Annotated in this window: 212 protein-coding genes, 3 tRNA genes, 2 rRNA genes and 2 pseudogenes (2 of these 219 only partly in view); 104 read left to right on the forward strand and 115 right to left on the reverse strand. The window is 60.9% G+C overall.

The annotated features are described in order from the left end of the window. From AB8B29_RS17775 to AB8B29_RS17785, 3 genes are all read left to right on the forward strand, one after another. Positions 1-1,832, forward strand: a 23S ribosomal RNA gene (locus tag AB8B29_RS17775) (it extends 1,029 nt beyond the left edge of the window). A 189-nt stretch (positions 1,833-2,021) separates the two neighbouring features. After that, positions 2,022-2,136, forward strand: a 5S ribosomal RNA gene (gene rrf / locus AB8B29_RS17780). A gap of 263 nt (positions 2,137-2,399) precedes the next feature. Further along, a tRNA-Met gene (locus AB8B29_RS17785) sits at positions 2,400-2,476 on the forward strand. Between the two features lie 296 nt (positions 2,477-2,772). Here the strand turns inward: AB8B29_RS17785 and AB8B29_RS17790 are convergent. Genes AB8B29_RS17790 through AB8B29_RS17805 form a run of 4 tightly spaced genes read right to left on the reverse strand, consistent with a single transcriptional unit; the run spans position 2,773 to position 6,541 of the window. Further along, the gene (locus tag AB8B29_RS17790; protein WP_113118921.1) at positions 2,773-3,831 is read right to left on the reverse strand and encodes an ABC transporter ATP-binding protein; all 1,059 of its coding nucleotides are present in this window, start codon (positions 3,829-3,831) and stop codon (positions 2,773-2,775) included. 6 nt (positions 3,832-3,837) lie between these two features. Continuing rightward, positions 3,838-4,626, reverse strand: a complete 789-nt coding sequence (locus tag AB8B29_RS17795; protein ID WP_092577285.1) for an ABC transporter permease — start codon at positions 4,624-4,626, stop codon at positions 3,838-3,840. Positions 4,627-4,630: 4 nt separating this feature from the next. Further along, positions 4,631-5,455 carry an ABC transporter permease gene (locus tag AB8B29_RS17800; protein WP_092577287.1) on the reverse strand — a complete coding sequence of 275 codons (825 nt, stop codon included), beginning with the start codon at positions 5,453-5,455 and terminating at the stop codon, positions 4,631-4,633. A gap of 48 nt (positions 5,456-5,503) precedes the next feature. Further along, complete coding sequence (locus tag AB8B29_RS17805; protein WP_092577307.1) at positions 5,504-6,541, reverse strand: ABC transporter substrate-binding protein; 1,038 nt, start codon at positions 6,539-6,541, stop codon at positions 5,504-5,506. 268 nt (positions 6,542-6,809) lie between these two features. Between AB8B29_RS17805 and AB8B29_RS17810 the strand changes: the two genes are divergently transcribed. The 5 genes from AB8B29_RS17810 to AB8B29_RS17830 all read left to right on the forward strand — a co-directional run bounded on the left by AB8B29_RS17810 (position 6,810) and on the right by AB8B29_RS17830 (position 12,134). Continuing rightward, positions 6,810-8,687, forward strand: a complete 1,878-nt coding sequence (locus AB8B29_RS17810; RefSeq protein ID WP_092577289.1) for an adenine deaminase — start codon at positions 6,810-6,812, stop codon at positions 8,685-8,687. A gap of 148 nt (positions 8,688-8,835) precedes the next feature. Then, positions 8,836-9,684, forward strand: a complete 849-nt coding sequence (locus AB8B29_RS17815; RefSeq protein ID WP_245297651.1) for a sugar phosphate isomerase/epimerase family protein — start codon at positions 8,836-8,838, stop codon at positions 9,682-9,684. 335 nt (positions 9,685-10,019) lie between these two features. Continuing rightward, positions 10,020-10,808 carry an EAL domain-containing protein gene (locus AB8B29_RS17820; RefSeq protein WP_037200907.1) on the forward strand — a complete coding sequence of 263 codons (789 nt, stop codon included), beginning with the start codon at positions 10,020-10,022 and terminating at the stop codon, positions 10,806-10,808. 112 nt (positions 10,809-10,920) lie between these two features. After that, positions 10,921-11,511, forward strand: coding sequence for a helix-turn-helix domain-containing protein (locus tag AB8B29_RS17825; protein ID WP_202032581.1), 591 nt, complete (start codon positions 10,921-10,923; stop codon positions 11,509-11,511). Between the two features lie 113 nt (positions 11,512-11,624). Beyond that, positions 11,625-12,134, forward strand: coding sequence for a MucR family transcriptional regulator (locus tag AB8B29_RS17830; protein ID WP_244655105.1), 510 nt, complete (start codon positions 11,625-11,627; stop codon positions 12,132-12,134). Between the two features lie 271 nt (positions 12,135-12,405). Here AB8B29_RS17830 and AB8B29_RS17835 read toward each other — a convergent pair whose 3' ends face one another. After that, positions 12,406-14,013 carry an inorganic phosphate transporter gene (locus AB8B29_RS17835; protein WP_037200890.1) on the reverse strand — a complete coding sequence of 536 codons (1,608 nt, stop codon included), beginning with the start codon at positions 14,011-14,013 and terminating at the stop codon, positions 12,406-12,408. 269 nt (positions 14,014-14,282) lie between these two features. Between AB8B29_RS17835 and AB8B29_RS17840 the strand changes: the two genes are divergently transcribed. Next, complete coding sequence (locus tag AB8B29_RS17840) at positions 14,283-14,588, forward strand: GCG_CRPN prefix-to-repeats domain-containing protein (protein WP_080760617.1); 306 nt, start codon at positions 14,283-14,285, stop codon at positions 14,586-14,588. Between the two features lie 140 nt (positions 14,589-14,728). On the opposite strand, the gene AB8B29_RS17845 is transcribed toward AB8B29_RS17840, so the two are convergent. The 3 genes from AB8B29_RS17845 to AB8B29_RS17855 are packed head-to-tail and all read right to left on the reverse strand — an operon-like array spanning position 14,729 to position 16,352. Then, positions 14,729-15,388 (reverse strand): hypothetical protein, encoded by a 660-nt coding sequence (locus AB8B29_RS17845; protein WP_037200888.1) that lies wholly within the window; start codon positions 15,386-15,388, stop codon positions 14,729-14,731. 1 nt (position 15,389) lies between these two features. Next, positions 15,390-16,130 carry a CbtA family protein gene (locus AB8B29_RS17850; protein WP_112442589.1) on the reverse strand — a complete coding sequence of 247 codons (741 nt, stop codon included), beginning with the start codon at positions 16,128-16,130 and terminating at the stop codon, positions 15,390-15,392. A gap of 12 nt (positions 16,131-16,142) precedes the next feature. Beyond that, positions 16,143-16,352, reverse strand: coding sequence for a CbtB domain-containing protein (locus AB8B29_RS17855; protein ID WP_034512131.1), 210 nt, complete (start codon positions 16,350-16,352; stop codon positions 16,143-16,145). Between the two features lie 232 nt (positions 16,353-16,584). Between AB8B29_RS17855 and AB8B29_RS17860 the strand changes: the two genes are divergently transcribed. Next, positions 16,585-17,151 carry a histidine phosphatase family protein gene (locus AB8B29_RS17860; protein ID WP_037200885.1) on the forward strand — a complete coding sequence of 189 codons (567 nt, stop codon included), beginning with the start codon at positions 16,585-16,587 and terminating at the stop codon, positions 17,149-17,151. A gap of 63 nt (positions 17,152-17,214) precedes the next feature. On the opposite strand, the gene AB8B29_RS17865 is transcribed toward AB8B29_RS17860, so the two are convergent. The 5 genes from AB8B29_RS17865 to cyoA all read right to left on the reverse strand — a co-directional run bounded on the left by AB8B29_RS17865 (position 17,215) and on the right by cyoA (position 22,395). Then, positions 17,215-17,979 (reverse strand): SURF1 family protein, encoded by a 765-nt coding sequence (locus AB8B29_RS17865; RefSeq protein WP_047640344.1) that lies wholly within the window; start codon positions 17,977-17,979, stop codon positions 17,215-17,217. Between the two features lie 193 nt (positions 17,980-18,172). Continuing rightward, positions 18,173-18,577 (reverse strand): cytochrome o ubiquinol oxidase subunit IV, encoded by a 405-nt coding sequence (cyoD, locus tag AB8B29_RS17870; protein WP_037200882.1) that lies wholly within the window; start codon positions 18,575-18,577, stop codon positions 18,173-18,175. Continuing rightward, on the reverse strand, positions 18,574-19,203 hold the full coding sequence (gene cyoC / locus AB8B29_RS17875; protein ID WP_037200880.1) for a cytochrome o ubiquinol oxidase subunit III: 630 nt from the start codon (positions 19,201-19,203) through the stop codon (positions 18,574-18,576). Before cyoC ends, cyoD begins: the two co-directional genes overlap by 4 nt. Before the next feature lie 5 nt (positions 19,204-19,208). Next, complete coding sequence (gene cyoB / locus AB8B29_RS17880) at positions 19,209-21,212, reverse strand: cytochrome o ubiquinol oxidase subunit I (protein ID WP_037200878.1); 2,004 nt, start codon at positions 21,210-21,212, stop codon at positions 19,209-19,211. 46 nt (positions 21,213-21,258) lie between these two features. After that, complete coding sequence (gene cyoA / locus AB8B29_RS17885; protein ID WP_113118923.1) at positions 21,259-22,395, reverse strand: ubiquinol oxidase subunit II; 1,137 nt, start codon at positions 22,393-22,395, stop codon at positions 21,259-21,261. Positions 22,396-22,787: 392 nt separating this feature from the next. On the opposite strand from cyoA, the gene AB8B29_RS17890 reads away from it, so the two are divergent. Continuing rightward, complete coding sequence (locus tag AB8B29_RS17890; RefSeq protein ID WP_037200874.1) at positions 22,788-24,125, forward strand: MFS transporter; 1,338 nt, start codon at positions 22,788-22,790, stop codon at positions 24,123-24,125. A 56-nt stretch (positions 24,126-24,181) separates the two neighbouring features. Here AB8B29_RS17890 and AB8B29_RS17895 read toward each other — a convergent pair whose 3' ends face one another. Together AB8B29_RS17895 and AB8B29_RS17900 are read right to left on the reverse strand one after the other, a co-directional pair. Next, entirely contained in the window at positions 24,182-24,886 is a 705-nt protein-coding gene (locus tag AB8B29_RS17895) for an LrgB family protein (RefSeq protein WP_112442587.1), read from the reverse strand. Beyond that, a complete protein-coding gene (locus tag AB8B29_RS17900) occupies positions 24,873-25,280 on the reverse strand; it encodes a CidA/LrgA family protein (RefSeq protein WP_112442585.1) in 408 nt (135 codons plus the stop codon). The genes AB8B29_RS17895 and AB8B29_RS17900 overlap by 14 nt, the downstream gene beginning before the upstream one ends. A 99-nt stretch (positions 25,281-25,379) precedes the next feature. On the opposite strand from AB8B29_RS17900, the gene AB8B29_RS17905 reads away from it, so the two are divergent. From AB8B29_RS17905 to AB8B29_RS17925, 5 genes are all read left to right on the forward strand, one after another. Beyond that, the gene (locus tag AB8B29_RS17905; RefSeq protein WP_047640343.1) at positions 25,380-26,264 is read left to right on the forward strand and encodes a LysR family transcriptional regulator; all 885 of its coding nucleotides are present in this window, start codon (positions 25,380-25,382) and stop codon (positions 26,262-26,264) included. A gap of 119 nt (positions 26,265-26,383) precedes the next feature. Beyond that, positions 26,384-27,400, forward strand: coding sequence for an iron ABC transporter substrate-binding protein (locus AB8B29_RS17910; RefSeq protein ID WP_037200867.1), 1,017 nt, complete (start codon positions 26,384-26,386; stop codon positions 27,398-27,400). A 237-nt stretch (positions 27,401-27,637) separates the two neighbouring features. Further along, positions 27,638-29,185 (forward strand): ABC transporter permease, encoded by a 1,548-nt coding sequence (locus tag AB8B29_RS17915; RefSeq protein ID WP_439006692.1) that lies wholly within the window; start codon positions 27,638-27,640, stop codon positions 29,183-29,185. Further along, complete coding sequence (locus AB8B29_RS17920; RefSeq protein WP_112442581.1) at positions 29,182-30,243, forward strand: ABC transporter ATP-binding protein; 1,062 nt, start codon at positions 29,182-29,184, stop codon at positions 30,241-30,243. Before AB8B29_RS17915 ends, AB8B29_RS17920 begins: the two co-directional genes overlap by 4 nt. Positions 30,244-30,311: 68 nt before the next feature. Continuing rightward, positions 30,312-31,481: a M20 aminoacylase family protein gene (locus AB8B29_RS17925; protein ID WP_112442580.1), complete on the forward strand. Its 1,170-nt coding sequence runs from the start codon at positions 30,312-30,314 to the stop codon at positions 31,479-31,481. Between the two features lie 101 nt (positions 31,482-31,582). Here the strand turns inward: AB8B29_RS17925 and AB8B29_RS17930 are convergent, their stop codons facing one another. The 4 genes from AB8B29_RS17930 to AB8B29_RS17945 all read right to left on the reverse strand — a co-directional run bounded on the left by AB8B29_RS17930 (position 31,583) and on the right by AB8B29_RS17945 (position 36,575). Then, positions 31,583-33,370 carry an adenine deaminase gene (locus AB8B29_RS17930; protein ID WP_112442578.1) on the reverse strand — a complete coding sequence of 596 codons (1,788 nt, stop codon included), beginning with the start codon at positions 33,368-33,370 and terminating at the stop codon, positions 31,583-31,585. After that, on the reverse strand, positions 33,367-34,290 hold the full coding sequence (locus AB8B29_RS17935) for a nucleoside hydrolase (protein ID WP_112442576.1): 924 nt from the start codon (positions 34,288-34,290) through the stop codon (positions 33,367-33,369). Before AB8B29_RS17935 ends, AB8B29_RS17930 begins: the two co-directional genes overlap by 4 nt. Before the next feature lie 137 nt (positions 34,291-34,427). After that, the gene (locus AB8B29_RS17940) at positions 34,428-35,816 is read right to left on the reverse strand and encodes a M20/M25/M40 family metallo-hydrolase (RefSeq protein ID WP_037200857.1); all 1,389 of its coding nucleotides are present in this window, start codon (positions 35,814-35,816) and stop codon (positions 34,428-34,430) included. A 342-nt stretch (positions 35,817-36,158) separates the two neighbouring features. Further along, the gene (locus AB8B29_RS17945; protein WP_037200902.1) at positions 36,159-36,575 is read right to left on the reverse strand and encodes a MarR family winged helix-turn-helix transcriptional regulator; all 417 of its coding nucleotides are present in this window, start codon (positions 36,573-36,575) and stop codon (positions 36,159-36,161) included. 436 nt (positions 36,576-37,011) lie between these two features. On the opposite strand from AB8B29_RS17945, the gene polA reads away from it, so the two are divergent. Then, a complete protein-coding gene (gene polA, locus AB8B29_RS17950; protein ID WP_037200901.1) occupies positions 37,012-40,014 on the forward strand; it encodes a DNA polymerase I in 3,003 nt (1,000 codons plus the stop codon). A 35-nt stretch (positions 40,015-40,049) separates the two neighbouring features. Here polA and AB8B29_RS17955 read toward each other — a convergent pair. The 16 genes from AB8B29_RS17955 to phnG form a co-directional block, all read right to left on the reverse strand. Continuing rightward, positions 40,050-40,998, reverse strand: a protein-coding gene (locus tag AB8B29_RS17955) for an IS630 family transposase (RefSeq protein WP_113084897.1) whose coding sequence is annotated in 2 segments (ribosomal slippage) — positions 40,050-40,661 and positions 40,663-40,998 — 948 coding nt in all. Because the reading frame shifts where the segments join, the coding sequence is not laid out codon by codon here. 199 nt (positions 40,999-41,197) lie between these two features. After that, positions 41,198-41,803, reverse strand: a complete 606-nt coding sequence (phnN, locus tag AB8B29_RS17960) for a phosphonate metabolism protein/1,5-bisphosphokinase (PRPP-forming) PhnN (protein WP_052224374.1) — start codon at positions 41,801-41,803, stop codon at positions 41,198-41,200. Further along, positions 41,800-42,939, reverse strand: coding sequence for an alpha-D-ribose 1-methylphosphonate 5-triphosphate diphosphatase (locus AB8B29_RS17965; protein WP_047559888.1), 1,140 nt, complete (start codon positions 42,937-42,939; stop codon positions 41,800-41,802). The genes phnN and AB8B29_RS17965 overlap by 4 nt, the downstream gene beginning before the upstream one ends. 16 nt (positions 42,940-42,955) lie before the next feature. Beyond that, on the reverse strand, positions 42,956-43,642 hold the full coding sequence (locus tag AB8B29_RS17970; RefSeq protein ID WP_047640337.1) for a DUF1045 domain-containing protein: 687 nt from the start codon (positions 43,640-43,642) through the stop codon (positions 42,956-42,958). A gap of 188 nt (positions 43,643-43,830) precedes the next feature. Next, positions 43,831-45,177, reverse strand: coding sequence for a phosphonate ABC transporter, permease protein PhnE (gene phnE, locus AB8B29_RS17975; RefSeq protein ID WP_037200336.1), 1,347 nt, complete (start codon positions 45,175-45,177; stop codon positions 43,831-43,833). A gap of 7 nt (positions 45,178-45,184) precedes the next feature. Further along, positions 45,185-46,165 carry a phosphonate ABC transporter, permease protein PhnE gene (gene phnE, locus AB8B29_RS17980; protein WP_047559895.1) on the reverse strand — a complete coding sequence of 327 codons (981 nt, stop codon included), beginning with the start codon at positions 46,163-46,165 and terminating at the stop codon, positions 45,185-45,187. Positions 46,166-46,229: 64 nt separating this feature from the next. Beyond that, positions 46,230-47,135 carry a phosphonate ABC transporter substrate-binding protein gene (gene phnD / locus AB8B29_RS17985; RefSeq protein ID WP_037200338.1) on the reverse strand — a complete coding sequence of 302 codons (906 nt, stop codon included), beginning with the start codon at positions 47,133-47,135 and terminating at the stop codon, positions 46,230-46,232. 93 nt (positions 47,136-47,228) lie between these two features. Next, positions 47,229-48,083 carry a phosphonate ABC transporter ATP-binding protein gene (gene phnC / locus AB8B29_RS17990; RefSeq protein ID WP_047640355.1) on the reverse strand — a complete coding sequence of 285 codons (855 nt, stop codon included), beginning with the start codon at positions 48,081-48,083 and terminating at the stop codon, positions 47,229-47,231. Between the two features lie 223 nt (positions 48,084-48,306). Beyond that, positions 48,307-48,861, reverse strand: a complete 555-nt coding sequence (locus tag AB8B29_RS17995; RefSeq protein ID WP_047640336.1) for a pyridoxamine 5'-phosphate oxidase family protein — start codon at positions 48,859-48,861, stop codon at positions 48,307-48,309. Between the two features lie 95 nt (positions 48,862-48,956). Next, positions 48,957-49,574 carry a DapH/DapD/GlmU-related protein gene (locus tag AB8B29_RS18000; RefSeq protein ID WP_037200341.1) on the reverse strand — a complete coding sequence of 206 codons (618 nt, stop codon included), beginning with the start codon at positions 49,572-49,574 and terminating at the stop codon, positions 48,957-48,959. Then, positions 49,571-50,278, reverse strand: a complete 708-nt coding sequence (gene phnL, locus AB8B29_RS18005) for a phosphonate C-P lyase system protein PhnL (protein WP_112442597.1) — start codon at positions 50,276-50,278, stop codon at positions 49,571-49,573. Before phnL ends, AB8B29_RS18000 begins: the two co-directional genes overlap by 4 nt. 9 nt (positions 50,279-50,287) lie before the next feature. After that, a complete protein-coding gene (gene phnK / locus AB8B29_RS18010; protein WP_037200343.1) occupies positions 50,288-51,064 on the reverse strand; it encodes a phosphonate C-P lyase system protein PhnK in 777 nt (258 codons plus the stop codon). Next, the gene (locus tag AB8B29_RS18015; RefSeq protein ID WP_112442599.1) at positions 51,061-51,972 is read right to left on the reverse strand and encodes an alpha-D-ribose 1-methylphosphonate 5-phosphate C-P-lyase PhnJ; all 912 of its coding nucleotides are present in this window, start codon (positions 51,970-51,972) and stop codon (positions 51,061-51,063) included. The genes phnK and AB8B29_RS18015 overlap by 4 nt, the downstream gene beginning before the upstream one ends. Then, positions 51,969-53,078 carry a carbon-phosphorus lyase complex subunit PhnI gene (locus AB8B29_RS18020; RefSeq protein ID WP_092576004.1) on the reverse strand — a complete coding sequence of 370 codons (1,110 nt, stop codon included), beginning with the start codon at positions 53,076-53,078 and terminating at the stop codon, positions 51,969-51,971. Before AB8B29_RS18020 ends, AB8B29_RS18015 begins: the two co-directional genes overlap by 4 nt. Positions 53,079-53,081: 3 nt before the next feature. Continuing rightward, positions 53,082-53,705 (reverse strand): phosphonate C-P lyase system protein PhnH, encoded by a 624-nt coding sequence (phnH, locus tag AB8B29_RS18025; protein WP_037200346.1) that lies wholly within the window; start codon positions 53,703-53,705, stop codon positions 53,082-53,084. Continuing rightward, complete coding sequence (gene phnG, locus AB8B29_RS18030) at positions 53,705-54,181, reverse strand: phosphonate C-P lyase system protein PhnG (protein ID WP_037200348.1); 477 nt, start codon at positions 54,179-54,181, stop codon at positions 53,705-53,707. Before phnG ends, phnH begins: the two co-directional genes overlap by 1 nt. A gap of 101 nt (positions 54,182-54,282) precedes the next feature. On the opposite strand from phnG, the gene phnF reads away from it, so the two are divergent. After that, positions 54,283-55,017 carry a phosphonate metabolism transcriptional regulator PhnF gene (phnF, locus tag AB8B29_RS18035; RefSeq protein WP_047560077.1) on the forward strand — a complete coding sequence of 245 codons (735 nt, stop codon included), beginning with the start codon at positions 54,283-54,285 and terminating at the stop codon, positions 55,015-55,017. 194 nt (positions 55,018-55,211) lie between these two features. On the opposite strand, the gene AB8B29_RS18040 is transcribed toward phnF, so the two are convergent. The 7 genes from AB8B29_RS18040 to AB8B29_RS18070 form a co-directional block, all read right to left on the reverse strand. Continuing rightward, complete coding sequence (locus tag AB8B29_RS18040) at positions 55,212-55,847, reverse strand: 2,3-bisphosphoglycerate-dependent phosphoglycerate mutase (protein WP_112442601.1); 636 nt, start codon at positions 55,845-55,847, stop codon at positions 55,212-55,214. Positions 55,848-55,969: 122 nt separating this feature from the next. Beyond that, positions 55,970-56,794 (reverse strand): 4-hydroxy-tetrahydrodipicolinate reductase, encoded by an 825-nt coding sequence (dapB, locus tag AB8B29_RS18045; RefSeq protein ID WP_112442603.1) that lies wholly within the window; start codon positions 56,792-56,794, stop codon positions 55,970-55,972. Positions 56,795-56,809: 15 nt separating this feature from the next. After that, on the reverse strand, positions 56,810-58,648 hold the full coding sequence (locus AB8B29_RS18050; protein WP_080760618.1) for an ABC transporter ATP-binding protein: 1,839 nt from the start codon (positions 58,646-58,648) through the stop codon (positions 56,810-56,812). A 163-nt stretch (positions 58,649-58,811) separates the two neighbouring features. Further along, entirely contained in the window at positions 58,812-59,834 is a 1,023-nt protein-coding gene (locus AB8B29_RS18055) for a glucokinase (RefSeq protein ID WP_112442605.1), read from the reverse strand. Between the two features lie 34 nt (positions 59,835-59,868). Next, the gene (locus tag AB8B29_RS18060; RefSeq protein ID WP_047640328.1) at positions 59,869-60,249 is read right to left on the reverse strand and encodes a methylglyoxal synthase; all 381 of its coding nucleotides are present in this window, start codon (positions 60,247-60,249) and stop codon (positions 59,869-59,871) included. Positions 60,250-60,348: 99 nt separating this feature from the next. Continuing rightward, a complete protein-coding gene (gene mepA / locus AB8B29_RS18065) occupies positions 60,349-61,395 on the reverse strand; it encodes a penicillin-insensitive murein endopeptidase (RefSeq protein WP_092575994.1) in 1,047 nt (348 codons plus the stop codon). Positions 61,396-61,540: 145 nt separating this feature from the next. Continuing rightward, positions 61,541-62,110 carry an isochorismatase family protein gene (locus tag AB8B29_RS18070; RefSeq protein ID WP_092576013.1) on the reverse strand — a complete coding sequence of 190 codons (570 nt, stop codon included), beginning with the start codon at positions 62,108-62,110 and terminating at the stop codon, positions 61,541-61,543. 50 nt (positions 62,111-62,160) lie between these two features. Between AB8B29_RS18070 and AB8B29_RS18075 the strand changes: the two genes are divergently transcribed. The 7 genes from AB8B29_RS18075 to pncB all read left to right on the forward strand — a co-directional run bounded on the left by AB8B29_RS18075 (position 62,161) and on the right by pncB (position 71,392). Next, positions 62,161-62,781, forward strand: coding sequence for a TetR/AcrR family transcriptional regulator (locus tag AB8B29_RS18075; RefSeq protein ID WP_037200359.1), 621 nt, complete (start codon positions 62,161-62,163; stop codon positions 62,779-62,781). Between the two features lie 109 nt (positions 62,782-62,890). Next, positions 62,891-64,729 carry an extracellular solute-binding protein gene (locus tag AB8B29_RS18080; RefSeq protein ID WP_037200360.1) on the forward strand — a complete coding sequence of 613 codons (1,839 nt, stop codon included), beginning with the start codon at positions 62,891-62,893 and terminating at the stop codon, positions 64,727-64,729. A gap of 169 nt (positions 64,730-64,898) precedes the next feature. Beyond that, a complete protein-coding gene (locus tag AB8B29_RS18085) occupies positions 64,899-65,990 on the forward strand; it encodes a microcin C ABC transporter permease YejB (protein ID WP_037200362.1) in 1,092 nt (363 codons plus the stop codon). Beyond that, entirely contained in the window at positions 65,990-67,144 is a 1,155-nt protein-coding gene (locus AB8B29_RS18090) for an ABC transporter permease (RefSeq protein WP_037200364.1), read from the forward strand. Before AB8B29_RS18085 ends, AB8B29_RS18090 begins: the two co-directional genes overlap by 1 nt. After that, positions 67,141-68,778 carry an ABC transporter ATP-binding protein gene (locus tag AB8B29_RS18095; protein ID WP_037200365.1) on the forward strand — a complete coding sequence of 546 codons (1,638 nt, stop codon included), beginning with the start codon at positions 67,141-67,143 and terminating at the stop codon, positions 68,776-68,778. The genes AB8B29_RS18090 and AB8B29_RS18095 overlap by 4 nt, the downstream gene beginning before the upstream one ends. A gap of 11 nt (positions 68,779-68,789) precedes the next feature. Beyond that, positions 68,790-69,749, forward strand: coding sequence for a 2-hydroxyacid dehydrogenase (locus AB8B29_RS18100; protein ID WP_112442607.1), 960 nt, complete (start codon positions 68,790-68,792; stop codon positions 69,747-69,749). Between the two features lie 338 nt (positions 69,750-70,087). Next, a complete protein-coding gene (gene pncB, locus AB8B29_RS18105) occupies positions 70,088-71,392 on the forward strand; it encodes a nicotinate phosphoribosyltransferase (protein ID WP_037200368.1) in 1,305 nt (434 codons plus the stop codon). An 85-nt stretch (positions 71,393-71,477) separates the two neighbouring features. On the opposite strand, the gene AB8B29_RS18110 is transcribed toward pncB, so the two are convergent. Beyond that, positions 71,478-72,431: a stage V sporulation protein S gene (locus AB8B29_RS18110; RefSeq protein ID WP_037200369.1), complete on the reverse strand. Its 954-nt coding sequence runs from the start codon at positions 72,429-72,431 to the stop codon at positions 71,478-71,480. A gap of 176 nt (positions 72,432-72,607) precedes the next feature. Between AB8B29_RS18110 and AB8B29_RS18115 the strand changes: the two genes are divergently transcribed. Next, positions 72,608-74,761 carry a mechanosensitive ion channel family protein gene (locus tag AB8B29_RS18115; protein WP_047640323.1) on the forward strand — a complete coding sequence of 718 codons (2,154 nt, stop codon included), beginning with the start codon at positions 72,608-72,610 and terminating at the stop codon, positions 74,759-74,761. A gap of 27 nt (positions 74,762-74,788) precedes the next feature. On the opposite strand, the gene AB8B29_RS18120 is transcribed toward AB8B29_RS18115, so the two are convergent. The 5 genes from AB8B29_RS18120 to AB8B29_RS18140 form a co-directional block, all read right to left on the reverse strand. Further along, positions 74,789-75,859 carry a LacI family DNA-binding transcriptional regulator gene (locus AB8B29_RS18120; RefSeq protein WP_047640322.1) on the reverse strand — a complete coding sequence of 357 codons (1,071 nt, stop codon included), beginning with the start codon at positions 75,857-75,859 and terminating at the stop codon, positions 74,789-74,791. 458 nt (positions 75,860-76,317) lie between these two features. Beyond that, positions 76,318-77,046: an SDR family NAD(P)-dependent oxidoreductase gene (locus AB8B29_RS18125; RefSeq protein ID WP_047640320.1), complete on the reverse strand. Its 729-nt coding sequence runs from the start codon at positions 77,044-77,046 to the stop codon at positions 76,318-76,320. Beyond that, positions 77,043-78,164: an alkene reductase gene (locus tag AB8B29_RS18130; protein ID WP_047640319.1), complete on the reverse strand. Its 1,122-nt coding sequence runs from the start codon at positions 78,162-78,164 to the stop codon at positions 77,043-77,045. Before AB8B29_RS18130 ends, AB8B29_RS18125 begins: the two co-directional genes overlap by 4 nt. Positions 78,165-78,302: 138 nt before the next feature. Further along, positions 78,303-79,109 carry an alpha/beta fold hydrolase gene (locus tag AB8B29_RS18135; protein ID WP_037200376.1) on the reverse strand — a complete coding sequence of 269 codons (807 nt, stop codon included), beginning with the start codon at positions 79,107-79,109 and terminating at the stop codon, positions 78,303-78,305. Positions 79,110-79,197: 88 nt separating this feature from the next. Beyond that, entirely contained in the window at positions 79,198-79,368 is a 171-nt protein-coding gene (locus tag AB8B29_RS18140) for a hypothetical protein (protein WP_174156925.1), read from the reverse strand. 390 nt (positions 79,369-79,758) lie between these two features. Here AB8B29_RS18140 and AB8B29_RS18145 point away from each other — a divergent pair, with 390 nt between their 5' ends. From AB8B29_RS18145 to AB8B29_RS18165, 5 genes are all read left to right on the forward strand, one after another. Further along, the gene (locus tag AB8B29_RS18145) at positions 79,759-80,484 is read left to right on the forward strand and encodes a hypothetical protein (RefSeq protein ID WP_439006634.1); all 726 of its coding nucleotides are present in this window, start codon (positions 79,759-79,761) and stop codon (positions 80,482-80,484) included. A gap of 21 nt (positions 80,485-80,505) precedes the next feature. Then, the gene (locus AB8B29_RS18150; protein WP_439006635.1) at positions 80,506-80,982 is read left to right on the forward strand and encodes a hypothetical protein; all 477 of its coding nucleotides are present in this window, start codon (positions 80,506-80,508) and stop codon (positions 80,980-80,982) included. A 370-nt stretch (positions 80,983-81,352) separates the two neighbouring features. After that, positions 81,353-82,042: a hypothetical protein gene (locus AB8B29_RS18155; RefSeq protein WP_439006637.1), complete on the forward strand. Its 690-nt coding sequence runs from the start codon at positions 81,353-81,355 to the stop codon at positions 82,040-82,042. A 3-nt stretch (positions 82,043-82,045) separates the two neighbouring features. Further along, positions 82,046-83,011 (forward strand): DNA-processing protein DprA, encoded by a 966-nt coding sequence (locus AB8B29_RS18160; RefSeq protein WP_439006638.1) that lies wholly within the window; start codon positions 82,046-82,048, stop codon positions 83,009-83,011. Continuing rightward, on the forward strand, positions 83,012-83,524 hold the full coding sequence (locus AB8B29_RS18165; RefSeq protein ID WP_439006639.1) for an HAD family hydrolase: 513 nt from the start codon (positions 83,012-83,014) through the stop codon (positions 83,522-83,524). A gap of 174 nt (positions 83,525-83,698) precedes the next feature. Here the strand turns inward: AB8B29_RS18165 and AB8B29_RS18170 are convergent, their stop codons facing one another. Further along, positions 83,699-84,097 carry a hypothetical protein gene (locus AB8B29_RS18170; protein ID WP_439006640.1) on the reverse strand — a complete coding sequence of 133 codons (399 nt, stop codon included), beginning with the start codon at positions 84,095-84,097 and terminating at the stop codon, positions 83,699-83,701. 129 nt (positions 84,098-84,226) lie between these two features. Here AB8B29_RS18170 and AB8B29_RS18175 point away from each other — a divergent pair, with 129 nt between their 5' ends. Beyond that, positions 84,227-84,637 carry a hypothetical protein gene (locus AB8B29_RS18175; RefSeq protein WP_439006641.1) on the forward strand — a complete coding sequence of 137 codons (411 nt, stop codon included), beginning with the start codon at positions 84,227-84,229 and terminating at the stop codon, positions 84,635-84,637. 115 nt (positions 84,638-84,752) lie between these two features. Here the strand turns inward: AB8B29_RS18175 and AB8B29_RS18180 are convergent, their stop codons facing one another. Next, positions 84,753-85,259 (reverse strand): Arc family DNA-binding protein, encoded by a 507-nt coding sequence (locus tag AB8B29_RS18180; RefSeq protein WP_439006642.1) that lies wholly within the window; start codon positions 85,257-85,259, stop codon positions 84,753-84,755. Positions 85,260-85,370: 111 nt separating this feature from the next. On the opposite strand from AB8B29_RS18180, the gene AB8B29_RS18185 reads away from it, so the two are divergent. The 6 genes from AB8B29_RS18185 to AB8B29_RS18210 all read left to right on the forward strand — a co-directional run bounded on the left by AB8B29_RS18185 (position 85,371) and on the right by AB8B29_RS18210 (position 90,112). After that, positions 85,371-85,556 carry an Arc family DNA-binding protein gene (locus AB8B29_RS18185; protein ID WP_439006643.1) on the forward strand — a complete coding sequence of 62 codons (186 nt, stop codon included), beginning with the start codon at positions 85,371-85,373 and terminating at the stop codon, positions 85,554-85,556. A gap of 43 nt (positions 85,557-85,599) precedes the next feature. Beyond that, positions 85,600-86,229, forward strand: a complete 630-nt coding sequence (locus AB8B29_RS18190) for a hypothetical protein (protein WP_439006644.1) — start codon at positions 85,600-85,602, stop codon at positions 86,227-86,229. Between the two features lie 77 nt (positions 86,230-86,306). After that, positions 86,307-86,831 (forward strand): hypothetical protein, encoded by a 525-nt coding sequence (locus AB8B29_RS18195; RefSeq protein ID WP_439006645.1) that lies wholly within the window; start codon positions 86,307-86,309, stop codon positions 86,829-86,831. A 1-nt stretch (position 86,832) separates the two neighbouring features. Beyond that, positions 86,833-88,779 carry a prohead protease/major capsid protein fusion protein gene (locus AB8B29_RS18200; RefSeq protein WP_439006646.1) on the forward strand — a complete coding sequence of 649 codons (1,947 nt, stop codon included), beginning with the start codon at positions 86,833-86,835 and terminating at the stop codon, positions 88,777-88,779. A 59-nt stretch (positions 88,780-88,838) separates the two neighbouring features. Then, entirely contained in the window at positions 88,839-89,021 is a 183-nt protein-coding gene (locus tag AB8B29_RS18205) for a hypothetical protein (RefSeq protein ID WP_162732625.1), read from the forward strand. Beyond that, positions 89,018-90,112 carry a tyrosine-type recombinase/integrase gene (locus AB8B29_RS18210; protein WP_439006647.1) on the forward strand — a complete coding sequence of 365 codons (1,095 nt, stop codon included), beginning with the start codon at positions 89,018-89,020 and terminating at the stop codon, positions 90,110-90,112. The genes AB8B29_RS18205 and AB8B29_RS18210 overlap by 4 nt, the downstream gene beginning before the upstream one ends. Before the next feature lie 30 nt (positions 90,113-90,142). On the opposite strand, the gene AB8B29_RS18215 is transcribed toward AB8B29_RS18210, so the two are convergent. After that, positions 90,143-90,232 (reverse strand) — tRNA-Ser (locus AB8B29_RS18215). A gap of 233 nt (positions 90,233-90,465) precedes the next feature. Here AB8B29_RS18215 and AB8B29_RS18220 point away from each other — a divergent pair. From AB8B29_RS18220 to deoA, 9 genes are all read left to right on the forward strand, one after another. After that, positions 90,466-90,783, forward strand: coding sequence for a hypothetical protein (locus AB8B29_RS18220; RefSeq protein WP_047640318.1), 318 nt, complete (start codon positions 90,466-90,468; stop codon positions 90,781-90,783). A 371-nt stretch (positions 90,784-91,154) separates the two neighbouring features. Beyond that, on the forward strand, positions 91,155-92,150 hold the full coding sequence (locus AB8B29_RS18225) for a BMP family lipoprotein (RefSeq protein WP_037200377.1): 996 nt from the start codon (positions 91,155-91,157) through the stop codon (positions 92,148-92,150). 80 nt (positions 92,151-92,230) lie between these two features. Continuing rightward, on the forward strand, positions 92,231-93,742 hold the full coding sequence (locus AB8B29_RS18230) for an ABC transporter ATP-binding protein (protein ID WP_037200378.1): 1,512 nt from the start codon (positions 92,231-92,233) through the stop codon (positions 93,740-93,742). Between the two features lie 7 nt (positions 93,743-93,749). After that, positions 93,750-94,853: an ABC transporter permease gene (locus AB8B29_RS18235; RefSeq protein WP_047640317.1), complete on the forward strand. Its 1,104-nt coding sequence runs from the start codon at positions 93,750-93,752 to the stop codon at positions 94,851-94,853. A gap of 10 nt (positions 94,854-94,863) precedes the next feature. Further along, positions 94,864-95,835 (forward strand): ABC transporter permease, encoded by a 972-nt coding sequence (locus AB8B29_RS18240; RefSeq protein WP_037200398.1) that lies wholly within the window; start codon positions 94,864-94,866, stop codon positions 95,833-95,835. Between the two features lie 3 nt (positions 95,836-95,838). Then, positions 95,839-96,231, forward strand: coding sequence for a cytidine deaminase (locus AB8B29_RS18245; RefSeq protein WP_037200381.1), 393 nt, complete (start codon positions 95,839-95,841; stop codon positions 96,229-96,231). Then, entirely contained in the window at positions 96,228-97,034 is an 807-nt protein-coding gene (locus tag AB8B29_RS18250; RefSeq protein WP_047640316.1) for a purine-nucleoside phosphorylase, read from the forward strand. The genes AB8B29_RS18245 and AB8B29_RS18250 overlap by 4 nt, the downstream gene beginning before the upstream one ends. Further along, entirely contained in the window at positions 97,031-97,804 is a 774-nt protein-coding gene (gene deoC / locus AB8B29_RS18255; RefSeq protein ID WP_037200384.1) for a deoxyribose-phosphate aldolase, read from the forward strand. The genes AB8B29_RS18250 and deoC overlap by 4 nt, the downstream gene beginning before the upstream one ends. 4 nt (positions 97,805-97,808) lie before the next feature. After that, positions 97,809-99,116, forward strand: a complete 1,308-nt coding sequence (gene deoA, locus AB8B29_RS18260; protein WP_092575970.1) for a thymidine phosphorylase — start codon at positions 97,809-97,811, stop codon at positions 99,114-99,116. A 54-nt stretch (positions 99,117-99,170) separates the two neighbouring features. Here deoA and AB8B29_RS18265 read toward each other — a convergent pair whose 3' ends face one another. The 7 genes from AB8B29_RS18265 to AB8B29_RS18295 all read right to left on the reverse strand — a co-directional run bounded on the left by AB8B29_RS18265 (position 99,171) and on the right by AB8B29_RS18295 (position 104,679). Then, positions 99,171-99,692 carry a TIGR02281 family clan AA aspartic protease gene (locus AB8B29_RS18265; protein ID WP_047560084.1) on the reverse strand — a complete coding sequence of 174 codons (522 nt, stop codon included), beginning with the start codon at positions 99,690-99,692 and terminating at the stop codon, positions 99,171-99,173. A gap of 126 nt (positions 99,693-99,818) precedes the next feature. Next, a complete protein-coding gene (upp, locus tag AB8B29_RS18270; protein ID WP_037200387.1) occupies positions 99,819-100,448 on the reverse strand; it encodes a uracil phosphoribosyltransferase in 630 nt (209 codons plus the stop codon). A gap of 122 nt (positions 100,449-100,570) precedes the next feature. After that, a complete protein-coding gene (locus AB8B29_RS18275) occupies positions 100,571-101,539 on the reverse strand; it encodes an adenosine deaminase (protein ID WP_037200388.1) in 969 nt (322 codons plus the stop codon). Beyond that, on the reverse strand, positions 101,536-102,756 hold the full coding sequence (locus tag AB8B29_RS18280) for a phosphopentomutase (RefSeq protein ID WP_112442609.1): 1,221 nt from the start codon (positions 102,754-102,756) through the stop codon (positions 101,536-101,538). Before AB8B29_RS18280 ends, AB8B29_RS18275 begins: the two co-directional genes overlap by 4 nt. A gap of 134 nt (positions 102,757-102,890) precedes the next feature. After that, the gene (locus AB8B29_RS18285; protein WP_234904012.1) at positions 102,891-103,481 is read right to left on the reverse strand and encodes a TadE/TadG family type IV pilus assembly protein; all 591 of its coding nucleotides are present in this window, start codon (positions 103,479-103,481) and stop codon (positions 102,891-102,893) included. Beyond that, on the reverse strand, positions 103,478-104,098 hold the full coding sequence (locus tag AB8B29_RS18290) for a TadE/TadG family type IV pilus assembly protein (RefSeq protein ID WP_112442611.1): 621 nt from the start codon (positions 104,096-104,098) through the stop codon (positions 103,478-103,480). The genes AB8B29_RS18285 and AB8B29_RS18290 overlap by 4 nt, the downstream gene beginning before the upstream one ends. A 158-nt stretch (positions 104,099-104,256) precedes the next feature. Beyond that, positions 104,257-104,679, reverse strand: a complete 423-nt coding sequence (locus tag AB8B29_RS18295) for a pilus assembly protein N-terminal domain-containing protein (RefSeq protein WP_037200393.1) — start codon at positions 104,677-104,679, stop codon at positions 104,257-104,259. 406 nt (positions 104,680-105,085) lie between these two features. Between AB8B29_RS18295 and AB8B29_RS18300 the strand changes: the two genes are divergently transcribed. The 10 genes from AB8B29_RS18300 to AB8B29_RS18345 all read left to right on the forward strand — a co-directional run bounded on the left by AB8B29_RS18300 (position 105,086) and on the right by AB8B29_RS18345 (position 114,824). Continuing rightward, on the forward strand, positions 105,086-105,268 hold the full coding sequence (locus tag AB8B29_RS18300) for a Flp family type IVb pilin (RefSeq protein WP_092575965.1): 183 nt from the start codon (positions 105,086-105,088) through the stop codon (positions 105,266-105,268). 93 nt (positions 105,269-105,361) lie between these two features. Next, positions 105,362-105,874 carry an A24 family peptidase gene (locus tag AB8B29_RS18305; protein WP_092575962.1) on the forward strand — a complete coding sequence of 171 codons (513 nt, stop codon included), beginning with the start codon at positions 105,362-105,364 and terminating at the stop codon, positions 105,872-105,874. 164 nt (positions 105,875-106,038) lie between these two features. Then, positions 106,039-106,851: a Flp pilus assembly protein CpaB gene (cpaB, locus tag AB8B29_RS18310; protein WP_092576010.1), complete on the forward strand. Its 813-nt coding sequence runs from the start codon at positions 106,039-106,041 to the stop codon at positions 106,849-106,851. A gap of 14 nt (positions 106,852-106,865) precedes the next feature. Continuing rightward, positions 106,866-108,365, forward strand: a complete 1,500-nt coding sequence (locus AB8B29_RS18315) for a type II and III secretion system protein family protein (RefSeq protein ID WP_112442613.1) — start codon at positions 106,866-106,868, stop codon at positions 108,363-108,365. A gap of 55 nt (positions 108,366-108,420) precedes the next feature. Then, positions 108,421-109,155 (forward strand): CpaD family pilus assembly protein, encoded by a 735-nt coding sequence (locus AB8B29_RS18320; RefSeq protein ID WP_092575956.1) that lies wholly within the window; start codon positions 108,421-108,423, stop codon positions 109,153-109,155. A gap of 31 nt (positions 109,156-109,186) precedes the next feature. After that, positions 109,187-110,458 (forward strand): CtpF protein, encoded by a 1,272-nt coding sequence (locus tag AB8B29_RS18325; RefSeq protein ID WP_112442615.1) that lies wholly within the window; start codon positions 109,187-109,189, stop codon positions 110,456-110,458. 81 nt (positions 110,459-110,539) lie between these two features. Beyond that, positions 110,540-112,024, forward strand: coding sequence for a CpaF family protein (locus AB8B29_RS18330; protein ID WP_037200992.1), 1,485 nt, complete (start codon positions 110,540-110,542; stop codon positions 112,022-112,024). A gap of 8 nt (positions 112,025-112,032) precedes the next feature. Beyond that, complete coding sequence (locus AB8B29_RS18335; protein ID WP_112442617.1) at positions 112,033-113,040, forward strand: type II secretion system F family protein; 1,008 nt, start codon at positions 112,033-112,035, stop codon at positions 113,038-113,040. 21 nt (positions 113,041-113,061) lie between these two features. Continuing rightward, complete coding sequence (locus AB8B29_RS18340) at positions 113,062-114,039, forward strand: type II secretion system F family protein (protein ID WP_037200987.1); 978 nt, start codon at positions 113,062-113,064, stop codon at positions 114,037-114,039. Positions 114,040-114,179: 140 nt separating this feature from the next. Continuing rightward, the gene (locus tag AB8B29_RS18345) at positions 114,180-114,824 is read left to right on the forward strand and encodes a LysE family translocator (protein WP_037200985.1); all 645 of its coding nucleotides are present in this window, start codon (positions 114,180-114,182) and stop codon (positions 114,822-114,824) included. Positions 114,825-114,881: 57 nt separating this feature from the next. Here the strand turns inward: AB8B29_RS18345 and AB8B29_RS18350 are convergent, their stop codons facing one another. Beyond that, positions 114,882-115,709: a tetratricopeptide repeat protein gene (locus AB8B29_RS18350; RefSeq protein ID WP_037200983.1), complete on the reverse strand. Its 828-nt coding sequence runs from the start codon at positions 115,707-115,709 to the stop codon at positions 114,882-114,884. A 148-nt stretch (positions 115,710-115,857) separates the two neighbouring features. Between AB8B29_RS18350 and AB8B29_RS18355 the strand changes: the two genes are divergently transcribed. The 4 genes from AB8B29_RS18355 (at position 115,858) to AB8B29_RS18370 (ending at position 119,084) form a co-directional block, all read left to right on the forward strand. Further along, complete coding sequence (locus AB8B29_RS18355; RefSeq protein ID WP_037200981.1) at positions 115,858-117,249, forward strand: leucyl aminopeptidase family protein; 1,392 nt, start codon at positions 115,858-115,860, stop codon at positions 117,247-117,249. 306 nt (positions 117,250-117,555) lie between these two features. After that, a complete protein-coding gene (locus AB8B29_RS18360) occupies positions 117,556-117,900 on the forward strand; it encodes a MarR family transcriptional regulator (protein ID WP_034511967.1) in 345 nt (114 codons plus the stop codon). 16 nt (positions 117,901-117,916) lie between these two features. After that, a complete protein-coding gene (locus tag AB8B29_RS18365; protein WP_112442619.1) occupies positions 117,917-118,771 on the forward strand; it encodes a C40 family peptidase in 855 nt (284 codons plus the stop codon). A 73-nt stretch (positions 118,772-118,844) separates the two neighbouring features. Then, positions 118,845-119,084, forward strand: coding sequence for a hypothetical protein (locus AB8B29_RS18370; RefSeq protein ID WP_037200979.1), 240 nt, complete (start codon positions 118,845-118,847; stop codon positions 119,082-119,084). A gap of 38 nt (positions 119,085-119,122) precedes the next feature. Here the strand turns inward: AB8B29_RS18370 and AB8B29_RS18375 are convergent, their stop codons facing one another. Next, on the reverse strand, positions 119,123-120,040 hold the full coding sequence (locus AB8B29_RS18375; RefSeq protein WP_439006648.1) for a DMT family transporter: 918 nt from the start codon (positions 120,038-120,040) through the stop codon (positions 119,123-119,125). A gap of 173 nt (positions 120,041-120,213) precedes the next feature. On the opposite strand from AB8B29_RS18375, the gene AB8B29_RS18380 reads away from it, so the two are divergent. Next, entirely contained in the window at positions 120,214-120,693 is a 480-nt protein-coding gene (locus AB8B29_RS18380) for an Lrp/AsnC family transcriptional regulator (protein ID WP_112442623.1), read from the forward strand. Between the two features lie 110 nt (positions 120,694-120,803). Here AB8B29_RS18380 and AB8B29_RS18385 read toward each other — a convergent pair whose 3' ends face one another. The 8 genes from AB8B29_RS18385 to AB8B29_RS18420 all read right to left on the reverse strand — a co-directional run bounded on the left by AB8B29_RS18385 (position 120,804) and on the right by AB8B29_RS18420 (position 131,689). Beyond that, a complete protein-coding gene (locus AB8B29_RS18385; protein ID WP_113118924.1) occupies positions 120,804-122,195 on the reverse strand; it encodes an amidase in 1,392 nt (463 codons plus the stop codon). 24 nt (positions 122,196-122,219) lie between these two features. Continuing rightward, positions 122,220-123,086 carry an ABC transporter permease gene (locus AB8B29_RS18390; RefSeq protein ID WP_112442628.1) on the reverse strand — a complete coding sequence of 289 codons (867 nt, stop codon included), beginning with the start codon at positions 123,084-123,086 and terminating at the stop codon, positions 122,220-122,222. Beyond that, the gene (locus tag AB8B29_RS18395; RefSeq protein ID WP_112442636.1) at positions 123,083-124,036 is read right to left on the reverse strand and encodes an ABC transporter permease; all 954 of its coding nucleotides are present in this window, start codon (positions 124,034-124,036) and stop codon (positions 123,083-123,085) included. The genes AB8B29_RS18390 and AB8B29_RS18395 overlap by 4 nt, the downstream gene beginning before the upstream one ends. An 88-nt stretch (positions 124,037-124,124) precedes the next feature. Next, positions 124,125-125,654 (reverse strand): ABC transporter substrate-binding protein, encoded by a 1,530-nt coding sequence (locus AB8B29_RS18400; protein WP_047560043.1) that lies wholly within the window; start codon positions 125,652-125,654, stop codon positions 124,125-124,127. Positions 125,655-125,811: 157 nt separating this feature from the next. Continuing rightward, positions 125,812-126,729, reverse strand: coding sequence for a LysR family transcriptional regulator (locus AB8B29_RS18405; protein WP_112442632.1), 918 nt, complete (start codon positions 126,727-126,729; stop codon positions 125,812-125,814). Positions 126,730-126,744: 15 nt separating this feature from the next. Continuing rightward, entirely contained in the window at positions 126,745-127,743 is a 999-nt protein-coding gene (locus AB8B29_RS18410) for a P1 family peptidase (protein WP_092575947.1), read from the reverse strand. Between the two features lie 313 nt (positions 127,744-128,056). Continuing rightward, positions 128,057-128,251, reverse strand: a complete 195-nt coding sequence (locus AB8B29_RS18415) for a hypothetical protein (protein WP_015338438.1) — start codon at positions 128,249-128,251, stop codon at positions 128,057-128,059. Between the two features lie 510 nt (positions 128,252-128,761). After that, positions 128,762-131,689 (reverse strand): aminotransferase, encoded by a 2,928-nt coding sequence (locus AB8B29_RS18420; RefSeq protein WP_112442634.1) that lies wholly within the window; start codon positions 131,687-131,689, stop codon positions 128,762-128,764. 343 nt (positions 131,690-132,032) lie between these two features. Between AB8B29_RS18420 and AB8B29_RS18425 the strand changes: the two genes are divergently transcribed. After that, positions 132,033-132,590, forward strand: a complete 558-nt coding sequence (locus AB8B29_RS18425) for a cytochrome b (protein WP_037200963.1) — start codon at positions 132,033-132,035, stop codon at positions 132,588-132,590. Positions 132,591-132,622: 32 nt separating this feature from the next. Here the strand turns inward: AB8B29_RS18425 and purU are convergent, their stop codons facing one another. From purU to AB8B29_RS18445, 4 genes are all read right to left on the reverse strand, one after another. After that, on the reverse strand, positions 132,623-133,507 hold the full coding sequence (gene purU, locus AB8B29_RS18430) for a formyltetrahydrofolate deformylase (RefSeq protein ID WP_092575736.1): 885 nt from the start codon (positions 133,505-133,507) through the stop codon (positions 132,623-132,625). A 191-nt stretch (positions 133,508-133,698) separates the two neighbouring features. Next, the gene (locus AB8B29_RS18435) at positions 133,699-134,724 is read right to left on the reverse strand and encodes an acyltransferase family protein (protein ID WP_037197143.1); all 1,026 of its coding nucleotides are present in this window, start codon (positions 134,722-134,724) and stop codon (positions 133,699-133,701) included. 38 nt (positions 134,725-134,762) lie between these two features. After that, positions 134,763-136,040 carry a hypothetical protein gene (locus AB8B29_RS18440; protein ID WP_047641197.1) on the reverse strand — a complete coding sequence of 426 codons (1,278 nt, stop codon included), beginning with the start codon at positions 136,038-136,040 and terminating at the stop codon, positions 134,763-134,765. Positions 136,041-136,212: 172 nt separating this feature from the next. Continuing rightward, entirely contained in the window at positions 136,213-137,292 is a 1,080-nt protein-coding gene (locus AB8B29_RS18445) for a glycoside hydrolase family 5 protein (RefSeq protein WP_047641196.1), read from the reverse strand. A gap of 195 nt (positions 137,293-137,487) precedes the next feature. Here AB8B29_RS18445 and AB8B29_RS18450 point away from each other — a divergent pair, with 195 nt between their 5' ends. Together AB8B29_RS18450 and AB8B29_RS18455 are read left to right on the forward strand one after the other, a co-directional pair. Continuing rightward, a complete protein-coding gene (locus tag AB8B29_RS18450) occupies positions 137,488-139,173 on the forward strand; it encodes a GumC family protein (protein ID WP_047641195.1) in 1,686 nt (561 codons plus the stop codon). A 214-nt stretch (positions 139,174-139,387) separates the two neighbouring features. Beyond that, positions 139,388-141,370: a polysaccharide biosynthesis protein gene (locus AB8B29_RS18455; protein WP_037197147.1), complete on the forward strand. Its 1,983-nt coding sequence runs from the start codon at positions 139,388-139,390 to the stop codon at positions 141,368-141,370. Positions 141,371-141,430: 60 nt separating this feature from the next. Here AB8B29_RS18455 and AB8B29_RS18460 read toward each other — a convergent pair whose 3' ends face one another. After that, positions 141,431-142,309, reverse strand: a complete 879-nt coding sequence (locus AB8B29_RS18460) for a glycosyltransferase family 25 protein (RefSeq protein ID WP_439006693.1) — start codon at positions 142,307-142,309, stop codon at positions 141,431-141,433. A 249-nt stretch (positions 142,310-142,558) separates the two neighbouring features. On the opposite strand from AB8B29_RS18460, the gene AB8B29_RS18465 reads away from it, so the two are divergent. From AB8B29_RS18465 to AB8B29_RS18490, 6 genes are all read left to right on the forward strand, one after another. Beyond that, entirely contained in the window at positions 142,559-142,891 is a 333-nt protein-coding gene (locus AB8B29_RS18465; protein ID WP_037197149.1) for a hypothetical protein, read from the forward strand. Positions 142,892-143,085: 194 nt separating this feature from the next. After that, positions 143,086-144,246, forward strand: a complete 1,161-nt coding sequence (locus tag AB8B29_RS18470) for a Gfo/Idh/MocA family protein (RefSeq protein ID WP_112441512.1) — start codon at positions 143,086-143,088, stop codon at positions 144,244-144,246. A gap of 13 nt (positions 144,247-144,259) precedes the next feature. Continuing rightward, positions 144,260-145,144, forward strand: a complete 885-nt coding sequence (locus tag AB8B29_RS18475) for a carbohydrate ABC transporter permease (RefSeq protein WP_439006651.1) — start codon at positions 144,260-144,262, stop codon at positions 145,142-145,144. Next, the gene (locus AB8B29_RS18480) at positions 145,141-145,998 is read left to right on the forward strand and encodes a carbohydrate ABC transporter permease (RefSeq protein WP_034514198.1); all 858 of its coding nucleotides are present in this window, start codon (positions 145,141-145,143) and stop codon (positions 145,996-145,998) included. The genes AB8B29_RS18475 and AB8B29_RS18480 overlap by 4 nt, the downstream gene beginning before the upstream one ends. A gap of 35 nt (positions 145,999-146,033) precedes the next feature. Then, positions 146,034-147,263 carry an ABC transporter substrate-binding protein gene (locus tag AB8B29_RS18485; protein ID WP_037197153.1) on the forward strand — a complete coding sequence of 410 codons (1,230 nt, stop codon included), beginning with the start codon at positions 146,034-146,036 and terminating at the stop codon, positions 147,261-147,263. A gap of 84 nt (positions 147,264-147,347) precedes the next feature. Further along, entirely contained in the window at positions 147,348-148,481 is a 1,134-nt protein-coding gene (locus tag AB8B29_RS18490) for an ABC transporter ATP-binding protein (RefSeq protein ID WP_439006652.1), read from the forward strand. 253 nt (positions 148,482-148,734) lie between these two features. Here AB8B29_RS18490 and AB8B29_RS18495 read toward each other — a convergent pair whose 3' ends face one another. Genes AB8B29_RS18495 through AB8B29_RS18505 form a run of 3 tightly spaced genes read right to left on the reverse strand, consistent with a single transcriptional unit; the run spans position 148,735 to position 151,812 of the window. Then, positions 148,735-149,838: a D-TA family PLP-dependent enzyme gene (locus AB8B29_RS18495; protein WP_037197156.1), complete on the reverse strand. Its 1,104-nt coding sequence runs from the start codon at positions 149,836-149,838 to the stop codon at positions 148,735-148,737. Between the two features lies 1 nt (position 149,839). Next, a complete protein-coding gene (locus tag AB8B29_RS18500) occupies positions 149,840-151,315 on the reverse strand; it encodes a M81 family metallopeptidase (protein ID WP_037197157.1) in 1,476 nt (491 codons plus the stop codon). 11 nt (positions 151,316-151,326) lie between these two features. Then, the gene (locus tag AB8B29_RS18505) at positions 151,327-151,812 is read right to left on the reverse strand and encodes a hypothetical protein (protein ID WP_037197331.1); all 486 of its coding nucleotides are present in this window, start codon (positions 151,810-151,812) and stop codon (positions 151,327-151,329) included. Between the two features lie 276 nt (positions 151,813-152,088). Here AB8B29_RS18505 and AB8B29_RS18510 point away from each other — a divergent pair, with 276 nt between their 5' ends. The 3 genes from AB8B29_RS18510 (at position 152,089) to AB8B29_RS18520 (ending at position 155,812) form a co-directional block, all read left to right on the forward strand. Next, positions 152,089-152,952, forward strand: coding sequence for a MurR/RpiR family transcriptional regulator (locus AB8B29_RS18510; protein ID WP_037197158.1), 864 nt, complete (start codon positions 152,089-152,091; stop codon positions 152,950-152,952). A 23-nt stretch (positions 152,953-152,975) separates the two neighbouring features. Beyond that, positions 152,976-153,752, forward strand: a complete 777-nt coding sequence (locus tag AB8B29_RS18515; protein WP_037197159.1) for an SDR family oxidoreductase — start codon at positions 152,976-152,978, stop codon at positions 153,750-153,752. Between the two features lie 140 nt (positions 153,753-153,892). Continuing rightward, positions 153,893-155,812 (forward strand): beta-N-acetylhexosaminidase, encoded by a 1,920-nt coding sequence (locus AB8B29_RS18520; RefSeq protein WP_112441508.1) that lies wholly within the window; start codon positions 153,893-153,895, stop codon positions 155,810-155,812. Positions 155,813-155,959: 147 nt separating this feature from the next. Here AB8B29_RS18520 and AB8B29_RS18525 read toward each other — a convergent pair whose 3' ends face one another. The 3 genes from AB8B29_RS18525 to AB8B29_RS18535 all read right to left on the reverse strand — a co-directional run bounded on the left by AB8B29_RS18525 (position 155,960) and on the right by AB8B29_RS18535 (position 157,973). After that, the gene (locus AB8B29_RS18525; protein ID WP_037197161.1) at positions 155,960-156,142 is read right to left on the reverse strand and encodes a hypothetical protein; all 183 of its coding nucleotides are present in this window, start codon (positions 156,140-156,142) and stop codon (positions 155,960-155,962) included. A gap of 230 nt (positions 156,143-156,372) precedes the next feature. Continuing rightward, positions 156,373-156,459: transfer RNA gene (locus AB8B29_RS18530), tRNA-Leu, on the reverse strand. Positions 156,460-156,551: 92 nt separating this feature from the next. Next, the gene (locus tag AB8B29_RS18535) at positions 156,552-157,973 is read right to left on the reverse strand and encodes a phosphomannomutase (protein WP_439006694.1); all 1,422 of its coding nucleotides are present in this window, start codon (positions 157,971-157,973) and stop codon (positions 156,552-156,554) included. 189 nt (positions 157,974-158,162) lie between these two features. Between AB8B29_RS18535 and AB8B29_RS18540 the strand changes: the two genes are divergently transcribed. Then, on the forward strand, positions 158,163-158,591 hold the full coding sequence (locus AB8B29_RS18540; protein WP_112441504.1) for a BA14K family protein: 429 nt from the start codon (positions 158,163-158,165) through the stop codon (positions 158,589-158,591). Between the two features lie 24 nt (positions 158,592-158,615). On the opposite strand, the gene AB8B29_RS18545 is transcribed toward AB8B29_RS18540, so the two are convergent. Beyond that, positions 158,616-158,909 (reverse strand): SelT/SelW/SelH family protein, encoded by a 294-nt coding sequence (locus AB8B29_RS18545; RefSeq protein ID WP_004108029.1) that lies wholly within the window; start codon positions 158,907-158,909, stop codon positions 158,616-158,618. Between the two features lie 227 nt (positions 158,910-159,136). Here AB8B29_RS18545 and AB8B29_RS18550 point away from each other — a divergent pair, with 227 nt between their 5' ends. Together AB8B29_RS18550 and AB8B29_RS18555 are read left to right on the forward strand one after the other, a co-directional pair. Next, positions 159,137-159,871, forward strand: coding sequence for a type 1 glutamine amidotransferase (locus AB8B29_RS18550; RefSeq protein WP_112441502.1), 735 nt, complete (start codon positions 159,137-159,139; stop codon positions 159,869-159,871). A 102-nt stretch (positions 159,872-159,973) separates the two neighbouring features. Further along, complete coding sequence (locus AB8B29_RS18555) at positions 159,974-160,429, forward strand: GFA family protein (protein ID WP_047556425.1); 456 nt, start codon at positions 159,974-159,976, stop codon at positions 160,427-160,429. Positions 160,430-160,450: 21 nt separating this feature from the next. On the opposite strand, the pseudogene AB8B29_RS18560 reads toward AB8B29_RS18555, so the two are convergent. Both AB8B29_RS18560 and lepA read right to left on the reverse strand, forming a co-directional pair. Beyond that, positions 160,451-160,609, reverse strand: a pseudogene (locus AB8B29_RS18560) (type II toxin-antitoxin system CcdA family antitoxin); the annotation flags it as partial. An 8-nt stretch (positions 160,610-160,617) separates the two neighbouring features. Then, positions 160,618-162,450: a translation elongation factor 4 gene (gene lepA / locus AB8B29_RS18565; RefSeq protein ID WP_037197167.1), complete on the reverse strand. Its 1,833-nt coding sequence runs from the start codon at positions 162,448-162,450 to the stop codon at positions 160,618-160,620. A 172-nt stretch (positions 162,451-162,622) separates the two neighbouring features. On the opposite strand from lepA, the gene AB8B29_RS18570 reads away from it, so the two are divergent. Both AB8B29_RS18570 and AB8B29_RS18575 read left to right on the forward strand, forming a co-directional pair. Then, positions 162,623-163,195, forward strand: a complete 573-nt coding sequence (locus tag AB8B29_RS18570; RefSeq protein WP_037197169.1) for a helix-turn-helix domain-containing protein — start codon at positions 162,623-162,625, stop codon at positions 163,193-163,195. Positions 163,196-163,215: 20 nt separating this feature from the next. Then, positions 163,216-163,737, forward strand: coding sequence for a GNAT family N-acetyltransferase (locus AB8B29_RS18575; RefSeq protein WP_112441500.1), 522 nt, complete (start codon positions 163,216-163,218; stop codon positions 163,735-163,737). A gap of 10 nt (positions 163,738-163,747) precedes the next feature. On the opposite strand, the gene AB8B29_RS18580 is transcribed toward AB8B29_RS18575, so the two are convergent. Continuing rightward, entirely contained in the window at positions 163,748-164,353 is a 606-nt protein-coding gene (locus AB8B29_RS18580; RefSeq protein ID WP_112441519.1) for an HAD-IA family hydrolase, read from the reverse strand. Between the two features lie 149 nt (positions 164,354-164,502). Here AB8B29_RS18580 and AB8B29_RS18585 point away from each other — a divergent pair, with 149 nt between their 5' ends. Together AB8B29_RS18585 and AB8B29_RS18590 are read left to right on the forward strand one after the other, a co-directional pair. After that, positions 164,503-165,528: a histone deacetylase family protein gene (locus AB8B29_RS18585; protein WP_112441498.1), complete on the forward strand. Its 1,026-nt coding sequence runs from the start codon at positions 164,503-164,505 to the stop codon at positions 165,526-165,528. A gap of 97 nt (positions 165,529-165,625) precedes the next feature. Continuing rightward, positions 165,626-166,540, forward strand: coding sequence for an EamA family transporter (locus tag AB8B29_RS18590; protein WP_112441496.1), 915 nt, complete (start codon positions 165,626-165,628; stop codon positions 166,538-166,540). Positions 166,541-166,605: 65 nt separating this feature from the next. Here AB8B29_RS18590 and AB8B29_RS18595 read toward each other — a convergent pair whose 3' ends face one another. Next, entirely contained in the window at positions 166,606-167,070 is a 465-nt protein-coding gene (locus AB8B29_RS18595; RefSeq protein ID WP_047556348.1) for a truncated hemoglobin, read from the reverse strand. A 265-nt stretch (positions 167,071-167,335) separates the two neighbouring features. Between AB8B29_RS18595 and mbfA the strand changes: the two genes are divergently transcribed. After that, positions 167,336-168,319 (forward strand): iron exporter MbfA, encoded by a 984-nt coding sequence (gene mbfA, locus AB8B29_RS18600; RefSeq protein ID WP_037197179.1) that lies wholly within the window; start codon positions 167,336-167,338, stop codon positions 168,317-168,319. Between the two features lie 90 nt (positions 168,320-168,409). On the opposite strand, the gene AB8B29_RS18605 is transcribed toward mbfA, so the two are convergent. Together AB8B29_RS18605 and AB8B29_RS18610 are read right to left on the reverse strand one after the other, a co-directional pair. Beyond that, positions 168,410-169,009: a transglutaminase-like cysteine peptidase gene (locus AB8B29_RS18605; RefSeq protein ID WP_037197180.1), complete on the reverse strand. Its 600-nt coding sequence runs from the start codon at positions 169,007-169,009 to the stop codon at positions 168,410-168,412. A 237-nt stretch (positions 169,010-169,246) separates the two neighbouring features. Then, complete coding sequence (locus AB8B29_RS18610; RefSeq protein WP_112441494.1) at positions 169,247-170,059, reverse strand: alpha/beta fold hydrolase; 813 nt, start codon at positions 170,057-170,059, stop codon at positions 169,247-169,249. A 279-nt stretch (positions 170,060-170,338) separates the two neighbouring features. Between AB8B29_RS18610 and infC the strand changes: the two genes are divergently transcribed. The 5 genes from infC (at position 170,339) to pheT (ending at position 175,693) form a co-directional block, all read left to right on the forward strand. After that, complete coding sequence (gene infC / locus AB8B29_RS18615) at positions 170,339-170,875, forward strand: translation initiation factor IF-3 (protein WP_173411338.1); 537 nt, start codon at positions 170,339-170,341, stop codon at positions 170,873-170,875. 321 nt (positions 170,876-171,196) lie between these two features. Next, positions 171,197-171,400: a 50S ribosomal protein L35 gene (rpmI, locus tag AB8B29_RS18620; RefSeq protein WP_003544621.1), complete on the forward strand. Its 204-nt coding sequence runs from the start codon at positions 171,197-171,199 to the stop codon at positions 171,398-171,400. A gap of 37 nt (positions 171,401-171,437) precedes the next feature. Further along, on the forward strand, positions 171,438-171,842 hold the full coding sequence (gene rplT / locus AB8B29_RS18625; protein ID WP_047556345.1) for a 50S ribosomal protein L20: 405 nt from the start codon (positions 171,438-171,440) through the stop codon (positions 171,840-171,842). 329 nt (positions 171,843-172,171) lie between these two features. Continuing rightward, the gene (pheS, locus tag AB8B29_RS18630) at positions 172,172-173,254 is read left to right on the forward strand and encodes a phenylalanine--tRNA ligase subunit alpha (protein ID WP_047556343.1); all 1,083 of its coding nucleotides are present in this window, start codon (positions 172,172-172,174) and stop codon (positions 173,252-173,254) included. A gap of 15 nt (positions 173,255-173,269) precedes the next feature. After that, positions 173,270-175,693 (forward strand): phenylalanine--tRNA ligase subunit beta, encoded by a 2,424-nt coding sequence (gene pheT, locus AB8B29_RS18635; RefSeq protein WP_112441492.1) that lies wholly within the window; start codon positions 173,270-173,272, stop codon positions 175,691-175,693. 249 nt (positions 175,694-175,942) lie between these two features. On the opposite strand, the gene AB8B29_RS18640 is transcribed toward pheT, so the two are convergent. The 4 genes from AB8B29_RS18640 to AB8B29_RS18655 form a co-directional block, all read right to left on the reverse strand. Beyond that, complete coding sequence (locus AB8B29_RS18640; protein ID WP_034514153.1) at positions 175,943-176,302, reverse strand: nuclear transport factor 2 family protein; 360 nt, start codon at positions 176,300-176,302, stop codon at positions 175,943-175,945. 93 nt (positions 176,303-176,395) lie between these two features. After that, positions 176,396-178,483: a penicillin-binding protein 1C gene (gene pbpC / locus AB8B29_RS18645; protein WP_047641182.1), complete on the reverse strand. Its 2,088-nt coding sequence runs from the start codon at positions 178,481-178,483 to the stop codon at positions 176,396-176,398. Between the two features lie 7 nt (positions 178,484-178,490). Continuing rightward, on the reverse strand, positions 178,491-184,004 hold the full coding sequence (locus AB8B29_RS18650; protein WP_439006655.1) for an MG2 domain-containing protein: 5,514 nt from the start codon (positions 184,002-184,004) through the stop codon (positions 178,491-178,493). A 252-nt stretch (positions 184,005-184,256) separates the two neighbouring features. Continuing rightward, positions 184,257-185,252: an aldo/keto reductase gene (locus AB8B29_RS18655; RefSeq protein WP_092574495.1), complete on the reverse strand. Its 996-nt coding sequence runs from the start codon at positions 185,250-185,252 to the stop codon at positions 184,257-184,259. A gap of 131 nt (positions 185,253-185,383) precedes the next feature. Between AB8B29_RS18655 and AB8B29_RS18660 the strand changes: the two genes are divergently transcribed. Then, a complete protein-coding gene (locus tag AB8B29_RS18660) occupies positions 185,384-186,274 on the forward strand; it encodes a LysR family transcriptional regulator (protein WP_037197190.1) in 891 nt (296 codons plus the stop codon). 49 nt (positions 186,275-186,323) lie between these two features. On the opposite strand, the gene AB8B29_RS18665 is transcribed toward AB8B29_RS18660, so the two are convergent. After that, the gene (locus AB8B29_RS18665) at positions 186,324-186,818 is read right to left on the reverse strand and encodes a YciE/YciF ferroxidase family protein (protein WP_092574527.1); all 495 of its coding nucleotides are present in this window, start codon (positions 186,816-186,818) and stop codon (positions 186,324-186,326) included. 150 nt (positions 186,819-186,968) lie between these two features. Here AB8B29_RS18665 and AB8B29_RS18670 point away from each other — a divergent pair, with 150 nt between their 5' ends. Next, positions 186,969-187,586: a hypothetical protein gene (locus AB8B29_RS18670; RefSeq protein ID WP_037197195.1), complete on the forward strand. Its 618-nt coding sequence runs from the start codon at positions 186,969-186,971 to the stop codon at positions 187,584-187,586. Here the strand turns inward: AB8B29_RS18670 and AB8B29_RS18675 are convergent. The 4 genes from AB8B29_RS18675 to AB8B29_RS18690 form a co-directional block, all read right to left on the reverse strand. Further along, the gene (locus tag AB8B29_RS18675) at positions 187,576-188,019 is read right to left on the reverse strand and encodes a GNAT family N-acetyltransferase (RefSeq protein ID WP_037197197.1); all 444 of its coding nucleotides are present in this window, start codon (positions 188,017-188,019) and stop codon (positions 187,576-187,578) included. The genes AB8B29_RS18670 and AB8B29_RS18675 overlap by 11 nt on opposite strands. 14 nt (positions 188,020-188,033) lie before the next feature. Next, positions 188,034-188,984 (reverse strand): aldo/keto reductase, encoded by a 951-nt coding sequence (locus AB8B29_RS18680; protein WP_037197199.1) that lies wholly within the window; start codon positions 188,982-188,984, stop codon positions 188,034-188,036. Between the two features lie 106 nt (positions 188,985-189,090). Further along, a complete protein-coding gene (locus tag AB8B29_RS18685) occupies positions 189,091-190,089 on the reverse strand; it encodes a GlxA family transcriptional regulator (protein ID WP_439006656.1) in 999 nt (332 codons plus the stop codon). Next, a complete protein-coding gene (locus AB8B29_RS18690) occupies positions 190,086-190,652 on the reverse strand; it encodes an isochorismatase family protein (RefSeq protein ID WP_037197201.1) in 567 nt (188 codons plus the stop codon). The genes AB8B29_RS18685 and AB8B29_RS18690 overlap by 4 nt, the downstream gene beginning before the upstream one ends. 317 nt (positions 190,653-190,969) lie before the next feature. Between AB8B29_RS18690 and AB8B29_RS18695 the strand changes: the two genes are divergently transcribed. Further along, positions 190,970-191,956 (forward strand): Gfo/Idh/MocA family protein, encoded by a 987-nt coding sequence (locus tag AB8B29_RS18695; protein ID WP_439006657.1) that lies wholly within the window; start codon positions 190,970-190,972, stop codon positions 191,954-191,956. 9 nt (positions 191,957-191,965) lie between these two features. Here AB8B29_RS18695 and AB8B29_RS18700 read toward each other — a convergent pair whose 3' ends face one another. From AB8B29_RS18700 to AB8B29_RS18710, 3 genes are all read right to left on the reverse strand, one after another. Next, positions 191,966-192,352 (reverse strand): GtrA family protein, encoded by a 387-nt coding sequence (locus AB8B29_RS18700; protein WP_037197204.1) that lies wholly within the window; start codon positions 192,350-192,352, stop codon positions 191,966-191,968. Further along, positions 192,349-193,362 carry a glycosyltransferase gene (locus AB8B29_RS18705; RefSeq protein WP_037197205.1) on the reverse strand — a complete coding sequence of 338 codons (1,014 nt, stop codon included), beginning with the start codon at positions 193,360-193,362 and terminating at the stop codon, positions 192,349-192,351. The genes AB8B29_RS18700 and AB8B29_RS18705 overlap by 4 nt, the downstream gene beginning before the upstream one ends. An 89-nt stretch (positions 193,363-193,451) precedes the next feature. Then, positions 193,452-193,670 carry a hypothetical protein gene (locus tag AB8B29_RS18710; protein ID WP_162732653.1) on the reverse strand — a complete coding sequence of 73 codons (219 nt, stop codon included), beginning with the start codon at positions 193,668-193,670 and terminating at the stop codon, positions 193,452-193,454. On the opposite strand from AB8B29_RS18710, the gene AB8B29_RS18715 reads away from it, so the two are divergent. After that, positions 193,603-195,447: a hypothetical protein gene (locus tag AB8B29_RS18715; RefSeq protein ID WP_037197207.1), complete on the forward strand. Its 1,845-nt coding sequence runs from the start codon at positions 193,603-193,605 to the stop codon at positions 195,445-195,447. The two genes, AB8B29_RS18710 and AB8B29_RS18715, sit on opposite strands and share 68 nt — an antisense overlap. Here AB8B29_RS18715 and AB8B29_RS18720 read toward each other — a convergent pair. Continuing rightward, a complete protein-coding gene (locus tag AB8B29_RS18720; RefSeq protein WP_037197208.1) occupies positions 195,444-195,674 on the reverse strand; it encodes a hypothetical protein in 231 nt (76 codons plus the stop codon). The genes AB8B29_RS18715 and AB8B29_RS18720 overlap by 4 nt on opposite strands. Positions 195,675-195,913: 239 nt before the next feature. Between AB8B29_RS18720 and xseA the strand changes: the two genes are divergently transcribed. Then, positions 195,914-197,515, forward strand: coding sequence for an exodeoxyribonuclease VII large subunit (xseA, locus tag AB8B29_RS18725; RefSeq protein ID WP_092574491.1), 1,602 nt, complete (start codon positions 195,914-195,916; stop codon positions 197,513-197,515). Continuing rightward, positions 197,515-198,105, forward strand: a complete 591-nt coding sequence (locus tag AB8B29_RS18730) for an NAD(P)H-dependent oxidoreductase (RefSeq protein ID WP_047556326.1) — start codon at positions 197,515-197,517, stop codon at positions 198,103-198,105. Before xseA ends, AB8B29_RS18730 begins: the two co-directional genes overlap by 1 nt. A gap of 12 nt (positions 198,106-198,117) precedes the next feature. Here the strand turns inward: AB8B29_RS18730 and AB8B29_RS18735 are convergent, their stop codons facing one another. The 3 genes from AB8B29_RS18735 to AB8B29_RS18745 all read right to left on the reverse strand — a co-directional run bounded on the left by AB8B29_RS18735 (position 198,118) and on the right by AB8B29_RS18745 (position 200,305). Continuing rightward, the gene (locus tag AB8B29_RS18735; protein ID WP_439006659.1) at positions 198,118-199,371 is read right to left on the reverse strand and encodes an aminopeptidase; all 1,254 of its coding nucleotides are present in this window, start codon (positions 199,369-199,371) and stop codon (positions 198,118-198,120) included. A 93-nt stretch (positions 199,372-199,464) separates the two neighbouring features. Continuing rightward, entirely contained in the window at positions 199,465-199,938 is a 474-nt protein-coding gene (gene ybaK / locus AB8B29_RS18740) for a Cys-tRNA(Pro) deacylase (protein ID WP_092574487.1), read from the reverse strand. Between the two features lie 10 nt (positions 199,939-199,948). Beyond that, positions 199,949-200,305 carry an ArsC family reductase gene (locus AB8B29_RS18745; RefSeq protein WP_047556420.1) on the reverse strand — a complete coding sequence of 119 codons (357 nt, stop codon included), beginning with the start codon at positions 200,303-200,305 and terminating at the stop codon, positions 199,949-199,951. A gap of 155 nt (positions 200,306-200,460) precedes the next feature. Between AB8B29_RS18745 and AB8B29_RS18750 the strand changes: the two genes are divergently transcribed. Continuing rightward, positions 200,461-200,982, forward strand: coding sequence for a MarR family winged helix-turn-helix transcriptional regulator (locus AB8B29_RS18750; RefSeq protein WP_092574485.1), 522 nt, complete (start codon positions 200,461-200,463; stop codon positions 200,980-200,982). A 132-nt stretch (positions 200,983-201,114) separates the two neighbouring features. Next, positions 201,115-201,270 carry a hypothetical protein gene (locus AB8B29_RS18755; RefSeq protein ID WP_162693711.1) on the forward strand — a complete coding sequence of 52 codons (156 nt, stop codon included), beginning with the start codon at positions 201,115-201,117 and terminating at the stop codon, positions 201,268-201,270. Here the strand turns inward: AB8B29_RS18755 and AB8B29_RS18760 are convergent. The 3 genes from AB8B29_RS18760 to AB8B29_RS18770 form a co-directional block, all read right to left on the reverse strand. Beyond that, positions 201,267-202,328 (reverse strand): succinylglutamate desuccinylase/aspartoacylase domain-containing protein, encoded by a 1,062-nt coding sequence (locus AB8B29_RS18760; protein ID WP_092574483.1) that lies wholly within the window; start codon positions 202,326-202,328, stop codon positions 201,267-201,269. The two genes, AB8B29_RS18755 and AB8B29_RS18760, sit on opposite strands and share 4 nt — an antisense overlap. 108 nt (positions 202,329-202,436) lie before the next feature. Then, a complete protein-coding gene (locus AB8B29_RS18765) occupies positions 202,437-203,618 on the reverse strand; it encodes an MFS transporter (RefSeq protein ID WP_092574525.1) in 1,182 nt (393 codons plus the stop codon). A 263-nt stretch (positions 203,619-203,881) separates the two neighbouring features. Then, positions 203,882-204,856, reverse strand: coding sequence for a quinone oxidoreductase family protein (locus AB8B29_RS18770; protein ID WP_047556319.1), 975 nt, complete (start codon positions 204,854-204,856; stop codon positions 203,882-203,884). A 58-nt stretch (positions 204,857-204,914) separates the two neighbouring features. Here AB8B29_RS18770 and AB8B29_RS18775 point away from each other — a divergent pair, with 58 nt between their 5' ends. Then, complete coding sequence (locus AB8B29_RS18775; RefSeq protein ID WP_245297499.1) at positions 204,915-205,829, forward strand: LysR family transcriptional regulator; 915 nt, start codon at positions 204,915-204,917, stop codon at positions 205,827-205,829. A 90-nt stretch (positions 205,830-205,919) separates the two neighbouring features. Continuing rightward, positions 205,920-207,560, forward strand: coding sequence for a SulP family inorganic anion transporter (locus AB8B29_RS18780; RefSeq protein WP_092574481.1), 1,641 nt, complete (start codon positions 205,920-205,922; stop codon positions 207,558-207,560). 9 nt (positions 207,561-207,569) lie between these two features. Here the strand turns inward: AB8B29_RS18780 and AB8B29_RS18785 are convergent, their stop codons facing one another. After that, positions 207,570-208,187: a 2'-5' RNA ligase family protein gene (locus AB8B29_RS18785; protein ID WP_092574479.1), complete on the reverse strand. Its 618-nt coding sequence runs from the start codon at positions 208,185-208,187 to the stop codon at positions 207,570-207,572. 243 nt (positions 208,188-208,430) lie between these two features. Here AB8B29_RS18785 and AB8B29_RS18790 point away from each other — a divergent pair, with 243 nt between their 5' ends. The 4 genes and pseudogenes from AB8B29_RS18790 (at position 208,431) to AB8B29_RS18805 (ending at position 210,215) form a co-directional block, all read left to right on the forward strand. After that, positions 208,431-208,568: a hypothetical protein gene (locus tag AB8B29_RS18790; RefSeq protein WP_156143646.1), complete on the forward strand. Its 138-nt coding sequence runs from the start codon at positions 208,431-208,433 to the stop codon at positions 208,566-208,568. 161 nt (positions 208,569-208,729) lie between these two features. Next, on the forward strand, positions 208,730-209,293 hold the full coding sequence (locus AB8B29_RS18795) for a methylated-DNA--[protein]-cysteine S-methyltransferase (RefSeq protein ID WP_047556315.1): 564 nt from the start codon (positions 208,730-208,732) through the stop codon (positions 209,291-209,293). Positions 209,294-209,417: 124 nt separating this feature from the next. Next, positions 209,418-209,578, forward strand: a pseudogene (locus AB8B29_RS18800) (NADP oxidoreductase coenzyme); the annotation flags it as partial. 196 nt (positions 209,579-209,774) lie between these two features. After that, positions 209,775-210,215, forward strand: a complete 441-nt coding sequence (locus AB8B29_RS18805; RefSeq protein WP_037197221.1) for a hypothetical protein — start codon at positions 209,775-209,777, stop codon at positions 210,213-210,215. Positions 210,216-210,549: 334 nt separating this feature from the next. Here AB8B29_RS18805 and AB8B29_RS18810 read toward each other — a convergent pair whose 3' ends face one another. From AB8B29_RS18810 to AB8B29_RS18825, 4 genes are all read right to left on the reverse strand, one after another. Further along, the gene (locus tag AB8B29_RS18810; RefSeq protein ID WP_037197222.1) at positions 210,550-211,680 is read right to left on the reverse strand and encodes an Acg family FMN-binding oxidoreductase; all 1,131 of its coding nucleotides are present in this window, start codon (positions 211,678-211,680) and stop codon (positions 210,550-210,552) included. Between the two features lie 175 nt (positions 211,681-211,855). After that, positions 211,856-213,418, reverse strand: coding sequence for a glutamine-hydrolyzing GMP synthase (gene guaA / locus AB8B29_RS18815; protein WP_037197292.1), 1,563 nt, complete (start codon positions 213,416-213,418; stop codon positions 211,856-211,858). A gap of 102 nt (positions 213,419-213,520) precedes the next feature. Next, a complete protein-coding gene (locus AB8B29_RS18820; protein ID WP_047641117.1) occupies positions 213,521-214,162 on the reverse strand; it encodes a 5'-methylthioadenosine/S-adenosylhomocysteine nucleosidase in 642 nt (213 codons plus the stop codon). Continuing rightward, entirely contained in the window at positions 214,159-214,608 is a 450-nt protein-coding gene (locus AB8B29_RS18825; protein ID WP_037197294.1) for a PaaI family thioesterase, read from the reverse strand. The genes AB8B29_RS18820 and AB8B29_RS18825 overlap by 4 nt, the downstream gene beginning before the upstream one ends. Positions 214,609-214,772: 164 nt before the next feature. On the opposite strand from AB8B29_RS18825, the gene AB8B29_RS18830 reads away from it, so the two are divergent. Beyond that, positions 214,773-215,849: a DUF2252 family protein gene (locus tag AB8B29_RS18830; protein WP_092574475.1), complete on the forward strand. Its 1,077-nt coding sequence runs from the start codon at positions 214,773-214,775 to the stop codon at positions 215,847-215,849. 118 nt (positions 215,850-215,967) lie between these two features. Here the strand turns inward: AB8B29_RS18830 and AB8B29_RS18835 are convergent, their stop codons facing one another. After that, positions 215,968-216,765 carry an alpha/beta fold hydrolase gene (locus tag AB8B29_RS18835; RefSeq protein WP_047641115.1) on the reverse strand — a complete coding sequence of 266 codons (798 nt, stop codon included), beginning with the start codon at positions 216,763-216,765 and terminating at the stop codon, positions 215,968-215,970. A 321-nt stretch (positions 216,766-217,086) separates the two neighbouring features. Between AB8B29_RS18835 and AB8B29_RS18840 the strand changes: the two genes are divergently transcribed. Beyond that, positions 217,087-217,767: a GntR family transcriptional regulator gene (locus AB8B29_RS18840; RefSeq protein WP_047556309.1), complete on the forward strand. Its 681-nt coding sequence runs from the start codon at positions 217,087-217,089 to the stop codon at positions 217,765-217,767. Between the two features lie 12 nt (positions 217,768-217,779). Here AB8B29_RS18840 and AB8B29_RS18845 read toward each other — a convergent pair whose 3' ends face one another. The 4 genes from AB8B29_RS18845 to AB8B29_RS18860 are packed head-to-tail and all read right to left on the reverse strand — an operon-like array spanning position 217,780 to position 222,871. Beyond that, positions 217,780-218,865 (reverse strand): DUF1513 domain-containing protein, encoded by a 1,086-nt coding sequence (locus AB8B29_RS18845; protein ID WP_092574469.1) that lies wholly within the window; start codon positions 218,863-218,865, stop codon positions 217,780-217,782. A 5-nt stretch (positions 218,866-218,870) separates the two neighbouring features. Next, entirely contained in the window at positions 218,871-219,980 is a 1,110-nt protein-coding gene (locus AB8B29_RS18850; protein ID WP_092574467.1) for an imelysin family protein, read from the reverse strand. After that, a complete protein-coding gene (locus AB8B29_RS18855; protein ID WP_047556305.1) occupies positions 219,980-221,539 on the reverse strand; it encodes a di-heme oxidoreductase family protein in 1,560 nt (519 codons plus the stop codon). The genes AB8B29_RS18850 and AB8B29_RS18855 overlap by 1 nt, the downstream gene beginning before the upstream one ends. A gap of 45 nt (positions 221,540-221,584) precedes the next feature. Further along, positions 221,585-222,871 carry an imelysin family protein gene (locus tag AB8B29_RS18860; protein ID WP_037197303.1) on the reverse strand — a complete coding sequence of 429 codons (1,287 nt, stop codon included), beginning with the start codon at positions 222,869-222,871 and terminating at the stop codon, positions 221,585-221,587. 217 nt (positions 222,872-223,088) lie between these two features. Between AB8B29_RS18860 and AB8B29_RS18865 the strand changes: the two genes are divergently transcribed. Next, positions 223,089-223,402: the 5' portion of an HPP family protein gene (locus AB8B29_RS18865; protein WP_037197305.1), read on the forward strand. 190 nt of this gene lie beyond the right edge of the window; only the first 314 of its 504 coding nucleotides appear in the window; it begins with the start codon at positions 223,089-223,091; its stop codon lies off the right edge, out of view.

Genomic DNA, 223,402 nt, shown 5'->3' on the forward strand with positions numbered 1-223,402 from the left:
ACTATCAGGCAGACACACGGCGGGTGCTAACGTCCGTCGTGAAAAGGGCAACAACCCTAACCTCCAGCTAAGGTCCCCAAGTCATGGCTAAGTGGGAAAGGATGTGAGGATCCCAAAACAACCAGGATGTTGGCTTAGAAGCAGCCATCATTTAAAGAAAGCGTAACAGCTCACTGGTCTAGTCAAGGGTCTTTGCGCCGAAAATGTAACGGGGCTGAAGCCATGCACCGAAGCTGAGGATGTGCAGCAATGCACGTGGTAGCGGAGCGTTCCGTAAGCCAGTGAAGGGGTACCTGTGAGGGGCCCTGGAGGTATCGGAAGTGCGAATGTTGACATGAGTAACGATAAAGAGGGTGAGAGACCCTCTCGCCGAAAGACCAAGGGTTCCTGCTTAAAGTTAATCTGAGCAGGGTTAGCCGGCCCCTAAGACGAGGCGGACACGCGTAGTCGATGGGAACCACGTTAATATTCGTGGGCCTGGTGGTAGTGACGGATTGCTTAACTTGTTCACACTTATTGGATTGTGTGGGCGGGGACGCGGTTCCAGGAAATAGCTCCACCGTATAGACCGTACCCGAAACCGACACAGGTGGTCAGGTAGAGTATACCAAGGCGCTTGAGAGAACTATGTTGAAGGAACTCGGCAAATTGCACGCGTAACTTCGGAAGAAGCGTGACCCTTATATACGCAAGTATGTGAGGGTGGCACAGACCAGGGGGTAGCGACTGTTTACCAAAAACACAGGGCTCTGCGAAGTCGCAAGACGACGTATAGGGTCTGACGCCTGCCCGGTGCTGGAAGGTTAAGAGGAGGGGTGCAAGCTCTGAATCGAAGCCCCAGTAAACGGCGGCCGTAACTATAACGGTCCTAAGGTAGCGAAATTCCTTGTCGGGTAAGTTCCGACCTGCACGAATGGCGTAACGACTTCCCCGCTGTCTCCAACATAGACTCAGTGAAATTGAATTCCCCGTGAAGATGCGGGGTTCCTGCGGTCAGACGGAAAGACCCCGTGCACCTTTACTATAGCTTTACACTGGCATTCGTGTCGGCATGTGTAGGATAGGTGGTAGGCTTTGAAGCAGGGACGCCAGTTCTTGTGGAGCCATCCTTGAAATACCACCCTTATCGTCATGGATGTCTAACCGCGGTCCGTTATCCGGATCCGGGACAGTGTATGGTGGGTAGTTTGACTGGGGCGGTCGCCTCCGAAAGAGTAACGGAGGCGCGCGATGGTGGGCTCAGACCGGTCGGAAATCGGTCGTCGAGTGCAATGGCATAAGCCCGCCTGACTGCGAGACTGACAAGTCGAGCAGAGACGAAAGTCGGTCATAGTGATCCGGTGGTCCCGCGTGGAAGGGCCATCGCTCAACGGATAAAAGGTACGCCGGGGATAACAGGCTGATGACCCCCAAGAGTCCATATCGACGGGGTTGTTTGGCACCTCGATGTCGGCTCATCGCATCCTGGGGCTGGAGCAGGTCCCAAGGGTTTGGCTGTTCGCCAATTAAAGCGGTACGTGAGCTGGGTTCAGAACGTCGTGAGACAGTTCGGTCCCTATCTGCCGTGGGTGTAGGAATATTGACAGGATCTGTCCCTAGTACGAGAGGACCGGGATGGACATATCTCTGGTGGACCTGTTGTCCTGCCAAGGGCATAGCAGGGTAGCTACATATGGAATGGATAACCGCTGAAGGCATCTAAGCGGGAAACCAACCTGAAAACGAGTGTTCCCTATCAGAGCCGTGGAAGACTACCACGTTGATAGGCCGGGTGTGGAAGTGCGGCAACGCATGAAGCTTACCGGTACTAATAGCTCGATTGGCTTGATTGTTCTCATTGCCAGTGCTCATCACAGGCTGAATGCAACGCATTCATGCCTATACGCCGAACGCGCAAGCGTTCGTCCGCGTAGAGCAAACCAAAGACGTGTTCATAAAGACAAATGAAGTCTCAGACTTCGCCAGCTTCTCATAGGGCATAAACCGCTCAAGCGGTTTAGCCCGAAGTTGCGCTTTGCCGACCTGGTGGTTATGGCGGGGTGGCCGCACCCGTTCCCTTTCCGAACACGGCCGTGAAACGCCCCTGCGCCCATGGTACTTCGTCTTAAGACGCGGGAGAGTAGGTCGCTGCCAGGTCTGCCAAGCGCAACTCAGGCTAAATCGCATCGCGGTTTATGCCTAAATAATCTTCTCATCACACACGCGGTAAACTCGGAAGAGTTTATCGCTCAGCGGCTCCAGCCGTGCTACAATGGGCCGCACAAAGCGGCCTTTGCCGCTTCTGAAAGCAAGCAATTATCCCCTTGCGCACCTGAAATAAGGGCCAAGGGAAACAAGCGACAAATCGATCAGCGATTTGCGCTGGACGCGATAAGCCGAAAAGCGGCTTACGCTGGTAACGCGGGGTGGAGCAGCCCGGTAGCTCGTCAGGCTCATAACCTGAAGGCCGCAGGTTCAAATCCTGCCCCCGCAACCAACGACCCCTCGCAAAACAAAATGTCGCTCGTGCGAAGACTTCATCTTCCCTGGCAATGTCAGCTCGTCGTCCTAACGACCATAACCTGATGGCCGCAGCGTCAAATCCTGCACATCCTGCCCACGCAACCAAATCACCCAAATGCATATACTTCAAAACGGCGATAAGACCGCCACCGCAGACCAATAAAATAGCCCGCTTCCCGCGGGCAAGGTCAGCGTTTAAGGTTAAGCTGATGGCCGCCAACCTCACCAGCAGACCCAAAAAGGCAAACTGCCCGCCTGGAAGCGTGGCTGTTACAGCTCTGGAGTGAGAATGCAGCATTGCTCGGGCACCGGCACGAGCACGGCCACATTGCCTGCTGCCAGCGGGTCCGACAAAGCGCCGTTGGCGACGATATCGCCGGCCGGCGTCGTGCATTGATATTGATAGGCGCGGCCGAGATAGGTTCTCGTTCCCAAGACCGCCGGCAAGCCATTGCCATCCTGCTGCACCGAAAGGCCGTCGGCGCGGCAACCGAGGATGAAATCATCGGGAATCTGTCCGAAATCATCCTGCGACAGCGTGATCTTCGCGCCACCGGCGCCTTCTGCCGTGACCAGCGCCCCATCGCGCGCGATAGTCCGCAACGACAGCAGGTTCTCGAAGCCGACGAAACGGGCAACGAAGGCATTGGCCGGTTTGCGGTAAAGGACTTCGGGCGTATCGAGCTGCATGATGCGGCCGGCATTCATGATGGCGACGCGGTCCGAAATCGAGAAGGCTTCCTCCTGGTCATGCGTCACGTAAAGCGAGGTCGTGCCGTTTACGCGCTGTAGCTGCCGGATTTCGACGCGCATGTCGATCCTCAGCTTGGCGTCGAGATTGGAAAGCGGTTCGTCGAACATCAACAGCGGCGGCTCGATGACGAGGGCGCGCGCCAGCGCGACGCGCTGCTTCTGGCCGCCGGAGAGCGCGGCAGGAAGACGGTCGCCAAGGCCGGAAAGGCCGACGCGTTCCAGCATGGCCGCGGCTTTCTGCCGGCGCTCCTGTGCCGCGATGCGGCGTTGCTTCAGGCCGAAGGCCACGTTTTCTAGGACCGTCAGATGTGGAAACAGCGCATAGTTCTGGAACACCAGGCCGATATCCCGGGCATGCGCCGGAAGCGTGGTCAGATCGCGGTCACCCAGTCTTATCGCGCCGCACGTCGGTTGCAGGAATCCGGCGACGAGCCGCAGCGTCGTCGTCTTGCCGCAGCCGCTGGAGCCAAGCAGCGAGACAAGCTCCCCGGCTGCGACGGACAGCGACAGGTCCTGCAGCACCGGCGTCTTGCCGTAATGGGCGCTGATGGATTGGATGGTAAGCGATACGGTCACGGGCGGCTACTTTGTCAGGAAGGTGAGGCCCAGGGTCGCTTCGACGACCGCCATGACGGCGACTGTCACGAGCATCAACAGCACGGACACCGAGGCGATGGTCGGGTCGAAGAACTGCTCCATGTGGGCGAGGATCTGGATGGGGAGGGTGGAGATACCGGGTCCGGTCAGGAAGACCGAGACGGAGACGTCGTTGATGGACGTGATGAAGGCGAGAATGAAGGCGGCGATGACGCCGGCGCGGATATTCGGCAGCACCACCGTCAGGAAGGTCTTCAGTGGCGGGCAGCCCAGGCTGATCGCCGCCTCTTCTATGGAGAAGTCGAAGCTGGCGAGGCTGGCGCTGACAACGCGCACGGAATAGGGCAGCACCAGCAGCGCGTGACCGATCAGCAGGCTTGGGAAGATCGGAAGTCCGAGGCCGATGGTGACCGATTTCATCAACGAAAAACCGAAGACGATCTCCGGAACAAGGATCGGAAGGACGAAGAGCGTCGAAAGCCAGCTCGGCAACTCCACTCTGTATCGGCTGATGGCATAGGCGGCGGGGATGCCGATCAGCAGCGAAAGCACTGTTCCAAGCAAGGCGAGTTCGAGGCTGGTAATGGCAGTCGTGCGAAAGGCCTCGATCTCGAAGATGTTCCAGAACCAGTGCAGCGTCAGGCCCTGCGGCGGGAAGGTGAGGTAGCTGGTGTCGCTGAAGGCGGAGCCGATGATGATGACGAGCGGCGCCAAAAGGAACAGGAAGACGCAAGCCGTGAAAGCGATGAGCGCTGGGTGGACGGATCTTGCCATATCGTCACACTGCCATCGGGTTCAGCCGTCGGGCGATGCGGCTCATGATCGCCACGATACCGATCGTCACGACGACCATGATGGCGGCAATCGTCGAGGCTCCGACCCAGTCGAAGGTGACCATGGCGCGCTGGTAGAGGAAGGTGCCCATCATCATCTGCTTTTCGCCGCCGAGCAGCTGCGGCGTGGCATAGGAGGTGAAGCTGCCGGTAAAGACCAGCACGGCGCCGACGATGAGGCCGGGCGTGGCGAGCGGCAGGATGACCTGTCTAAATGTCGCCGCCGGCGTCGCGCCGAGTGAAGTTGCCGCCTGGATCAGGTCCTGCGGTATGCCTTCGAGCACACCGACGAGGGTGAGGATCATCAGCGGCACGAAAAGATAGACCATCGCGACGATGACCGAACCTTCAGTATAGAGCATCGAGAGCGGCTCGCTGATGACGCCGACCGAGAGCAGCATGGTGTTGAGAATGCCGTTCTTGCCGAGAATGATCAGCCAGGCGAAGGAGCGCACGACGACCCCGGTCAGCAGGGGAAAGACCGCGGCGATGATCATCAGGCTTTTCGCGCGACCCGGCATTTGCGCGATGACATAGGCGGCGATGAACCCGACGACGAGGGAGATCGCCGTCGTCACAAGGGCGACTTCTATCGTTCGGTAGAGCACCGTGCGGCGAAAGCCGCTGGTGAAGAAGGCGACATAGGGAGAAAACATACCCTTGGGTTCGCCGAATGTCGCCGCGATCGTGATGATTACGGGGACGAGAAGGAATAGCACCACGGCTGTCATCGCCGGCGCCGTCAAACCCCATTTTGCAAGATGCTTCATCAAACGAATTCCGTAAGGGATGCCGCCGGGTCGCCGCGGCACGCCCTGTTACATGCCGAAGATCTCGTTCCAGCGATCGATCCAGTCCGATTGCGCTTCATTCAGCTTGGCATAATCGATGCGGGTGAGCTTGGCGATCATGTCGGGACCGTAGGTCCAGAGCTTCGCCTTGTCGGGCGTCAGCACGACCTTGGTGGAAACAGGCGCATCCACGCCCTGCTCGGCCTCTGCCTGCTGGACGTCCTTCGACAGGATGAAATTGATGAACTGGTGGGCGAGCTCGACATTTTCCGAGCCCTTGGGAATGTTGACCGTATTGAGGGTGGCGACATCGCCTTCCTTGAGAGCGGCCCAGGCCATCGTGGGAACGGCTGATTGCATCGATGCCAGGGTGAAGTCCTGTGCCAGAGCCACCTTGGCCTCGCCCGTCGAGATCAGGTTCACGAGCTCGGAGCCGGTATTGTAGTTCTTGACGACATTCGGCTTCAGTGCGCTGATCGCTTCGAAGGCCTTGTCGGCATCGTCATAGGGATCGGCACCTGCATGCTTGGCGGCCTGAAGCACCGTCAGTGGCCCGGCCGTCGTGGTGATGCCCGGAAGCGTGACGGCGCCCTTCAAGTCGTTGCGCCAGAGATCGTTCCAGGAGGTAATCGGCGTGACGACCTTCGCCGTATCGTAGACGATGCCCACGCGGCCGATCGTATAGGCGGGGCCGTAATTGCCCTGCGGTGCCTTGGCGAGATCGTAGAGATCGGCAAGGTTCGGAATCTTGTTGCGATCGAGCTCCTGAAAGAGACCCTGCTGAATGCCGACCTGCGAATAGCTGTCCGTCAGGTAGATCACATCGACGCCCTTGCCGCCGCGCAGCTTCAGCTTGTTGAGACGATCGGCATTGTTGCCCGTTTCGAAGACGACGTCGCAGCCGCAGATCTTCTTGAAAGGCTCGATAATGTTCGCCTTCATCTTCTCGCCGTTGTAGCCCCACCAGGAAATGGTCAGCGTTTTTGCCTGCGCATAGGCCGGCAGGACGACAGTGGCAGCAAGAATCGCAAAGCCCGCGACATGGGCAAGAGTGAGGCCTTTCATTATCGAAATCCTTTGGTCAATGAAATCAGGCATATGCTTCAAGCTTGCAGGATACTATTTTTCGAGCACCGGCTTTACAAGCCCAACAATTGAGCACGGGACAGTTTTTCCGCCGCTGCATCGGCAGGCCAAATATTTCGGCGCGCATGATAGCCGGAAATGCAACCCTTTGAGATAATTTGGTTTCTTTCAAGCAAGACAGACCGCTTTACACGCCGGATCGCCATCTCTACCCTCGGCGGATCGAATTCTCGCAGGCATACCTATCATGACGTCTCCGACGACAAATCTCCCCGACGATCTGCTGGTGAACGCGGCTGACGAGGTGTTGATCCGCCAGGATCTGACGCTCACCGCACTTGGTCGCCGTCCTGCCGACCGCTTGCTGCGGGTCGGTCGGCTGCTTGACGTGCATAGCCGCACCTGGCTCGAGGATCAGGAGATCGTCATCAAGGGCAGGCGCATTGCCTATGTCGGCCCGGCCGGCAGCTATGAGGGCGAGGTCGGCGAGCGTGTCCACGAGCCGCATCTTGTGGCCGTTCCCGGTTTCGGTGAGGCGCACAAGCATATCGAGAGCTCGCATTTGACGCCGGAATGGGAGGCCGCTCTGGTCATGCCGCACGGTGTCACTTGGACCTGCGAGGCGAGTCACGAGTTTTCCAATGTGAACGGCGCCCGCAATCTCGAATTCTGGCTTGAGGCGCGCCGTCGCGGATCGCCGATGAAGATCTTCCCCTTGCCGGGCTCGGCCGTGCCGCCGACGGCCTATGAATGGGGCGGCGGCCACTTCGGCTATGACGAGCAGAAAGCCTTTCTCGGCGAAAGCCTGATGGTCGCCGGGCTCGACGAGGTGATGGATTGGCCTTCGGTCAGCAATCCGGAGAATCCGGCTTATGACCGTCTATGGGGCATGATCCGCGCCACCTTCGAGCAGCGTGGCGTCGTCGAGGGCCACGGCGCCGGCCTGCGCGATCTGGCGTCGATCAATGCCTTCGCCGGCGCGGGCGTCGCCTCCGATCATGAAGGCTGGTTCCTCGATGAGATCTGGGAGAAGCTGACGCACGGCCTGTTCATCGAGCTTCGGCCGCATTCCTTGCCCGAGGTCATTCAGGGGCTGATCGAAAAAAGCCTGTCCGACTGGTCGCAGATCGCTTTCGTCACGGATGACCGCAGCGCCTCCGATACGCTGAAAATCGGAGCGACCGATCACAATGTCCGGCTTGCGATCGAGAATGGATTGGCTCCCGAGATCGCCATTCAATGCGTGACGATCAATCCGGCGCGGCATATGCGGCTTACGCCCTGGGTCGGCTCGATCGCGCCCGGCCGCTTTGCCGATATCGTGCTTCTGGACGATGTGGAGAGGCTGTCGATCGCCAAGGTGTGGGCTGATGGTAAGCAGGCTTCCGAAGGCACGAGTTTCGTCGGCGTCCGCCCCGAGATCGACTGGCCGGATTGGGCGACGAAGACGGTGCGGATCGACAGGGTCGTCGCGCCACAGGATTTTCGCATCGCCGCGCCCTCGGATGCCGCGACGGCGAAGGCGGCGCTGCTGCGGCCATTCCATTGGGCCGACGATTTCATCACCATGGATCTGCCGGTCCGGGATGGCGCCGTCCAGCGCGATCCGGATCGCAATGTCACCAAATTTGCGATCGTCGACCGGTTTTCGGGCGAGGCCAAGGTTTCCCGCATGTTCTGGCTGGGCACCGGGCCGCGCACGCCGGATACGGCGCTCGGAGCGACGCTCGGCCACGACAAGCACAATATCTGGGTCGTCGGTTCCTCCGACGAAGCCATGGCAATGGTCGCCAATGCGCTCAATGAGCAGCAGGGCGGCTGGGTACTGGTTTCAGGTGGGAAGGTCGTCGCCCGCGTCCACTATGAGGTCGGTGGCCTGATGACGGCGCGATCGGCGGAGGAACTCGATGTGGAAATGCAGAGGCTTTATGCTGCCGGCGCTGAGATCGATTGGATGTACGAGCCGACTTTCTCGCCCCGCTGGTGGCCGGGTTTCCCCGAGCGCCTCTCCTTTGCGACGCTGACCTGTGCGCCATGGCGCTGGGTTCTTGTGGCGCCGTCTGAGCATGCGCCGGAAGGTTTTGTCAATGTCGCGACTGGAGAGACGCATCCCGTCGTCTGGTAAGGGATAGCTATATCTCACGCATTGGATATCCTTTATCAGGCGACGGGATATCAACTCCGCCGGCTCTTGACGGCCGAACATCGTTTCATAATTATCCGTTTGGTTACTTACGCCGCGCTGCGGGCGATGGGACAAGGCGGAGGAGGCCGTGGTGATTGCCGTTGACAATGATGGGCCGCACATGACGTTGGCATTTTCGACGCTCGGATGCGCCGACCTCGAATTGGACGAAGCCCTTGCCTTGGCGGCGCGCTACGGTCTCGATGCCATCGAAATTCGCGCGCTTGGCGGCACGATCGATCTGGCGACTCATTTTACCGAAAGATTCGGTTCGCCTGCCGGCCTCGCGCGTGCGCTGGAAGCCTCCGCCGTGCGCGTTTGCGCCTTCAACACCTCGCTGCGGCTCGTCGGCGCGACATACCAGGCAAAGGAAGAGTTCCTGCGCTATCTGCCTTGGGCGGAGGCGGTCGGCGTCAGATCCCTGCGGGTTTTCGATGGCGGCGATAGCGGAGATGCCGGAGAAGTGGCGGAGGCTCTGTCGACACTGCAATGGTGGCGGGAAACGGCCGTCCGCGAGGGTTTCAGCGCGGAGATGATCGTGGAAACACATGATTTTCTCGTGCAGCCGGATGCCATCGCTCGTCTTCTGGAAGGAGCGCCCGATTGCGCGCTTCTCTGGGATACCCACCACACCTGGCGCAAGGGAGGGCGGGATCCTGTCGAGACCTGGAAACAGGTGCGGGGCAATACGCGGCATCTTCATGTGAAGGACAGTATCTCCAAGCCGGGGCCGAAGCTGCCATATAGCTATGTGCTGCCGGGCAGCGGCGAATTTCCCATGGCTGCGCTGCGTTCCGCGCTCGCCGCCGATGGTTATGACGGTGTCATGAGCCTCGAATGGGAGAAGCTGTGGCACGTCGAACTGCCGTCGTTGGATCTGGCTCTTCAGGCGGCAAGGCGAAGCGGCTGGTGGCCGCCGGCGGCGGCCGGAAAGTGACTGGCGAAGTTCGTTAATAATTTAGTTGAATTAGAAATAAGAAAAACGCGCGGTGTTTGACTTTTGCAATGGTTTGTTAATTAGTGTATTAGCATAAAGTAACTATAAATATTATCGGCGCATCGCGTTGGGTTGACTATCGTCTTCGGCGCAATATCTCCGGCTCATTGAAGGGAACCTCGGTGACATGGGGTTTAAAGGTGTCTGGAAGATGGGAGGAGCGGATTCTAGGCACCAGAAATCTGATGCATCGCAGGCGCATGCGCGGCTTTCAATCATCGTTCTTTGGTTCCGGATTTCCGCTTGCGGTCATGTCCCTGGCCAAGGGAGGTTTGATGATCGGTAATGGGATTCGCAGCGAGGAGGGACATAGCGCCCTGATTTTACAGGCGATCGCCGACGGTGGCCTGAGCTTTGCGGCGCAATGGATCCATGACGTCGAGAATATCGAGGAGATCGCCTATGCGGAAAGCCTGGCGCGCGTAACGGATTCCGATGGCATCGTTCATACGGCAGGAACGTTCGTTTCGCTTCTCGAGCAACAGGATCGCTGGTTCGATCTCGATTTGCGCATGCTCGACATGGTGTTATCAGCCTTGGCGGCGGACGCGACCCTTGTACTCGGCTGTAATTTGTCCGTGGCCAGCCTATCCCATCCCGAATGCTTTGCCGGCATCGTCAGCCGAATCGCCCGCCAGCCAGAGCTTACCCCCCGGCTTGTCGTGGAGATCACCGAAACCTATCCGCTCACTGGTGCTGCCATAGAGTGCGTGAAGATGATCCGCGCACTCGGTTGTCGCATCGCGATCGACGATTTCGGTTCCGGTTTTGCCACGCCGGAATCCCTGCTTCAGGTCGCTAGCGATATCGTCAAAATCGACGCCTGCTTCATCCGCGACAATAGGCCAAGCCGCGAGGGCCGCAACAGTCTTTCATATATTGTCGGTTTTGCCGCATGTTTCGCCCCATCGGTCGTCGTCGAAGGCGTCGAGACGGAGTCGCAGCTGGAGGCCGCGCGAATGGCCGGCGCAACGCATGTGCAGGGCTTCCTGTTGTCGAAGCCGGTTTCGCTGACGCAGCTTCGGCGGCCCGAGGGCACGGCTGGCATGAGGGGGGTAGGATGAGCATTCCTGCTGTTGCCCGGCCGTGCGGCGTCGGAATCCGGATACGCCATATCCGGAATTCATGCGCGGTTCGTATCACAGAGGCCTTCATGTTCGCCAAGCGGGTGCTGCCATGATCAAGCATCCGCTCTCTGCCGCCGATTATGAAGCCGCCTCCGCCAGCGCCACGTGTGATCTCAAGACCAAGACATTGTTGCGTGCCTTGGTGTGTCGTCTTCGCGATTTGTTCTCCGATGCAGGCTTTCCGCTGTCCGTCATCTTCACGGGCGGCACCGAGCCTCATGTCACCATCCGCGATGAAACGGCGGGAATCTCCGCGCGTATAGCGATCGACGCCGAAAGCGGCCTGTATGTCTTTTACGAACTTGGCTGTCGCGCAACCGTTATTGTCCTGGCGACGGCGAATGAAAATCGATTGATCGAAGAGATCGCCCTCCACCTTGGCGGCGACAGTCCGGTGCCGCAAACGATCGACACCGCCGTCAGCGTTCTCGTCGGCCAGACGACCGAAGATGTCGAGCGCAAGCTTATCCTGCAGACGCTTCATCACTGCGATGGAGACCCCACTCACACGGCATTCATGCTCGGAATGCCACTCGTTGTCCTCTGTAACAAACTGGCGGTCTATTTTGCGGACTCCGCCAGGAGACTGCCGGAAGCACCCACCGGTGCAGGCCGGAGAGCGGTGGGCGGCCGACCATGATCACGGGCGCACCTGATGCGAACGTATTCTATCCCGGCGACAATGCCGGGGAAACCTGCGCCAGGAAGACGGCGCAATTCGAACCGGTGCGGGGCTTGGAACGGGCTTCGCATATGACCCAATCGCGCTGGGCGGCGCACGAGGAACCAAATGAGATCCGGGAAAAGATCATGGATTCTTTCAGTGAGAGAAAAAACCCCGCACCACCACCGCAATCGCATTTTCTATTCGAAGGCTGTGTGAAGATTGTTTCGGCCTATGTCGCTCACAACGCCATTTCGGCCGCCAGCCTTCCCAAGCTGATCAAGGATATCCACGGCGCGCTGCAAGCTTTGCGCAGCTCTGCTCCCGTTGCCGCACGTAGCAATCTGGTGCCGGCGGTGGATTTGAAGAAATCGGTGACGAACGACTATATCGTCTGCCTCGAGGACGGCAAACGCTTCAAAACGCTGAAACGCCATTTGCGCGTGCACTACGGCATGACACCTGAGGAATATCGCCAGAAATGGGGTTTGGCGCCAAACTATCCGATGGTCGCACAAAATTATGCGAACCGTCGGTCGGAACTCGCCAAGCTTTCCGGTCTTGGCGCCAATGGCAACAGAAAGGAAACTGTTCGCTAGAGCAATTCCCGGAAAAGTGCGTAGCGGTTTTCCGTCCGGAATTGCGTAAAAACAATAGCATAGAGCGGTCAGGCGATTCCGTGAAACGCGTAACCGCTCGAGCACGTCCGCGTGAGAAAGCGTGCGGATCACGACGAGGGGATTGCGGACGTTTCGCCGTACCAGCTGTGCGGCGCTACGCTGCAAGGATAATGGCGCCCTACGAGGGGGCGCCATTATCTTTTTGGGCCATTTGTCGGGCAAAATCGGCAGGGCCGATGAAACGTGTCGATCAGAAGACCTGACGGAGCACAAGGAACAGCATGAAGGCGAGCGCGATCGAGGCCGGCAGCGTCAGGATCCAGGCCATCAGCATGTTCCGCACGGTCGACCACTGCAGGCCGGAGCCATTCGCCGCCATGGTGCCGGCGACGCCCGAGGACAGGACGTGCGTGGTGGAAACCGGCAAGCCGAGGTGGTCAGCCGCCCCGATCGTCAGCATGGCGACGACTTCGGCGGCCGCACCCTGGCCGTAGGTCAGATGGGTCTTGCCGATCTTTTCGCCGACGGTGACGACGATACGCTTCCAGCCGACCATGGTGCCGAGACCGAGTGCCAGCGCCACGGCAACCTTCACCCAGAGCGGGATGAACTTCGTCGCATGGTCGACGGCGGCGTGATAGTTGGTAACGGCCTTCAGATCGTCGGCGCTCATCGGCAGCAGCTTCTGCTTGTCGATCAGCTTCAGCGATTCACCGATCAGATAGATGTCGTTGCGCACGTTGCCGACGAGCTCGTTCGGCAGCTTTTCGACGCTCGGATAGGCGGCGATCTCGGCGCTGGTGGTGTGGATATAGGCCTGAAGTGCAGGCGTCGTTGCATCCGACCATGTCTTGCTCTTGACGGCATCGCTGACGGCGGCCTTCGGATCGGCAGGCGCGGTCACACCGGGCTTCACATACTTGCCGAGCACGGTTTCGACCTGCGCCGAAGCGGCCTTGTAGGCCTCGAGATAGTTGATGTCGGGCGTCTTGTTGAGAGCGAAGGCGGTCGGGACGAGACCGATGAGGATGAGCATGATCAGGCCCATGCCCTTCTGGCCGTCATTCGAGCCGTGGGCAAAGCTGACGCCGGTGCAGGTGAAGATCAGCAATGCGCGAATCCACCGCGGCGGCGGCGCGTTGCCCTTCGGCGCTTCATAAAGCTCCTTGTTGCGGATCAGAACCTTGGAAACCAGCAGCAGTAAAGCGGCCGCACCGAAGCCGATGATCGGCGACAGCAGCAGCGACATGCCGACGCTGCTGGCCTGCGACCAGTCGACGCCGCTGGTGGCGGAGCCTGTGGGTGCCAGAAACTGATTGGCAAGGCCGACGCCGATGATGGAGCCGACGAGCGTGTGCGAGCTCGACGCCGGCAGGCCCAGATACCAGGTACCGAGGTTCCATATGATGGCGGCAGTGAGCAGGGCGAAGACCATCGCAAGGCCCGAGCCGGAGCCGACCTGCAGGATCAGTTCGACGGGCAGAAGCGCCAGTATGCCGAAAGCGACGGCGCCGGAAGACGTCAACACACCGAGGAAATTGAAGAACCCGGACCAGATGACGGCGAATTCGGCCGGCAGCGAGCGGGTGTAGATGACGGTGGCGACCGCATTGGCCGTATCGTGGAAACCGTTGACGAATTCGAAACCCAGCGCGATCAGCAGCGCGAGACCGAGCAGGATCCACGGAACCGCAGCTGCCTCGGCAAGATCGTTGCCGAGAGCGTAGCCGACATAAGCGAGGCCGCCGAGCACGACGACGCCGAAGAGCGGCAGAAACCATTTCGCCGAACCGCTGGCGCCGTGAATTGGGTGATTGGTGTTGCCACCCTCCACGTTGTTTGAAACGACGTCCACCATCTCAAACTCCCTTATGGCAAATGATATCCCTGATTTAAGCGCCGTTCATGAAACTCTCGTGACGCCTGTAAAGACCGATAGGCGTTTTGCGGATGGGCCGGGATTTCCTTATGGAAAGATGACGATGCGGCGGAAGAAATCCTTGCTCCGGAGGGCAATCCTGGCGGCTCTCGATTTCGCCGCCAAAACGCCTTTTTCGGTTCAGCCCGTGTTCATCCGCTTGGGTTTTAAATCCCGCATGTAAGGGACTTGAATAGAGGACCACCAAAATGAGATCGTCCGTGTTTGCCATCGCTGCTTTACTTGGTGGCCTGGCTGTATCTTCGGCAGAAGCAATGCCTGTTCCCGCTGTCGGGACAACGGCTGCCGTGCCGGTCGTGAAAGTTGACTATGCCTGCGGTCGTGGCTGGCATGTGACCCGCTGGGGCGAATGCCGCCCGAACCGGTGGGGACCGCCGCCGCCGCGTTATGGCTGGGGGCATAGGCCGCCACCGCCATGGGGCTGGTACGGTCATCGCGACTACCGCGATGGCTGGCACGGAGACGGCCGCTGGCGCCGTCATCGCGACTGGTGAAATTAAAAACACCGCCGCAAGCTCTGCGGCGGTGTTTTTTAAAGCGATTCCAGGAAAAGTGCGTAGCGGTTTTCCGTCCGGAATTGCGCAAAAACAACAATATAGAGCGGCTATGCAGTTCCCCGAAACGTGTAACCTCTCTAAAGACGGGGTTCTGTCCGCAGCGCCCGCGCCGTCAGCCACAGTCCGGCGACGGTTGCCAGCAAGGCCGACAGGATGGCCAAGAGGCTTCTGGCGTGCAGAATGATGTCGGTGAGTTTCGGCCGGATCATGTCGGCCGTATTGAAGCTTTCGCCGCTGAATTTGCACAGGATAAGCGATAGATTGTTGCGCACGAGCGTAGCGTCGATCTCCGAGACGAGATTGCCGACGGGCGCCGTTTCATTCTTCATCGTCCGCATATGAAGCAGCACCGCCTTGGCTGCCGCGAGATAGGCGTGCGAGCATTCGTTGAACGGACTTTCCTCGTCGCTCACACTGCCGGGCATCATCCCCCAGAGACAATAGGCGCGCTGGATCTGCGCGAAATTCAGCAGGCGGCGGAAGGTTTCGTCGGTATCCGATGCGTTTTCCGCAAGCGCGACGATCCGCCCGTAATAGGGTGCGATGACAGCCATTTCGCCATGTGGGAGGCTTGGTATCGGGATGCCGGTTTGGCTTCCCGATGAGCTGCCGCCATGGGCGGCAAGCACTGTCGGCCAACACGACAGCATGAGGCAGAGCGCGGCGAGCAAGGCGCCGCTTCTATGCAGGCGTTTCCCGCGCACGAGATCATGCGCGGGATGGGATGGATTTGCCATGCTAGGCTCGGCGCAGCGCCGGGTTGCGGTAGCGTGTCTGCGGTAGCTCTCGCTCCGCCCAGGCTCCGAAGGCAAGCCCGAGGGTGGCCCACAGGATCGCGTGCATACCGAGCGATGCAATCCGGAACCGCCAGAGCACAACGGCCGAGAACTGTTCCGGCACTTCGTTGATCGACGGAAGCAGGTACTGGATCAGTGCGATGAAGACGATGTAGCCGATGCCGGCAAGGATCGCCCCGTTCCATGATCCGTAACGTGCCGCCAGCCGGCGACCCAGCCCGACCGCGACGATCATGCCGACGATCGAAGCAACGATCATGATGAAGAACAGCTCGGTCCTGGCGCCGATCGTGTCGGAATTGCCGACCGCTGGCGGGTTTGCCGGGTACTTGATATCGGGGACGAGCGAAATCGTCACGAAAGCCGCGATTGCGAGCAATGCTGCCGTGCCACGCGCGCCGAGCGGGCTGATGCGGCCGTAGACGAAGGAGAAGACCAGCGCGAACAACCCGCCGATTGCCGTCGAAAAGATCACGGTGCCGGTGAAAAGACCGACGCCTGACTGTGTGGCGCGGCTGACGAATTCCGGTTCCGGCGCTTCGCCGGCTGCCTGCGCGGCCTTTTCTTCAAAGCCGATCGCCCAATCGACCAGCGGCTCGCCGAAAGTGTGGGCGAAGGCAAAAACGAGAATGCCGGCAAGGGCCCCGACGATCATGCCGCGGAGCAAAAGACGTCCAACCATGTGCCTGGTCCCTTAGTGGCAGGGGAAACCGAGCAGGTGACGGGCATCATGCACGAATTCGTGCACATACATGCCTGATATCAGCGAGGTTGCGCCTTCCTCGGCGCCGACGAAATAGATCGCCAGCAGCATCAACAGGCCGGCGAAAACAGCCCAAGGCAGGATTTGGCCGAGCGGGATCGGCTGGGGGATTGCGGATGGTGCGAAAGCGGTGTCAGACATTGTCGTTCCCTCTTTAAGAAAAGCGCGTTCCATTTGCGGAAGGGTTCTTTACGGGAAGGGTCTGGCTCTCGAGGGCGAAGCTTCCGTCATCGATTACAGTGGCGCGACCGCGCCGGGATTTCACCGGCTTCCACACCCGTAAGTGCAAGTTTATATCTGTCCACAAAGATGATTGTCAATCAAACGCTGTTGCGATGTTAAATCGCGACAAGGCATGGGGATATCGAGTGTCATGAAGGCACGCCTGAGCTGGATTTGTCATGGGCCGACGGAAGCCAATCGAAAGGGCTGTTTTCCGGACGACGAGCCGTTGGAAGCGAAAGCGGCGCAGCGAGCCAAGTTGCCCGTTGCCAGGCTCGCAACGATCGATCGGGTCTGGACGGCCCCGGCGCTGCGCGCGCGTCAGACGGCCGCTATCCTCGGTCCTGACGCCATCCTTGAAACTGCCTTGCGCGAATGTGACTACGGCGAGTGGTGTGGAAAATCGCTTGCCGAACTTCATGAAAGTGACCCGGAATCCCTGGCGCTGTGGATGACAGATTTGGACGCCGCACCGCATGGCGGCGAATCTCTGTCGTCGGTCGTGTTGCGCATTGGCGAATGGATGGGGCATCATCTTCATGATGCCGGTCACACCGTCGCCGTCACCCATGCCAGCGTCATCCGCGCCGCCGTCCTGCACGTGTTGCAGGCCCCGCTTGCGGCATTCTGGACGATCGACGTCGAGCCGTTCGGCATGGTCGAGATGACGAGCGACGGCCGGCGCTGGCAGCTTCGCTTCCCGCGGATGGTGGAATAGAGCGATTCCAGGAAAAGTGCCTAGCGGTTCTGTCCGGAATTGCGGAAAACAATACCATGGGGATCAGCGGACCGCCTTCGCCCGCTGCCGTTCGAAATAGACGAGGAATACTGCGAGGCCGAGCGTCATGACAGCCAGCCCGTACCAGGTAATGGCATAGACGATATGGCTGTTGTGGAAGACGATCTGCGTCAATCCTCCAACCGGCAGGTCGCCCGGATTTTTCGTATCGTCCGCGTCGATGAAGTAGGGCGCCACGTTCTGCAGGCCGCGCACGTCGGCTATCGCGTTCACGTCGCGTGAATACCAGCGCTCCTCCGCCGGCACATTGGAACGCAGCAGTGTGCCCTTGGGCTCGTTGATCCGCAGCAAGCCGGTGACGGTCGTCTCGTCGCTGATCTGGCCGGCCGGACGCGTCGCCGGCTTGCGCTTCTCTGTGGGAACAAAGCCGCGATTGACAATGACGATCGTCCCGTCGGCTTCCCTCAGCGGTGTCAGCACCCAATAGCCGGGGCCGAGCACGGTCGAGGCATAGACCTGCGTTTCCTTGTCGTTGAGGAAAGTGCCGCTCACCTGGACACGCTTGTATTCGGAGTTTTCGGCTGTCACGTCAGCCCATTGCGCTGGTCCCGGCGCCGGAACCGCCGGTGCGTGCACGCGGGCATCGACCCTGGCGATCAGATCGAGCTTCCAATGCAGCCGCTGCACCTGCCAGGTGCCGAGGCCGATCAGGAGTGCGGTCAGCAGCAGGAGCAGCAGCACCCAGATGGCGAGCTTGAGCATCGAGCGAGGCTTATCGGGAGACGTTGTCGAAGGAGTATCGGTCATGCGCTGGTCTCCGGGGGACGCGCTGCCGCATGATTTCGGGAGGTGCGAAACGGCCTTCGCGGAATATCATGCGTCGTCGGGGAAATTGGGCTGCGAACCTTGTGCGTCCCGAGGGCTGTGCCACGCAGCATCCGGCGGAACTCTCGCGCCGGAAAGAGGGCGGGCCTCCTGTCGAAGGCCCGCCGCTTGTTGATCAAGGCATGTTGCGCATCATCTCGGGCGACATGGGCATCATGTTCGAGTTGAGGTGATGCATGACCCAGAGCGAGCCGGAAAGGGCGATGATGACAAGCACGATGGTGAAGATCAGCGCCATCATGTTCCAGCCGCCTTCCGAACGGGTGTTCATGTGCAGGAAGTAGATCATGTGCACGATGATCTGGATCGCGCCGAGCACCATGATCAGGGCGGCTGTCACGACGGGATCGGAGAAGACCTTTGCCATGACCAGCCAGAAGGGAATGGCGGTCAGGATGACGGAAAGAACGAACCCCGTCATGTAGCTCTTGAAGGTGCCGTGAGCGGCCTCGTGACCGCCATGGTGGTCGTGACCGTGGGCGTCGGCGGAATGATGCGAATGGTCGGTGTTCGAGCTCATCCGAGAACTCCCATGAGGTAGACGAAGGAAAACACGCCGATCCAGACGACGTCGAGGAAATGCCAGAACATCGAAAGGCACATCAGGCGGCGCTTGTTCTCGGGGATGAGGCCATGCTGGCCGGTCTGCACCATCAGCGTGATCAGCCAGACGATGCCGACGGTGACGTGCAGCCCGTGCGTGCCGACCAGGGTGAAGAAGGCCGACAGGAAGGCGCTGCGCTGCGGGCCGGCGCCGTCGAGGATCAGGTGATAGAACTCGTAGAGTTCGAAGAAGATGAAGGCTGCGCCGAACAGGCCGGTGATCGCCAGCCACATCATCGTTGCCGACTTATTGTCCTTCTCCATCGCCAGCATGGCGAAGCCATAGGTGATGGAGGAGAAAAGCAGCATCGCCGTGTTGAGGGCGACGAGCGGCAGCTCGAAGAGGTCGGCCGGAGAAGGGCCTGCCGCGTAGTTATGGCCGAGCACGGCATAGGTCGCGAAGAGGACTGCGAAGATCAGGCAGTCGCTCATGATGTAGATCCAGAAGCCCAGCATGGTGCTGCCTTCCGGATGATACTCTTCCGTCATGTAGAAGGCGGGCGTTTCGCCGCCCTTGGGAGCATGTGCGGTTTGGGTCGTCATGGGTCTTATACCTGTCCTGCGAGCAGCTTCGTACGCTCGTTCTCGGTCTTCACAACCTCCTCGGCGGGAATGTGGAAGTCGCGCTTATAGTTGAAGGTATGGCCGATCGTAATGATGATCATCGCGGCGAAGGTGATGGCGGCGAGCCACCAGATGTACCAGATCATGCCGAATGCGAAGGCGATCGAGAGAACGCCGAGGATGATGCCCGTCCCCGTGCTCTTCGGCATGTGGATCGGTATGAAGCCTTCGGTCGGCCTGACGTAGCCGCGGCTCTTCATGTCCCACCAGGCGTCGTTGTCGTGAACGATCGGCGTCAGCGCGAAATTGTATTCCGGCGGCGGCGAGGACGTGGACCATTCCAGCGTGCGGCCGTTCCACGGGTCGCCGGTCACGTCGCGAAGCTCTTCGCGCTTGATGAAGCTGACGACGAGCTGGATGATGAAGGAGGCGATGCCGATGGCGATCATCACGGCGCCGAGCGCGGCGACGATGAAGTAGATCTGCAGCGAGGGATCGTCGAACTGCGAGACGCGGCGGGTGACGCCCATCAGGCCGAGCACGTAGAGCGGCATGAAGGCGAAGTAGAAGCCGACGACCCAGAACCAGAAGGACATCTTGCCCCAGAACGGATCGAGCTTGAAGCCGAAGGCCTTCGGGAACCAGTAGGCGATGCCGGCGAACATGCCGAACAGCACGCCGCCGATGATGACGTTGTGGAAGTGGGCGATCAGGAACAAGGAATTGTGCAGCACGAAGTCTGCCGGCGGAACCGCAAGCATGACGCCGGTCATGCCGCCGATCGTGAAGGTGACCATGAAGGCCACGGTCCACAGCATCGGCACTTCATAGCGGATGCGGCCGCGATACATGGTGAAGAGCCAGTTGAACAGCTTCGCACCCGTCGGGATCGAGATGATCATCGTCGTGATGCCGAAGAAGGAGTTGACGCTGGCACCCGAGCCCATGGTGAAGAAGTGGTGGAGCCAGACCAGGTACGACAGGATGGTGATGACGACGGTGGCGTACACCATCGAGGCATAACCGAAGAGGCGCTTGCCGGAGAAGGTGGCAACGACTTCCGAGAACACGCCGAAGGCCGGCAGGATCAGGATGTAGACTTCCGGGTGACCCCAGATCCAGATGAGGTTGATATACATCATCGGGTTGCCGCCAAGGTCGTTGGTGAAGAAGTTCGTGCCGGCGTAGCGGTCGAGCGACAGCAGGGCGAGAACGGCAGTCAGGACCGGGAAGGCGGCGACGATCAGCACGTTGGTGCAGAGCGCGGTCCAGGTGAAGACGGGCATTTTCATCATCGTCATGCCCGGCGCACGCATCTTGACAATGGTCGCGACGAGGTTGACGCCCGACAGCAGCGTGCCGATGCCGGCGACCTGCAGGCCCCAGATGTAATAGTCGACGCCGACGTCGGGACTATAGGCGCTTTCCGACAGCGGCGGGTAGGCGAGCCAACCGGTCTTTGCGAACTCGCCGATGAACAGCGAGATCATGATGATGATCGCGCCGGCCGTCGTCATCCAGAAGGAGAAGTTGTTGAGGAACGGAAACGAAACGTCGCGTGCGCCGATCTGCAGCGGCACGACGAAGTTCATCAGACCCGTCACCATCGGCATCGCCACGAAAAAGATCATGATGACGCCATGGGCGGTGAATACCTGGTCGTAGTGGTGCGGCGGCAGGAAGCCGTCCGATCCGTTGAAGGCGAAGGCCTGCTGGGCACGCATCATCAGCGCGTCGGAAAAGCCGCGCAGCAGCATGATCAGCGCCAGCACGATGTACATGATACCGATCTTCTTGTGGTCGATGCTGGTGAACCATTCCTTCCAGAGATAGCCCCAGAGGCGGAAATAGGTGAGCACGCCCAGAAGAGCGATGCCGCCGATGGCGACACCGATGAAGGTCACGACGAGGATCGGCTCGTGATAGGGGATGGACTCGAGCGTCAGCCGACCGAAGATGAATTTATAGAGGTCCGGGTTGGAAAACATGGATTGCCTCTGTCCTTATAAATGTCTTGTTACTAAGCGCACCGGATCAGTGACCCTGGTGCTGCGCCGAACCGGTCGACGAATCTGAAGAAGAGCCGTTGCCCATATCCATGCCTTGCATGGAGCCCATGCCCTGCATCGCCGTGTCGCCATGCTGCATGGTGTTGGTCGCGGAGCCGTCTGCCTTGACGGGCGTTGCGTCCGCGTGACCGGCGCCGCGGTTGTCGTAGATCAGACGCTCGCGGTTTTCCTGGCTTTCCTTGCCGGCGCCGCCCTTGGCATCGATATGCATCATTTCGCTCATGCACATCTTGCTCGGATCGGCGCACATGTTGAGGATGGCGTTGTAGAGACCATCATCGACGGCGTTGAAGTACTGCACCGGATTGCGTTCGCTCGGCTGAGCGAGGCTCAGATATTCCGGGCGGCCGAGCGCCGTGCCCTGGCTCTTGGCCTTCTGGATCCACTGGTCGAAATCCGCCTGGTTCAGGCCATGGAACTTGAAGCGCATGTGCGAGAAGCCGGCGCCGCTATAGTTGGCGGACAGGCCCTGGAATTCGCCGGGATGATTGATGACGGCGTGCAGCTTCGTCTCCATGCCCGGCATGGCGTAGATCTGGCCTGCCAGTGCCGGGATGAAGAAGGAGTTCATCACCGAGGAAGCCGTGATCTTGAAGTTGATCGGCCTGTCGACCGGGGCGGCCATTTCGTTGACCGTGGCGATGCCGTAGTCCGGATAGAAGAACAGCCATTTCCAGTCGAGCGCGACGACCTCGACCGTCAGCGGCTTCACGTCGGCGCTGATCGGCTTGTCGGCGGCGATGCGGCCGAGCGGTCTGTAGGGGTCCAGCTGGTGGGTGCTGATCCAGGTGACGGCGCCGAGCGCGATGATGATGGCGAGCGGGGCGGACCAGATGACCAGTTCGAGACGTGTCGAATGATGCCAATCCGGCTCGTAGGCTGCCTCTTTGTTCGACTGGCGATATTTCCAGGCGAAGAACAGCGTGAGGAAGATCACCGGTATGATGATGACCAGCATCAGGACGACCGAGACGATGATCAGGTTGCGTTGCTGTACGGCGATGTCGCCGGAGGGGGTCATCACCACCATGTTGCAGCCTGACAGCAGCAAAATCAGGGGGAGGACAAATAAGCGGCTGAAAATCTTCGCTAGTCTTAGCACGTCTTAAAGCTCTTTTTGTTTCGACCGTACCGCGACTAAAGGACGGCGGTCATGAACGATATGAGGTGTTTCGTCGCACCGCAACAAGCGCAAGTGCGGTGCGGCATGAAATGCCGTTCCCCCCTATCGGGGAAATCCTGAGAAATCTAGAAGGTTCTCCGGCGGCCATCGCTTTTTATGGCGGCCAATATACCCGGATCGGAACAAATGGCTACCGATGGTAGTTCCCCGGCTATCGGGAATGCGGCGACAAAGGCGGAAATCGTGTCACTTGCCTCTAATTTGCGAATTATTTCATGCTCCAGTCTTGATATGTTCGCGCGTTTGATCGACATTTTCATTACGCGCGAATTCGTGGAGGAGTTCGCGCTCGGAGTGGGAGGCTCCCGTACATGGTCAGCGTGACACATGAAACACTGAACCCTACATCTTCAACTCTCGAGAGCGATGCCCGCAGTATGCATGCCGGTGGTGCGGTCGCCCCGGGCAACATTGCCATCGGCGTGATCATCGGTCGCACGTCCGAGTTTTTCGATTTCTTCATCTATGCCATTGCCTCGGTGCTGGTTTTTCCGAAGCTTTTCTTTCCCTTCGCAGACCCGCTGCGTGGCACGTTGCTCTCCTTCCTGGTCTTCGCGCTGGCGTTCATCGCCCGCCCGATCGGATCGTTCATTTTCATGGCGATCGACCGGAGATACGGTCGCGGCGTCAAGCTTACGATCGCACTGTTCCTGCTTGGCGGCTCGACGGCGGCGATGAGCTTTCTGCCGGGCTACTCCGAGGTCGGTGTCTATGCGATCGTCCTGCTCGCCACCTTCCGCATCGGCCAAGGCCTTGCGCTCGGCGGCGCCTGGGACGGCCTGGCCTCGCTGCTGGCGCTGAATGCACCCGCCAATCGCCGTGGCTGGTATGCGATGATCCCGCAGCTCGGCGCCCCCATCGGCTTCATGCTGGCGAGTGCGCTGTTTGCCTATTTGATCACGAGCCTGACGACGGCGGACTTCCTCGATTGGGGTTGGCGTTACCCGTTCTTCTGCGCCTTCGCGGTCAACGTGGTCGCGCTGTTTGCCCGCCTGCGTCTGGTGGCGACCGAAGAATTCGGCACTCTGCTGGAGCGCCATGAGCTCGAGCCCGTGAAGATGACGGAACTGCTGCGCGTGCATGGCCGCGACGTGCTGATCGGCGCCTTCGTGCCGCTCACAAGCTTCGCGACCTTCCATCTGGTCACCGTCTTCCCGCTCAGCTGGGTGACGCTTTACAGCGAGCAAACTCCCGGCTCATTCCTGTTGATGGAGTTCCTCGGCGCCATTTGCGGCATCGTCTCCATCATCTGTTCCGGCCTCATTGCCGACCGGATCGGCCGTCGCAATCAGCTGGCCGTCGCCGCAGTGTTGATCGCCTGCTTTGCCTTCGTCGCGCCATGGCTGCTCGATGGCGGTGTCACCGGCCGTCACATCTATGTGGTCCTCGGCTTCACGCTGCTCGGCCTTTCTTTCGGTCAGGCGGCGGGCGCCAGTGCCTCGCGCTTCAGCCGCAATTATCGCTATAGCGGCTCGGCCTTGACGTCGGATCTGTCCTGGCTGATCGGCGCGGGCTTTGCGCCCTTCGTGGCGCTGAGCCTCTCCAGCCAGTTCGGCCTCGTCTATACCAGCCTCTATCTGCTGTCCGGCGTCGTTTGCACGCTGGTCGCGATCTTCTTCAGCAAGACGCTGGAGACGAAGGACAGCTGAGCCGGATTTTCGAATTGAAAAAGGCCGCGGCGTGCGAGCGTCGCGGCCTTTTTCGTTCAGGCAGAATGCATCAGCCATGCGATCAACGGTGCCGCCAGCACATTGGTCAGTCCTACCAGCACCATGACCAGCCCGGCGATCGATCCTTCTTCGCGGCCGATCTCGTTGGCCTTCGCGACGCCGACACCATGCGCCCCCATGCCGAACAGCGCGCCGCGGGCGATACCGGACCGGAGCGGCAGCAGCCGTAAGAGCGTCTGGCCGATGACGGCGCCAAACAGGCCGGTGATGACCACGAAAACGGCGGTGAGATTTGGCACGCCGCCGATGTCGCCCGATACGACCATGGCGAAAGGGGTGCTGATCGAGCGCGGCATCAGGCTGAGACGCAGGCTTTCATCAAGGCCGAGAAGGCTGGCAAACCCCCAGGCCGAGACCATGGCCGTAGTGCTGCCGACCGTTACCCCGAACAAAAGCACGGGCCAATAGCGCTTGATAAGATCCCGCTGCTCGTAGATCGGCACTGCGAAGGCAACGGTCGCCGGCCCCAGCAAGGCAAGCAGCCAACGGCTGTCATGCATATAATCCTGATAGCTCGCATGCAGGACGAGGGCGATGAGGATCAGAACCGTCGGCGCTGCGATCAGCGGCGACAGCCACAGCAAAGGCCGGCGGCGATAGAGCGCTTTGGAAAGATAGTAGAAGCCGATCGTCGCCAATGGCCAGAACAGACCGGATGCAGTCGCTTCAATTGCGGACATGACGGGATACTCCCTGGCGCATCATCAGGCGGCAACCGATATCGATCGCAATCGCAGTGACACCCATGACGATGATGGTGCCGACCAGAATGACGGCCAGCACTTTCAGCCCGACGATCCCGATGAATTCGCCATGGTCTAGCACCGCGAGCACAGCCGGCACGAAGAACAGCAGCATTTCGGCCAGAAACCATTCCGCTCCACGCTGCATGCTTGCGACCCCCACCTTGCCGCTCGCAAACAATGCCAGCACCAGCAGCATGCCGGCGATGGCGCCGGGTATGGGCAGATGCGCAAGGCGCACGATGGCCTCACCCGCCTGCCAGAAGGCCAATAGCAGCAGGATCTGAGCCAGGCGGCTCAGTTTCGGACGGTCTTGCAGGTCGATGCGCATGGGAAAACTCGGGGAAATCGGATGGCCTGAAGATAGTCATTTCTCGCCCATGAATAAAATGAATTGATTTCATTAAATTCAGTCCTGTATGGAATAGTGATGGAACTTCGAACGCTGCGAGCCTTTGTCGAGGTGGTGCGCCAGGGCGGCTTTTCGGAAGCGGCCAAGGTGGTGTTCGCAACCCAGTCCGCCGTAAGCAAGGCCGTGCGACAGCTCGAGGACGAGCTTGGTCTGCCGCTGCTCAATCGCATCGGCCATCGCACGACGCTGACGGATGCCGGCGAGGTCGTCTATCGCCGGGCGATAACGCTCCTTGCCGGGCGCGACGATCTTCTCGCCGAACTCGCCGAATTGCGTGGCCTCGCACGTGGCACTCTGCGGCTCGGCCTGCCGCCGATCGGCAACGATGCGCTGTTCGCGCCGGTATTTGCCGTCTTCCGTAGCCGCTATCCCGGCATCGAGATCAAGCTGGCGGAGCAGGGCGCCAAGCGGCTGGAGGAGATGGTGCTTTCCGATGAGGTCGATCTCGGCGCCTCGCTTCTGCCGACGCTCGATGCGTTCGAGTGGCAGAGCGTGCGTTGCGAGCCGATGCATGTGCTGCTGCCATCAACGCATCCGCTTGCCGGCCATGAGACGGTTTCGCTCGCGGCGCTGCAAGGCAATCCCTTCATTCTGTTCGAAACCGGCTTTGCCCTTAATGGCATCATTCTCGATGCCTGTCGCATCGCCGGCTTCGCGCCCGATATCGTCGCACGCTCAAGCCAGATCAATTTCATCGTCGAGCTGGTCGCCGCTGGTCTCGGTGTCGGCTTCCTGCCCCGGCTGATCGCCGAGCAACGCCTGCGCCCCGGCATCAGCCACGCGCTCGTCGTCGAGCCTGACATGCAGTGGCACATGGCATGGATTTGGCGGCGCGGCGGTTACCTGTCGCATGCCGGCCGTGCCTGGCTCGAGCTTGCCGCAGAGGTGTCAGTGAAAACTTGACTCCGTTGTAAAACTTTTGTGATAAGCAGGGCGCGAGTGTAAACTTGAAAATAATTCTCAGGAAAAATATACGCTAGCGCATCGCTGCCGGGGGCGGCGACTTTCAAGCGAGAGGACTTATGGCTTTTTCCTTTTCTCACCTCACCAGCGCGCTGGCGCTTGCGGCTGGTCTTGCCGTTGCTCCGATGGTGGCGAATGCCGCCGATTCCGAAGGCATCGTGGTCTACAATGCCCAGCACGAGACGCTGACGCAGGCCTGGGCGGACGGCTTCACCAAGGAAACCGGCATCAAGGTCACGATCCGCAACGGCAGCGACATGCAGTTCGCCAACCAGATCATCCAGGAAGGCGCTGCTTCCCCCGCAGACGTTTATCTGACCGAGAACTCTCCGGGCATGACGCTGGTCGACGCCAACAAGCTCTTTGCCCCGGTCGATGCCGCCACGCTCGGCCAGGTGCCGGACACCTTCAAATCCGCCGATGGCAATTGGGTCGGCGTTGCCGCCCGCTCGACGGTTTTTGCCTATGACAAGACCAAGCTGAAGGAAGGCGACCTGCCGAAGTCGATGCTCGATCTGGCCGATGCCAAGTGGAAGGGCCGCTGGGGCGCTTCGCCGGCCGGTGCCGATTTCCAGGCGATCGTCAGTGCGTTTCTCGAGCTGAAGGGCGAGGATGCCACGCGCGCATGGCTGAAGGCGATGAAGGCAAACGCCAGCTTCTACAAGGGCAACAGCGTCGCGATGAAGGCCGTCAACGCGGGTGAGATCGAAGGCGCGGTGATCTATCACTACTATTGGTTCGGCGATCAGGCCAAGACCGGCGAAAACAGCAAGAACGTTGCCCTGCACTATTTCAAGAACCAGGATCCGGGCGCATTCGTCAGCATCTCCGGCGGTGCGGTTCTGGCCTCCAGCCAGCATCAGAAGGAAGCCCAGGCATTCCTGAAGTGGATCACCGGCAAGGGCGGTCAGGCTGTACTGCGCGACGGCGACTCCTATGAATATGCCGTCGGCATTGGCGACGCTTCCAATCCGAAGCTGGTGCCGCTGACGGACCTGCAGGCACCGAAGGTCGAGCCCTCCAAGCTGAACAGCAAGAAGGTCACCGACCTGATGACGGAAGCTGGGCTCATCTAAGGCAAATGCCCGGATCGAGACGCCTTTCCGCGGTTTTCGGATAGGCCTATCCCGACCTTGGCTCTTGCATCACCGTCGCATGCCCTGCTAGGGGCATGCGATGGCCTTCAGGCCGGTCGATCTGGCAATCGCCTTTCAACGGCGGTTGCCTTCCCATTTCAGGGCGTGAAAGGCAGCTAGGACTTGCTGCAGAAGAACACATATGCCGCGCCGGCCGGTGAGGCCGCCGCCACGCGAATGCCCCAGTTGACGGCTGCTCCCCGCAGTCGCGTTCGGCATGCTTCCGTCGTCGCTTTCGCATCCGTCGTTGCCCTCATGAGCCTGGTGCCGCTCGGCTTTATCGTCTGGATCACGATCGATACCGGCTGGGCCGAAGTCATCGCGCTGATTTTCCGCAATCGTGTCGGCGAACTGCTCGTCAATACCGTCCTGCTCGAGCTCTGCACCATCCCGCTATGCATCCTGCTGGCGGTAACGCTCGCCTGGCTGACGGAGCGCACCGATATCCCCGGTGCCCGCATCTGGTCCTGGCTGGCTGTCGCGCCGCTTGCGGTGCCCGCCTTCGTGCACAGCTATGCCTGGGTCAGCCTCGTGCCGAGTATGCGCGGGCTGTGGAGCGGCGTGCTGGTATCGGTACTTGCCTATTTTCCATTCCTCTATTTGCCGGTCGCGGCAGCCCTGCGCCGGCTGGATCCGGCGATCGAGGATGCTGCCGCCTCGCTCGGTCTCGGCCCTTGGCGCGTCTTCTTCCGCGCGGTCCTGCCGCAGCTTCGCCTCGCCATCTGCGGCGGCTCGCTGCTGATCGGGCTGCATCTCCTGGCGGAATACGGCCTCTACGTGATGATCCGCTTCGACACCTTCTCGACCGCGATCGTCGATCAGTTCCAGTCTGCCTATAATAGCCCTGCCGCCAATATGCTCGGCGGCGTTCTCGTTTTCTGCTGCCTGCTGTTGCTCGGCATCGAGGTGTTGATGCGCGGCAACGAGCGTTATGCGCGCGTCGGTTCCGGCGCCGCGCGCCCAGCCGATCGTCGTCGTCTGGGCTGGTTCGTCATTCCGGCCATCGTGCTCCCGGTCTTGACCGCCGCGTTGACGCTCGGTGTTCCTTTTGTGACGCTGGGGCGCTGGCTCTATCTCGGTGGTGCCGGCATCTGGCGGATCGATACCGTTGGCTCTGCCTTGCTGCAGACAATCGTTTTGGCGATTGCAGGCGGCCTGCTGGCCACGATAGCTGCGGTCCCCATGGCGTGGCTGTCGGTGCGGGCGCCGGGACGGCTGCAGCGCATCCTCGAAGCCTGCCACTACTATGTCGGCTCGCTGCCGGGCGTCGTCGTCGCCTTGGCTCTGGTCTCGATCACGGTCCGGTTGATCCTGCCGCTCTACCAGACATTCGCCACGCTGTTGCTCGCCTATGTCCTGCTGTTCCTGCCGCGTGCGTTGGTCGGCCTGCGCGCCAGCATCGCCCAGGCGCCGGTCGAGCTTGAGCGCGCAGCCATGGCGCTCGGCCGCACGCCTGCCCAAGCCGTGCGGCAGATCACCATGCGCCTGGCCGCGCCCGGCTTTGCTGCCAGCGTCGCGCTTGTGGCGCTCGGCATCACCAACGAGCTGACGGCGACGCTCATGCTGTCGCCCAACGGTACGGAAACGTTGGCGACGAAGTTCTGGTCGTTGACCAGCGAAATCGATTATGTCTCGGCCGCGCCCTACGCCTTCATGATGGTTGTGCTGTCGCTGCCTCTCACTCTTCTCCTCTATGTGCAATCCAAGCGGACGGCCGGACAATGACCTTTCTGGCGATCAAGAATATCAGCAAGCGTTATGGCCCGGTGCATGCGCTCGACGGCATCGAACTTTCGGTGGCCGCCGGCAGCCGCACGGCGATCGTCGGTCCCTCCGGCTCCGGCAAGACGACGCTGCTGCGTATCATCGCCGGCTTCGAGATTCCGGATGAGGGCCAGGTGATGCTGGAGGACCAGACGCTGGCGGACGGGCCGGCCATCGTACCGGCGCATCGCCGGGGCATCGGCATCGTGTCACAGGATGGCGCCCTGTTTCCGCATCTGAGCGTGGCCGAGAATGTCGGCTTCGGCATGGAGCGTGGCGCGCAAGACCGTGATCAGCGGATCAATGCGCTCATCGACATGGTGGAGCTCGATCGCGGCATGCTCGATCGCCGCCCGCATCAGCTCTCCGGCGGCCAGCAACAGCGTGTCGCTCTCGCGCGCGCCCTTGGCCGTAAGCCGAGGCTGATGCTGCTCGATGAGCCCTTTTCTGCGCTCGACACGGGTTTGCGTGAAAACATGCGAAAAGCGGTCGCCCGCGTGCTGCAAATTGCGGGCATCACCGCGGTTCTGGTGACGCACGATCAGGTGGAGGCGCTATCCTTCGCCAACCAGGTAGCGGTTCTGCGCGACGGCAGGCTGATACAGGCGGGAACCCCGCAGACGCTCTACCTCAGTCCAAAAGACCGCGAGACCGCTATCTTTCTCGGTGACGCCATCGTGTTGCCGGCGGACCTTGGCGATGACGCTGTTTCGTGCGTCTTGGGACGTATTCCGGCTGATACCAATGGTCGGCAGGGGCGTGCAGACATTATGCTGCGACCGGAACAATTGCGCCTCAGTGTTGTCGCTGATGCCGGCACGGAAGCCGTTTGCATCGGCAAAGTCACCGACATTGAATTCGGTGGCGCGATCTGCACGGTGACGGTTGTCCTTTCCAACGCCAATGGCTTGGAGACGTTGAACATCAAAAGTTCTGGTGTCGGCTTGCCAGAGATCGGCAGCGTGGTCTCCGTTACTGTCCTCGGCAAGGCGCACATCTTCGACAAGCTCGGCGCTTGAGCATCATTTGAGTTGAAGTCGTGGGAGCTTTGGGGAAGATAGAGCGCCCCTATGTCGAAGGAACGCTCATGTCTTTGCTCGATGAGATCGCTCAGGATCTCCCATTCCTGACGTCGCTTCGTCATAACCTTCACGCCCATCCCGAGCTTGGCTTCGAGGAGGAACGCACCAGCGGCATCGTCGCTACCTTGCTGGAGGAAGCGGGTCTGACGGTGCATCGCGGACTCGGCAAGACCGGTGTGGTCGGCACGCTGCAGGTCGGCAACGGCACCCGCCGCATCGGCCTGCGCGCCGACATGGATGCGCTGGCCATGCCGGAAAAGGGCAACCGAGCTTACAAGTCCACCGTTCCCGGCAAGATGCATGCCTGCGGGCATGACGGCCACACGACCATGCTGATCGGTGCTGCCCGCCATCTCGCCGCCAAGCGCGGCTTTTCCGGCACGGTGCATTTCATCTTCCAGCCGGCCGAGGAAGGCCGTGGCGGCGCCAAGCGCATGGTGGACGAAGGCCTCTTCGATCTCTTCCCCTGCGATGCCATCTACGGCCTGCATAATATGCCTGGCCTCGACGTCGATGAAATGGCTGTCGTCGAGGGGCCACAGCTCGCGTCTTCGGATAGCTGGCGCATCACCTTTCGCGGCACCGGCACCCACGGCGCCAAGCCGCATCTCGGCAAGGACCCGATCACGGCCGCCGCGACATTCCTCTCCTCGCTGCAGGCCATCGTCGGCCGCGTCGTCGATCCGCTTCAGCCGGCCGTCGTCAGCGCCTGCTCGCTGCAGGCGGGCGACCCCAAGGCGCTGAACGTCATTCCCGATACGGTCGAGATCGGCGGCACCGCGCGCGCCTATACGCCAGAGGTTCGCGATCAGCTCGAGCAGGAGATCGGGCGCCTGGCGCACGGCGCGGCGGCCATGTACGGGATCGCGGTCGATTATCAGTTCGAGCGCCGCATTCCCCCAGTCGTCAACAATGCTGATGCCACCGCGCGGGCGCTGAAAGCCGCGACTGCCGTCTTCGGCGAGAAGGTGTTGACGCGCTTCCCGCCTTCGACCGCCGGCGACGATTTCGCTTTCTTCGGCCAGAATGCTCCGGGCTGCTACGTCTGGCTCGGCAATGGCCCGGCGGTCGATGGCGCGCTGCATCACAACACGGCTTATGATTTCAGCGATGATGCGATCGCGTCGGGCGTGGCATTTTGGACGACGCTGGTGCGGCAGGAGTTGGGAGAGTAAGGCGAGGGTCTTTGTTCCAACTGAAACGCCGAGTTTGACGCGCCTCTGATACCCCTCCGCAAACGCTTAGCTGGTGCCGGCTCTCATATGATGGATCGAGCTTAAACCGCCCCAAGCACCGGCGTCTCCAACACCCGTCCAGTCGCAACGTCAGCAATCCCACGATCCGTCTGGTGCGGTCCGGCATTGCAGGCGAGCGTTGCGCCGAAGCAGGCCTTGAAGACGAGGTAGGGCGGGCTCCAGTCGACGATAGCGTCGATCGCCTCGCGGATGGCGCGGAAGGCGTTGGCGGTTTCCTCGAGCGGCGCATCGCTCACCAGCCCGGAGAGCGGCAGCGGCAACAGTGCCTCGATCCTGCCGTCGCGTGCGACCGCCAAGCCGCCGCCGGCAGAGATGACGGCATTGGCGGCAATTGTCATGTCGCGGACATTGCCGCCGAAAACCGTCAGGTTATGGCTGTCGTGCGAAACCGTCGTGCAGAAGGCACCGCGCCATTCGCCCCAGCTGGTCAGGAAGCCGATGCGCGGCCGGCTGTCCGCCTTACCGTGGCGATGGGCGACTGCGAGCATGGTGGTTCCAGCGGGTGGCACAACGAAGCCATCAGCCACCTCGGCCTCCATCGTCCCCCATTGCGTGAAGCGCGGCCGATCGATGGTCGCAAGCCGTATGCGGCTGCCCGTCGCCGGGACGCGGAAATCGTCCTCGCCAAGTGGCGTCAGCTTGATGGAATCGCGCAGCAGCTCGGGATCGATCTCGGCCGTCGCGCCGACAATCCGGCCCGCCTCGGCGGCCAGCGTGCCGTTGGTGATCACAAGCCGTGCCTTGAAGCTCTCTAAGTCTTCGAACAGCACGATATCGGCACGGCGTCCGGCCGCGATCAGGCCGAGGTCGTTCCGTCCGAGCCGCATGGCGCCATTCAAGGTCGCGGCCCTCAGCGCCCATTCGGGCTTCAGCCCATAGCGCACCAGACGGCGCATGACGTCATCGAGGCCGCCGTCGTCATGGAGTTCGTCGGGAAAGACATCATCTGTGCAGAGCGTCACGGTCTGCGGCAGAAACCCCAGCTCGTTGATCGCTTCGACGAATTGCGGCATCAGATGGTCATGCGAACCGCGCAGCTCGATCGTCAGGCCCGCCGACAGCTTGGCCAACAGATCGGCCCCGGATGTGAGCTCATGGTCCGAGGTAATGCCGGCCGACATGAAAGCGTTGAGATCCGCGCCCTCGAGATTGCGGGCATGGCCGCAGATCATTTTGCCCGAATGCAGCCCGGCATTGACGATCGCGCTGGCACGCGGATCGCCGTTGATCACTTCGCGCATGGTCATGACTTCCGCGATGCCGCCGATCTCAGGCCATGCCAGCATCTCGGCCATGTCGGTGCCGTCGAAATCGGCGCCCGCCAGCTCGAGCCCCGGCGCCGAAGGCACGCAGGACGGTGCCAGCGGTATCACACGGATCGGCAATTGTCGGCTCGCGTCGATCGCCCAGCGCACGCCTTCCAGCCCGTGCACATTGCCGAGTTCGTGCGGATCCCAGACGATGGTCGTCACACCCCGCGGCAACACGGCCTCGGTGTAGATAGCCGGCGTCACCATGGAGCTTTCGATGTGCATATGCGTGTCGATCAGGCCGGGCGACAGGAAGCGTCCTTCAGCGTCGATCGTCCGCGCCGTATCGGTACGGCTGCCCGGCGCATGCACGCTTGCAATCAGTGGGCCGACGATGCCGATATCGGCAGCGCGGATGCGGCCGGTCACCATATCGACAAGGCGGCCGCCGGTGATCAGCAGATCGAAGGGTTGATCGCCTCGGGCGGCGGCGACCGTACGGGCTCGCAGCTCGGGGACGTTCAGATCGGCAGGCTCGTTCGCTAAATCGTTGATCATCGGCCGGCCTCCTGAAACAGGGCGTCGAATATGATGGAGCGTGCCTTGTCGGCGTCGATCTCGGCGGCGAAATGGGCGTTGAACTCAGCATGCGAGGCACGCGTTTCGACGACGGTGCGCCCGCGCGTATGCTGCCCCTGCAATTCGACGTCGATCCGTGCATGCCGAAGCGTTGCCATCTCGGGCGCAACGAAAATGGCCGCCGCCGTCGGGTCGTATAGTGCCATGGCCTGCCGGCCGCGGCTGATGGCGATGTTGACGTAGCCTTCCAGAAGATCGGCGAGCAGCTGCGCCTTTTCGCCGGCCGTCTGTCTGAGACGGGCGACGTCCGCGGGCCAGGCCAGCACCTTCCGGCAGATGTCGAGATCGATCATCCGAAGCGGCATATCATGTGCCAGCACGATCGCCAGCGCCTCGGGATCGGCAAAGGCGTTGAACTCGGCAGAGGCGGTGTGATTGCCCGATGTGACGCCACCGCCCATCCACGTCAGTTCATCGATGCGTGCGGCGAGCTCCGGCCTGGCGAGCGCCACGGCGGCGATATTCGTCAGCGGACCAAGCGCGAGGATGCGTTTCGGCCCCGCGCCATCGGCAAGCCAATCGCAGAGCGCGGCAAAGGCATTGCTGATCGGAAGTGGATCGGCCGGCGGCAGGCTCCTGCCTGATGTAGGGATGCCGCTTTGGCCGAGGATACCCTGCGCCGTTTCCAGCTTGCACAGCACAGGCAATTCGCGGCCGGTACGGATAGGGAATTCCCAGCCGAAGGCGGCGGCCGCACTCGCCGCATTGGCGCGGACATGGGATAGCGGCGCATTGCCGCTTACCAGTGAAACGCCGTCGATGACGAGATCCGAACGCGCCACCACCAGAATGGCGGCGATATCATCGAACCCCATGTCGGTATCGATCCAGATTCCCATGTTTTATCTCATCGATCGTGGCCAAAGGACGCGAGGGCAGGCTTGCGGCCGCTCGTCCTTGGATGATGGCGTAAACGCCATCGAGGCGGGAATGGGTGCGGGACGCGCAAGGTGGCATGCGCGTCCCGGTCGATTGATCAAACGGCGAGCGCCTCGAGGATGCGGATCCAGGAGCGGATGCCCTTGTGGTAGGAGCGCAGCTCGTATTTCTCGTTCGGCGAATGGATGCGATCGTCGGAAAGACCGAAGCCGATGAGCAGCGATTCCATGCCGAGCATCTTCTGGAAATCACCGACGATCGGGATGGAGCCGCCCATGCCGATGACGATGGCGGGCTTCGGCCATTCGTTTGAAAGTGCTGTCTTCGCCTTGGTCAAAGCCGGCGAGTCGTAGGAGAGCTGGATGGCCGGCGAGCCGCCATGCTCGTGGAACTCCACCGAGCAGTCTGCCGGGATCTTCGAGCGCACATAGGCCCGGAAGCTTTCGCGGATCGCAGCCGGATTTTGCTGGCCGACGAGACGGAACGAAACCTTCGCCGATGCCTTCGCGGCGATCACCGTCTTGAAGCCGGCACCGGTATAGCCGCCCCAAATGCCGTTGACCTCGGCCGTTGGCCGCGCCCAGGTGAGTTCCATCACCGAACGGCCCTTTTCGCCCGAGGGGATCGAAAGGCCCACTTCGCCGAGAAAATCCTCGGCTGAAAGCCCCAGCTTTTCCCAGGAGGCCTTGATGTTGGAGGGCGTCTCCTCGACGCCGTCGTAAAAGCCTGGGAGCGTTATGCGCCCGGTCTCGTCATGCAGGCCGGCGAGGATATCGGTGAGGATATGGATCGGATTGGCGGCAGCGCCGCCAAAGAGACCCGAATGCAGGTCGCGGTCGGCTGCGGTGATGGTGATCTCTTCGCCCACCAGCCCGCGCAAGCCGGCCGAAATCGCCGGCGTATCGCCGTCCCACATGCCGGTGTCGCAGACCAGGGCAAAATCCGCCTTCAACTCGGCGGCATTGGCCTCGAGGAAGGGCTTGAGCGAGGGCGAACCGGATTCTTCTTCACCTTCGAATAGAATGGTGATGCGCACCGGAATTCCGCCCTTGGTCTCCTTGTAGGCGCGCACGGCTTCGACGAAGGTCATGAGCTGACCCTTGTCGTCGGACGTGCCGCGGCCGGTCAGGATCTTGCGGCCGTTGCCCATGTCCTTGATCTCAGGCGCGAAGGGGTCGCTCTCCCACAGCTCGATGGGATCGACCGGCTGCACGTCGTAATGGCCGTAGAAAAGCACATGCGGCGCGTCGGCGCTGCCTGCATCGTGATGGGCCACCACCATTGGATGGCCGGGGGTGTCGCGTAGCGAGGCGGTGAAGCCGAGAGAGTTAAGATAGGTGACCAGCCATTCCGCCGCCTTGCGGCATTCCGCCTTGAAGGCCGGATCCGTCGAGATGGATTTGATGCGCAGCAGCTCGAAAAGATTGTTGAGGCTGGATGGGAGGTTTTGGTCCGCGTGATCGAGAACGGGCGTTAGATCGGTCATATCCGACTCCTTACATGAGAATTCGCCGGACGATAGACCAAAGCCCAGCCGGTTTCGAGGCGGTAAAACCGAAAATTTCCCGCACATTCCCGTGTCTGTCGGCGCCGTTCTTATCTGATTGGTTGTGTATGTAGTTTACAAGTTTTTTAGATGGTTGAAATTAATCTCAATCCGGAAGAGTATTCCAGAGAGCGAGATGTTTTCAGTACCTGCATGCATTCGCGACGATCATGAAATCGGGCTGATTTTCGTCGCTGTCTGCCTGATAGGCAGCCTCGCCACCATGCTCCTCCTCGGGCCGAGCAGCCGGCCTCTGGCCCTGGAAAAAGTCGAAGCCCAAGCCTAGAGATGCCTGGAGTTTTCCAGGATCCGCCGGATATATTCCAGGAGCAGCTCGCGCTCGAAACTGCGGAAATCCTTTAGAAGGTCCGTGTCGGCAGCCATTGCGGCCTCGATGGCCTCAGCCTGTATGGCGGCGGCCTTGTCGGTCAGAAAGATCAATTGCGCCCGTTTGTCGGAGGGATGCGGCCGACGTTCCACCAATCCGTCGCGCTCCATGCGGGACAGCGTATTGGCCATGGTCGCCTGCTCGATATCGACCCTCTCCAGCAATTGTTTCTGTGTCAGGCCGTCCTCGGACCACAATTCAAGAAGGATCGGAAACTGGCCGGGAGAAAAACCAAGCTTAGCCGCGCGTTGTTGTAACGCGCGAGCGAATCCCTTTGCCATTTGACTGGCGAGGTAGGCCGCGGAGTCCATCCGATTAAATCCCATGATTGCAAGTATGCCGATAATTCAAAACCAAGACAATCAGCAAATCTTGGGTGGGGACGGGTCTGAGATCGGCAACTTCGCCGAAGCTTTTTACACGCTTTAGGCGCAGTTTTCTTAACGAAAAAGCCGCCATGGCCTGGAGGGCACCATGGCGGCTTAGAAAAGGGCGGACAAAGGCCCGGAGAGGGGATAGGCCTTTGTCCAAGTCTGACATGGCGGGGGACAGGCCGGGTGTCAGACCCTCGGCGTAACAATCGCCGGTGAGTATGATTTGTGATTTCAAATATGGTTTTTCAAGGGAATCTGCAGATTAGATTGATTAAAACTTAGTAACGTTTCGGTGAGAGATTTGGTCCCTCGCGACCTTTCGAAATAGAAGTTTATATGGACGTTCCAGGTGCGCCACGCTATCCATGCTTCCATGAAAAAAGGTGATCATCTCTTCCTCGTCGACGGTTCCGGCTTCATTTTCCGGGCCTTTCACGCCCTGCCGCCGCTGACCCGTAAGTCCGACGGATTGCCTGTCGGCGCCGTCTCCGGTTTCTGCAACATGCTGTGGAAGCTTTTGACCTCGGCGCGCGATACATCGGTGGGCGTCACCCCGACGCATTTCGCCGTGATCTTCGATTATTCCTCGAAGACCTTTCGCAAGGAAATTTTCCCGGACTACAAGGCAAACCGCTCGGCCCCGCCGGAAGAGCTGATCCCACAATTTGGCCTCATCCGCCAGGCGACCCGCGCCTTTAACCTGCCCTGCATCGAGACTGACGGCTTCGAGGCCGACGACATCATCGCCACCTATGCGCGCCAGGCCGAGACCACCGGCGCCGATGTCACCATCATCTCGTCCGACAAGGACCTGATGCAGCTCGTCACTCCTGCGGTCCACATGTATGACAGCATGAAGGACAAGCAGATCGGCATTCCCGATGTCATCGAGAAATGGGGCGTGACGCCGGACAAGATGATCGACCTGCAGGCCATGACCGGCGATTCGGTCGACAACGTCCCCGGCATCCCCGGCATCGGCCCGAAGACGGCGGCGCAGCTTCTGGAAGAATTCGGCGATCTCGATACGCTGCTTGCCCGTGCCGAGGAAATCAAACAGCAGAAGCGCCGCGAGAACATCATTGCCAATGCCGATTTGGCTAGGATCTCCCGCCGGCTGGTGACGCTCAGGACCGATGTGCCGCTGGACCTTGAGCTCGACGCACTCGTCCTCGAGCCGCAGAACGGCCCGAAGCTGATCGGCTTCCTGAAGGCGATGGAGTTCACCTCGCTGACGCGCCGCGTCGCCGACGCCTGCGATTGCGATCCCGCCGCGATCGAACCGTCCGAGGTCAAGGTCGAACTTGGTGACACCGCGCATGGCCCGGATCTCGATGTCGCAGACAATGTCGAGCTCGTTGCCGGCAGCACGGTTATGGTCGAGGGTTCCTCCGTACCGGCGCCGGCGGTCAAGCCGCGTTTAGCTGTCGAGGGGCTGACCGAGCCGACCGAACTTGCCAATGCGCGCGCGGCAGGTTTCGCCACCGCGCCGATCGATCATTCGAAATATGTCACCATCCGCGATATTGCCACCCTCGACCAATGGATCGCGGATGCGCGCGAGACCGGCATCGTCGCCTTCGATACGGAGACGACGTCGCTCGATGTCATGCAGGCCGAAATCGTCGGCTTTTCGCTGGCGATCGCCGACAACCGCAACGACCCTTCGGGTGCCTCCATCCGCGCCGCTTATGTGCCCCTCAGCCACAAGACCGGCGTTGGCGACCTGCTCGGCGGCGGGCTCGCCGACAATCAGATTCCGTTGCGCGATGCCCTGGCGAGATTGAAGGATCTGCTGGAGGATGTCTCCATCCTCAAGATCGCGCAGAACCTGAAATACGACTACCTATTGATGAAGCGCTATGGCATCGAGACCAAGGCCTTCGACGACACGATGCTGCTCTCCTATGTGCTCGACGGCGGCTCCAACGCCGCGCACGGCATGGACAGCCTGTCCGAACGCTGGCTCGGCCATAAGCCGATTGCTTATAAGGATGTGGCCGGCAGCGGCAAATCCAACATCACCTTCGACCTTGTCGATATCGACCGCGCGACGGCTTATGCCGCCGAGGATGCCGACGTGACGCTGCGCCTCTGGCTGGTGCTGAAGCCGCGGCTTACGGCGGAAAAGCTCTCAGCCGTCTATGAGCGACTGGAGCGGCCTCTGGTGCCCGTGCTCGCCCATATGGAAGAGCGCGGCATCACCATCGACCGGCAGATCCTGTCGCGGCTTTCCGGCGAGCTGGCGCAGGGTGCCGCGCGGCTGGAGGACGAGATCTACACGCTGGCCGGCGAACGCTTCAATATCGGCTCTCCGAAACAGCTTGGCGATATCCTCTTCGGCAAAATGGGATTGGCCGGCGGCAGCAAGACCAAAACAGGCCAATGGTCGACCTCGGCGCAGGTGCTGGAAGACCTGGCGGCGGCCGGTTTCGAGCTGCCGCGCAAGATCGTCGACTGGCGTCAGCTCACCAAGCTGAAATCGACCTATACAGACGCGCTGCCGGGCTATGTCCATCCGGAAACGAAGCGCGTCCACACCTCCTATTCGCTGGCATCGACCACGACCGGGCGCCTGTCCTCGTCCGAGCCGAACCTGCAGAATATTCCGGTGCGCACGGCGGAAGGCCGCAAGATCCGTACGGCCTTCATCTCGACCCCCGGCCATAAGCTGGTTTCGGCCGATTACAGCCAGATCGAGCTGCGCGTGCTCGCGCATGTCGCCAATATTCCGCAGCTGAAGCAGGCCTTCGAGGATGGTATCGACATTCACGCCATGACGGCGTCGGAGATGTTCGGCGTGCCGGTGGAGGGCATGCCGAGCGATGTGCGCCGCCGCGCCAAGGCGATCAACTTCGGCATCATCTACGGCATCTCGGCTTTCGGGTTGGCCAACCAGCTTTCCATCGAGCGCTCGGAAGCGGGCGACTATATCAAGAAGTATTTCGAGCGCTTCCCGGGCATTCGCGATTACATGGACGGCACGAAGCAAACCGCGCGCGACAAGGGCTATGTCGAGACGATCTTCGGTCGTCGCATCCATTTCCCGGAGATCCGCTCCTCCAATCCTTCCGTGCGTGCCTTCAACGAACGCGCCTCGATCAACGCACCGATCCAGGGCTCGGCCGCCGATGTCATTCGTCGCGCGATGATCAAGATGGAGCCGGCGCTGACCGCAGCCGGCCTCGGCGATCGTGTGCGCATGCTGCTGCAGGTGCATGACGAACTGATTTTCGAAGTCGAGGATGCAGATGTCGAGCGCACGACGCCGATCATCGTCTCGGTCATGGAAAATGCCGCCATGCCGGCCGTGGACATGGCTGTGCCTCTGAAGGTCGATGCACGCGCCGCCAACAATTGGGACGAAGCGCACTGAGGCAATGTCCGGCCCGGCGAAGAGATTAGAGCGTTTCAAGTTTTGACGGAAGCGTATCCTGCGTTTGTGAAGTAGTTTGCGCATTCGTCCGACTTGATGGTGTCGGCAAGGTATCCGAGCTGCCGCCAAGTGTCGTCGCTGGTTCTCATTTGGGCTTGGCGCATCCAATGTTTGATCTTGGCGAAGGCCTGCTCGATCGGATTGAGGTCGGGCGAATATTTCGGCAGGAACCATAATCTGGCGCCGACTGCCTTGATGGCATCGCGAGTGGCCTTGGCTTTGTGGGAGCCAAGATTGTCGAGGATAACGATGTCGCCGGGTTTGAGGGTCGGGATCAACTGTTGTCGGACATAGGCTCCGAAACATTCACCATTGATGGGGCCATCGAAGACGCAGGGTGCGGTGAGCCGGTCGCAGCGCAGCGCGCCGAGAAAGGTCAGGGTGCGCCAGCGGCCATGCGGGGCAAAGCCGCGCAGCCTTTTGCCCCTCGGCCCCCAACCGCGTAACGGTGCCATGTTGGTGCGGATCCACGTTTCGTCGATGAAGACCAGCCGTCTCGGATCGAAACGCCCCTGCCAAGCCTTCCAGCGTGCTCTGTGCCTGGCAACGTCGGTACGGCTTTGCTCAAGGGCGAACAGCGTTTTTTTTGAAGCTCAGACCTTCTCGGCGCATGAACTGCCAGATGGCATTATGGGAGACGGTCACACCGCGGGCAGCCAGTTCGTCCTTCAGTCGGTGCAGCGTCAAGTGTGAGGTCTGCTCGATCCGCTCGACGATGAAAGTCCGATGCGGTTCCAAAATACGCCGACGATGGCCGCCCATCTTACCGGGCGACACGCTGCCGGTCCTGCGATAGCGCTGTGACCACTTCACCACAGAGGAGACGGCTATGTCGAACCGCTCCGCCACCACCCGACAGTTCTGACCGGCCGCAACTGCAGCCACTACGCGTTCACGAAGATCATTCGAATAAGGTCGCGTCATGGATGCTGGCCTCCATTCCAGCATCCATCATGAATCACAATTCCGCTGATTTGGGAATCCAGAACGGATTCCCATAAGTCATGAACCGCTCTAGTCCTCATGGTGCGGAGGCCTGAAAGGCCGGAGCCTCGAACCACGAGGGCGGGTGGGGTATTGCTACGTATAAGCGTTGGGATGATCCGAGCAGAACACCGAACGGTTATTTCCCAATCAGCACTTCCAGCGCGGAGATGATCGCGCGCTCGGCATCGCCAAGTGTGCCGCTATTGTCGATATCGGTCACGTCGTAGCTGCCCCCAACGGTGAGCGAACTGCGATCCAGGCGCTTCAACACATCCTCACGGCTTTCGCGCCCGCGCGCCATCAGCCGTTCCGCCAGCACCTCACGCCGCGCCGTGACGTTGATGATCTTCAGTCTTGGAAAGGCCGCCTGGAAACGATGCAGGACCGAACGGGAGCCGTTGGCGATGACCAGATTGCCACGCGCCAGCTCGTCGGTGACGTCGGCAGGAATACCGTATTTCAGGCCATGCGCTTCCCAGGAGACAGCGAAAGCACCGGTCTGCTCCATGGCGTCGAAATCTGCTTCGGAAACGCTTCTGTGGTCTTCATTGCCGGCATCCCCCTCGCGGGTGATGACGCGGCGAACGAAATGAACGTCCGGCCGGCCGGCGAAATGCCGGGCGGCGAGGTTCATCAGCGTATCCTTGCCAGCGCCGCTCGGGCCAACGACAACGGCCATGATACCAGCTGCGTTATCCGGCAGACGGTCATTAGCCGGCTTGATGTTGGCGTCAGCGCTCATGCGACCCGGCGTCCTTCCCGCCACACCGAACGCGTGACCGGCACGCCGTGATCGCGACGAACGCGCACCAGATCGGCGCGCAGGCCTTCGGCGATGCGTCCGCGATCGCTAAGGCTGACGGTTTTCGCTGGCGTTGCCGTCACCATGGCAATGGCCTGCGGCAGCGAAATACCTTCGACTTCATCGGCCAGGATGAACGGTGCATGCAGCAGGCTGAGCGGCACGTAATCGGAGGAAAGCACGTCCAGTACGCCGAGTTCAGCCAGATCGCGGGCGGCGATGTTGCCGGAATGCGACTTGCCGCGCACGATGTTCGGTGCGCCCATCAGCACGCTCATGCCAGCGCCATGCGACGCCTTCGCCGCATCGACGCTGGTCGGGAACTCCGCCAGGCGAACACCATAGGCAATGGCTTCGTCGACATGGGCGAGCGTAGCGTCGTCATGGCTGGCAACGGTAATGCCGCGCTCGGAGCAGACCTTGGAGATCGCGTCGCGGTTCGGTGTCGCGTATCTGGCCGATTCCTCCTGGCGCTTGGCGACGAAGCGGGCAAAGGCCTCGTCGCTCAGGCCGCGCTTCTTCTGGTAGTAGAAGATATATTGATCCATGGTCTGGAACTGGCGCTGGCCCGGCGCATGGTCCATCAGCGAGACCAGACGGACATAGTCATCCTTCTCGAAATCCTGGAAGTGATCGAGGACGTTGTCGGAGGAGACTTCGCAACGCAGGTGGATCAGGTGATCGGCGCGCAGCCGGTCCTCGCGCTGTGCCGCCTGGATGGCGTCGGCCATATCGCGCATCTCGCCCTTTTCGAAACCGCCGTCCTCGTCGGAGCCCATGCGCAGGCAGTCGAACACCGTCGTGATGCCTGAGGTGACGATCTGGGCGTCATGCGCCTGGATGGCCGCCGTCTTGTTCCAGCGTACGCCGGGGCGCGGCGAATAGTGGGCTTCCAGATGATCCGTATGCAGCTCGACCAGGCCCGGGATCAGAAAATCGCCCTCGAAATCCTCGCCGATATCGGACTTGCCTTCGGAAATGCCGGCGATGCGACCGTCGCGGATCAGCACGGAGCCCTGGACGATCTTGTCTTCAAGGACGATTCGGGCATTGGAGAGGACGGTTTCTTTGGTCATGTCAGGTCTTTCACTTTTAGGCGCCGGCAAGCGGAAGCCAGGAACGGACGGTAAAGGGTGCCCCGCGCTTTTCTTCGACGAAGATGGCGAGACCGGAAATGTCGAGCGGCTTGCCGGTATGGTCGGCAAAGCGTTCGCGCAGGACCTCGTGCATTTCAGCCTGGCGCTCGGCGGGGACGCGCCCCGTCAATGTCATATGGAAACGAAACTCGTCGTTAACATAAGGATAGCCCCAACGCAGCAGATTGGCGCGCTGCGCCTCGGTCATTCCTTCCGGGTTGCGCCGGGCGATATCATATTGCGAAAGCGGCGCGCGGAACGGCTCGAAGGTCTTGACCACCCGCGAGGCGAAATCCTGCAGGGGCTGGTAAAGCGAGCCGGGCACGAGGGCGAAGAAATGGCCGAGCTGGCCAAGAACCAGCTCGGGAATGACGAAGGCCTTCGTGCGGGCCGCGAAATCGGCGGCAACCTCAAGCAGATCGCGCTCGTTCACCGAGGCGGCGAGTTCGAAGGGCGCCTTCAACGTAGCATGGAAGCCGTAGCGGCGCGGATCGGCCGTCAGTTCGGCATGGCCTTCCGGCACCGGGCCGATGGCCTTGTCGGAAAAAATCTCGTCGGAAAAAGCATCGCGACCCAGCCAGAGGGCAGCAAGCGACGTCAACGGATCGTCTTTGGGCGGCGTGAAATAGAGAGCATAGCGCAAGGCTGTATTCCTTGGAAAAATCGGCTGCGCGCGACACTGTTGGGTGATTTGCGACAAACCGCAAGAGCGGCAAGGCAGCAACCTATCGAATCCGGCTAAACCCGGCTCGATCGATGCGATCTTGCCGCGCCTGCGCTATCGGATTCCCGTGACAAAATGATGATGCGTTTCGATTTATATCGGGCTTTTTATTTGACGCGTGTGCCCATCAGGCGCGAGCGCAGAGCGTTGGACGCGGCGTCGAACAGGAAGACTACGAGCAGGATCAACAACACCATGTAGGCGACGTTTTCCCAGTTGGCGTTGGTGCGCATCGCTTCCCAGAGCTTCAGGCCGATACCGCCCGCGCCGACGGCGCCGATGATGGTCGCGCCGCGCACGTTGGATTCCCATTGATAGAGCGTCTGGCTGACGATGACGGGGACGATCTGCGGTACGATGCCGTAGCGATGCACGAGGATCGTCGACGAGCCGGTGGACTTCACGCCTTCACGCGGCTTGTTGTCGATGTTTTCGAGACCTTCGGAATAGAGCTTGCCGAGCGTGCCGGTCTCCGTGAGGAAGATCGCGCCGCTGCCGGCGAGCGGGCCAGGGCCGAAGGCGCGGGTCAGGAACAGCGCCCAGATCAGCATGTCGACCGAGCGCAGGAAATCGAAGAAGCGCTTCAGCACCTGATTGAGCAGCCGGTTCGGCGTAATGTTGCGGGCGGCCAGGAATGCGAGCGGGAAGGCCGCGAGCGAACCGAGCAACGTGCCCAGGAAGGCCATGACGATGGTCTGGAACAGCTTGGTCCAGACATCGCCGTGCTGCCAGGCGCCGTTGTTCCAGATATTGTCGAAGGCCAGCGAGAGGTTGGACTGGTCCGGCTCCAGCCGCGGGCCGGAAACGATCAGGCTGATGACTTCGCTGGCCGGCTTGTCGAAGAAGGGCGAGTGCGTATCGAAGACGAAATTGGCCCAGCCGATGAAACGCTTGCGGATCTTCACGCGGTCCGTGGAAATGCTGACGTCGCCGGCAAAACCCATGTTCGCGAGGATATTATCGTCATAGACGGTCATCCAGCTGGGAACGGGTTGTGAGCCGACGATCTTCGGCATGTCGCCGGTGATATCGATCGGGATGGTCACGCCATGCGCCGTCACGATGGCCTGCGTCTTGGTGATCGTGACCATACGGCTGGTGCCGCTGACCGAAACGGTCATGCTGCCGTCGGGTGCGGTCTTCACCCAATCCGGGTTGGGGTTGTCGCCCAGAGGCGAAAAGCGCGGATATTTGATGGTGATCTTGTCGCCGGAGATGCGGAATTCCGGCTGGACGTCATAGCTGATCCATTCGCTGAGATAGATGCCGACGCGTTCCCAATGCGCTTCCGCGATGACTTTCGGCAGGTCGAAGAACCACACCGCATAGAAGCCATAGAGGATCACGCCGATGAAGATCATCAGCGCGCCGAAGCGCTGGCGGAACGACCGGTGAAGAATCTCCGGGTAGCGCGCTTCGATTTCCTGCATACGGCCGGCGTCGATGACGGACATTGGAACCTCAATGCTGCAAAAGGAAGGCATGTTCGCCGACGAGACGGCGGCGGAGCCATGCGGAAAACTGGTCGACGGCGATGATGGTCACGAAGAGCAGCAGCACGAGCGCCACGGTCTTGGCGCCGAAGCCGCGCGAGATCGAGAGTTTCAGCTCCTCGCCGATACCGCCACCGCCGACGGCGCCGATGATGGTGGAGGCGCGAACGTTGATCTCGAGGCGCAGCAGCGCATAGGACATGAAGTTCGGCATCACTTGCGGCAGGGCGCCGAACCGGACACGCTCCGTCCAACTCGCGCCAACGGCCCGCATGCCCTCGTCGGGCTTCATGTCGATATTCTCGGCGACTTCGTAGAACAGCTTGCCGAGCGCGCCGATCGTGTGCAGGCCGACGGCGATGATGGCGGCGATCGGCCCGATCGACAGGATCGCCGAAAACAGGCCGGCGATGACGATCTCCGGAAAGGCACGCAGGAATTCCATGACCCGCTTCGTCACCAGGCGGATGGGCTTGGAAGGCGACAGGTTGCGCGCGGCAAGGAAGCTGAGCGGCAGCGCGAAGACGAAACCGATGATGGTCGACACGAGCGCCACGTTGATCGTGATGATCATCAGCTCGAAATATTCGGGAATATAGAAATCGCCCCAGACATAGACTCGGCCAAGCGGAAAGTTGAATTCCTCGCCGCCGACGCCATTGGCGCCGTTGGGGCTCGGCAGATCGAAGAGCGCGCGGTAGACATCGGCCCAGTCTTTGGGGATGAGCCAGCTCAGGAAGTCGAAGAGATGCGGCAGACGGTCGAAGAAGTGGCCGGCATTGCTTTCGTCCGCAAAGCGGACGGAACTGACGAAGGCAACAAGCAGAATGAGCAGGCCGATGCCGGTATAGAGGCGGCGCCGCGCCACCATCTTGCTCCAGGCGTCGCCGATATCCCGAGCGCTCTGCGGCGCTGCTTGCATCTTCAGCTGCGTATCGGCAATCGTCATGAATTCTGCCCTTGTGATAGCAAAAGGGCGGCCGTTGCCGGCCGCCCCGTATTCAGAATGCGGATCAACCGCCGATGGCGGCCTTACGAACGTCGATAACGGCGTTGTAGAAGTCCGGGGTGACCTTGACGTAACCCTTGAAGTCGCCGCCTTCGATAGCCGAGAAGCACTTGGCGTCGGTCGTCGGGAGCTTCAGGAAGAAGTCGGTCAGCTTGGTCTTCCATGCGTCGCCGAGCGCGTTGCGGACAACGAGCGGGCCGTTCGGGATCAGCGGCGAACGCCAGACTTCGACGAGCTTGTTCGGGTCGACGGCGCCCTTGTCGACTTCCTTGCGGAAAGTGCCGGAGGTGTAGCCGTCCTTGAAATCGCCCAGGCCCGAGGAGTCGTCGACGGCGACGTCGACCTTGCCGTCATAAGCGGCGAGCAGGTTGTTCTCATGGCCGCCGTTGAACTGCGTCGAGGCAAAGAACTTGTCGTTCGGAGCGCCGGTATCCTTCGGGATCTGCGTCAGCGGAACGAGATAGCCAGAGGTCGAGTCCGGATCGGCGTAGCCGAGCTTCTTGCCCTTGGCATCCTTGATGGTCTTGATGCCGGAAGACTTGAGGGCGAGACCGATCGAGTAGTAGCCGGTCGAGCCGTCTGCCTGCTGCGTGGTCAGGATCGGGGTGACGGCCTTCGGGTCCTTGATGGCGACGGCTGCGTAGCCGGACGCACCGAGTTCGGCGAAGTCGAGCGTGCCGCCGAGCAGGCCCTGGATAACGCCGTCATAGTCGGCGGCCGGGAACAGTGATACCTTCTCGAAACCGAATTCCTTCTTCAGGTGGTCGGAGAGGCAGGCATAGTTGCGCAGGCGGTCGGCTTCGTTTTCGCCGCCGAGAATGCCGACGCGGAATTCCTTGAGGTCTTGAGCGGCAGCGCCGCCGACGAGCGCGAGAAGCGCCGTGGCTGCGAGAAGGGTCTTCTTCAACATTGGGTTCGTCTCCTGATTAACCGGTGTCCCCGGATGCCTTCGGTCTAGAAAAAATGTGCCCTTGACGCGGGCTCTCGATCCCGGCTGCCTCTCTCAGAGACCGGCCAGTGCCAGCGGTTGCGGGCCGGCAGATTCGCTGGCCGCGACTTGCGCGGCCGGATCGGCGAAATTGATTGATGTCGACGTCATGGTTTCGTCGATGCCGGCGCCGTCCTTGTCGGTTCCGTAGATTTCCTTGACGGCTGCAGCCGTGAGATCAGCCGCCTTGCCGTCGAAGACGACGCGGCCGGCTGCCATGCCGATGATGCGTTCGCAATAGTTGCGGGCCGTATCCAACGTATGCAGGTTGGTGATGACGGTGATGCCTTCGCGCTCGTTGATGTCGCGCAGCGCGTCCATGACGATTTTGGCATTGAGTGGGTCGAGCGAGGCGATCGGCTCGTCGGCCAGCATCATCTTCGGCTGCTGCATGAGGGCGCGGCAGATGGCCACGCGCTGCTGCTGGCCGCCGGAAAGCGTGCCGGCCATCTGCAGTGCCGTCTGCTCGATGCCGAGGCGCTCCAGCGCCGCGATGGCTTCGATGCGCTCTTCGCGGGTGAAGACGGAAAGGAGGCTCATGACGGTCGAGCGCTGATTGAGGCGGCCGAGCATGACGTTGGTGAGCACGTCGAGGCGGGGAACGAGATTGAACTGCTGGAAGATCATGGCGCAGTCGCGCTGCCAGTTGCGCAGCGCACGGCCTCTGAGCTTGGAGACCTCGACGCCGGAGAAATGGATGGAGCCGGAGCTCGGGTCGGCCAAGCGGTTGATCATGCGCAGCAGCGTCGACTTGCCGGCGCCGGAGCGGCCGATGACGCCGACCATCTGTCCCTGCGGAATGTCCAAAGTCACGGAATCGACAGCGAGCTTGTTGCCAAACCGGCGTGAGACATTCCTGAGTTCGAACATGAAGCTTCCCTTTCGCGGCTGCCCTGGATCGGCAAAATGCATTCGACCCGACGCTATGAACGGGCGCACACCCTTGCCTCGAAGGGAGTTTCAAGGGGCGCGCGCCAAGCACAAGGCAACGCATTAGTCTCGCTTCGTGAAGCTCCAATGTCAGTTTTGTGTAAGTGCTGTTACAATCGGCGGCTATTCGATATGATTAGCCGGCTGAAGGCTTTGGTTACTTTTAGCCGTCAAACAAACCCGTCGGCAAACCATCCATACTGAGGGCATTCTTCTCGCGCCGGTATTCCTCAATACCATCAGGCCCCTTGGCCTTGGCCCACTGATCGAGGCTTGGTCTTTCGCCTTCATAGGAAAACAGCGGCACGCCGAAACCGCAGGACGTCTGCACGAGATCGATGTCCAGCCAAACGATCTGCCGTGCGCCTAGCGGCTCATCTCCGGCGTAGTGGTCATGCAGCAATTCCCGGTATTCTGGCGATGCCCGATGCATGATCCTGCCGCGGCCGTAAAGACGCAGGATCATCGGTGGCCCTTCCATCGCACAGAACATGATGGTCAGCCGGCCGTCGGCCTTCATGTGGGCCGACGTTTCGTTGCCGCTGCCCGTGCGATCGAGGTAGATGGCCGTGTTCGGGGAAATAATGCGCAGGCATAGCGTTTCGCGCGGCGAAACATTGACACGGGAATTCGCGGTCGCGGATGCCGTGAAGAAGATGTGTTGCCGCGCGATGAAATCGCGCAGCCGGTCATCGATGCTGGAAAACTGCTTTGCCATGAAGAGAAGGCTCCCTTGGTCTCGGGCTGGACAGATCGCCCGAGGCTGGATCGCCTGTCGGCCCCATGCAAGCCCGATGTGGGCAGAAAATGTCCTCAGGCGCCGTAGCGATCCAGAAATTCTTCGCCGGAAAGGGCGCGGAAGTCGGCAAGCGCCGTGCGCAGGCGATCATGATCCCAATCCCACCAGGATAGCTTATCCATACGCGCTCCGACCTCGGCGGTGAAGCGCTCGCGGATCAGCTTGGCGGGTACGCCGCCGACGATCGCATAGGGAGCGACATCCTTGGAGACAACAGCACCCGCGCCGATAACAGCGCCGTTGCCGACCTTGACACCAGGCAGGATGGTGGCGCCATGGCCGATCCAGACATCGTTGCCGATGACGACGCGATGATCGCGCCGCCAGGTGAAGAAGTCCGTTTCCATATCGGCATCCGGCCAATAGTCGGCGGCACGGTAGGTGAAATGGTGCAGCGTTGCCCGCCATGTCGGATGATTGGTGGCATTGATGCGCACGGCAGCGGCGATGTTGACGAATTTGCCGATGGTCGTGCACCAGACGGCGCCGTCCTGCATGATGTAGGAATAGTCGCCGAGCTCGGTTTCATCGATGCGGCAGCGGTCGGACACTTCGGTATAGCGGCCGAGCGTCGATTTGCTAACGCTGGCCGAGGCACTGATGAAGGGCGTTTCGCCCAGCTTGCGGCTCATGCGGCGGCCTTTCTCGGCGAAAATTGTGAAACATCGAGGATGCGGCTGCCGACGGCTTCGCGCACCTCTTCGTCGTGGAAGATGCCGAGAAGGGCGACGCCCGCTTGTTTCTTCTGTTCGATCATCTCGACCACGACGGCTCGGTTTTTGGCGTCGAGCGAGGCTGTGGGTTCGTCGAGCAGAAGGATGGCGTGGTCGGTAATGAAGCCGCGCGCGATATTGACGCGCTGCTGCTCGCCGCCTGAGAAGGTGGCAGGCGGCAACTGCCAAAGCTCTTTCGGCAGGTTTAGCTGCGCAAGCAGGCCGGCCGCCTTTTCGCGGGCGTCAGCGGGTGCGACGCCGCGGGCCAGCAGCGGCTCGGCGACGACATCGAGGGCGGGGACGCGCGGCACCGTGCGCAGGAACTGGCTGACATAGCCCATGGTCTGCCGGCGCACCTCGAGCACGGTGCGGGGATCGGCGGTGGCGAGATCGACGATCTTGCCGTTGTGCGTAACGAGTATCTGGCCGTTGTCGACGGCATAGTTGCCATAGATCATCTTCAGCAGCGAGCTCTTGCCGATGCCGGAGGGGCCGCCGAGCACGACACATTCGCCAGAGGCGACAGAGAAGGAGACGTCGGCGACGACAGGCAGGCAGATGCCGTCGCGCAGGTGCATGATGAAGCTTTTGAAGACTTCGGAAACGACGAGTGGGGTTGCCATGATAGTTCCTCAGACCTGCAGGATCGAAGAGACGAGCAGTTGCGTATAGGGTTCACGCGGATCGTCGAGCACGCGGTCGGTCAAGCCCTGCTCGATGACGTACCCATCCTTCATCACCATCATGCGATGCGACAGAAGCCGGGCGACGGCGAGATCATGCGTGACGATGATCGCCGACAGGCCGAGATCGTTGACGAGGCCGCGGACGAGATCGAGCAGGCGTGCCTGCACCGAAACGTCGAGGCCGCCGGTCGGTTCGTCCATGAACACCAGGCGCGGCCCGGTCACCAGATTGCGGGCGATCTGCAGGCGCTGGCGCATGCCGCCGGAGAAGGCGCGCGGCTGGTCGTCGATGCGGTCGGCATCGATTTCGACCCGCTCCAGCCAGTCGATGGCCGTGTTGCGGATGTTGCCGTAGTGGCGGTTGCCGATCGCCATCAGCCGTTCGCCGACATTGGCGCCGGCCGAAACCGTCATGCGCAGGCCGTCGGCGGGGTTCTGATGCACGAAGCCCCAGTCGGTACGCATCAGGAAGCGCCGTTCGGCCTCGCTCATGCGGAACAGGTCGCGATAGGTCTCGTCGCGCATATGATATTCGACACTGCCGGTCGTCGGCAGCAGCCGCGTCGAGATGCAGTTGAGCAGCGTCGTCTTGCCGGAGCCGGATTCGCCGACGATGGCCAGCACTTCGCCGGGCCAGAGATCGAAGGACACGTCCCGGCACCCGATGCGGCTGCCGTAGAATTTCGAGATGTCCTTGACTTTCAGAAGCGGTGTGTCGCTCATTCGGCGGCCTCCTTGCTATCAGGCAATCCATCGGCTGCGAGCCCATTTGGCGCCAGCATAGGGTCAACATGGCCATGGGCGCGGCGGTCCTCGCAGAAATCGGTATCGGAGCAGACGAACATGCGCCCACCCTTGTCGTCGAGGATCACCTCGTCGAGATAGACCTGCTCGGCGCCGCAAAGGGCGCAGGGCTTGTCGAAACGCTGCACCTCGAAAGGATGGTCCTCGAAGTCGAGGCTGACGACTTCGGTATAGGGCGGCACGGCATAGATACGCTTCTCACGACCGGCGCCGAAAAGCTGCAGCGCATCCGACAGATGCATTTTCGGATTGTCGAATTTCGGCGTCGGCGACGGGTCCATCACATAGCGTCCGGCGACCTTGACCGGATAGGCGTAGGTGGTGGCGATGCGGCCGTTGCGGGCGATATCCTCGTAGAGCTTCACATGCATAAGGCCGTATTCCTCGAGCGCATGCATCTTGCGCGTCTCGGTCTCGCGCGGCTCCAGATAACGAAGCGGCTCGGGGATCGGCACCTGATACACCAGCACCTGATTGGGGCCGAGCTTGGCTTCCGGGATGCGGTGGCGCGTCTGGATGATGGTCGCCTCGTCGGTGCGGGTGGTCACCGCGACATTGGCAACCTTCTGGAAGAAGGCGCGGATGGAGACGGCGTTTGTCGTGTCGTCAGCCCCCTGGTCGATGACCTTCAGCACGTCCTGCGGGCCGATGATGGCCGCCGTCAGCTGCACGCCGCCGGTGCCCCAGCCGTAGGGCATCGGCATTTCGCGCGAGGCGAAGGGCACCTGATAACCGGGTATGGCGATCGCTTTCAGGATGGCGCGGCGGATCATCCGCTTGGTTTGTTCGTCGAGATAGGCGAAATTATAGGTGGCGAGTTCGGTCATTCGGCTGCCTCCGTCATCGGGTCCATGCCGCTGTCACGGGCGGCTTCGAATTCGCGGCGCATGCGCCGCACCAGGTCGAGTTCGGCCTGAAAGTCGACATAGTGCGGCAGCTTCAGATGTTCGACGAAGCCGGTCGCCTGCACGTTGTCAGAGTGCGAGATGACGAATTCCTCGTCCTGTGCCGGCGCCGTGATGTCTTCGCCAAGCTCTTCGGCGCGCAGCGCCCGGTCGACGAGCGACATGGCCATGGCCTTGCGCTCGCTCTGGCCGAAGACCAGCCCGTAGCCACGGGTGAACTGCGGCGGCACCTTGGCGGAGCCCTTGAACTGGTTGACCATCTGGCATTCGGTCACCTGGATGCGGCCGAGCGACACGGCAAAGCCGAGTTCCGGCACCTCGAATTCCACTTCCACTTCGCCGATGCGGATTTCACCGGTGAAGGGATGTGTGCGGCCGTAGCCCCGCTGCGTCGAATAACCGAGCGCCAGCAGGAATCCTTCGTCGCCGCGGGCGAGCGCCTGCAGGCGCAGGTCGCGGGTCATCGGGAACTCCAGCGGCTCGCGCGTCAGGTCGCCGATTTCATGATCGACCGGCATGACGCCGTCGCCTTCGATCAGCCCTTCCTGATCGAGAATTTCGGAAACGCGCATGACGCGACCCTCTTCGGCCGGCCGCTGCATCGGCTCGTCCACTTGCTCGTCGGTCAGAAGGCTCGGATCGAGCAGGCGGTGCGTATAGTCGAAGGTCGGGCCGAGAAGCTGGCCACCCGGCAGATCCTTGTAGGTGGCGGAGATGCGGCGCTCGATCTTCATCGCCACCGTGTCCAGCGGCTGGGAATAGCCGAAGCGCGGCAGCGTCGTGCGATAGGCGCGCAGCAGGAAGATCGCCTCGATCATGTCGCCGCGTGCCTGGCGGACGGCGAGGGCTGCCAAGGTGCGGTCATAGAGCGAGGCTTCGGCCATGACGCGATCGACGGCGAGCGCCAGCTGCGCGACGATCTGGTCGATGCCAACAGCCGGCAGCGAACGGTCGCCGCGGCGACGGTCGGCCAGTAGCCGGTGAGCATTGGCGATGGCGGCTTCGCCACCCTTTACGGCAACATACATATGTCACATCTCCGTCGCGGTGATCTTGGTGGTGCGCGGCAGGCAAAGGAATTGCCGGCCGGCCGTCAGAACGAGATCGACGCCGCGCGGGAAGAGCGCGCGATTGTCGGTCCAGATGCGCAGGAATGCATCCGGCAGGCCCCTGGGCGCGATCATATGGACGCCGTTGATGCCGGGACCCGAAAGTGCCAGATCCTTGCCGCCTTCAAGGCTTTCGACTTCCAGCACGAGCGTCGTCGAACGGTCGGGATATTCCTGGGTGCCGATGCCGAACTGGTTGAAGGAGGAAAGCGCCATGCCTGCCTCGATGAAGGCGAACATCGCTTCCAGCCGTTCCTGGATGATGGGTGCTCCGGTGTGAAAGCTCAGCCATTCCGGCAGGCTCGACCGTCCAAGGCTGGTGGAGAGCCAGACCGGCGTATCATGGTCGCAAAGCGTCAGCCCGATCGCGCCGGCAGCGATGCCAAGCGGGGCAGGCGGAGCGATATCGGCTGTCACGGTCTGCAGGATGCCCGGCCGCGCCATCGCGTCCATCGTCATCTTGAAGACGCTCTGTGCATCGAAAACCGGGTCGGTGAAGCCGCCGATCAATGCATCATTGCCGAAGGTGGAGGTAGTGAAGCTCATCAGTCTTCTCCGCGAACCATGGTGAAGAAATCGACGCGGGTAGCGGCCGTTTCCTCCGCGCGCTTGCGATCATAGTCTGCGATGCGCTCGGTGACCGGCTGCAGGATCGCCTTCTCGACGAATTCCTTGGTGGCCGACTGCTGCCAGAGGGCATCGAATATGGCCGAAAGCCGTGCCTTCTCGCGATCCGTGCCGAGTGCATGCGCATGGCCTATGGTGCCGGATGCCAGCCGGATGGTGGCGCGCGTCACCGTGACCTCGCCGAGATTGAAGGGGGAACCACCGCCGCCGATGCGGCCGCGCACCATGACGAGCCCCGTTTCCGGTCCGCGCACCGGCTGTACCGCCGGCTTGCTCGGCAATGCTTCCCAGGCTGCGTCGAGCTCGTCGCGCTGGGCCTGTGCCAGAAGATCGGCAACACGTTTGCGCTCCCGACGCTCCTGTGCGGCTGCTTCCTGCCTTTGTGCTGAATTCATCGCGCCTTCCTCTAAATGTCTATTGATATAGACAACCATACAAGATAGATTTATATCTATTAGTGAGTCGTGACAAGCGTGTGACAGGGCGAGTGGGCGAAATGGCAGGGCAGAGGATTCAAAGGCAGACAGGCGTGGCGCTCTGGCGGCAGATCGCCGACCGAATACGGATGTCGATCAATCACGGCGACTTCGACGAAAGCGGCATGGTGCCGCCGGAAACGACGCTGGCGCTGCAGTTCGGGGTCAACCGGCATACCATTCGCAGCGCGCTCGCCGCGCTGGCGCAGGAAGGCATCGTCAGGGCTGTGCAGGGGCGCGGTACGCTGATCGAGCGCAAGGAGCGGCTGAGCTTCCCGATTTCGAAGCGGACACGTTTCTCGCAGGGCATCGGCGATCAGGTGCGCGAGACCCGCAGCGTCCTGCTTGCGACGAGCGACGAGGCAGCGAGCGCGGAGGTGGCCCGGCACCTCAAGATCAAGACCGGTACGCCACTCGTGCGCCTGGAAACGCTCGGTCAAGCGGATCACCGTCCGGTATCGCGCGCCACCAGCTGGTTCCCGGCGGATCGGTTTGGCAATATCGCCGAGATCTACCGGGCGACGGGATCGATCACCAAGGCGTTTCGGGAGCTTGGCGTGCCGGACTATGTGCGCGTCATCACCGAGATTACCGCGACCCATGCCGACGAGAGCGATCTCGCCGATCTTCAGCTATCTCCCGGCGCCATCGTCCTGATCACACAGGCGCTGAACACCGATCTCGACAACGTGCCGGTCCAATACTCGATCTCCCGCTTCGCCGCCGACAGGGTGCGGTTCACGATCGAGAATTGAGGTTGGGGCGCGGCCCCTCATCCGGCCTGTCGGCCACCTTCTCCCTGCCGGCGGGGAGAAGGGGAAAGACGCACCCTCCGTCGCTTCTCAACCTAATAAGAGTCAAGAGTTTGCCGCAAGAGAGGTCGTCCCCTCTCCCCGTCAAACGGGGAGAGGGCCAGGGGCTTTTCGGAGATAGCTAGTTTAGATGACGCTCAATGCGCGCCGGACATGTCGCCAAGGATTTCCTTCGAGGCGACGGTGGAGTCGGCCTTGAGCTTGTAGACCATCGGCACGCCGGTCGCGAGGTTGAGCGCCAGGATCTGTTCCTTGCTCAATCGGTCGAGAACCATGACGAGCGAGCGCAGCGAGTTGCCGTGGGCGGCGACCAGCACGTTCTTGCCGGCGAGCACGCGCGGCAGGATTTCCGTCAGATAATAGGGCCAGACGCGGGCGCCGGTGTCGCGCAGGCTTTCGCCGCCGGGCGGGGGCACGTCGTAGGAGCGGCGCCAGATGTGCACCTGTTCCTCACCCCATTTGGCGCGGGCGTCATCCTTGTTGAGGCCGGAGAGATCGCCGTAGTCGCGCTCGTTCAGTGCCTGATCCTTGATGGTCTCGAGCCCGGGCTGGCCGATTTCATCAAGGATGATCTTCAGCGTGTGCTGGGCGCGGACGAGGGCCGACGTGAAGGCGATGTCGTATTTGATGCCGTAGTCGGCAAGCGCCTTGCCGCCCGTCTTGGCTTCCTCGATGCCGAGGGCGGTCAGATCGGGATCCTTCCAGCCGGTAAAGAGATTCTTCAAATTCCAGTCGCTCTGGCCATGGCGAACGAGGACAAGAGTACCGCTCATAAAATTTCTCCTTAATGAAGCAATTCCAGGAAAAGTGTGTAGTGTTTTTCCGTCCGGAATTGCGAGACAATAAAAGGCTGGAGCGGATCGGCAGTTCCATGCCGATCCGCTCCAGGATCAGGTCAACGTGTGGAGAGCCCGAGAACATCGAGCATGGAATAGAAGCCGGGTTTCCTGTCGCGCGCCCAGAGAGCGGCTTGCAGCGCGCCCCGGGCAAACAGCGAACGGTCGCCGGCGCTGTGGGACAGGGTCAGCCGCTCGCTCTCGCCGGCGAAGATGACCGAGTGATCGCCGACCACGCCGCCGCCGCGCAGGGTCGCAAAGCCGATCGTGCCAGCCGGACGCGGGCCGGTATGGCCATCGCGCGCGCGCACGGAATTGTCGTCGAGATCGATGCCGCGGCCCTTGGCTGCGGCCTGGCCGAGCAGAAGCGCGGTACCCGAGGGCGCATCGACCTTGTGCCGGTGATGCATCTCCAGCACTTCGATATCCCAATCGGCGGAGGGAAGGGCGCGTGCCGCCTGCTCGACGAGCACGCTCAAAAGGTTGATGCCGAGGCCCATATTGCCCGATTTGACGATGCGGGCATGGCGGGCCGCCGCCTGGAACTTGGCTTCGTCTTCGGCCGTGCATCCCGTCGTGCCGATGATGTGGACGATGCGCGCCTGCGCGGCAAGCCCGGCGAAGGTGACGCTGGTTGCCGGCGTCGTGAAATCGATGACGCCTTCGGCATGCAGAAAGGCGGAAAGCGGATCGTCGGTGACGGGAACGCCGATCGGCCCCAACCCGGCAATCTCGCCGGCATCCTTGCCGATGAAGACGGATCCGGGACGCGCGACGGCGGCATGCAAGGTCAGGCCCTCAGTGGCGTGAATGAGGCGGATCAGAGCCTGCCCCATGCGGCCCGCCGCGCCAACCACCACCAGCTTCATCGCATCGTCGCTCATGTCGTCTCTATCGTCTTATTTGCGGGAGTTGCCGGAAACGGCCGGCCGCTGAAGGTTGTTGAGGCGAGCGTAAAGGCCATTGTCGGCCTCCGCAAGCGTCTCGTGGTTGCCCTCTTCGACGACACGCCCATTCTGCATGACGATGATTTTCTCGGCTCGAACGACGGTCGACAGGCGGTGAGCGATGACGACGACCGTGCGGCCGCTCATGGCCTCGTCCAGCGCCTTCTGCACGGCCGCTTCCGATTCCGTGTCGAGCGCGGAGGTCGCCTCGTCGAGCAGGAGGATCGGCGCGTTGCGCACCAGCGCGCGGGCGATCGACAGGCGCTGCCGCTGGCCGCCGGAAAGCGTCACGCCGTTTTCGCCGACGGGCGTGTCGTAGCCCTGCGACTGCGCCATGATGAAATCATGGGCGTAAGCGAGGCGGGCTGCCTCTTCGATCTCCGCGTCGGTCGCGTCAGGGCGGCCATAACGGATGTTGTCGCGGATCGAGCCTTCGAAGAGATAGGGCTGCTGCGAGACGTAGGCGAGATGCTGGCGCAGCGACTGCTTGGTGATGTGGCTGATATCCTGCCCGTCGATGAAGATGCTACCGGCCTTCGGGTCGTAGAAGCGCGGAATGAGATTGATGACGGTGGACTTGCCGGCGCCGGAAGGGCCGACGAGCGCCGTCGTCTGTCCGCCTTCGGCAACGAAGCTCACGTCGTCCAGAACAGTATCGTCGCCATAGGCGAAATGGACGCCGCGAAATTCGATGCGGGCCTCGGTGACAACCAGCGCCTTGGCTTCGGGCAGATCGCGCTGGCGCGGCTCCATGTCGAGCAGTTCGTAGATCATCCGTGCGTTGACGACCGCGCGTTCAAGCTGCGTCTGCAATTTCGCGAGGCGGCGGGCCGGATCATAAGCCAAAAGCAGTGACACGATGAAGGAAAACACTGCGCCTGGCGGCACATTTTCATAAATCGAACGGTAGGCGGCATAGGCAAAAACACCGGCGACGGCAAAGCCGGCAACCGTTTCGATCAGCGGGCCGTTACGCTCGGAAATGCGAACAATACGGTTTTGCCGATTCTCTGCCGCCGTAATCAGCTTGTTGATCTTGCGGTCGAGTTCGGGCTCCATCGTGAAGGCTTTGACGATGGAAATGCCTTGAATGGTTTCCTGCATCGCGCCGAGCACGCGGCTGTTGAGAACGACCGCCTCGCGCGTGACGGCGCGCAGGCGCCTGGAGATGTGGCGCAAGGCCAGAAAGACAGGTGGGGCAATGACGAAAAAGATAAGGCTGAGCAATGGGTCCTGATAGACCATGTTGCCGAGCAGAAAGACGAATGACAGAAAGTCGCGCGCCGTAGACGTGATGACGAGGTTCATCACATCGCGGATGCCGGAAACGTTCTGGCTGACCCGCGCGGCAATCTGAGCCGAGCGCGCTTCACTGAAAAAACCGACCGACAGCGTCATCAGATGCGCATAGAGGCGCCGTTGATAGCGAGCAATGATGTCATTGCCGATCTTGGACAGAATGACCGATTGAAAATAGCCGGCAAAACCACGTGCTATAAAAGCCGCAAATATGGCAAGACAAATCAGCCACATGACTTCGGCGCGGCGCTCGTAGAAGGCTCCGTTGACGATCGGCCTCATCACAAAGGCCATCATTGCTGTGGATGCTGCGACGACAACGAGGCAAAAGATTGCGACCGAATAGCCCCAGACATGATCACGGCCGTTTTCAGCTATAACGCGCTTCAGGACAACGGTAATGGCTTCGCTGTCGATATCGGTCTTTTTCGTGTTGGGCGACTTCAAAAATCGGTTTCCTGTCTCAAACCAAGTGAGCCGCGCACGGCACATGCTGCCGCGGCTCTATAAAGAGTTAGGACGGCTTTGGCTAGGGATGGCCTGCGGCACTGGTTAAGGCCGATCTCGGAGCCTTCCTTATTATAGAGGAAGGCGGCTTCTTCAAAAAGGCATAACGCGCCGGTAGTTTCGATGCGCCATCGGCTGTTGGAAGCGATCAAGGCCGCCAGCGGCGGCCGTCGGTCGCAAGCCCGAAGCTCGACGGTTTGCGGGCGTAGGCCGCAAGGCCGGAAAGCGCAGCCAGCGGATTGACGACGACATAGGTCGGGATCGTCTTCATCATTTCGGTATGCGGCGCCTTGTCTTCAAAGGCCGCGCGGAATTCCTGCTTCTGCAGCGCCGGTAGGATCTTTTGCGAGATGCCGCCGGAAAGATAGACGCCGCCGCGCGCCATGAAGATCATGGCGATATCGCCGGCAAGGCGACCGAGATAGGTGACGAAGAGCGTCAGCGTCTCCTCGGCCTGCGCATTGGTGCCGGCAAGCGCATGGGTGGTGATATCGGCGGGCTCCTTCAGGCTCGGCTCGACGCCGTCGACCTTGCAGATGGCATGATAGAGGTTCTGCAGCCCGCGACCGCAAATGATCTGCTCGGCCGAGATGCGGCCTTCAATGGCTTCCAGATGCGGCCAGATCTGCAGGTCTCGTTCCGTGCGCGGCCCAAGATCGATATGGCCGCCTTCGCCCGGCACCGGTATCCACTGATGTTGGGTGTGGATCAGGCCGGCGACGCCAAGCCCGGTGCCCGGTCCGAGCACGGCGCGCGAGGCGGCCATGCTGTCCCCTGTCTCACCGATGGTTTCGCGATGCTCGTCGGCAACGTCGGCGATTGCCAGCGCCTGCGCCTCGAAGTCATTGATGACCAGCACGTCCTCGATGCCGAGATTGGCGATCATGGTCTTCGGGCGGATCACCCAGTCGCAATTGGTCAGCGGAATCTCATCGCCCTGCACGGGGCCGGCCATGGCAAGGATCGCGGCGCGGGGCTGGACCTTGCTCTTTTCGAGGATCAGCCTGATCGCATCGTCGATCGTCTCGAAATTCGCCGTCTGCACGACAGGAAAATGCTCCTGTTCGGAATTCGCATCGGCAAGGATCGAGAAACGCGCATTGGTTCCGCCGATATCGCCGATGAGAATCGGAAAAGGCAGGGGGGCATCGCTGTGATTGAGCTCGGGCATGGCCAGGTCCGTGGTCTGCCGCCGGCAAGGCGGATTAATGGTTCAGTGTTTTGATCAGCCGCTCGGCGGTGGATTCGTTGAGCGCCATCGGAATGTCGTAGACAACGGCAAGCCGCGTCAATGCCTTCACGTCGACATCGTGCGGCAGCGGGGTGAGGGGGTCGATGAAGAAGACGAGCATGTCAATCTCGCCGGTGGCGATCAGCGCACCGATCTGCTGGTCGCCGCCAAGCGGCCCGCTTTTCAGGCGGGTGACCTTGAGATCAGGGCAGGCGTCGAGCACGCGGCCGCCGGTCGTGCCGGTCGCGACGATATGCCAATCGGCAAGGGCGGCTTGGTTACGCCGCGCAAACTCCGCCATCGCATCCTTTTTCTGATCGTGCGCGATCAGCGCGATGCTTTTGCCGCCGGCCATGAAACTCTTGCTCCACCCAGTACTTTCAATCGATTTATCCGCCTTCTATACCAAGGGGAGGCGTTTTGAAAGGCCGCTCCGGCAAGGACCATCCGAGCCTCACTGCTGCGGGATCTGGCCGGGCGGCGTATTGCCGGAGATCGGCATCGTCTCCGTTTCCGCGGACGCGCCGATACCCGTGGCGCCATAGGTGGCAGCACGAACGGAAGCGACCGGCGGCGCGGCCACCACGGCCTGGCAGGCCCTGGGCAGATCCGAAACCATGATCTCGCGGGGCTTTGCAGGCGGCTTCGTGTCGGGCTTCGGCTTTGCCCACGGTTCGGGGCCAAGCCACCAGGCGAGCGTCTTGTCGCAGCCGTCGCCGGCCGCAACAGGCGCCTGCGGCGTGCAGCCGACCGAGCCGGCCGGGCAGCGGATACGGATATGGAAATGCGAGTCATGTCCATATTCCGGGCGCAGCTTGCCGAGATTGCTGCGGTCGCCGGTCCATGTATCGCACATCTTTTTCTTGATGGCCGGATTGACGAAGATGCGCTCGACCTCGGGGTAGCTGGCCGCGCGCATCAGCAGGCGGGCATGCGCCGGCGTCCAGACCCTGTCGTTGATGGTCAGGAACTTGTCCTTCGCCAGCATCGAGGTGAAGGGCAGGGTCTCGCGTTCCGCGACCGTCAGCTTGTGCGGAGGCATGGGCGTCAGCCAGACATCGGCATCGAGGCCGATCTGGTGCGAGGCATGGCCGTTGAACATCGGGCCGCCGCGCGGCTGCGAGATGTCGCCGACAAGCAGGCCCGGCCAGCCGTCATGCTTTGCCGCATCGCGTGACAGGCGCTCGAGAAGGCCGATCATGTCAGGCCGGCCCCAGCGACGGTTGCGCGACAGGCGCATGGCCTGCCAGGTCGGCCCGTCGGTGGGCAGCGCCACGGCACCGGCAAGGCAGCCCTTGGCATAAAAGCCGATCGATTGCGTCGGTCCCTGCGTCGGCAGCGTCACAGCCCCGAAGATCGCCTTGGCACTGCCGGGCGTCGGCCCCGCCTGCTGCGCCAGCGCATCGCCGGCAATGAGACCCGTGCTGATCGTGGCGATGAGGGAAAATTTGCCGATAGTTTGGCCGATAGTTTGGAAAGTGCGAACCAGGAGCGAAACCATGCATATCCTTGAAAGGCGGTCGGCGTCAGCCGAGGTGATTTGCGGCGAGATTACCTTGAAAAGGAAGCGAGGGTAATCCACGTTCAATCGCCGCTGGCTGATGAGCGACCGCCCGCCGCCCGCTTAGGCCGTCACCTCCGACGGATCAATTTGCTAGAATTTCTTCCGTCTTGCGAATGCGCGACAGTCGCGGCAATACCTTCGTGCAGGCGAAATCCTGCATTTCCTGGGAAAAAGTCGTCACCGCGTCCTCAGCGACGATGACGGCATAATTTGCCGCATGGGCATCGCGCACCGTCGATTCGACGCCGAAATTGGTGGCGACACCGGTCAGGATCAGCGTTTTGATGCCGCGGCGACGAAGCTGCAGATCGAGTTCGGTGCCGTAGAAGGCGCTCCATTGGCGTTTGACGATCGCGACATCCGGCGTCAGCGCGGCGATTTCGATGGGTGCCGCCAGGGCGGCCGGCGACAAGCCTCCGGCGGGAAGGGCGAAGGTTTCGTCGGTGGGCTGATTGACAGCGTCGGTATAGTCCGAGGAAAATCCAACCGTTACAAAAACGGTGGTTCCGCCATCGGCCTTCAGCTTGTTCGCGATCGCAACTGTATTCGCAACGATCTGTTGAGCGGAATAGGGGGCAAGCGGCAGGCTGAGAACGAGGCCTTGCAGGTCGATGGAAATAAGCGCGGTGGTCCGGGGGTCGTAAAGAGGCATTTGGGGCTCCGAGAGAAACATGAGGGCATCCTCACAATGGAAATATGAGGATGACCTCACAAAAATCAAGTGAAGAATTGAAGACGCGCACCCCGAAGCGGCAGCGCGGCCATGATCGTGTCGTCGTCCTGCTGGAAGCGGCCGCAAGGGTCTTTGCGCGGAAGGGTTATGAAGCCGCAACGATGACTGAGATCGCGGCCGAGGCGCAATCCTCCATCGGCTCGCTCTATCAATTCTTTCCGACCAAGCCTTTGCTTGCCGAGGCGCTGCATATCGATCGCCTGGAGCGGCTGAAGGCGGGTCTTCAGAACCTGGCGGAACGCAGTTCCGGCCTCTCCGCAGCCGATAGCGGCGAAGCGATCTTCGATGCGCTTGGCGCATTTATCGAAGAATTTCCGGAATTTCCTGTGCTTGCCGCGCGCCGCGATATCCCTAAAGACCGGAAGATGCGCTCGCGTGCGGAATTGAAAGAGTTGATCGCCGCCGTCTTGCGGCGAGCGGAGCCGTCGATATCGGACGATATCACGCTGATGTCGGGTATCGTCCTCGAACTGTTGCGCATCGCCGCGGCCGTCGCCAACGAACCCGACGCCAAAGAGGACCAACGCGTCGTCAGCGAATTGCGCCTGATGCTGCGCCGGCGTCTCGAAGAAGCCACCTCCAAAACCTGATTTCGAGAGCTGCCAAACGATTGCGGAGGGAAGAGGTGAGCAATTGCGTCCTGTTTTTTGCCCTCATTTGGCTTATGCTGATTCTAGGAAAAGCATCAGGAGATGATGAATGGCATTGACGCGGTTGAAAGCAGGCTTGGTTGTTTCTCTCATGTGCCTGCTGGCCCTGCCAGCGTCCTCGAAAGCCGAAGAGCCGCAATTCCGCATCGGCACGGCCATTCTCGGCGATCTCAAATACCAGCCCGGTTTCAAGCATTTCGATTACGTCAATCCGAATGCGCCGAAGGGCGGCGAGGTGAAGCTGTCGAGCAGCGGCACGTTTGACACCTTCAATCCTGTCCTGTCGAAGGGCAATATCGCCGAGGGGACAGAGCTGATCTATGATACGTTGCTGAAGAAAGCCGATGACGAGGCCAATTCTTCCTATGGTTTGCTTGCCGAGGGCGTCTCTTATCCGGATGACGTTTCGAGCGCCACGTTTCGGCTGCGCGCCGAAGCGAAGTGGCCCGACGGCACGCCGGTAACGCCCGAGGATGTGATCTTCAGTTTTGAGAAAACCAAAGAACTCAATCTGATGGTCACAAGCTACTACGCCCATGTCGTGGGCGCCGAGAAAACCGGTGAGCGCGACGTTACCTTCCGTTTTAATGAGAAGGGCAACCGCGAACTTCCCTCGATCCTGGGCCAACTGACCATTCTGCCGAAACACTGGTGGGAAGCAAATGGCCCCGATGGCAAGCCGCGCGATATCTCGCGCACCACGCTCGAGCCCGTCATGGGGTCGGGTCCCTATAAGATTGCTTCCTTCCAGCCTGGCTCTTCGATCCGCTACGAACTGCGCGACGATTATTGGGGCAAGAACCTGCCGGTCAATATCGGCACGAACAACTTCGGCGCGATAAATTATGTCTATTTTTCCGACTACGACGTCGCGTTCGAGGCGTTTCGTAGCGGCGTCATCGATTACTGGCAGGACAATTCCACAAGCCATTGGGTGACCGGCTACGATTTTCCAGCTGCCAAGGACGGCCGCATCAAGCGGGAGGAACTACCCAACACGCTGCGCTCGGTCGGCATCATGCAGGCGCTCGTTCCCAATATGCGACGCGCGCAATTCAAGGACGAGCGTGTCCGCGAGGCGCTGAACTACGTTTACGATTTCGAGGAGCTCAACCGAACCCTTTCCTTCGGGAAGTTGACGCGTGTCGACAGCTTCTTTTTCGGTACGAAATTCGCCTCCTCCGGTCTCCCGCAAGGCGAGGAGCTCAATGTTCTGAACAGCGTCAAGGACAAGGTGCCCGCCGATGTCTTTACCGTGCCCTATGCCAATCCCGTCGGCGGCGACCCGCAAAAGGCGCGCGATAATTTTCGCAAGGCTATTGGCTTGTTCAAGGACGCGGGCTGGATTCTCAAGGGCAATAAAATGGTGAACGCGCAGAGCGGCCAGCCGTTTTCGCTGGAACTCTTGCTGAACAATCCTTCGCTGGAAAGATCGGTGCTGCCTTATGTACAGAACCTGAAGCGCATCGGCATCGATGCCAGCGTCAGGACGGTCGATCCCTCGCAGTACATCAACCGCATCCGCAGCTTCGACTATGATATGATCTGGGTCGTCTGGGCGGAGACGCTGAACCCCGGCAACGAGCAGGCCGAATACTGGGGCTCCGCCTCCGCCGCCCGCCAGGGATCGCGCAACTACGCCGGAATAGCCGACCCGGGCATCGACGACCTCATCCAGAAAGTGATCCTCGCGAAGGACGTGGCGGAGAAGGAAGCGACGACCAAGGCACTCGATCGCGTGCTGCTCGCCCACCACTATGTTTTGCCCACTTTCTACGGGACGACGACCAGGATCGCCTATTGGGACAAGTTCGAACATCTTCCGGAACTTCCTTACTACTCCATCGGCTTCCCGGACGTATGGTGGTCGAAAAGCGCCGGAAAGTGAGGCTCTCTTGCAATAGGGGGCTTGCTGCCTCCAAATGCGAAGGCTGATTCGCAAGTTTCAAACTGAAATGACTGCGCCGGTCTGTATGCGGCGGAAGGGAATGTGAATTGAACGACGGACGGATTGAGGCGAGGCGGGACATGTCCCTCTGCGAGGGAGCAATGGGCTGATGGGCGCCTATATCCTCAGACGCCTGCTGCTGATGATCCCGACCATCGTCGGCATCATGGCGATTTCCTTCACCATCGTACAGTTTGCGCCGGGCGGTCCGGTCGAGCAGGTCATCGCGCAATTGACCGGCCAGGGCGACAACGCCACCGGCCGGCTTTCGGGCGGCACGGACATGCTCGCGCAGCAGGCGGTTGAGGACAGCGGCTCGAAATATCGCGGCGCGCAGGGGCTCGATCCCGAGCTGATCGCCAAGCTCGACAAACAGTTCGGTTTCGACAAGCCACCGCTTGAGCGCTTCGGCCAGATGATGTGGAACTATATCCGCTTCGATTTCGGCGAAAGCTTCTTCCGCAACACGTCGGTCATCGACCTCATTGGCCAAAAACTGCCGGTGTCGATCTCGCTTGGCATCTGGATCCTGATCTTCTCTTACGCGATCTCAATCCCGCTGGGCATCCGCAAGGCGGTGCAGGATGGATCGACCTTCGATGTCTGGACCTCGGGCATCATCATCATCGGCTATGCCGTCCCGAGCTTCCTGTTCGGCATCATGCTGATCGTGCTGTTTGCCGGCGGCTCCTTCTTCGATTGGTTCCCGCTGCGTGGTCTCGTCTCCGACAATTTCGCCGATCTCAACTGGTGGCAGAAGATCCTCGATTATCTCTGGCATCTGGTGCTGCCGCTGATTTCGCTGTCGCTCGCCGCCTTTGCCACCACGACGCTGCTCACCAAGAATTCCTTTATCGAGGAAATCAAGAAGCAATATGTCACCACCGCTCGCGCCAAGGGGTTGAGCGAGCGGCGCGTGCTCTATGGCCATGTCTTCCGCAACGCCATGCTGATCGTCATCGCCGGCTTTCCCGGCGCCTTCATTTCCGCCTTCTTCACCGGTTCGCTGCTGATCGAGAACATCTTCTCGCTGGATGGCCTCGGCCGCCTCAGCTATCTCTCCGTCGTCCAGCGCGACTATCCAGTGGTGTTTGCGACGCTCTTCATCTTTTCGCTGCTCGGCCTCGTCGTCGGCCTCGTTTCCGACCTGATCTACACCTGGATCGATCCTCGCATCGACTTCGAACGGAGGGATGTGTGATGGATGCAGCCAACCCTCCGGCAACCCCGACGACGGTAAAGCCGCCGCGCAAGGGGCTGTTCTCGCCGACCAACGTGCGCCGCTGGGAGAATTTCAAGGCGAACCGCCGTGGCTACTGGTCGCTCTGGATCTTCCTCGTTCTGTTCGTCCTCACCCTCGGCGCCGAGTTCATCGCCAACGACCGGCCGATCCTGGTCTCCTACAAGGGCGAGATCCTGACGCCGATCTTTGTCGATTATCCCGAAGAGAAGTTCGGCGGCTTCCTGGCGCAGACGGATTACCGCGCGCAGGACATTCAGGACGAGATCAATGCCAATGGCTGGATGCTCTGGCCGCCGATCCACTATTCCTATCAGACGGCAAATTCCAACCTTCCCCAAGGAAAGTCGGCGCCGACCCCGCCGTTCTGGATGATGAGCAAGGAGCAGCGCTGCTCAGGCTATGCGGGAGGCGTTGCCGACCCGAACTGCAACTGGAGCAATTTCAACTGGCTCGGCACCGATGACCAGGCGCGCGATGTGCTGGCCCGGCTGATCTACGGCTTCCGCATATCGGTGCTGTTCGGTCTGGTGCTCACCATCTGCTCGGCTGTCGTCGGCGTCTGCGCCGGCGCGATGCAGGGCTATTTCGGCGGATGGACCGACCTGTTGATGCAGCGCTTCATCGAGATCTGGTCGTCGATGCCGGTGCTCTATATCCTGCTGATCATCGCGTCCGTCCTGCCGCCCGGCTTCTTCATCCTTCTCGGCATATTGCTGCTGTTTTCCTGGGTCGGTCTCGTCGGCGTCGTGCGCGCCGAATTCCTGCGGGCGCGCAATTTCGAATATGTTCGTGCCGCCCGGGCGCTCGGCGTCGACAACCTCACCATCATGTATCGGCACCTGCTGCCGAATGCCATGGTCGCGACGCTCACCTTCGTCCCCTTCATCCTGTCAGGCTCGATTTCTACCTTGACCTCGCTCGATTTCTTAGGCTTTGGCATGCCGCCCGGCTCGCCGTCGCTGGGTGAGATGATCGCCCAAGGCAAATCCAACCTGCAGGCTCCATGGCTCGGGCTGTCGGCCTTCTTCACCATGTCGATCATGCTGTCGCTGCTGATTTTCATCGGCGAGGCCGTGCGTGACGCCTTCGATCCGAGGAAGACGTTCCGATGAGCGAGAATTCCACTCCCCTGCTGTCCGTCCGCAATCTGTCCGTCGCCTTCCACCAGGGCGGAAATACCTCGACCGCGGTCGATGGCATCTCGTTCGATATAAGAAAGGGCGAGGTCCTAGCGCTGGTCGGCGAATCCGGCTCAGGCAAATCCGTGTCGGCCAATTCCATCCTGAAGCTGCTGCCCTATCCGGCCGCCAGCCACCCCTCGGGCGAGATCCTGTTCAAGGGCAAGGATATGCTGAAGGCGTCGGATAACGAGCTGCGCGCCGTGCGCGGCAACGACATCACGATGATCTTTCAGGAGCCGATGACCTCGCTCAATCCGCTCCATTCGATCGAACGGCAGATCGGCGAGATCCTGGCCTTGCATCAGGGCATGGGCGGCCAGGCCGCCCGCAGCCGCACGCTGGAGCTCCTGAACCAGGTCGGTATCCGTGAGCCGGAGAAGCGTCTCAAGGCCTATCCGCACGAGCTGTCCGGCGGCCAGCGCCAGCGCGTGATGATCGCCATGGCGCTCGCCAACCGTCCCGAGCTGCTGATCGCCGACGAGCCGACGACGGCGCTCGATGTGACGGTGCAGGCGCAGATCCTAGAGCTGCTGCGGGATCTCAAGGGCGCGCACGGCATGTCGATGCTGTTTATTACCCATGACCTCGGCATCGTCCGCAAGTTCGCCGACCGCGTCTGCGTGATGACCAAGGGCCACATCGTCGAGACCGGTCCGGTGGAGGATGTCTTCACCCGGCCGCAGCATGAATACACCCGTCACCTGCTTGCCGCCGAGCCGCGCGGCGAGCCGCCGCTTGGCGATGCCAGCAAGCCCGTGGTCATGGAAGGCAGCGATATCCGCGTCTGGTTCCCGATCAAGGCGGGCTTCATGCGCAAGGTCGTCGATCACGTCAAAGCCGTCGACGGCATCGATCTCAAGCTCCGGGCCGGCCAGACGCTCGGCGTCGTCGGCGAATCCGGCTCCGGCAAGACGACCCTCGGCCTGGCACTGGCCCGGCTCATTTCTTCCCAGGGGCGCATCGCCTTCGTCGGCAAGGACATAGCCGGCTATTCCTTCCGCGAGATGCGGCCGCTCCGCAACCAGTTGCAGGTCGTCTTCCAGGACCCCTACGGTTCTCTGAGCCCACGCATGTCGGTGGGCGAAATCATCGCCGAGGGGCTCAAGGTGCATGAGCGGTCGCTTTCGGCGGACGAGCGGGACAAGCGCGTCTGCTGGGCGCTGGAGGAAGTCGGCCTCGATCCGTTGACCCGCTGGCGTTTCCCGCATGAATTCTCCGGCGGCCAGCGTCAGCGCATCGCCATTGCCCGCGCCATGGTGCTGAAGCCGCGCTTCGTCATGCTCGACGAGCCGACCTCGGCGCTCGACATGAGCGTGCAGGCGCAGGTGGTCGACCTTCTGCGCGACCTTCAGAAGCGGCATGACCTTGCCTACCTCTTCATCAGCCACGACCTGAAGGTGGTCAAGGCGCTCGCCAACGAGCTGATCGTCATGCGCTTCGGCAAGGTCGTGGAGCAGGGCACCTCGGCCGATATTTTCCGCGCGCCGAAAGAGGATTATACCAAGGCGCTTCTCGCCGCCGCCTTCAACATCGAGGCGGTGCCCACCGCCACTATCCAGCAATAAAGACAATCGCCATGCCGGCCAAAAGCCCCGTTCTCGTCGACCTCAAATTCGATCCCGCTATGATCGCCAAAGTGCTGAAGACCGCCTTTGCCGATCGCGGCAGCATCAATCTCGCCGATCCCGCGAGCAAGGGTGTGGATCTGAGCCATGTCGACTATGCGCTTCTGTGGAAGCCGGATGCCGACCTTTTTGAGCGTGCGCCCAATCTCAAGGTCATTTTCTCGGGGGGCGCCGGTGTCGATTCGATGATGTCGATTGCCGGCCTGCCGGACATACCGATCGTCCGCTTCGTCGATCGCAGCCTGACGGTGCGTATGAGCGAATGGGTCGTGATGCAATGCCTTATGCACCTGCGCGATGTTCCGGGGCATTTCAGGAACCAGCGCCAGCGCGTCTGGGTTCCGCAGCATGGCCCCGAGGCAGGTGATGTCACCGTCGGCGTCATGGGCCTTGGCGTTCTCGGCTGCGATGCCGCCGCCAAGCTGAAGGTCATGGGTTTCAACGTCATCGGCTGGTCCCGCAACAAGAAACAGATCGATGGCATGGAAACCTTCGATGCCGGCGAGCTGGATGCCTTTCTCGCGCGGACCGATATTCTGGTCGGGCTGCTGCCGCTGACGCCGGAAACAACGGGGCTATACGACGCCTCGCTCTTTTCCGGGCTCCGACGCGACGGTGCGCTCGGCAAACCGGTGTTCATCAATGCCGGCCGCGGCAAGAGCCAGGTCCAGGCCGATATCGCCTCGGCGATCGGGACTGGCGTGCTTGGCGGCGCGTCGCTCGACGTCTTTACAGTCGAGCCTTTGGCGGCGGACGATCCCCTCTGGGGTCTGGAAAATGTCATCATCACGCCGCATGATTCCGCCATGTCGGAGGAAAGAGCGCTGTTCCGCTATGTCGAGGAACAGATCGCCCGCTTCGAACGCGGTGAGCCGCTGCTGCATCTGGTGGATCGCGGCCGGGGTTACTAGAGCAACTCCAGGAAAAGTGCGCAGCGGTTTTCCGTCCGGAATTGCGTAAAAATAAACAGATAGAGCGGTTCGGCGATTCCATGAATCGCTAAACCGCTCTAAGCCCCGCTGGAATGACCTCTGCCGACCACTATATCGTTCGGGATGGGCAGCTATGGGCACAGTTCAGCCGTGCCCGTGCATGTTCAAAAGCGGTGCGGTCGCTTTGGCATCAATTTTCTTTCAGTGACTGGACTTTCGCTCAACATTTTTTGATAACAGGCACCACATACGCGTGCCGACGCGTCGGCGGGCGGCAAGCATGACGTCCGGAGCGCAGGAGACGGGGCAGGAACGACATGACGAAGACGGATATCGCCACCCGCGTCTATAACCATACCTGGAAGCTCGATCCGATCATCCGCAGCCTGATCGATACGGATTTCTATAAGCTTCTCATGCTCCAGATGATCTGGAAGCTCTATCCGGATGTCGACGCCACCTTCTCCTTGATCAATCGCACCAAGAGCGTCCGGCTTGCCGAGGTGATCGATGAGAGGGAACTGCGCGAACAGCTTGATCACGCCCGGACGCTCAGGCTCTCCAAGAAGGAGATGATCTGGCTCGCGGGTAACAGCTTCTACGGCCGCGCCCAGATCTTCGAGCCGGAATTCCTCGCCTGGCTGTCGAATTTCCAGCTGCCGGACTATGAGCTGTCGAAGCGCGATGGCCAGTATATTCTCGACTTCCACGGTTCGTGGAAGGAAACGACCATGTGGGAAATCCCGGCGCTCGCCATCATCAACGAGCTTCGCTCGCGCACGGCGCTGAAGGCGCTCGGTCCATTCACGCTCGATGTGCTCTATGCGCGCGCCAAGGCGAAGATGTGGGAAAAGGTCGAGCGGTTGAGGGAGCTGCCGCACCTGCGCATCTCCGATTTCGGTACGCGCCGTCGTCATAGCTTTCTCTGGCAGCGCTGGTGCGTCGAGGCGCTGAAGGAAGGCGTGCCCCATGCTTTCACCGGCACGAGCAACGTGCTGCTCGCCATGGATTCCGATCTCGAAGCCGTCGGTACCAACGCGCATGAGCTGCCGATGGTCGCAGCCGCTCTCGCCAAGAATGACGAAGAGCTCGGCAAGGCGCCCTACAAGGTGCTGCGCGACTGGAACCGCCTCTATGGCGGCAACCTTCTGGTGGTTCTGCCCGATGCCTTCGGCACCGCCTCGTTCCTGCGCGATGCACCGGAATGGGTGGCCGACTGGACCGGCTTCCGTCCCGACAGCGCGCCGCCTATCGAAGGCGGCGAGAAGATCATCGACTGGTGGAAGAAGATGGGCCGCGATCCGCGCCAGAAGCTGCTGATCTTCTCCGACGGCCTCGATGTCAATGCGATCATCGATACCTACAAGCATTTCGACGGCCGCGTCCGCATGAGCTTCGGCTGGGGCACCAATCTTACCAATGATTTCGCTGGCTGCGCGCCGACCGAACTCAAGGGCCTCAACCCCATTTCCATCGTCTGCAAGGTCATCGAGGCCAACGGCCGCCCGGCCGTCAAGCTCTCGGACAATCCGCAGAAGGCGACAGGCGAACCAGCGGAAGTCGAGCGCTATCTGAAGTTCTTCGGCGCAGAAGATCGCATCGATCACGAAGTGCTGGTGTAGAGCGTTTTCCGTCCGCAATTGCGTGAATTGCGTGAAAATAACGCTTCTAGAATGATCGCGCGATTCCGTTCAAAGCTTGATCGCTTTAGTGGAGCTTAGCTGCCGCTATCGGCGCCACCCGCTTGAACAGCGTCCACCTGCCGTTCTCCCAACGATACTGATCCGGCGAAATAACGTAAGGCACCTCGCTGAGATCGGCGCCGATCAGCTCCAGCAGCTGCAGGCCCAGGGTGTCGTTTTCATGGGTGAAGAAGACCTTGTCGCGTGAAAGAAAGGCCGCAATCGGCGCCGCTCCGCCGGATTGCTCCTGCACCTGCGCCCAGAAATTCGGCAGGAAAGCGATGCTGGATTCGAACTGGCCGTCCACCTCGACATATTGAAACTGGCTGCGCTTGGCGATCTGTACGCCGGTCTTGTCGAGGAATTTCTGCAGGTTGGCCTGTGCCAGCACGGCAAGTTCCTCGGCGTCGATGCCCCAGCTTTCCAGCGCCGTCGACATCACGTAGCTGACCGTGGTTTCGCCGTTCACGGCGAAGAGCTTGATCAGGTTTTCCGCCTCGTCGAGATAGACGAATTGCGGCGGGTCAGGTTCGTCCTTGACGGCCTGGATTATCTGTTGCCGCGCCACGTCAACGAAGTCGCGCGCCTTCAAGACCGGCAGGACCTTGGCGAGCTCGTCGCCGTCATCAATGGCTTCGGTCATGTTGAGATAGTTCATCAGCGCCTGCGCGCGGGCTTGTCCGCGCTTCTCGCGCAGCGCCAGCAACGCATTGCTCAGGAATTTCGTCATCGTGTCGCCATTGCGGCTGTGCAGCGTCAGGCTGCCGGCCGCGGCATCGTAGTCGATCCCGATCAGGTCGCCGAAAAACGGCAGCCGTTCTTGCAGATAGGCCGCAAAGCAGGCTTCGTCCTGCAAAGCTTCGTCTGGAATGTTCAGATCGAGCGTCTTGACTGGTGTGGAGGTCACCGGTTCGGTTGCCGTGAGCCGCTGCTCGGGTTGCTTGCCTTTACCGAAGAGCTTTTTCAGGAAATTGAACACGCGCGTCCCCGAGCACCGAACGGTATTGCCGCAGAACCTAGCGCGGCAACCGCTCCGGGGCAATGCCGCCGGCGCCGATCGCGCCATGGGCGTAAGTGCCTGCTTGCCCGCATAAAAAAGGCGTATAGTCTGCAAAAACGGGGGCCGGCGGCCCGATCGCGGGAAGGGCAGCGTATATGAAGAATGTCGGGGGTAGCAGGCTGTCGATCAGGACACTGCTTTTATGTCTTTTTGCATTGGCCGCGCCTCTTGCGGCACTCGCACAAAACACGGCTGCACCACAGCCGGCGCCCGAAAAGGTTCGCGAACTCATTCAGCTGATGAACGAACCGGAGGTCAAGCAATGGCTTGGTGCCCAGCTGAACAATCAACTCGCCGCCAGCGCTCCCGGAACGTCCGACGGTGACCAGATGTCCGTCCTCTCCGGCATGCTTGGTCATACTCGGCATCACCTGGAGGTCGTATCCGGCGCGGCGATGACGTTGCCTTATGAGGTGATGACGGCATCCGAAAAGCTCGAAAGAGAAGGCAGGGCGGTTGGTATCCTGCGTATTATCATCCAGGTCGTGATCCTCTTTTTCATGGGACTTGTGGCAGAGCTCGCCGTTGCGCGCTTCATCAACACCAAGCACATGCGTCGCACCGAAAGGGCTGCCGCCATCGAGACCGAGCTGCAGGCTGCCCGGTTCCAGTTTTTGGGCGGGGTGGTGCCTGCGATCATTCACGCCTTGGTGACGCTGGTTCCGCTGCTCGCTTTCGACTGGCCGCCGGCCATCGAAAGCTTCGCCATAGCCTGTGTCATTGCGCTGGTTTCCATCAGGCTCGTCATTTCCATCGGCAAACTGCTGATGGAGTTGATCGCCATGCGCCGAACGAACGATGTTCTGGACGAGGACAGCGGTACCGCCCGCATTGCCGAACGGCGGCGTGTGGCGAGATACTGGTATCGGCGATGCACGCTGTTTGCTGTCTATTTTGCCTGCGGTTGGGCAGTTCTGCAGGCCGTCACGTCTCTCGAATTTTCCGTCGGCGCCCGGGATCTCATCAGCTATGCGCTCGGCATCGGCCTGTTTCTCATCGCCGTGACGGCCGTGTGGTCAAGGCCCGTCGCGCCGGAGGAACGTGGGGCGAAGACGATTTCCTGGCTATTGACGATTTTCTTCGTGGCCCTCTGGTGCCTGTGGGTCGCCGGTTTCGACGGCCTTCTCTGGCTCGGCATCTATGCGATCCTGTTGCCGCGCGTTCTCTCGGTATCGACGCGTGCCATCGAGGCGCTGCATGATGCGGCCGATGGCATTTTCGGCGCCGGCAAGTTGGCAGCCGTGCTTCTCGATCGCGGCGTGCGGGCACTGATCATCACCTTCGCGGCCCTCTGGCTGGGGCGGATGCTGGGTGTCGAGGCCCACGCGATGATGAGCAGCAGCGAATCAATCATCGGGCGAATCGCGCGCGGTGTTCTCAGCGGCATCGTCATCCTGCTGGTCGCCGATCTCGTCTGGCACCTGATGAAAACCTATATCGACGCCAAGCTGATGGAATCCTTGCCCGCCGACAGCGATTCCGAGGAGATGAAGGCGAGCCGCGCCCGGCTGCAGACGCTGCTGCCGATCTTCCGCAATATCCTTGCGGTTGCCATCGGCATCATCGCCATCATGATGGTGTTGTCGGGGCTCGGCATCCAGATCGGACCGCTGATCGCCGGTGCCGGTGTCGTCGGCGTCGCGGTCGGCTTTGGCGCACAGACCATCGTCAAGGACGTCATCAGCGGCGTCTTCTATCTGTGGGACGATGCCTTCCGGGTCGGCGAATACATAGAAAGCGGCAACCACAAGGGCGTGGTGGAGTCATTCAGCCTGCGCTCGGTCAAGCTGCGTCACCAGCGCGGACCGCTGGCGACCATTCCGTTCGGTTCGCTCGGCGCGGTCAATAACATGAATCGCGACTGGGCGATCGACAAGATCATCGTCAAGGTCACCTATGATACCGATCTGGTGAAGATGAAGCGGATCATCAGGGATATCGGCCAGCGCCTGCTCGACGATCCTGAACTGGCGCCGAGCATCATCCAGACGCTCAAGATGAAGGGCGTGGAACAGTTCGGCGATTTCGCGATCGAAATCAGGCTGGCGCTCACCGCCAAGCCCAACGACGTCTCTGTCATCCGCCGCAGCGCGCTGGCGCTGATCAAGCAGGCCTTCGATGAAAACGGCATCCAGTTCGCCTTCCCGACCGTGCAGGTGGCAAGCGACAGGGACGCTTCCGCTGCCGCTGCCCGGCAGCTCATGGAGATGCGTACTGCAGCCGTCGACGGCGCGCAGCAAGCGGGCTGAGACGCTGTGTCGGATAATGTCGCGGCATCACAGCTTCGGCGCCGCCGTGCTGCCACGGACGATGAGCGTGACGTCGATCATCTCGCGCTCGATCGGCATGGCATCGTCCAGCACCGCCCTTACCGCGCGTTGCGCGATCTGGTCAAAGGGCTGCGCCATCGTCGTGAGGCCCGGCTCCACCATGTCGCCCTCCGGAACGCCATCGAAGCCGATGATGGAGACATCCCTTGGAACGGAAAGTCCCCGTGCCTGCAGCCAGTTCATGGCCAGCAGTGCGATATGGTCGGACATTGCGAGGAGGGCGGTCGGCGGCTCAGGCGCCGAGAACAGATATTCGAGACCCGTCTCGACGCTCGTCTTGTGGTTATCCGTCTCGTAGATCGGAACATCCTGGCGTCGGATGCCGAATGTCTCAAGCGCCTGCCAATAGCCGGTGGCACGATCGCGCGAGGTCGAATAAACAGCCCGCTCGATCTCGCCGAGGCCCACCGGCCCGACATGATCGTAAGAGAATTCGGTGGCAAGCACGGCAAAGCGCCGGTGGCCCAGTTCCGCCAGATGCGTCGCGGCTGTCGCAGCCCCGGCGACATTGTTGACGCCGATCGACGCGACCGACGGATCATCGTCGTTCAATGCCAGGGCAATGAAGGGCAATTGCCGCTCGCGCGTCAGCTGCACCAGCTTTTCGCCGCCCTCCACGCATAACAGGATGAAGCCGTCCACGAGGGCGCTCTTGATGTTCCAGTCCAGCTTCTGCCGGTCCTTGGCCGAAACGAGCGCCAGCCCGGTGCCGCTGGCATCGCAGACCTGGGCCACGGCCGCCAACAGGGCTCTCGCCCATGGGTCGTCGAAGAAATAGGCGAGCGGCTCCACGGCGGCGACGCCGATCGCATTGACCTTTCCTGCCCGCAACAACCGCCCCGTGAGGCTCGGGCCGGCATAACCGAGCTGTCTGGCGGTCTTAAGGACATGTTCGCGCACCTCCTCGCGCACCACGTCGGGCCGGCTGAAGACATTCGATGCGGTTCCCTGCGATACCCCTGCGGCCTTGGCGACATCCGCAAGCTTGATCGTGCCCTTGACCAATAGCCTCTCCATTTTCGTTCCCGTGCACAGTAGCAGGAAATTGTATCGGTTCAATTCCGCTTGACAACGGAGCATTCAAGCGTAGGATTGAACCGATTCAAGTCAGTGAATCCGATATAGGATTGAATCGGTTCAAAAGGCAAACCCAAATGCTGACCAACTATTTCTTCAGGGATCTTTACAATGATCGTTGGGGTGATCCGGCAAACCTGAAGGCGATCGAGTCGCCTTCGGGCGCGGACAAGGATCGAGCTGCTGCGAGGGGCATTTTCGGCCGACTTCGTCGCCTGTATCGCGGTAGCCCGTCCCGCCCGTCTCCATGGTCCTTCACGATCCCCAGCGAAACTCCTGACGCTGAAAGTGAAACAAGTGCGTGGCGTCGCAACGAGTGCGATGCCACGCAGCCGAAATTTCTCAACATCGCGAAAGCGCTCTCGCGGAATTGCTAGCCTGTGCCTCGATTGCCGGCGTCAGAAATTTTCCTTGTAGGGACGCAGGTCGAGCTCCTGTGTCCAGGCCGAGGGATGCTGGCGGTGGATATGCCAGTAGCTCTCGGCGATGGCGTCGATATTGAGCAAGCCGCTGGCGTCCATATCAGGCCGCCGGGAACGCAGCCGCTCTCCGTCTATGCCGCCATCGATGATGGTGTGGGCGACATGCAGGCCGAGCGGCCCGAATTCCCGCGCCATGCTCTGGCTGATCATTCTTAAGCCCGCCTTGGCGGCGGCGAATTGCGCATAGCCCGCCTTGCCGCGCAGGCTGGCGGACGCGCCGGTGAAGATCACGGTGCCGCGGCCGAGCGGCACGAGATGGCGGGCCGCCTCGCGCCCGACGAGGAAGCCGCCGAAGCAGCAGATGCGCCAGAACTCCTCGAACTGGGCGGCTGTCAGATCGCGAAAGCCGATCGGGCGGTTGATGCCGGCGTTGAAGACGATGAAATCGGGCGCCGCGATGCCGCCCCGCGGCGCAAAGGCATGTTCGAAGAGCCGCACGACGGCGGCTTCGTCCGTCGCGTCCGTTTCGATGGCCTCGGCGCCGCCGCCGGATGCCTTGATGGTCTCGGCGACCTTGTCGATCTTCGCCGGTGTGCGGCCGGCGATGATGACATGATAGCCCTTACCGGCCAGAAGCCGGCAAAGCGCGGCACCCAATCCCTGTTCTGCTCCCACTCCGACGATGACGGCGCTTGGCGTGCTCATTCGGCGGCCTCCCTGGCATCGAACGTTGGATAGTCGGTATAGCCCTCGGCACCGCCGCCGTAGAAGGTCGGGCGATGATAGGGATTGAGCGGAGCCCCGCGACGGATGCGTTCCGGCAGGTCGGGATTGGCGATGAACAGCCGGCCGAAGGCGATAGCGTCTGCATGCCCGGCGGCAAGTGCTGCTTCGGCGGTCTCCGGCCGGAAGTTTCCGGCTGCGATCAATGTGCCCGACCAGGCAGGGCGAAACAGCTCCGCCGCCGATGGCACATTCTTGTGGTCGACCTCAGCGAAGCCCGCCCCGCTGGCACGCGGTTCGATCAGATGCAGATAGGCAAGATGCAGCCGGTCCAGCTCGCGAATGACATGGCCGTAGAGACGCAAGGGGTCATCCTCGCCGCTGTCATTGGCGATGCCGAAGGGCGAAAGGCGGACGCCGACGCGGTTCGAACCCCATACGCCGGAAACCGCCTCGACCACTTCGAGCAGCAGCCGCGTGCGATTCTCGATCGAGCCGCCATATTGGTCGGCGCGCTGGTTGGTACGCGCCTGCAGGAATTGCTCGATCAGATAGCCGTTGGCGCCGTGGATCTCGACGCCGTCGAATCCGGCTTGCTTGGCGTTGGCGGCCGCCTGCGCATAGACGTCGATCAGCAGCGGCATGAGATCGATGTCGATCGCCTGCGGCGTCTCGAAGGGCACGCGTTCGAACGAAGCGGTGAAAGCCTGTCCCTTGGCGGCGATGGCGGAAGGGGCGATGGGCAGAGCACCGCCCGGCTGGTGCGAGGAATGGGAGATGCGGCCGACATGCCAGAGCTGCAGGAAGATCCTGCCGCCCTTGCGATGGACCGCCTCCGTCACCGCCTTCCAGCCGGCGATCTGTTCGGCCGTGTGGATGCCGGGCGTTGCCGGCATGCCTTGTCCGGCAGGAGAAATCTGCGAGCCTTCGGAAATGATCAGCCCGCCCTGGGTGGCACGCTGCGCATAATATTCGGCGTTCAGTGCGGAAGGCGCGTTGCCCGGCTGGCTTGCCCGCATGCGGGTCAGCGGCGCCATGACGATGCGATGCGCGAGTTCATAGGGGCCGACGGCAAGTGGTGAAAATAAGGTCGCTGTCATAAAATTATCCTGCCTGGAGCTGATGTTGCTCCCCCGGGGCGGAAGGGCCTGTCGGCGGCGATTCGGTCTCGGGAGTCTCGAATAAGATGATGATCATCATTTATTCCAACAATCGGACGTGCGCAACTGAATCTGATATCAGGCCGAAATCCTCGCAAGGAAGGGGAGCAGGACGCCGTTGAACTGCGCTGGTCGCTGTAATGGGGCGAAATGACTGACGCCGGCCAGAAGGATCAATTCCGCGCCGGGGATGTGCCGCGCGAGGTGATCGGCGTGCTCGCGCTTGATGAACTCGTCATGCTCGCTATGCACGATGGCAACGGGCACATCGATATCGGCGAGATCGGTGGCGGTATAGTTCGGCTCCGTTCGTTGCATCAGGCCGACAGCCTCAACGAAGCTATCGAACTGATCCGGTGTTGACGACAGAGCCGTGTAATCCTTGGTGTGGCGGGAAAAGCAGCGGTCGATGACCGGCGTGGCCACGAATTCCTTCGTACCGCTCGGGTCCATGTTGCAGGCAAAGAAGAAGACGCCGGCAACGCGCTCCGGATGGGTTCTTGCGAGAATGAGACCCGTACAGGCGCCGTCGCTCCATCCGACGATGGCGGCTTTTCGGACCCCCAGCCTGTCCATCACGGCCAGAACGTCGGTAGCCATCAGCTCGTAGGTGTAGGGTCGCATGTCGCGCGTACTGCGACCGTGGCCACGGCTGTCGATGACGATGACGCGATGGCCGGCGTCGATCAGCGCCGGCACCTGATAGCCCCAATTACCGCTGTTTCCGAGCCCGCCATGAAGGAGGATCACCGGGGCGCCGCTGCCGTAGGCCGCATACCATATGCGAGCGCCGTCGTGATCGACGTGTCCTTCCGTCTCCGCGTGCGGCAAGGGCGCTGCGCCCTCCGCCTCGAATCGATCGAGACCGTCGTCCTGAAATTCCATGCTGACCTCCCAACGCGCTGCCTCCTCCAGGCAGCAACGCGAACGAACCTAGTCGATCCTGCTTCGTTTTTCCAAGAGGGCGCTGCGGTTACTTTACTGCCAGACGCTCGAAAAGATCCCGTGCCGGCGGTGCCAACTCCTCGGCGGAACGCGTGCATTCCGAGGGTTGGCGCGTGGCCCAATCGTCGGTGAGGCGCAGTGCCGCGATCTTTGCGGAGCGGCCGCAGCGCTGCCGTTTCAGGCTGGATGGGAACTGCATTTTGCACCCGGCCGCGAGGAAACGGTCATCAAAGACGAGGGATGACGGTTTCGACGGCACCGATCTCGATGCCATTCTTACAGCGTTCGGCGTGCATGATCTGCTGATCCGCGGGGCCGCTGGTCATTGGCGCCCTCCAATTTTGCGGGGTGCTCCTGCTGCGCAGGTCCATGCGGAGCACGCTCTCGAGCGCACGCTGATCGCCGGTTATTGCGGAGGATAGAGAGTTACATCACGCTGTAGCGTTGGATGGCGGACAAGGTGGTTGTGCGAGCCGCCTTGTAAATCAATCCGTTATCTCGTCCAACGCCACCGGACGCCTCATTGAAAAGCTTGGCGAAACTAACGCTATTCCCAACCGCCTCGAACTGACTATTTCGGCGGCTTAACATGACGCAGCTTCAGGCATCTCCTGCGCTGCTGCGCACGCGCATTTTCTCGCGTCCATATGACGAGCGCGACCGCTATTTTGAAACCGGACAGGGCACTAAGCCCGCAAGCAAGGCATACGAAAAGCAATCGTCGGCACGGGCGGCTGAACGCGTCGTCGCGCAGTCTCGCCGCCGCATCGTCACCACCGAACAGCGCTCCAAGGAAATCCAGCGTCGCCGCAAATGGTCGAGCGCCGGCAACATGCCGCCTGAAATTCGCGCCTGCTATTCTGAAGCCGAGCGTGCTGCCTTGTGCATTATTGCCAGTCGGTGCAGCGAAAAAGGCTTCTGCGACCTGTGCATTGACGAGATTGCGCGTTTGGCCGGCGTTGGGCGCACCTCGGTACAGAATGCCATTCGCAAGGCACGCGCGAAGGCACTCGCACATATCTCCGTTCGCGAGCGTCCGCAGCGATCCGGCAAGAACCTTACCAACATCATCAAGATTGTTTCGTTGGTGTGGCATGGGTGGATCGAGCGGGGCATAGGGTTCAAACGTTTGAGCACCTCAGTGACTCAAGTTAAAACAACACTCTCCGAGAACGCCGAAACTGAAAAGTCGGCTTTTGAGAAGGAGTGTGCGGCTTCCGTCCGTGACCCCTTCAAACGACCTCCTATGTGGCAAGCGCGTCCGGCTGAGAAGTGGTCGCGCCATTGGCGCGCCTCAGCCGCTGCGTACGGATGATTCCACGCGGGAGGCCGAACAATGGTTGAACTTGATAGCAATACGATGCGGAAGCTGCACAAGCTCTTGCCCCTGCTGGCGAGCGGCCATGCGGGCGAGGTTGCCGCAACTGCGGCGGCCATCGTGCGGACGCTGCATAGCGCGGGTGCATGCCTGCATGATCTTGCTGCGATAATCGAAAAGCCCCCGCGCGTTGTCGAAAAGGTTGTGTATCGGGATCGCGTCGTTGTCGAAGAGAAGATTGTCTATCGCGACAGACCCGCGCATCCGGCAGAGCGGTCGCACGGCGATCACAGCTCACCATCAGCGGCGCGCGTCATCGAACTAGGACGCGGGCTGCTGGCCGCTGGATCGTTGACCGACAAGCAGCGCAGCTTCGTGGAGAACATCATGGCTTGCGCGGAGAACGATGGCGAGCGCTTCGCCATGACACCGAGGCAGTGCGTTTGGCTGGATGGTTTGGCCGCGCAGCATCTCGGATCGGCGGCACATGCGTAGCCGCTTCCATACCCACCCCTCAGCGGGTCCTTCCCTCGCTCGTCGCTGGTTAGCGGGTGCGCGCGACTGCGGGATCTCGCCCTATACAAAGTTTTTCAAGGGGATTCCGCCGCCATATGGACGGAATCGGAATCACGGCTTCAGCATGGAGAGGCATTGAAAACGACAGAAATTAAGGGCTCGCGGACTGACCTGATGGAGATGGATAGCACGCTCTCCGAATTTTTTAACCGCGAGCCACTCAACCCGGCACTAAGACACGAAATGCTTTTATAGCGGGAGTGACGTCAATGCGATTATCGCTCTATAGTTGAATATCGCCCAATCACTCATTACATCTTCGGACGGTTGAACAATTTGGGGGGGGCTAATGATGATTTACCACACTATGGTCGCTGGGTGGATGGGCTTTCCATATCTGAGCGTTTCGAACGGCCTGACGTATTCTTATGCGATTGCATATAGGCTGAAGGACAAGACCAGTGAAAATTGGACAGCTCGTTTTATTCAGTTCAAGAATAAGAGTAATAAGGCCGAGTGGGGCGGCGCCACGGTTTTTTACGAGGCCGTCCCAGCTCTCATTAAGCAGCTAGGCCTCAATCCGAAGCGAACAGCGTTCATTCCCGCTCTCTCGTCGGGAGAAGTCAAGGCGGACCCAGACAGGTCAATGTCATGGATAGCTAGGGTATCCGCCGAAATGTGTGGTGCGCAGTACACCGATACGGCGCTGTCGAAAAATGTCCATGAAAAAATTCATGGTATATATTCTGCTGAGGGCCGTACTGCCGAGTTGGATAAAGCGAATTACCAGTCAACAAAGATAGATGCCGACCACATATTTGTTTTTGATGATTTCATTACGCGCGGTGATACACTATCGCGGATCGCTTTGGCGGTGCTTGCAGCAAACCCAAAGTGTAAGGTCTATGGGATAGCGCTTGCAAAAGCTGAAAGTGTTGGCTTCTGCCCCAATCCTGACAACGATCAAGTTCCTACCCGGTGGGACGATCTCTGGAAGCAGGGCGAACAAGAACACGAGGCGAAATTCAAGAAGGGCTAGACCATGGCTGAATCGTCCATATCATCGACCTCTGTGGCGCTCGCCGCCCTGATGAAGCTCAAAGGCGTTGGTCGGCGTGCAGCCCTGCGTATCGTCTATGGACCTATCCCCGTCGGCGACGCGAAGGAAATAGTCGTCGATAGGGCAATCCGAGCGAAGCTGCCGGAGAGCGCCCTACTGGACGCATGGGATCGCGCCCAAGACGAACTGGAGAGCACGCGAGCTAGCGGCATCAAATTTTACTCTTTTCATGACGAGGGCTATCCTGAGCGGCTGCGAAATATTCCTGATCCGCCAGCGATTCTCTATGTGAAAGGCGATGTGTCAGGTCTTCACGCGGCTAAATGTTTGGCGGTCGTGGGAACGCGCGAGCCGACTCCTTATGGAGAAGTGGTTGCAAGAAAATCGGGAGCGACCGCCGCCGAAGCTGGTTTTACCATTGTCAGCGGCCTTGCTCACGGATGCGACACTTTAGGACATGAAGGCTGCTTAGATGCACATGGCGTGGGAGTGGCTGTCATGGCGCACGGCCTCGACAAGGTTTACCCCGCCGCCAATCGTGGGTTGGCCAGTCGGCTATTAGACAATGGCGGCTGCCTAGTCGGCGAATACCCACTCGGCGTTACACCGATGCGAACCGCTTTTGCCGAGAGAGACCGCATTCAAAGTGGTCTTTCCGATGCTTTGCTTGTAATCGAGACGGACGTGAAAGGGGGGACTATGCATACAGTCCGCTTTTCGCGAGAGCAGAGGCGCCCTCTCGCTTGTATCGCTCATCCCGACAGGTGGAAACACGAAGATAAGACAAGAGGCAATCAGATGATGATTGCCGAACGATGGGCGCTCGGCTTACCGGATGGTCCGGCTCTGATGCAGTTCTTAATGGGGATCGAAAAGATAAAACCGAATATCGAGCTTGAGCCTAAGAAGCCAAAAACTGACGACCCTCAAACCTCGATGGCCTTCTAGATGATTATTTTCGATTTCGATCAGACCCTTGTCGACACATCTTCCGTTGAACATCTGCGAGCGGCCCGTAATTGGAAAGCAGTTATGGCGCAAGCATCCAGACTCCCTGTCTACGATGGGATTAACGAGCTACTCCAAGAACTCCATCACTCGGGCCAAACCATTGCCATTGTCACAAAAAGCCCTGACATGGTGCCGAAAGCATTCGTAAAAGCCCATGGTTGGCCAATAGATATCGTTATCGGCTATCACCATGTGAAGAATCGGAAACCCGATCCAGAAGGTTTGTTGCTCGCGATGTCGAAGGCCGGAGCAGTCCCGGACCACACCTATCATGTTGGCGATCAAGCACAGGACACTGAGGCTTCACGCGGTGCCGGAGTGATCGCGATAGGCTCCGCATGGGGATGCGCGGAAACGTCGGAGCTGGAAGGCTCAAAGCCAGACGTCATGTTCGCTTCAGTTGCGGCGCTGCGGGAATATTTCAGGGCGCAGCTTGGGAAAGCCAATTAGCGCCATCCATCCCAACGCAGAGATGTTTAAGTCGGGAACAAATGAAAACCGTTCCCATTGGAAACGCTTTTTTGAAACCACTTCCATAGGGAGTAGTTTTAATGCAGGAAACTCTTTCCGTAAGAAAGGGTTTGATGATCTCGGAACCCGTTCTCCATTGAAACGGGTTTTGTCTCACAATTTGCGTTGAATCTTCTCGGCGACGCTGCGCATCCCTGCGATCCTTTTTTCCTTCGCTCGTTCCGCCATTTCCGAGTCGCCGAGTGGAAGTCGGACCGGGACGCTAAATGTTATCCGGCTGGCGGTGCCTGATTTGTGATCTACGCCCCCTTCAATACCCACGCCAAAGACTTTCAGATTGCCGCCACCTTTGCCATTGGTCTCGACCGAAACGGCGATGTCGAAATCAACACGGGTGAACATTCCTGTTTCGCCACCATTGATCAAGCTCCCGCTGCTCTCTTTGCCGCCGAGCTTCGCGTTTATACCGCCGCCGCCCGTTGCTTTCTGCGCATCTTCAATGCCGGCCAGGATTTCCTTAAGAGACGCGCTGACAAAATCTTTCACATTCATGCATCAAGCTCCTATGATGAGTAAACGCGACTTAAGAGCTGGGAAGCGGAGCAAAAAATACAATGCGTTGCAACGGCTTCGGTAGAAAAAATTCAGCATTGGGGATCGAATTATGCAAGGTGGCCGCCCATGATGTTAAAGCGGGGAGTGTTAATTGCATTTGGCATTTCCGTGTTACTTGCGGGTGCAAGTTTCTTCTTTAGGGCAAGCTCAGCGCCTACCGAAAAGGCGCTCACGCCCGGCCAACAGCTTTGTGTAAATGAGGCCGTAGAGATATTTAAGCATATAGTTGCTGTGGATGCGCAGCGCGCTAACCAGAATGCCAGCATCTTGGTGAAATCACTAAGTGCGACACAAAATGCAGCTGCTTCCGCGAGTGTTATCGCCTCGATAGATGCCCGCGAACGACAAGCCGGAATCGATGAGGATACAGCCTATTGCGCAAAACTCACCTCCTGCTTCTCGCGGGTTGATTATCAGAAGCGCTTCAATGCTTGCTTCGGCGACGCGCAGCAACAGCGAGCTTCAGATAAGAACTAGCGATCTGCTAATATTTCGTCGGTCGTTCAAGATAGGTCTACTTGCGTTGAAAAGGCTCCGACCAAGGCCCTTTCTTTTGGCAGTTTTGGCCGTTGAACGCTTCCTGTGTGATGGCTTATTTGTTTGTGGGATGACGTTCCACCGAGCGAACTTCCTCGAAGAATCGCATGACAGTTTCTAGGGATGGAAATTGCTCCGCAAGCTTTTCCGCTGGAAGAGCGATATCCTTCAACATGTCTGCCGCATCAACTGATGCAAGAATTTCACGAAATTTCGCCAGCCTGCTACGAAGGCGCTCCAGCTCCTCCGGTGTCGCCTGGAGCACGAGCGGCTCCCAGAGATTCAATCGGTCGCGCAGGCGCTGATTCTCCGCCTCCAAAGCCTTGAGATCTGTTCCGCTACGGGCCGCCGATATTTCTCCGCGCTGCTCCGTCAGCATTCTAAAGACTTCGTCCATATCCAAGCCGCTATTTTTGAGCGCGAAATCTAAAAGCTCAATTATCTGGGCATTCATCGACCTGCCGTCCTCCAAAGCGAGTCGGCGAATTTCATCGCGCATCCCCGCAGGCAAGCGAAGATTGAATTGATCTTGTTTCGTGCTTGGAAAGTCGCCTCTAGCCATGCATTCCGCCATTTTTGCTGATGATATGAATTAACTACTATTCGCGCTTGCGTCCATGGCAGTAATTTACTATAGCAGTCCAATGATAGTAATTTACTCTATGAGGTGTCGATGAAAGGCGAAACGGGCCGTCGCTCCGACCAATTTAACTTGAGACTTCCGGATGGAATGCGCGATGTCCTTTGGAATATCGCAGCATCAAACCGCCGCTCGATGAACAGCGAAATTGTGATGATGCTGGAAAAACAGATTCACGAGACGCTTTTAACGAAGAAAGCCGATGCACAGCGAGCCTAGGAAACTCGTGCATCGGCTTCTACCTCTACGAAAGGTGCATTAAATGCAGGCAAAACGTACTACAGAAAACATCGATCATGCAACTGCACTCGACCGACTTTCCAAACTTGCCAACCGTCTCGATTGCCTGACCGGCGAAACACAGGACACGCTTTGCGCCGCCGAAATTGCGACAAGTCAGATCGTTGACGTCCTTTTTCCGGGACGCAAGGCAAGCGACCACATCAAAGCCGTTTGGGCCGACGACTATTATCAGATCGATGTCCGCGAACGCAGACACATAGACTTCATGACGAACGACATGGTGGAGCGTGCGACCCGTGCCGACCGTCTCGCAAACGAGCTTTCCGAAGACCTTCTGCAGCTCTCTTACGAAATGCGCGCCGCCGCTAAGGCCGACAAGGCGTCCGGTCTGGAAGATTGCATTTCCGCGTGGAAGGCTGCGCACGCCGTATGGATCGATACCGAAAAGGGTGGCGTTGTTCCTACAGATACGCCCGAAGCGTACACCGAAGAGAAGGCGCTCTTGGCCCTAGCTTCATACCCGTGCGCGTCGTTGGTCGATATCCAGCGCAAGGCCAATCTGTTTCTGAACAACGAGCATTTGTGCGGCGTAGCCTCGGATCATGTGCTGAACCTGCTGCGCTCGTTCTCTAGCGGCAAAAGTCACTGAGTCACATCTGTTACTAAATTGACGAAAGCACCACTTCGTGCTTTATAGTCACAATCGTAACCAAACGAGGTGATTCAATGGAAAAGTTCAAGACGATTTATTTTGCCGGCGCTGTGGCCGAGGCTATTGGCGTTGGTCCCGGCACAATCCGCATGTGGCGCGACCGTGGCATCTGCAACTTCGGAACGGTCATCGAAGGCGGCGAGGATAATCCGCGCTCGCGCCGCCGCTACGATGTGTATGAAGCCTGCATGATGAGCATGGCGCTCTACCTCAATCGCTTCGGCATCGATCTGCCGCAGGCGTTCAATCTCGTTACCGGCGCTGAAGCTGTAAAGAGCGCGATCAGTACCGCTTTCTTCGATGCTGACGAACCGGATTGCATCTTCTGCCTTGTCGATGGCAACGGCGCTTCTGAGGACGGCGCTGGATGGGGTAGCGTGCTGTTCCTGAAGTTTGACCAGTGGAAGGCGCACGTTGCGACCGCCTTCGAGGCAACCGACCCGCTAACCAAGGAGCCGGCAGAGGCCATTCTTTCGGTCAACATCAGCGCCATCGCTCGCCGTGTCCTCAAGACGCTGCGCGAAACCGACGAGGGCTAAAATGTCGAACGCTCTGCGCAAGACCAAAGTTGACAGCGAGCTGCGCCGCGTCGGTGGTTTCCGCTCCGAGACGCTGAATGCCGAGGACCGCACGGTTTGGGCAGTCGCGGCAACGGAAACGCCGGTTCGCCGCGCTTTCGGTGACGAGGTTCTCCGTTGCGCGAAGACAGCAGTCATTGCGGATCGCTTGCAGGGGCTTCCCGTTATCGACAGCCACAACAGCTTCAGCGTCCTTTCAATCTTGGGGCAGGTTGTCGAGAGCCGTTTCGAAGGTCGAAACCTCCTCGTGAAGATCGCCTTTGCCAACAATGAGCGTGGCGATGCTGCCTTTGCGCTCGTTCGTGATGGCATGTTGCACAAGGTCAGCGTCGGCTATCGCATCCATAAAATAGAAGAATCCACGTCGCGCGATGGCGCGCCGCTCGTGACTGTAACCCGTTGGGAGCCAATGGAGCTTTCTCTTGTCTCGGTTCCGGCTGACCCCAACGCTACCATTCGAGGAAAAATCAAAATGGCTAAGAAGCCCGCAACAACACGCAGCTCCGTGCAGCGTGTGCATAATGAAATTCTGGAAGACGATATCGAAGCCGGCCACGAGCACGACGATGACGGCCATGAAAATGCTGGTCAGCGTTCGTTTTCGGTAGATGGCATGCGCTCCATCATCGAAATGCGCAACTATGCCGCTCGCAGCGGCATTTCTGATGGCGACTTTGATAAGATCATGTCCCGCAGCAACGGGTCGATTGATGTCCTTCGCGCCTCCCTCTTTGAGCGCCTGGCTGAACGTGATCTTTCGACCTCTGTCGATTCGCGCATGAGTCTCGATCAGTTTTCCGGCCAAGGCCACCGCGCGAATGAGGCTGAGACTGCGGTGATCGATGCGCTTGCAGCCCGTCTCGGTGCTAAGCCTTCGATGCAGACCAATCCGCTGGCAGGTCGCTCCACTGTGGAAATCGGTCGCCACTGGTTGGAAGAGCGCGGCGTCTCGACACGCGGCATGGATGATGTCCGCATCGCGGATACCCTGATCTCGGGTCGGTCGATCGGTGGCTTCTCCGGTCGTGGGATACACACCACCTCTGATTTCCCGATGCTGTTGCAAGCAGCAGGTAATCGCGCCCTTTTGCAGCGTTATGAGCCGCTGACCAGCCCGCTCAAGGCACTGTCCACCAAGCGCAATGCCCGCGATTTCCGTCAACAGAGCTTCATTCGTCCGGGCGAAGCTCCGAAGCTGAAAAAGGTTCTTGAAAGTGGCGAAATCACTGCCGGCTCGCTGAACGAGGATAGCCGTGGCCTCAAGGTCGAGACTTATGCCCGCCTGTTCAACATCAGCCGCAACGCGCTGGTAAATGACGATCTCGGCGCTTTCATCGATTTCCTTGGTGCGTTCGCGCAGTCGGCGGCGGAAACGGAAGGCGATCTATTCGCAAGCCTGCTGACAGCTAACGACCACAAGGGCATGACGCTCTCCGACGATCTGCCCCTGTTCCATGCGAGCCGTAATAATCTCGCAAGCGCCGGTTCCGCAATCACTATCGACGCGCTCTCCGACGCTCGCAAGGCCATGCGTCTCCACAAGAACGTGAATGGCACGGGCACGGCGGGCGTTGTCCCGGCTGTCCTGCTTGTTGGTCCTGAAAAGGAAACAGAGGCGGAAAAGATCGTCACACAGATCAATGCCACAAATCAATCCGAGGCGAACCCCTTCGCCGGCAAGCTCCGCGTGATGGTGGAAAATCGCTTCGAGGGTCCTGGCTGGTATCTCTTTGCCGATCCGACCACCCGCCCGGCCCTCATGCATGGCTACCTGCAAGATTTCGAGGGCCCGCAGCTCGAAAGCAAGGAAGGCTGGGATGTGCTCGGCACGTCCTTCCGCTGCATCCTCGACTTCGGTTGCGGCGTCTTCGAATGGCGTGCGGCCTACTTCAATCCCGGCGTGAAGTAAGCGGCGCTGCGGGCGGCTCAAACGACGGAGCCGCCCGCCCCATCAACGAGGAAAAAAGAATGGTTCAATCTTCAAAAATTCGGCAGAACGATGCGAAGCGCCTCTTCAAGGCCGCTCTCGAAGCTGGCTTTGAAAACGCAAAAATCACCATTCATCCCGATGGCCGCATTGAAGCTCTCGCATCGTTTGCGGAGCAGGCACGCGCGGTTTCCGAAAACTCTTGGGATGTTGTATTGAAATGAAGGGAAAGCGCCGCAACGGTCTGCCAAAGCACTGCTCGCTAGTCATTGACCGGCATAAGAAGCGGCGTATCCGCTTCCGTGCAAAGGGGGTAGATACCTATCTCCCGTACCCGCCTTCCGGTTCCGAGTTTGAGAAGGCCTATGGGGAAGCACTGGCGGGTGTTACGGAGTGGCGCGCAAACATCGGTGCCAGCCGTACGAAAGCCGGAACCTTTGATGCCTTGGCGGTTTCCTATTACCGTTCGCCGGAGTTTCAAGGCCTTCGCGACAGTACTAAACAGACCTATCGCCGTATCATCGAGAAGTTCCGCGAGCAGCACGGCAAACGCGTTATGCGCGATCTTCGTCGCGACCACTTGAAAGCGATCATCGGTAGCATGGCGGACCGCCCGCAGGCGGGAAATCGTCTTCTCTCACTGCTCAAGATTCTGCTCGATCACGCGCTTGATAATCGCTGGATCGCCGCCAACCCGGCTCAGGGCATTAAAGGCTTTAAAAAGAAGACAAAGGGATTTCATACCTGGACCGAAGTGGAAATTGCCGCCTATGAGGAACGGCACCCGGCAGGGAGCAAGGCGCGCTTAGCTCTCATTCTTCTGCTCTACACAGCGCAGCGCCGCAGCGACGTGGTCGTGATGGGATGGGAAAAGCTCAAGGGGAAGTACATTCAGGTTAAGCAAATCAAGACTGACGTTGAGCTTGATCTTTATATGCTTCCTGCTCTGACGGACGCTATTCGCACGCTCCCGCGCGATAAGCCAACTTTCCTCACCACGGAATTCGGAAAACCATTTACGGCTGCGGGCTTCGGCAATTGGTTTCGTGACCGATGCAACGAGGCCGATCTTACTCATTGTTCTGCTCATGGCCTACGCAAAGCTGCGGCTCGCCGGATGGCGGAGGGTGGCATGAGCGGCGACGTGATTAAGGCGGTTACCGGCCACACCAATCTCAAACAAGTGTCCGTCTACACCGCCGCAGCGAATCAGGCTGCGCTTGCAGAGAAAGGCCTCAAGGCCATCGGTGGGACGAAAACCAGAACGAAATCTGTCCAACCAAAGCAAAAAGTTGGACAAACGAAGGGCGAATGATATGCAAAATCAGTGGTTTAATAAAGAAAATGGCGGACAAGGTGGGATTCGAACCCACGGTACGCTTTCACGTACACACGCGTTCCAGGCGTGCGCCTTAAACCACTCGGCCACCTGTCCATCTGCACTTCGCGTCCGATAAAGGAGCTATCGTGGGAACGGCGCGATATATACCGATGAATTTTCTGGGATCAACCTGAATCTGACAGTTTTTTGACTTCTGGACAAAAAACTACACACTTCTCCTCCATTGCGTTTGTGCCATTCTCAACCTATCTAAAGATGAGGACGGAAAAAGAACGCGACCGGCCAAACGTGTATGGCCGAGGATAATTGAGTATCCGGAGGGGTTCATGCGTTTCCTGCTGCGTTTCGCCAGCCTTGTCGCGCTGGTGGTTGCTGTTATCGCCGGCACCATCGATTCCATCCAGTCGGTCGCGGCATCGGCTGTGGTGATGACCCCGATGGGCGATGCCTGGAACGATGTCAGCCCATCGTCGCTGGCGACGATCCGCTCGATGATCTCCTATTATGTCCATCCGCAATTCTATGATCTGGCGATGCAATGGTTGCTGTTCCAGCCGGCCTTTGCCGTTTTCCTGGTGCTCGCGCTGCTCCTTTGGATGGTCGCCTACAAGCGGCCGCCGGTTGCCGGTCGCTTCAGTGTCTGAAGCGCTATGCAAGAGCCGTCGGGACCTGTGCCATTTTGGGGAGTTTGGCAGCGACGGGGACGCCCTCGGGCGGTCTTGCAAGGTGAATGCGAAGCGCCAAACCAACGGCTGCCGGACGTTCGACGACCGCCTCGCTGGCTAATAAAATCGCAGTTTGAGAGCGAAATTGTTCAAAAATCGGCCCCTTTGGACGGGTTTTTGGCAATTCCCACAAATCTTTACCAACTGAAAAATTTCTCGTGAATTTTTCGTGCAGCCATGCAAGGATGCGCCAGCTTGGCCTCGGGGGAGGCCGGCGGTTCCGCAGACATGTCCGGCCAACGGGCTTGCGGGAGGACCCAACAAAGATAGCAACAACAGGGCTGCAACTCATGAAAAAATCCCTTCTGACCCTTTTCGCCTTGGCTGCCATGTCGGCAACGGCGCTTGCGGCCGATATCAAGCCGGCAATCGTCTACGGAACTGGCGGCAAGTTCGACAAGTCCTTCAACGAAGCTGCCTACAATGGCGCTGAAAAGTTCAAGAAGGAAACCGGCATCGCCTATCGCGACTTCGAGCCGACGGGCGACACCCAGGGCGAACAGGCGCTGCGCAACTTTGCCAGCAAGGGCTTCAATCCGGTCATCGCCGTTTCTTTCGCGTGGACCTCTGCTCTCCAGAAGGTTGCTGCTGAATATCCGAAGACCGAATTCGTGCTGATCGACGACAGTCTTGATCTGCCGAACGTCCGCTCCGTCAAGTTCAAGGAAAACGAAGGCTCCTATCTCGCCGGCGTCATGGCTGCGCTGTCTTCGAAGAGCGGCAAGGTCGGCTTCGTCGGCGGCATGGACATCCCGCTGATCCGCAAGTTCGAGTGTGGCTACGAGCAGGGCGCACGCGCCGCCAACCCGAAGATCGAAGTATTCCAGAACATGACCGGCACGACGGGCGCTGCCTGGAATGACCCGGTTCGTGGCGGCGAACTCACCAAGAACCAGATCGACCAGGGCGCCGACGTTGTTTATGCGGCTGCCGGCGCGACCGGCCTCGGCGTGCTGCAGACGGCCGCCGACAACAAGAAGCTGTCGATCGGCGTCGACAGCAACCAGAACTACCTGCATCCGGGCTCCGTTCTGACCTCCGTCGTCAAGCGCGTCGACCTCGCCGTCTACAACGCGTTCAGCGATGCCAAGAACGGCAAGTTCACGCCCGGCACGCAGGAGCTCGGCCTGAAGGAAGAGGGCGTCGGCGTCGCCATGGACGACAACAACAAGCCGCTCGTGACGCCGGAAATCAAGGCTGCGGTCGACAAGGCAAAGGCCGATATCATCGGCGGCACCGTCAAGGTCCACGACTATACGACCGACAACGCCTGCCCGAAGAGCTGATATGAAACAAGGGCGTATGACGGATCAAAACGTCATACGCCCTTTTCTTATCCGGAATCTGGTTTCTGGAGCCCCCTATAGTGAGCCAAACACCTGCCATCGAGCTCGTGGGCATCGACAAAAAATTCGGTGCTGTCCACGCCAATAAAGATATCAACCTGACCGTCGCCAAAGGCTCGATTCACGGGATCATCGGCGAAAACGGTGCCGGGAAATCGACGCTCATGTCGATCATCTACGGATTCTATCACGCCGACAGCGGCGAGATCCGCATCAACGGCAATCCCATCGCCATCCGTGATAGCCAGGCGGCAATCGCCGCCGGCATCGGCATGGTGCACCAGCATTTCATGCTGGTCGATAATTTCACCGTGCTCGAAAACGTGATGCTGGGTGCCGAAGGCGGCGCGTTGCTCGCCAAGGGCGTCGCAGCCGCGCGCGCTGAGCTTGGCCGGCTGGAGAAGGATTACGGCCTGGAGGTCGATCCAGACACATTGATCGAGGAGCTTCCCGTCGGCCAGCAGCAGCGCGTCGAGATCCTGAAGGCAATGTTTCGCGGCGCCGAGATCCTCATCCTCGATGAGCCCACAGGCGTTCTGACGCCAGCCGAGGCAGACAATCTGTTCCGTATTCTCCGCGTGCTGCGCGATCAGGGCAAGACGATCATCCTGATCACCCACAAACTGCGCGAGATCATGGCGATCACCGACACGGTATCGGTGATGCGCCGCGGCGAGATGGTCGCCACCCGCAAGACGGCGGAAACCACGGTGGAGGAACTCGCGGAGCTGATGGTCGGCCGCCGCGTGTTGTTGCGCGTCGAGAAGGGTGCTTCCAATCCCGGCGACGTCCTGCTGTCGGTACGCAATCTGACGGTCAAGGATGGCCGCGGCGTCACCATGGTCGACAACGTCTCCTTCGATGTCCGTGCGGGAGAAATCGTCGGGATCGCCGGCGTGGCCGGAAACGGTCAGTCCGAATTGCTGGAGGCGATCGCCGGCATCCGCAAGCCGGCCTCAGGCGAGATCCATCTGCACGGCAAGCCGATCGGCATGGCCGATCCTGCCGCCCTGCGCGACCTGGGCCTTGCCCATATCCCCGAGGACCGCCATCACATGGGCCTCGTCCTCAAGTTCGAGGAATACGAGAACTCGATGCTCGGCTATCACCGCGACGTCAAATACGGCCGGGGCGGAATGCTCGATCTCGAAGCCATGCGCAAGGATGCCGTCGAGAAGATCGAGAAATACGATATCCGCCCGCCGAACGCGCGGCTGAAGACCGCCAACTTCTCCGGCGGCAACCAGCAGAAGATCGTTGTCGCCCGCGAGATCGAGCGCGATCCGAAAGCGCTGCTGATCGGTCAGCCGACGCGCGGCGTCGACATCGGCGCCATCGAGTTCATCCATCGGCGCATCATCGAGATGCGCGATGCCGGCAAGGCGATCCTGCTGGTTTCGGTGGAGCTGGATGAAATCCGCGCGCTGTCGGACCGCATCCTCGTCATGTTCGCCGGGCATATCGTCGGTGAAAAAACGGCTGAGGCCGGTGAACAAACGCTCGGCCTGATGATGGCCGGCATTGCGGCATGAGGCCTTGATGAGTACTGCTTCCGTTCCACTTCCAAATTGGATCAATTACGGCCTGATCCCCATCCTCAACCTGATCGTTGCTTTTCTGATTTCCGGCCTCGTGGTCTGGTTCATCGGCGAGAGCCCGCTCGATGCCCTTGTGCTGCTGCTGCAGGGTGCTCTCGGCAGCGGTGAGGGTATCGGCTTTACTCTGTACTATGCCACCAGCTTCATCTTCACAGGCCTTTCCGTCGCCGTCGCCATCCATGCCGGTCTGTTCAACATCGGCTCCGAAGGCCAGGCTTATGTCGGTGGTCTCGGTTGCGCCCTGGTGGCGCTGGCGCTGGACAGATACGTGCCCTGGTATGTGACGATGCCCTTCGCGGTGATCGGCGCGGCCATCTTCGGTGCGCTCTGGGCTCTCATTCCCGCCTGGCTGCAAGCCAAGCGCGGCAGCCACGTCGTCATCACCACCATCATGTTCAACTTCATCGCCTCGGCGATGATGAATTTCATCCTGGTGCATGTGTTGATCGTGCCGGGCAAGATGGCACCGGAAACCCGCACCTTTCTCGAGGGCGGCCAACTTCCGAAGCTCGATTGGCTGATGGGCATCTTCGGCTCGACCATTGGGGCCGCGCCGCTCAACGTGTCCTTTCTCATCGCGCTGGTCATGTGTTTTCTCGTCTGGGTTCTCGTCTGGCGCACCAAGCTCGGCTATGAAATGCGCACGCTCGGCCTCAGCCCGACGGCCGCCGTCTATGCCGGCATTCCCTATGCACGCACGGTCGTCATCGCCATGCTGATATCAGGCGGTCTCGCCGGTATGATGGCACTTAATCCGGTCATGGGAGCCTCCGCGCGCCTGCAGGTGGAGTTCGTGCTCGGCGCCGGTTTCGTCGGTATCGCCGTGTCGTTGATGGGACGCAACCATCCGTTCGGCATCATTCTGGCGGCGATCCTGTTCGGTATTCTCTACCAGGGCGGCGACGCGCTCTCTTTTGATATGCCGAACATCACGCGTGACATGATCGTTGTGATCCAGGGCCTCGTCATCCTGTTCGCCGGCGCCCTGGAATATATGTTCCGACCTGCGCTTGCGCGCGTCTATCAAAAATTCGCAAGGACGTGAGGATCGGATGATGGACTATTATGATCTTCTCATCAGCATACTTGGCTCGACCATCCGCCTGTCGATTCCGCTGATCTTTACCGCGCTTGCAGGCCTGTTTTCCGAGCGTGCCGGCATTTTCGACATCGGCCTCGAAGGCAAGATGCTGGCATCGGCCTTCGCCGCAGCCTGTGTCGCCTCCGTCACCGGTTCGGCCTGGGCCGGGCTTGGCGCCGGCATTGCGATATCGGTCGTCCTCGGGCTGCTTCATGGCTTCGCTTCGATCACCAATCGCGGCAACCAGATCGTCTCCGGTGTCGCCATCAACTTCCTGACCGCCGGCTTGACCATTGTGCTCGGACAGGCCTGGTTCGGCCAGGGCGGCCGCACGCCGACGCTGCCGGGCTCGGCGCGCTTCGCCTCGATCACGCTGCCCGGCGTCGATGCCATGCGTGACGTGCCGTTCATTGGGCCGCTTTATGCCAACGTCATTTCCGGCAACAATATCCTCACCTATCTCGCCTTCCTCGCCGTGCCGATTTCCTGGTGGATCCTCTATCGCACCCGGTTCGGCCTGCGGCTGCGTGCCGTCGGGGAAAATCCGGGTGCCGTCGATACGGCCGGTATCTCCGTCGAGTGGCTGCGCTATCGTTCGCTGATCGTCGCCGGCATTCTCTGCGGCTTCTCCGGCACCTATCTTGCCATCGCCCAGTCCGCCGCCTTCATCAACAACATGTCGGCGGGCAAGGGCTATATTGCACTTGCGGCGCTGATCTTCGCCAAGTGGAAGCCGGTGCCGGTCATGTTCACTTGCCTTCTGTTCGGCTTCCTCGATGCCTTCGCCAATTTCATGCAGGGCAAGGCGGTTCCGGGTATCGGCGAAGTGCCGGTACAGATTTTCCAGGCGCTGCCCTATATCCTCACCTGCATCCTGCTCGCAGGCTTTATCGGTGTCGCCAAGCCTCCCAAGGCCGGTGGCGTGCCCTATACCAAGGAGCGCTAGTCCATGTCGCATGATCTGTTCGAGGCTGCCCGCGGGGCGATGGCTTTCGCCCATGCTCCCTATTCGAAATTTCCCGTTGGGGCGGCTATCCGCGCCGAGGACGGCAAGATCTATACCGGCGCCAATATCGAGAACCTGTCCTTCCCGCAGGGCTGGTGCGCTGAACCCACAGCGATCAGCCACATGATCATGGGTGGCGCCAAGAAGATCGTCGAGATGGCCGTGATTGCGGAAAAGCTGCCGCTCTGCCCGCCCTGCGGCGGCTGCCGGCAGAAGATCGCCGAATTCGCCAGCAAGGAGACACGCATCTACCTTTGCGACGAGGCCGGCGTGAAGAAGACCATGACCATGGACGAGATGCTGCCCTTCAGCTTTGAAACCGAGATGCTGGGATGAGCGCCGCCGTCGAAATCCTCACCGAAAAGCTCGGCGATCTGAAGCCGCGCTACGGCGTCGTTTTGGGCTCCGGCCTCGGCTCTCTCGTCGATGAGGTTGGCGATGCCGTGCGCATTCCCTATGCCGATCTGCCCGGTTTCCCCGTCAGCGCCGTTTCCGGTCATGCCGGTACTTTGGTCGCGGGCCAGCTCGGCGACGTGCCTGTTATCATGCTGTCCGGCCGCGTGCACTACTACGAAAAGGGCGACGCCAATGCCATGCGCGTGCCGATCGAGACGCTGAAGGCGCTCGGCGTCGAGACGCTGATTCTCACCAACTCGGCCGGATCGTTGCGGGAGGAGATGGCGCCCGGATCGGTGATGCAGATCACCGATCACATCAACTATTCCGGCATGAACCCGCTGATCGGCGAAGAAAGCGACAAGCGCTTCGTCGGCATGACCAGCGCCTATGATACCGACCTGATCATGCGCATGCGCAAGGCGGCGGAAAAGGCCGAGATCAAGCTGTCGCACGGCGTCTATATGTGGTTTTCCGGACCGAGTTTCGAAACGCCGGCGGAGATCCGCATGGCGCGCATCCTCGGTGCCGATGCCGTGGGCATGTCGACCGTGCCGGAAGTCATTCTGGCACGTCTTTTCGGCCTGAGGGTTGCCGCTGCCTCAGTCATCACTAACTATGGTGCTGGCATGACCGGCGGCGAACTCTCGCATGACGAGACCAAGGACATGGCTCCGGTCGGCGGCGCCCGTCTCGCCGCCATCTTGAAAGAAATGATTGCCGACGGAGGAGATCCCCAATGACGAGCCATTCCCTCAGAGAAACGGCGGCCGTTGCGCTTTCCCTTCTCGATCTCACCAATCTCAAGGATGATTGCACGCCCGCCCAGATCGAGACGCTCTGTGCCCGCGCACAATCCCCCTATGGCAATACCGCCGCGATCTGCATCTGGCCGCGCTTCGTCGCCCAGGCCCGCAGCATTCTCGGAACCGACCATGTCGTGAAGATCGCGACTGTCGTGAACTTCCCGGCCGGCGACATGGAGGTGGCCGACGTATCAGCCGAGGCCCGCGAAGCCATTGCCGACGGCGCCGACGAGATCGATCTGGTCATTCCCTATCACGCATTTCTGGCCGGCAATGAACAGGCCGTCACCGACATGGTGGCTGCCGTCAAGGCCGAGTGCAAGGGGCCAGTCATCTTGAAGACCATTCTCGAAACCGGCGAATTGAAGGACGCCGCGCTGATCAGGCGCGCCTCCGAACTCGCCATCGACGCCGGCTCGGATTTCATCAAGACCTCAACCGGCAAGGTTGCCGTTAATGCGACGCTCGAAGCGGCTGACATCATGCTGCGGGCGATCCGCGCCAGCGGCCGCAAGGTCGGCTTCAAGCCGGCCGGCGGCATCGGCTCCGTCGCCGACGCGGCGCTTTACCTGAGCCTTGCCGAGACCATCATGGCGCCCGACTGGGCCATGCCATCGACCTTCCGTTTCGGTGCGTCGAGCCTGCTTGACGATATCCTGAACGTATTGGCCGGCGGAGAGTCGAAGACGGCCTCCTCAGGCTATTGAACTCATGATCCCGCAGGAAATCATCCGGCTGAAGCGTAACGGCGCCGCCCTGTCGGCTGCCGATATCGACGATTTCATCGGTGCATTGGCGCGTGGCGAACTGGCGGAAAGCCAGATCGGCGCTTTTGCCATGGCCGTGTGGTTTCGCGGAATGACGCGCGATGAGACCGTGGCCTTGACGCTCGCCATGGCCCGCTCCGGTGATACGCTCTCCTGGTCCGTCATCGGCAGGCCGATCGCCGACAAGCATTCGACTGGCGGCGTCGGCGACAACGTCTCGCTGATGCTGGCCCCCATTGCCGCCGCATGCGGCCTCGCCGTGCCCATGATCTCCGGTCGCGGCCTCGGCCACACCGGCGGCACGCTCGACAAGCTGGAATCCATTCCCGGCTACGGGATCACCCCGGATGCGGCGCGCTTCCGCAAGGTGGTGGACGAGGTGGGCTGCGCCATCATCGGCCAGACCGGCGCTTTGGCACCCGCCGACGGCAAGCTCTATGCGGTGCGTGATGTCACCGCAACCGTCGACTCCGTACCCTTGATCACCGCTTCGATCCTGTCGAAGAAACTGGCGGCGGGGCTGGAAACCTTGGTGCTTGACGTCAAGATCGGCAATGGCGCCTTCATGACGTCGCAGGAGGAGGCGGAGACACTGGCGCGCTCGCTGGTGGATGTCGCCAACGGCGCCGGCGTGAAAACCTCCGCCCTGATCACCGATATGAATGAGCCACTGGCCGATGCCGCCGGCAATGTGGTGGAGCTTCGCAACTGCCTGGATTTCCTGAAGGGCAACAAGGCGGGCACGCGGCTTGAAACGATCGTGCTGGCCTTCGCTGTGGAGATGTTGGTTCAGTCCGGCATTGCTGCGGACAGCACCGAGGCGGAGGGCAGGGCGCGAGACGCCATTGCTTCCGGGAGGGCGGCTGACGTGTTCGGCCGCATGGTGCATGGTCTCGGCGGTCCGGTCGATCTGCTCGAGAATCCCGATCGGTATCTGACAGCCGCGCCGGTGCAAAAGCCCGTTCTTGCCTCCTCCGATGGATGGCTCGGCGCCTGCGATGCCCGCGCGATCGGCATGAGCGTGATCGATCTGGGCGGCGGACGACGTCATCCGCAGGACAAGATCGATCATCGCGTTGGCTTCAGCGATATCCTGCCGCTCGGCACGAGGGTCAGCAAAGGCGACCGCATCGCAACCGTTCACGCCGTCGATGAGGTAACTGCGGAAAAGGCCACGGCCGATCTGGCTGCCAGCTATCGCATCGTTGAGACTGCGCCTGTCTTGCCGCCCGTTATCGTCACCAGGATATGACGTCAAAACAATAGAGTGGAGCGGTTGAGCGATTCTGCGAAACGCTTGGCCGCCCTATTGCGTCAGGCGCAATGTGCTGTTCTGGACACCATAGGAATTCAGCCTTTTCAGGAAGCTCATACCGATCAGTGTCGTGGATAACGCGCTGTCCTTCGCCACGATGGCGTCGATATCGCGGACCCTGATCCCGCCGATCTCCAGGCGCCCGAGCTTGACGAGAGCTACCTTGGAAGTGCCGTTTGCGGTTTGCATCGGATAACGATAGTCCAGATCGACGCTGCTGAAGCCGATGCTGCGTGCTGTGCTTTCGTTGATCGCGACATAGGTTGCACCGGTATCGATCATCCCATGCACCGGTCGGCCGTTAAGGTTGAAATCGCCCTGATAGTGGCCGCTCGCATCGGCGTGCAGCAATACGGTGCCATAGAGGCTGGGCGGTTCGGCCTTCTGCGGCGGAACGGAAACGGTTTCCACCGGCGCGGGCTTTTCTCTGTTTGCGATCCCGGTCAAGAGCGGTGGCACCTGGGTGGCCGCAACGGCGATGATGCCGGCAAAGACAAGAACGCGAACAAGCATCAGCGAGGCCCCTCCTGCGGGCATCGCCATATGTAAGTCAATTTTACTGAAGGGCCGCTAAAGCAATCAGTAAAAAGCCCGGCAGTTGGACACCGCCGGGCAAAACAGCAAATGTAACGGCGAAATCTACTTCGTGCCGTACATACGGTCGCCGGCATCGCCGAGGCCGGGCACGATATAGCCCTTCTCGTTCAGATGGCTGTCGATCGCGGCGGTGAAGACCGGCACGTCCGGATGCGCGTTGCGGAAATTGGCAATGCCTTCGGGAGCGGCCAGCAGGCAGAGGAAGCGGATATTGTGGGCACCACGTTCCTTCAGCTTGTCGATCGCCGCAATCGAGGAATTGCCGGTCGCCAGCATCGGGTCGACGACGATGATCAGGCGCTCGGCGATATCCTCCGGTGCCTTGAAGTAATATTCGACGGGCTGCAGCGTCTCGTGATCGCGGTAGACGCCGATATGCGAGACACGGGCCGAGGGCACGAGGTCGAGCATGCCTTCCAGCAGGCCGTTGCCGGCGCGCAGGATCGAAGCGAAGACCAGCTTCTTGCCTTCGAGGATCGGCGCGTCCATCGGCTGAAGCGGCGTTTCGATCGTCTCGATGGTCAATTCCAGGTCGCGCGTCACTTCGTAACAAAGCAGCGTCGAGATCTCGCGCAGCAGTCGGCGGAAGCTCCCTGTCGACGTCTCCTTCTTGCGCATGATTGTGAGCTTGTGTTGCACAAGCGGGTGATCGATGACAGTGACGCCGTCCATGGTTTCAGCCTTCCAGTAATTCCGCGATATGAGATGTTTCTTTCACGGAAATCGTCTCTGGTGCAAGAAAATAGGCCGCTTTGGGAAATTTCATCCCCAGTCTGCGGCCTGGAATCCAGCCTTTACAGCCTCGCCAGCAACGCCGCCCGGGTCGCCTCGTCCACGAAGGCAGCTTCGATTGCCGTGCGTGTCATGGCGTCGATCTCGTCGTCGCTGAAGCCGAAAGCGGTTGAAGCGAGTTCATATTCACGCTTGAGCGACGTATGGAAGAAGGGCGGATCGTCGGAGTTGATCGTCACCCGCACGCCGGCCTCGCGCAGCTTGCGCAGTGGATGCGATGGGAAATCCGGGAAGACATTGAGTGCGACGTTGGAGCCCGGGCAGACCTCCAGCACCGTGCCGAGATCGGCGAGGCGCTTGACGAGGTCTGCATCCTCGACGGCGCGCACGCCATGGCCGATCCGATCGGGGCGGACCAGCTCGACGGCATCGGCAACGCTGAAGGCGCCGCAGACTTCGCCGGCATGGATGGTGATGCCAAGACCGGCCTCGCGGGCGATGTCGAAGGCGCGGGCGTAATCGGCGACGCGGCCCATACGTTCTTCGCCCGCCATGTTGAAACCTGATATCAGCGGATTGTCGCTCCTGGCCGCATATTCGGCCGCCTTCACCACCCGGTCCGGGCCGAAGTGGCGTTCGCCTGTCACGATCAGCCGGGCCTCGATGCCGGTCTTTGCCTTGGCGGCCCGAATACCAGCAGAAACCCCGGCCATATAGGCGTCGGCGCCGAGGCCGATGCGGTCCCCATGATCGGGCGAGACGATGAGCTCGCTATAGATGGTGCCGATGCCGGCAAGCTCTTCCAGATAGGTTTCCGTCAGCAGCGCATAATCTTCCTCCGTGCGATAGACCTCGGAAACCTTGTCGTAGCAGACGAGGAATTCGGCGAAATCCTTCCAGAGATAGATGCCATCCTTGAGGAAAGCGCTGGTGTCGACGCCGTATTTCCGTGCCTGCGCGAGCGTCAGCGCTGGCGGAGCCGCGCCTTCCAGATGGCAATGCAGCTCCACCTTCTTCAAATGCGATGTCAAAGGAAACTCCTTCCATGCGGTCCTGCCGCAACGCCCAGATGTTGTGCGATCGTCTCGCCGATGTCGGCATAGGTTTGGCGGATGCCGATGGAGCGCGAGCGGATGCCCGGTCCATAGGCGATGACCGGTACGCGCTCGCGCGTGTGATCCGTGCCGCGCCAAGTCGGGTCGCAACCGTGATCGGCGGTCAGTATGACGAGATCGCCTGCCTTCATTTTCTTAAGCACTTCCGGCAGCCGCGCGTCGAAGGCCTCGAGCGCCGCAGCATAGCCCGGCACATCGCGGCGATGGCCGTAGACCATGTCGAAATCGACGAAATTGGTGAAAACCAGATCGCCGTCGGCAGCTTCGTCCATGGCCTTCAACGTGGCATCCATCAAAGCCATGTTGCCATTGGCCTTGATGACTTTGGAAACGCCCTGATGGGCGAAGATATCGCCGATCTTGCCCACCGCATGCACGGTGCGTTCGGCCTTGACGAGGCGGTCGAGCAGGGTCGGTTCCGGCGGCAGCACGGAGAAGTCGCGGCGGTTTCCGGTCCGCTCGAATGTTGCCGCCGTCTCGCCGACGAAGGGGCGGGCAATGACGCGGCCGATATTATAGGGATCGAGCAGGGTGCGCACGATCTTGCAGAGGCCGATCAGCCGATCCAGCCCGAAATGCTGCTCATGTGCGGCGATCTGGAAGACGGAATCGGACGAGGTGTAGCAGATCGGCTTGCCACTGCGAATATGCTCTTCCCCGAGCCTGGCGATGATATCCGTGCCGGACGCATGGCAATTGCCGAGAATACCGGGCAGATCGGCCGCCTCGCAGATGGCTTTCACCAGCTCCGGCGGAAAGGCGTCGCCCTCGGCCGGAAAGTAACCCCAATCGAACATAACAGGCGTTCCGGCGATCTCCCAATGGCCTGATGGCGTGTCCTTGCCGCGTGAAACCTCGCTGGCGCAGCCGTAGACCCCATAAAGCTTCTCAGGCTGCGGCATTCCGGCGGGATAGCTGCCTGTCGCCGCCTTGGCGATCTCCAGCAGCCCGAAGGCGGACATGGTCGGCAATACCAATGGTCCCTGGCGCAGGCCTTCGCGGTCGGCGGCACCGGCGGCACAGAATTCGGCGATATGGCCGAGCGTGTCGGCGCCCTCGTCGCCATAGCTTGCCGCATCCGGGCCGCCGCCGACGCCAAAAGAGTCCAGAACGAAGAGAAAGGCGCGCGCCATGGATCACCCGATAAAGATCATCGCCGCCCGGCGGTTCCGCCGGGTGCATTGGGCGTCACCCATATAACGGAGCCATCGACTTGGCAATTTTCCGTTTCGGTTGGGAATGCCGAGCTTGGTCTTGATGATCGCGCTCAGCAGTCGCTGCAGCTGATCGACGTGCCGACGCGCTGGCGATAGTAATACTGCCGGCTTATGGTGATCTGGTTGGTGCCGCTCGGCAGGAAGTTGGCGCCGAAACTGATGAGCTGGTAAGGGATGGCAAGCTCGCTGCGGACGAGGAACGTGCTCGCCTGGTTCAGGCTGCTGGGGATCGTGACCGCGGTGCCGGCCGAATAGGGCCGCGTCCCGTCCTGTGCCCAAGACCAGGCCACCGTCGCATTTCCTGTAGCGTCGATCGCAATGCCGGTAATCTTCAATGTCAGGCCGGTCGTGACATAGGGCGCGAAAATAGCACTGGCCACGGACGGCATGGTGGCAAGCACCGACTTCGTGACGCTCGACTGCTGCGAGACGATATCCGCGATCGAGCCGGCCGAGCGGCTGGCGCGCTTCGAGAAGCTGAGGCCGACGGTAAGCTCGAAAGCGCCGAGGTAGAGCATCAGCAGCACGGGAAAGAGAATGGCGAATTCGATCGCGCCGACGCCGCGCCGGTCGCGTGCAAAGCGCCGCAGGAGACCGAAGGACGTGCCTTCCTTCTCTATTATGTTCGCTTGCCCGCTCAAGGATAGTTCTCATTCTGGAAAGCAGCGGTAGCGACGATGAGGTAGGTCGTCGGCATCGAGCCGTCGGACGGCCGTATGTTGGTGAGATAGGGCCGCATGAGGTCCGTCATGATCTGCCATCGATAATAGGCGCGCACCATGTTCATGGATTTGGCGCCGCCAGGTGCGAATGCAAAGCCGGTGGTCTTGAGATCGGAATAGGGATCCGTCGACGATTGGCGCGGAACTGTCGTCGGCATGGCTGCGAAGCTGGCGTAGTTTTCAACATCGAGATAGAGGCTCGATGGCGTCGTCGCTTCCGATGACGAGCAGGTGATCAGCACCGAGATCTCATTGCAGAAGGCCTGGCGGAATTGCTGCTGAGTTGTATTGCTTGCGGTGATTTGTCCGGTTCTGATCTGGCGCGACAGGGTGTCGACGGCATTGGAAATGACCTGCTCGGCGGTGAAGGCGACGAAGGTCTCCAGGATCGCGAAGACGATCAGGAAATAGGGAATGGCAAGCAAAGCGAATTCGATCGCCGCGGTTCCGTCGCGAGAGCGCACGAATTCGCGCAAACGACCTCGGGCACGCCGCTGTGCTGGGCTCTTGTTTCCGAGAAGATCATCGTCTGGCATCGTTGAGTATCCGCGGCGATTTGCCTGCGGGTGAAACTAGAGATGCTTTCTTGATAATCCGTTTCTCTTCTCTCTTCATATTTAAAGGAAACCAGGATTATCGATTGGAGGGTAATTCCTAAATATTTCTTTCGAATATTTGCATCAACAAAAGCGTCTTACTGGCCAGTTGGCGCGGCTGTCGCGGTATTGCTCTGCTGGGCGTGCTGTTCGCAATTGGGTGTGCACGACAGTACGGCGCGATCCGTCTGGCGAAAGACGCGCACTGTATTGCCTTCATCGATCGAGACCAGGATCTGTTCGTCCACGATCGCATTGTCGTCAGCATCGAGCAGGATGATATTCGTGGTGCCAAAATTGCGGCCGGTCAGCACGATGGTCTTCGGATCCGCGACAGTCGCATCGGCGACCTGGGAATTTCCGACGATGACTTTCGCGACGGGACGGTCAAGCTTCAATACGCGCGCGTGATCCATGTAGACGCGCAGCATGCTTTCTCCCGCAGCCTGGGAAAGCTGTGGTGTCATGCTGGCCAGGGCGACTACGCCGGCAAGGAATGCGGTTTTGCCGCCGATTGGCATGGCTTTGCCTCTTGGAGTTGATGTCGAAAATGTTTACCGCACAGAATGAGAAAGAATGGTGAATGAACGATTAAGGCGTCGCTCGATAGCGTGATTATGACGCTGGTGTCCCTCATCTGACTTCCGTTCTTCGTTTTTCACGACAAATACGTGTCATTACGAGGCAAGTCGCATATTATTCTAATATACCTGTACCTAATAATTTCTTTTAAGCTAAAAGTTTTCTTTAAAAATGCTTGGAAAGACATGAATTGGAGTTAACTATTCTATTTTCGCTTTGGAATTTACACTGCGTTAACCCACTTCCTTAAAGCGATGGAAACGGCGCGCGACTAGGGTTCAACGCATCCGATCAACGGCAAACAGTTGGCGGACGTGCTGTCAACAAAGTGAGTGGAGTAAATCAATGTCCAAGCTTTTTTCGCGCTTCCTGAAGGATGAATCCGGTGCGACCGCAATCGAATACGGCCTGATCGCTGCTCTGATCTCGGTCGCCATCATTGCCGGCGCAACCACCCTGGGCAATACGCTCAGCACGACCTTCAACAACATCTCGACGAAGATGAATAACGCTTCGGCCGCACATTAATCTGTCGCGGCGCCATAATAGTAATTTGGTATGGGAGCCGCCCAATAATGTGGGCGGTTTCTTTTTTAGTACACAGGATCGGAGGAGTTGGCATTGCTTGAAGCTGCAGTATTACTCATCTTTCCGCTTTGCATGTCGATAGCGGCGATCTCCGATCTGCTGACCATGACGATCCCAAATCGTGTGTCTCTGGCGCTCGCAGTCTCATTCTTGGTATTGGCGCCCGTTTTCGGATTTTCATTTGCGGAAATCGGTATGCACTTCGCCGGCGCCGGCATTGTCTTTTTTGCCTGCTTCGCGCTGTTCGCGCTGAATGTCATGGGCGGCGGCGATGCGAAGCTCTTGGCTGCTGCAGCACTCTGGTTCGGTTTCGATTCTTCGCTGATGGAATTTCTCGTCTATGTCGCGTTTATCGGCGGGGTGGTGACGGTTCTGATCGTTTTGCTTCGGTCGCAATCCAGCATCATCATGGCCATTGGTCTGCCCGTGCCGAATTCATTGATGGTCGCCAAAAAAATCCCCTACGGCATTGCGATTGCCATCGGCGGCATCCTTGCCTTTCCCTCCTCGCCGCTTTTGATTGCAGCGACCCAAGGGGCGCTCTAAGCCGGAAATCGGCGAGTATAAATTAAATCACTATATAAATATTCTCTAATTTACATCAAGTAATTATGGTTAAGTAATTATAAATGTAATACACCATTAACTATAATTATACCAATTGCTGAGCATTCTGCGGGGCGAAGAATCCTGTTCCCCAAGGAATGACCATGAAACCCGCTCGCATAATGATACTCGCAGTGGCAGCTGTCGCGGCAGGGATGGCCGGCCTGCTCGCGATGCGTCTGGCCGGTTCGCACAATATCGTGCCCCAGGTTGCGGCGGTGGTGGAAAAGGAAGCAACGATCAATGTGCTCGTTGCGAGTGCCAACCTGCCCGTCGGCTCGCGCCTGAATGAGAGCTCGGTCCACTGGATGGGCTGGCCGGAAAGCGGCATCGTCAAGGGCCTTATCACCGAGAGCGAGCGGCCCGACGCGCTGAAAGACCTGAACGGCGCGGTGGTCCGCCTGCCGATTTTCGAGGGCGAGCCGATCCGGGAAGAAAAGGTCGCCGATTCCAACAGCCGCATCCTTTCCTCGTTGCTGCCTTCCGGCAAACGGGCCGTCGCCACCGAGATTTCCGTCGCAACCGGCGCCGGCGGCTTCATTCTTCCGAATGACCGCGTCGACGTGATCATGGTCCGCAAGGGTGCGCAGCAGCAGCTCATAACCGAGACGGTGCTCAGCAACGTGCGTGTCTTGGCCGTCGACCAGCAGATCGAGGAGAAGCAGGACGGCAGCAAGGCTGCGGTTGGGGTGACCGCGACGCTGGAACTGACGCCGGATCAGACGAAGGTTCTGGTCGTCGCGCACCAGATGGCCGACCGGCTGACGCTGGCATTGCGCTCCGTCGCCGACGCACAGCAACCGGATACGACCGCCGCCGACTATCTGCTGGCCGGCGACAGCGGCAGCGGCCTTGTGCAAGTCATCAAGTCGGGAGCGATCGTGACCGATGGCCCAACCGGAATGAAACCACAATGAGAAGGGGCGGGATCATGTTCAAGACCAACAAGAAAGCCAGCTCTCCCCTTGCAGCAATTCTCTCGTTTTCCGTGGCTTTCGCGGGATTGCCCTTGGCGGACATCCCGGCTTTTCTGCGTATGTCCGCCGCACGCGCAGGCGGTTCCGACAGCATCGTTACGATTGCCGGCCTCGGCACGAAGCGCACTTTGAAGCTTGGTCTCAACAAGGCGCTGGTCGTCGATCTGCCGGCCGACGCACATGATATTCTCGTTTCCGATCCGAAAATGGCGGATGCTGTGACACGCACATCGCGTCGCATCTATCTTTTCGGCAAGACGGTCGGCCAGACCAATATCTTCGTCTTCGGTGCGGACGGCAAGGAAATCGTCAGCCTCGACCTGCAGATCGAGCGCGACATTGCCGGCCTGCAGGACAATATCAAGCGTTTCATCCCGGACTCCGATATCAGTGTCGAAATTGTTTCCGACAATATCGTCCTGACAGGCACCGTACGCACGCCGCAGGATGCGTCACGGGCTGTGCAGCTTGCCCAGGCCTTCCTGAAGGGCGGTGAAGCAACCACTCGCTTCGCGACGGCGACAGGCAGCGGCGACAACAGCTCTGTCGCTCTCTTCGCTGAAGGGCGGCAGACCTCGCAGATCGTCAACATGTTGCAAATCGAGGGCGAGGATCAGGTCACGCTCAAGGTGACCGTCGCCGAGATCAAGCGCAGCGTGCTGAAGCAGATCGGCTTCGACAATCTTGTCAGCAACTCTTCGGGTCTGACGGTGGCGCAGCTCGGCAATATTCAGAACGACGCGAGCGCGGCGGCTGCCGGCGGTGGTCTTGCCAGCCTCTTCAAAACTGCCGTCGGCAAGTACAGTATCGGCACCTATCTCAACGCAATGGAACAGGCGGGCGCCGTTCGTACATTGGCGGAGCCGACGTTGACGGCGATCTCCGGTCAGGCAGCGACCTTCACTTCGGGCGGTCAGACACTCTATTCCACGTCGAACAAGGATGGGAGTGTTACAATCACGCCCTTCAACTATGGTATCAGCCTGGCCTTCACGCCGGTCGTATTGTCTGCCGGACGCATCAGCCTGCACATACAGACGCAGGTGTCGAACCCTATCGGCACGGCAAACACGGCAACGTACAATCAGCGCGCCGCCGATACCTCGGTTGAATTGCCGTCCGGCGGCTCGATCGCCCTTGCCGGCCTTTTGAATGATACCATCCAACAGACCACCAACGGTACGCCCGGCGCCTCGAAAATCCCGATCCTCGGTGCGCTGTTCCGACAGAAGAGCTTCCAGCGCGACGAAAGCGAGCTGGTCATTATTGCGACGCCCTATCTGGTCCGCCCGGTGGCCCGCAGTCAGCTGGCGCGTCCCGACGACAATTTCTCGCCGAGCAACGATGTCAGCGGCTTCTTCATGAACCGTGTCAACAAGATTTACGGCCGCAAGGATGCGCCGCCGGTCGCCGACGCCGATTTTCACGGCACCGTTGGCTTCATCTACAAATGAGGGGACACGGAGCATGACGCGCACCTTTTCAACCGGATCAACGAGAGATCAGAAGATGGCCAGTCTCGACCGCAACGCGCCCCGCACCGGCCGGCCCCGTTTCTCCACGCTGGCCTTGATTGCCCCGGTCTTGATCTTGACGGCCGTCGCCGTCAGCGGCTGTGCCGATTCAAGGGATCGCATGACGACCAGCGCCATCAATGACGATTATCGTCAGCGCCACCCGATCGTCTTGACGGAGAAGGAACATAATATCGACATACCGGTGGCCGCCAGCGACCGCCACCTGACCACGGGCATGCGCGACACCGTCCGCGGCTTCGTTCAGGACTATAGGGCGCACGCGACCGGCACGGTCGAAATACTGTCGCCAAGGCAGTCGGTAAACACTTTGGCCGCATCGGCGCTGCGCCGGCAGATTCGCCGGGAAATGGTGGCAAATGGCATACCGTCGGGGCGTATCGTCGATACCTATTATCCAGCCGGTGGTCCTGATGACGCTGCTCCGATCCGTCTGCGCTTCGCCGCGACGACGGCGGCCACCAATGCTTGCGGCCAATGGCCCGACGATCTCTCAGACAACGCCTTCGACAACCAGAACTATTACAATTTCGGCTGCGCGACCCAGCAGAACCTGGCGGCGCAGGTCGCCAACCCGACGGATCTTATCTCACCGCGCGCCACGACGCCGATCGATACCGATCAGCGCGGCAAGATAATCGACAATTATCGCAGCGGCTCGGTCGCGACCAGCACGGCCACCCTCGGCGGGTTCAGTTCTGGAAATTGAGAGCAAGCGGTCGGCAGAACAGGATAAAGTGATGAGCGCCATCGATTACGACATTGGATCGACTGCCGCGGAGGCCGAGGAAGCCCCGCGCTCTGGCAACCTCGACAACTTGCGGCCGCTGCCACGCATTTCCGTGCATGTCTTCTGCGAAAGCGAGCAGTTGCAGCAGGTTATGGACCGATGCGCCAACGATCGCCGCATGTCCAAGGTCAACCTCCGGATCACCAGCGGCGGCACGGCCGCTGCTGCGAACATGTTTGCTTCGACGCCGACACCCAATCTGATTGTCCTCGAGACGCGCGCAAATTCGCGCAATCTGCTGGCCGAACTGGCGCCGCTCGCGGCCGTCTGCGATCCGAGCACCAAGGTGATCATTGTCGGTTACCACAATGATATCGCCCTTTACCGCGAACTGATACGCAACGGCATTTCCGAATATATCGTCCAGCCCGTTGATATGAACGATATCATGACGGCGATGGCGGGGATTTTCATCGACCCCGACGCGGAGCCGCTCGGCCGCAGCATTGCCTTCGTCGGCGCGAAGGGTGGGGTAGGCGCATCCACGATCGCGCATAATTGTGCCTTCGGAATCTCGACCCTGTTCTCGACCGAAACCATTCTTGCCGATCTTGATCTGCCGTATGGCACGGCCAACATCGATTTCGACCAGGACCCCGCTCAGGGTATTGCCGAGGCAGTCTATGCGCCGGAGCGTCTGGACGAGGTCTTCCTCGATCGCCTGCTGACCAAATGCTCGCAGCATCTGTCGTTGCTGGCTGCGCCCTCCATGCTGGATCGTGCCTATGATTTCGACGGTCAGGCATTCCTGCCCGTCCTGGATGTTCTTCAGCGCAGCGCGCCGGTCGCCGTCCTCGACGTACCCCATCAGTGGACGGAATGGACACGCTCGGTGCTTGCGGCTGTCGATGAAGTCGTCATTTGCGCCGCACCCGATCTTGCCAACCTGCGCAACACCAAGAACCTGATTGACGCGTTGCGCAAATTGCGTCCCAACGACAAGGCGCCGCATCTCATTCTCAATCAAGTCGGCATGCCGAAGCGCCCCGAGATCAACCCGGTGGAATTCTGCGCGCCATTGGAGACGGATCCGATCGCCATCATTCCGTTCGACATCAATCTGTTCGGCAATGCCGCCAATAGTGGTCGCATGATCTCGGAGACGGATCCGAAGTCGCCAGTCGCCGAGACCTTCGCGCAGATATCGCACATCGTCACCGGGCGCATCGCTGTGAAGAAGGCAAAAAGGGGCGGCCTTCTTGGTCGCCTGAAGCGGAAGTAGTTGTTTGATTTCGCATGAGTTTCGAAGGGTCGATTTCCCTCGGTGAAAATCATGCTGCAGTAATGGAGTTGGATCGAGACCATGTTTGGCAAGCGCGGAAATGAAGGTTCTGCAAAGAGCGGTGGCGGCGCACTTCCGCCGGCGCCGGCGCGCGCGCCTGCCACGACGGGCGCACTCGCGGGTCCGGCAGTGCTGGTCGAGCCGTCGCGCGACGCCGCGCAGCCGCGTCAACAGGTGGCACCGCCTTCGATGCAGACGCCCGCCCGGCGCCGACCCGCGCGCACCGAGGAATATTATGACACCAAGGCGCAGGTCTTTTCCGCGCTGATCGATACGATCGACCTGTCACAGCTTTCCAAGCTCGACAATGAAGCCGCGCGCGAAGAAATCCGCGATATCGTCAACGACATCATTACCATCAAGAATTTTGCGATGTCCATTTCCGAGCAGGAGGAACTGCTCGAGGATATTTGCAACGACGTGCTTGGCTATGGCCCGCTGGAGCCGCTGCTGGCACGCGATGATATCGCCGATATCATGGTCAATGGCGCAGGCCAGACTTTCATCGAAGTGGGCGGCAAGACCGTCGAATCCGAAATCCGTTTCCGCGATAATGCCCAGCTTCTTTCCATCTGCCAGCGCATCGTGAGCCAGGTCGGCCGCCGCGTCGATGAATCGAGCCCGATCTGCGACGCTCGCCTGCCCGACGGCTCGCGCGTCAACGTCATAGCGCCGCCACTGTCGATCGACGGCCCGGCGCTTACCATTCGCAAATTCAAGAAGGATAAGCTGACGCTCGACCAGCTCGTCCGCTTCGGCGCCATCACGCCGGAGGGTGCGACACTGCTGCAGATCATCGGCCGCGTACGCTGCAACGTCGTTATTTCCGGCGGCACCGGCTCGGGCAAGACGACGCTTCTGAACTGCCTGACCAATTACATCGACCGTCACGAACGCGTCATCACCTGCGAAGACACCGCAGAGTTGCAGTTGCAGCAGCCGCATGTCGTGCGTCTCGAAACCCGCCCGCCGAATATCGAGGGGGAGGGCGAGATCACCATGCGCGACCTCGTCAAGAACTGCCTGCGTATGCGCCCCGAACGCATCATCGTCGGCGAAGTGCGCGGCCCCGAGGTCTTCGATCTGCTGCAGGCAATGAATACCGGTCACGATGGCTCCATGGGCACCATCCACGCCAACACGCCGCGCGAATGCCTGAGCCGTATCGAATCGATGATCGCGATGGGCGGCTTCAGCCTGCCGGCCAAGACCGTGCGCGAAATCGTTTCCAGCTCCGTCGACGTGATCATCCAGGCCGCGCGCCTGCGCGACGGTTCGCGACGGATCACCCAGATTACCGAGGTGATCGGCATGGAGGGCGATGTGATCATTACGCAGGACCTGATGCGCTATGAGATGGACGGCGAGGACGCCAATGGCCGCATCATCGGCCGGCACGTCTCCACCGGTATTGGCAAGCCGCATTTCTGGGATCGTGCACGCTATTATAACGAGGAAAAGCGCCTGGCCGCCGCCCTCGATGAGATGGAACAAAAGTCGCAATAGGACTCCCCATGTTCGGTGTCGATCCAACGGTGCTACTGATTGTCTTGCTCACGGCCGTCTCCGCGGCTGCGATCTGCTATGGCATTCTTTATTCGCGGATCGAGTCGCAGAAGAAGGCCGACAGCCGCGTCAACCGGGTCAGCCAAGCCGAGACCGACCGGCTGAAGGTCAAGGCTACGCGTGATCGTGTTCAGGAACTGTCGAAGCGGCGCAAGTCGGTGCAGGATTCGCTGAAGGATCTGGAAAAGCGCCAGACCGAAAACATCAAGAAGAAGCAGTCGCTGAAAGCGCGCCTGGGACAGGCTGGCCTGTCGCTGACGCCCTCGCGTTTCTACGTCTTCAGCGTGCTGTTCGGCCTGTTTGTCATGTTGATCCTTTTCATCGGCCGTGCACCGTTCCTCGTCATCCTGGGTTTGCCCTTCGCTGCCGCCTTCGGTCTGCCGCGCTGGCTCATCGGGTTCCTCATCAAGCGCCGGCAGAACAAATTCCTCGATGAATTTCCGAACGCGCTGGATCTTATCACGCGCTCGCTTCGCGCTGGTCTGCCACTCCACGATGCCATACGGCTGGTGGCGGGCGAGGCGCGCGAGCCGGTCAAGACCGAGTTCCGGCGGGTGGTCGAGGCACAGCAGGTCGGCCTCAGCATGTCGGATGCCTGTGGGCGCATGAACAACCACATGCCACTGCAGGAGGTGAGTTTCTTTGCAATCGTCATCACCATCCAGGCTCAGGCTGGCGGCAACCTGTCGGAAGCGTTGGGCAACCTGTCGCGGGTGCTGCGTGAACGCAAGAAAATGAAGGCGAAGGTCCAGGCGGTGTCGATGGAAGCAAAGGCGTCCGCCGCCATCATCGGCGCGCTGCCCTTCATCGTCATGCTGCTCGTCTACCTGACGTCGCCGCAATACATGATGGTCCTGTTCAGCGATCCGCGCGGTCACCTGATCCTGATGGGCGCTGGCATCTGGATGTCGATCGGCATTTACATCATGCGCAACATGGTCAATTTCGAGATCTGAGCGGAAGGAGCCGCATAGCCCATGTCCGATCTGGCCTCTCAACTGACCGATCCCGGCACCATTCTCGCCGTCGTCGTCGCGATCGCCGTCTTTGCTACCTTCTATACGATCGCCATGCCCATGCTCGAGCGCGGCGATCTCAATAAGCGCATGAAGGCCGTGTCGACGGAGCGCGAGCAGATCCGGGCGCGCGAGCGGGCGCGGCTGAGCGCCGAAGGCGGCAAGGCAACGCTGCGCAACCAGAACAATCGTAACGTCAGGCAGATCGTCGAGCGTTTCAATCTGCGCAACGCGCTGGTGGACGCAAATACGGTCAACCGTCTGCGTGCCGCCGGCCTGCGTTCGGAAAACGCGCTGAACATGTTTCTGGTGGCGCGGTTTCTGTTGCCGTTCCTGTTCCTGGCCGTTGCCATCGTTCTGGTCTTCGTTCTCGGATATTTCGCCGCCAAGCCTCTTCCGATCCGCCTTCTCGGCGTCATCGGCACGGCCTATCTCGGCTTTTATGCGCCGAACATCTATATTTCGAATTTGGTGACCAAGCGCCAGAAGTCGATCAAGCGCGCCTGGCCCGATGCCCTCGACCTGATGCTGATCTGCGTGGAGTCGGGCATATCAATCGAAGCCGGCATGCGCCGTGTGGCCGAGGAAATGGCCGAGCAATCCCCGCCGCTTGCCGAGGAAATGGTGCTGACCACGGCGGAGCTTTCATTCCTGCAGGATCGGCGCACCGCTTTCGACAATCTTGCCGCCCGCACCCAGATCGAACTTGTAAAGTCCGTAACCCAGGCTCTTATCCAGGCCGAGCGCTACGGTACGCCGCTATCGCAGGCCTTGCGCGTCATGGCACAGGAAGGCCGCGACGAGCGCATGAACGAGGCGGAGAAGAAGGCGGCCGCCTTGCCGCCGAAGCTGACAGTGCCGATGATCGTCTTTTTCCTGCCCGTTCTGATGGCGGTCATTCTCGGTCCGGCGATCATCCAGGCCATGGACAAGTTCTGACCGGCAAGCTTGCCGCCAGCGCGGAAGCGTGGTTAATCTCCAATTTGAAGTCGCTGACAGCATCAGCGGATGGCCTCCCCGATGCGCGGAGGTTCGCATCAGTTGCTAAGCGGATTTCCAGGCATGTTGGGAGGTGTCGCATGTCATCCATAGCCATATTTTTCAGCGTTATCGCCGCGGTTTTTATAGGGGCCGTCAGCCCCGGGCCGAGCTTTGTGCTCGTGTCCCGCATTGCCGTTTCCCGCTCGCGCAAGGCCGGTCTCGCCGCCGCCTTCGGCATGGGAACCGGAAGCGTCATCTTCGCGACGCTGGCTCTGTTCGGCCTGAGCGCACTTTTGATGAAGGTCGAATGGTTGTACCTCGCGCTGAAGGTCGCGGGCGGCCTCTATCTGATCTATGTCGGCATCCGCATCTGGCGCAGCGCGGCGCATGATCTCCCGATCGACGCACCGGCCACGCCGGCGGCGGGCGGTATCGTGCGCAATTTCCTGTTTGCGCTTGGAACCCAGCTCAGCAATCCGAAGACGGCCATCTTCTACGGCAGTATTTTTGCAGCACTTCTTCCGGCGTCTCCCGCTCCCCGGTTGCTGCTCACCGTGCCGCCGGCAGTTTTCGTGGTCGAGACGGGCTGGTACATGGTGGTGACGATGGCTTTTTCGTCCAATCGCCCGCGTGCGCTCTACATCGGATCGAAATTGTGGATCGACAGGGTTGCCGGTGCCATCATCGGAGCGCTCGGAGCGCGGTTGGTGATCGACGGCCTGCCACGGCATATCTGGCGTTGATCAACTGGCGAACGGGCAATTCCAGAGGCAAGCGCCGCTCATTTTACTGGAATTATTTTATTGGACCGTTTTCTTCGCATCGCCACTGGCGGCGAGCTTCTGCCATGAGTTTTGTTGCGCCAGCATAGAGCGCAGATAGGCGACGTTGGCGTTCGCCTGTTGTGGTGTCAGCTCCTGCCGGGCGATCTGCTCGGCTTCTGCGAAGCGACCCTGCAGGCCGACGACCAGCGCCAGGTTCTGCCGCACGCGGCTGTCGGCGCCCGGCTGGCCGACGGCGGAGCGAAGATAGGTTTCGGCATTCTTGAGATCGCCGGTCAGCACGTAGGACATGCCGAGGTTGGAAAGGATCGTCGGCTCGTTGGGAGCCAGCACCAGCGCGTCGCGATATTTGCCGCGGGCATCGGTGGAACGCCCGAGCTGGTCGAGGATCGCACCTTGTGCGGACACCAGGCGCCAATCGGGTCGGTCGGGGGTCTGGGCGCGATCGATGGTCGCCAGCGCCTCGTCCAATTGGCCTGCCGCCGCCTGTGCCTTGCCATAGGCCGCCAGCACGCCGCGATCGCTCGGATTGTTGATCGCAACCTGTTGCATGACAGCAAGCGCCTGATCGTTGCGGCCGCTCATGCGCAGGGCATTGGCATAGTTGACGCCGGCGTCGCGATCCTTGGGATTGGCGTCATAGGCCTTGCCGAAGGTAAGGGTCGCCTGCGCCAGGTCGCTGCCGTTCATCGTATCGAGGGACTTCGACGCCGTCGGGATCGAGCCGGTCGTCATCTTGTCTTTGCCCGTTGTCGAGCAGCTTGCGAGTGCGAGCGCCAGAAGCGCGGCCGAGGTGCCCTGGAAAAGAAAGGTTCTGAACGAAGACGCGATTGAACCGGCGGACATGACGCTTTTCCCTGAATCCTTAAGTCTTGCGCCCGGCCTAGAATCGGAACAGGGAAAGGTTCGACGCAATGTTCGCTCCAGCAATAATCTGTTAACCCTAACAGACGGTTAACTCTCGATTCCCTGAAGTCATCGTCAAAGGAAAGTCATGGCCCCTTATCAATTCATCGAGCGCGCGACGCCCTTCAATTCGAAGGGTGGGGCGACGCTGCCGATCTTTGCCGTCACGCCGGCGCATATAGAAACCGGCACCATCGATCCCATCGCGCTCGATTGGGCGCGTAAGGCCGGCTACAAGGCCGACAGCGGCTCCTTGCTCCTGATCCCGACGGCAGATGGACATCTGGGCGGTGCATTGTTCGGCCTTGGCTCCAATCCGTCCGAGCAGCCATTCCTGACCGGCAGGCTGGCGCGCAGCCTGCCGGCGGGCGACTGGCATATCGAAACGGCGCCTTTGACCGCGAACCGGCTTTCGCTTGGCTTCGGTCTCGGCAGCTATCGTTTCGAGCGCTACAAGTCCGAGAAGGTAACGGCGCCGACGCTGATGATCCCGCGCGATACCGATGCCACCGACATCAAGCGTCAGCTTGCCGGCGTCTTTCTTGCCCGCGATCTCATCAACACGCCGACCAACGACATGGGGCCGGAACAGCTCGAAGCCGCCTTCCGGGCGCTTGCCCAGCACTACAAGGCCGACATGTCCGTCATCATCGGCGATGATCTGCTGAAGGAGAATTTCCCGCTGGTGCACACTGTGGGACGCGCCAGCGCCGATGCCCCGCGCCTCTTGGAGCTGCGCTGGGGCAAGAAGGGCCATCGCCGCATCACGTTGGTCGGCAAGGGTGTGTGCTTCGATACCGGCGGCCTCGACATCAAGCCGGCATCCTCGATGCTCCTGATGAAGAAGGACATGGGCGGTGCCGCCAATGTCATGGGCCTGGCGCTGATGATCATGGACGCCAAGCTCAAGGTCGACCTGCGCGTCATCGTTCCGGTCGTCGAGAACTCGATTTCGGCCAATGCATTCCGCCCCGGTGACATCTACAAGAGCCGCAAGGGCCTGACGGTGCAGATCGACAATACGGACGCCGAGGGACGCCTGATCCTCGCCGACGCGCTTGCCTATGCCGACGAGGATGCGCCCGACCTGATGATCGACATGGCAACGCTGACCGGCGCTGCCCGCGTCGCGCTCGGCCCGGACCTGCCGCCCTTCTTCACCGACGACAACGATCTTGCCCGCGATCTGACCGAGGCGAGCCTGGAGACGGACGACCCGCTGTGGCGCATGCCGCTCTACATGGGCTACGACAAGGATATCCGCACGAAATTCGCCGATATCACCAATGCGCCCGCCGGCGGCATGGCCGGCTCCATCACCGCCGCCCTGTTCCTCAAGCGTTTCGTCACGAAAACGCCGAGCTGGGTGCATTTCGACATCTTCGGCTGGGCTCAGAGTGAACGACCGCACTCTCCGGGCGGTGGCGAGGCGCAGGCGATCCGGGCTTTGTATCACCATATCCGGCAGAGTGTGCGTTAGGGCACTATAGTTCCCTCTCCCCGCGTTGCGGGGAGAGGGGTAGGGTGAGGGGCCACGCACGTCGGCGCGGTCACGCCGGACTGGCCTTACCATCACCAATAACGGATCCGAAAGGACGGTAACTCTCGTCTTGAGGCTGCTGCAGAGAAAGCCCCATCCCGAGCCCTCGACATTTCACTTAAGCTCAATGTCCCGGTCCCACTTTCTCCCCGCATCGCGGGGAGAAAGGGTTGATGAATTCCCCTTGAATCCGCCACGATCTTGGCCGAAAATGGAACGGTAGCGTAACGATTTTCGGGGTTGCCCTTGCCGCTTGATCTCTCCGCCTCGCAGGCCCTTGGCCTCTGGCACGGCGTGACGCTCACTCAGGTGCGCCGCGAGGATCATGATTTGACGCTGCGGCAGACCGCGATCCTGCTGCAGATCTATCTCGTGCCGCCGCCGCATACGGTGCGCGGGCTTGCTGCGACGCTCGGCGTCACCAAGCCGGTCATCACTCGGGCGCTTGACACGATGGGCGAGATGGGGCTGGTCGACCGCGTGCGCGACGATCGCGATCGTCGCAATGTCATTATCAAGCGCACGGTTACCGGCGCGCTCTATCTGGAAAAACTCGGCGATCTCGTTATCGAGCAGGGCCGCAAACTATGAGTTCGGGATTTTTTTCATGACGCTCGACCGCCGTCTCAACGCCTTCAGACCTGACCTCGCCGAAGCCTCGCTGCGAGGCAAAGTCGAGGCCGAACGCTTCGTCGAAGGCAGCAAAGCACAGATCGTCACTCCTGTTGTAGCAGTTCGCCCAGAGCCGGATCTTGCCTCCGGCATCGATACAGAGTTGCTGATGGGTGAGGAGGTGACGGTTTTCGAGCGCAGCAGTGGCTGGTGCTGGGTAAAGTCCCTGTCGGATGGCTATGTCGGCTATCTCCCCGAAGGCGCGATCAAGCAAGGGACGGCGGCAGCGACGCACATCGTTATCCCGCAGCGTACCTTCCTTTATCCCGAACCGGAGCTGCGCAAGCCGCATGTTGCAGTGCTTTCGATGGGCAGCCGCGTGCGCGTCAGCGGCACCGCCGAAGCGCGCGGCAATCATTACGTCGTTCTGGAAGACGGCACTGCCATTTTTGCCAGGCATGTGGAGTCGATCGGTCACAATGACGGCGGCGATTACGTCGACGTCGCCTTGCGCTTTCTGGAGACACCCTATCTCTGGGGTGGCCGCTCCGGCCTGGGCATCGATTGCTCCGGGCTGGTGCAACTGGCGCTCTCTATGACAGGGCGTGCAGCACCGCGCGACACCGATATGCAGGCAGCGGGTCTCGGCGAGCCGATCGCCCGCGAGGAGCTGCGTCGTGGCGATTTCGTCTTCTGGAAAGGCCATGTTGCGATCATGGAGGACCCAGAGACCATCGTCCATGCCAATGGCCATACCATGACCGTCGCGCGCGAGAATTTCGCCGCCGCCGTCGAGCGTATCGGCTGGCTCTACCAACAGCCGACCGGATACCGCCGCTTCGTCGGTTGACCTGCCTCGGAACAGTCTCTCCGCTCGTCCGTTATTCTTCTGATCGCGATATCCTATCGAGAGGAGAAGAAACATGCCCATTACGGCGATGGAAAAGACAGTCAGGGATATTCTGTGCGACAGCCATATCCGCAAGAGCGGCAAGATCGACAGGCTGCGCGAATTGCAAAGTGAAGCGCGCGGCATCCAGCGCGCCGGCAGCGAAAGCTCGATGAGCGCGGACGACGGTCTTCAGGACGATCTGCGCGTCATCGAAAAGGCATTGCACGATCTCGATGCCGACATCGAGCAAAAGGGCGCCGCCACGCTGTGATGCGGTTGGCGCCCCGTGCTTCTTTCGAGAGACAGCCTCTACGGCGTGCGCGGCCGGGAAATCCAGATGCCTGCGACGATGATGATCCCGCCCAGGGCCTGTATCAGCGTGACATTTTCACCGAATAGGATCCAGGCGAAAAGCGCGGCGGCGATCGTCTCGAGGAAAATGACGAGCGACGAGAAAACGGTTGGCAGGCGTCCGAGCGCCACCGAGACCAGCCCCTGCCCGCCGGCATGGCTGACAAGGCCGAGTGCAAGGAGAACGCCCCATCCCGAAACCGATTGCGGCAGCATCCTCGGCTCGAAGAAGAAGGCAACGACAAAGAGGATTGCCGATGTGACGACGCTCAATTCGAAGGTCGCGCGTGCGGCGTTCGTCCTGCCGCGCGCCGCGCCGACCGCCAGAAAATAGAGGCCGAAGAAGGCACCGGTGATGATTCCCAGCGTGTCGCCGACGGCGCGGCTTGGATTGAATGCAAGGCTCTGCACCACCAGCGCCGTGCCGCCCGAAAGGCATACGAGGAGCCCGACAAGCGTGGCGCGGTTGACCCTTTGCCGCAGCAGCAGCCAGCCGAAGATAACGACCCATAGCGGCGCCATCGTCGCAAAGAAGGTCGCGTTGGCGATGGTGGTCCGCAAGATGGCGAGATGCCAGAAGAACAGGTCTCCCGTAAAGGCGAGACCGGCAAGGATGGTCGCCAGCGTGAAGCTCGCGCGGGGCGCGTCGGCCTCTGCCGCCTCGGCATATCGCATCCATACCCAAAGGATAGGCAGGGCGAGAAAGACACGCCAGAATGCGCTGGCGAAGGGGCCGACATCGGCCAGGCGCACGAGGCTGGGGGAGATGCTCATCGCCAGCGCCGCGAGAACCATCGCCACCAGACCGACAACCAGACCTTTCGAACCATCGGATGCGGAGGTTGCGCCGATGGCGGCAACGTCTTTCGCCGCCATGATTTCGCCAAGGGCTGGGGATCGAATATCGTATTCGGGCGCGGACATTCCTGTACCTTTTTGGAGTCAGATGGTTTGTGGCGCAAATCTATTGCATAAGAAGCGAGGATTTGGCTCCATTTAGGCAGCCTTCGTGCAATTTTGTTTCATTTTTGATGACGGGATGTTTTGAAATGCCCAACCCTGCCGATCTCGACGGTTTCGATCTGGAGATCCTCGATATTCTTCAGAAGGACAACACCGTCCCGCAGCGATCGATCGGCGAGCACGTCCACCTGTCGGCGCCCGCGGTGCAGCGGCGCATCAAGCGCATGCAGGCGAGCGGCGTCATACAGGCGAATATCGCGGTCGTCGATCCGGCGGCAGTGGCATTGCCGATCACCATCATCGTCGAAGTCCAGATCGCCAACGAACGCTACGATCTTATCAATGCGATCAAGCGCAGCTTCCTTGACGCACCCGAAGTTCAACAATGTTACCAGGTCACCGGCGAGGCCGATTTCGTTCTCGTCGTCGTCGTGGCCAGCATGTCCGACTATGAAGTCCTGACGCGCCGCCTTTTCTACGACAATCCGAATGTGACGAAGTTCAAATCGCTCGTCACCATGGACCGGGTGAAGATCGGTCTTTCGCTACCCTTGGCACGAGACTAGAGCAATTCCAGGAAAAGTGCGTAGCGGTTTTCCGTCCGGAATTGCGTAAAAACAATAGCATAGAGCGGTCAGGCGATTCCGTGAAACGCGTAACCGCTCTAGCCGGCGGCTCATCCCGGCCGCTTCGGCCAGTTGGTAACACCGCCGGTCCAGTCCTCGAAAGCCTTGGAGAGCCGCAGGACCAGCATGTCGTCGAAGCGCGGGCCAACGATCTGCAGGCCGATCGGCATGCCGGAGCGGGAGAAGCCGCAATTGATCGAGGAGGCCGGCTGCTCCGACATGTTCCAGGGAACGGTGAAGGCGATATGCTCGAACGGCAGGGCCGGGTCGTTGGTCGGCGAGGCCCATTCCGCCGGATAGGAAACGATCGGATTGGTCGGCGAAAGCACGGCGTCTACCTCGGTGAAAAGCTTGCCGCAGCTCTTGCGCATCTCGATCGTCTGGTTGAAGCCGCGCACTGCCTCGACGCCGCTGACATCGGCGCCGCCCTTGGCCCATATATGGATATAGGGCAGGATCATGTTGCGGCGTTCCTCGCTGAGACCCATGATGTCGCCCCAGAAGCGCGCCCGCCAGAAGACGTCGAGCCCATCCAGCATCTGCCGTGTCAGCACCGGCGCAACGTCGATGATGATGGCACCGGCTTCCTCGAAGCGTCTGGCGGCTGATATAACGGCATCGCGCACCTCGTCATCGACAGGCAGCCCGCAGCCGGCATCCAGCATCAGCCCGATCTTCATTCCCCTGACGTCGATGTCGAGGTCCAGCCAGTCGATCTCGCTCGGCGGCAGGCTGGTGCCGTCGCGCCAGTCCGGCCGCGACAGCGTCGCCATGGAGAAGGCCGCATCCTCGACGGTTCGGGTCATCGGCCCGGCGCAGCGCCCGACATAATAGGGATCGACGGGAATGCGGCCATGGCTCGGCTTGAAGCCGAAGATGCCGGTCCAGCCGGCCGGCAGGCGCACGGAACCGCCGATATCCGTACCGATATGCAGCGGTCCGTAGCCAGCGGCCGCGGCTGCCGAAGCTCCGGCGCTGGAGCCGCCGGGATTTTGTGAGGGATCCCATGGATTGCGGCTGAGTTTGTGGAAGCTCGAAAGGCCGGAGGAAAGCATGCCATAGTCGGGGCAGGTGGTCTTGGCAAAGATCACCGCGCCGTCCTCGCGCATGCGGGCGGCGATCGGCGCGTCCTCGGCTGCCGGAACGAGCTCGACGGCGGCCGTGCCGAGCGGCACCGGCTGGCCCTTGGTGGCGATCAGTTCCTTCAAGGTCACCGGGATGCCGTCCAGCGGCCCAAGCGGCGCGCCCTTTGCCCAGCGTGCGCTGGAGGCGGCTGCCTGCCTGCGCGCATCCTCGGGATCATAGGCATAGAGAGCCGATATCGTCGGCTCCCACGCATCGATATGCTGTTCGAGCGCCAGCCAGTATTCGCTGGGCGACAGGCTCTTGTCGGCAAATTTGCGCTTGAGGTCTCGGATGGAAAGATCGGTCGGTTCGGTCATGGTCTATTCTCTTCGTGTCTGAAATCAGCGTGCCGCCTCGCGGGGGTCGAGAAGGTCGCGCAGGCCGTCGCCGAGCAGGTTGAAGCCGAGGACGGAGAGTGCGATGGCAAGGCCTGGCAGGAGGGCGAGCCACGGCGCGGCATGGAAATAGGTCTGGGCATCGGCGAGCATCCTGCCCCAGGTCGGCTCCGGTGGCGGGACGCTTAAGCCCAGGAAGGCAAGCCCGGCTTCGGTCAGGATCGCGAGGCCAAGCTGGATCGTCGCCTGCACGATGATGCCGCTCATGATATTCGGCAGTACGTGACGCACGGTGATCGAAAGCTGCGTATTGCCGATCGCGCGCGCCGCCAGCACATAGTCGCGGCTCCAGGCCTGCAGAGCAGAGCCAAGCGCCACGCGGGCAAACACCGGCACCATGAAGACGGCAATGGCCAGAATTGCGGTTGTCCGCCCCGTTCCCAGAAAGGCGCCGAGGATCATGGCCGAGAGGATGGGCGGCAGCGCGAAGATCACGTCGCAGGCCCGCATGATCAGCGCCTCGAAAATACCGCGCCGCGCAGCCGCCGTGATGCCGATGATCGTCCCGAGCGTGCCGCCGATCGCGACCGCCGAGACCGAGATCGACAGCGAATTCCAGCAGCCGGCCATCAGCATGGACAATAGGTCGTGGCCGAGCTGATCCGTGCCGAGAAGCCCAAAGCCGAAAGGCGGCTGCAGCTTGTGGGTGATCTGCATCTTCGCCGGCGGCACCGGCGTCCAGAACAGCGAGAGAATGGCGATGCCGACAAGCGCAAGGATGATGATCGCCCCGAGGATCAGGTTGGCGCGGCGCAGCCCGCGAAAGCGGGAACGGTGGTGGCGGGCGACGGTCGCGCTGTCGGTGACGCTCATCGTGCACCTCCAGCCCGAAGCCGGGGATCGATGACGAGATAAGAGAGATCCACCAGGAAGTTCACGACGATGACGAGGCCGGCAAAGAACAGCACGACATCCTGAAGCACGATGATGTCACGCTGGCTAAGCGCCTGATAGGCGAGCCGGCCGAGGCCGGGCAGGGTGAAGACATTTTCGATCAGCACGGCTCCGGCGACGAGAAAGGTGAATTGCAGGCCGAGAATGGTGAGCACCGGCACCAGCGCATTCGGCACGACATGTCCCCAGAGCACGCGGCTGCGCGACAGGCCCTTGGCAAGCGCCGTGCGGGCGAAATCCTCATGCAGTGTGTCGAGCACGGCCGAACGGGTGACCCGGGTCAGCACCGCCGCCTGCGGCAGGGCAAGGGCGACAGCCGGCAGCACCAGCGATTTCATCGCTGGCCAGAGCCCATTGCCCCAGCCGGGAAAGCCGCCGGCCGGCATCCAGCCGAGCGAGGTGGCAAACAGCAGCACCAGCAGCAGCCCCACCCAGAAACCCGGCACGGCAATGCCCATCTGCGAAAACAGCGCGGCGAGGATGTCGAAGAAGCCGCCGCGCCTGGCGGCAGCCGCAACGCCGAGGGGAACGGCGATGAGGACCGAAAGCACGACGGCAAGGGCGGCAAGCGGCAGCGTGACGGCCAGCCGTTCGGCAATCAGGCCGGCGACCGGCACGCCGTAGGTATAGGATTTGCCGAGATCACCCGTCAGCGCGCCGGCTAGCCATTGGCCGTAGCGGACGATCAGCGGCTGGTCGAGGCCCATATCGTGCCTCAGCGCTGCAAGTGTCTCCGGTGTCGCGGATGTGCCGAGCGTGATCGCAGCGGGATCGCCCGGCAGCAGCGCCATGACCGCGAAGACCAGCAGCGAAACGGCGATCAGCGTCAGCAGGAGCCCGAAAATCCTACGGATGAGGAGTGCGATCATAGCATGTCCATGGCCGATCATGCCCGGCATCGAAATGGTTGGCGGCGGGCGAAACGATTCGCCCGTCCGCGCCTGCAGGCGAAAGAGGTCAGTCTTCCCAGGAAACGTTGGTAAGGACGTTCGAGGGAATAGGCTCGCTTTCCCAGAGGCCCTTCAGCTTCTTGTCCCAGACGCCGAGCTTCGGCATGACGAAGAGGAAGAGTGCGGGCACATCCTCGGCGAGAATGGTCTGCGCCTCCCCGTAAAGCTTGTTCTGCTCGACCGGGTCGGCAGTGAGCTGGATCTTCTTCATCAGCTCGTTGAAATCAGGGTTCTTGTAGTTGAAGTAATAAGGGTCGCGCGAATAGATATCGATATCAAGCGGCTCGGCATGGGCGACGATGGTCATATCGTAGTTGCGGCCGCTGAAGACGTCCTGCACCCACTTGGCCGGAAACTCGGTGGGCTCGATGTTCATCGTCACGCCGATATCGGCGAACATGGCCTGCATCACCTGGGCGCTGCGCGGCGCATAGGCCATCTGCGGTGTCTTGATGGTGAAGCTGAAGCCGTTTGGATAGCCGGCTTCAGCGAGCAGCGCCTTGGCCTTCGCCGTATCGTAGGGAAGCGTGCCCGTCAGATCCTTGTAGCCGGGATCGTTCGGCGTGTAGTGGCTGCCGATCGCCGTGCCGAAACCGGACCAGGCGCCCTCGATGATCGTCTTGCGGTCGAGCGCCATCATCAGCGCCTGGCGCACGCGCTTGTCGTCGAAGGGCTTGCGCGTATTGTTCATACCGGCCACGACCTTCAGCTCGGTATTGCCGATCTTGGTCATCAGCCTGGGGTCGCCGTCGAAGGAGCTCATCAGCTCGGGCGCGGCGAATTCCGGAAAGGCGTCGAGATCGCCGGCTTTCAGGGCCGCAGCTTCGGCCTGCGGGTCGGAAATGAAGCGGAAGGTGACCTTCTCGAGCTTCACGTCGACGGATTTGTTCCAGTAATCGGGGTTCTTGGCGAGTTCGACATGGTCACCCTTCGCCCAAGAGGAAAACTTGAACGGGCCGGTGCCGACGGGCGTCGTCTTGTCGTTGGCGGAGGATTTCGGTCCGACCATGACCGCAGAGGGCCAGCCGAGCCAGTAGAGCAGGCTGCCGGTCGGCGAGGAAAGATGCAGGACCAGCGTTTGCGGATCCGGCGTATCGATCGAGGCGATGGTCGCGAAGAAGCGCTTCTGCGGATTGACGGAATCCTTGCCGCGGGCGCGATCGAGCGCGAATTTCGCCGCTGCCGAATCGAAGGCCTCGCCATCATGGAATTTGACGCCGCTCTGCAGCTTGAACGTATAGGTCAGGCCATCGGCAGATATTTCCCAGCTCTTTGCGAGCTGCGGCACGATCTTGCCGCTTTCGTCGATGGCAACGAGCCCCTCGAAGATATTCTGCCAGGTGACCTGACCGATCGCGACGGGTGCTGCGATCGTCGGATCGAGCCCGGTCGGCTCGACGCTCATGCCGAGATTGAGCGTCGTCTTGGCAGCTTCCGCTGGCGTTAGACCAAGCATCAAAAGACCGGCGGAAAGCGCCGCACCGCAGGCGAGGCGGCGCGCAAAATCGCCGAGGCTCGGGCGTAAAAACGTGGTCATTTCAGTTCCCTTGCTTTTGTCCGCAAGTCCGGCTTCCCTTCCGGCATACGGTCTTTTCAAGATAGTGTCATCTCGCGGGCGTACACTCAATTCTGAAAATGTGTGCTCAGTGTAGCCGATATCGCTACACTGAATTCCGTCATCTACAGTATTTCGATCAATCCTGCCTCTCCTTGGCGGTCAGTTGCTGGCGCATGAAGCGCTCGATGAAATCAAGCAGCTTGCCGGCGGCAAAGGAAAGCTGGCGGTCGGGAGCGACGCACAGGTCGATCGGTGTCCTCACTCCCTTACCATCAGCGACCGGCAAGGCGATAAGCTGGCCTGCCGCGATCTCCCGCTGCACCGTCAGCGCCGGCAGCATGGTGATCGCAGCGCCACGCAGCACCAGCTCCTTCTGCATTTCCAGCGATCCAGTCTCGAATACCGGATCGAGCGTCAGCCCCTCACGCTCGAACAGGGCGTCGAAGGCTTGCCTCGCACCGAAGGAGCGGTCGGGCACGGCAAGCGCTTGCGCGGCGATTTCGGCCACAGTGATCTCCTTGCTACCCGCGAGCGGATGCGAGGCCGCGAGGATCACGTCGTAAATCAGCTCGGAGCGCAGGCGCACTTTGGTTCCCGAAAGCGGCGGCGCAAACAGCGTCACCGCCATATCGGCCTCGGCACTGTTGACGGCTTCGATTGCGCCGCGAGCGCTGGTGATGGTCACCTCGAAGCGAAGCCCCGGATAGCGCAGGCTGAATTCGGCAAGCGCGGGAGCGAGGATATTGGCGACCGCAGCACCATTGGCATAGATGCTGACGCCGCCGCGCTGGAGGCCCTTCAGGTCTTCGATCAACTGATGCACATGCTCGAGTTCGCGCAGCGTCCGGCCGGCGCGCGCGGCCAGCAATTCGCCGGCGGCCGTCAGCTTGACGCCACGGGCGCTACGTTCCACCAGCTGCGTGCCGAAGTGATATTCGAGATTCTCGATCTGCCGGCTGATGGCCGTCGGCGCCACATTCAGGTTTTCGGCCGCCTGGCGCATCGAACTGGTGCGCACCAGCTCGTCGAAATAGATCAGCGCCCGGATCTGCATGCGCGAAACCTCCGGCTAGGCGACAGGCTTGGCGAAGCGATCCCGCCACGCGGGCTGCGTGCCGTCGATCGGCAGCGCCGTCGCCTCGTAAACGCCGCGGGCGATCGCGCGAGCCATGACGATGGCGGCGAGGTGGCAGAGTTCCATGAAGCTCGGCATGTCGTCGCGATCATGCTTGCCGGTGGAGGCCGCAAATATTGTATCACCGTCCAGCGGCAGATGCGTCGGCAACAGGGCGCGGGCAAAGCCGTCATGGCCTAAGATCGACAGGCGATGTGCCTCCGCCTTGGTCAGCCGTGCATCGGTAACGATGGCGCCGATCGTCGTGGCGGTGACATTGGTGCCCTTCAGCCGCAAGCGTGTATCAATGGTTTTCGGCATGCCGAGCCCGCCGAATTCGCCATTCTCCTCGAAAGGAGCGGCCCAGAAATGTGGGCCGTCGCCGATGGTGGCGGAGCCAAGCGCGTTGACGGCGACGATGGCGGCGATCCGGTATCCCTTGCTGCTGACGGCGCTGGCCGAACCGAGCCCGCCCTTGACCGTAGCCGTCGTGGCACCTGTGCCGGCGCCGACGCTGCCGAGTGCAAACGGCCCTTTGCCCGCAGCTTTGAAGGCGGCATAGCCCATATCGCGATAGGGCGAATGCAGGCCCCAGTCCTTGTTGCCGCCATTGATGAGATCGAAAAGGATCGCCTGCGGCGCAAGTGGCACCCGCGCGTCGCCGACCTGCAGGCCACGGCCGATTTCGCGAAGACCCGCCTGAACACCGCCGGCCGCATCGAGCCCGAAGGCGGAACCGCCTGAAAGAACGAGGCCATCCACCACCCCGACGGTCATGGCCGGATCCAGCAGCGCGGTATCGCGTCCGCCCGGCGCGCCGCCGAGCACTGTGCAGGAGGCCACGGCCGGTTCGTCGAAGATGATGGCGGTGACGCCGGAGCCGAGCGCAAGATCGGTGGAATGACCGACGGCGACGCCTTCGATATCGGTCAGGAGATTGAGAAGAGCAGCCAATGAAAAATCCTTCGCCTTTTGCAGCGCGAGGCTGTCATGGCGATAGGACCGTAAAGAGGATGAAAAGACAAGATGGGTTTGTTGGAGCGTCGGGGCCGACCCTCGTGGTTCCAGGGCCCTTCGGGCCACCTCACCATGAGGGCGGAGTGGCCTCGCGTGGAATGCAATAAAACCTGATTTCGAAGGCGAAAGCAGGACAGGTCCGGTTGATTCTATCGGAAAGATCAGCCCTCACCCTGAGGTGAGAGCGTAGCGACCCTCGAAGGGCGAGGGCGGGTGATTGGAATGTAAAAGTGGCGGCAAGGCCGATCCATCAAACGTGGATCGGCTTTGCCTGTTGGCGGGAAAGGAGATCGCGGATCGCGAGCTTCACTTCGTCTGCATTTCTGAAATGCTGCTCGTCCAGATCATGGACGTGATATTTCACAGCAATGAACTTGAGCCGATCCTGATCGGGAACGACGATGCCGACCGGAACGCCGGCGTATTCGATAACTTGCTTCTTCATAAATATACTCCCTCCGCACCGCTATCGGCGCAGACATGGCGAATTGACTGTTTGAATCCGGTAAGGGGACGAACGTCACATTCGACAGCGCGGGCTGGAGAGCGCGCCCGAGCGGTCATGGCCAAGCACGGACCGCCCAAGGATCGAAGCGATGGCTTTAACTTTCAGCATGTCACGTCCCTAGTTGGTGTTGTACTTGTTAAGGCTCCGATTCCAGAGCCGGTGATCCGATGTGCTATTGTCTACAATCTTAGTAGATAATAACAAATACATCTCCAGAAACATATTCCGAAAGATGTCAAAATGTCGACGATCGGGGAAATATAATTCCGTACCTGGCTAATTGCGGGGTAGGTTGTGTCAACCTCCGCGCAACTTTCCGTAGTGGAACGGTATTGCCGATCACCGACAGACAAGTAGGAATGAACGACAGATTCGGCAATGCCCCGGCGGCATTAAAATTCACCCGCCGCTAAATTACCCTAATGGTTAATGGCGCTGTTGGACGGATCAAAATCCGTCTCCAAGTACCTTTTCCAGCGCCTTCACGAAGAAATCGGCACTCTCGGCGGAAAGGCAGAGCGGCGGCTTGATCTTCAACACGTTCAGGTGATCCCCGGTCGGCTGCATGACGACCCCGAGATCGAGCAGGCGCTCGCAGATCGCGGCCGTCTCCTCGGTGGCGGGCGTCAGCGCTTCACGGTCGCGGACGAACTCCACGCCGAGGTAGAGGCCCATCCCGTGCACCGCGCCGATCAGGGGAAAGCGCTCCATGAGCGCGATTAGCCCCGCCTTCAGGCGCACGCCCACGAGCTGGGCGTTTTCCTGCAGGTTTTCGTCCCTCAGAATGTCGAGAACCGTAAGCCCGACGATGGAGCTTACCGGGCTGCCGCCGGCAGACGAGAAGAAATAGCCTTCCTTTTTGAGCGATTCGGCAATCTCGCGGCGCGTGATGACAGCGCCGAGCGGATGGCCGTTGCCCATGCCCTTGGCGATGGTGATGATATCGGGCACGACGCCCTGGCTCTCGAAGCCCCAGAAGTGCTCGCCGAGCCGGCCATAGCCCACTTGCACCTCATCGGCGATGCAGAGGCCGCCGCGTTGCCGCACGGCATCATAGACGCCGGCAAGATAGCCATGGGGCAGGGTGATGCCGCCGGCATTGCCGTAGACCGCCTCCGCGATGAAGCCCGCAAGGCCGTCGCCCTTTTGGTCGATGGCCTGCAATTTTGCGGCGACGTCGTCGAGATAATCGGGGCCCGAGTCAGGGCCCCGGAATGGGCCGCGATAGGTATTGGGGGAAATGACGGGATGGACCCAGTCGGGCCGCGTCGTCAGCGCCTGCGGATTGTCGGCAATCGAGGTGGAGACGGCGTCGCTCGCGACTGTCCAGCCATGATAGGCCTCCAGCAGGCAAAGCATGTTTCTCTTGCCGGTATGCGCCCAGGCGAGGCGAATGGCCAAATCGTTGGCTTCGGAGCCGCTGTTGACGAGGAAGACGCTGTCGAGCCCCTCCGGCGCCAGCGTCGCCAGCCGCTCGGAAAATTCCGCGACGGCGGCATAATGGAAGCGGGAGTTGGTGTTGAGCCGGGACCATTGCTGCGCGATGGCCGCCGTCAGTCGCGGATGGGCGTGGCCGAGCGTGGTGACGTTGTTGACCATGTCGAGATAGCAGCGGCCCTGCATGTCGAACAGGAATTCGCGCCAGCCGCGTTCGATCTGCGGCGGGATCTCGTAATAATGTTTCTGCGGCTCGGCGAAATGCGCATTGCGCAAGGAAAGCAGTGAGGAGGAATCCGGCCGTGGCGCTTCGCAGGCGGCATTGAGCAGAGCGGCGGGCGAGGGGCAGACGGCAGACCATCCATCAGCCTGATCCGCTGCAGCATAGAGCGGCGGCTCCAGTGTCGGCACACGGCAGAACTGCACGCGCAATCCGCCGATCGCCGATCCCTCGCTGCCGATCGTGCCCAGGGTCGCGCCCCGTTCGATGGCCGCGCCGTCTTCGAGTGCGGTGTCGACACCATCGAGATGCAGGCTGATCTCTTCGCCGACAAGGACAAGATGTTGCCCTTGACGCTGTAGAAGCCCGGGGAAGGGCGCCGCAACCGTCGCGCCGGCCGGCAGGCAGATGTCACTGTGCAGAGCGAAATTCCGTGGCGGCGCCATGCTGAGCGGAGCCGCGAGTGACAGGCGGAATTCGCCGTAGCGCGTTGCCGCCGCGCCGGAGGCAATCGCCGCCTGCGCAAGCAGCCGCCAGTCCATGTCAGGCTTTTGCCAGTTGCCATCGATAAAATCCGGCCCGGTGACGGAAAGATCGACAGCGACGATCTCTCGCGGATCGATATCCGGCAGCAGCGCCGACCAGCCTTCGGTCGCGATCGGGGTGACATCGAAGCCGATCGTTCGCAGGATCGCGGCCTCCATCACATCCGGTTGCGCACCGGTCGCGACATCGAAAATCTCGCGTTCGAAATCGAGATTGCCGCGCACATAGTCGTTGTCGGGATCGATGGCGAGCTGCTGTTCGGTGCTTGCGGCCAGGATGACGGCGCGCGCGACGATCAGGGGCCATAGGGCCTTGGCCTCGGCCTCTTCCAGCGGATAGATCGCATGATAGGCCCTGACGGCCGGAAGGATTTGGAAGGGATTACCATCAGCGTGATGCAGCAGCGAGGCGCAGGTGACGGCGAGATCGCCGACCAGCCAGCCCTGGATGATATCGCCGAAATCGATCACGCCGTCCGGGACGAGCTGACCATGCGCATCAGGGTGGCTGACGACATTGTCGTCGGTGACATCGTGATGGACGGGCTGGACGCGCAGCGCGCTCGCGAGCGGCTGGATGCGCTTGACCGCCGCCACCATTGCCTTGGCGATGCGGTCGCGTGCCTCATGGTCCGTTATGGCCGACAGGAGCTGCACGGCGACCGGCCCGGCCCGGCGCAGGTCCCATTGCAGGTTCCGGTGAAGGCCGGGATGCTCGAAATCGGCGAGGTCGCGTGCGAGCCGGGCCGAAAGTGCTCCGAGACCGGCGGCGGCCGCCGGTGAGAGATGTTTGCGCCGCGTCAATGTCTGCCCGGGGAGAAAACCGAGCAGCCGGACGAGATAGTCCTGTTCGCGGATGGTGATGGTGAGAATGTCGCGGCCGTTGAGTGATGGCACGACATCGGGTATGCGAGGCGCATCGGGCTTGCCGTGCAGGTGGCGGATGGCGGCGTTCTGCGCTTCGAGCTCGACCAGCTCGTATTCGGCCCGGCATATCTTCAGCACATAGGCGTTGTCGCCGGCATCGATGCGATAGTTGCGGTCCTGCTGGCTGCCGAGTTCGCTCAATGCTCCGCTGAGGCCGTAATGCGTCTGCAGGATCTCGGCTGCGTCTTCCGGCGTGATATCCGGTCTTTGCAGTTGCATACGGTTCACGAGCGCGGCGTCAGCCATGGCATCCCCCCGGACGGTTCATTTGCGTCGACACTAAACCATTCCATCCTAAAGAAAATCACCGAAAACAGATAGGGTGATCGAACATAAGTCGGAAGATAGGCTTCGCGCGGCTTCCGCCCAGATGTCGACTTCAGTCGAATAGCTGCAACCGGCCCGCGTCTCGCCGGACGATTTCCATCGCCTCGCTAAGGGTTTTCGCCTTTGGCACGACATCAATCGCACTTCGGATTGCGGGCGTCACAGCTCGCGAGAAGGTGAATTGACAAGCCTTCAAATCAGCCAGGTTCCGGACGATCAACCCATTTGCGCCGAAATCCCATGACCACCGGAGAACCAGCATATGCCGAACACTACCGAGGCCTCGTCCGATACGCCAACACTCCGATACCGACCGTCGCAGCGAATCCTGCACTGGACTATGGCCATTGTGATCATCTCAGCTCTCGGCCTTGGTCTTTATTGCTCGTATCTCGTGCCGGGCTCGGCGCTTCGCCGCGGCCTTCTCGATGTGCATAAATCGCTCGGCATGACGGCGCTGGCGTTGATTGCAATCCGCCTGCCGCTCAGGTTTTCTTTCGGCGAGCCCGCATATCGGCAGCCGCTCGACGCCCTCAACCACTATGCGGCGCGGGGCGTGCATATCCTGCTTTATGCGCTGATGATCCTCATGCCGCTCGCAGGCTACACGACCTCCGCGGCCGGCGGTTACGACCTGCCGTGGTTCGGGCTTTTCCAGTGGCCTAATCTCCTGCCGCTCGACAAGCCGCTGGAGAGAATGGCCGCCGAAATCCATGAATACGGCGCCTATTGCCTATATGCGATCGTCAGCCTGCATGTCGTGGCAGCCCTCTGGCACCACCTCTTCCGAAAGGATGAGGTGCTGCGGCGGATGCTGTAATCGGGAAAGGCCGTGGATCGAACGATCGGGGCTCACCCCATCCGCTCGGATGCATAGCTTCCCGGGCTTGCCGGGAAGACGATGGTGCGGTTGCCGTTGAGGAAGGTGCGGTAGTGGATATGCGCATGGATGGCGCGGGCCAGCACCTGGCTCTCGACATCGCGGCCGATCGAGACGTAATCGTCGGCCGACTGCGCATGCGTGATGCGCGCCGTGTCCTGCTCGATGATCGGACCTTCGTCGAGATCGGCCGTCACGTAATGCGCCGTCGCCCCGATCAGCTTCACGCCGCGCTCATAGGCCTGCTTGTAGGGGTTCGCCCCCTTGAAGGACGGCAGGAAGGAATGATGGATGTTGATGATGCGGCCAGACATCTTCTGGCACATCGAATCCGACAGGATCTGCATGTAGCGGGCCAGCACGATCAGTTCGGTGCCGGTCTGCTCGACCACCTCCATGATCCGTGCTTCCGCCTGCGGCTTGTTGGCCTTCGTCACCGGAATATGGTGGAAGGGGATGTCGTGGTTGACCACCACCTTCTGGTAATCGAAATGGTTGGAGACGACGCCGACGATGTCGATCGGCAGCGCGCCGATCTTCCAGCGGTAGAGCAGGTCGTTGAGACAATGGCCGAAGCGCGAGACCATCAAGAGCACCTTCATGCGCTTCTTGCCATCATGGATCTCGGCCTCCATCTCGAACTTGGCGGCGACCGGCTTGAAGCCTTCGACCAGCGCCTCCAGGCCGACCCCTTGCTCGGAGATGAAGGAGACGCGCATGAAGAACTTGCCGGTGTCGAGATCGTCGAACTGGCTGGAATCGACGATGTTGCAGCCCTGGTCGGCCAGATAATTGGCTATCGCCGCAACGATCCCGCGCGTCGACTGGCACGATACAGTCAGTACATAGTTCTTCATGTCTCTTCCCTCGTAGAACGGCTCATCGTCGGCGCTCGCTTATCGCAATCAGCACTCAGGGAAAAGCTCCCCGATCCGAACGTGGGACAAAGCTTATGACAGGCGGCGGAAAACTCCGTTCCCATTGCGCCTTTAAGCCGCGTATCCCCGTCGTCTTGAGAGCAGACGCCAAAAAATCTGATAGGAGGCGGTCAAGCGGCGACCGCGCGCTTCCTCTTCCATTTCCGCCAGCGGCTGGGTGTCGTCAGCTCATGAATGATGGCGCCGCCAATTGCCGAGCAGATGATGCAGCTGACGATGAAGACCGGAGGACTTGTCAGAATCTGGATGTTCAGATGGACGCAAATGATACGTAGAAATGCGAGCGTGAAGGCGTGGGTGAGATAGATGCTATAGGAGGCATCGCCGAGATAGTTCAGCGTCGCGATGACCGGAAGCTTCGAAAAGTCGATCGACACGGCCGAATACAGGATGACGATCGCGGGGACGCCCCACGTATAGGCGCGGGTGCTGGCGTCGCAAAGTGCCTCGTTGATCAGCAGAAAGGAGAATCCCACCACCAGCGCCGGCCAGGCAACCGCCTGCGGCAGCAGGATCTTGTCGAGATAGAGCTTGGCGAGAACCACGCCTGCCAGGAATTCGTAGATGATCGGGTCGCTGTAGAATTTGGCCGCCGTCATGCCGCCCGGCATGAAGCGGCAGACGAGAATGATCGTCGTCATCGTCGCAAAGAGTGCCGCAATGCGATATTTTTCGCGCACGAGCAGCAGCAAGCCGAACACGAAATAGAAGAACATTTCGTAATTGAGCGTCCAGCCCGGAACGACCACCGGGACCGCCATCGTCGGATCGGCGGGATTTTTCCAGGGAAGGAAAAAGAGCGAGGCAATCAGATGCGGAAGATCGAAGACCGTCGACTTCAATAATGTCGGAGCGAGAAGTGCCACGCTCGCTGCGAACAAGGTCGCCAGCCAGTAGAGCGGCACGATGCGCTGGATGCGGCGTCGGTAGAAATCCAGCGGACGTATTTCACGCCCGGCAGTGGTGAGCCACATGACGAAGCCGCTGAGCACGAAGAAAATGTCGACGCCGGTTTCGCCGGAAAGGTAGAAATCCGTCTGGAAGTCGGGCTGGACCTTCGACACCTGTAGTATCGAATGAAAATAGACGACCATCAGCGCGGCGATGGCACGCAGATACTGCAACTGAACAAGCATCTCGATCCTCACGCGGCCGTTGCCGACGTGAATGGTCGTCAGCCCGGCACTCTACTTTCATTTAGGTTTTCCGACTGCACCCGAACGGCGCGCGGGTTGTCGGAAACACGCATGTAACCGACGAGCAGCCAGAGCAGCCCGGCGATCTTGATGGAAAAGATCGCCGTACCGCCGATCATCATATTCAGAAAAATGAAAAGAGAGAGTGAATGCGCACAGCGTCTTTGCGCCGCCGTCCTTCCGGCCGGATAGAGGCAGACGAAGAGCCAGAAGACGATGAGGCCGAAAATCGTCGATCCGTAGATGAGATAGACATAGCCGCTGTCGGCAAATTCGCCGATACGTGAGATCGACAGGCCGAGTATTGCCTGGATGTCGAGGTCCAGCATCTTCTTGATCGTGACCCCGATGCGCCCGGTGAAATTGTCGCCAACCTCGTCCGGCTTCATGAAATGCACGAAGAAGCCGATGAGGATAATGACCGGCATCAGCGTCAGATTGAATGCCTTCGGGATTTTCGGAAACAGAAAATAGCCTCCGATGCTGACGCAGGAAAAAATCAGCATCGTGCGGGTGTCATTGGTGAGCAGGATCAAAAGCACAGTCGAGATGCACAGCGCCTTTTCAAGGAGGGCGAGCTTCGGCCAGAAGGAGAGCAGGTAGATGACGATGACGCCGCAGAAATTGGCGAGCGACACCTGTTCCAGGAAGATCGATGACGAGCGGTGATCGATGAGGCCGAAGGAGAAGCGCCCCTGGAAGCCGAGGGCATTGGCGAAAAGGCCGGTCGAGTTGAAGCTCACCTGCTTGATGCCGCGCGTATTCTCGAAATATTCGCCGGGATGGAACAGGCTGACATAAAAGGGCGTGCTGACGATTTCGCAGACGAGAAACAACAGCACTGCTGTGCAGGCGATCCGGAAAGCGAGCTTCACCGTTCTCTCGCTCGCCCAGCTGCCGATGCCGGCAAAGGCGAAGATGATCAGAATGTTGCGGAACTGGTCGATGAAGGTCAGGCGGTTGAAGACGATGATGTAGATCGTGATCACCAGCGCGAAGCCGAGAAACAGGACGATCGGCAGGTCTTCCTCGTAAATCCCCTTCTTCAGGATGAAAGCCACGCTGGAGATCATCATCAGACCCTCGCACAGCACGACGTGCGAGATCGAGAGCGGCATGATGTTGTGGTTGATATAGGCGAGGATGCAGTTGTAGAGCACCGAAAACAGCGTGATCGCCAGGATCGGATAATCGATACGCTGTTTGTCTGTGAGGCTTCTCATCTGTCGTCCACGACTGCCGCATGCTTTGGCCATCACAACGATAGCAGTCCCGTGATTCGTGACAAAGCGCTAACCGCTGGAGCAATTCCGGGAAAAGCTCGTAGCGGTTTTCCGTCCGGATGTGCTGGAAAACAAGGAACTGGAGCGGCTCAGACTTTCAGTGAAAAGCCGAACCACCTTGCTCCGGTCGCGGAAGTTCAGCCGATCAGCCGGCCGGCTTGACGGCTGTGCAGCCAGGCGCCAAGGGTGTTTTCTTGCCGACTGCCGCCGTGATCGTCTTCATTTGCGGCCGGTCCTTGCCGTTGCGTGGCTGCACGTTCATCGGCTCCTCTGGCGGCCACCATTCGCCCGCTGCCCAATAGCTCCAGCCGAGCCAAACATCGCTATTGTCGGCCATGATGCCGAAAACAGCCTTCAACCCGTCGAGGCAAGGCTGTGTGCCGGGCACGCCGAATTCGCCAAGAAAGCCGCGCTTGCCGTTGTTGCGTAGCCAGTCCGTGACATCGAGCAATCCCTGTCGCGCGCTGTCGCTGCCATCGCATGCCGGATGCGTCCCGGAACTGTCTGCATCGAGATACTGATGGAATTCGAAGGCGTAGAAATCGAGCGGATCTTTGACCCCAAGCATGACGGTGCCGTTGGCGCCGCCGCCCAGCACGTCGGTAGACCAGCTATGCGCCCCCGTCCAGTTCGTGCCGGGTACGAGAATGAGGTTGCGTGCCCCAACCGTGCGGATGCTGCGAATGGCCGTATTGGCCGCCTCCAGCCAGTCGGGCGCCCTGATGTCGTGCGGCTCGTTCATCAGTCCGAAGATGACGCCCTTGCGATTGGCGAATTCGATGGCGAGTCGTGCCCAGAAATCGCCGAAGGCAAGATCCGTTGCCGGTGCTTGCGTTACCTGGGTCTTGTCGTAGTAGCCGAAATTGTGTGGGTCGAGAACCACGGCCATGTCGTGCTTCTGGATGAGGTCGACGGCCTCCTTCAAGCGCTGCATTTCCGCTCTGTCGAAAGGCTGGCCGAGCACAGGCTGCAGCCGCTCCCAGCGGAAAGGCAGGCGCACGACGTTCATGCCCTTGCTCGCGAAATAACCGACCGTCTCCTCGGATGGGTAGGTGTAGTTGACATTGGCCACGCCGTCGCGCTCGCCGTACTCCGCGCCGGAAAGATTGACACCCCGATAGCAGAGCTGCGACGCGGCAAAACCGCTGTCTGCCTGCACCGCTGCGGCCAGCATGACCGTCCCGGCCAGCAGGCGGCGCAGAAATTCCGTCATCGATCCCGTCATTGCACGTTCCTGTTGTCCACGAGAATATGTCGCTCTCATAAGGGCTACGGTATTGAATAATGATGAAGGGGCGGACCGAACCGGCGCCTGCATGGCGACTTCCTGGGAGTGTCCTTAATGTTCCGTTAGCCAAACATTTCTAAACTCTCGGCATCTGCTGCGTGGAATCGGCCTGCGGAGCATTGAAAGTCTGACATGAGCTCAATGGAACAAAGCAGGAGAGCGAACCGACTTGCGGGTTGGCGCGGTACGCAGCCGTCTGACGCGCAGCGCGACGGTCTGCGTCTGCGCAGTCCGGTATTGCGTCCGCGCGACTTCGTCGCCGAAGCAGAGGCCGACACATCATCGGAACCAGTCGATCAGGCCAGCAGCAACAACTCCGCGCCCAGGCAGATGCCGGACCGGCACGACCTTCAAAAGGAAGCGCCGCCGCCGCTAACTGTCGAGCCGGTGGCTGTCGCCGCCGCGCAGCTCACGGAACCGGCAGCCGTTGCCGTACCGCCGGTCGCTCCGCAACCGGGGCCGATACCTGCGGCAGATACGCCATTGATCGATCTGCGCTCCGCCATTCGCTCGATCTGGGCAAAGAAGTTTCTGGTTCTCGCCTTGGCGGTGGTCTGCGCCGTGCTGGGCGCTGCCATTATTCCGCTCATCCCGCAGAAATTCTCGGCCGAGACCAGTCTTTATTTCGATCCTCGGCCCACCGGAGGCGCCGATTCCTCGCAGCAGGCGCCGACGGCTCCCGAACTGATCACGACGATGATCGACAGCCAGACGCAGATCCTGTCTTCGGGTAGGGTGTTGGGCCGCGTCGTAGACGCCTTGAAGCTCGATCAGGATCCGCAATTCGATGGCGGCGCCACCGGCGAGGCAGCGAAATACATAGCGACGGCAACCCTGTCGAAGGCAGTGCAGATCGCTCGCGAATCGAGCACCTATGTCGTAACAGCGAAGGTGACGACGCGCGATCCGCAGAAATCGGCAAAGATCGCCAACCAGCTCGTTTCCTCCTTCATCGAGGAAGAGAGCGGAGCTGCTGCGAAGAGCTTCAAGACAAGCAACAGCGCGCTGGACAGCAGGCTTGACGATCTGCGCCAGCAGGTGCTTTCAGCTGAAAAAGCGGTAGAGGCTTATCGCGCCGACAATGACATGGTTGCTGTCGAGGGCAATCTGATCTCCGACAAGCGCCTGACGGCGCTGAACGACATGCTGGTGACCGCCCAGCAGAGGACGATCGAGGCCAAGGCGCGGGCGGATGCGGCCGGCAAGCTGAGCTTCGAGGATGTCGTCGCCAACAACCCCAACAACCCTGCCGGCGGCACGGCATCGACGGCGCTGAGCAGCCTGCGCCAACAATATGCGACGCTTGCCGCCAATGTCGGCAGCCTGCAGAGCCAGCTGGGTGCCCGCCATCCCCGCCTGCTCGCGGCGAAATCCGCGCTGGAAAGCCTCGCCGCGGAAATACGGAGCGAATTGCAGCGACAGATGACATCGGCGCGCGCCGACTATGAGCAGGCGCAGGGGACCGAGCAGGATATTGCCAAGGAGCTGGCGGTGCAGAAAGCATCGCAGGTCAATACGTCGGGCAAGCTCGTCGGCCTGAACGAATTGCAGCGCAAGGCCACCGCTACCCGCGATCTCTACGAGTCGCTTCTCAAGCGATCCGGCCAGAGCAGCGATGCGCAGGACCTGTCGCAGAGCAATATTCGCGTGATTTCCGAGGCTGAACCGCCACTAACTGCGGATGGTCCGGCTCGGAAAGTGATGATGATAGCCGGATTGATCGCCGGCGCAATGTTCGGCGCAGGTCTTGGCATGACCTTCGCCATTCTCCTCGGCCTGTTCCGGCATCCCGTGATCCGCAGCTATCTGGCCAAGTGAACATTATTGATCTTTTTCCGCCTTCCGCCTCTTCAATATCGGGGATGCAATTGTGCGCCGGCTGTTCTAGATGTAAATCGGCGCTGGGAATGATTGAATTTTACTAATGAAGGCATGATGCAATCATCATGCGTCATGTGGCTACATTGTGAGACGATCTATGCGAGAGAAGCGGTGCGCTGTTCCGATGACCGGCGCCAGGGGAAACTGACCAATGGTGCCCGCGGATAAGCTCGTTCTGCCGTTCCTGGCACTGCCGCGCTCCACCAAACGTGCGCTCGCGCTGCTGGTCGACGCCAGCCTTTGTGTGCTGACTGTTTGGTTTGCCTATTGTCTGCGCCTTGACGATTGGGTCATCCTGCAAGGCGTCGAATGGCTGCCGGCCATCGTCTCCCTCCTTGTTGCCATCCCCATCTTCATCGTCCTTGGTCTCTATCGCGCCATTTTCCGATATGCGGGCCTTTCGGCTTTCGTGACGGTTCTCAAGGCGGTGGCCATCTACGCGCTGGCCTTCATGACGATTTTTACCGCGATCAGCGTGCCGGGTGTGCCGCGCACGGTCGGCATCTTGCAGCCGCTGCTGCTGCTGATCGCTATCGGCTTGTCGCGCATGTGGACGCGCTATTGGCTCGGCAATGCCTATCAGCGGCTCTTGAACCGCAATCAGCTCGCCAAGGTGCTGATCTACGGCGCCGGCGCTTCGGGTCGCCAGCTCGCGGGCGCTCTTGCCAACAGCGCCGAGCTGAATGTCGTCGGCTATCTCGATGACGATCGCAACCTGCAGGGCAGCATCATGGGCGGCCTGCCGATCTATGATCCGACCGACCTGCCGGCGCTTGCGGTTACCAGCGAGATCAAGGGCGTGCTGCTGGCCTTGCCGAACGCGACGCGGCAACGCCGCAACGAAATCCTCGAAGATATGCGCAAGGCTCGCGTCACCGTGCGCACCATGCCGGATTTGACGGCGCTCGCGCAGGGCCGTGTCGCGGTCTCCGACCTGCGCGAACTCGATATCGAGGATCTGCTCGGCCGCAACGTGATTGTCCCCGACCGCGCGCTGATCGAGAAGAACATCCGAGGCAAGGTCGTCATGGTGACCGGTGCCGGCGGCTCGATCGGCAGCGAACTTTGCCGCCAGATCCTGAAGAACGGCCCATCCTCCCTGCTGCTGGTTGAGCAGAATGAATTCGGGCTCTACGCCATTCACGGCGAACTTGAAAAATCGGCTGCATCCGCAGAACCCGCCGATGTCCGCATCATCCCCTTCCTCGCATCCGTCCGGGACGGCCAGCGCATCAGGCAGATCATGGAGGCATGGCGGCCGAAAACCGTCTATCACGCCGCCGCCTATAAGCACGTGCCGCTTGTCGAGTACAATCCCGCCGAAGGCATCCGCAACAACGTGCTGGGCACGTTGATCACGGCCCAGGCGGCGCGTGACTATGGCGTCGACGATTTCGTCCTCATCAGCACGGACAAGGCCGTCCGTCCCACCAACATCATGGGCGCGAGCAAACGGCTGGCGGAGATGGTGCTGCAGGCGATGGACGCCGGTCGCAAACCCGGTGTCGCCAGCACCAATTTCTCCATGGTCCGCTTCGGCAACGTGCTTGGCTCATCCGGCTCGGTCGTGCCGCTGTTTCGTCAGCAGATCCGCGACGGCGGCCCGATCACGCTGACGCATCCCGACATCACCCGTTATTTCATGACCATTCCCGAGGCCTCGCAGCTGGTGATCCAGGCCGGTGCGATGTCGGGTGGCGGCGATGTCTTTCTGCTTGATATGGGCGAGCCGGTACGCATCGCCGATCTAGCCCGCCGCATGGTGGAATTATCCGGTCTGACGGTTAGGGACGAGGATGAGCCCGATGGCGATATCGAGCTGGAGATCACCGGCTTGAGGCCCGGCGAAAAGCTTTTCGAAGAATTGCTGATCGGCGACAACCCGCAGCCGACGAGCCATCCGCGCATCATGCAGGCCAAGGAGGATTTTTTGGCCTGGCCGGAACTGTCGAAGCGACTTACGGCGCTGGAGGCGGCACTGGACGAGAACGACATACCCCTGGCACGGACAATGCTGCAAAAGCTGGTGTCCGGTTATGCGCCGAGCAGTGAAGTTGTCGATCTGGTTTACCGCGAACGTGAAACGGACCTCGCCGTCGTTCAGCCGAATCTCGACAACGTCGCGCCGCTGTAGGGCAGTTCCAGGAAAAGTGCGCGGTGGTTTTCCGTCCGCAATTGCGCAACCGCTCCGGCGTCAGCGTTCGCTGATGCCCGTCTCCCGCTTGACCTTGATGGCATAGCGCCAGCGATGCAGCTGATCGCATGTGCGGAACCAGTGTGCGGTTGCCCGTAGCAGGAAATGTCGCTTCACGGCGCGATAGTGCACACGCTTGCCGATCGTCGTATCGGAGCGGTACGGGCTGAAATCCGCAATATTTTCGAGCGTTGCAAATGTCTCGACGCCGGTGGACCAGCCGCGCTCAAGAGCGACGTCATACGGAAGGAGCATGGGCTTCAGCGTAATGAGCAGCTTCTTGGCGGCCTTTCGATTGACGATGTAGCAGGCGGCGGATCCTTGTGGGCCGTGCATGCAGCGTCCGACAATATCGTTTTCGGCGGTCTCCGAGATCGGTTTGAAGCCGACCAGGCGATGATTGACCAGCTTGACGAGGCGTGCGCCGTTGACACACTCCATGGCGGCAATCGCACGCGGGATCAGCCTTTCGTTCAGCTCGACGTCATCCTCCATGATGATGGCCATCTTGTCGCCGCTGGCGACGAATTGCTGGAGGGCAAGCAGGTGGCTGCGATAACAGCCATATTCGCCGGGCAGCAGCTTGCGGCCGTTATGGTAGATGAACGATTTCTGGTGAAAATCGGCGCGATCCCTCTCCGCGACCGTACGACCGTCGATAGCCGGAATTCGCGTGATATTCAGGTCGTAGTCCATGGCCTGGCCGCACAATCTCTCCCAGCGCTCACGCGAGCGATCGAGATTGATGACATAGATGCGAACTTGCTGCGCGCTCTCGGCAACAATGAAAGGATCGCCGGTCGGAGGAATACGACTAATCCGTTCGAGAATGACTGTTACTCCTACAAACAGAAATCGCGTTGGCGGGAAATGAAGAATACAAGATCTATACTATATAACATGCTTATCACTTGTCGCAAATGCCTGATGCACGTGGATGTTGCATTTTGAGATAAAAGCATTTTCTTTGGTGTAACGTCTCGTGAACGGTTCCCTGCCGGGATGGATATTGCCCGCCGGACGCGATTTTGCGGACCTGCCCGTTGGCGCCCGGCATCCGCCTCACTATATCTGATTGACGCGGCGCACGGTCGTGGCGTCCGCATCGGTGAAGGACGATAGCAATTCATGTGGACCAGATCGAAAATCGTCATTGTTGCTCTGTTCCTCGCAGGCCTCATGCCCGCGACCGGCTTTGCCGACAACCCACTTCTCCCTAAGCCATATGTCCGCCCCGTCTACCCTTACAAGAACCTGCCTGGTGTAACTGAGCCCAAAATGGCGGCCGACGAGAAATTTCAATGCCGCACGACCACCTTATATCCGGATGACTTCATTAGGGGCTATTTCTACCGAGGCCTCCCGCGCCTGGGTTATGTTTGCGAGCAGGACGGCGTTACTTCCAGCAGCACCAGAAAGCCGAACTACCAGTATTGGCAATATAACGAGCCTGACAGATAACGCCATTGCCATGCCGAAATAAGCAGCAATGCGATGAAATGAGGCGCAGCATCTTCCGATAGGGCTGCGCATTTTTAGGCGGCCATCTGAAAATAAATTTCATGTTTTCGAGTAAATGCGCGAACGTCGTTGACGAATGCGAAAATTTGTCCCAATCTTACGAAAATAAATTACGTAGTGGGAACTGAAAAAGCATGCGAGTTGGAATCATTGGGCTGGGATTCCGCCTGGGATATCTGGGCTATGTCTTCAAGGCGATTGATGAAAGCTTCGAGATCGCCGGATATGTCGATCCGGAGCCGGCGGGTCTGCCGGGCTTGATCGAAAAGGGCATTTCCGCCGGAAAGGCCTATGCCACTCCCCAGGAGCTGATCGCCAACGAAAAGTTCGATCTGTTGATGATCGGCTCGCCGAACCATATGCACCTCGACCATATTCGCATCGGGCTTGAGGCCGGCCTCAAGATCTTCTGCGAAAAGCCGATCGTCACCACCATCAAGGACAGCATCGAGCTTGCCCGGCTGATGGCGAAATATGGCCATGAGAGGCTGATGGTCGGTCTCGTCCTGCGCTATTCGCCCATGTATCGCGATCTGCTGGTCGCGCAGGCCGAGGGAAAGCTCGGCCACGTCGTTTCCATCGAGGCGTCCGAACATATCGAGCCCTATCACGGCGCGTTCTTCATGCGCGACTGGCGCCGCTACGAGCATTATTCCGGCAGCTTCATGCTGGAGAAGTGCTGCCACGACCTCGATCTCTATAACGGCGTGGTCGGCGCGCGTCCGGAGAGGGTTGCAAGCTTCGGCGGGCGCAAGAGCTTCATTCCGGAAAACGATCCGGCCAGGGAAGGCATCAACGACCTCGAGCTTTTCCATCGCAAGCCGAGCGGCTGGATGGGATCGGACAAGGTCTTCGACAGCGATGGCGACATAATCGATTACCAGGTGGCGATCGTCGAATACGCCAACGGCGTCGGCATGAACTTTCACACCAATCTCAACGTACCGGACCAGTTCCGTCGCTTCGCCATCATGGGTTCGCGGGGCATGGCGGAAGGCGACTTCATTCGCGGCTATTTCAACGTCCATGAGATGCTGACCGGCAACAAGGTGGTCGAAAAGACCTATGCGACGCGCACAGCGCTTTCGCAGCACTACGGTGCCGACGAGCAGATGGCGGCCGATATCATCTCGCATGTCAAATCGGGGCAGCACCTGCCGGTCTCGACCTTGAATGCGCTGGAGGCAGGCATCCTGGCACTTTCGATGGATGAGGCACGCATGAAGCGAACCGTCGTGGATCTCCGACCGATATGGGACGATTTCGACGAAGCGCTCTATTCACGAGCAGCCTAGGGAGGGGCGCAAGATGGGTGTTCAACGCAGCACAATCATCTTCGCCTGGGTCCTGCTTTTTCCGGCTCTCCTTTACGTCACCATCATCGTCGCCTATCCATTGGTCGACACCATAATCCTGTCCTTCACCGACGCCTCGTTGAAGCGGGTGACGAACTGGGTCGGCTTCGAGAACTACGGCAAGATCTTCAACGATACATTCGCATCGGTGATCGTCCGCACGTTCATCTGGACGTTCTTTTCCGTGTCGATCAAGATGATCATCGGCACCCTGGGCGCGAGCATGTTGAATGCGGCGGTTCCTGGGCGTGCGCTCTTCGGGGTGCTGACCATGCCGCCCTGGATCGTGCCCATGGCGATCGGCATCTTCATGTGGGGCTGGATGTATAACGGCCAGTTCGGCATGATTTCCGGCCTACTGCAGCGCTTCGGCATCGTCGACAGTCCGGTTGCGTTTCTTGCCTATGGCAGCACGGCCTTCTGGGCGACGATCGTCACCGACGTCTGGATCGGCGTACCGATGGTGACGCTTTATATGCTGGCGGCCATGCAGGCGATCCCGCAGGATCTCTATGAAGCCGCCTGGACCGACGGTGCCGGCCGGTTCTATCGCTTCCGCCGCATCACGCTGCCGCTCCTGGTGCCCTCTCTGGTCACCATGTCGATGCTGTCGCTGATTTCGACGTTCAACTCCTTCGACATCATCTGGATCTTGACCCGCGGCGGCCCGAACGGCGAGACGACGACGATGATCATCGACACCTATCGCACGGCGATCGGATCTTACAAATACGGGGAAGGTGCTGCGCGCGCGGTGCTGATCTGCATCTTCCTGTCGCTTTTCTGCCTTGCCTATTTCCGCCTCACCAGCCGCTTTTCCACAGGAGCCAAGCGATGAGCCAGCCCGCGATGATCAATCGTTACAAATGGTATGAGCTCATCGGCATCTATGCCGGAATCCTGTTGTTCCTCACCTTCGTCCTGGCGCCTTTCATCGAAGGGTTCCTGGTCTCGCTCAAGCCGCTCAGCCAGCTTTTTTCATCGCCTTACCGCTTCATCCCCGAGCACGGGTCCTTCGATGCCTATCGCACGATGTGGACCAGCGTGCCGGGCTTCGGCTGGTATATCTTCAACTCGTTCCTGATCTCCGGTTCGATCACCATCATCGTGCTGATCCTCGTGGTGCCGGCCGCCTATGCCTTCGCCCGGTTCGAGTTCAGGGGCGCCGGCCTGTTGCTCGGCGCCTTTCTGGCCGTCAAGATGTTCTCCGGCGCCGTTCTTCTGATCCCGCTGTTCCGGCTCATGCGCTCCTTCGGCGTGCTCAATACCTATTTCGCCATGATCATACCCGGCGTGGCCTTCATCATACCCACGGGCATCTGGCTGCTGCACACCTATATCAGGCGCATTCCCCGCGAACTCGACGAGGCCGCCTATGTCGATGGCGCGAGCCAGCTCTACACGCTGCGCCGCGTCATTCTGCCGATCGCCATGCCTGGTATCACTGTGGTTGCGATTTCTTCCTTCATCGAGGCCTATGCGCAGCAGTTCATCTATGCGCTCACCTTCAATTCGAAAACGGAATACATGCCGTTGCCGGTTGGGCTGTTTGCCTATTTCGGCCGGCAGGAGGTCGTCTGGAACGAACTCATGGCTGCAAGTTTCGTCGGCATCGCGCCGGCGCTGGTCGTGATCTTCTTCCTGCAACGGTATCTCGTCAGCGGTCTGACCGCCGGCGCGGTGAAGCAATAAAACCAATCAAACACCAGAGAAACGGGAGCTTAAACGTGACATTCCATTTCAAAACGGGGCTGGTTGCCCTTGCTTTGCTTGGCTCCACCGCGCTTGGCGCTGTGACTGCCCATGCTGCCGACAAGGAAATCAGCTGGATCTATTGCGGCGACAAGATCGACCCGATCCATGAGAAATATATCAAGGCATGGGAAGACAAGAATCCAGGTTGGGCGGTCAAGCCCGAAGTCGTCGGCTGGGAACAGTGCCAGGACAAGGCGACGACGCTTGCTGCAGCCGGCACGCCGGTCGCCATGGCCTATGTCGGCTCGCGCACGCTCAAGGAGTTCGCGGAGAACGACCTCATCGTTCCTATTCCGATGACGGACGATGAGAAGAAGACGTATTATCCGGGTATCGTCGGTACCGTTACCTCCGGTGGCCAGCAGTGGGGCGTGCCGATCGCCTTCTCGACCAAGGCGCTCTACTGGAACAAGGACCTTTTCAAGCAGGCCGGTCTCGATCCGGAGAAGCCGCCGACCACCTGGGCTGAAGAAATCGCCGACGCCAAGACGATCAAGGAAAAGACGGGTATCCCCGGCTACGGCCTGTCGGCCAAGACCTTCGACAACACCATGCACCAGTTCCTCCATTGGGTTTACACCAACAACGGCAAGGTGATCGACGGCGACAAGATCGTGCTCGATAGCCCTGAAGTGCTGGCCGCCCTTCAGGCCTACAAGGACATCACGCCTTACTCCGTCGAAGGACCGACTGCTTACGAGCAGAACGAAATGCGCGCCATCTTCCTGGACGGCAAAGTCGGCATGCTTCAGGCGGGCTCGGGCGCTGCCTATCGCTTGAAGGAAACGAAGATCAACTGGGGCGTCGCACCGTTGCCGCTCGGCCCGGCGGCCAAGGGCCAGGGCACGTTGCTCATCACCGACAGCCTTGCCGTCTTCAAGGGCAGCGGCGTCGAGGACAAGGCGATCGAATTTGCGAAGTTCATCACATCGCCGGGTCCGCAGGGCGAATACGAGCTGCAGGGCGGCGCCGGTCTCACGCCTTTGCGTCCGTCTCCGATGGTCGATGAGTTCGAGAAGAAGGATCCCTTCTGGAAGCCGTTCATCGACGGCATCAGCTATGGTGGTCCCGAGCCGCTGTTCAAGGACTATAAGGGCTTCCAGAATGTGATGATCGAGATGGTCCAGTCGGTCGTAACAGGCAAGGCCGAGCCGGCGGATGCCCTGAAGAAGGCAGCTGCCAATCTCGAGCAGTACAAATAAGATCGCAAATCGCCGGGCCGCGCGCATCGCGCGCGGCCTTTCGAGCCCTGCACGCACAATGGCGGCGCCGCGCGGAGACAGAGTTTGGGAAAGCTGCACCTTAATCAGGTCAAGAAATTCTATGGTCATTTCGAGGTCATCAAAGGCGTCGAGCTCGACGTCACGGACGGTGAATTCATCGTCTTCGTCGGGCCGTCCGGTTGCGGCAAGTCGACCCTGCTGCGGATGATCGCCGGCCTCGACGAGGTGACCAGTGGCGACATCCTGATCGACGGCGCTCGCGTCAACGATCTGCCGCCCGTCAAGCGCGGCATTGCCATGGTGTTCCAGTCCTATGCTCTCTATCCGCATATGTCGGTGTTCGAGAACATCGCCTTCCCCTTGCGGGTGGAGAAGATGCCGGAGGACAAGCTCAAGGCCAAGGTCGCGCATGCCGCCCGCATTTTGCATCTGGAGCAGCGCCTGCAACAGAAGCCGGGCAATTTGTCCGGTGGCCAGCGCCAGCGCGTCGCCATCGGCCGCGCGATCGTCCGCGAGCCGAAGATCTTCCTCTTCGATGAACCCCTGTCGAACCTCGACGCCGCTCTGCGCGCCGACATGCGCATCGAGCTGGCGAAGCTGCATCACCAGCTGCAGGCGACGATGATCTACGTCACCCACGACCAGGTCGAAGCCATGACCATGGCCGACCGGATCGTCGTCCTCAATGCTGGCGAGATATCGCAGGTCGGCGAGCCGCTGGAGCTTTATCATAAGCCGGCGAATGCATTCGTCGCCCGGTTCATCGGCAATCCCAAGATGAACTTCCTGCCCGTGACCTGCACTGATGTCAGCGAGGCCGGCGTCGAAATAGACTATAAGGGCCAGAAGGCGCTGTTGCCGGTGACGCCGCGCCAGGGCGCGGCCGGCAAGGCGCTGACGCTCGGCATACGGCCGGAGCATGTCCAGCTCGGTGGCGGCGAGCTGACATTGACCATCGTGCCGACCGTCGTCGAACATCTGGGTGCGCAGACCGTTGCCTACGCCGCCGCCGAGGGTGTCGACGAGAATTTTTGCGCCACGCTGCCCGGCAGCGTCGCCATCCGCCTGGAGGCACCGCTCAAGACCGGCATCCGTATCGCCGATTGCCATCTGTTCGATGAAAGCGGCATGGCCTTCGAGCGCAGGGTGGAACTGACCGATATCGACATGGATTTGCTGAATTCTGCGGCTTCCTAAGGGAAGCGGCTGCCATCTCGGGCCGCATCGTCCTTCGAGGCTCCGCCCTGTGGGCTGCGTACCTCAGGATGAGGGGAGAGGGCCAGCGCTGTGACAAAATAGCAGTCGAGCGATTAACTTTCCCGTCGCCGGACGGGAAAGGATCAGTTCTCCTGGTGAGGTGCGTAGATCGCGAGGCATGAGGACCAGCCTTCATGGTGAGACGGCCCATAGGGCCGTCTCGAACCACGAGGGCGGGTTGCTGCTGAAGCCGTTACCAGACCAGGCCGCGCGCAGCCACATCCTCGACGCGCGTGACGATACCGTCGCGGTGAAACACCATCTGGTCGAACAGGTTGGACACGACGCAGGTATGGTTGGGGATGATGCGGATCTTGTCGCCGATCTGCGGGCGCGGACCGGTGCAATTGGATAGATCGATGACGCCATGTTCTTCCGAAAGGCCCTTGATCACGGCTTCCGGGTAGCCGACAACCTGGCCGTAATCCGCAAAGCCTAGGAGATCGGAGGTAAGAGCCTTCGAGCCGGCATCGATAACGGCGCGGTCTTCCGTCGGCCGCGAGACGACGGTGGCGAGGATATGCATGGCGCAGTCCTCCTCGCGGCAATGGCCTGCCCGCACCATCGACCTGTCGTTGTAGATATAGGTTCCGGCGCGATGCTCGGTGGCCGCCGTCACGAGATGCGCTTCGAACAGGCTTGGCGTGCCGCCGTTGCTGACGATCGGGCATTCGATGTTCTCGCCCTTCAGCAACGCGACGGCTTCGGCGAGGAACGCCTGTGTTCCGGCAGCATTGTTCGGCTTCGGATAGCTCATCAAGCCGCCGAAGACGAGGCCCTGTTTGCCGGCGATAAGCTTGCCGAGCGCAGCAGCTTCGGCTGGCGATTGCACGCCGCAGCGCGCGCCGCCGGTGTCGCATTCCACCAGCACGGTCAGCGGTCTGCGTTCGGCGAACCACGCGGAGAGCCCATCGACGGTGACGGTGTTATCGGCCACGACCTTCAAGCCGGAAATGCGATCGTTCAAGGCCGAGAGGCGAACGAGCTTTTCGGGGCCGAGAATATTGAAGGTGATCAGGATATCCTCGAAACCCGCATCTGCGAAGGCTTCCGCCTCGGTGATCTTCTGGCAATTGATACCCTTGGCGCCGGCGGCCACCTGGGCGCGCGCCAGCGCGGGAATCTTGTGCGTCTTGATATGCGGCCGGAAGTTCAAGCCGTGCGCATCCATGTAGGACTGGACGCGGGCTATATTCGCCGCCAGCCGCTCTTCGTCGATGATCGGACGCGGCGTCGAAATTCCGTCGATCCGGTCGCCGGGTTTGGGGCTGATTTCGAGCGCAATATCATGTGCCATCTCAGGCTTCTTTCCGTTTTTCCACATGAGGATCGGCCACCATCGGCCAGATATCTTTCCGCGCGCGGCGATAGGGCGTGCGGGCCGGATTGTTCGGATAGGGCGTTCCGGCGGAGCAGTAAAGGATCTCCGAGGCGATCCTGGAGAAGGACGCGTAGAAATGATTGGTTGATTTGATGACCAGGATCTTCTTGAGCGTGGGGTCGATGCTCATCACGGAGAAGAGGCTCGGATCGAAACTCTGCGCGCGCGTCGAATTGAGGATGATGTCGATGCCGTCGAGCTGGATATGCGCGGCGTCGCCAAAGGGGGCGAAGCTTTCGCCGAAGCGCATCTCGGCACTGGCGACGAGGCTGATGATCTTGACCAGGCCGTCGATGGGATTGCCCGTGCCAGGCGCCGATTTTGCGCCGAACCGCAGCGGGATTTCCGCGCCTTCGCCGGCCGCCATGCAGATTTGCACCGCCATCGGATCCCAGATCGTGCCGATCGCCGTGTCGGTGGCGCCGCGGTCGAGCAGTTCCTGAAGAATGACGGTCGCATCACCAGCAGTACCGCCGCCGGGATTGTCCCAGAGGTCGGCAATGACGACAGGTCCTGATGTCGCCGCCATGGCCTGGCTCACCGCCTGCTTCTCGTCGATCTGCGGCATGATGAACGTGCCGCGCTTGGAGAACAGCTCCAACCCAAGCGCACGCGCGATCGCGGAGCCCTTATCCGGCTTGCTATTGGTCACGACAAGCAGCTTCGTGCCCATCTCAGGCACGTCGCCGGCCATGAAACCATGAATGACCGATATGGACAGGATATCCGCATCGCTCTTTTCCATCGCCATGATCTTGTCGACGAAGGAGCGCATTGGCTCTCGCGATGTCGGAAAGACATCGATCATGCGGCAATCGAACACGGACATGGCAGGCTTTACGCGGCCTTCCAGCGTATCCACGGCAATGCGCCAAAGGTCTTCGGCGCGATCGACGAAATCGGTGTGCGGGAATTCCTTGAAGTAGACGAAGAAATCCGCAGCCGCGACGCGCTTCTCGGTCAGATGGCTGTGCGGGTCGAGTTCGGCGCAGACAAGAATGTCCGGCCCGACGATCTCGCGGACCCGGGACAGCAAGTCACCCTCGGTATCCTCATAGCCGTCCGCAACCATGGCGCCGTGCAGGCCAAGCACCACGGCATCGACCGGCATGGCCGCACGAAGCTGATCGAGGATCTCGTCCCGTAAGTCCTCATAGGTCCGGCGGTTCACCAGGCCGGCAGGATCGGCCCATGCCGCGGTGCCCTCGATCAGGTCCCAACCCTTTTGGGCGGCAACGCGCCGTCCCACAGTGATCGGTGCGGAACAGAGTGTCGGCGTTTCCGGATGCATGCCCGGCGGCGCATAGAGGGAAGCCTCGAAGGCGCGCCGGTCGATACAGATCGGGGAGAAGGTATTCGTCTCGGTCGCGAATGCCGCAGTGAAAATGCGCAATACGGTCGCCTTTATTCCATGGGGTTCGGCAGGTAACCGGTAAAGCCGGAGATCTTCCAGCGCCCCTCATGCAGTCGGCAATAGTAAAGTGTCTGCCATTTCAGCACGTCGATGCCGCCATCCGACTTCTTCAGGCTGCCGTCGAATTTCTTGCGCACCAGCGCCGTGTCGCCTTCGATCTCGATGTCTTCGAGCGTCGTCGTCGTGAAAATGGCGGTACGCGGATCCTCGGCAAAGGATTGGCCGGCGAAGTCGCGCGCCTGGCGCAGCCATTCCTCGCGATAGGCTGACAGTGTCCGAAAGGCGAGGCGCCACTTGTCGGGGTTGATTTCGCGCCGTGCGTCGATGCCGATGAAGCCCTCCTCAACGAAATCGCCTGCTACCGACGACCAGTCGGCGGCAAGGAAAGCGTCGATGTCACGCGGCACGAGCATCTCCCAGATCGCATGCCTGATGGTATCGCTGGCAGGGAAGGGATTCTGGAAGGGATCACGCATTGTATCGGCCGTCATTTAAATTCTTTTCATAATCCACGATTTTCACTGGTCAAATTCTGCTTTCTATGGTCACTTGTCAACGCATCAAGAAAATAATTTGCAGGAATCGCATGATGTCCATCAAGCGTTATGGTTCCGGCCAGAGAAGAGCAGGCGGCGAGTCGCAACCGCTCTTGCGCCATGTTTTGGCCCGATGATGGATAACCGGATTGAGATGGATTGCGTCGCTCATTAAGTATCGGACGTTCTTAAGCGCAGCAACGCAAAGGGGAGCTGATGGATATCTTCACGACCATGCAGGACGAGAGGGGGCGGCTTTCACAATCGGAAATCCGGATCGCCGATATCGTCCTCGGTGACTTCGAATTCGCTGTTAACGCTTCCATCATCGAGCTGGCCGGCAAGGCGGACGTCTCGCCGCCGACCGTCACCCGCTTCTGCCGCCGTCTCGGCTGCGAAAGCTTCTCCGATTTCAAGGTGCAGCTTGCGCGCACGGCCTATGTCGGCATGCGCTATCTCAAGCCAGAGCCGAAGAGCATCGCCCCGGCCGATGTCGCGCAGGACATCATCACCAAGGCGCAGAATGCGCTCTTCCTGCTGCACCGCGGGCTGGATGTCGCGGCCATCGAACAGGCGGCCAATCGGCTCGCCGGCGCCGAGATGATCTACGCCTTCGGCTCCGGCGGCAATTCCTCGATGATCGCCAGCGAGATGCAGAACCGTCTGTTCCGGCTCGGCCTGCGCATCACCGCAAGCTCCGACCACAGCATGCAGCTGATGATGGCTGCGGCCGCCAAGCCGACGGATGTGCTGATCGGTTCGTCTTTTTCCGGCCGCAACGCCGAGCTCGTGCGCGCCTTCACGCTGGCGCGCGAGGCCAAGGTGCCGACCATTGCGCTGACGCAGAGCGGAAGCCCGGTGGCGCACGTCGCCGACATCACGGTGCCGGTCGATTTGCCGGAAGGCGAGAATATCTATCGGCCGACATCGACGCGCATCGCATATGTGGCCGTTCTCGACATTCTCGCCAGCCTCGTCGCCTACCGCATCCAGCCGCAGGCCACGGTGACATTGCGCCGTATCAAACAGCAGCTCGTCACCCATCGCGACGGCGACGATCGCCAGCTTCTCGGGGACTAGGATTTCATCAAGGGAACAGAGATATGAGCAGATCGGTAGCCATCGTCACCGGGGCCGCGGGCGATATCGGCCGCGCCATCGCCAAGCGCCTGGCGGATGACCACGATGTCATCCTGCTCGTCGATATCGACGAGGCTGCCGCGCAAAAGGCGGCGGAGGCGTTGGGCACCGCAGAGCGCTTCGTTGCGTTCAAGGCGGATATAACAAGCGAAGCCGATACCGCCGAGATGGCCAAGGCTACGACTCGGCTCGGCACGCTGAGGACGCTGGTCAACAATGCCGGGGCTGCCCGCGCCGTCAGTCTGCACGATACGACGCCCGAGATCTGGCGCGCCGACAATGCCCTCAATCTGGAAGCGGCGTTTCTCTGCTTCCGCGCTGTCGAGGACATGTTGAAGGCTTCGAAAGGGTCGCTGGTCAACATCGCCTCCGTCAACGGCCTGGCGGTCTTCGGCCACCCGGCCTATAGCGCCGCCAAGGCGGGGCTCCTGCATTTCACCCGGCTGGTCGCCGTCGAATACGGCAAGTTCGGCATCCGTGCCAACGCGGTGGCACCCGGCACGGTGCGAACGCAGGCATGGGAAAAGCGCGCCGCCGCAAATCCGAATGTCTTCGAGGAAGCAAAGCGCTGGTATGCGCTGCAGCGCGTCGTCGACCCGGTCGATGTCGCCAATGCGGTTTCCTTCCTGGCAAGCCCGCTCGCCGCCGCCATTACCGGCGTCTGCCTGCCGGTCGATTGCGGGTTGACTGCGGGGCAGGCCGAGCTCGCCCACACATTCTCACAATCCGATCACTACTAGAGTCGGATGATTTTAGGTCTGTTCGACCTAAAATCTGAATCCGCTCTAGAATCAAAGAGGTAGAGCATGATGTCGTCCGAAAACCGCTTACATTTTTCGGCATCATGCTCTGAACGCGCGTCGCCAAAGAGGGAACAAAGATGCAGCCGGCTTCCTTTCATCTCGAAAACACCTGGTCTCCCGAGGGAGGAAAGCATGGTCGACTGACCCTGACGCTTTTCAATTTCTCCGATGCGCCGCTCGCGAATTTCCGCCTTGCCTATACGACACTGACGCGCGTCGTCGATCCAGAGGCCTGCGACAATGCCATCTTCGTCCGCCGCAACGCCAATTTCCATGAGTTCGCCCCACCGGCAGGCTTCTCCGTAGGTCCCGGAGAGAGCTGGACGTTCAGTGTCTCCGCCCTTCACCGGGTCGCGCGGCATTGCACCGACGGCGCCAAATCAGCCTATGTGACGCTGGCGGATGGCAGCCATGTCACCGTCTTCACGTCGGACCTCCTGCTCGAAGGCCGCGTCAGCGAGCCGCCGCCGGTGCTGTTGCCGGAGGGCAGGCTGGAGCTTCCCTTCGCCATCCAACCATGGCCGGCGACGATCGATGTCAAGCCGGGCAAAGACTTCCCCGTTGCGCTCTATCCCGCAAAGGGCACGGATGCTGCAAGCGTGAAGGCACTCGCCACGGCGCAGGCGCTGTTCCGCCGGCTGTTTCCCGCCAATCACATTCCCTTCAGCCTCATCGCCGCGCCGCAGGGCAGGGTGCTGCGCTTCGTCGATCGGCCGGTGCTCGCGCGCGAAGCCTATGAGCTTACCTTCTCCGGCGATGAGGTCGTGCTCGCCTTTTCGGCCGATGCCGGCCGCCTCTACGGCCTGACGACGCTGGCGCAGCTTCTGGACGGCGCGCGACGCGAACCCGGCAAGTTCCGCTTCCCGATTTCGGGCGAGATCGCCGACCAACCGCGTTACGGCTGGCGCGGCTGCCATCTCGACGTATCCAGGCAGTTTACCCCCAAGGCGGATGTCCTGCGCCTGCTCGACATTCTCGCCTGGCTGAAGCTCAATATCTTCCACTGGCACCTGACGGACGACGAGGCCTGGCGGCTGGAGATCCGGGCCTATCCGCAGCTGACATCGACCGGCGTGCTGCGCGGACCGGATGAGCCGTTGCTGCCGCAGCTCGGAAACGCCGCCGAGCCCGTCGGCGGTTTCTATTCGCAGGATGATGTGCGCGAGATCGTCGCCCATGCCCTGACGCTCGGCATCGAGGTCGTGCCCGAGGTCGATATCCCCGGCCATAGCACCGCCACCCTTGTTGCCCTGCCTGACCTGACGGACGGGCAGGAAGCGCCGGACAGCTATCATTCCGTCCAGGGCTTTCCGAACAACGCATTGAACCCCGCCATCGAGCCGACCTACGAATTCCTCGGCAAGGTCTTCGACGAAATGGTCGAGCTCTTCCCTTCGGAATATATCCATATTGGCGGCGACGAGGTCGCTAACGGTTCCTGGCTCGCTTCGCCCCTGGCGCGCAAGCTGATGGAGAAGGAAGGCATATCAGGCACCTTTGCGCTGCAATCCTATTTCCTGAAGCGCATCAAGGCCATGCTGACCGAGCGCGGCCGCAAGCTTGCCGGCTGGAACGAAGTCGCCCATGGCGGCGGTGTCGGTGCCGAAGGCACGCTGCTGATGGCCTGGGAAAAACCCGAGGTCGGCATCGAGCTTGCGCGCGAAGGCTATGAGGTCGTCATGACCCCGGGCCAGGCCTATTATCTCGACATGGTGCAGGCCGACGCCTGGCAGGAGCCCGGTGCCAGCTGGGCCGGCACGGTGCCGCCGGCCCATACCTATGCCTACGAGGCGGAGGGTGATTTCCCGGATGAGCTGAAGCACCTCATGAAGGGTGTGCAGGCCTGCATCTGGCAGGAGAATTTCATCTCGCGTGATTACTTCAATCGTCTGGTCTTTCCACGCCTGCCGGCCGTTGCCGAGGCCGCATGGACGCCGAAGGCGCAAAAGGACTGGCTGCGCTTTGCCGCCATCGTCCCGCTCAGCCCGAAGCTCTAGCGCAGACCACTTGGGGGTGAGGCGTTCTTATTCAATGTCTCACCGTGTTCGAAGCTGCCGAAAGAAACTTTCGGCGGCTTTTTTTCATGCCTGGAATGAGGTGACAAATGACGGCCGGCAAAGCCAAAATTGCTTCATTTCGTCAGGTTACCCGGCCCGCGCCGCGGTGACGTCAGTCGGGAATACCCCAACCCAGGCCAATACGGCGATGGCCGTGATGACAAGCAGATACCACATGGTCAGATAATCCCCGACCAGCCTCCTGTTCAACGCGGCAAAGAGAAGAGCAACGCTGAAAGCAAGCCAGAGGAGATTGCAGATATGGTCCATTTTATTGTTCCCCTTATTGGTCTGTCCCTCCCTTAGCGGGAGGTTAACCAGATGGGGGGCCGAGAGGTAGTTCTGTAGCGGGATGGAGGGTTGCGCAAAGCGGGGGACAAGGGCGCGTGGGTGACGTGAGCAGGCCCAGACGCAATGTTGCTACTCTCTGTTACAGAGCAGCAAATATGCAAATTATTGTGCAGGACTAAGTGTTTGATCTTGGCAGTGATCAAATGGAATGGTGCCCAGAAGAGGACTCGAACCTCCACACCCTTTCGGGTACCAGCACCTGAAGCTGGCGCGTCTACCAATTCCGCCATCTGGGCGACGGACACGCATGTAAGGGGGTGGCCGTCTGGTGTCAACAGGGTTTTTGAAGTTTTCGTGTCAATCTGGAAAAAAGCGGTTGAAGCCCGGGTCAGACCCGGGCTGCCGCCCACGCGGTGATCAGGCCAAGTCCCTGTTCCAGCAGGGCCTTTGCCTCGCTTTCGCTTCCGGCTTCGACATAGCAGCGCATTTCCGGCGCGTTTCCGGAGGGGCGGAAATGGATGATTCGGCCGTCCGCAAGTGTTACCCGCAGCCCGTCTATGTCGCTCTTCGATGTCACTCCGGCAATGGGGCTAAGGAAGTCCGTGAGGTTGGCGTCGGAAGCGCGCAAATAGGCCATCAGCGCGGCGCTGGTTTCCACAGGGAAATTCTCCAGACGGTCGGCGGCGGCAAAGGGCAGGCGATAGCCGCCGGCCACGGCGGAGAGCGGTTTCTTCGCCTGTGCGGCGGCATAGAGCGTCGCGAGGATCGGCAGGAAGCTGTCGCGTGTCGGCAGGGCGTCGAAGGGCTTGCCCGCGACGGTGAAGCGGCTCGCCGTCAGCGTGCCGCCATTGGCCTCGAAACCCATGACATTGGCCTTGCCGGCGGCAACGGCTTCGTCCATGCCGGCGATCACATAAGGCGAGCCGACGCGGGTGCGGGTGACCGCATAGGAGCCGGCGGCTTCGATGCCGGAATTGGAGGTAACCGGGGTCACCACGACCTCGGCGCCGAGGAAGTTCGCGGCGATGAGGCCGAGCAGATCGCCGCGCAGCGGCTCGCCGGTTTCATCCGCGACAAGCGGCCGGTCGCCATCGCCATCAGCCGAGACGATGGCATCAAGCCCGTGCTCCGGCGCCCAGCCCTTCAGCAGCCGGATGGTATCGGCGGAAACGGCCTCGGTATCGACCGGAATGAAGCTCTCGGAGCGGCCGAGCGGCACTACGCGAGCGCCGTAATGGGCAAGCACCTGGCCGAAGAGGTCGCGGGCGACCGTGCTATGCTGATAGACGCCGATGGTGAGGCCTGCGAGGCTGCCTGCGGGAAGCAGACCCTTGTTGCGTTCCAGGAACAGCGCTTCGGTCTCCGCCGTGCGATTTTCGGCACTGCCTGATGTCTCGTCGATGAGCGTGTCGATGATCGCGGTTGCTTCCGCGCTGATCGCCAGCTCGTCCCGCTTGTCGATCTCGCCGTCCGGCCGGTAGAATTTGATGCCGTTGCGATCGGCGGGGATATGCGAGCCGGTGATCATCAGCGAGGCGGCTTTGAGCTGCAGCCCGTAAAGCGCCAGCGCGGGGGTCGGCAGCGCGCCGCAATCGATCGGCGTCAGACCGGCGCGCTTCAGGGCGCCGATGCAGGTGGCCGAAATGGCAGGGCTCGACTCGCGGAAGTCGCGGCCGACGAGAATGAGGTCGCCGGGTTTGGCATGGCCGCTCTTCAACAGGTGGTGGGCAAAGGCGGTCGCATAGAGGGCGGATGCCCGTCCGATGAGGTCGACGGACAGGCCGCGAAGGCCGCTGGTGCCAAATTTCAAGCTGCTCACGGGCAATCTCCTCGGAATGATTGCGCTGTTATGGCGCAAGCCGTCTTAAGGATCAACCGATCGTGAAGCGTTGTTTTCCGGTTGCGGCAGCACTGGTTTTGCCACCGTCATGACCCCAAATAGATATGGAAGCGCCGCGGCAGCGACATCGGCTGGCGGCGCCCGCTACAGGAGTTTATCATGGCTGTTTTCGGCAGGATCGCGTTCGGTTGCGCTCTCGGTTTCGCCTTGCTGGCGCATGCGGATTTCGCCGCTGCCGCTTCCGATCCTCCGAGGATCGTCATTCCGCCGCGCACCACCAACTCCGTCATTTGTGATTCTCGCGGCTGCTTCGGCTTCGGGTCACGGCAATTCTATACCCGTCCCGGCCAGCCCCTTCCCATCACGCCGCCCTATACCGGCGGCACGAACCGTTACGACAGCCCGCGGATTCAGATCCCTCCGCGCGAAGACTATACGCCCCCGAGGGTCGTCTATCCGTCGCCGGCGCAGCAGCGCGCGCGGCATCAGATGTGGTGCGCCGAACGCTATCGGACCTATAACCCAGGCACCAACCTCTATTCCACCATCCATCACGGCTTCCAGACCTGCCGTTCGCCCTTTGACTGAGAGCTGCGGCCCGCAATAGGCAGTTCAGCTTTCCAGCGATGCGCGGTCCGTATGGCCGAGATCGCGCTCGGGGTCGATGATATCGCGCACCCGCTGCTTCAGCTCCTTCGGCCCGGGGAAACCGCCGTCGCGCTTGCGTTCCCACAAGAGCTCGCCATCGATGCGGATTTCGAAGACGCCGCCGGTGCCGGGTATCAGCGCCACTTCGCCGAGACTGTCGGTGAAAGTCTGCAGCAGCTCTTGCGCCATCCAGCCGGAGCGCAGCAGCCAGTTGCATTGCGTGCAATAGAGAATGGTGATCCGCGGCTTGTCGCTCATCGTTGTCATCCTTCGTCGTTTGATGACATCTAGAGCATTTCCAGGAAAAGTGTGAAGCGGTTTTCCGTTCGGAAATGCGCAAAAACAAAAGGATAGAGCGCTGCCGTGACCTTGTTTGGAACGGAAGCGCTCCAGGCTCAACCTTGGCGGGCTGCAAGCTAGGCCCTTGCCTGATCACCCCGCCTCGTGCTCATCTCTGGCGAGAACATTGCTCGGGAATCATCGGCATGCGCGTCGCAATCATCGAGAATATGAAGAATACCCCGCTCGGCGCCCTCGGCATCGCGCTGGAGGAGGCGGGAGCTGAGGCCGAATGGTTCCGCGCATGGGACGGCGAAGCGCTTCCCAAGGATACGGCATCTTATGACGCGCTCGTCGTGCTCGGCGGCGAACAGAATGCCCGCGACGACGAAACCCATCCCTACCTGCCGGAACTGGCGCAGCTGATGCGCCGCTTCGAGAGTGAGGATAAGGCCGTGCTCGGCATCTGCCTCGGCAGCCAGATCCTTGCGCGCGCCTACGAGGCGGAAAATCTCATCGGCGCGGCCGACGAATTCGGCTGGAAAATGGTGGGCCTGACCGAGGAGGGCAAGACGGATCCGCTGCTCGCCGGCGTCGGCGACCAGTTCACCATTTTCGAATGGCACTCCGATACCTTCACCCTGCCGGCCGGCGCCGTGCGCCTGGCGACCAACGGCGTCGCGCAGAACCAGGCCTATCGCATCGGCCGCGCCACCTATGGCACACAATTCCACTTCGAGGCCAATGCCGCCGTGGTCGACCGCTGGCGTGCCGAATTCAAGGCGACGATCGAAAGCAAGGAACCGGGTTGGCTGGAAAGCTATCCGGAGCTTGTTGCCCAACATGCGGAAGCTGCGGAGACTGCGGGCTTGGCGATTGCGCGTGCCTGGGTGCAAACGATCGGAACACGGCAGACGCTTCTTCAGGCAGAGGAAGCATGAGGATTGCTATAGGCTTCCAATTCAGAGGGAAGCCGGTGTCGGCATCATCCGAAGATGAATGCCGGCGCCGATATATCATCAAAGACGGGAGGAGATAAGATAATGACGACGCTGGAACTACCCTGCGAGGGCGGCTGCCGTTGCGGACAGGTGCGGTTGAAGATCAGCGCCAAGCCCTTGCTGACCATGGCCTGTCATTGCACCGGCTGCCAGCGCATGACCGGCAGCGCCTATTCGCTGAGCGCCGCTATCCCCTCCGATGGTTTCGAGGTGACGCAGGGCGAACCGGTCATCGGCGGCCTGCATGGCGACGCCATCCATCATTATTTCTGCCCGCATTGCATGAGCTGGATGTTCACAAAGCTCGACGGCGTGGATTGGTTTGTCAATCTGCGCGCCACCATGCTCGATGACCCCAGCTGGTTCACGCCCTTCATCGAAACCTGGACGAGCGAAAAACTGCCCTGGGTGACGACGCCGGCCAAGCACAGCTACGCCGCGCTGCCAGCGATGGAAGAGTATGAAGGTTTGACGAAGGAATATATGGCGCAGGCCTAAACCTGCAGCGAACCCACGCCGTCAGAATTGCCGGTATTTCGCAAAAGGCAGACCGTGCTTTTCGATATAGGCATTTGCTTCGGCAATCGCCTCTGCATTTTCGACGAGCCAGAAACGTTCGCGCTCAATCTTGCTGGCGCGAGCGGATTTGTCTTCAATAGGATGTGAGGTATCGATCTTCGAGTCGCTCACTCATCCCCCATCTTCAGCGCGGCGATAAACGCTTCCTGCGGGATTTCGACCTTGCCGAACTGCCGCATGCGCTTCTTGCCTTCCTTCTGCTTGTCCAGCAGCTTGCGCTTGCGGGTGGCGTCGCCGCCGTAGCACTTGGCGGTCACGTCCTTGCGCAGCGCCTTCACCGTCTCGCGGGCGATGATGCGCCCGCCGATAGCAGCCTGGATCGGGATCTGGAACATGTGCTGCGGGATCAGGTCCTTGAGCTTCTCGCACATGACGCGGCCGCGCTTTTCGGCGGCCGAGCGGTGCACCAGCATGGACAGCGCGTCGACCGGCTCGGCATTGACGAGGATCGACATCTTGACGAGATCGCTCTCGCGATAGTCCGTCAGGCTGTAGTCGAAGGAGGCATAGCCCTTGGAAATCGACTTCAGGCGGTCGTAGAAATCGAAGACGACTTCGTTGAGCGGCAGGTCGTAGGTGATCATGGCGCGGTTGCCGACATAGGTCAGCTCGGTCTGGACGCCACGGCGGTCCTGGCAGAGCTTCAGGATCGAGCCGAGATAGTCGTCCGGCGTCAGGATCGTCGCCTTGATCCACGGTTCGCGGAATTCGGCGATCTTGACCACATCGGGCATGTCGGCCGGATTGTGCAGCTCGATCTCGGTGCCGTCGGTCATGGTGAGTTGATAGACGACGGAAGGGGCCGTCGCGATCAGGTCGAGATTGAATTCGCGCTCCAGGCGCTCCTGGATGATTTCCAGATGCAGCAGGCCGAGGAAGCCGCAGCGGAAGCCGAAGCCGAGCGCAGCTGACGATTCCATCTCGAAGGAGAAGCTGGCATCGTTGAGGCGCAGCTTGCCCATGGCCGAGCGCAGATCTTCGAAATCGGCGGCATCGACCGGGAAGAGGCCGCAGAACACCACAGGCTGGGCCGGCTTGAAGCCGGGCAGGGCCGCGGCGGTCGGGCGCTTGTCCTCGGTAATGGTATCGCCGACGCGGGTATCGGCCACTTCCTTGATCGAGGCGGTGATGAAGCCGATCTCGCCGGGGCCCAGGCTCTCGACGGTCAGCATCTTCGGCGTGAGAACACCGACGCGCTCGATCTGGTATTTCACGTCCGTGCCCATCATGCGGATGGTCTGGCCCTTGGTCATCACGCCGTCGATGATGCGCACGAGAACCATGACACCGAGATAGGTGTCGTACCAGCTGTCGACCAGCAGGGCCTTCAACGGCGCCTTTTCGCCGCCGGGGCTCTTGGGCGCCGGCAGCTTGTGGACGATGGCTTCGAGAACGTCGGGAATGCCGAGGCCGGTCTTGGCCGAGATCAGCACGGCCTCGGAGGCGTCGATGCCGATGACTTCCTCGATCTGCGCCTTGATGCGGTCCGGTTCGGCCGCCGGCAGGTCGATCTTGTTGAGAACGGTGACGATCTCGTGATTGTTGTCGATTGCCTGATAGACGTTGGCGAGCGTCTGCGCTTCCACGCCCTGGCTGGCATCGACCACCAGCAGCGAACCTTCGCAGGCCGACAGCGAGCGCGAGACTTCATAGGCGAAGTCGACGTGGCCGGGCGTGTCGATCAGGTTGAGGATATAGGTCTCGCCATTGTTGGCTTTGTAGTGCAGGCGCACCGTCTGAGCCTTGATGGTGATGCCACGCTCGCGCTCGATATCCATGCTGTCGAGCACCTGCTCCGACATCTCGCGTTCGGCCAGGCCACCCGTCGTCTGGATCAGACGATCGGCCAGCGTCGATTTGCCGTGGTCGATATGGGCCACGATCGAGAAGTTGCGGATGTGCGAAAGCGGTGTGGTGGAATTGGTGCTCATGCGCGCCATATAGCAGCGCCGCCCCGCGCCGCAAAGCGGAAAAGCGGGGTTTTGACGGCTATATTCACGCTGTGGCAGGGTTTTCTGACGTCACGGCCGGCAGATTATGATCATGCTTGATTCCATCATTGGATCGTGTAATTCTCTTATAATAGAATTTCAGCGCAGATGATGGAGTCAAATGGCTGATGATGATCTGGAACTGGCGATCGGCGCGCGGATCAAGCATCTGCGTATCGCTCGCGGCCTGACGCTGGACGAGTTGGCGAATGCCTCCGCCGTCAGCCGCGCGATGATCTCGCGCATCGAGCGGGCCGAGGCAAGCCCGACGGCGTCCCTGCTGTCGCGGCTCTGCGCGGCGCTCGGCCTGTCGCTTTCGGCCTTCTTCGCCGAGGACGATAATGATGTGTCGCCGCTGGCTCGCCGCGACCAGCAGGCGGTCTGGCGCGATCCGGAAACCGGCTATGTCAGGCGTGCCGTCTCGCCGCCTGGAACGGGCTCGAAGGTCGATCTTGTCGAAGTCGTCTTTCCCGTCGGCGCACGCGTCAGCTTTCCGCCGAATAGCGCGAGTCTCGGCATGACCCAGCATGTCTGGCTGTTCGAGGGCGAGATGGAGGTGACCCACCGCGATATCACGCATCGCCTGATGCCCGGCGATTGCCTCTACATGGGCGTCGGCGATGGCCATGCCTTCCACAATCCCGGTGAGGCCCCTGCGCGCTATTGCGTCATCCTCGATCGCGGCCGTTCATAAAACCATCCAAGGACCGTTTCATGCCCGACATTCGCCTTCTATCCGCTGCTGATGCCCGTACTGTCCTCTCCGATCTTTGCGAGGTGCTTGCCGATTGCGTCAATGGCGGTGCCTCCGTCGGATTCATGCAGCCCTATGGATCTGCTGATGCCGTGCCCTATTGGCAAGGCGTTGCCGATAGTGTCGAGAGCGGCGCGACATTGCTTCTTATCGCCGAGATCGAAGGCAAGGTTGTCGGCACCGTGCAAGTGGGCGCGGCGCAGATGCCGAACCAGCCGCATCGCGGCGATCTGAAGAAATTGCTGGTGCACCGCTCCGCCCGCGGCAAGGGTCTCGCCCGTCTCTTGATGGAGGCCGCAGAGCGCGAAGCCGCCCGCGTCGGCAAGGGCTTGCTGGTGCTCGATACGGCTACCGGCAGCGAAGCCGAGGCGATCTATCCGCGTCTCGGCTGGCAACGCGTCGGCGTCATCCCGGATTATGCGATGTGGCCGGAGGGCGGCCTCTGCGACACGACCATTTTCTACAAGCGCATCGCTGCGTGAGAGTGCCGTCTCAGGCGGAAAAGGCGGCGATGGCGTCCTGCAGTCTCATGCCGGATGTCCATTGCTTCGCCTTCCAGCCAAACTGACGCGCCGCCGCGATATTCGCCTCGACATCGTCGATGAAGCCGATCTCGTCGGCGGCGATGCCGACCTTCTCGGTCGCCAGCTGAAAGAATTCGGCTGCCGGCTTTTGATAGCCGAGAGCGGCGGAATAGAAAATGCCGTCAAAGCGCGCGGAAAGCCCGAGCTTCTCCATGAGATAGCCGGCGCGCAGATGCTCCTGATTGGTCGCAAGGAACATTTGCGTCCCCTCCGCCCGCAGCGCGGCGAGGTCGTCCAGCAGTGTGTGGTCGAGGCGAGAATCGTTTTCGAGCCAGTAGTCGATCAGCGTTCTCGCGCTGAGGTGGGGAGCAATTGTGCCGAGAACCTCGACCAACCTCGGTTCCAGCGCGTCGCGACCGGTGACGATATCGCGCCAATAGGTTTTGAAGAATGCTTCTTGCAGCACATCCAGCTGCAGCCCCAGATCGCGTTCCAGATAGGTGAAAAGCGGCAGGCCGTCGCTCGGCCGGCCATGGATCAATACGCCATCGACATCGACCATCAGGATTTTCATGCCGAATGCCCCCAAATTGCGAGATGTGAGCGGAAGATGCCGTCGTTTCCCATTGCGTTCAAGGGCGCACACCCGGCTCTTTTTTCTTGGCGACGATGCATGTAAGCCTTTGCGTCGACACAAGTTAGCCTGTCATGGAGGGGACGACAATGCGGGTCATTTACTCGGAGGATCATAAGCTCAGGGACGCCAAGACCGAGCTGCATGACGGTCAGCTCGTCACGCCCTTCGAAGCGCCGTTCCGCGCCGAATGGATCCTCGCCGCCGTCAAGGAGGCGGGCTTTCGCGACGTAGTCGCCCCCGAGGCGTATGGGTTGGAGACAGCGCGCAAGGTGCATGATCCCGCCTATCTCGATTTCCTGGGTGTGGTCTGGGAGCACTGGGTTGCGGCTGGCTACAAGGGCGAGGCGATCTCCAATTCCTTTCCCGTCAGGCGCACCAGCCAGCGCATACCGGAAAACATCGTGGGCTTGATCGGCCACTATGCCAACGCCGCCGATACCTCGATCACCAAAGGGTCTTATGAGGCAGCCATCGCCTCGATGCGCTGCGCTCTGACGGGGGCCGACTGGCTCCATGCGGGCAATCGTTTCGCCTTCGCGCTCTGCCGCCCGCCCGGTCATCACGCCGGTTTCGATCTCTTCGGCGGCTATTGCTTCATCAACAATGCCAGCGTCGCGGCGCAGCGCCTGTGCGATCATGGTGCGGCCAAGGTGGCGGTGCTCGACGTCGATTTCCATCACGGCAATGGAACGCAGGACATATTCTACAAGCGCGGCGACGTCTTTACCGCCTCGCTGCATGGCGATCCGATCCATGCCTTTCCCTATTTCCTCGGTCATGCAGACGAGGAAGGGGAAGGTGACGGGCTCGGCACGAACCGCAACTATCCCCTGCCGCGCGGCACGCCCTGGGAGGTCTGGTCGGCGGCGCTGGACGACGCGCTGTCCCGGATCAAGGCATTCGGTGCAGAGGCGATCGTGCTTTCGCTCGGCGTCGATACCTTCGAGCGCGATCCGATCTCCTTCTTCAAACTGGCGTCGGAGGATTTCATTCGCATGGGTGCGCGTATCGCGGCTGCCGGCTTGCCTGTTCTTGTCTGCATGGAGGGCGGCTATGGCGTGCCGGAGATCGGGCTGAATGTAGCTAACGTGCTGAAGGGCCTCGAAGGCTGACCGATTCTTGTATCAAAGCGTCTGATCGCAGGATGAAAAGTTTGAATTTGCCAGTCTCTGGCTCGGCCTCTAAAAGCCTCGCATAAGAGGAGAGGTCATGGATCAGAAGATTGTCGAAGGCGGCTCGGATGGCGGCGCGGCGCTGATGCCGCATCCGGATGTGGCGACGTCCTCCGGCGGCATCGCCGCCGGTGTGCTCATGTGCCTGCTGTCCATGTCGTCGATCCAGTTCGGCTCGGCATTGTCGTCTCCGATCATCAACGCCTATGGTCCGGCCGGCGCGACATGGCTGCGGCTCGTCTTCGCGTCCGCCGCATTGGCGATCATCGTCCGTCCGAAGATCATGAGCTACAGCCGCACGCAATGGCTCGGCGTGCTGGCGCTCGGCACCGTATCGGCGCTGATGACGACGTCCTTCTTCTCGGCGATTGCTCGTATTCCGTTGGGTCTTGCCGTCGCCATCGAATTTCTCGGGCCTCTGCTTGTCGCGACCCTCGGCTTCGGCCTCAGCCGTCAGCTTCTCTGGCCCGTCTTTGCCGCTGTCGGCGTTCTGCTATTGGCCTATGACGGCGAGGAATGGGTGGGCAACCTGCCTGGTATCCTCTTTGCCATCGGCGCGGGCGCGGGATGGGCCTGCTACATCCTGCTGACGAAGAAGGTCGGCAATGCTTTTCAGGGCCTTGAAGGGCTTTCCGTGTCGCTGCTGGTTGCGGCAGTCGTTTCGACGCCCTTCGGCTTCGTCTCCGCGGTCCCGCATCTGACGGCCTTTGGCCTCCTCGAAATAGCCGGCTTGGCGCTGCTCGTTCCGTTGCTTCCCTATGTGCTGGAAATGGTGGCGCTGCGGCGCATGCCCACCTCGTCCTTCGGTATTCTCATGAGCCTCGAGCCCGCCATCGGCGCCTTCGCGGGCTTCGTCATCCTGTCGCAGCCGATGACGCCGTCGCAGATGTTCGGCACGGGGCTTGTCGTTGCCGCCAGTATCGGGGCGACTGTGTTTGCTGCAAGGAGTTGATGAGCTTTCGCTATGCCGCGTCTCTGACACCCCCTCCGCCAACTCGAAGGCAAGATGATCGCTCATCAACCCTGTCGCGCCGGATCATCCACCGCTGGATTGTAAAACAACGACAATACTAGGCTTTTGGCAATGCGTTCGGCGGTGGCCATGAACCAGCTTTTCGCCTCCTCGGTGGGCGCGATATCATCAAGTGTCTGCGAAAACAGCGCCAGCCACTCCGGAAAGAGATCGGCGGCGATACCCTCTACGCCGAGATGCGCCTGCACCGGCTTGCCGCCATAGGCGCCGTTCTTGAAGGCGACCGAGGACCAGAAGCGTTTCATCTTTTCCATATGATCCGGCCAGCGCCCGGCGAGGCGGCCGTCGAATACCGGCCCGAGGCGCGGATGGGCCTGGATGCGCGCGTAAAACGTTTCGACCAACCTGTCGATGAAGGCGGCATCGATGCCCATGCGCGTCATCTCCGCTTCGGCTTTTTCGCGAATGCCGGCGAGATGGGCGGCTCGTCCCTGTATGTGGTTTTCCATATGATGCTCCCGCCGGACCTGCGCGGAACGCCGCGGCGGCCGGCTTTCGTCCCCGCCTGTCTATGCTATTTCATGGCAAAGCCAAGACGTCATGCAGGCGTTGCGGCAATCTGTCAAAGTGGCGTTACAATTTTCCGCTCTCCTTATTTATGCATTACCCCCTTTCTGAGGCGAGATTTCCGTTGGAGACATCGCCTCGGCGCTTGACCGGCACGACGGCTCACTTTACTTTTAGAATAATTCTAAAAGTAAGAGGCTGCCTCTCATGTTGTTGGGTTTTTTCCGTTCGCCGAAACGTTCCTTTACCTCCCTGTCCGAGCAGGAGATTCTGGCCATAGCCATCGCCGCCGAAGAGGACGATTCACGCATTTATCTCGCCTATGCCGACATATTGCGCCCGAATTTTCCCGAGTCCGCCAAAGTCTTCGAGGATATGGCCGAGGTCGAGGATACTCATCGCAAGACGCTGATCGACATGCATCGCAAGCGGTTCGGCGAGCGCATTCCGCTGATCCGGCGCGAGCATGTGAGTGGTTTCTATGAACGCAAGCCGGACTGGCTGCGCAAGAACCTCTCGCTCGACGCCATGCGCGAGGAAGCGGAGGCGATGGAGCAGCAGGCCTATAATTTCTACGTCGAGGCCGCCAAGCAGGTCTCGGATGCCTCGACACGCCGGCTTCTCGGCGATCTGGCGCTGGCCGAGCAGGGCCACGAGGACGTCGCCCGCATGCTCGGCGACAAGCACACGCCGGAAACCGTCAAGCACGAGGAGGATGCGCATGCGCGTCGCCAGTTCGTGTTGACCTATGTGCAGCCGGGTCTCGCTGGCCTCATGGATGGTTCCGTCTCGACGCTCGCGCCGATCTTCGCCGCCGCCTTCGCCACGCAGCAGACCTCGCAGACCTTCCTGGTCGGCCTCTCGGCCTCGGTCGGTGCCGGCATTTCCATGGGTTTCACTGAAGCCGCCCATGATGACGGTAAGATTTCCGGTCGTGGCTCGCCGATCAAGCGCGGTCTTGCCTGCGGGATCATGACTACGCTCGGCGGCCTTGGTCATGCGCTGCCCTATCTCATTCCGCAGTTCTGGACGGCGACGATCATCGCGGCCATCGTCGTCTTCTTCGAGCTCTGGGCCATTGCCTTCATCCAGAACAAATATATGGAGACACCGTTTCTGCGTGCCGCCTTCCAGGTGGTGGTCGGCGGCTCCCTCGTGCTCGCAGCGGGCATATTGATCGGAAACGCTTAGGGCGTGTTGCCGCCCTGCTTTCCTGAACCAATGAACAAAGAAGGCCGGCAAATCTGCCGGCCTTCTTTGCGAGGTCGATGATTTCGGTGCTTACTTGACGGCGCCGACCAGAACGTCGTTGCCGTTCTCGATGGTGACCCAGCGACCGGCGTTGAAGCTCGCCTGACGCTTCAGGTAGGAATAGGGGGTCTTGGACCAGATCTTTATCTCGTCCTCGAGATTGTCGAGGATATAATCGCCCTGCTTCGTGCGTAGCGTCAGCACGGCATGGCCCTCGCCGTCGGGCTTGCGCACGACCGTCATCAGCAGGTCGGAGGCGGAGATGCCGCTCTGCATCAGCAGCCTGCGCTTCAATAGGGCAAAATCCTCACAGTCGCCGGCGGTCTTCGGATATTCCCAATATTCTTCCTGGCCGTAGACTTCCATGTCCGTCGCGGGCCGGATGGTCTTGTTGACGCGCAGGTTGATCTGGTTGACCAGCGCCCAGGAGGCGGCATTCAAGTCGACCGGGCCGACATTGCGGGTCGGGCCGCACTCGTCGGTGTGCCTCTGGCAGAAATCATAGTGCCCGATAGGCTGGGAAGTGACGTTGCCGACGGTCATCGACGCGGTCTGCTGAGACGCCGGCATCGCCGACGACGACATCGCAACTATAGCAGCGAAAGCAACCAAAAGGCCCTTAATACGCACGCCCACTATTCCTTGTATCGTCCCTGCATTTGTTAACAAATTGTTAATGTAGGGGGGCGTGCGAAGTCAATCGTTACTTAAGTGTTAACGTCGGAACCGGCCTATATGGTTAATTTCGGCACAATCAAGGAGATAGTTGCCATAATCTCATGCCTCCTGCGATTACGGAGGTACCAAGCCAACCCGCCACGACGAGGGAGCCGCTTATCAATCTGGCGACATGATAGCTATTTGATTTTATGCAATATTATGCGTTGCCAGCGTCTCCGCTGCCGCCAGCATGCGCTCCAGATCCTGCGGTCGTGACAGGCGGTGATCGCCGTCACGCACAAGTGTTAACACCACGTCGTCGGCAGGCAGGTGCTCGACCAGCTTCAACGAATGGGCAAAGGGCACGTCGGCGTCCTGCATCCCCTGCAGGATATGGACCGGGCAGCCGGTCTCGATGATGCCGGTCAGCACGCGATTGGCGCGGCCGTCCTCGATGAGGGCGCGGGTGAAGATGTTCGGCTCGGGACTATAGTCCGACGGTTCTTCGAAATAGCCGCGCTCTGCCAGCGAGCGCCGCTCGACATCGGAGAGATTGGGCTCGATGAGATCCACGGTGAAATCCGGGGCTGGCGCAATCAGCAGGAGACCTGCGATGGCAGGCGCCTCTTTGCGCTTGCGCAATTCCTGGATGACCCTGAGCGCGATCCAGCCGCCCATGGAGGAGCCGACGAGGACGATCCGGGTCGGCTTGGTATGCTCTATGACATCAAGCGCCTCTTCCAGCCAGCGCGAGATCGTGCCGTCGGTGAACTTGCCGCCGGATTGGCCGTGGCCGGAATAATCGAAGCGGATGCAGCCGAGACCGAGCCGCTCGGCCAGCGCATCCAGTTCCAGCGCCTTGGCGCCGCTCATGTCGGATCGATAGCCGGATAGCCACACGAAGCTTATGTCCTTCGAGCCCTTGCCGGCGGCACGCTGGCAGACGGCGATTTGACGCTGGCCGTCGCCCGTGCCAACGGAAAGGAAGGTCGGCTGAGTGCCTGCGGCTGCTTCGGACATCAAGAAACTCCCGGAATTTTTGCCCTATAGAGCAGATTCGCGCGCGCATGACCCGAAAAATCGTCGGGCTTTTCACGCGGGTTTCCACTTCTTTTTGGAATAATACTGTGTCCTTCGCGCATCTTGCGCTGCCGTGATACTGTATTGACACGCAAGAGGTGATTTTTTCCTGATGTCATGCTATTGACTTCAACACAGCTTTTACGACATTTCCGTCAGTTGCGCTGATGGGAGCGAGAGGCTGCAGCTAATCCGAAACAATTCGTGGAGAATACGACCATTCGCAGACCCTTTAAAACCGATGCGCCCGTAAAGGACGGGCCACGTTCCAACAGGGAAATTCGCATTCCCAAAGTTCAGCTCATTGGAGCTGACGGCGCTAATATGGGTATCGTCGCGACGGACCAGGCGTTGAGAATGGCAGAGGAGGCCGGCCTCGATCTGGTGGAGATTTCCCCCAATGCTGAACCGCCTGTGTGCAAGATTCTCGATCTGGGCAAGCTGAAATACGCTAACCAGAAGAAGGCCGCCGAGGCGCGCAAGAAGCAGAAGATCGTCGAAGTCAAAGAAATCAAGATGCGTCCGAACATCGACACCCATGACTATGAGGTGAAGATGAAGGCGATCGGCCGTTTCTTCGAGGAAGGCGACAAGGTGAAGGTGACCTTGAAGTTCCGTGGCCGCGAAATGGCCCACCAGGAACTCGGCATGAAGCTTCTTCAGCAGGTCAAGGAAGACACGATTGAGATCGCCAAGGTGGAAGCCGAGCCCAAGCTCGAAGGCCGTCAGATGATGATGGTGCTTGCGCCGAAGTGAGGCGCAAGTTGGAGTAAGAGGTCGGAGCCGTCCCATTGGGCGGCTTTTTCCTTTTTTGCAGCAATGTCGATGCCTGTCATCGATCTGCAAAGATTCAGGCGTCTGGCCCGTTGCACTCTGAGGCAACTGCGGTTATAAGCGCGCGTCCGAACTGACCGGCAGGGCATGCCGTGGCAGTTCAGAATGCTGGCGGGGCGGTTCATCACCGTATCCGCCGTTCAACAACAAACGCTCCGGCACCTTGTCGCAGCCCGGCCTAGCCGGATCTGTGGGAAGGGCTCTTTAGCAAAGCGCGCACGGAAGCACCAAAGGAGTAGCAAAATGCCCAAGATGAAGACGAAGTCCTCTGCCAAGAAGCGGTTCAAGATCACCGCGACCGGCAAGGTCAAGGCAGCCGCTGCTGGCAAGCGCCACGGCATGATCAAGCGTAGCAACAAGTTCATTCGCGATGCCCGCGGCACCATGGTTCTCGCAGAACCGGATGGCCGTAAGGTAATCAAGAACTACTTGCCGAACGGTCTCTAAGACTATTCGTAACGCTATAGACTAAGGAGATCATGAAATGGCACGTGTAAAAAGAGGCGTTACCGCCCACGCCAAGCATAAGAAGGTTCTGAAGCAGGCTCGCGGCTTCTACGGCCGCCGCAAGAACACCATCCGTACCGCCAAGGCCGCTGTCGATCGTTCCAAGCAGTACGCTTACCGCGACCGCAAGGTCAACAAGCGCAATTTTCGCGCCCTCTGGATCCAGCGCATCAATGCTGCCGTCCGCGAATCCGGCCTGACCTACGGCCGCTTCATCGACGGCCTGACCAAGGCTGGCATCGAAGTCGACCGTAAGGTTCTCTCCGATATGGCGATCCATGAGCCGGAAGCTTTCGGTGCGCTCGTTGCTGCCTCCAAGAAGGCGCTCGAGTACCTGAAGGATGCCGGCACGAAGAACGAGTTTGAAGCAGTCGTTAGCTAACGCCGCTTCGCACGTCTTTCGTAAATTCATTATGAAACCCGCGCTGGCAAAACCGGCGCGGGTTTTGTGTTTTGCAGCCTACGCTTTTCCATCGTGTCAGGCGGTCCTGTCGGGCGGAACCCCGGGAAATGGATCGCGTATCGGGCGGCAAGTGCCAAGGACCGCTTTCTCGGCGGGTTTTTGTCATTTGCCCGGTTGATTGGCCGCTTGCACATGGGTAGTGATCTGCAGCGCCTCATCGTTGCCAAAAGCTGTCTGATGTGGGCGTTCATCCATTATTCCGCGGACTGAGCGGCGTTCCAAGCCCGCCGCCCGCAAGGCAGGATCAGATGACGGAACTCGTAACACTTGAAACCCAACTCATGGCCGATGTGGCCGCGGCGACCGACGAGCAGTCGATCGAGGCGATCAGGGTGGCCGCGCTCGGCAAGAAGGGCTCGGTTTCGGAACTGCTGAAGACGCTGGGCTCGATGTCGCCGGAAGAGCGGCAGACACGGGGTGCTGCGATCAACGCGCTGAAGAACTCCGTCACCGAGGCCATCAATGCCCGCAAGGGCGCGTTGAAGGATGCCGCCATCGACGCGAAGCTGAAGGCCGAGACCGTCGATGTCAGCCTGCCGGTGCGCTCTTCTCCGGCTGAACGCGGCCGCATTCATCCGATCAGCCAGATCGTCGACGAGATCACCGCGATCTTCGGCGACATGGGCTTCTCGATCGCCGAAGGCCCGGATGTCGAGACCGATTACTATAACTTCACGGCGCTGAACTTCCCTGAAGGACATCCGGCCCGCGAGATGCACGATACCTTCTTCTTCCAGCCGGACGATAAGGGTGAGCGCAAGGTGCTGCGCACGCACACCTCGCCGGTGCAGATCCGCACTATGGAAGCGCAAAAGCCGCCAATCCGCATCATCATTCCCGGCAAGACCTACCGCCAGGATAGCGACGCCACGCATTCGCCGATGTTCCATCAGGTCGAGGGCCTGGTCATCGACAAGACGGCGAATGTCGCCAATATCCGCTGGGTGCTGGAAGAATTCTGCAAGACCTTCTTCGAGGTCGACAATGTGACGATGCGTTTCCGTCCGTCCTTCTTCCCGTTCACGGAGCCGTCCTTCGAGGTCGATATCCAGTGCGACCGCTCCGGCCCGATCGTCAAGTTCGGCGAGGGCACCGACTGGATGGAAATCCTCGGCTGCGGCATGGTGCATCCGAACGTGCTGCGCTATGGCGGCCTCGATCCGGATGAGTATCAGGGCTTTGCCTGGGGCATGGGCCTCGACCGCATCGCCATGCTGAAATATGGCATGCCGGACCTGCGCGATTTCTTCAATGCCGACGTCCGCTGGATGAACCATTACGGCTTCCGCCCCCTCGACATGCCGACTTTGTTCGGCGGCCTGAGCGCGTAAGCAAGGATTGATCAGATGAAATTCACACTCTCCTGGCTGAAAGAGCACCTGCAAACGGATGCCACGCTCGACGAAATCTGCGCCCGCCTGACGATGATCGGGCTTGAGGTCGAGGATGTCGACGACAAGGCCGCTTTCAAGCCTTTCGTCATCGCCAAGGTTCTGACGGCCGAAAAGCACCCCCAGGCCGATCGTCTGAAGGTGCTGATGGTCGATACGGGCAGTGGCGCCCCGGTTCAGGTCGTCTGCGGTGCGCCGAATGCGCGCGCCGGCCTCGTCGGCGCCTTTGCTGCGCCGGGCACTTACGTTCCCGGCATCGATGTGACGCTCGCCGTCGGCAACATCCGTGGCGTCGAGAGCCGCGGCATGATGTGCTCGGAAAAGGAACTGGAAATCTCCGACAGCCATGACGGCATCATCGACTTGCCCGAGGATGCGCCTGTCGGCACCAGCTTTGCTGCCTATGCCGGCCTCGACGATCCGATCATCGAGATCAACCTGACGCCGAACCGCCCGGATTGCACCAGCGTCTACGGCATTGCCCGCGATCTCGCCGCCTCCGGCCTCGGTACGCTGAAGCCGCTCGCGATGCCGGCCTTCGCCGTCGAAGGCGAAACGCCCGTCGCGCTGAAGATCGTGCTCGACGATACCAGGCTTTGCCCCGGCTTCGCCCTTCGCCTCGTGCGCGGCGTCAAGAACGGCCCGAGCCCGAAGTGGATGCAGCAGCGGCTGCTCGCCATCGGCCTTCGCCCCATTAGCGCGCTGGTCGATATCACCAACTACATGACCTTCGACCAGGGCCGGCCGATGCACGTCTTCGACGCGGCCAAGGTCAAGGGCAATCTGGTGGTGCGCCGCGCCAGGGACGGCGAGACCGTGTTGGCGCTCGACCAGCGCGAATACAAGCTGAACCCGAGCAATGTCGTGATCGCCGATGATAACGGCGTCGAGTCGATCGGCGGCATCATGGGCGGCGAGCATTCCGGCTGCGACGAGAACACAACCGATGTGCTGATCGAGTCGGCGCTCTGGGACCCGATGAACATCGCCAAGAGCGGCCGCAGCCTCGGCATCATCACCGATGCGCGCTATCGCTTCGAGCGCGGCGTCGATCCGGAATATATGGTTCCAGGCCTCGAGCGCACGACCGAGCTGGTGCTTGCCTGCTGTGGCGGCACGGCCGCCATGGCCAAGGTCGAAGGTTACAAGGGTTATGAGCCCAAGATCGTCGATTTCCCGCTGTCGGAAGTTAAGCGCCTGACCGGCCTCGAGGTCTCTGCCGAGGAAAGCAAGTCCATTCTGACGAAGCTCGGCTTCTCGGTGTCCGGCTCCGGCGAACGTGTCTCCGTCGCCGTTCCCTCCTGGCGTCCGGATGTCGACGGCAAGGCCGACCTCGTCGAAGAAATCATGCGCATCCACGGCGTCGACAACATCAAGCCGCAGCCGCTTAGCAGTCATGCCGCGGTCAACGGCAAGATCCTGACGGTGCTGCAGATCCGCACCCGCTCGGCCAAGCGGGCGCTTGCTGCCCGCGGCATGCTGGAAGCCGTCACCTGGTCGTTCATCGCTGAAGACCAGGCGAAGCTCTTCGGCGGCGGCTCCAACGCGCTGAAGCTCGCCAACCCGATCGCCTCAGACATGTCCGACATGCGCCCTTCGCTGCTGCCGGGTCTGCTCTCGGCCGCGCAGCGCAACGCCGACAAGGGCTATGGCGACGCCGCGATCTTCGAAGTTTCCGGCACCTATGAGAACGACACGCCCGAGGGTCAGCGCCGCGTTGCCGGCGGCATTCGCCGTGGCACGGCGACGCTCGCCGGCGCCGGGCGCATGTGGTCGAACGCCGCCAAGGGCGGCGGCAAGCCGGTTGATGTCTTCGATGCCAAGGCTGACGCGCTGGCGGTCATCGAAGCCTGCGGCCTGCCCATGAGCAATATCCAGATCGAGCATGGTGGCCCCGCCTGGTATCACCCCGGCCGTTCCGGCACCATCAAGATGGGCCCGAAGGTCGTGCTTGGCTACTTCGGCGAATTCCACCCGAAGACGCTGGAAGCGCTCGACGTGTCAGGCGCGCTCGCCGGCTTCGAAGTCTATATCGATGCCATGCCCGAGCCGAAGAAGAAGGCGACGCGCACCAAGCCGGCACTTGAGCTTTCGCCGTTCCAGGCCGTCAAGCGCGACTTCGCCTTCGTGGTCGACAAGACGGTGGAAGCCGGCGCCATCGTCCGCGCCGCTGTCGGCGCCGACCGCAAGCTGGTGACCGGCGTCAACGTCTTCGACATTTTCGAGGGCGCATCGCTCGGCGAAGGCAAGAAGTCGATCGCCATCGAGGTGCAGATCCAGCCGGCCGAGCGCACGCTGACCGACGAGGATTTCGAGGCGCTCACGCAGAAGATCGTCGCCAATGTGACGAAGGCGACGGGTGGAGTTTTGCGGGGTTAATCTGCTGCTATCGAGTTTGCGGAGGGGGCGGCCACCCCCTCTGTCTCTGTTGCGACATCTCCCCCACAAGGGGGAGATTGGTAGCTCGCTGAACTCGCCCGCCTCAAGCAACACGAGTCCGCAGAAACTGCAGCTTATTGTTTTACGGGTAAAGAGCCGCAAGCTCCCAACGATCTCCCCCTTGTTGGGGGAGATGTCAGCGAAGCTGACAGAGGGCGTATGGTCGCCGCATACTCAAATGCCGCTCCTCTACCGATGCAAATGATAAACCTTATTCACCACGCTCCACCGCCCATCGATCTTCAGCAATGACAGGTAGTCCGAAAAGCGCATGCCGGCGAATTCGTCGACGACCTTGACGCTTGCCGCATCGCCCTCGATGTCGATCAGTTCGATTTCCATAAACGGTATGGTGCCGGGCGGGGCGCTGCCTTCCTCGACGATCGCCGAGATGAATTCATCCCGCGTCATCCATTCGACTGCGCCTTGATAATTGCCGATGATATCAGCTCGCGGATGGAACGCCTTTCGCAGCGCGGGCTCATTCGCGAATGCCATGCCATCGACATAGAGGTGAACAACCGCACGGATTGCCTGCTCTTCCGACATCTCGCCATTCCTCGTTTGAGTTATGTCTAACATAACATAGGCGGTGCCGGCTGGCAAAAATGCGACGGCGTGCTCGCGATGATTTGACAGCTCTTATTCGACGAAAACCCGCACGCTTGCCGCACGTCCGGCGGCGTCTATGACGGTGAGGGTCGAATATCCAGCGCCGTCAGGCGTCCATTGATTCGTGCGGCGGCGCGAAAGATCCGGCAGCGGCTTGCCGTTGGCGAGCCATCGGAATGGTGCGCGGCCACCCTGCAGCTTCAGCGCCAGCGGCGTGATCTGGTCAGCACCGCCGCTGGCACCGAGATCGACGCGCGCCCCTTCCGGGGGATAGACGATCTGTGGCGCCGGCTCGCGGTTCGAGGCCGACAGCAGCCCGGCAGCGGTCACGGAAAAGCGCCGCTGGCTGATCGGCAGCTCGGTCGCGGAGATGCGCACCGCGCCCATGGGAGGCGACGGGAAAGGCGTGATCGCCACGCCCGATTTGGCGAAGGCTTCGAATAGGATGGGTGCCGCCGAAACATAGCCCGCCAGCCCCGGCACCGCGCCGTTGTCGGGACGACCGACCCAGACGCCGAGCACATGCGCGCCATCATAGCCGATCGACCATGCATCGCGGTTGCCGTAGCTGGTGCCGGTCTTGTAGGCGATGCCGAGCTGCTTGCTGCCGCGGGGCGCGATGATGTCGGAGAGAATGTCGGTGATGTTCCAGGCGGCGATCGGTTCCATCAGCGGTTCGCTGTCGATCGGTCCCGGCTGGTCCTGAATGCCGTCGCCGATCCGCATCGGCTTGCCGCGATTGGCAAGCCCGGCATAGAGCTGCACGAGGTCCTTGAGGGTGATGCCGACGCCGCCGAGGCCGATGGCAAGACCCGGAGCTTCGTTCGGCGGAAGCTTCGGCTTCACCTCGGCGCGGCGGAAGCGCACCAGCAGCCGGGTCGGTCCGACGGCGTCGAGCAGGCGTACGGCCGGCACGTTGAGCGACAGCTGCAGCGCCTGGCGCACGCTCACATCGCCCTGGTAGGTCATGTCGAAATTGCGAGGACGGTAGCCGTAGAAATCGGCCGGACGATCCTCGATGATCGTCTCCTGCGCCACATAGCCCTGCTCGAAAGCCAGGCCATAGATGAAGGGTTTGAGCGTCGAGCCGGGGGAGCGCAGCACGCGGGTCATGTCGATCCAGCCCGAGCGGCCGGAATCGAAGTAATTGGCCGAGCCGACCTCGCCGATGATCTCGCCGCTCTTGGCGTCGGCCATCACCATCGCAACCGACACCTTCGGCCCAAGCCGCTTTGCCGCCGCATCGGCAACTGCTTCCAGCCCCTGCTGGACATCGCGCCGCAGGGTGGTTCGATGCTGGATGATGCCAGGCTGCTTCTTCAGCGCCAGTTCGGCGAGATGGGCCGCATAGGCTGGCAGCTGCCGTCGGTTGGCCGGTATGGGTGAAAGAGCAGCGCGTTCGGCTTCCCCTTCGCCGATGATGGCGGCGACCGCAGCGCGCTCGAGCACGCGGTGGCGGGCGGCCTGGGCGGTGGCGAGATTGCGGTCCGGCCGGCGCTTTTCCGGCAGTTGCGGCAGGGCGACCAACAGGGCGGCTTGAGCGACGCTGAGATGGCGCGGCTCCTTGCCGAAATAGGCAAGGCTCGCAGCTCGGACACCCTCGAGATTGCCGCCATAGGGCGCGTGCGTCAGATAGAGGTCGAGGATTTGCTCTTTGCTCAGCCGCCGCTCAATCTGGATGGCGCGGACGATCTGCAGAAGCTTCGCCGTGACAGACCGCTCGCTGCGCGGCTCGATCAGGCGCGCCACCTGCATTGATAGCGTCGAGCCGCCGGAGACGATGCGGCCGTGGGTGGCGAGCTGCAGGAACGCGCGGCCGATCGCCATGGGATCGACGCCGTGGTGATTGTAGAAGCGCCTGTCTTCATAGGCGACCAGCATGCGCAGAAATTGCGGATCGACGTCGGCAACACCGATCTTCAGTCGCCAGCGCCCCTCGGGCGTGGCGAAAGCACGCAGCAGGTCGCCGTTGGCGTCGAGCACCTCGGAAGAGACGATGCGCGCAGTGTCCAGCGGCGGCGGAAAGGCGCGGTCCGCGGCTTTAAGGCCGAAGACCAACGCCACCGCCGTCAGGGCAGTGGCTCCAAGGCCAATCGCAATCTTCCATCGCGCCTTCATGGCTCTCTTACTGCTGGGCGGCCAGCACTTCCATGCGGCCCATCGCCGTGCGGGCCGAGAACTGCGGACGGTACATGTCCTCGACGCTCGCCGCCGGATGATCGTAGACGCCGGGTGTGACGGCGCGCACGACATAGGCGAAGCTCAGGTCACGGTTGGCGCCGTAGGTCTGGTCGAAGGCGGCGACGAAGCGGTCGTTGCGGAATTCGACATGGGCGGGCTGCACATCGCTCAGCCAGTCGAAGTTCGACAACTGGGCGCTGCTGACGATGCTCGGATTGTCGATCTCGAAGCCCGCGGGCAGGAGGTCTGTGACGAGCAGGCGCTGCGGCCAGTCATTGGCTCCTATCACGTGCAGCACGACGACGTAGCGCTCGTTCTGCTGTGCCTGGCTGACGTTCGCCTCTTCGCCGTCGAGCGTGTAGTACTTGCGCTCGATCTTGAAACCGTTGCCGCCGGCCGGCAGCGGCGTGACGGGAGCGGCGACGGTGGTGACGGCCGCAGACAGCGGCTGGCGCGTCGTGTTGGTGACGGTCAGCGGATGGCCCATCAGGGCATCGCCCGACATCTGCGCCATATAGGTGCCGGAGTGTGCAGCGCCGTTGACATCAAGCGTCAACCCGTCGTCGCCGTTCTGCAGCGCCCGGGCGGCGAGCAGCATCCAGGTCTGTTCCTGGGTGCTGGTGTAGCCCCGGCTCTGCCATTCCTTGCCAACGACGCTTGCCAGATCCGGAATGATCGGCGGTACCGGGCGGCTCTCGGCGGCGAGCGCCAGCACCGCGGCACCGTCGCGCAGCGACGAGCCGTAGTCGGAGCGGGCAAAGCTGACCTTGGTGATCGCCGCCTTCTGCGACATCTGCAGGGAATCCACGAAGATGTTGCGCGAGCGCTGGGCATCCCCATAGAGGGCCAATGCCGCAGCCAGATGCGCCTTGGACAGCGGCGTCGGGAAGTCGTTCAGCATCGTATCGGCGTAGTAGCGCAGATCGCTGATCGAGGCCTTCTTGTTGCGCGCCAGCACATAGAGCGCATAGGCGATCTCGTTGCCGTTATCCTTGACGTTGGTGTTGGCGCTCAGCGAGTTCTGGAGGTTTTCCAGTGCCTGCACCATGGCCTGATCCGGCACGATATACTTCTGCTCGCGGGCGCGGGTCAGGAAGTCAGTCACATAGGCATCAAGCCAGAGATCGCCGGATCCCGGACCCCAGAGGCCGAAGCTGCCGGTCGACGACTGGTAGGACATTTCGCGATAGATGGCGTCCTGGACGCGCTTGTGGATCTCCGTGTCGTCGGCAAGGCCGTTCTTGATCGCCATGTCGCTGAAATAGAGCAGCGGCAGCGCGCTGCTCGCCGTCTGTTCGGCGCAGCCATAGGGATAGCGGCTGAGGCTCATCAGCAGCGCCGGCACGTCGAAGGCGCTGGAGCGGCTGACATTGACGCTGACCGAGGCGCCGGGCAGCACGCTGTCGGCGAGAAGATCGGCATTGACGGTCAGGCTTTTGCCGGGCGCAAGCGCGATGACGCGCCGTTCAGTGACCGGCAGCTGCGCCGGCCGAACGGGAATATCGACAGACTGATCGAGCGATAGTCCCGAAGCATTCGACAGTTTGATCGCGATAGTGCCGGCACCGGGTTGTCCGCCTGTCAAAGGCAGCGTGATATTGTATTTTCCGCCGGCCTGCAGGTTGATCTTCTGCTGTGCGGCATTCGCATCCACGCTCACGGCGCTATTGCCCGTGACCGCAAGCGTGTAGTCGCCGGCAGGCGCATCGGTGTTGGCGACGTCGAGCCGCAGATTGGCCTTATCCCCGGGAGCCAGGAACTTCGGCAGGCTCGCGGTGACGACGACCGGATCGCGGATGATCACATCCTGCGTCGCATGCCCGACACCTGATTTCGACCATGCCACGGCCATCAACCGCGCCGTACCATTGAACTGCGGGATATCGAAGCTGACATTGGCATTGCCGCTGGCATCCAGCTTGATCGGGCCGGAGAAGAAGGCGACCAGCTTTTCCGTCGGTGGGCTCGCCTGCAGGGCCGCCTGTCCGCCGTCGCCGCCGGTGCGCAGCTTGCCGGTCGCCCCGAGCGAGCCGTCGATGAGGCGTCCGTAGATGTCGCGGATTTCGAGGCCGAGCTGACGCTGACCATAATACCAGTCGTCCGGTGCCGGCGGCTGGTAGCGCGTCAGGTTGAGGATGCCGACATCGACGGCAGCAACCGTGACATAGGCGTCTTCATTGGCGCCTGCGCCCGAGACCTGCACGCCGATGGTCAACGGCTGGCGCGGCAGGGTCTTCGCCGGTGCATCGAGCTTGATCTGCAGCTTGCGCTCGCCGGGATCGACCGGCGCCCATTTGATGCCGATGGCGCGCATCGGCATGCGGCTTTCCTGGGCATCGCCGGGCCGGAACAGGGTCGCGGTCAGATAGGTGCCGGCGCCCCAATCGGCGGTTACGGGAATGTCGACCTCGCCGCCAGTGGCGCCGATATCGGCATTGGTGACCGAAATCAGCGTCTCGGCACCGGCCGTCACCATCAGCTGGCCGGCATAGCGCGAGGTTACCTTGAGCTTGGCGGTATCACCGACCTTATAGCTCTGCTTGTCGAGCGCGATCTCCAGTGCATCCGGCGTTTCCGTCGAGGTGGAGGCGACATACCAGCCGGCGTTGAATTCGACGCTGGATTCAGGGCCGTTCGCATCGGCGGTGGAGACCTCAAGCCGATAGCGGCCCCAGGTGACGGGCACGGAAATTGCCGCGCCGTCGGTGGTGGCGTTCACCGTGCCGACAGCCACCTGCTTGGTGGACATGATCGGCTCGTATTTCCAGCTGTTGCCGTCGCGATACCATTGATAGTCGCGCTCGATGCTGAGCAGCTTCCATGTCAGGCCCTGCATGGCCTGTTTCTGGCCATTCGCGTCGATGGCGATGACGTGGAAGTTGCCGACGGAATTTTCGCCGAGATCGCCGTCGAATTCCGGCTTGATGCCGATGCGCGAGCCGTCGGCCTTGACCGACAGCGTGAGGGAGCGCTCGACGGCGCGGCCGCCGGCCTCCTGCATGCGCACGGTGATGTTGGCGTTCAAAAGCTGCGTGGTCGAAGGCGTGTCGTTGATGGTGACGTCGAAGGTGGTCTTGCCGTTCTCGTCCAGCGCCTGCAGATCTTCGAGCGGCACCTGTGTGCTTTCGGCCTTGCTGTCGCCGCTGCTGCTGTCGCCGTCATTGTTTTCCTTGCCGGCGCCCTCGTCGGCAAGGCCGAACTGATAGCCCACGTAGTCGGCGCTTTCGCGCGTCGGCTTCAGCGTCACTTCGCCTTCGAGGTTGAGGCCGGCGGCCGGCGCGCCATAGAGGTAGCGTCCGTCGACATTAACAGGCGTCGGCTGGCCGACTTCGATCTCCTTGGCGTCGCTGGTCATGTCGAACTCGATACGATCCGGCACGAAGTCGTCGACGAGGAAGGTCTGCGAGCCAATGGAGGCGCCCTTCGGGTCGGTATAGATATTCATCGTCCAGGTGCCGCGCATGGAGGTCTGCTGCAGCGACAGGTCGACATTGTAGCCGCCGAGCTTGCCGCCATCGGTGACGATGCGGCGGTCCTCGACGCCATCGGGGCGCAGGAAGACGAAGGTGAGCGGCAGGTTTTCCACCGCCGTCGAGCTGACGTCGCGGGCAAGCGCCGAGGCATGCACCGTCTCGCCGGCGCGGTAGATGCCGCGCTCCGTCCATGTCAGCAGGTCGATCGCGCCGGGCGCGGTTCTGCCGGCAACGCCACGGTCGGAAAGATCGAAGCCGGCGCGCGTCATGTCGAGGAAGACATAGTCCTGATCGCCGTTTTGTGCGGTTATGACGGCCGGCGTCATGCCCGCCGTGCCGCGCATCAGGCCGGCGCTGAAGGTGGCGCGGCCGTTGTCGTCAGTCTTTGCGGTACCGAGGATTTCATTGTTTTTGGCGAGCAGCTGCAGCTGGACGCCGGCGAGCGGCTTGGCGCTGCCGAGCGAGCGGGCAAACACGTTCAGGCCGTCCGTGCCGGCATAGGTGGTGACGCCGATATCGGACACCACGAACCACTGCGTCGCCTGCGGATCCCATTCCTGACCGCCGCTATTGGGGGCCACGGCCGTCAGCACATAGACGCCTGGCTTGCGCTTAGGCAGAGCCTCATCGACCGGGAAGCTGGTCGCGACATCCTTGTTGAGTTCCTGCTTGATCTCGATCGAGCCCTGCCAGACCAGCTCGCCATTGGTATCCTGGATGGTCTGGGCGCTGTAGCTGTCCATCTGCGTCAGGAACTGCGAGTTGTTGAGGATCTGCGCAATGTTGCGGTCGCCGATGCGGTAGAGCTTGAGATTGGCCGTGGTGGCGTTGACCGAGACGATCGGGATGCCGCGCCGCGCGGTGGACGGCAGCACGAAATTGTCGCCGGTAAAGCGCAGCGAGGCCGTGCGGTCCTTGACGTAAACGTCGACATTGACCTGTGCGGCAAGGTTTTCATCCACGGAGGAGGGCAGGCCGGCGCGCACCGAAATGCGGTAATGCTGGCCAAATTCCAGGCCTTCGACGCAGATTTGATTGTCCTTCGCGTCGACGCCCTTCGGCGCAGCACCATTGACGGTGACGAATGGCGTATAATCGACGCCGCTCTTCACCAGCTTTTCGGAGAACTGCACGCAGGCGCGCGGCGATGCATTGTCATTATCGAGCGTGTTGCCGGTGACGCGGAAACCCTGGCGAGCGCGCAGATCGTCATAGGCCGCTTGGACGGCGGCGGAGCTGGCGAGATCGAGGCTTGCCTTGTAGGCGCTGAGCGCCGGGCGATAGTTCTGCGCGTTCTTCAGCGACTCGGCGAGAACAGCCAGCGCATCGGCGCGGCTGTTCGTCGTGCGGGTCAGTTGATAGCCGTTGAGCGCCGCATAGGCCGCCTTGGTGGCAACGGACGTATCGTTCGTGATCGTGTTGGCGGCCCGCGCCATCTCGATCCACAGGTCGCCATTGTCGGGGTTGAGCGAGAGCGCGCCCTGGAATGCGTTCAGGGCATTGTTGACGTTGCCGGAGGTCAATTCGATGCGGCCAAGCGCGATCAGGCTTTCGACGCCTTGCCCCTTCAGTTCGCTGCCGAGCGTCAGCGTGCTCTTTGCATCGCGTGCGCTTTGAACGAAATTGTCTGACAGGAAGGAAAGGGCGGGTGCGGCACCGATATCCGGTTCGTTGGCTGCGGCGGTTTCGACGATTTTGCCGGCGACGGCGCCCGGGAAACTGTTGAGCTGATTGAAGTCGGACTTCATGAAGCACCACTTCACCTTGGGATTGTAGGTGAAGGCCTTGCAGGACTTGTCGCCGATGCAGGACGCGGAGCATTGATCCAGCGTCACGTTCTGCTCCGTTCGCAGATCGAAGCCGAAGTAATCGCCGTCCTTGGTGGTGACCACCTGTCGTTTGACATCAGCTGCCGCCGAGGGGCTCAGAGATGTGAAGATGGCGAGTAGAAAAGCGGAGAAGCCGATAAACGCGCGCTTAGACATAAGTCCTCCCAACGCTGCCCGTTTTGATTGGCCGCACCTTAAAATTTCGGGTTGGTTTGTCAACCGAGCGTCGAGTGGAAGCGCGGGGTTTGCGACCATGCCGATGCGCCCCCGTGGCGTCAAACGGGCGGCAATTCCGCGGCTTTTGGGGACTTCGTGGTCCTGTCGCGTCACTTCACTTTTCTTTTCAGCCCTAAAATGGCACCGGCCGCCGGGCCGATGCCTTTGCGTAAAGAAATGAGAGCTTGCGCGTCATATATTTGTCATGGCCAGCGAGGCATCGGTATAGCGCTTGCCGGCGACGCTTTCGAGCGGGATGATCGCCCCGAGTTCCTCCACTTCTCGTGGCGAAAGTACGATATCGGCGGCCGCCGCATTCTGCTCGAGATGATGCAGTTTGCGGGCGCCGGGGATCGGGACGATGGTATCGCCCTGATGCAGCACCCATGCGAGCGCCAGTTGTGCCGCCGTGACTGCTTTTTCCTTCGCAAGGGATTCGAGCTTGGCCACGAGGGCGGCGTTGGCATCGAAATTCTCGGCTTGGAAGCGCGGCAGCGAGCGCCGGAAGTCGTCATCGGCGAGGTCGTCCGTCTTGCGGATCGCGCCGGTCAGGAAGCCGCGGCCGAGTGGGCTGTAGGGGACGAAGCCGATGCCGAGTTCGCGGCAGGTGGCAAGCACATCCTCTTCGGGATCTCGGCTCCAGAGCGAATATTCACTCTGCACGGCGGCGATCGGATGCACCGCATGGGCGCGGCGGATGGTGGCGGCACTGGCCTCGGAAAGGCCGAGCGCCCGCACCTTGCCTGCTCTCACCAGCTCCGCCATGGCGCCGACCGTGTCTTCGATCGGAACGTTCGGATCGACGCGATGCTGGTAGAAGAGATCAATGACATCGGTGCCGAGCCGCTTCAGGGAGGCTTCGGCAACCTCCTTGATATGCTCGGGACGGCTGTCGACGCCGACTATGGCGGCGAGGCCGGATTTCTGAGGGTCGAGCTTGAAGCCGAATTTTGTGGCGATGACCACGCGGTCGCGAACGGGTTTCAGTGCCCGGCCGAGCAGCTCTTCATTGGTGAAGGGGCCATAGGTTTCGGCGGTATCGAAAAAGGTCACGCCGAGATCGACGGCGCGATGCAGCGTTTTGACGGATTCGTTGTCATCAGTCGCGCCATAGGCGAAGCTCATGCCCATGCAGCCGAGCCCGACGGCGGAAACGGTGAGATCCTTGCCAAGCCTGCGGGTTTTCATAATTGCGTTCCTTTTGAACCTTGTTGGATCGGCGGCGGCCATCAAGGCCGGCCGACGGGTTCAAACTATGTCCCGGCATAGTGAATGAAAATCCATGCAAATTCTCATAGGCTGTTCTATTATTTAGATTAATGAACAGGACCCAACTCTCCCAACTGGCGGTTTTTGCCGCCGTCGCCGCCCATCGCAGCTTCCGCGCCGCCGGCAAGGAATTGTCGATCGCGCCGTCTGCGGTCAGCCATGCCGTCTCACGCCTCGAGGAAAGCCTCGGCGTGCGGCTGCTGGCGCGCACCACCCGCAGCGTGTTGCCGACCGAGGAGGGCGAGGCGCTGCTGCAACGGCTGGCGCCGGCGCTGGAGGAAATCGATATCGCGCTGGAGGATACGCTGGCCACCCGTGGTCGGCCCGCCGGCACTCTCCGCATCACCGCGCCGCGCTTTGCCTCTGACCTGCTGATGGCGCCGCGGCTCGGCGATTTCCTCAATACCTATCCGGATATTACCCTGGAGATCGCCAACGAGGACGGCTTCAGCGACATCGTCAAGGAGGGCTTCGATGCCGGCATTCGGCTGGAGGAGAGCATCGAGGGCGACATGATTGCCGTCAAGGTCTCGCCTGATATCCGGACCGTCATCGCCGGCTCGCCGGCCTATTTCGAGAAGAATCCGAAGCCGCTGCATCCGCGCGATCTCGTCCATCACCGCTGCATCAAGCGGCGTTTCACCGACGGCTCGATCTACCGTTGGGAATTCGAGAAGGACGGGCGAGAGCTGATCGTTGCCGTCGACGGTCCCTTGATCGTGATCGAGGACCGGCTCGCGGTTCTGGCGGCGGTCAATGGCGCGGGCCTCTCCTATCTGTTCGATATACGCGTGAAGCAGGAACTGGCGGACGGCAGCCTTATCCGCGTGCTCGAGGATTGGTGCCCGCCCTATCCCGGCTTCTGCATCTACTATCCGAGCCGCCGCCAGATGCGCCCGGCGCTGAGAGCCTTCATCGATTTCTTCAAATACACCGGATGACGCAGAAGGAAGCGGCCGGATGGTCCGGCCGCTTTTCGGGTGTCGCAATTCAGGCGGCTGCCTTCTGATTGACGCTGCTGTTTGCAAGCTTGGTCAGGGTCTTGTCGGTGTTGGTTTCCTGCTGCAGCGTCTGGTCGAGCAGGCCGGCAGCCTCCTTGAGACCCAGCGTTTGCGCCCAGGTCTTCAGTGAGCCGTAGCGGGCCATTTCATAATGTTCCACGGCTTGTGCAGAGGAGATGAGGCCGGCATCGAGGGCGTGTGTTCCCTTGAATTCCTCGATGATCTCTTCGCCCTCGGCAAGTATGCCCTCGATTGCGTCGCAGGTCTTGCCTTTGGCGCGTTTGCCCATCAGCTCGAAAATCTGCTCCAGGCGCTCGACCTGCCCTTCAGTTTCCTCAAGGTGCTTTTCAAAGCCTGCCTTCAATTCGGGGGATTGAGCCGCGCGTGCCATCTTTGGCAGCGCCTTCAGGATCTTCCGTTCGGCATAGTAGATGTCCTGCAGTGTGTCGTAAAAAAGGTCTTCCAGCGTCTTGTCCTTGGACATGGTTTCCATCCTTGTTTTTGGGGTGGGAGTCACTGACGGTGACCCTCTTACAAGGGAGCGGCAGCGCTAATGTTCCGAAGAAATTCGGGTGGCGAAGTTTTAAAAAAGACGGAATGTTGAATCGACGACAGGGAATAGGGGGTGTTGCCGATGAAAAAGCCGGGGTCGATGAAGGGTTTGGAAGAGCTTGGCCGCGTCAGACTGTCAAAGAACTTCTTCTTCCGCGATTTCCTGCATTCGGAGATCGCGGATTTCTATCGCATCCCCAACATCCCCGAGGATCCGAATCTGGCGATCGAGGCGGGTCGAAGGCTGTGCGAGGAATTGCTGGAGCCGCTGGAGACGACCTTCGGCCGTCTGCATATCCGTTCCGGCTATCGTTCGCCTGATGTCAATGCCTTCGGCAACAGGAATGGGCTCAATTGCTCCACCAATGCCCATACCGCCGCACATCATATCTGGGACATGCGCGATCTCGATGGCTGCATGGGTGCGGCCGTCTGCATTGTCGTGCCCTGGCTGATCGACCATCACAGTCACGAGGGCGATTGGCAGAAACTTGCCTGGTGGATCCACGACCACCTGCCTTACGCTTCGCTGTGCTTCTTCCCGAAGCTTTGGGCCTTCAACATCCAGTGGCATGAGCGGCCGATGCGGACCATCCAGAGCTATGTCAGCCCGCGCGGCATGCTCACCAAGCCGGGCATGGCGAACTGGGAGGGTGATCATTCCGCCCTTTACGAGGGCTTTCCGAAGCTCAGATGTTGATGCGGTACCGGATATGCCCGTCGCTCTCGACATAGGTGTCGTAAAGTTTGCGGGCGGTCGCGTTGGTTTCGTCCGTGTGCCAGTAGAGGCGCACCCAGCCGTTTTTCTTGCAGAGCGCGACGAGGTCGTCCAGCAGTGCCCGGCCGACACCGCGACCCCTGGCGCTTTCATCGACGAACAGATCTTCGAGGTAGCAGTCCGGTGCGCGCACCCATGTGCCCTCATGCGTGATGCAGAGCGTGAAACCCTTTACCTCGCCGTCAACCTCGGCCACGCGCATGAAGATTGCCGACGCCGGATCGAAGACCCGGCGCCATGTCGCATCGGTGATATCAGCAGCAATGGTGACGCCGTAGAAGGCGAGATAGCCATCCCAGAGCGCCCGCCAGCGCGCTTCGTCCTCGGGTCTGGCGTCACGGATCGTCACGGTCATCTGTTGGCCCTTGCTTAGGCGCCGGCTTCGTCGAGCAGGCGCATGGCTTCATCGGAAAGGGAGAGTTTCGCCGAATTGATTAGCGCGTCGAGCTGCCCGAGGCTAGTGGCGCTGGCGATCGGAGCGGTCACGCCGCGCTTGCGCAAGAGCCAGGCAAGCGCGACCTCGGCCGGCTTCGAGCCGGTTTCGGCGGAAACCTTGTCGAGCGCCGCGAGAATGCGAAAACCCTTGTCGTCGAGATAGGCTGCCACGCGATTTTCGCGCGCCCGTCCCTCCGTATCCGCCTTGGTGCGGTATTTGCCGGTCAGGAAGCCGGCTGCGAGGCTGAAATAGGTGATGACGCCGATCTCTTCCTTCACGCAAAGATCCGCCAGCGCCCCCTCGAAGCTGTCGCGTGCATAGAGGTTATATTCCGGCTGCAGCACGTCATAGCGCGGCAGGCCGGCCTTGGCGGCGGCATCGAGCGATGCCTGCAATTGCTTCGCATCGAGGTTGGAGCAGCCGACATGGCGGATCTTGCCCTGCTCCTTTAGCTTCGCATAGGCGGCAAGCGATTCCTCGTGCGGCGTTTCCGGATCCGGCCAGTGCGACAGGTAGAGGTCGATATAGTCGGTCTGCAGCCGCTTCAGCGAGGCATCGACGGCTTCGACGATATAGTCGCCCTTGAGACCCTTCTTGCCCGGACCCATGTCCGAGCCCACCTTGGTGATGATGATGGCCTTGTCGCGGGCGACGCGACCCTGCTTCAGCCATTTGCCGATGATCTCCTCGGAATCGCCGCCCTTGTTGCCGGGAACCCAGCGCGAATAGACATCAGCCGTGTCGATCGTGTTGAAGCCGGCGTCGAAGAAGGCGTCGAGCAGTGCGTAGGAGGTCTTCTCATCGGCTGTCCAGCCAAAGACATTGCCGCCGAAAACGATGGGGGCAACAAAAAGATCGGTTCGTCCAAGCTTGCGCAGGTCCATGATATCTCTCCAAATCACTTGAGCGGGAAGCCGGCGTCAGAGGCGCCGGAGGGGAAGGACAAGGAAGGCTACCGCCGCAAGCCGTGAAATTCCACTAACGATTTCTTTATTCTGGCGTTGAGCGTCGATAGTGGCTGGGCGGCAGCGTGTTGTATTTCGACCAGACACGCCGCATGTGTCTTGGTGAGGCGAAGCCGGACTTCTCCGCCACGCGCTCCATGTCGAGCCGTGAATTGGCGAGCACGTCGCGCGCCAGCGTGACGCGCATCAGGTTGACATAGCCGGTGACCGACAGGCCGGCATGCTCTTGGAACAGCCGGGAAATATGCCGTGCGCTCATCGCGCCGATGCCGGCGAGTTCTGAGAGCGACCAGCTATGGGCGGGATCGGCCATGATTGCATCCTGAACGCGGTGGATGGCGGGATGCACATGGTTTCTGCCGCTGAGCCAAGGCGAAAGCTGCGGTTCGGCACCGGTTCTTCGCATGTAGACGACCATATGACGGGCGATCGTCAAAGCGGTTATCGGCGAGGTCAGCTTGGAGGTGAGGTGCAGCATCAGGTCTGTGCCTGTCGTGATGCCAGCGCTGGAATAACGTTCCCGGTCTTCGACATAGAGCCGGTTGTCGAGAACCCTAGCGGTCGGGGCATATTGTCGGACTTCATCGATACAGCCGGCATGCGTCGTGCATGCGTAGCCGTCCATCAGGCCGGCACGGGCCGCAATGACGGCGCCCGAGCAGATGGTGACGAGGACAATGCCGGGGCGGATTGCAGCTTTCAGCCATGCGGCAAGCGTGTCGATTTCCCGCTCGATGTCTTCGGCATCATCAGGCGGCGTGACGCTGCCGGATATGATGACATAGGCGTCGTCGGGAATGTGATCTGGCAGGAGTTCGAGATCGGCAAGCGTCAACCCGACCGAGGTCGTTTGCGAGGGGCGGGCGGCGATGAAACGATAGTCGAACCGGATATCGTCCTGTTCGATGTTGGCGCGGCGCAGCACCTCCATCGGCCCGGCCACATCCATCAGCAGCGTATAGGGCGGCAGAAGGACGTAGACGGGAATGTTCCGGCGATGGAGGCGTCCGTCGCTATGGCTCATGCAGCGCTCCGGATCGGGGCATCGACAAGTGCTTCTTCGACCGTTGCGATGCGGGCGAAGCGGCCTGACAGCACCAGTTCGCTGCGCTTCTTGATATCGTTGACACTGAAGACCGTGCCCGAAGCATGCGTCATCGGGAAGGTCAGCGTCGCCGCAGTCACGTAGTCGACTTCGTAGCCGAGATCGGATGCATGCCGGGTCGTCGTCTCGCAGCACTGTTCGGTGCGGATGCCCGAGACGATGACCTTGCGGATACCGTTTTCCACCAGCCAGACATCCAGGCCGGAGCCGACGAGTGCCGAGTGGCGAGCTTTGTGAAATATTGCATCGGCTTCCAGCGAGACCTCATCGAGCGTGCGCACATAGCCGCTTTTCAGGCTGAAATGCGGATCGTCGTCGACATGGAAGATTTGGACGACGGGAATGCCCCTGGCCTTGGCCCCATCGATCAGCGCCTGCAGGCGGCTGGTGAAGGTGGGCAGGTCGTCTGTTTGCCAGTAGGGACGCTGGCGAAACGATTCCTGAACATCGATAACCAGCAATGCGGTGCCGGGATGGGACATTTTCGTATCTCCTATGGTTGAAAGGATAGCCGAAACTAGGCGCCAGTCAAAAGGTCCGAAAGCCACCTATCTGACAGAAAGAGGACAAATTCGGACATGTCTTCATACAGTTCGGCGAGATGTCTGCGAGCAATGATCGTCCCCAAGCCGTTGCGCCATCTGAAACGGCCGAATAAGGTTGCTCTTGGTTTTGCCCAGAGCGGAATGGTCTCGTTTCGCTCTCCACCCGCCGTATTGACAAGGGATCCCGCCGGAAGGCCGTGTCGCGACCATCGCTGCGGCCGTTCGCTTCGGGATGATGCTTCAGGAGGAAGATCATGTTGCGTTTCGGAATTCTATCGACGGCAAAAATCGGCCGCGAACTGGTGGTGCCGGCCATTCAGGATGCGGAAAATTGCGTTGTCACCGCCATCGCCAGCCGCGACCTGGCGCGCGCCCGGCAGATGGCCGACCGCTTCTCCGTGCCGCACGCCTTCGGTTCCTATGAGGAAATGCTCGCCTCCGACACCATCGATGCCGTCTATATTCCCTTGCCGACGTCGCAGCACGTCGAATGGACGATCAAGGCCGCCGATGCCGGCAAGCATGTACTTTGTGAAAAGCCGATCGCGCTCAAGGCGGATGAAATCGACAGCCTCATCGTGGCCCGCGACCGCAACAAGGTGCTGGTGACAGAGGCCTATATGGTCACCTATGCACCGGTATGGCGGAAGGTCCGCTCGCTGCTGGCCGATGGCGCCATCGGCCGCCTGCGCCATATCCAGGGCGCCTTCACCTATTTCAATCGTGATGCCGGCAACATGCGCAATATTCCGTCGCTCGGCGGCGGCGGCCTGCCCGATATCGGCGTCTACCCGACCATCAGCACCCGTTTCGTCACCGGCCGCGAACCCCTGCGCATCCAGGCAGTGACCGAGCGCGACCCGGAATTCGGCACCGACATCTATTCCAGCGTCAAAGCCGATTTCGGCGATTTCGAAATGAGCTTCTACATCTCGACGCAGATGGCCAATCGCCAGATCATGGTCTTCCACGGCACGGAAGGCTTCATCGAGGTGAAATCGCCCTTCAACGCCGATCGCTACGGCGCCGAGGAACTGGAGCTGACCAATCGCAGCCACACGGAATCGCAGATCTTCCGCTTCCCCGACAGCCGCCAATACAAGCGCGAGGCGGAAGCCTTCGCTTCGGCGGCACTCGGTGAGGGGGCGGAGGTCGTATCGCTGGAAAGCTCGAAGCTCAATCAGAAGGTCATCGATGCCATCTACCGCGCCAGCGAGAAGGATGGCTGGGAGCCGGTCTGAACCGGCTTCTCAGGGATTTTGCCGGTGGCGGAAGACAAAGCGTGAATAGCCGAAGAAGCTGAACGCGGTCGCCGCCGCCGATGCCAGCGTCAACGCGATGATCGGGCGCAAGCTCGGCTCGGCCACCAGCAGCGAGCTGAACAGAGTATAGTTCAGCAATGCCGAGGTCAGGCCGACCGAGCCATAGCGGAAGCCTTCGGCCGCAAGCGAACGGTCGGAGCGGCCGAAGGTGAAATTGCGGTTGAGAAACCACGTGGCAAGCAGCGCGCTCGGTATCGATATCGCCCGGCCGATGAAAGGGCCGAAGGGCGTGAACCAGAGCAGCAGGTGAAGCACGCCCGCATCGACCACAAAGCCGACGCTGCCAGCGATCAGGAAGCGAAAAAGCTTCTTCATGCGGCCTTTGCCCTTTTCTTCCGGCTCACCGGCTTTTCGAGTTCCGCCATGTAGACCGGCCTGTCGTCGCCGATCTGGCGGGATGATGGCTTGGCCAAGCTCATATAGTGGATGCGCAGCTGTTCTGCGCGGGCACGGGCGACGGAATCGAGTATCAGTCCGGCCGTGAACAGCATGAAGGAAATCATCATCAGCGCCACGGAGAGCACCCAGGTCGGCATGCGCGTCACGAAGCCGGTCTCGAAATATTCGACGAGGACGGGGATCGAGAAGCCGATGCTCAGTTCCATGGAAATGACGCCGAGAATGCCGAAGAAGACGAAAGGCCGCGTTTCCTTCATCAGCATCGCGAACATCCAGAGGATCTTCCAGCCGTCGCGGAAGGTGGAGAGTTTCGAGTGCGAGCCTTCCGGCCGCCGACCGTAATCGAGTTCCAGCTCGCTGACGGGCAGCTTCAGCCGCGAGGCATGAACCGACATCTCCGTCTCGATCTCGAAACCGCCCGACACGGCGGGGAAGCTCTTCACGAAACGGCGGGAGAAGGCGCGATAGCCGGAGAAGATGTCGGTGAAATCCGCGCCGAAGATCGTACGGTACAGCCAGTTGAAGATGCGGTTGCCGAAGGCGTGGCCCTGGCGACCGGCGTCGTTGTGAACGTTGCGGCGAGTGCCGACGACCATGTCGGCGCCTTCCGTCAGTAGCGTGCGGATGAGCTCTTCGGCGTCTTCGGGCGCATAGGTGCCGTCGCCGTCGGCCATGACATAGATATCGGCGTCGATGTCGGCGAACATGCGCCGCACGACGTGCCCTTTGCCTTGCCGCCGTTCGCGCACCACGGTCGCGCCAGCGAGCATGGCATGCAGCGCCGTGCCATCGGTCGAGTTGTTGTCGTAGACATAGATGCCGGCATCCGGCAACGCCCTACGAAAACCGCGAACGACATCGCCGATCGTGGCGGCTTCGTTGTAGCAGGGCAGAAGAACGGCGATGTTCAACTTCTCATTCCACATGGTCTTGGCCGGTTCCTACGCGTGATTTCAAGTTGAGGCCCGATGGACGATCCGGACGAGAGCTTATCCCGTTGGCTGTTAATAAGACCCTATGGTTGCGAAGGAAAAATGGCGGGAATGCCGCCCTTGCCGGGAACATTGTCGTGATGGATGCCGCCGCGTGCACGCGCTTTACTTTTTCTTGATGCACAGCGATTAGCGTGCAGCCTCGAATATCCTTCAAATACAGGGTTCATCAACATGGCACAGACGCTGGCAATGCCGCCCGAAGCAGCTGCGGCGGCAGAAAGGAAAGCATTGCTGCGCAAGTCACATCCTGTCCTTGTGCCACTGATCTACGCCATCGTCATCATCCTCGCCCAGCTGGTCATTCATCGCCACCTCACGGACTATGTCGGCCCCGACAATGACGACGTCATGCGTCTTGTCGAAGTGCGAGATTTCCTGGGTGGTCAGGGCTGGTTCGACATGATGCAATACCGCCTCGGTCTCGACGGCGGAACGTTGATGCATTGGTCGCGCTTCATCGATCTGCCGATCGCCAGCCTCATCCTCTTCTTCCGGCTGTTCTTCTCGCCGGAAGGCGCGGAGGCGGCGGCGCTGACCGTCTGGCCGCTCATGCTCGTGCTGCCGCTGATGGCCTTCATGGGCCTCGCGGGCCGCCGCATCGGCGGCGTCGAAGGCATGCATTTTTCGCTGATCCTGACATCGTTGTTTGTTCTGACCTCAGGCCGTTTCGTGCCGGGATCCATCGATCACGACAATATTCAGCTCGGCCTCGTCGCCCTTGCGGTCGCCATGCTGGCCGACGAAAGCTACAAGCCCCGCAATTTCGCCATCGCTGCTGTCGCCCTTGCCATCCAGCTCGGTATTGGTGCGGAGACGACGCCCTTCGTGGCGGTCGCCTGCGTGGCGGTCGCCTGTTTGTGGGCCTGGGACGGCGCGGTCTTTGCGCCCGCCGCCCGGGCTTTTGCCCTGACGCTGACGATTGCCGTCAGCGGCGCTTTCTTCTCGCTGGTGCCGCCGCGCCTCTATTCGATGGTCACCTGCGACAATCTCTCGCTCGGCTTTTATGGCATCATCAGCGTCGGCTGCGTCGGGCTCCTCCTGTCCGCACTCTTCGCCAGCCGTCTGTCCCGGCCGTGGCGCATGGCCGTGCTGGCGGCCAATGGTGCAGCGGTCTTAGCCACGACCGTCGCGATCGCTCCGCAATGCCTGCGCAATCCGCTTGCCGATCTGGACCCGATGCTGGTGGAACTCTGGCTGAGCAAGGTGACCGAGGCGCAGTCGATCTTCTCGATCGCTCGCACAACACCGGACGGGCTCGGTGCGTTCTACGCGACGGGCTTCCTGGCGATGCTTGTCTGCGCGTTCCGCATTATGCGCGGTGAACGCGCCCGTTTGCATGCGATCCTGATGGCCTTGGTCGCCGTCAATTGGGCGATCACGCTCGTGCAGGTTCGTGGCGCGGAATTTTCCAATCTGCTTGCCATTCCACCGCTGGCATTGCTGCTCGCCGATCTGCGCCGTATCTCGGCGGCCGATACCGAGGATGTCGGCGCTGCCTTCTTCTATGTGGTGACGGCCTTGATTTCTGCGCCGGCCGTATGGGCCGTCGGCGGCGCGCTTGCAGATAAAGGCATCGTCAACAGCTTTACCGTCGCCCCACCCGCCAAGGCCAAAGAGACGTCGAACTGCGCGTCAAAGGAAGCTCTGGCGCCGATTGCCAACCTTCCGCCGGGGGTCATAGCTGCGGCATCCAACATGGGTGCACCGCTGCTGCGCTTCACGCCGCATCGCACCTTGTCCGGCCCATATCATCGTGATCCGGATGGGATGCTGGCCGAACTGCATATCGGCCTTGCGGAGCCGCAGCAGGCGGAAGCGCTTCTGCGCGACGCGCATGTGACGCTGGTCGCATTCTGCAAGGGCGATCCGCAGGTGGAGACGCTGTCCGAACTGAAACCTCGGGGACTCTATGCTCAGCTGGGCGCGGGCCATGTGCCCGCTTATCTCGAGCCCATTCCCACACCGACCAAATCGGATGTGCAGTTCTTCCGGTTCAAGCCGCAGGAGCGATCCTAGGCGCGGCGGCCGTGCTCCATCATATCGGTGGTAATGAGATAGCCGATGAAGCCGAGATTGTAGCCGCCCAGCGCGACGAACAGCGTCGTCAGCGGCGGCACAACGATGGAGACGGCGACGGCTGCCATGAAGGCGATACTCACCAGCGCCACACCCAGCATCGCAGCGATCGTCGAGCGCTGCAGGCCGGCGGCAATTCCGATGATCGTGGCGGTCACGAATATCATCGCTCCATATCCTCTTTACCAAAAATCACTTTGCACAGAATTACGCACGGATGGCTAAGAAAGGCTTTGTCGACAGGGTTAACGTTTGATGAAGCAATAAGCTCCGCGTGTCCTGTGGGACGCGCAAAGGACACAGGAGCACTTTAAATCTGCGCATAATCCTTTCCTTCAATCGATTCCGATTGAAGGCGTTACGCACAAGGCTCCGCATTTTTCGCGACATCGGTTAGAAAAAGCCCATGAGCAGCTTTTTTGAGAGTGATTCGCCGTCGAACCTGACGGAATATTCCGTCTCGGAATTGTCCGGGTCGATCAAGCGCACGGTCGAGAATGCGTTCGACCAGGTGCGCGTGCGCGGGGAAATCTCCGGCTATCGCGGGCCGCATTCCTCGGGCCATGCCTATTTCTCGCTGAAGGATGACAGGTCCCGCATCGACGCGGTAATCTGGAAAGGCACATTCTCGAAGCTGAAATTCCGTCCTGAAGAGGGGATGGAGGTCATCGCGACGGGCAAGGTGACGACTTTTCCCGGTTCGTCGAAATATCAGATCGTTATCGAGACGCTGGAGCCGGCCGGCGCTGGTGCGCTGATGGCGCTGCTGGAGGAGCGCAAGCGCAAGCTTGGCGCCGAAGGCCTTTTCGATCCCGAGCGCAAGCGCCGCCTTCCCTTCATGCCCCGCGTGATCGGTGTCGTCACCTCGCCGACCGGCGCCGTCATCCGCGACATCCTGCATCGCATTTCCGATCGCTTTCCCGTGCATGTGCTGGTCTGGCCGGTGAAGGTGCAGGGCGAGGGGTCCGGCGACGAGGTGGCAAACGCCATTCGCGGCTTCAATGAATTCGCCCCCAATGGCCCGATCCCGCGGCCCGACGTGCTGATCGTCGCGCGCGGCGGCGGCAGTCTGGAGGATCTCTGGAGTTTCAACGACGAGGTTGTCGTTCGCGCCGCCGCCGCCAGCGAGATCCCGCTGATCTCCGCCGTCGGTCACGAGACCGACTGGACGCTGATCGATTATGCCGCCGACGTGCGTGCGCCGACGCCGACGGGAGCGGCGGAAATGGCTGTGCCGGTCAAGGCCGAACTGGAGGCGCAGCTCGCAAGTCTTTCCGCCCGTCTGCAGGGCGGTGTCACCAGGCAGATGGACCAGCGGCGGCAGGCGGTGCGTGCGCTCCTGCGCGCTTTGCCTTCGCTCGACCAGCTTCTCGCCTTGCCGCGCCGTCGCTTCGATGAGGCGGCCGCCGGCCTGGGCCGTGGGCTGGAGCTGAATACTTTGAATAAGCGCCGTTCCTTCGAGCGCATGGCCTCGCAGCTGCGGCCGGATATCCTGTCGAACCGGATTGCCGAGCGCCGCCAGCAGCTCAACGAGCGCATGACCCGCGCCGAACGCACCATCGAGCGCATGATCGACCGTTCCCGCGCTCGTATAGACAGGGCCGATGCCGTCTTCGCCACGTTGCCGTCGCGCCTGGAAGCGCAAACCGGCCGGGCCCGCGATCGCCTCGGCAATCTCGTCCGCCACGCCGACACGGCGATACGGCATCAGTTGACGCGCGCGCGCAGCGAACTCGTCGCGCAGGAGCGGATTCTGCAGTCGCTGTCCTACAAGAACGTCCTGAAACGCGGCTATGCCGTGGTGCGCGACGAAGACGACCGGCCGGTTTCTCTTGCCGCCGCGCTTACGGCTGGTGCCGCCATCTCGATCGAATTCGCCGATGGCCGCGTCGGCGCGGTCACGAGCGATGGTGAGACAACGCCGTCAGCCGGTACGCCGCCATCGAAGAAGCGAAGCGCAAAGGCAGCCGATCCCGCCGCTCCGCCGAAGCAGGGAAGTCTTTTTTGATGCGTATCCTGCTGGTCTTGGCCCATCCGCTGGAGGATAGCTTTGCCGCTGCGGTGGCAAGGGTTGCGGAGGAGACGCTTGCCGCCGGAGGGCATCAGGTCGATCTGCTCGATCTCTATCGTGAGGGCTTCGACCCGCGCCTGTCCGAAGCCGAGCGGCGCGGCTATTTCGACCAGCCCTATGATGCATCGGGCGTCGACACCATCGTCGCGCGGCTGCGCGCGGCCGAGGGCCTCATACTGGTCTTCCCGCAATGGTGGTTCAATTTTCCGGCCATTCTCAAGGGCTTCTTCGATCGCGCTTTTGCGCCCGGCATCGCTTTCACGCACGATCCCGCCGGCGGCCGCATCGTGCCGAAGCTCACCAATATCCGCCTGTTCTGGGCGCTGACGACGACCGGTTCGCCCTGGTGGATCGTCCACCTCTACATGGGCAATCCGGTGCGGCGTCTGCTGAAGCGCGGCATTGCCGCCTTCTGTGCCAAGCGGCTGAATTTCCGCATGCTGGCGCTGCACGACATGGACCGTGTCAGCGAAGCCGGACGCAAGGCTCATCTTGCCCGCGTCAGGGCGGCTCTTGCCGCCCTTTAGCTCTGTCCCTGCCTACGCCCACTCGCCCTTGCGCATGACCGGCATGCGCGAACCGTCCGGCTTGATACCGTCGATGTCGACCTTGTCGGAGCCGATCATCCAGTCGATGTGGATCAGGCTGGAATTGCCGCCCTGCGCCTTGATCTGCTCCTGGCTCAGCGACGCTCCGTCAACGAAGCACTTCGAATAGCATTGGCCGAGTGCGATGTGGCACGATGCGTTTTCATCGAAGAGCGTGTTGTAGAACAGGATGCCGCTGGCCGAGATCGGCGAGGAATGCGGCACCAGCGCCACTTCACCGAGCCGGCGGGCACCCTCGTCGGTGTCGAGCACCTTGTTCAGCACCTCTTCCCCACGCGTCGCCTTGGCCTCGACGATGCGACCTTCTTCGAAACGGACCTGGATATTGTCGATCAGTGTGCCCTGGTGCGACAGCGGCTTGGTCGACGAGACATGACCCTCGACGCGCAGCGCATGTGGCGTGGTGAAGACCTCTTCCGTCGGAATGTTCGGGTTGCATGTGATGCCGTTCTTGGCAGTCGAGGCGCCGCCATGCCATTCATGGCCGTCGGCGAGACCGACCGTCAGGTCGGTGCCCGGACCCTGGAAATGCAGGGCGGCGAAGCGCTGGCCGTTCATCCATTCGGAGCGCTTGCGCAGATTGGCATTGTGCTCTGCCCAGGCCGCGATCGGGTCGGCGACGTCGACGCGCGAGGCGGCGAAGAGCGCCTTGGCGAGCTTGGCGACGGCGATCGCTTCCGGGTCGTTGGGGAATACCAGCTTTGCCCATGAGGAGTTCGGGTAGGCGACGATGTTCCAGTTGGTATCGAAATTCGAGATCTTCTCCAGCGCCGGCTTATAGGCAGCCGAATTGGCACGGCTGGCGCGTGCCACCTTCGCCGGATCCTGGTTGGAGAGCAGCATCGGATTGTCGCCGGCAATGGCAAGGCGCGCGGTGTTATTGGAAAAGGCCTTGGCCATACCTTCGTAAAGCCAGTTCGCCGCACGGTCGAAGCTTGCATCCTGGCCGTATTCGTAGCGGGCAAGCGTGGTTTCCTCATCCGAATAGAAGGTGGAGACGAGTCCCGCGCCGGCCTTGTAGGCCTCGCGCGTGATCAGCCGCACCAGCGGCATCGCGGCGACTGGCGCGGTGATCAGCAGATCCTGGCCAGACTGCAGCTGCAACCCGACCTTTACGGCCACTTCCGCAAGCTTCTCCAGCTTGGCGTGATCGACGGGATGGTTGTTGGGGGAGTCGGGCGTCATGGCAAAACCTGCGTGTTTGATCGGAAGGATGGTCCCCAGACTTAGACCGCTTTGCGGCGAAAATGAAGGCGGTTTGTCAGTCCGCGGTGCCGATCAGGCAATCAGCGATGCCGCCTTGGCCTTCAAAACGGCCAATACATCCTGCGGGCTGAGCCGTACTTGCAGGCCGCGTTGGCCGCCGTTGACATAGACATGGGCCTCCGTCATTGCCTGGGCCTCGATGGCGGTCGGCACGAGCTTTTTCTGGCCAAAGGGGCTGATGCCGCCGACGTGGTAACCCGTCAGACGCTCGGCATCCGCAGGCTTCATCATGCTCGCCGATTTGCCGCCGAAGACAGCAGCGAGCTTCTTCATGCTGACTTCGTGGTCTGAGGGCACGACGGCACAGACCGGCTTGCCGTCCACCTCGGCCATCAAGGTCTTCAGCACGCGATGCGGCTCCTCGCCAAGCGCTTCCGCCGCCTGCATGCCGACGCGTTCGGCATTCGGATCGTAGTCGTAGGTATGCACGGTGAAGGCGACCTTCGCCTGGGTCAGCACTTGCGTCGCGCGGGTGGTCTTTGACATGGCCTTGCCTCTAGGCGGTCTTGCCGAAGACAGCCGCATAAATTTCGGGCTTGAATCCAACAAGCAGTTTTCCTTCCGCCTCAAGCACGGGCCGCTTGATCATGGAAGGTTGCGCCAGCATCAGCGAAATGGCCTTGTCCTTCGTCAGGTCCGCGCGGTCTGCGTCCGGCAGAGCCTTGAAGGTCGTGCCGGCGCGATTGAGGACGACTTCCCACCCGGCTTCGCTCGTCCAGCGCTCGAGATGATCCCTGTCTATGCCGATGGCCTTGTAGTCGTGGAAATCATAGGCGATGCCGTGGCTCTCGAGCCATGTCCGCGCCTTCTTCATCGTGTCGCAGTTCTTGATGCCGTAAATGGTGATCGTCATGGCGAATCCGTCTCTTGCTGTCGGATAGCGCATAGCACGCAAGCGAAGGCGGGGAAAAGCCGGCCAGATGGAGCAGCGGTTCGCCTGGCCGTTGCGATCACAGCTGATTTTCCTGTAAATATGCATCATGCATATTTATGGCGGTGGAATAGGGTATGGCGACGGATAGGGAAATATCGCGGCTGGAAAACATCTTCGGCGCCATGAGCCTGGCTCTGGTGGACAAGATGGAAAAGGCCTTCGCCGACGAAACCGGCCTTGGGCCGAGCGCCATCGCGGCCATCGTCCAGATCGGCACCGAGCCGGGCCTGACGATCGAGACCCTGCGCAGACTGATTGCGCTCTCCCATTCCGCGACCGTTCGCCTTGTCGATCAACTCGTGACATCGGATCTCGTGCTCAGGGCCGGCGGCGTCGAAGGCGACAAGCGCGCCCGATCATTGCAACTGACGGAGAGCGGGCGGACGCTGTTTGACAAGAGCCTCGCCGCCCGCCGCGCCGTCATTCGCCGGGCGTTCAAAGCGCTGGGGCCTGAGGAGACCGAACAACTCGGTCGCCTGGCGGAAAAGCTGCTGCCGGCTTTGGTCGATCTCGGGGACGATCAGGATGTGGTCTGCCGCGTCTGCGACCAGGGAGTCTGCGACCAGGACAGGTGCCCTATCACCGTCATGACGTAACGTCGAACGGCGACCTTGACATTCAGCTAATTTATATGCAGTATGCATACATATATATGAGGCGGCGTCGTTTTCGACGCTGCCTTCGATGCTCTGAACATCGCCTGCATCAATTCGATCGGAGGCATGATCGTGACAGGAAATCGCACAATCTTCGGCATAGCGGTCCGCGCCGGCCGCGCGGCCATGGCCATCACTCTGGATCAAGTTCGTCGCTTCGGCGCGCTTCTCAGGGAGGCGGCCGCCATCGCCTTCGCCATACGGTGCAAGGTGATCGACGGCCGCTAGTCTTCGAGCGTGCCCGGCTTGCGGGCGACCGCGCTCGGCCTGTCGCAGCCGATCTTCATCAGGTCGCCGCGCCGGCGCACCAGCCGGTCCGAGACGCGGGTAACGATGAGGCCGGCTTGTGGCGCACGGACGTCGATGGTCCCACCCGGCATGCCGGGCGCGGTGATGATCGTCGCCAGCAAATCGCCTTCTTCGACGCGTTCGCCGATGTTGCGATGGAAGAGCACCGTGCCTGCCTGCGGCGCGCGGATCATCTCGATATTGTCGAGCGGCACCGCCGGCCCGGTAAAGGCGGCAAGATCAACGCTGTCGTCGCGCACGGCCCCTCGGGCGGCCAGGAAGCGCCACAACCCTTCGGCATCCTGCTTTGCCATGTCCGGATAGACATCGCGCGTCCCGCGCAATTCGACTGTGACCGAAAGCTTGCCCGGCAACGGTACTTTCTTCTCTCCCGGCACTTCATATTTCCAGGCGAAGCTGACGGCCTCTTCGAAGGCCGAGCTTTCGCCGTCCGATAGCAGCACGGCATCCATATTCAAGGCGGCGGCGAGATCGGCCGCCTCGGGCCAGAAGGCCTCGTCGATATAGGCATATTGCAGAGACTCGTCGTCGCAATGGAGATCGATCACCAGATCGGCGCCGAGCGCCATATGGATCAGCTGGCGCTTCAGCCGGTCGACTGCCGGATAACGGTCGAGATTGTCGATCAGCAGATCGCGGTCGCGCAACGAAATCAGCGGGAAATCGCGATTGAAATTGGTGCGCGATCCCAGGTCGAAGCGTCCCTGCATCTCGCCGAAATGCGATTGCGCAGCACCGATCGGATTGGCGTGCGGCACCACGACGATGTCGCTAAGTATCGCCCCTTCCAACCCTGCGCGCCGCAGCCGTTCGCAGAGGAAATGCAGGAGCGCCGTCCCAGGCAGCTCGCCGGCGTGGAGCGCGGCCTGGATGTAGATCCTCGGCGCGTCGGCTTTACTGCCGGCGAAATGCAGGACTGGCAGCCGCCAGGCAATCCCCGGAGTATCGCCCTCGATGACAATTTCGGTGACGTTCATGGGCGAGCCTCCTGCTGGTTATGATCTCAGACCCATACCAAGCCGTTGCCCCGTCCTGCAACCGTTGTTGCTTCGGAGCGTCAATGAGGCGGATTGCCCCGATGCCTGTCAGAGACGGCGATTCCGGCGCAGGCCGAGGCTCAGAAGAAGGCTGAGCAGCACGGCGCCGACACCGAAGGAAAAAGGCGCGGCATAGCCGAGATGGTCGGCGAGCAGGCCTGCGATCGGGCCCGTCGTGCCGAGCGAGACGTCGAGGAAGATGGAATAAAGACCAAGCGCGACACCACGGTTTTGTGGTGGAATCCGCTCCATCGCCTCGTTGCCGAGTGCCGGAAAGACCGGTGCGAAGCCGGCGCCGGCAAGGGCCGCGCCGATAATGGCGATGGTGGGCGAGGGCGCAAGGGCGAGTGCTGCGAGGCCGATCATCTCAACGACAAGCGAGATACGCGTAAGCGGCAGGCCGCCAAACCGGGCAACGGCTTGCGCCAGGCCAAGCCGGACGCCCATGAAAGCGAGGCCGAAGGCGCTGAGCGCGAAGGAGGCGCCCTCCCAGCCGCGACTGTGGAAGAACAGCGCGACGAAGGCCATGACCACGCCGAAGCCGCTGGAGGCCAGCGCCAGCGCCACGCCGAAGGGCGCGATGCGGCTCAGCACCTGGCCGGTGCCGATGCCCTTTTCCTTGACGCCGGGTACGGGCGGCCGTGTTTGCGCCAGCATGAACCCGGCAACGGCGAGAACGATCGTCACGATGCCTATGGCGAAGAAACCATATTGGCCTTGCAGCCAGGCGCCGAAGGGTGCTGCCAGCGCAATGCCGCCATAGGTGGCGATGCCGTTCCAGGAGATGATGCGCACGGTTTCGCGCGATCCCATCAGACCGATCGCCCAGGTGATCGCCGCCGTGCTGACCCAGCTTTCGCCGATGCCGAGCGCCAGGCGTCCCGCGAGCAGCAATGCCAGGCTCGCCGCCGGAACATGGACGGTCAATGCGGAGGCGAGCGTCAGGATACCGGAAAGCCCATAGGCGAGAAAACCGAGCAGGACCGAACGGCGCGGCCCGTACTGATCGCACAGCCGCCCCACCTGCGCGCGGCTGACGATGGTTGCCACATATTGCGTGCTGATGGCGATGCCGGCCCAGACGACGCCGAAACCGAGGCCGCTATCGACATAGGTCGGGAGTACCGCAAGCGGCAGGCCAATGGCCAGGTAGCCGAAGAATGTCAGCGCGACGATGGAAACGAGAGCCAGGGTCGAGTTGAACCGGATGGTCTGGGAAGCAGTGTTCACGGGATATCGCCTGCGGGCACCGGCAAGCGCGGTGTCCATGCTGTTTGCCACGAAAAATCGGGATTCGTATCGGATAGAGATGGCGGCGATAGCCGACCGGCCATGCGGCGCCACGAACAATCGGTAGCAGGCGAGGGCCGCCCCGGTCAATGGAATTGCTGCTTTGCAGCAAAAGCCATTGACGGGATGATGCGATTGTGCGTGGGGCTTAGAAGGTTCTTCGCCACGGGAGCGGGGCCGTGGTCAACCCCGCTCGAAAGGGCTCACATCGTCAATACGACGCTCGCCGTCGTGCGTCCGGCCTCAAGGTCCGCATGCGCTCGGGCCGCGTCCTTCAGTTCGTACTCGGCGCCGATCGGATTGATCAGCCCGGCCTGCAGGTATTCCATCAGGGCCTTGGTGCCCTGTCGGTAGAGCTCGGGATCGTTGGCATAGGTCAGCACACTCGGACGCGACAGGCCGATGGCGCGCGGCGCGGTCAATTCCTCTATCTCGATCGGCGGGATGGGTCCGGCAGCCTGGCCGAGGCTCGCAACCATCCCGAAGGGGCGCACGGCGGCAAGCGTCTGCGACAGCATGGCACCGCCTATACCGTCGATAGCGAGATGCACGCCACGACGATCGGCGATGCGGCGGGTCTCCTCCACCCAGTCTTCGGCGGTGTGCAGGAGAACGGTGTCCGCGCCGGCCTCATAGGCAAAACCGGCCTTGGCTTCGGAACCGACCGTGGCGATGACGTTGGCGCCAAGCCGCTTGGCGAGACGCGTAACCAGCTGGCCGACGCCACCGGCCCCCGCATGCACGAGAACCCATTCGCCCGCTTTCAGCGGATAGACCTTCTGCAGCAGCATGTGGGCGGTGAGCCCGCGCAGCATCGTGCTGCCGGCAACCCGCTCGCTGACGCCATCGGGCAGTTTCACCAGCCGCGATGCCGATAGCGTGCGCATCTCGGCATAGCTCCCGAGCGGATGGCCGATATAGGCGACGCGATCCCCAACTTTCAGCTCTTCGACACCGGGGCCGATCGCGTCGACGACGCCCGCGCCCTCGAAGCCGAGGGCGCTCTGGCCGGGCGGCAGCGGATAGAGCCCGGAGCGGATGTAGATGTCGACGAAATTGACGCCTGAGATGCTTTGACGGATCCGGGCCTGGCCGGAGCCTGGCTCTGTAATGGGAAGATCAACGGCTTTCATGGTCTCGGGGCCGCCGGGGCCGGTGATGACAATCGCTAGGGGCATTGGGAAGTCTCCTTTCAGGAAATCTTTGACCACAAACATCAGCCTGAATAAATTCGGTATGAGTTCACCATATCTGTGCAATAATGCACCGATGATCGACTGGCAGGACCTTCTTCATTTCGCCGCCCTGGCGCGAACGGGCTCGCTCTCGGCGGCGGCGCGCGAGTTGGGCGTGGATCACGCAACCGTCGGCCGGCGCATTGCCGCACTGGAGCGCTCGCTGGATCTGCGCCTGATCGACCGGCGGCCGCGCACGTCGCCGCTGACGGCCGATGGCCGCGCTATCGCCGAACTGGTCGCCGGCATGGAGGACAATGTCGAGGCGATCAGGCGCTATTCGAAAAGCGCTGTCGCCGGGCTTTCCGCCGCGGTCAAGATCAGCGCGCCGCCATCGATCGCCGCTCATCTTCTGGCCCCGAAAGCAGCCGTCTTTCGTGCCGAGCATCCGGATATTACATTGACCATTGCCGGTGTTACACGCCGCGCCGCCCTCAATTACGGCGAGGCCGATATCGCCGTGCGCATGACGCGGCCGGAGGAGAGCGATCTGCTTGTCCGGCGTATCGGCGTGATGCGCTTCGGCCTCTATGCCATCCCGGCTGTGGCGCAAATGCCTGAGGAGGATTGGTCTTTCATCGGCTACGACGCGGCGATGGAGCACCTGACGCAGCAGACCTGGCTGCGCAGCCTGCTGGCCGGCCGCCCGATCGTGTTTCGTGCCACAGATGTTTTCGGTCAGCTCGAGGCTGCCCGTGCCGGTCTAGGTGTTGTGGCGCTCCCTGCGTTTCTGGGGGATGCCGAAGCGGGGCTGATGCGCTTGCCTGTGGCCACTCCTTCACCGACGCGGGATCTCTGGCTCGTGACCTATCCGGATCTGCGTCGCTCGCTGGCCATTCGCGCCGTCATGGATTTTGTCACCGAAGTGATCGGCAGAAGCTGTCCCTTGCGCGATGGCGCCGAAGCGGCGGTGTAAGCCGAAGGTTTGCCAGCTTATTTTCCTGTTGCAGCTTGGCGGCGAATCTCTATCCATAAACAGATGAGCCATCCCTATGGTCGGTGATCGATGACGAAGCTGAGCAGCTGGTTCGTGGTGGACAGGGCGGATCTGGTTGCGGGCATATCGGTTGCCGGCCTGATGTTGCCGGAAGCCGTTGCCTACGCCGGCATCGCCGGCCTGCCGCCGCATCGGGCCATTCTTGCCGGCATCGCCGGATGTCTCGTCTATGCCGTGTTCGGCCGCAGCCGCTTCGCCATCGTCTCTCCGACATCCTCGTCCGCTGCCATTCTCGCCGCGACGCTGGCGGTCATGCCCGGTGACGCCACGGTCAAGGCCGGTTTGGCCACGGTCGCCGTCGCGCTCGCCGGCGCTCTGTTTGTCGTCGCTTCGGCCTTACGCCTCGGCGGCATCACCGGCTTCATTTCCCGACCGGTGCTGCGCGGCTTCGCGCTGGGTCTCGCGATCACCATCATCCTGCACCAGCTGCCCATCCTCGTGGGCGTGCCCGTGCAGGGCTCGAACATCTTTATCTACGCGGCAGCCCTGTTCGGCGCGGTTCTGCAGTGGAATCCGATCAGCGTCGCCGTCGGCGTCGTGGCGCTTGCGGCATTGCTGCTGCTCAAGCGATTGCCGGGTGTTCCCGGCGCCTTCCTCGTGCTTGGCGCCGGCATTCTCGCTTCATACCTGTTCGGTCTGGAGGCGCATGGCGTCAAGCTGGTCGGTGCAATCGAGATCCTGCCGCAATGGCCGTCGCTGCCGGATGCCGGCTGGATGGCCTATTCGCGGCTGGTGCAGTTTACAGTGCCCCTCGTGCTCATCCTCTTTGCCGAATCCTGGGGCACCATGCGGGCGCTGGCGCTGCGCTATGGCGAGACGCTGGAGGTCAATCGCGAACTCGGCGCGCTCGGCGCCGCCAATATCGCCAGCGCCCTCGTCCAGGGCATGCCCGTCGGCGCCGGTTTTTCCGCCGGTTTCGCCAGCGAGGCGGCCGGCGCGAAGACACGCGCAACCACTGTTTTCGCCGCCATCGGCCTTGCCATTCTGATTGCCTGCGCCGGGCCGCTGGTGGCGCTTCTGCCCGAGCCGGTGCTGGCGGCAGTGGTGATTGCAGCCCTCACGCATGCGCTCGATCCCAGCCCGATCCTGCATCTGCGGCGGCTGCATCGCGATTTCTACGTCGCGATCGGCGCTGCTGCGGGTGTGCTGATTTTTGGTGTCCTCAACGGCATGCTGCTGGCGATCGCACTCTCGCTTGCCGCGATGATGCATCGACTGGCCTCGCCCTATGTCGCCCGACTGGGGCGCCTCGGCAGCAGTCACAACTTCGTCGATATCAGCCGGCACGGCGATGCGTCCGAGATGCCGGGCATTGTCATCTGGCGACCAGGCGAGACGCTGTTTTTCGGCAATGCCGACACGATCTTCGGCGAGATCCTGTCGCGCAGCCGCAGCGAGGCGGGATTGCGGGCCGTCGTTCTCAGCCTTGAAGAGAGCTTCGATCTGGACAGCACGGGGATGGATGCCTTGATGGAGTTCGATGGCGCCATGCGCCGCGCCGGCATCCGCGTGCAATTCGCTCGTGCGCATGATCGGGTGCGCGATCTCATGGCGGCAGCCGGCATCGCCGACCTCGAGAGCCGCTGCAGCTTCAGCGTCGAGGATGCGGTGGCGGCGGTGATGGCGGATGACAATCAGCCGAAGGTTTGAACGGGCTGTTCAGTCGCGCAAAGTCCAATAGCAAAGATGCTCGTGGATTGATTCACCCTGTAGGCTGTTGATGAGGACGAAGTCTTTAGCTGTCCAGCTCACAGGTTCCTCTAGCACGGTGTCGGGAACTGGATGGCCCTGATAGAGTAGCGTCATATGCGGCTCGATGGGCTTTTCCTTGATGGGCGCAATGCCGGTAAGCCGCATGGCATCGACCAATTCCTGATAGATCGCCTTGAGTTCGGTGTTTCCATTCTCGTTCCATAGAACAAGCGGGCGATTATCGCCATTGCCGAAACTGACAGCCCGGTCGAAGACTACTGAACAGGACGGCTTCCTAACTCTAGAGGCGGCTTCCATCGCCGCAAACACCGTCTCTTCGGGCAAGTAGCGAAAAGAGCCGATAGTATAGAGCGTCACATGGAGAAGATTGGCTTTTCGCGGCTTCGCGAAAAACCGGTACCGTCGATGGAAATTGCCTGCAAGCTTGTGACTCTTTGCGGCGATCTCCGGATCGGGAAGGATTGCAAAATAGAGTTCGCTGATTGGCCTTTGATCGATTGGCGGTAGTGTCCGGCTGGACGAACCGCCGCTGAGATAGAGCGAGAGCTGGTCTTTATTCTTCATGGGATTGCGTCAAAGCCACACGGCTTTGCCTCCTCCTATTTCGGTAATCCGCACATCATAGGGACGCATGGCAGCTATATCAAGAACAAAAAGAGAACATATTTGATGAATCGGGGCGAGTAAACTGGCTGGCTGCGATCCGCCGAATCTCAATTTTAGAAATGCCATCGAATAAAATGCCCACTTGATTTGTTCACTCTCCGCCAGGGGTATTTGTGCCGTCTTCAAAAGGAACGATCTCACATGTTGACGAAAGCCATCTTCTCGATCGCCTTGCTCGCTCTCGTCGGTCTCGGTGTTTCCTCTTGTTCCACCTCGGACCAGCATGGCTCCGGTGGCAACATGACGATGAATCCTCCTCCGGCCGGCGGCGGATACTGACACGCCAGGATGCGAGGTAGGATTGGGGCGCCGTCATCGCGGCGGCGCCGTTTTCCTCAACGGGCAAAATGTCGGCAATATCGGCCCTGCACAAGAATCGGGTTGAATTTCACGGCTCGTGGCACGATTTTCATGACAAGTGGAAACACGGAGCGTCCGTCATGAACGAGACAAGGCAAGACTATCTGATCTTCGAAACCGCCGGCGGTTTCTGCGGCATCGCCTGGAGCGATATCGGCGTCATACGCTTCCAACTGCCGACGAAGGATGCCGGGGCGACCGAACGCCTGCTTCGGCGTCGCCTGCCGAATGCGCATCCCGGCACGCCGACGCCTGAAGTCGCGGAGGTCGTCGCCAAGGTGAAACGGTATTTTGCGGGCGAAGAGATCGATTTTTCCGGCGTCGCCCTCGATCTTGGCGAACAGGATGCCTTTTTCAAGCAGATCTACGATGCCGCCCGGCAGGTCACCTGGGGCCATACCACCACCTATGGGACGCTTGCGAAACAGCTTGGCGTCGGGCCGGAAGCAGCCCGCGATGTCGGCCAGGCGATGGCAAAGAATCCGGTCGCGCTGATCATCCCCTGCCATCGCGTTCTGGCGGCAGGCGGCAAGATCGGCGGCTTTTCGGCGCCCGGCGGTTCCAACGCCAAGGCCCGGATGCTGGAGCTGGAAGGCGTCCAGCTCGCGCCGCCGAAACCTGTGCAGCAATCACTGGGGTTCTAGGCAGCGGCACTGGGAGGAGGGGGGCTTCCTCCCCAGGCTTTCGATACCTGGCGGGCGCGGGAAAACAGCAGCGTCTCCTTGTCGTTGAAGCGCACAGGCGTCGGATCGCTATATCCCGCCTCGCGAGGTTGCAAAGGCCCTGCCGAACTGGAAAGGCAAGACGGTCATCGACGCTATGAACGCGTCACTTCCCTTGAGGAGTTGGACGGTCTCCCGTCCTCCGCCTTCATTGCGAAGTTGTTCACCGGCGCCAGGTTCGTGAAAGGTTTCAATCACCTGGTTGCGACCATGTGACCGATGCCGAGAACTGGTCGCGCGCTAATTTCTTCGAGCAGCGCGCGACCGAATATGTGCTCTAACGCTTTGTTATTATCGTGCTTTGGAACTAATGACGCGCGAAACTGTTCATATATAACTTTGATACGACGCTGACGTCGTCCCGGCCGGCTGGGTAAGCGGCGCTCTTGAGGAATAGCCCATCATGAAGATTTCGCCCGCATTTCGTTCAGTCGCAGTTGCCACCATCGCCGCCGCGGGAATTAGCTTTGCCAGCGCCGCGCATGCCGACAGCGGTACGATCCGTTTTGCCGTCTATAAGGCTGCCTTCTTCGTCGGTGGTTCCGGAGGCGAGGGCACGCTGACCTTCCATGGTCGCCGCTATCCCGTCTCGATTGGCGGTATCTCGGGCGGCCTCGCCTTCGGGGCCTCCAAGACCTATTTCCAAGGCACCGTTACCCATATTCGTCGCGCTCAGGATGTGTCGGGGATCTACGGTGCAGCGGGCGGCGGTGGCGCAGTCGGCAAAGGCGCCCAGATGATCGTCATGACCAATGACAAGGGCGCCCAACTCGAACTCACAGGCAGGCAGGTTGGCCTGCAGGTCAATGCCGATATCAGCGGTCTGAGCATCACGGTGAAGTAAGGGCGCCACTCCGTTCATCATTCCTTGGATGGGCCCGATTTGCTGAATTTGGCGATTGGGCACTTCCGGGAAAGGTGCCCAGAGAGTGCCCTTCGCCGTCTATTCTCACTCAATTGTTCTTACTGATCGTTACGCATTGAATTACAAGCGCAAAGCTTCTGCATACGACGAGGAACCGTCTCTCCGATCCGTCAGAAATTTCTGCTCTCGAATTCAAAGGAGAGTTTAGTCGATTCAGAAACTGCTTGGTTTCAGCGACTATCGATATCGATCGGTCGATTTTTCGAAATCTCCGGCAAGCGCGCTTTCGTCAGCCTCAAGGGACATCACGACCCTACGTCCGGAGAATGACGTGCTCGACCGGACGGCGGAGCGATCTGGGCAACTCCGGACCGTACCCGAATCTCATCACGAGATCCGGCCGACGATCGCCGATGCCGAGATAGGTGGCAAATTGCCCCCGCACGGCGGGAACCTCGACCGGTTGATTGATGAAGGCGTGCCGGAGTTGGAGAGCCGTCGCCTGAAGGGCGAAACGCTGACTGCATCGTCCGGCTTCGGCCCAGTAGGCGGGTTCGTTCTTGTCAGAGACGAACACGGCAACACCGGCCGAGCTTCTGAGCTGGCTCTCATAATTCCGGTTTTCAGCCTCCTTCGTGAACACCAGATTGAGGATCAAGCGGCCGATCCAATCCGGCAGGACTGGATTGCCGGAGGATTTCGAAAACAAGCCGTCTCGCGTCGAAAGGGCTGAGCCATAGCTGAATCGAATCCACGATTTCAATTCTTCTACGAACGCGACATCGTCCATCTGCGCACTGTTGCCCGCGACCAGATAGGAGAGGATCTCCTCACGCTGCTTCCGCTCTGTGAAAAGCAGCATCCGCACGCCTTGACCGTTTCCTGCGGCTTCCAAGAGCCGGAGATGTTCGGGCGGGACCGAGCGCCCATCATAGACAGTGCGCGTCGATTGACGATGCGGAATAGCGTCGAACAGGTCTGTCCGTTCGGGCGGCGCAGCCTCCAAGTCGACCCGAATTCCGCGCTCATCGGGATCGTAGCGCGGAACCGCCCGAAGTCCGAAGGCGCGGGCAGCTTGGACCATGTTCTCGACGGCGCAGCCGAGGCTGGCGAACACATGATGATCGTCGGGATCGACAGCGGGCAAGCGACGCCGGGAATCGGGCAGCACGAGGATCGAGCGATCCGAGAGCCGAAATTGCCAAGGCTGCGTGTTATGGCTGTTTGCCGCCAAGGTGGCATAACGGACAAGCTCTCGTTGGGCCGATGACGGCGGCAGATCGGTACTGTCGCTGTGCCGCCACGTGGCGTTGACAGCTTCCTGATAGCCGGAAAGGTCACGGGCATTCATCACAAACGCCGTTGCCCCACCAATTGCGATAAGTCCCCCTCCGGCGGCAAGCGCGGTCAAGAAGGCACGACGGCCTTGATAAATCTCAGACATGATAGTTGGGTATCACGGAGAGGCTCGGCAGACTTTGATCTGAATCAGGTCTTCAGCATTGACGCCATTCGCTGCCGGAGGGCCAGAGTTGCGCGAGGACTACCGACTGCTATTGCAGCGACAACATAGCTATTAGCACGCTGCTTTATCCCGGTTTACTCCGCAGCACTCCCCCTCATTCCCACTCGATCGTGCCCGGCGGCTTCGATGTTACGTCATAAACGACGCGGTTGATGCCGCGGACTTCGTTGATGATGCGGGTCGCGGCGCGGCCGAGGAATTCCATGTCGTAGTGATAGAAGTCCGCGGTCATGCCGTCGACGGAGGTCACGGCGCGCAGCGCGCAGACGAACTCGTAGGTGCGGCCGTCGCCCATGACGCCGACGGTCTGGACCGGCAGCAGCACGGCGAAAGCCTGCCAGATGGCGTCATAGAGGCCGGCCTTGCGGATCTCGTCGAGATAGATCGCGTCGGCTTCGCGCAGGATCTCCAGCTTCTCGCGGGTGATGCCGCCGGGGCAGCGGATGGCAAGGCCCGGGCCGGGGAAGGGGTGACGGCCGATGAAGCTATCGGGCAGGCCGAGTTCCTTGCCGAGCGCGCGCACCTCATCCTTGAAGAGTTCGCGCAGCGGCTCGACGAGCTGCATCTTCATGCGCTCCGGCAGGCCGCCGACATTGTGGTGCGACTTGATGGTGACCGAGGGGCCGCCGGTAAAGGAAACGCTTTCGATCACGTCCGGATAGAGCGTGCCCTGGCCGAGGAAATCGGCGCCGCCGAGCTTCTTGGCCTCTTCTTCGAAGGTCTCGATGAAGAGCCGGCCGATGATCTTGCGCTTGGTCTCGGGGTCGCTGACGCCCTCCAGTTCGCCGATGAAGCGGTCGGAGGCATCGACATGGAGCAGATGCAGATTGTAGTGCTCGCGGAACATGGCGACGACGCCGGCCGCCTCGTCCTTGCGCATCAGGCCGTGGTCGACGAGGATGCAGGTGAGCTGGTCGCCGACTGCTTCATGAATCAGCAGTGCTGCGACGGAAGAATCGACGCCGCCTGACAGGGCACAGATGACGCGCTTGTCGCCGACCTGATCGCGGATTGCCTGCACGGCCTTGGCGCGATAGGCCGACATCGACCAGTCGCCCTTGAGGCCGGCGATGTTGTGAATGAAATTGCCGATCAGCTTGGCGCCGTCGGGCGTATGAACGACTTCCGGATGGAACTGCACGCCATAATATTTGCGCTTCTCGTCGGCGATGAAGGCATAGGGTGCGTTCGAGGAGGTGGCGACCACTTCGAAGCCTTCTGGCAACGCGGTGACGCGGTCGCCATGGCTCATCCAGACCTGATGACGCGAGCCGGAGGACCAGAGGCCCTCGAACAGCGCGCAATCCTCGTTGACGTCGAGGAAGGCGCGGCCGAATTCGCGGTGATGGCCGCTCTCGACCTTGCCGCCGAGCTGCATGCACATGGTCTGCTGGCCGTAGCAGATGCCGAATACCGGAATGCCGCTGTCGAAGATGATCTGCGGCGCCCGCGGTGAGCCCTCGTCCACGGTCGAGGCCGGGCTACCGGACAGGATCACGGCCTTCGGCTGCAGCCGCTTGAACCCGGCTTCGGCGGATTGGAAGGGGACGATTTCGCAGTAGACGCCCGCTTCGCGCACGCGCCGTGCGATGAGCTGCGTCACCTGGCTGCCAAAATCGACGATGAGAACGGTGTCTGGATGTGCTGTCTGGGTCATGGCGAGCCTTTAATGAAAAGCGCTTTCGCTGGCAATCGGGCAAATCATGCCGGAGCCGATTTTATTGTCCCGATTGTCCTCACATAGGGCGGTTTTGATCCGTTAAAACCAGAATACGCCGTCTTCCAATGCGGTAAACAGGCCGTCGACGGCATAGGACAGTTTACGGTCGATGACGTGCAGATATTCCGTCCAGTCGGAAATGCGCTGCAATTCGATTTGCCCATCGGAAATGCCGCGCAGCCCGATCAGCGGACGGCCGTAGATCTGGCAGGCGCGCAGCACCGCGAAGGTTTCCATGTCCACCATGTCGGTGCCGATGCGCTCGTAGGCATCCGTGCCGGACACGATGTTGCCGCCGGTGGAAAGGCTCGCTTCGGCAATAGCGGGAATGCGCAACGGCAGTTCGAGCGTGGCAGGCAGGTCGAGGAACGGCGTGCGACCCTTCTCGAAGCCGAGCGGCGAGGCATCCATGTCGCGGTAGGAGACGGAGCTGACCTGATAGACTTCGGTCTGCTCCAGCGTGGCGGAGCCGGCCGAGCCGAGCGAAACCACGAGATCGGGCAGGTCGTCCTGGGCTTCGAGCTGGGCAAATGCGCGGGTGAGCGCGATCCCTGCCTCGACGGGGCCGACGCCGGTCATCAGCGGATCGATGCGCGAGCGCAGAAAGGGCCCATATTCCGCCTCGGCCGCCATGACGAACAGGATCGATTTGCCCGAAACGCGCTTCAATTCGAATTTCATCCGCTAATTCCCTCTCTGCCACGGATGACCATCATCGTTCCGGTCATCGAGGCAATCAGCTTGGCCGGCCCGTCGCCAATCGCATAGCCGCGTCCATCGGCCACGATGATCGTCGTGCCCGGCTTGGTGACATCGCCGCGAAACAGGAAACGCTCGCCGCGTCCCGGCGACATCAGGTTGATCTTGAATTCGATTGTCAAAATAGATGCAGAGGGATCGATGACGCTATAGGCCGCAAATCCGCAGGCGGAATCCAGCGCGGCGGCGATGATGCCTGCATGGAGGATGCCGTGCTGTTGCGTCAGCTTGACGTCGAACGGCAGCTCGATCTCGACCGCGCCATGTTCGACGCGTGTCAGTTCCGCGCCGATGGTCGCCATCGCGGCCTGCCGCTCGAAGCTGGTTCTAATGCGGGCCCGAAAATCGCCGCTGTCTGCCTCTGTCATACCATCCCCTCTTCGCGGGTGCGAAATTGGCATGGAGAGGCGGCGAGAACAAGGGTCATGCTTTGGAAAAGCAAAGCCTCTGCCGCTTCTGCGGCCGACATCCAATTTCCTCAATGGCAGCATCATGCTATCCGAAACCAGAGAATACATGGCGAGGGGCATCGATGACGACGATCCTGCAATCGGTGGCGGCCTACGAGACCTGGATGCGGGCGCAGCTTGGCGACGATCTGGTCGGGTCCGGCCTGACAAAGAAGCACAAGCTCATGAAGAGAGACAGCTTCTCATTCCTGCGCGGAACCTACTGGCGCTGGGCCGAAACCATCCTCCAGATCTGCCCCGATCTCGCGAGTGCGCCGCAGATATTGGCGATCGGCGACACGCATCTCGAGAATTTCGGCACTTGGCGTGACGAGGAGGGGCGGCTGATATGGGGCGCCAACGATTTCGACGAGGCCGCCGTCATGCCTTACGCGCTCGATCTCGTGCGCCTGGCGACCAGCGCGATTCTGGCGCGGGGCAATGATGGTCCGACGCCGCGCGCCATCGCCGATGCCATTCTTGGAGGCTATCGCCGCGGTTTGCGGCAGCCGTCTCCCGTCATCCTGGAGCGCGATTACAAACGGCTGCGCAATGAGGTATTGCTGTCGAATGCCGAGCGCAGGGCTTTCTGGGAGAAGTATCGCAGTTTGCCACCGGCGAAAGACCCGGTGCCGGAGCCCTATCTGAAGGCGCTGCGCAGGGCATTGCCGGATCCGATGACAGAATTCGAGGCAAAGCCGCGCACGGCCGGCACCGGCAGTCTGGGCCGTCCGCGTTTCGTCGCCTATGTCGAATGGCGCGGCGGTCCTGTCCTGCGCGAAGTCAAGGCGCTGCTACAGTCTGGCTGGTCGCTCAAGCATAACCCCTCGGACAAGACGATCCATACGGGTGTTATCGCCGCGGGACGGGCGCGCTCGCCCGATCCACGTTACCAGGTGAGCGGCAAGCTTCTGGTCCGCCGTCTATCACCCAACAGCCGCAAGATCGAAGTCGACGGAGATATGCAGGTGCTGCTGGCGCCTGAGATGCTGGATCTAATGGGCTTCGAAATCGCCAACTGCCACGCCGACGATGCCTCGCACCTGCCAGGCATTGTTGCCGATCTCGATAAGCGGGGCACCGATTGGCTGCGAGCGGCGGCAAGGGCCGTCGCTGTCGCTGTCAGTGCGGAACAGGCCGAATTCGCCAGGAAGGGATAGGCCGGCAGCCTGTCGGCCTAGAGAATTCCGGGAAAAGTGCGAAGCGGTTTTCCGTCCGGGATTGCGCAAAAACAATAGCATGGAGCGGTTGGGCGATTCCGTGAAACGCGTAACCGCTCTAGTGGCCGGCCGCTTCGAGGATCAGGCGGGCGATCGTATCCGGGTGAGAGATCAGCGCAAGATGGCTTGCCTTCACCTCGATGGTCTTGGCGCCCATGCGCTTGGCCATGAAGCGTTCGAGGTCGGGATTGATCGTCCGGTCTTCGGTGGAGACCGCATACCAGCTCGGCTTCGAATGCCATGCGGCCTGGGTCGTCTTGCCGGTAAGGAGTTCCTTGTGGAACGGCTCCTGTACGGCATAGAGGACCTTGGCCTTGGCTTCGGGCAAATCGCCGGCGAAGTCGCGCAGGAAGGCTTCTTCGCTCAGGCGGCCCTCGTCGCCGTCAAAGACGATGCCAGCCGATGCCGGCGGCGTCGGATAGGTCTTGGCAAGCGCCGTGTAATCCTCGCCGGCATCGGGCGCACGGGCCGCGACATAGACCAGCGAGGAGACCTTCGGGTGCATGCCTGCCTCGGTGACGATCATGCCGGAGAATGAATGACCGACAAGCACGGTCGGGCCGTCCTGGCGATCGAGAACGCGCTGGGCCGAGGCAACGGCCTCGGGCAATGTGGTCAGCGGGTTCTGCACCGCCGTGCAGTTCAGCCCCTTTGCCTGCAGCCGCGCGATGACCTCCGACCAGCAGGAGCCGTCTGCAAAAAGCCCATGCACCAACACGACATTACGCGCCTTTTGCGGGGCTGAGGTTGCCGAACCGCCAGCAACGTTGGTGGCGGCCATGCCGCTGGTGGAAACGAGAGAGGCGGCGGCGCCGGCAACAAGTGCTGCCGAGAAATTCCGTCTGGTTATCATCATGGTCCTGATCCTTTGCATCGAAGGGGTGAAGTCGGCAGCGGAAGGCCTTCCGGCCGAGGGCTCGCTCGCGATGTCATTGTCGTTGAAAAGAGCATTCCGCCGAAGCGCTCGGACAAAATCTGCTCTGCTTGCATTCTGGTCTGGCATTCTGGCCGCCCTGCGTATGCGGGAGGGCGTTTCATGAGGGATTTTGTATTCCTACTGCTCAGGATGGTCAATCATTGAATGCGTAACAGTTGCGTGATAGTCATTCTGCATGCAAGGTAGCAGAACAATAGCGACATTGCATACGAGATGGGGCAAAATGCCAGGAGATCGGGAATGACCAATGGGTTCGAGGATTCCGCTGACAACCGCGAATTGCTGTCGGACCGTATCCGCAACGCCCTGGCCGATGAGATCGCGACCGGAAGGCTCGAGGCAGGCGCGGCACTCGACGAGCAGCATCTTGCCGATCGCTTTGGTGCTTCGCGCACACCGGTTCGCGAGGCGTTGAGGCAATTGGCGGTGAGCGGCCTGGTCGAGGTGCGGCCGCGCCGCGGCGTCGTCGTCGCCCGCATGACACCGGAGCGCATCATGGAGATGTTCGAGACGGTGGCGGAGATCGAGGCCATGTGTGTGCGGCTTGCCACCTACCGCATGACGCCTTTGGAGCGCAGCCACCTGATCGAGCTGCACGATGCCTCCGAAACGATCGTGAAGAAGGGCGATTTCGATGCCTATGACGCCTTCAACCGCGCCTTTCACGAGGCGATCTACCACGCGACGCATAACAGCTTTCTGGCCGAACAGGCGATTGCCATACGCAGTCGCTTGACCGCCTTCCGCCGCGCTCAATTGCAGCAGGACGAGCGCCTCGATCGATCACGAGCGGAGCACGAAGCCATCATGCAGGCAATTGCTGAGGGTGACGGCGATATGGCGTCGCGGCGCATGCGGGCGCACATGCTGAATGCTGCGACGGCGCTGCGCCGCTTCATCGAAGCCAGCAAACCGGTCTGAGCCGTGGCGAAATCAGCCGCGGGCGATGCGGACGATATGCTGATCCCAGGCGACATCGCTGTGCTGGCCCAAGAACTCGCCCTCATAGGAGGACACGGCGAAGCCATGGCTGGCCGGCGCAATGCCCGCCGCATCAGGCACGCTTTCGACCTTCAGCACCTTGCCCGTCTTCGCATCGAGCGTCACCGATGTCCCCTCGACCGGCGACGTCACGCCCACGAGGTTCTCGGCGCGATTGACGGCGATGGCGCCGACATAGTTGCCGAGCGCGCGGGTCGTTTCGTCGGGCAGGGGGACGAAGGTTAGGTCCTCACCCCTGGCGAAATGGCCGACGAGCGGCGGCAGGTCGTTGCGATGGCCTTCATACTGACAGGCGAACCAGACCCGGCCGCTTGCATCGATATCGACATGCCGGGTGGAGACCTGGGCATATTGCGGCGGCAGGACATGTTTCTCGATCAGCCGGCCGCTCGCCGCATCGATCAGCGTCAGCGACGGCTCCATATGGTCGAGATTGAGCTTGGTGCGGCCGAAATCCGGATGCGTCTCGATGCCGCCATTGGCAACGATCAGGAACCTGCCGTCATCCGAGACGGTCATGTCGTGCGGGCCGACACCATAGGTCTCGTACTCGCCGATGCGGACAAAGCGGTTGCGGGCATCATAAAGCCCGATGATACCGCGATTGTCGTCGAAGTCGTTCTCGCTCGCATAAAGCAGCTGGCCATCGGGCGAAAACGTACCGTGCCCGTAGAAATGCCGGCCTTCCCTTGCGCTGATGACGATCGGCTCGGCCTTATTCCAGGGATCGAAGATCATCGCAAAGGTGCCCGGCCGGCGGGCGAATGCGACGGTCTTGCCCGTCGCCTTCGAGAAGGCCATGCCATGGGCGCGAGCGGGCAGGGCCACCTGATCGATGATCCGGCCCTTCTCGGTCACCGTCGCCACGGCAAAGGAGCCGTCGGCGGCGCGGATGCCCGACGCATAAACCGCATCGGCCCGCTCCAGGGCCATCAGGGCGCCGGGCTTGAGGGCTGCGAGGAATGTCAGCCCCGCACCTCTAACGAAAGCTCTCCGGTCGATCAGCCCGCTGCGCATCGCCCTTAATCTCCGTCGGCGAAGGAGAAGCCGGCCGAAAGGCCGATGGCGCCGCCATACTCGTCGCTGAAGGCGGTGGTGAGATCGCGGCTGACGGCAAGCAGCTTGTCGAGCTTGGCGCGCTCTGCATCGTCGCCAAGCGCTTTTTCGATATCCGGATTGATCGTCGGCGCGGTCGCCGCAAGCTCGTTCAGCAGCCTGTCGATCTTGGCGGCGGCGTCGCGCTTGTCCGCTGGCAGCAGGCTTGCCATATCGGCCTTTTCCCAGAGCGCCTTCAAACCCTCGACATTGCCGGTGAACGACGTCCAGGTGTTGGCGGAGCGCCAGTAGATCGCCATCTTTGGCCGCGCAGAGGCGGGATCGCCCTTGTAGAAGCTCTCCAGCCGCTGGTCGCGGACGTTGGCCGCACCATGCACGAGGATGCCGAGCAGCGCCGTGACCGCTTCCTTGTTGTCCATGAAATCATCGCTGGATTTGCCCGGATACTTCCAGGATTTCTGCACGCCATCGGGTGCATCCCATTCGTCGGCGATTTCCTTGGCCGTGTTTTCGATATTGCCGGCGACGGCCGCGCCATAGCGGCAGCGGAAGCCCTGCTTCTGGCTGGCGAGGACGTCCGAACCGGTGCCGTAGAGCACATATTCCAGGGCCGTCATGCTCATCAGCGCCACGCTCTTGCCGGCAACGGCCTCGACCGTCGCGTCCTTCTCGTCCGCCTTGGCGATCAACGCCTGCACCTGCTTGAGGCCAACACCCTTGCGGTCTGGATAGAACAGGATGTGCTCGAAACGGTTCTTGTCGATGATCGGGCCGGTATCGACGATTTCGATGCGCGACCAGCTCTTCACGGTGTCGCCGAAGGCCGATTGGGCGCTGGCGAGCGTGGCGGCAGTGGGATCGGCGCAAAGCGCCTTCATCGCCACGGTCAGCTTCGAGGCCGAGTCATGCATGGCGCGATAGCCGGGGCGAATGACATCGTCCACTGCCTTCCGCAGGGTTGCAGGCACGGCCGCTTCGTTCAGGCCGGCGCCATTGGCCGTCGCGTCCTGCGCATGGACTGATAACGCCGAGACGGTGAAGAGAAGGCTAGCTGCGAGACGTTTCCAGTGGCGCATCAAAGAGACTCCAGAAAGTTGATGAGGGCTTGCCGATCGTCCGTCGAAAGGTCGGCGAATGCGTTGCGGGCTTTTTCCGCCTCTCCTCCATGCCAGAGGATGGCTTCGGTCAAGGTGCGGGCGCGGCCGTCATGCAGATAGGCCTGCTGGCCGCTCACCGTTTGGGTGAGGCCTATACCCCAGAGCGGCGGGGTGCGCCAATCGCGGCCGGAGGCCACACCCACCTGCTGGCCGTCGGAAAGGCCTTCGCCCATGTCATGCAGCAGGAAATCGGAATAGGGCCAGATCAGCTGGAATGCCTGCGGTGAGTCCTTGCCATCGCTGCCCTTGATGTCGTCGCGGGTGACGAACTTCGGCGTGTGGCAGGCGGCACAGCCGGAACGATAGAACATCTCCTTGCCGTGCAGCACATCGGGAAAGCTCGCCTTGCGGCGGGCGGGCACGGCAAGATTTTCGGAATAGAAGGTGACGAGGGCAAGGATCGGATCCGGTGCTTCGGTATCGCCCAGGCGCTTCTGCACGCCGTTCGGCATGGCAAGGCAGCGCGGTTCCTTGGACGTGCAATCGCCGTAGGGATTCGGCCGGTCCGGCGTGGAAATGCCGATATCGGCCGAGAAGGCGTCCGCCACCTGGTCGCGCACCGTGGCATTCTGGGCCTTCCAGCCGAAGCGCCCGAGCGCCATCTGGCCAGTGCGGTGGTCGCGGACGATGGCGGGGCGACCGCGAATGCCCGTGCCGTTCTTGCCGTCCGGATCAGCATTGGCAAGGATATCGGCTTCCGGAATGGCCTCGATCAAGCCCAAGCCGATCATCGGCGGCGCGATGCGAGGAGAGAGGGTCGTCGTCGGATCCAGCGGTCCATAGGCCAGATCGGTCACGCCGTAATGTGGCTTGCGCAACGTCACTGTCTCGCCGCCCGCGAGCGTCACTGTCTCTTCCACATAGCTCACCGTCACCTTGCCTTCGGCGGCAAGGCCGGGCACGGCTAGATCCTGCAGTTGTTTGCCATAGGTCGAATCCGGAAAGTTGAGCGCGCGGAAATCCTTGGCGGCCTGCTCCTCTTCCGGCGTGGCGGCAGACCGCGCCAGGCGCAGGACCATCGAGGTCGCGGCGGCTCCGGTGGCCTCCGGCGGATGGCCGCGACCATCGCGGATGTGGCAGCTTTGGCAGGAGCGGGCGTTGAACAGCGGCCCGAGACCGTCGGAAGCCTGCGTGGAGGAGGGGGCCGAGACCCAGAGCTTGCGAAAGAGGGCGTTGCCTAAGTGGAAGTTCTCGCCGCGCTCCAGCCCGAGATTGGCCGAGGGCTGCGAGAAGATATCGCGATGGACGGGATCGATCGATGTAGCCGCCCCGCCCTGCATCGCCTCATAGGCCTCGGCCTTCGAAAAATCCGTGGTCGCGCGCGTGACGTCGCGCACCCGGTTCAGCTGCTCGGCGGAAAGATCGCCGCGGGTCGTCGGAAAGTCGAGGATGCCGGCAACGGCCAGGGTGATCGAAAAAACCAAAAAACCCGCAGCGAGGGCGGGCAAAAGGGCGCGGTTGGCCGGGATGTTTGTCATGGGTGTCAGGGCGGCAGCGTCTTGTCGCGCCGCCGCCCTCCTTTATTACTTCTTGAAGACAGAGTTAGGATTGTCCAGGCTGTCCGAACCTTCAAGCTTGATCGTGCCGAGATCGAGAGCGGCAATGACGCGCTGGATGCTCTTCGTCTGGTCGAGCAGGCCATCGATGGCCTTCTGCACGGTGGCATTGCCTTCCTTGTTGCCTTCGCCGATCATCTGGTCGTATTTCTCGACCGTCTCGCCGCGATGCACCAGCGCCTTCATGGCTGCAAGGGTAGCGTTGAGCTTCCCCTCGGTCTCCTTGTCGAGCGCTGCGTCCTTGGCCTTGACCAGATCGTGCAGCGACGGGCCTTTCAGCTTGGTGCCGTCGACACGGGTATAGTTGCCGGTATAGGCAGAGGCGATGCCGATGGCGTCGCCATTGTGCTCGTTATAGGTATTGTCGGAGAAGCAATCCTGCTCCTCTTCCGGATCGTGAAGCAGCAGGCCGAGCTTCATGCGCTCGCCGGCAAGTTCACCGTAGGAGAGTGAGCCCATGCCGGTCAGGATGGTGGTAAGGCCAGCCTTCGGATCGGCTTCGACATGCTTGGTGGCTTCGCCGTCCGGTGCCCACTTGGCCGTCATGTCTTGAAGGTCCGAGACAAGAAGCGTCGAAACGGATCTCAGATATTCCGCGCGGCGGTCGCAATTGCCGTGCGTGCAATTCTTCAAGTCGTAATCGGTGGCGGGGCGTTCGCCGGCGCCCGGTCCGGTGCCGTGCAGGTCCTGGCCCCAGAGCAGGAACTCGATGGCATGGTAGCCGGTCGCGACGTTAGCCTCGACACCGCCAGCCTGGTGCAGCGTGCCCGACAGGAATTCCGGGGTCAGATGCGAAGCATCGACATCCTTGCCGTTGATCTTGATCGTCTTGTTGGCAATGACGTTGGCGACATAGAGTGCGTTCTCATCGCTTTCCGTGCCGTAAGAAGCGTCGACGTAGTCGATCAGCCCCTCGTCCAGCGGCCAGGAATTCACCTTGCCTTCCCAATCGTCGACGATCGAGTTGCCGAAGCGATAGACTTCCGTCTGGGCATAGGGAACGCGGGCCTTGATCCAGGCGGCGCGCGCCGCCTTCAGCGTCTTGTCGCTGGGGTCGGCAAGCAACGCGTTGATCGCCTTGTCGAGCGCCTGTGCCGTCGTCAGGGAGTCCTGATATTTGGCATGCGCCACCTCCGCATAATGCTTGAGGACGGCAGCCGGCTCGGGAGCGGCTGCAAGGGCGGGAAGGCCGGATACGGCAGTTGCGGCAACGGCCACCGCGAGCACGGCGCCAAAATTGATCTTCAGTTTCATATTCCTCTCCTACGACAGCGGGGGGCACCGTCAAAAACTTGGTATTTTGTCTCATGTATGAAAAATAAACTTGTGTCAAATACTCTAGTTTAGAACGATTTTAAGGCAGGAAATTATTGGTTAAGGCCGCAGGAATGGAATGGATTTGCTTGAAAAAGCGGCAGATGCAGGTCAAAAAACAGGCATGTGGATTTCAGTTGAGTCTCGAAGATCTTTCATGCATCGCCATTTCAAGCATTTCCTTCACCGTCATGAGCCGAAAGGCCATTGGCAGGGGCATCTGAAGTCGGGTGTAGGCGCCATCACAGGCATGACCGCCGTTGGCGCTCTGGCGATTGCGACCGGCATTCCCTTGCTGATCGCACCCTTCGGCGCGACGGCTGTGCTGATCTTCGGCCAGCCGAAGAGCCCACTGGCGCAGCCTGCCAATGTGCTCGGTGGCTATCTGCTGGCCGCCATTGTCGGCAGCCTCGCCATGGCGCTGCTGCCGGGCCTTTGGTGGGCAGCCGCCATCGCTGTCGGTCTTGCTAT

The organism is Rhizobium sp. 11_C7_N12_5, from assembly GCF_051811145.1.
Taxonomy (GTDB): domain Bacteria; phylum Pseudomonadota; class Alphaproteobacteria; order Rhizobiales; family Rhizobiaceae; genus Rhizobium; species Rhizobium lusitanum.

What these genes read in the sequence shown, in the direction of transcription:
- AB8B29_RS18000 (WP_037200341.1), bottom strand. Translation starts at nt 49,574, where the DNA reads ATGAGCCGCAAGCTGGGCGAAACGCCCTTCATCAGTGCCTCGGCCAGC.
- AB8B29_RS18020 (WP_092576004.1), bottom strand. Translation starts at nt 53,078, where the DNA reads ATGTATGTTGCCGTAAAGGGTGGCGAAGCCGCCATCGCCAATGCTCAC.
- AB8B29_RS18775 (WP_245297499.1), top strand. Translation starts at nt 204,915, where the DNA reads ATGAGTTCACCATATCTGTGCAATAATGCACCGATGATCGACTGGCAG.
- dapB (WP_112442603.1), bottom strand. Translation starts at nt 56,794, where the DNA reads ATGAGCGACGATGCGATGAAGCTGGTGGTGGTTGGCGCGGCGGGCCGC.
- AB8B29_RS18140 (WP_174156925.1), bottom strand. Translation starts at nt 79,368, where the DNA reads ATGCAGTTCCCATCCAGCCTGAAACGGCAGCGCTGCGGCCGCTCCGCA.
- AB8B29_RS17810 (WP_092577289.1), top strand. Translation starts at nt 6,810, where the DNA reads ATGACGTCTCCGACGACAAATCTCCCCGACGATCTGCTGGTGAACGCG.
- AB8B29_RS18695 (WP_439006657.1), top strand. Translation starts at nt 190,970, where the DNA reads ATGTTGCGTTTCGGAATTCTATCGACGGCAAAAATCGGCCGCGAACTG.
- AB8B29_RS18825 (WP_037197294.1), bottom strand. Translation starts at nt 214,608, where the DNA reads ATGACAGAGGCAGACAGCGGCGATTTTCGGGCCCGCATTAGAACCAGC.
- AB8B29_RS18380 (WP_112442623.1), top strand. Translation starts at nt 120,214, where the DNA reads ATGCCCAACCCTGCCGATCTCGACGGTTTCGATCTGGAGATCCTCGAT.
- AB8B29_RS18280 (WP_112442609.1), bottom strand. Translation starts at nt 102,756, where the DNA reads ATGGCGCGCGCCTTTCTCTTCGTTCTGGACTCTTTTGGCGTCGGCGGC.
- AB8B29_RS18440 (WP_047641197.1), bottom strand. Translation starts at nt 136,040, where the DNA reads ATGGCCAAAGCATGCGGCAGTCGTGGACGACAGATGAGAAGCCTCACA.
- AB8B29_RS18640 (WP_034514153.1), bottom strand. Translation starts at nt 176,302, where the DNA reads ATGTCGGAAGAGCAGGCAATCCGTGCGGTTGTTCACCTCTATGTCGAT.
- AB8B29_RS18115 (WP_047640323.1), top strand. Translation starts at nt 72,608, where the DNA reads ATGAAGAATGTCGGGGGTAGCAGGCTGTCGATCAGGACACTGCTTTTA.
- AB8B29_RS18185 (WP_439006643.1), top strand. Translation starts at nt 85,371, where the DNA reads ATGAAAGGCGAAACGGGCCGTCGCTCCGACCAATTTAACTTGAGACTT.
- AB8B29_RS17835 (WP_037200890.1), bottom strand. Translation starts at nt 14,013, where the DNA reads ATGGTGGACGTCGTTTCAAACAACGTGGAGGGTGGCAACACCAATCAC.
- AB8B29_RS18420 (WP_112442634.1), bottom strand. Translation starts at nt 131,689, where the DNA reads ATGGCTGACGCCGCGCTCGTGAACCGTATGCAACTGCAAAGACCGGAT.
- AB8B29_RS18355 (WP_037200981.1), top strand. Translation starts at nt 115,858, where the DNA reads ATGGCCCCTTATCAATTCATCGAGCGCGCGACGCCCTTCAATTCGAAG.
- AB8B29_RS18245 (WP_037200381.1), top strand. Translation starts at nt 95,839, where the DNA reads ATGTCGCATGATCTGTTCGAGGCTGCCCGCGGGGCGATGGCTTTCGCC.
- pbpC (WP_047641182.1), bottom strand. Translation starts at nt 178,483, where the DNA reads ATGAAGGCGCGATGGAAGATTGCGATTGGCCTTGGAGCCACTGCCCTG.
- AB8B29_RS18555 (WP_047556425.1), top strand. Translation starts at nt 159,974, where the DNA reads ATGACGACGCTGGAACTACCCTGCGAGGGCGGCTGCCGTTGCGGACAG.
- AB8B29_RS18385 (WP_113118924.1), bottom strand. Translation starts at nt 122,195, where the DNA reads ATGACCGAACCGACCGATCTTTCCATCCGAGACCTCAAGCGCAAATTT.
- pncB (WP_037200368.1), top strand. Translation starts at nt 70,088, where the DNA reads ATGACGAAGACGGATATCGCCACCCGCGTCTATAACCATACCTGGAAG.
- AB8B29_RS18085 (WP_037200362.1), top strand. Translation starts at nt 64,899, where the DNA reads ATGGGCGCCTATATCCTCAGACGCCTGCTGCTGATGATCCCGACCATC.
- AB8B29_RS18805 (WP_037197221.1), top strand. Translation starts at nt 209,775, where the DNA reads ATGAAGATTTCGCCCGCATTTCGTTCAGTCGCAGTTGCCACCATCGCC.
- AB8B29_RS18435 (WP_037197143.1), bottom strand. Translation starts at nt 134,724, where the DNA reads ATGCTTGTTCAGTTGCAGTATCTGCGTGCCATCGCCGCGCTGATGGTC.
- AB8B29_RS18705 (WP_037197205.1), bottom strand. Translation starts at nt 193,362, where the DNA reads ATGTGGAATGAGAAGTTGAACATCGCCGTTCTTCTGCCCTGCTACAAC.
- AB8B29_RS17860 (WP_037200885.1), top strand. Translation starts at nt 16,585, where the DNA reads ATGAAGGCACGCCTGAGCTGGATTTGTCATGGGCCGACGGAAGCCAAT.
- rplT (WP_047556345.1), top strand. Translation starts at nt 171,438, where the DNA reads ATGGCACGTGTAAAAAGAGGCGTTACCGCCCACGCCAAGCATAAGAAG.
- AB8B29_RS18785 (WP_092574479.1), bottom strand. Translation starts at nt 208,187, where the DNA reads ATGAAGAATAAAGACCAGCTCTCGCTCTATCTCAGCGGCGGTTCGTCC.
- pheS (WP_047556343.1), top strand. Translation starts at nt 172,172, where the DNA reads ATGACGGAACTCGTAACACTTGAAACCCAACTCATGGCCGATGTGGCC.
- AB8B29_RS18650 (WP_439006655.1), bottom strand. Translation starts at nt 184,004, where the DNA reads ATGTCTAAGCGCGCGTTTATCGGCTTCTCCGCTTTTCTACTCGCCATC.
- AB8B29_RS18130 (WP_047640319.1), bottom strand. Translation starts at nt 78,164, where the DNA reads ATGACAGCGACCTTATTTTCACCACTTGCCGTCGGCCCCTATGAACTC.
- AB8B29_RS18120 (WP_047640322.1), bottom strand. Translation starts at nt 75,859, where the DNA reads ATGGAGAGGCTATTGGTCAAGGGCACGATCAAGCTTGCGGATGTCGCC.
- cyoB (WP_037200878.1), bottom strand. Translation starts at nt 21,212, where the DNA reads ATGTTTTCCAACCCGGACCTCTATAAATTCATCTTCGGTCGGCTGACG.
- AB8B29_RS18810 (WP_037197222.1), bottom strand. Translation starts at nt 211,680, where the DNA reads ATGTCTGAGATTTATCAAGGCCGTCGTGCCTTCTTGACCGCGCTTGCC.
- AB8B29_RS17930 (WP_112442578.1), bottom strand. Translation starts at nt 33,370, where the DNA reads ATGATCAACGATTTAGCGAACGAGCCTGCCGATCTGAACGTCCCCGAG.
- cpaB (WP_092576010.1), top strand. Translation starts at nt 106,039, where the DNA reads ATGAAACCCGCTCGCATAATGATACTCGCAGTGGCAGCTGTCGCGGCA.
- AB8B29_RS18425 (WP_037200963.1), top strand. Translation starts at nt 132,033, where the DNA reads ATGCCGAACACTACCGAGGCCTCGTCCGATACGCCAACACTCCGATAC.
- AB8B29_RS18515 (WP_037197159.1), top strand. Translation starts at nt 152,976, where the DNA reads ATGAGCAGATCGGTAGCCATCGTCACCGGGGCCGCGGGCGATATCGGC.
- AB8B29_RS18335 (WP_112442617.1), top strand. Translation starts at nt 112,033, where the DNA reads ATGTTCGGTGTCGATCCAACGGTGCTACTGATTGTCTTGCTCACGGCC.
- AB8B29_RS17820 (WP_037200907.1), top strand. Translation starts at nt 10,020, where the DNA reads ATGATCGGTAATGGGATTCGCAGCGAGGAGGGACATAGCGCCCTGATT.
- AB8B29_RS18155 (WP_439006637.1), top strand. Translation starts at nt 81,353, where the DNA reads ATGATGATTTACCACACTATGGTCGCTGGGTGGATGGGCTTTCCATAT.
- AB8B29_RS18610 (WP_112441494.1), bottom strand. Translation starts at nt 170,059, where the DNA reads ATGTCCGAAGCAGCCGCAGGCACTCAGCCGACCTTCCTTTCCGTTGGC.
- AB8B29_RS18325 (WP_112442615.1), top strand. Translation starts at nt 109,187, where the DNA reads ATGAGCGCCATCGATTACGACATTGGATCGACTGCCGCGGAGGCCGAG.
- AB8B29_RS18505 (WP_037197331.1), bottom strand. Translation starts at nt 151,812, where the DNA reads ATGCGTGATCCCTTCCAGAATCCCTTCCCTGCCAGCGATACCATCAGG.
- phnN (WP_052224374.1), bottom strand. Translation starts at nt 41,803, where the DNA reads ATGAGCGCTGACGCCAACATCAAGCCGGCTAATGACCGTCTGCCGGAT.
- AB8B29_RS18845 (WP_092574469.1), bottom strand. Translation starts at nt 218,865, where the DNA reads ATGCGCAGCGGGCTGATCGACCGGAGAGCTTTCGTTAGAGGTGCGGGG.
- polA (WP_037200901.1), top strand. Translation starts at nt 37,012, where the DNA reads ATGAAAAAAGGTGATCATCTCTTCCTCGTCGACGGTTCCGGCTTCATT.
- AB8B29_RS18340 (WP_037200987.1), top strand. Translation starts at nt 113,062, where the DNA reads ATGTCCGATCTGGCCTCTCAACTGACCGATCCCGGCACCATTCTCGCC.
- AB8B29_RS17920 (WP_112442581.1), top strand. Translation starts at nt 29,182, where the DNA reads ATGACCTTTCTGGCGATCAAGAATATCAGCAAGCGTTATGGCCCGGTG.
- AB8B29_RS18240 (WP_037200398.1), top strand. Translation starts at nt 94,864, where the DNA reads ATGGACTATTATGATCTTCTCATCAGCATACTTGGCTCGACCATCCGC.
- AB8B29_RS18525 (WP_037197161.1), bottom strand. Translation starts at nt 156,142, where the DNA reads ATGGACCATATCTGCAATCTCCTCTGGCTTGCTTTCAGCGTTGCTCTT.
- phnL (WP_112442597.1), bottom strand. Translation starts at nt 50,278, where the DNA reads ATGGCAACCCCACTCGTCGTTTCCGAAGTCTTCAAAAGCTTCATCATG.
- AB8B29_RS18510 (WP_037197158.1), top strand. Translation starts at nt 152,089, where the DNA reads ATGGATATCTTCACGACCATGCAGGACGAGAGGGGGCGGCTTTCACAA.
- AB8B29_RS18715 (WP_037197207.1), top strand. Translation starts at nt 193,603, where the DNA reads ATGGCACAGACGCTGGCAATGCCGCCCGAAGCAGCTGCGGCGGCAGAA.
- AB8B29_RS18665 (WP_092574527.1), bottom strand. Translation starts at nt 186,818, where the DNA reads ATGTCCAAGGACAAGACGCTGGAAGACCTTTTTTACGACACACTGCAG.
- AB8B29_RS17905 (WP_047640343.1), top strand. Translation starts at nt 25,380, where the DNA reads ATGGAACTTCGAACGCTGCGAGCCTTTGTCGAGGTGGTGCGCCAGGGC.
- AB8B29_RS18520 (WP_112441508.1), top strand. Translation starts at nt 153,893, where the DNA reads ATGCAGCCGGCTTCCTTTCATCTCGAAAACACCTGGTCTCCCGAGGGA.
- AB8B29_RS18365 (WP_112442619.1), top strand. Translation starts at nt 117,917, where the DNA reads ATGACGCTCGACCGCCGTCTCAACGCCTTCAGACCTGACCTCGCCGAA.
- AB8B29_RS18480 (WP_034514198.1), top strand. Translation starts at nt 145,141, where the DNA reads ATGAGCCAGCCCGCGATGATCAATCGTTACAAATGGTATGAGCTCATC.
- AB8B29_RS18760 (WP_092574483.1), bottom strand. Translation starts at nt 202,328, where the DNA reads ATGAACGTCACCGAAATTGTCATCGAGGGCGATACTCCGGGGATTGCC.
- AB8B29_RS18850 (WP_092574467.1), bottom strand. Translation starts at nt 219,980, where the DNA reads ATGCGCCACTGGAAACGTCTCGCAGCTAGCCTTCTCTTCACCGTCTCG.
- AB8B29_RS18090 (WP_037200364.1), top strand. Translation starts at nt 65,990, where the DNA reads ATGGATGCAGCCAACCCTCCGGCAACCCCGACGACGGTAAAGCCGCCG.
- pheT (WP_112441492.1), top strand. Translation starts at nt 173,270, where the DNA reads ATGAAATTCACACTCTCCTGGCTGAAAGAGCACCTGCAAACGGATGCC.
- AB8B29_RS18820 (WP_047641117.1), bottom strand. Translation starts at nt 214,162, where the DNA reads ATGAAATTCGAATTGAAGCGCGTTTCGGGCAAATCGATCCTGTTCGTC.
- phnD (WP_037200338.1), bottom strand. Translation starts at nt 47,135, where the DNA reads ATGTTGAAGAAGACCCTTCTCGCAGCCACGGCGCTTCTCGCGCTCGTC.
- AB8B29_RS18465 (WP_037197149.1), top strand. Translation starts at nt 142,559, where the DNA reads ATGTGGACCAGATCGAAAATCGTCATTGTTGCTCTGTTCCTCGCAGGC.
- cyoC (WP_037200880.1), bottom strand. Translation starts at nt 19,203, where the DNA reads ATGACGACCCAAACCGCACATGCTCCCAAGGGCGGCGAAACGCCCGCC.
- AB8B29_RS18450 (WP_047641195.1), top strand. Translation starts at nt 137,488, where the DNA reads ATGAGCTCAATGGAACAAAGCAGGAGAGCGAACCGACTTGCGGGTTGG.
- AB8B29_RS18770 (WP_047556319.1), bottom strand. Translation starts at nt 204,856, where the DNA reads ATGCCCCTAGCGATTGTCATCACCGGCCCCGGCGGCCCCGAGACCATG.
- AB8B29_RS18415 (WP_015338438.1), bottom strand. Translation starts at nt 128,251, where the DNA reads ATGAAGAAGCAAGTTATCGAATACGCCGGCGTTCCGGTCGGCATCGTC.
- AB8B29_RS18685 (WP_439006656.1), bottom strand. Translation starts at nt 190,089, where the DNA reads ATGAGCCATAGCGACGGACGCCTCCATCGCCGGAACATTCCCGTCTAC.
- AB8B29_RS17865 (WP_047640344.1), bottom strand. Translation starts at nt 17,979, where the DNA reads ATGACCGATACTCCTTCGACAACGTCTCCCGATAAGCCTCGCTCGATG.
- AB8B29_RS18570 (WP_037197169.1), top strand. Translation starts at nt 162,623, where the DNA reads ATGGCTGATGATGATCTGGAACTGGCGATCGGCGCGCGGATCAAGCAT.
- phnC (WP_047640355.1), bottom strand. Translation starts at nt 48,083, where the DNA reads ATGTTCGAACTCAGGAATGTCTCACGCCGGTTTGGCAACAAGCTCGCT.
- AB8B29_RS17910 (WP_037200867.1), top strand. Translation starts at nt 26,384, where the DNA reads ATGGCTTTTTCCTTTTCTCACCTCACCAGCGCGCTGGCGCTTGCGGCT.
- AB8B29_RS18730 (WP_047556326.1), top strand. Translation starts at nt 197,515, where the DNA reads ATGCGTATCCTGCTGGTCTTGGCCCATCCGCTGGAGGATAGCTTTGCC.
- AB8B29_RS18835 (WP_047641115.1), bottom strand. Translation starts at nt 216,765, where the DNA reads ATGATGATAACCAGACGGAATTTCTCGGCAGCACTTGTTGCCGGCGCC.
- phnH (WP_037200346.1), bottom strand. Translation starts at nt 53,705, where the DNA reads ATGAGCTTCACTACCTCCACCTTCGGCAATGATGCATTGATCGGCGGC.
- AB8B29_RS18125 (WP_047640320.1), bottom strand. Translation starts at nt 77,046, where the DNA reads ATGAGCACGCCAAGCGCCGTCATCGTCGGAGTGGGAGCAGAACAGGGA.
- AB8B29_RS18265 (WP_047560084.1), bottom strand. Translation starts at nt 99,692, where the DNA reads ATGCTTGTTCGCGTTCTTGTCTTTGCCGGCATCATCGCCGTTGCGGCC.
- AB8B29_RS18675 (WP_037197197.1), bottom strand. Translation starts at nt 188,019, where the DNA reads ATGACCGTGACGATCCGTGACGCCAGACCCGAGGACGAAGCGCGCTGG.
- AB8B29_RS18795 (WP_047556315.1), top strand. Translation starts at nt 208,730, where the DNA reads ATGAACGAGACAAGGCAAGACTATCTGATCTTCGAAACCGCCGGCGGT.
- AB8B29_RS18455 (WP_037197147.1), top strand. Translation starts at nt 139,388, where the DNA reads ATGGTGCCCGCGGATAAGCTCGTTCTGCCGTTCCTGGCACTGCCGCGC.
- AB8B29_RS18575 (WP_112441500.1), top strand. Translation starts at nt 163,216, where the DNA reads ATGCCCGACATTCGCCTTCTATCCGCTGCTGATGCCCGTACTGTCCTC.
- guaA (WP_037197292.1), bottom strand. Translation starts at nt 213,418, where the DNA reads ATGACCCAGACAGCACATCCAGACACCGTTCTCATCGTCGATTTTGGC.
- AB8B29_RS18780 (WP_092574481.1), top strand. Translation starts at nt 205,920, where the DNA reads ATGACGAAGCTGAGCAGCTGGTTCGTGGTGGACAGGGCGGATCTGGTT.
- AB8B29_RS18735 (WP_439006659.1), bottom strand. Translation starts at nt 199,371, where the DNA reads ATGACGCCCGACTCCCCCAACAACCATCCCGTCGATCACGCCAAGCTG.
- AB8B29_RS18830 (WP_092574475.1), top strand. Translation starts at nt 214,773, where the DNA reads ATGACGACGATCCTGCAATCGGTGGCGGCCTACGAGACCTGGATGCGG.
- AB8B29_RS18200 (WP_439006646.1), top strand. Translation starts at nt 86,833, where the DNA reads ATGTCGAACGCTCTGCGCAAGACCAAAGTTGACAGCGAGCTGCGCCGC.
- AB8B29_RS18595 (WP_047556348.1), bottom strand. Translation starts at nt 167,070, where the DNA reads ATGGAAAACCACATACAGGGACGAGCCGCCCATCTCGCCGGCATTCGC.
- phnF (WP_047560077.1), top strand. Translation starts at nt 54,283, where the DNA reads ATGGCAGGGCAGAGGATTCAAAGGCAGACAGGCGTGGCGCTCTGGCGG.
- deoA (WP_092575970.1), top strand. Translation starts at nt 97,809, where the DNA reads ATGATCCCGCAGGAAATCATCCGGCTGAAGCGTAACGGCGCCGCCCTG.
- AB8B29_RS18170 (WP_439006640.1), bottom strand. Translation starts at nt 84,097, where the DNA reads ATGAATGTGAAAGATTTTGTCAGCGCGTCTCTTAAGGAAATCCTGGCC.
- AB8B29_RS18860 (WP_037197303.1), bottom strand. Translation starts at nt 222,871, where the DNA reads ATGAAACTGAAGATCAATTTTGGCGCCGTGCTCGCGGTGGCCGTTGCC.
- AB8B29_RS18235 (WP_047640317.1), top strand. Translation starts at nt 93,750, where the DNA reads ATGAGTACTGCTTCCGTTCCACTTCCAAATTGGATCAATTACGGCCTG.
- AB8B29_RS18100 (WP_112442607.1), top strand. Translation starts at nt 68,790, where the DNA reads ATGCCGGCCAAAAGCCCCGTTCTCGTCGACCTCAAATTCGATCCCGCT.
- AB8B29_RS18150 (WP_439006635.1), top strand. Translation starts at nt 80,506, where the DNA reads ATGGTTGAACTTGATAGCAATACGATGCGGAAGCTGCACAAGCTCTTG.
- AB8B29_RS18550 (WP_112441502.1), top strand. Translation starts at nt 159,137, where the DNA reads ATGCGCGTCGCAATCATCGAGAATATGAAGAATACCCCGCTCGGCGCC.
- AB8B29_RS18145 (WP_439006634.1), top strand. Translation starts at nt 79,759, where the DNA reads ATGACGCAGCTTCAGGCATCTCCTGCGCTGCTGCGCACGCGCATTTTC.
- AB8B29_RS17965 (WP_047559888.1), bottom strand. Translation starts at nt 42,939, where the DNA reads ATGACCAAAGAAACCGTCCTCTCCAATGCCCGAATCGTCCTTGAAGAC.
- AB8B29_RS18300 (WP_092575965.1), top strand. Translation starts at nt 105,086, where the DNA reads ATGTCCAAGCTTTTTTCGCGCTTCCTGAAGGATGAATCCGGTGCGACC.
- AB8B29_RS18075 (WP_037200359.1), top strand. Translation starts at nt 62,161, where the DNA reads ATGACCTCACAAAAATCAAGTGAAGAATTGAAGACGCGCACCCCGAAG.
- AB8B29_RS17945 (WP_037200902.1), bottom strand. Translation starts at nt 36,575, where the DNA reads ATGGACTCCGCGGCCTACCTCGCCAGTCAAATGGCAAAGGGATTCGCT.
- AB8B29_RS18225 (WP_037200377.1), top strand. Translation starts at nt 91,155, where the DNA reads ATGAAAAAATCCCTTCTGACCCTTTTCGCCTTGGCTGCCATGTCGGCA.
- AB8B29_RS17840 (WP_080760617.1), top strand. Translation starts at nt 14,283, where the DNA reads ATGAGATCGTCCGTGTTTGCCATCGCTGCTTTACTTGGTGGCCTGGCT.
- AB8B29_RS18375 (WP_439006648.1), bottom strand. Translation starts at nt 120,040, where the DNA reads ATGGCGGCGAAAGACGTTGCCGCCATCGGCGCAACCTCCGCATCCGAT.
- AB8B29_RS17850 (WP_112442589.1), bottom strand. Translation starts at nt 16,130, where the DNA reads ATGGTTGGACGTCTTTTGCTCCGCGGCATGATCGTCGGGGCCCTTGCC.
- AB8B29_RS17925 (WP_112442580.1), top strand. Translation starts at nt 30,312, where the DNA reads ATGTCTTTGCTCGATGAGATCGCTCAGGATCTCCCATTCCTGACGTCG.
- AB8B29_RS18195 (WP_439006645.1), top strand. Translation starts at nt 86,307, where the DNA reads ATGGAAAAGTTCAAGACGATTTATTTTGCCGGCGCTGTGGCCGAGGCT.
- ybaK (WP_092574487.1), bottom strand. Translation starts at nt 199,938, where the DNA reads ATGTCAAAGACCACCCGCGCGACGCAAGTGCTGACCCAGGCGAAGGTC.
- AB8B29_RS17805 (WP_092577307.1), bottom strand. Translation starts at nt 6,541, where the DNA reads ATGAAAGGCCTCACTCTTGCCCATGTCGCGGGCTTTGCGATTCTTGCT.
- AB8B29_RS17830 (WP_244655105.1), top strand. Translation starts at nt 11,625, where the DNA reads ATGACCCAATCGCGCTGGGCGGCGCACGAGGAACCAAATGAGATCCGG.
- AB8B29_RS18855 (WP_047556305.1), bottom strand. Translation starts at nt 221,539, where the DNA reads ATGACAAACATCCCGGCCAACCGCGCCCTTTTGCCCGCCCTCGCTGCG.
- AB8B29_RS18345 (WP_037200985.1), top strand. Translation starts at nt 114,180, where the DNA reads ATGTCATCCATAGCCATATTTTTCAGCGTTATCGCCGCGGTTTTTATA.
- AB8B29_RS18220 (WP_047640318.1), top strand. Translation starts at nt 90,466, where the DNA reads ATGCGTTTCCTGCTGCGTTTCGCCAGCCTTGTCGCGCTGGTGGTTGCT.
- mbfA (WP_037197179.1), top strand. Translation starts at nt 167,336, where the DNA reads ATGTTGTTGGGTTTTTTCCGTTCGCCGAAACGTTCCTTTACCTCCCTG.
- AB8B29_RS18545 (WP_004108029.1), bottom strand. Translation starts at nt 158,909, where the DNA reads ATGAGCGACAAGCCGCGGATCACCATTCTCTATTGCACGCAATGCAAC.
- AB8B29_RS18210 (WP_439006647.1), top strand. Translation starts at nt 89,018, where the DNA reads ATGAAGGGAAAGCGCCGCAACGGTCTGCCAAAGCACTGCTCGCTAGTC.
- AB8B29_RS18040 (WP_112442601.1), bottom strand. Translation starts at nt 55,847, where the DNA reads ATGAGCGGTACTCTTGTCCTCGTTCGCCATGGCCAGAGCGACTGGAAT.
- AB8B29_RS18495 (WP_037197156.1), bottom strand. Translation starts at nt 149,838, where the DNA reads ATGGCACATGATATTGCGCTCGAAATCAGCCCCAAACCCGGCGACCGG.
- AB8B29_RS17895 (WP_112442587.1), bottom strand. Translation starts at nt 24,886, where the DNA reads ATGTCCGCAATTGAAGCGACTGCATCCGGTCTGTTCTGGCCATTGGCG.
- AB8B29_RS18790 (WP_156143646.1), top strand. Translation starts at nt 208,431, where the DNA reads ATGTTGACGAAAGCCATCTTCTCGATCGCCTTGCTCGCTCTCGTCGGT.
- phnE (WP_037200336.1), bottom strand. Translation starts at nt 45,177, where the DNA reads ATGTCCGTCATCGACGCCGGCCGTATGCAGGAAATCGAAGCGCGCTAC.
- lepA (WP_037197167.1), bottom strand. Translation starts at nt 162,450, where the DNA reads ATGGCGCGCATGAGCACCAATTCCACCACACCGCTTTCGCACATCCGC.
- cyoD (WP_037200882.1), bottom strand. Translation starts at nt 18,577, where the DNA reads ATGAGCTCGAACACCGACCATTCGCATCATTCCGCCGACGCCCACGGT.
- AB8B29_RS18250 (WP_047640316.1), top strand. Translation starts at nt 96,228, where the DNA reads ATGAGCGCCGCCGTCGAAATCCTCACCGAAAAGCTCGGCGATCTGAAG.
- AB8B29_RS18015 (WP_112442599.1), bottom strand. Translation starts at nt 51,972, where the DNA reads ATGACCGAACTCGCCACCTATAATTTCGCCTATCTCGACGAACAAACC.
- AB8B29_RS18700 (WP_037197204.1), bottom strand. Translation starts at nt 192,352, where the DNA reads ATGAAGAAGCTTTTTCGCTTCCTGATCGCTGGCAGCGTCGGCTTTGTG.
- xseA (WP_092574491.1), top strand. Translation starts at nt 195,914, where the DNA reads ATGAGCAGCTTTTTTGAGAGTGATTCGCCGTCGAACCTGACGGAATAT.
- AB8B29_RS18180 (WP_439006642.1), bottom strand. Translation starts at nt 85,259, where the DNA reads ATGGCTAGAGGCGACTTTCCAAGCACGAAACAAGATCAATTCAATCTT.
- AB8B29_RS17900 (WP_112442585.1), bottom strand. Translation starts at nt 25,280, where the DNA reads ATGCGCATCGACCTGCAAGACCGTCCGAAACTGAGCCGCCTGGCTCAG.
- AB8B29_RS18050 (WP_080760618.1), bottom strand. Translation starts at nt 58,648, where the DNA reads ATGTGCCGTGCGCGGCTCACTTGGTTTGAGACAGGAAACCGATTTTTG.
- AB8B29_RS18175 (WP_439006641.1), top strand. Translation starts at nt 84,227, where the DNA reads ATGATGTTAAAGCGGGGAGTGTTAATTGCATTTGGCATTTCCGTGTTA.
- AB8B29_RS18405 (WP_112442632.1), bottom strand. Translation starts at nt 126,729, where the DNA reads ATGCAGATCCGGGCGCTGATCTATTTCGACGAGCTGGTGCGCACCAGT.
- AB8B29_RS18660 (WP_037197190.1), top strand. Translation starts at nt 185,384, where the DNA reads ATGAACAGGACCCAACTCTCCCAACTGGCGGTTTTTGCCGCCGTCGCC.
- rpmI (WP_003544621.1), top strand. Translation starts at nt 171,197, where the DNA reads ATGCCCAAGATGAAGACGAAGTCCTCTGCCAAGAAGCGGTTCAAGATC.
- AB8B29_RS18165 (WP_439006639.1), top strand. Translation starts at nt 83,012, where the DNA reads ATGATTATTTTCGATTTCGATCAGACCCTTGTCGACACATCTTCCGTT.
- phnK (WP_037200343.1), bottom strand. Translation starts at nt 51,064, where the DNA reads ATGAGCGACACACCGCTTCTGAAAGTCAAGGACATCTCGAAATTCTAC.
- AB8B29_RS18135 (WP_037200376.1), bottom strand. Translation starts at nt 79,109, where the DNA reads ATGGAATTTCAGGACGACGGTCTCGATCGATTCGAGGCGGAGGGCGCA.
- AB8B29_RS18540 (WP_112441504.1), top strand. Translation starts at nt 158,163, where the DNA reads ATGGCTGTTTTCGGCAGGATCGCGTTCGGTTGCGCTCTCGGTTTCGCC.
- AB8B29_RS18290 (WP_112442611.1), bottom strand. Translation starts at nt 104,098, where the DNA reads ATGCCAGACGATGATCTTCTCGGAAACAAGAGCCCAGCACAGCGGCGT.
- AB8B29_RS18670 (WP_037197195.1), top strand. Translation starts at nt 186,969, where the DNA reads ATGAAAAAGCCGGGGTCGATGAAGGGTTTGGAAGAGCTTGGCCGCGTC.
- AB8B29_RS18445 (WP_047641196.1), bottom strand. Translation starts at nt 137,292, where the DNA reads ATGACGGGATCGATGACGGAATTTCTGCGCCGCCTGCTGGCCGGGACG.
- AB8B29_RS18690 (WP_037197201.1), bottom strand. Translation starts at nt 190,652, where the DNA reads ATGTCCCATCCCGGCACCGCATTGCTGGTTATCGATGTTCAGGAATCG.
- AB8B29_RS18055 (WP_112442605.1), bottom strand. Translation starts at nt 59,834, where the DNA reads ATGCCCGAGCTCAATCACAGCGATGCCCCCCTGCCTTTTCCGATTCTC.
- AB8B29_RS18720 (WP_037197208.1), bottom strand. Translation starts at nt 195,674, where the DNA reads ATGATATTCGTGACCGCCACGATCATCGGAATTGCCGCCGGCCTGCAG.
- AB8B29_RS17825 (WP_202032581.1), top strand. Translation starts at nt 10,921, where the DNA reads ATGATCAAGCATCCGCTCTCTGCCGCCGATTATGAAGCCGCCTCCGCC.
- AB8B29_RS17995 (WP_047640336.1), bottom strand. Translation starts at nt 48,861, where the DNA reads ATGGCAAAGCAGTTTTCCAGCATCGATGACCGGCTGCGCGATTTCATC.
- AB8B29_RS18580 (WP_112441519.1), bottom strand. Translation starts at nt 164,353, where the DNA reads ATGAAAATCCTGATGGTCGATGTCGATGGCGTATTGATCCATGGCCGG.
- AB8B29_RS18095 (WP_037200365.1), top strand. Translation starts at nt 67,141, where the DNA reads ATGAGCGAGAATTCCACTCCCCTGCTGTCCGTCCGCAATCTGTCCGTC.
- AB8B29_RS18205 (WP_162732625.1), top strand. Translation starts at nt 88,839, where the DNA reads ATGGTTCAATCTTCAAAAATTCGGCAGAACGATGCGAAGCGCCTCTTC.
- AB8B29_RS18190 (WP_439006644.1), top strand. Translation starts at nt 85,600, where the DNA reads ATGCAGGCAAAACGTACTACAGAAAACATCGATCATGCAACTGCACTC.
- phnG (WP_037200348.1), bottom strand. Translation starts at nt 54,181, where the DNA reads ATGAATTCAGCACAAAGGCAGGAAGCAGCCGCACAGGAGCGTCGGGAG.
- AB8B29_RS17915 (WP_439006692.1), top strand. Translation starts at nt 27,638, where the DNA reads ATGCCCCAGTTGACGGCTGCTCCCCGCAGTCGCGTTCGGCATGCTTCC.
- AB8B29_RS18745 (WP_047556420.1), bottom strand. Translation starts at nt 200,305, where the DNA reads ATGACGATCACCATTTACGGCATCAAGAACTGCGACACGATGAAGAAG.
- AB8B29_RS18080 (WP_037200360.1), top strand. Translation starts at nt 62,891, where the DNA reads ATGGCATTGACGCGGTTGAAAGCAGGCTTGGTTGTTTCTCTCATGTGC.
- AB8B29_RS18395 (WP_112442636.1), bottom strand. Translation starts at nt 124,036, where the DNA reads ATGATCGCACTCCTCATCCGTAGGATTTTCGGGCTCCTGCTGACGCTG.
- AB8B29_RS17940 (WP_037200857.1), bottom strand. Translation starts at nt 35,816, where the DNA reads ATGACCGATCTAACGCCCGTTCTCGATCACGCGGACCAAAACCTCCCA.
- AB8B29_RS18350 (WP_037200983.1), bottom strand. Translation starts at nt 115,709, where the DNA reads ATGTCCGCCGGTTCAATCGCGTCTTCGTTCAGAACCTTTCTTTTCCAG.
- AB8B29_RS17800 (WP_092577287.1), bottom strand. Translation starts at nt 5,455, where the DNA reads ATGAAGCATCTTGCAAAATGGGGTTTGACGGCGCCGGCGATGACAGCC.
- AB8B29_RS17795 (WP_092577285.1), bottom strand. Translation starts at nt 4,626, where the DNA reads ATGGCAAGATCCGTCCACCCAGCGCTCATCGCTTTCACGGCTTGCGTC.
- AB8B29_RS18400 (WP_047560043.1), bottom strand. Translation starts at nt 125,654, where the DNA reads ATGACCACGTTTTTACGCCCGAGCCTCGGCGATTTTGCGCGCCGCCTC.
- AB8B29_RS18655 (WP_092574495.1), bottom strand. Translation starts at nt 185,252, where the DNA reads ATGAAAACCCGCAGGCTTGGCAAGGATCTCACCGTTTCCGCCGTCGGG.
- purU (WP_092575736.1), bottom strand. Translation starts at nt 133,507, where the DNA reads ATGAAGAACTATGTACTGACTGTATCGTGCCAGTCGACGCGCGGGATC.
- deoC (WP_037200384.1), top strand. Translation starts at nt 97,031, where the DNA reads ATGACGAGCCATTCCCTCAGAGAAACGGCGGCCGTTGCGCTTTCCCTT.
- AB8B29_RS18750 (WP_092574485.1), top strand. Translation starts at nt 200,461, where the DNA reads ATGGCGACGGATAGGGAAATATCGCGGCTGGAAAACATCTTCGGCGCC.
- AB8B29_RS18590 (WP_112441496.1), top strand. Translation starts at nt 165,626, where the DNA reads ATGGATCAGAAGATTGTCGAAGGCGGCTCGGATGGCGGCGCGGCGCTG.
- AB8B29_RS18060 (WP_047640328.1), bottom strand. Translation starts at nt 60,249, where the DNA reads ATGGCCGGCGGCAAAAGCATCGCGCTGATCGCGCACGATCAGAAAAAG.
- AB8B29_RS18585 (WP_112441498.1), top strand. Translation starts at nt 164,503, where the DNA reads ATGCGGGTCATTTACTCGGAGGATCATAAGCTCAGGGACGCCAAGACC.
- AB8B29_RS17935 (WP_112442576.1), bottom strand. Translation starts at nt 34,290, where the DNA reads ATGGGAATCTGGATCGATACCGACATGGGGTTCGATGATATCGCCGCC.
- AB8B29_RS18680 (WP_037197199.1), bottom strand. Translation starts at nt 188,984, where the DNA reads ATGGACCTGCGCAAGCTTGGACGAACCGATCTTTTTGTTGCCCCCATC.
- AB8B29_RS18330 (WP_037200992.1), top strand. Translation starts at nt 110,540, where the DNA reads ATGTTTGGCAAGCGCGGAAATGAAGGTTCTGCAAAGAGCGGTGGCGGC.
- mepA (WP_092575994.1), bottom strand. Translation starts at nt 61,395, where the DNA reads ATGGTTTCGCTCCTGGTTCGCACTTTCCAAACTATCGGCCAAACTATC.
- AB8B29_RS18320 (WP_092575956.1), top strand. Translation starts at nt 108,421, where the DNA reads ATGGCCAGTCTCGACCGCAACGCGCCCCGCACCGGCCGGCCCCGTTTC.
- AB8B29_RS18390 (WP_112442628.1), bottom strand. Translation starts at nt 123,086, where the DNA reads ATGAGCGTCACCGACAGCGCGACCGTCGCCCGCCACCACCGTTCCCGC.
- AB8B29_RS18370 (WP_037200979.1), top strand. Translation starts at nt 118,845, where the DNA reads ATGCCCATTACGGCGATGGAAAAGACAGTCAGGGATATTCTGTGCGAC.
- AB8B29_RS18070 (WP_092576013.1), bottom strand. Translation starts at nt 62,110, where the DNA reads ATGCCTCTTTACGACCCCCGGACCACCGCGCTTATTTCCATCGACCTG.
- AB8B29_RS18470 (WP_112441512.1), top strand. Translation starts at nt 143,086, where the DNA reads ATGCGAGTTGGAATCATTGGGCTGGGATTCCGCCTGGGATATCTGGGC.
- AB8B29_RS18295 (WP_037200393.1), bottom strand. Translation starts at nt 104,679, where the DNA reads ATGCCAATCGGCGGCAAAACCGCATTCCTTGCCGGCGTAGTCGCCCTG.
- AB8B29_RS17855 (WP_034512131.1), bottom strand. Translation starts at nt 16,352, where the DNA reads ATGTCTGACACCGCTTTCGCACCATCCGCAATCCCCCAGCCGATCCCG.
- AB8B29_RS17890 (WP_037200874.1), top strand. Translation starts at nt 22,788, where the DNA reads ATGGTCAGCGTGACACATGAAACACTGAACCCTACATCTTCAACTCTC.
- AB8B29_RS18840 (WP_047556309.1), top strand. Translation starts at nt 217,087, where the DNA reads ATGACCAATGGGTTCGAGGATTCCGCTGACAACCGCGAATTGCTGTCG.
- AB8B29_RS18315 (WP_112442613.1), top strand. Translation starts at nt 106,866, where the DNA reads ATGTTCAAGACCAACAAGAAAGCCAGCTCTCCCCTTGCAGCAATTCTC.
- AB8B29_RS17845 (WP_037200888.1), bottom strand. Translation starts at nt 15,388, where the DNA reads ATGGCAAATCCATCCCATCCCGCGCATGATCTCGTGCGCGGGAAACGC.
- phnE (WP_047559895.1), bottom strand. Translation starts at nt 46,165, where the DNA reads ATGACGATTGCCGATACGCAGCTGAAGATGCAAGCAGCGCCGCAGAGC.
- upp (WP_037200387.1), bottom strand. Translation starts at nt 100,448, where the DNA reads ATGGACGGCGTCACTGTCATCGATCACCCGCTTGTGCAACACAAGCTC.
- AB8B29_RS18160 (WP_439006638.1), top strand. Translation starts at nt 82,046, where the DNA reads ATGGCTGAATCGTCCATATCATCGACCTCTGTGGCGCTCGCCGCCCTG.
- AB8B29_RS18475 (WP_439006651.1), top strand. Translation starts at nt 144,260, where the DNA reads ATGGGTGTTCAACGCAGCACAATCATCTTCGCCTGGGTCCTGCTTTTT.